Below are 230,686 nucleotides of genomic sequence, written 5' to 3'. Positions count from 1 at the left end.
GGGCACCATGCGGTCGGTCGCGGCACTTGGGGGTGTCCTGACGGTGGAGGGGCTGCACGTTCAACGACCTGCAGGCCGGATCCCGTTCCGCGAGGGTGATCACGGCGAGGATGCTTCCCTCCCGGCAGGCGAGCGACTTGGTCGACGGCCACTGGCGCCTGCTGACCGGCGGGCAAGCGGTGCCCAAAACGCTGGTGTGGGACAACGGAGCCGGCGTCGGCAAGGGCAGGCCCACCGCCGAGTTCGCCGCCCTCGCGGGCCTGCTCGCTAGCCGGATTTACTTTTGCCGGCCCCGCGATCCAGAAGCGAAAGGCGTGACAGTGCGACGGTGCTCAGCCAAGCGGAGGCACTGATCCTGCCGGTGTAGGTCTTGGTGTACTCGGCAGCCGAACGCTGCCCTTCCACGCCCTGTGAAGACCCCTGTCCTCCCAGGGCGTGGAAGGGCAGCGGCACGACCGGAGATGGGCGGTGTGGGGGTGCGTCCGGGCGGTGGTCCCGGCGCCGGGGTGGCTGGGTTCAGGCGTGGGCGGGGTGGGTGAGGGTGTGCCAGGCGCTGTAGCCGCCGAGGAGGTCGGAGACGTCGGTGCGGCCGTGGTGGCGCAGCAGGCTGGCGGCGATGGAGGAGCGGTGACCGCTGGCGCAGTGGACGACCAGGGGGCGGTCGGTGGGGATCTCGTTCAGGCGGCGGGGGAGTTCGGCCAGGGCGATGTGCAGGGATCCTTCGATGAATCCTGTTTCGCGTTCGCCGCAGGTGCGCACGTCCAGGACGGTGGGGGGCTGCTCGCCGGCGAGTGCGGTGCGGAGTTGGTCGGCGGTGAGGCGGCTGGCGGGGGTGACGTCGTCGGTGAGGGCGGACAGGGCGTTGCCGGGGCCCAGTAGGTAGCCGGCGATGTGATCGAAGCCGATGCGGGCGAGGCGGGTGATGACCTCGTCCTCGCGGTCCTGCGGGGCGATGATCGCGATGTTGCAGTCGGGGGTGAGGACGGTGCCGGCCTGTTCGGCGAAGCGGCCGTCGGCGGGGACGTTGATGGCGCCGCGGATGTGTCCCGCGCCGAAGTCCTGGGGGCTGCGGGCGTCGAGGATGACGGCGCCTGCGGCGCGGACCTCCTCGAGGCCTTCGGGGCACAGGGGGCGGGCGGCGTTCGTGCGGTCGAGCAGCGGGTGGTCCTGCCGGTTGAGGGCGGCGGCGTGGCCGAAGTAGGCGGGGGTGGCGGACTGGCCGGCGGTGACGATGCGGACGAAGGTGTCCTGGTCCATGGGCTGGCAGGCGTAGTTGGTCAGGCGCTGCGTGCCGATGGTGGACTGCTTCTCGGTGGAGAGGTTCTTGCCGCAGGCGGAGCCGGCGCCGTGAGCGGGGAAGACGCGGACCTGGTCGGGCAGGGCCATGAGCTTGTGGTGGACGCTGTCGTAGAGCATGGCTCCGAGTTCCTCGGCGGTGATGCCGGCGGAGGCGAACAGGTCTGGGCGGCCGACGTCGCCGATGAACAGGGCGTCGCCGGTGAGTACGCCGTAAGGGGCTTCGTCGGTGGCGTGCTCGTAGACGAGGATGCTGATCGACTCGGGGGTGTGTCCGGGGGTCTCCATGATCTGGAGGGTGACGTCGCCGAGTGAGATGCGTTCGTCGGCGGTGAGGTGGCGGATGGCGTACTCGGTCTCGGCGCGGCGGCCGTAGCCGATCCAGGCGCCGGTGCGGGCGGCGAGTTCGAGGTGGCCGGCGAGGAAGTCGGCGTGGAAGTGGGTGTTGATGACGCCGACGACGGTCAGGCCGCGTGCGTCGGCGTCGGCGAGGTATTCGTCGACGTCCCGGCGGGGATCGACGATCACGGCCTGGCCGGTGGTCTCGTCGGCGATCAGGTAGGAGGCCTGGGAAAGGCAGTCGAGGTAGTACTGGCTGAAGATCACGGGGTTGTCTCCTGGTCGGGGTCTGACGGGCGGGCTACACGCTCAACCATACCCCTGGGGGTATTGATTCCGGCAGGTGTGACACTCCCAGTGCTCCGCGCGGTTGTTGCCCCTGGGGGTGTAGGCGGGAAGATGAGAAGCGGAGGCCGGGGCGCGCGGGGTTCAAGCCACGCGGTAGATCCACGACCGCCGCCTCATGCGGGCCGCATAGCCCGCCTCTGTCGCGGTACCGCTCCCTGCGATCGGCCGCCGTCCCCACAAAAGCGCACGGCGCCTTCGGTACCGCTGGTCCTCCGCCTATTTGTTCACCGTGGTCCCGGCGGCGACCGACACGGCTCGTTCCTGCAGCGGCTTCGCGGAGCCGGACGATCTTCTCGTGCTGGGCGGCGAGCTGGGGCGGGGCCTGGTGTGCGCGCTTGGTCAGCAGGTTGGGGATGTCGCGGTCGCTTCGCTGTGCGTTCGGCGCTCATGTCACGCGCCCCGGTCCCCGCGCAGCACTGTCCGGTGCGTCTGCCGCAGCATCTCGCTGGGGAGCACTCCCAGGTCGTCGCCGAGGCGGCGGCGGGTGCGGTCGAAGACGGCCAGTGCTTCGGCTTGCCGTCCGCTGCGGTGCAGGGCGCGCATCAACAGCGCGGCGACCGGTTCGTTGAGTGGTTGCGCCGCGGCCAGGGCGGACAGTTCGGCGATGGCGTCGGCGTTCCGGCCCAGCCGTAGCTGCCATCCGGCCTTCCGCTGCACCAGGGTGATCCTGCGTTCGGTGAGCCGCAGCCGCTCCAGCTCGGCCAGCGGCCCGGGCAGGCCGGCCAGGGGCTCGCCGCGGAAGAGGTCCAGTGCGCGGGAGCAGGCGCGTACCGCCTCGGCCAGGTCGCAGGCTCGCTCGGCCGCCCCGGCCGCGGTGACGAGTTCCTCCATGCGGGCCACGTCCACCTCGACCGCGCCGCCGACGAGTCGGTAGCCGCACTGGTCGCGCCTGATCACCCAGTCCGGGCGGTCCCCGGTGTGCAGGATCTTGCGCAGCCGGTAGATGTAGACCGGTACGACGTTGCCGGGCGGCGGCTCCATCCCCCACACCCCGTCCAGCAGTTCGTGCCGGCTGACCGCCCGGTCCGGGCACAGCGCCAAGGCCGCCAGTACGGCCTGCTGGCGGACCGGACCCAGGTCCACGGGCTGCCCGGCGCGCCAGGCCCGGAGCGGGCCGAGTACGCAGATGCGCAGCCACGGCTCCGGCACGGGGGCCGTCGGCCGGCGGACGGTGGTCCGAGGCACCGGCCCCGCCACTTGCCCGCGCGGACCATGACCGGGTGTCACCAGTCCGCAGTCGAAGGCGTGGACGATGGCGGCCGCCCGGTCGCGCAGCCCGAGCGTGGCGAGGATCCGTCCGAGGTGTCCGGCCACGGCGTGTTCGGGGACGGCGAGGGCGGTGGCGATCTCGGCGTCCGTCAGGCCGCAGCCGATCGCGTACAGCACGTCACGCTCCGGTCCGGTGAGCGCGGTTGTCGGTGGGGCGGCGGTTGCGGTCGTCGGCATGACGGCTCCCTGGTTCTCCGGCCCGGGCTCCCGGGCATCGGCGGTGCGGCCGAGGCCATTGATGCTGGTCCGGGCACCGACCAGGGAACAGGCCACCAGGCCGGTCATATCCGGCCGGTGGCTGCGCCAGGTCCCTCACCTGGGTAAATGCCGATGCATCAAGGGAACAGGGGCTGCCTTGGCCGTCGGTGTCAACGGTGCGCCGGGGCGTCGATGTGCCGGTCCAGGTGCTCGTCCGGGAGGCCCCCAAGTCCGCCGATCAGCCGCGCCGTTGATCCACGGTCATGGCAGGCCACGGCGATCCCGCCGTTTCACGGCGATTTCATCGGTCCTGCCTACCGTCCTGCCTGACGTGTTCGCGGCGCGCGATCACCTGCGCGCGCCGCCATCGGGGAGTGGAGTCTTTGGTGAACGACCTACTGCACAAGCTGGTTTCCGGCGCCCTCGTGGGCGGGCTGATCGCATTGGTGGGCTGGCTGGGCGCCGAGAGGCGTAGGCGAAAGGCGGCCAGGGCGGAGACGGCCGATCCGGCACCGGGCCGGGACGAGCTGCCGGCCCGGGACGATCGGGGGACCGCATGAGGATCTACGAGGCCGTGTGCGACATCACCGCCACGCCGTTCGACGCGTCCAACCTGGCGGCTGCCTGCGGCTCAGGCTTCGCCCTGGTTCCCGGCACCCCTGTGTGACGTCGCTTCGGCGCGTCGGCCCCGGTTCTCCTCCTGGGGCCGGCGCGCCTCGTCCAGCGCGTGAACACCGCCTTCCGGGCCCGCGTAGAAGGCTGGCCCGGCAATCGGAAGCAGCGATCGAGCCCGCCCGGCAAACACCGGGCGGGCTGGTGGTTCAAGCGGCCTGCCGTGCGGCTCTGGCCGGCATTTCGTAGAACGCCTCCTCGGATTCGTGGTGCTCGAACTCCTCGACGTCGTGTTGCTGCTGGGCGTCTGCTGGTCCCGCCTGTGCGAGCTCGTCCGGCGTCGGCTGGTGCGGGACGTGGTCCCTCCACGACATCGTGATCACTTCCTCTCTCCTGCGGGTTGTCCAGCTCACCCGGTGATGGGCTGGTGGTCGTCGATCGCGGGGCCGGCATCGACGGGCGGACATCGGCCGCGGCGGTAGCGGCGTCAGCGGGGACCCACTGGCTCGTCGTCCACGGGCGGTGCGGCGAGGCCGCCGTCCCACAGGTCGTCAGGGCATGTCACATCGCACGCTCCCCCCGAGCCGATACAACTCCCGTGCTGCACCTAGTTCCTAGCCTTCCGCGATGCCGACGCTGGTACACCGGAGGCCACCGGATTCACACCGCGGAACTCGTCCTCCAGGCCGGGCGGGCTCGGCCGGGTGCGGTGTGGCCCCGCACTCGGGGGATGTGCGGGGCCACGGGTCCAGGAGTGCACCAGAGGGGGAGCGGTGAGGTGGGATCGCCGTTGCCCGGCGGGAGTTCACCGGATCGCGGAGAGTGCGTCACCCTGGTAGCGGGCGCCCGCGTTCCAGAGCAGGAACGACTGCATTCCGTTCTCGGCCGCGGCCCGGATCTGGTCGGTGACCTCCTTGGGCCCGTAGTGAACGCCCAGGGAGAAGTCCTGGAGCCACGGGATCACCTGGGCCTGGGTGCCGGCGGTCTTCCTGGCGAAGTCGGCCAGGGAGCGGTGGACGATGTCGTACGGCTGGGCGTTGGGGTTGGGCACGTCGTACTCGCCGGGGCCCCAGTGCGAAGGGTAGACCATGGGGGCGATGTAGTCGGCCTGCTGGGCCAGGGCGCCGATCTCCTGGGCGATCTCCTTCGGGCGGGTGGCGGCGATCCCGAAGACGGACACACCGAGGAAGGTGCCCCGGTCGCCGAGCTTGGTCCGGGTCTCGGCCACGAAGTCGGCGATGCTCTGCTCCGGGGTGGTGTTGCCGAGCTCGGGGAAGGTCATGGTGCTCAGCGGGCCGTCGGGCCGGCGCACGTAGTCGTAGAGGATGTCGTCGAAGCCCAGCGAGGCGGCCTCGGTGGCGAGGGCCTGGTTGTAGTCGCGGACGGTGCGGTCTGCGAAGTTGGTGAAGGAGAGCCGGCCGTAGTTGCCGCCGTTGTACGCCCCGCCGCCGGGGGTCTGGACCACGCGCTCGTGGTTGCCGTTCCGCCAGGAGGCGGTGGCGAGGATCGGGTCGCGGAAGGCGACTATGCGTCCGACCACCTGGGCCCCGGCCTTGTGCAGCGCGTCTATGGTCGCCCGGGCGTCGTAGTAGCCCTTGACCGAGCCGATCTCCTTGGCCAGCGGCACCTGGGAGGCGTACCCGACCTCGCCGTTCTCGTCCTTGATGTCCAGTTCCACCGCGTTGAGCTTCTTCTGCTGGATCAGCTCCAGGATCCCGTTGCGCAGCGGATCCGAGGTCCAGCCGATGGCGGTCAGGTGCGCCGCGCGGAGCAGCGGGTGGGCCCTGCCCACGTGGACCGCGTCGGTGGTGGTGTTGCCCGCGCGGTCGGTGGCGACGACCTTGATCACGGGAGGTGGGTCGGCCACGGCCGCCGAGAACGTACCGTCGGCGGCCACCGGTGCCGGCCGGCCGTTGACCTCGACCCGGGCGGCGTTCTTCGTCGTGCCGTGGACGGTCACGGGGGAGTGGGGACGGCCGGCCGCGACCTTGTCCAGGTGCAGGGCGGGCGCGGCGGTGGCGACGGTGAAGGTCCGGGTCACCGTCGTCCTGGCGAACGGCAGCAGGCCGGCGCCGCGGACGGACAGCCGGTGCTCCCCGTCGGCCAGGGCGGCCGGCCGCAGATGGAGCTCTCCGTCCTGCCTGGTCATGGCGACGGGACTGCCGTCGAGCGAGACCTCGAGGGTGTCGAGCTCGGAGTCGTCGTCGTCGGTGACGACCAGATCGAGGGACTTGGCGGCGGCGGCGTTGAGCCACTGCCGGTCCTGGACGCCTCGCAGGTGGAACCCGGCGGAGAGAGTGCCCAGGACGAACGCGCCCACTGCCGTGCAGGCCACGGCTATGCCGGCGGTCAGCGCCAGCCGGCTCCTGCGGGACCGCGGAAGACGGGGCTTTCCCCGGGGCAGGCGTCCGCGGATCCGGCGGAGGAGTCTTCTCCTGGGGGCGGCACCGCTGGCGAAGGAGGGGCACATAGGGCACCACCTGTCATCTGATGGACCGATTCCTCCTATATCTCCCCCCAATGTCCTTGACCTCGCAACACGGGATCACGTCCCGACGGAACGGGATCCCGTTCCGCTGAGCGGGTGTCATCCGCACCGGGCGGTCTCCGCCACCCGGCCGGTGCCCGGCCCGGCCGCGCCGTACCCCGTCAGGACCAACCGTTGGGCTGTTCGGACCGCCGGGGTGCGCGCCCCGTTCCGTCCGCGGTGAGGCTGAGGGCAGATTCCGCGATCTGGAGGTCCCATGCGCCGCTCCACCGTGTTCCTGTCCGCCGCGGTCCTCCTGCTGGGCGCCACCTCGTGTGCCGGGCACGCGCAGGGCGGTTCCGCCCCCGCCCCCGCCGCCTCGGCGACCCTGGCCGGCTCCTCCCCGTCCGCGCCACCACGGCCCGAGTCCGTCCAAGCCGACGAACTGGGCCAGGTGCCGGTCCTGATGTACCACCAACTCAGCGACCACCCGGCGAGCGTCTACGACCGGACTCCGGCGGACTTCCGCACGGAGCTGGAGCGGCTGGCCCGGGAGAACTACGTGGCCATCACCGCGGCCGAGTTCACCAGCGGCAGGATCGACATCCCGGCCGGTACCCATCCGGTGGTGCTGACTTTCGACGACTCGACCAACAGCCAGGTCCGGCTGGACGAAAAAGGGGATCCCGCGCCGGACAGCGCGCTTGGCATCCTGTTGGACGTCGCCAAGGCCCACCCCGCGTTCCGGGCCAGGGCCACCTTCTTCGTCAACGGGTCGGCCTTCTCCACCACCGGCACCGCCAAGGCGCTCGGCTGGCTGACACGGCACAACTTCGAGGTGGGCAACCACACGCTGCACCACTCCAACCTGGCCACCCTCGACGCGGCCGCGGTGCAGGAGGCGATCGCGAGCGAGCAGGCGGAGATCACCGCGGTGGTCCCGGGTGCCGCCGTGCAGTCCCTGGCCCTGCCCTACGGGGCGATGCCCAAGCCGGGCTCGCTCGCCGTGGCGGGCGGTGCCGGGAACGTGAGCTACCAGCACCACGGCGTCTATCTGGTGGGCTCCAACCCGTCCCGTTCGCCGTTCGATGCCTCGTTCGATCCGGCCGCGATCCCCCGGATCCGCTCCGAGGCGGCCACCGGCCCGGAGGCGGCCTTCGGCTCCACCACCTGGCTCGACAGGCTGGCGGCGAACCCAGCGGACCGCTACACCTCCGCGGGCGATCCGGACCATGTGACGTTCCCCAGGGCCAAGGCGGCGAAGCTCGCCAAGTCGCTGCAGTCCCGGGCTCGCCCGTACTGACCGGGACGCCGCCCTCGGGTCGGCCGGCCGGGGGCCGAGAGCGCCGGTCCGGGCGGGGCCTGTCAGCGCCGGCCCGCGAGCGCCGGTCAGGCCCGGACCCGGGCGTGGTGCGGGATGGGCGGCCCCTCGAAGCGAGGGGTCGCGTCATCGCATAGTCGTCAAGTCGTGTTTCTGACAGGCGAGTCGGCATGGGCATGACGTGAATTCGGCGGTACCTTGTCGGCACTCGGGCCGTTCACCCCCACTCGAAGGGCCGACTCCCATGCGCAGGAACCGACTTGTGATCGCGTCCGCCGGCGCGATGGCAGCGCTCGCCGCACTCGCGCTGCCCGCCCTGTCCCGGGCCGACACCGCCTCAGCCGACCCGTCGTCGGGCCGGGCCGTCGTCTACCGGGTCCCCATCCGCGGCGCCGGTGACCCGCAGAAGCTGCTCGCGGGCGGCTTCGACGTCCTGGAGAAGCGCCAGGGCAAAGACCTGTTCGTCCTCGGCGACCCGGCGGTCGGGGAGCGCCTGCACCGGCTCGGCTTCAGCTGGTCGGTGGACCGGACCCTGCCCGGTGGGCGCAGCAGCGCGCGGACGGCCCCCGGGGCCGGCGTCAACGACACGTACTACGGCGGCTACCGCACGGTCGACACCCAGTACGCGCACCTGGACCAGACCATCGCCGCACACCCCGGCCTGGCCACCGTGGTGACCTACGGCCAGTCCTGGCGCAAGCAGAACGGGCAGCCGGGCGGCTACGACCTGAAGGCCGTCTGCATCACCAAGCTGACCCAGGGCGACTGCCGGCTCGACCCGAATTCGGCCAAGCCCCGGTTCTTCCTGATGAGCCAGATCCACGCCAGGGAGATCACCACCGGCGAGGTCTCCTGGCGCTGGATCGACTACCTGACCGGCAGTTACGGGACGGACCCCACCGTCACCGCACTGCTGGATTCCACCGAGATGTGGGTGGTGCCGATCGCCAACCCCGACGGCGTCGACATCGTCCAGCAAGGCGGTGACAACCCCAACCTGCAGCGCAAGAACGCCGACGACACCAACGGCAGCTCCTGCGACTGGAACGGCCAGATCGGCATCGACCTCAACCGCAACGCCGGTACGCACTGGGGTGCCAGCGGCACCTCGGACCAGCCGTGCGACGAGACCTACCTCGGACCGAACTCCGACTCCGAGACGGAGAACTCCGCCCTGGAGAACCTCTTCCGCGAGCTGTACCCGGCCGTGCGCGGCGGCGGTGACTCGGCCCCGGCCCCGGCCGACACCCGCGGCGTCATGATCACCCTGCACAGCGACGCCGGCATGGTCCTCTTCCCGTGGGAGTACGACCACACCGTGCACACCGGGAACGACGCCGCACTTCGCGCGATGGCCGCCCGGATGGGTTCGATCACCGGCTACCAGTACGGCCAGGCCGGTGAGATCCTCTACGACGCGGCCGGCGGCACCGACGACTGGACCTACGACAAGCTCGGCCTGGCGAGCTTCACGATCGAGGTCGGTGACAGCGACGGCCGCGGCTGCGACGGCTTCCTGCCGCCCTACAGCTGCCAGGACGGCTATTTCTGGCCCAAGCTCAGGCCCGCCCTGCTGTACGCCGCCCAGCACGCCGCATCGCCGTACCGGACCACCTCCGGCGGCTGACGCTCCGGCCCGGCGGACGGGGTGACACGGGCCGTCCGTCCGCCGAGCGCGTCGTCAGCCGGCGAGGCGGGCGTGCAGCGCCCGGTCCGCGGGCCCGACGGTGAACTGCGAGAACTGCACCCGTAGCCCCTCGCGTTCGGGGGAGCAGCAGTAGGGACCGGCGGAGGCCGTCAGGTGTCCGGCCAGCGGGGCCAGCCGGACCGTGCGCCAGGGCTCGCTGCCGCAGCGGGCCCGGATGGTCACCGCGTCCCGGCCGCGGCTGACCCGGACGGTGACGGGGCGGTCGGCCCACTCGGGGACGGGGGCGAGCGACCAGTCGGAGTGGCCCCGGGTGACCACGGCGCCCAAGTGCGGCAGCCCGTCGGTCAGTTCGACGCCCGTCTTGATCCAGTTCTGCTCGTCCACCCGGACCATGGCGCCGGCCTGGTCGTACGGCTGGTCCAGCCGGGCCCGGAAGGTCACCTCGACCGCCGTGCCGACCGCCAGCCCGGTCAGCAGGGCGTGCCCGTTGTCCCGTTCGAAGCCGTAGTGGGTGGTGCGCCAGAAGTCGCTCCGGTCGCGGGTGGTCACCACCAGGTCCCGGCCGTCGGACTCGGTGCGCAGCGGTGGGTTGAGCCAGGTCGCCTCGGACCAGTCGAGCACGCGCTGGTCGTTCATGTGCCCTCTTCCTCTCCTCCGGCTGAGGTACCCAGCCGAGGCTATCCGACCGGTGATCACCCGGGGTCCCGGCGCGGCCAGGGCCGGCCGGATCTTCCGAGTGGTCGTACGCCGGGGCGACCTCCACCACGTCGGCGGAGACCAGCCGGCAGCCGGCCAACCCCCGGAGGATCTCCAGGAGTTCGCGCAAGGTCAGGCCACCCGCCCCGGAGTTCAGCACCATCCAGCCGGGCGCCCCGGCGCGGGAGAGGCGCGGGAGAGGTGCGGGAGGTCGGACACCGGCACTCCGAGCCTCGGAACGGGTGCCTCGCCGGCCCCTGGCTCCGGGTGCCGCGCGGGCCTCAGCGCGGGCCGCCCGGGGGGATCTCCAGCTCGAACCAGACGACCTTGCCCTCGGCGGTGCTCCGGCTGCCCCAGCGGTGGGCGAGTTCGTTCACCAGGTGTATGCCGCGCCCGCCCTCGTCGGAGTCCCGCGCCCGGTGGATCCTCGGCGCGTGGCTGTCGATGTCGGAGACCTCCACCGTGAGGACCGCGTTGCGGAAGACCCGGACCTCGTTCGGCGCCCCGGCGTGCACCAGGGCATTGGTGATCAGCTCGCTGGTCAGCAGCTCGGCGAGGTCGATCAGCGCGGCGAGACCCCAGGACCTCAGGGTGTGGCGGATGAACCGTCGGGCGTGGCGGACCAGCGACGGATCGCCCACCAGCGGCAGCACGGCCAGCCGGTCCGCACCCACCGGCCGGGCCTGGGCCATGATCACCGCGATGTCGTCCCCCTGGACGGTGTCCGCGGTCAGCGCGGTGACCACGGCGTCGCAGCTCTGTTCCAGGGTGGGCCGCCGGTCGGCCACCGTGCGGCGCAGCAGTTCCATGCCCTCTTCCAGGTCCTGGCCCCGGCGCTCCACCAGGCCGTCGGTGTAGAGCACCAGGATGCCGTCCTCGGGCAGGGTGAAGTGCGTGGAGCTGAACGGCACCCCGCCGACCCCGAGCGGTGCGCCCGGTGGCAGCTCCAGCAGCCGGGCCGAACCCGGCGCCTCGGCCACCACCGGCGGCAGGTGCCCGGCTCCGGCCGCGATGCAGCTGCGGTCCAGCGGGTCGAAGACCACGCAGACGCAGGTCGCGAACTGCCCCTCGCCGATCGCCGTCGCGGCGTCGTCCAGCCGCCGCATCACCCGGGCGGGATCGAGGTCGATGGTGATCAGTGTCCTTGCCACAGTGCGGAGTTGGCCCATCGTCGCGGCGGCCCGGATGCCGTGGCCCATCACGTCGCCGACGATCAGCGCCACCCGTCCGCCGGACAGCGGCACCACGTCGAACCAGTCGCCGCCCACCTCGCTGATCACACTGCTCGGCTGGTACCGGTAGGCGATCTCCAGGCCCAGCGAGCGGTGCACCTCCTGCGGCAGCAGACTGCGCTGCAGGGTCAGCGCGGTGTCCCGTTCCCGCCGGTACAGCCGGGCGTTGTCGATACACACCGCCGCCCGGGCGGCCAGCTCCTCGGCCAGCGCCACGTCCGCGGCGGTGAACGGCTCCGGATTGCCCATCCGGACGAACTCCGCCCCGCCCAGCACCACCCCCCGGGCCAGCAGCGGCACCATGATGTACGAGTGCACGCCGGCCGCCAGGCTGGGCACCACCCGCTCGGGCGCCGCCACGATCCGGCGCAGCGCCTCCTCGTCCACCTCGGCCACCAGGATGGAGCGCCCGGTCCGCAGGCTCTGCGCGTACACCGTGGCGGACTGCGAGAGGCCGCCGACCGGATCCGAACTGTCGGCCATCGTCCCCGCCTCGGTCAGCTCGCCGTTCTTGCCGAGCTCACCGACGGCGACCGCGCGCAGCAGCACCGGACCGTCCATCGGCAGCGCGTCCGGCTCGTCCCCCTCCAGCACCGACTCCAGCAGGTCGACCGTGGTGAAGTCGGCGAACCGCGGCACCACCACCTTGACCAGCTCGTGCGCCGTGCGCTGGACGTCCAGGGTGGTCCCGATCCGGGTGCTGGCCTCGTTCAGCAGGGCGAGGCGCTGCTGCGCGGCGTGCGCCTCGTCCAGCGCCTGCTTGCGCAGCCGGGCCGCCTCGCGCTCCCGGTTGTAGAGCAGGGCGTTGTCGATCGACACCGCCGCGCGGGCGGCCAGCTCCCCGGCCAGCGCCAGGTCGTCCTCGGTGTAGCGGGCCTGGCTCCGGTGGCGGTAGAAGGCGGTCACGCCGACCGGTGAGCCCCTGGCGATCAGCGGCACCACCATGCACGAGCCGACCCCCTCCGCGGAGGCGGCTGCCAGCCGCTCGGGGTCGTCGGTGAACCAGCTCAGCGCGTCACCCTCGAGTGCCGGTATCAGCACTGGACGGCGGTGCGCCAGCGCCCAGGCGAACGGCGTGGACGGCGGGAACAGGTGTACGTCGCCGACCTGCGCGATCGGCTTCAGCCGGGAACCCGGTGTGGCGTGGAAGGCCATCCGGCGCAGCAGCGCCGAACGGTCGCCCGGGCTGGGCGTCACCGTCTCCTCGCCGCTCACCAGCGCCTCCAGCACCTCCACCACCACCGACTCGGCCAGCTCGGGGGTCGCCACCTCGGCCAACTCCCTTGCCGTCTGCGCGAGATCGAGTGTGGTGCCGATCTTCGCCGAGGCCCGGTTCACCAGCGCGAGGCGTGCCTGGGCCGCCTTCGCGGTGCGCAGCGCCTCCGCCCTGGCCAGTACCGTCTCGTGCTGCCGCTGGTAGAGCCGGGCGTTGTCGATGGACACCGCCGCCCGGGCGGCGAGCTCGTCGCCGAGCCTGGCGTCCTCGTCGTCCAGCGGGGCGTGCGAGCCGCGCCGCGAGTACACCACCATGCCCAGCACCGTGCCCCGGGCCACCAGCGGGGTGATCCGGACCGTCTGCGAGTGCTTGCCCCGGTAGGCCTGCAGCTGGTCGGGCGGCATGCCGGTGGTGAGCAGCGGCAGCTCCGAGGACGGAATCACCACGGTACGGCGGCCGGCCATCGCCCGCTCGTACGGCGAATCGGGCGGGAGGCGGTACACCGCCTCGGTGGGGAGGTACCGGATCGGGTACGACGGGTCGCAGGTGCCCACCGCCAGCCGGCGTACCAGCCGCACGTCCTTCTCGTGCTTCCGGGGCGTCCCGTACTCGTTCTTCTCCGGCCCGGACACCAGCCGTTCCAGCGCGAACACCGAGGCGACGTCCGCCACCCTGGGCACCATCGCGTCGACCAACTCCCTTGCGGTGCGCCGCAGATCGAGCGTGGTGCCGACCGATTCGCCCGCCTCGACCAGCGCCCTGAGCCGCTCCTGCGCCCGGGCGGCCCGCGACTCGGCGCGGTAGCGCGCGGTCACATCGACCACGGTGGAGCTGACCCCGAGGACCTCGCCGTCCGGCCGTTCCAGCCGGAAGTACGAGGCCGACCAGGCGTGGTCGTGTTCCGGGTCGGCGGGAGTGCGGCCGTGCGAGCGGGCATCGACCACCGGGTCGCCGCCCTCCAGCACCTGCCGCATCACCTCCTCGATCTCGGCGCCGTTGATCCCCGGCAGCACCTCGCTCAGTCGGCGGCCCAGGTGCCCCACCACCGACACCCCGTTCACCCGGGCCAGCGCCTCGTTGAGCCGGACGAAGCGCAGCTGCCGGTCGTACACCGCCATCCCCACCGGCGACTGGTTGAAGAACCCGTCCAGTACCGCGAGATCGGCCTGCAGCTGCTGCAGCACGGTCACGTCCGAGGCCACCGCGAGCACCAGCGGCCCGCCCTCGGGGCCCGCGATCGGATGGGTGCGGAACTCCAGGACCACGTGGTGGCCCTCGCGGTGCCGCACCGGGAAGACCCCGGACCACGGGCGCCCGTTCAGGATGCTGTCGAACAGGTCCAGCACCTCGGGCCGAAGCTCGTCGGGGACCAGCAACTCGGCGGCGTACCGGCCGATCGCCTCCTCGGCGGTGTAGCCGAGCAGCACCTCCGCGTCCGGACTCCAGTGCAGGATCCGGCCGTCGGCCGCGACCAGCGCGGTGGCGATCGGGACCGTCAGCAGGCCGTCGTGCGTCCGCTCCCCACCCGTGGAGCCGCGGTGGGGCGCCGCACCAGGTCCCTGCTCGTCGGTATGCATGGCCACGCAACCGTCCGGGGGTCAGTGAGTCAGCCCTGTCATCGTCCCATGGGGCTGTGCCGTCGCTCCACGCGAGATCGCTTCGCCCAGGGGCGGCCGGGTGGCGCCCGGCGGCCCGAGGGGAGCGGGGGAGCGCGGGCGGCGAACGGCGTCCGGCCGTTTGAACCCGGCGGCACGGGTTGCACCCTCCGGGACACCTGGCGACCCCTTCGATGAGGCGCGCGCTCGTTCGCGCGGTCCGCCGCGTCCCCGGAGGGTCTCGCGAGCCCGGGGCTGTTACTCGCCCGCTCGCCTCCGGGCGCTCTGGCCCGGTGCCGACAGTCTCCCCCAGCCTTGTCGGCTGGGAGGTGCCCCCTGCTCCCGCGCTCCCTCCTTCGTCGGTCGCTTCCTCGCTCCTCCCTTTCGGCACCGGCGCGCCGCCCCCGGCCTCCGGCCGGGGGTACCCGCCCCCAGCCTCCGGCCGGGGGTACCCGCCCCCAGCCTCCGGCCGGGGGTACCCCCGCGGCTCGGGGCGGGTGGAGGTGCCCGGCCCGCGGGGACCGGGCCGCCACCGTGCGCTCAGGCTCCGGCGGCCAGCGCCACCGCCGCCGCGCCGACCAGGCCGGCGTCCGTACCCAGCCGGGCCCGGTGCACCGTGAGGCCGGCAGCGAACGGGAGAGCCGCGTACGTCTTCAGGTGGGCCCGGAGCGGGTCGAACAGCAGGCCGTCGGCCTGGGCCACCCCGCCGCCGATCACCACCGCCTCGATCTCGACCAGCGTCGCCGTGGCCGCGATCGCGGCGGCCAGCGCCCGCCCCGCCCGCTCGTACGCGGCCCGCGCGCGGGGATCCCCGGCACGGGCGGCGGCGGCCACGGCGACCGCCGAGGTGTCCTGGCCGGCCGGGCGCCAGCCCGAGCGCAGTGCGTAGCGGGCGATGGCCGTACCGCTGGCCAGCTGCTCCACGCAGCCGCGACTGCCGCACGGGCAGGGATCGCCGTCGAGGTCGACGGTGATGTGCCCGATGTGACCCGCGTTCCCGGTGCGCCCGGTGTGGAGTCCGCCGTTCAGGACCAGGCCTCCGCCGACACCGGTGGACACCACCATGCACAGCGCGTTGTCGTACGGTCGCGCCGCGCCGAAACGGTGCTCGGCGGCCGCGATGGCGATGCCGTCCCCGGCCAGTACCACCGGCAGGCCCCTGGCGGCGGGGTGGGCTGACAGTCGCTCCACGATCGGGAAGCCGCGCCAGCCGGGGATGTTGACCGGGCTGACGGTGCCTCGGCCGATGTCCACCGGACCGGCGCTGCCCACGCCCAGCGCCCGCACCTCGGCCCAGCCCGGTGCGGTGGCCAGCTCGTCCAGGGCGTCCAGCACCGCGCCGAGCACGGTCTCCCCGTCGGAGGCGGCCGGGGTCGGCCGTTGAGTACGCGTCAGCAGGGTGCCGGCACTGCCGACCAGCGCCGCAGCGATCTTGGTACCGCCGATGTCGATGGCTGCGATCGGGGCTGCGCCGGTGTCCACGTCTCTCTCCTCCCGGGGCGCGGGCCGGGTGCCGCGCTGTGCCGATTCTGGCATCTGCCGTCCAGGGGGAGGGGTCACGGGTGCGCCGCCGATCGGCCAGGCGTTCGCGAAGCTGCCGCTCCGGCAGCCCACATCGTGGGGCCGCGCCCGTACGCGGGGGCGTGGATGGTGCCGCTGAGGCGTGCCGGGATGGTGGGGCGGGTAGGCGGAGGACATGGGAACGTCCTTCCGCAGGTTCCGCCGGCACGGCCGGGACGGCGCCGAGCCGTCGGGTCCGCCCACGCGCGACGGCCGGCCGGACGCCGGGACGCCGGGGACGGCCGAGCCCGACGAGGCCGCGGCGGCCGGGAACCCGGCGCAGGCCGGAGGCCCCGGAGCGGCCGGAACACCGCCGGAGGGGCGGAGGGCGGAGCCCGACGAGGCCGCGGCGGTCGAGGAGCTGTCCGCGCTGGCCGAGGAGATGGAGCGACCTCCGGCGGAGGTGCCCCCTGCGGCCCGGGAGCGGTGGTACCGGCGCAGAGGGGCTGAGCGGGCCACCGCGCTGGTCCGTTCGGTGGCGCGGATGCTCGGGCACGGCGGCCTCGCGGCGGCCAGGGGCGCGGGCGAGGGCGGCCGGTTGCTGTCCGAGCGGCTGCTGCAGGCGGCGCCGCGCATCCCGGTACGGGACCTCGCGACACTGCGCGCCCACCACCCGGACGCCGTCGGGCCCGAGGACCTGGCCGACCGGCTGGTCGCCGGGGCGTGCCGGGCGTCGGCCGCCGTGGGGGCGAGTGTCGGCGCGGTGGCCATGCTGCCGGTGCCGCCCGCGATGGCGGCGGAGATCGCCTCCGAGACGCTGGCGGTCGCGGCGGTGGAGGTCAAACTGATCGCCGAACTGCACCAGGTCTACGGCCAGCCCGCCGTCGGCAGCGCCACGCAGCGCGGCACCGAGTACGTCGCCGCCTGGGCGAACCGCCGGGGCATCGAGCCGTCCGCGCTGATCGGCCCGGCCGGGCTCGCGGCGGTGGCGATCGGCGCGGAGGTGCGGCAGAAGCTGCGCAAGCGGCTGGCCCGCGGCACCCTGCACCGGCTGCCGTCGTTGACGCCGCTGCTGGTCGGCGCGGGGCTGGGCGCTGCGGTGAACCGGCGGGACACCCGCAGGCTGGCCGACCAGGTCAGGGTCGACCTGCGCCGCCGTGGGCCGGTCGACCCTGACTACTGGGAGGCCGCGGCCCCCGTCCTCGGGTCGCGCCGTCCGGAGATCCCGGACCAGTCGGCCCGCTGAACGCAAGCGCCTCGGAAGGCCTGGCGAGCCCTTCCGGCGCGGGCTCAGGCCATGGGCCGTCCGTAGACCCGGGAGCCCGCCTGGGTGAGCAGGGCGTCGCGCTTGGCGAAGTAGCCCGGGCTTATGCATCGGCGTGGGATGACGCCAGCAGCGGAGCAGGCGGTCCGGACCCCACGGAGGGATGGCAGCGGCAGAAGGCGGCCCGGCTCGTGAGCTGCTCCTCCACCGTGTCGGAGGGGAGCAGCTCACGAGCCGGGTGGGCCGTCAGGACTGGTGGGCCTACTCGGCTGTGCGCAACTGGGCCAGCTCCGCCTCCAGAGCCTCGATCCGGGCCTCCAACTGCTGCTTGTCCCGTACGGCGTCCGCGTAGCCCTCCTTGTGGCGCTTGGCGATGTGGCTGAGCGTGTCGACGCGGTCGGCGAAGGCGTCCCGTTCGGCGGCGATCGGTTGGACGACGTGCTCGGCGACGGTGGCCGCGATCCAGTCCGCCCAGTTGCTGATGTGCTGGGCGCCTCCCGGACCGTGGAGTTGGGCGTCCTGCAGACCGCTGAGCATGGCGGGGCGAATGGTGTCGGCGATCCGCTGGGCAACGGCGGTCTGCTCGCTCACGGCGTCTCCTTCTTCAGTGGTCGGACGGGTTCGGTGGTCGGACGGGCCGGCCGTCGCGGTCGACGGTCTCCTGGGCACCATTGTGAAGGCCGAGGCAGTCGTCGTGGCCGCCGGCTGCGGGCACGGGGTCCGCGTCCTTGGCGGGTACGACGGTCGCCGGGGTACGGTCCACGGCTGCGGTGGCGTGCGCGGGCAGTGTTCGCGGGCGTGAGACGGCTACGGACCGCACCGACCGAGCCGCGCGTACGCATGGCCGGGTTCCCGGCCTACCGCGCGCGTGCTGGCCCGTTCCCCGTCGCCAGAGATGGCCGACGGGCACCGAACGGTCGGCGCGGGGGCACTCGCCTGATTACCGGCTCGTCGCCCCGGAACGGCCTGCAGGGACGGCGGAGAGGGTGGCGACTGCTACGGGCGGAGGAGCGGGTGCGGCCAACGGGAGGCGGGCCCGGCTCAGCTGCACCAGAAGAGGAAGTGGGTACAGGTCGGTGACGGCGACGGCGCGGGTTTCGTCGGTCGAGGGGTCGTGGACGGCCTCGGTGCGGTCGTCGAGGAGGCGGTCGCCGCCGAGACGGTGGGGACGGGTGCCGAGCTGGACGGGGGGCCGCTCGGCCGTGAGTGGGCTCTGGACCTGGTCGCTCCGGCCGACGGCGAGGTGCTGGGGGTGATCGGCGACGGAGCGGGCGGCGCCGTCTGGAGGGCCACCTCCGGTCCGTGGTCCTCGGCGGCGGGTGTGGGGGCCGGCCCGGTCGGCCCGCCGGACTGCGGCGGGGTCAGTGCCAGCACGCCCGCGCCGCCGAGGGCCAGCGTCACCGCCGTGACGGCGAGCAGCCGCCCCCGACGCCGGGATCTGCGTCTGCTGCGCCGGTTGCGGCGAGCCTCCGCCGGCCCGGGCAGCGGGTCGGTGACGGGGCCCGGGTGGTCCGCTGGTCCGGGCGTGGATCCGGCGAAGGGGGCTTCGGCGGAGGCCGGCGCACCGCAGCCGGGACAGGACAGCGCACCGTTGAGGTGGCGGCGGCAGGGTGCGCAGTAGTCCATCGTCGTCTTTCCAAGCTCTGTGCTCTGTTCGGTGCGTTCCGGCGCTCTGTCCCGCCGTTCTGTCTCGCGCCTCGGACGCGATCCGCGTCCAGGAGACAGTAGGCACGGCACCCGATCGACCGACAGGTGCCAGATGTGAGGCTTTGGGAGAGACCCCATGGTGGTGGCGGCGCTGCTGGTGGGCAGCCGAGCGGGCGAACACACGGAAAGCCCCTCGAGCGGACCGGCGCAGCAGCCCTGTGCCCCGCGGGCGCGGGCGTCTGCTGCCACCGCTATTGACGCAACGTCTAATAGTCTCTAGCTTCGGGAAGGAGAGGCTTGCCAGGCCGGCCGCCCCTCGTGAGCCGAGGAGGAGTTGCCCATGACCGTGACCCAGCGCAGCCGCGCGGGCGCCGAGCAGCAGGTGCGGGACCGCCGGCGTACGGCCGAGCGCCTGCTCGCCTCCTCCGCCAAGCTCTCCTTCGACCCGCTCAAGGACGTCGACTGGTCCGCCGCTCCGCTGCCCGGGCGCTACTACTGCCCGCCGAGGCACCTCTCGCTCTACGGCACCGAGCTGTGGGAGGGGCTGTCGGAGGAGCAGCGGATCGAGCTCAGCAAGCACGAGGTGGCCAGCATCGCCAGCGTGGGCATCTGGTTCGAGGAGATCCTGATGCAGATGCTGCTGCGCCACGCCTTCGACCGGGACCCCACCACCGCGCATGTGCAGTACGCGCTGACGGAGATAGCCGACGAGTGCCGGCACTCGGTGATGTTCGCCAGGATGATCTCGTGGATGGGCGCACCCGCCTACGGGCCCGGCCGGCTCTCGCACGAGCTCGGACGCTTCTTCAAGGCCACCTCGACGCACAGCCAGACCTTCGGCGGCACCATGTACGTCGAGGAGATCCTGGACGCCTTCCAGCGCGAGATCATGAACGACGAGTCGCTGCAGCCGCTGACCCGCCAGGTCTCCCGGATCCATGTGATCGAGGAGTCCCGGCACATCAGCTACGCCCGCGAGGAGCTCCGGCGGGGGCACCTCGGCCCGGTCCGGCGCCGCTGGGAGCAACTGTTCATCGGCCTGATCATCCTTCGGGCGACCAAGAGTCTGATCCACCCCCGGGTCTACGCCGCCGTCGGCATCGACCCGAACGTCGGGCGCGACGCCGCCCGAGCCAACCCGCACTGGCGGGCCGTCAAGACCGGGATGGCGTCCAAGGTGATCGGAGTGCTGGACCGGGCGGGGTTGGTCGGGCGGACGAACCGCTGGCTGCTGCGCCGCGCGGGCGTGCTGGCCCCGGCCGGCTGAACAGCCGGGACGCTCCGGGGGGTCGGCGTGGTGGGCGGTTGGCTCAGCCGCAGGCCGGGACGCCGTCGAGCCAGTAGCCGCCCCGGAGATAGATGTTGGTGATCCACGCCCGGTAGTCCGGCAGGAACGACCAGGCGTCGTTGGTGATCCCCTCGGCCGTCACGCTCTGGGCGTGCTTCTGGCACTCCACCCGCACGGTGGTCGGGCCGGCGAAGGCGTACACCCGGGCGCTCTCCATCGCGGGCCGGGCGTGCGTCCACACCCCGGTGCCCCAGGTGCTCACCAGCGGGCCCCGCACCGGTCCCGGGTCGATCCGCACGGCCCCGAACAGCTCGCCGCCCAGCCGCAGGTCGTTGACCGCGACATGGGTGCCGGACTGCCGGGCCTCGACCGTCCTCCCGGCGCCCAGGTAGACGGCGATGTGATGGAGGCCGGCCGAACTCCCGTACGCGATCAGGTCTCCGGGCAGCAGCGAGCCGGGGATCTGGTCGGGGGTGAGGCGCTGGGCCGCGTGGACGGTGTGGAACTGCTGGTCGGCCGAGCCGTCGAGGACGTCCTGGCCGACCGCCTGGGCGTACGCGTACCGGACCAGCCCCGAGCAGTCGAACCCCAGCCGCTCGGCGTCGTGGTCGCTCGCCGGGTCCACCCCGTCCGGATGGCCGTAGGTGGGACCGGGCCGGGCGCCGTGCCCACCGCCCCAGGTGTACCAGGTGCCGATCTGCGAGCAGGCTGCCCGGACGGCGCCCTCGGCGGCGGCCGAGGCACCGGGGGCGAGGACGTCGCAGACCGGGTCGGCGGCGGTCGCGATGCCGGCGGGCGCCGGGCCGAAGGCGACGGCGAGGGCGAGGGCTGTCGCGACGGCGGCTGACGCGAGGCGGAATCCCATGGTTGTGCTCGGCTTTCTCGGTGACGGACGCGGCTACCACACCGGGGCGGGGGGTCACACGGCGTGCCGGGTAGGCCGGTTGAGGTCCTCGGTGAATCCCGACCCACAGGTGGACCTGGGCCCACGAGCCTCCCGTCCCGGTGGACGGTCCGGTTGGCCGATTTGCTCGCGGGCCCCGGTTGGGGTCGGCCCGGCGGAGCGCGGCGGAGCCGGCGGAGCCCCTGCGGGCTCCGGCGGGCCGATGGCTTGAGCGTTCCGCATCGGAGGGGTGAAAGGCCAGCAGGCGGCCGTCTCCCAACTCGCCGGGATACGGGAAACGTTCGGGAAACGACCGGTGCGCCGACGGACCGCGAAACCCCGCACCGCCGTACGGCTGGGGCGGCGCCGCCCCGCCCGGCGGTCGCAACGGCCGGACCGGGCGGGGCCGGTGCGACCTCAGCCGATGGCCTCGCGGGCGAGAGCGGCCACGCGTTCCAGGGTCGGCTCACCGAGGATCCGGGCCAGTTCTCCCATGAAGGCGTCCTCCTGCGCCGGTGTCAGCACCTCGCGGCAGACGGCAGCGAGCATGGCGAGCAGGGACAGCGAGGTACCGCCGAGGTGGTAGAAGTCGGCCTGGGCGTCCAGCCGCGAGCGCTCCACACCGAGAGTGCGCGCCCAGATCCCGGCCACCGTCTCCTCGACCGGATCCAGCGCGGCGGACGGCTCCGCCCCGCGCTCCGCGGCGGCCGGCCGGTCACCGAACGGGTCGGGCAGCGCCTTGGTGTCCACCTTCCCGCTCACCGTGTACGGCAGTTCCGGCACCACCACGGTGGCGGCGGGGACCATTTAGGAGGGCAGCACCGAGGTCAGGTTTGGTCGGCGAGCGGCCGTAGTTGGGTCCGTCGGCACCTGCGGTTCGAAGGGGATCCGGCGCGCCTCCGCGCTCGGCCGTATCGGACGCTATGACCTTGATCCAGCTTTGGGCATCCCCTATTTCCCTTTGCGGAACCCCTGTTCTTCGCGTGTGGAACACAGGCTGTAAGTTTCCCAATCTGCGTGTTGTCAAAGAAGACTGATCTAGCATCAGGGAATCGTCAATTTTTCCGACAGGGCGTCAGTCGCAGGCGTTCCGGCTGGTTTCGCAGCGGCGTCCGGGAGGTGGCGCAGCAGCCGGCCGGCCCCCAGTGCTGCCCCGGCCATCAGGACCAGGCCCACGAGCGCCGCCAGGTGCATCCCGTCCGTGAACGCCGACCGGGCGGCGGTGAGCAGCTCGTCACCCGCCCGGCCCGGCAGCTGTGCCGCCACGGTGACGGCGCTGCCGAGCGTTTCGTGCGCCGCCCGCGCCGCTCCGCCCGGCAGGTGGGCCGGCAGCGCGCTGTCCAGCCGTGAGCGGTAGACCGCCGCGCCGGCCGCGCCGAGCACGGCGATGCCCAGCGAGCTGCCCAGTTCGGTCGCGGTCTCGGAAGCGGCGGCGGCAGCACCGGCCTGCTCGGCGGGGGCGGCCGAGAGCGCCAGGTCGGCGGTGAGCGTCGTGGTTCCGACGGTGCCCGCGCAGAGTACGCCCGCCGCCGTGAGCACCAGGGCCAGCGGCGAGTGGGGCTCGACCCGGGTCATCAGTGCGAAGCCGGCCCCGCCGACCAGGAACCCGCCGGTCACCAGGTGGGCCAGTCGGACCCGGCCGGACAGCGCGGAACAGGCGCCGACTGCCACGCCCACCCCGAGGCTCGGGGCCAGCGCCCAGAGTGAGGCGGTAAGCGGATCCATGCCCTTGACCAGCTGCAGGTACTGCGAGGTGAAGAGGCTGAAGCCCATCATGGCGAACATGGCGACGGTGTTGACCGTGACAGCCCCGCTGAAGGCTTCGATCCGGAACAGGCCCAGGTCGACGAGCGGGTGCGCGGTGGTGCGCTGCCGGTGGATGAAGAGGCCGCCGAGCGCGATCCCGGCCACGAGCAGCAGAGCGGGGAGCGGGCTCCAGCCCTCGACCGCCAGCGTCTTGACGCCGTAGACGAGCGGCAGCAGCGAGGCCGTCGACAGCCCGGCGCCGAGCAGGTCGAAGTCGCCGCGCCGCGGGGCGCGGTACTCGGGGAGCAGGGACGGACCGGTGAGCAGCAGCAGCGCCATCACCGGAACGGACAGCAGGAAGGCCGAGCTCCACCGGAAGTGCTCCAGCATCAGCCCGCCGGCCACCGGGCCCAGTGCGGCGCCGCCGGTGATCGCGGCGGTCCAGGCGGCGATGGCCCTCTGGCGCTGTCTCGGGTCCTGGAACATGTTCCGGATCAGCGCCAGGGTCGAGGGCATCAGGGTGGCGCCGGTGACGCCGAGCAGGGCGCGGGCGGCGATCAGCTGGACCGCCCCGCCGGAGTACGCGGCGAGCAGGGAGGCGGCGGCGAAGCCGGCCGCGCCGCAGAGCAGCAGCCGGCGGCGGCCGATCCGGTCGCCGAGCGCTCCCATGGGTATCAGCAGCCCGGCCAGCAGCAGTGAGTAGCTGTCCATGATCCATAGCTGCTGGGTGCCGCTCGGTCGCAGATCGGCGCTGATGAACGGCACGGCGAAGAAGAGCACTCCCATGTCCATCGAGAGGACCAGGGACGGGAGCAGGAGGACGAGGAGCCCCATCCAGGCGCGACGGTCCGCGCGGGCGTTGGTGGCGGTCATGCCAGTTGATGGTACGTACGTTTTAGACGCTTGTATAGATGTGGCTCCCGCTACCCGGTCACGACCCGGTGCACCCGCCGTCGTCCGGCTGGTCCGGGAGCAGGCGGGCCCACCGGGCCCGGTCCACCGGCCCGACCAGGGCGCAGACGGCCGCGGCGCGCCGGCCCGGATCGGTGTTCCACAGTCGGACCGCGCCGTCGTTGCCGCTGCTGGCCAGGGTCAGCCCGTCCGGGCTGAACGCGACCCCCCAGACCGCGCTGGTGTGGCCGGTGAGAACCGCGATGCTCTGGTGGGCCACGGTGTCCCACAGGCGTACGGTCGCGTCGTTGCCGCTGCTTGCCAGGGTGCGCCCGTCCCGGTTGAAGGCCAGGCCGCGCACCGAACCGGTGTGCCCCGTCAGGGTGGTGACGGCCAGTCCGGTCGCGGTGTCCCACAGGCGTACGGTCGCGTCGTTGCCGCTGCTTGCCAGGGTGCGCCCGTCGGGGTTGTAGGCCAGGCCGCGCACCGAACCGGTGTGCCCGGTCAGCGTCCCCGCCAGCCGGGCGCCGGCCACCTCCCAGAGGCTGATCGTCAGATCGTCGCTGCCGCTCGCCAGCACCCGTCCGTCCGGGCTGAACGCGAGCGCGTTGACGAAGTCGGTGTGCCCGGTGAGCACCGCGATCGACCGCTGCTCCCGGACGTCCCAGATCCGCACCGTGCGGTCCTCGCCCGCCGAGGCGAGAAGCCGTCCGTCCGGACTGAACGCGACTGCGAGCACCGACCCTTGATGACCCGTGAGTACGGCCAGCGGCTGCCCGCGATCGAGGTCCCAGAGCCGGACCGTGCGGTCGGCGCCGCCCGAGGCGGCCAGCGTGCCGTCCGGGCTCGCCGCCACCGTGAACACCGAGCCCTGGTGACCGGTGAGCGAGTGCAGCAGGCGGTGCGAGCCGGCGTCCCAGACGCACACCGTGTGATCCGTCCCGGCGGTGATCATCCGCCGGCCGTCCGGACCGAAGGCCACCTTCCACACCTCGGTGAACGGACGGGGCACCACTGCGGCCGTCGCCGGGTCCCACAGCACCACCGACTGGTCGAAGCCCGCGGTGGCCACCTGCCCGCGCGTACTCACCGCGACCCCCTGGACGTAGTCGGTGTGCCCGGTCAGCATTCCGACCGTCCGCAGACTCGGCACGTCCCACAGCCGCACCGTGCCGTCGCCGCCGGCGCTGACCACCGTGCTGCCGTCCGGGGTGAAGGCGACCGCGTTGACGTCGTCGGTGTGGCCGGTCAAGGTGGCGGTGTTCTGCAGGCCGCCCACGTCCCAGAGCCGCACCGTGCGGTCGGCGCTGCCGGAGGCCAGGGTCCGCCCGTCCGGGCTGAAGGCCAGGCCGAGGACATCGTCGGCATGGCCGAAGAGCGTGGCGATCGGACTGTCCGTCACGGTGTCCCACAGCCGCACCGTACGGTCGGCGCCGGCCGAGGCCAGGATGTGCCCGTCCGGGCTGAACGCGACCGCGTCGAGATCATCGGTGTGACCGGTGAGGACGGCGATGCTCCGGTGGCTTCCGGTGTCCCAGAGCCGGACCGCGTGGTCCGCGTCCGCCGACGCCAGCACCCGCCCGTCCGGATTGAACGCCACCGCACGGGCGCCGCCGCCGTGACCGGCCAGAGTGGCGGACGGCTGCCGGGAGGCGACATCCCACAGCCGCACCGTGTCGTCCGAAGCGGCGGAGGCCACCGAGGCGCCGTCCGGACTGAACGCCACCGAGCGCACCCGGCCCCGATGCCCCGTGAGAGTCGCCACCAGGGTGCGCCGCGAAGCGTCCCACAGCTTCACCGCGTCGTCCGAACCGCCGGACACCAGCAGCCCGCCGTCCGGCGCGAAGGCGACCGCGTTCACCGGACCGGTGTGGCCGAGCAGCCGGCCCTGGAACGGCTGCGCCTGGGTACTCAGGAGCGCACCACGCGCCTCCACGGTCGGTGAACTCCGGTACGCCGCACGGGCCAGCAGCATCGCCGCCTCGGGACGGCCCACCGCCAGCGCCGCCGAACGGGCCGCCATCGCCCGTGACTGCGCCTGGCGTCGCTGCGCCAGGGCGCCCGACCGCTGCTGGAACGCGAGCGCCCCGGCGAGCAGGGTCAGCACCAGCAGCGCACCGAGGGTGGCCACCATCCGCCGCTGGCGGCGGGACTGCCGAGCGGTCGCCTGCCGCTGGGCGTCCTCGGCAGCCGTGCTCGCGGTGAGGAACTCGGTCTCGGCCTGGCCGAGTTCGGCCCGCCGACCGCCGTCCTCGGCCCAGTCGTGGGCCGCTGCCAGCTTGGTGCCCCGGTAGAGCAGAGCGGGGTCCTGCCCCGCGCGGGTCCACTCGGCGGAGGCCTCGGCCAGTTGCTGGCGGCCCAGCAGCGCGGTGCGGTCGACCTGGATCCAGCGCCGCAGCCGGGGCCAGGCCCGCAGCAGCGCCTCATGGGTGATCTCCACCGTTTCGCGGTCCGCCGTCACCAGCCGGGCCCGGACGAAGGCGTCCAGCACCGCCGCCGCATCCTCCGGATCGGCCGACTGTCCCAGCAGCCGGTCGCGTTCGGCTCGCGACCGGGTCTCCTCGCCACCTTCGCGCAGGTGCACCAGCCGCACCAACAGGCGGCGCGCGACCTTCTGTTGGGACGGTGTGAGTCGGGTGAACACGTCTTCGGCGGTCCTGGCCACCGCACCGTGGATCCCGCCGCTGCGCAGATAGCCGTCGACGGTCATCACCCGGCCCTGGCGCTGCTGCCAGGTGGCGCGCAGCGCGTGCGAGAGCAGCGGCAGGGCGCCCGGGTGCGGGCCGGGCCCGGTGCCGCCTCCCAGGTCGTCCGGGCTGCCGAGGTCCCGCAGCAACAGTTCGACCAGGCCCGGTTCCAGGACCAGGCCGACCTGTTCGGCGGGGCGGGTGATCGAGGCACGCAGCTCGGCGGCGTTCATCGGGGGCAGAGCGAGTGAGCCGTGGGTGAACACCGGGGCCAGTTCGGGGTGTTCGAGGCACCGCCCGCAGAAGTCGGCGCGCACGCCGAGCAGGACGGCTACCGGCAGCTGGGTGGGTGGCGGAAGGGTAGGCGGTAGCTGGGCGGGCGGTCCGACGGTTGCGGGGAGGGGCGGGGGAACCGCCAGGGCGTGCAGCAGGCGGACGAAGGCGCGCCGCTCGGTCTCGTCCGGGCAGAGGGTGAAGGTCTCCTCGAACTGGTCCATCACCAGCACCAGCCCGCCCGGTGCCCCACCGCCCGTCGCCTCCGGCCCGGCGGCCGGCCCCTGCCAGGCGCGGCCGAGTGCGGTGCGGATCGTCCCGGCCGCCTCCTCCGGGGAGTCGCGAACCTGAGTAACCGTCAACTGCGGTACCACGCCGCCGAGAGCCGACTCCAGGGCCCGCAGCAGCGCGGCGATCGGACGGGCGGTCGGCGTGCCCGTCACGACCGGCCAGTCGGCGCAGTCGGGGCGGCCGCCGGCCGGCCGGGGCCCGCCGAGCGCGGTGCCCTCGCGCTGAGGTCCGACGAGCGGCCCATCGCGCAGTGCGCCGTCCCGCAGTGCGCCGTCCCCCAGCGCGGGCAGCAGACCCGCCATCAGAAGTGAGGACTTGCCCGCGCCGGAGGGCGCCACGAGCGCGACCGGGCCGTGGCCGATCCGTTCGGCGAGCCGGTCCAGCAGTGCGGTGGTGACCGCCTCCCGGCCGAAGAACCAGCGGGCCTCGCGCGAGCCGAACGCCGCCAGCCCGGGGTACGGGCACTCGGGCCGGACGGTGTCCGACTCCGCCGCCCGCGACTGCGGTCGGCCCGGAGCCGGGACCGCCGTCCGGGCTGCGGCCGCGCCCACCAGCCGGAGCAGTACGCCGCCGCTCCGCAGGGCCTCGTCGCAGCGGCGGGCCACGTCGGGGGTGGCCGGCTTGGTGCCGTTCTCGATCTTGCTGAGATAGCCCTTGCTGTAGTGGATCAGCCGGGCCAGCTCGCTCAGCGAGACCTGCCGCGCTGCCCGCAACTCCCTCAGCCGGGCGCCGAACTCGCACTCCGCGCCTGTCGGTCCGGCCTGCGCCGTACCGTTCCCGCCCGCCTCCGGTCCCCGCTCCATACGTACCCCTGCGGTCCTCGCCCGGACCCGTCCGCCGATCGGGTCCTCGGTGTGGCACCGTCAGACTACGTTCGGTAGTCGTCGCCGGGAGAACCTGCGCGGGCATCAACCACCCCCGGGGAGTGGCGCTGTTGGAAGGTCGGCCCGTTCGGGGGAAGGAGTCGAGGGGATTCGTCGTACGTCCAGTCGGCAATCGGCAGTATGTGCTGACTGTGGGTCAGAGCGGCAGCAGGTCAGGGCGCTTGGCCTCGATGTGGTCACCCGAGGACTCACCGCGCAGCCGCCGGCCGACCCAGGGGAGCAGGAACTCGCGGGCCCACTGGATGTTCTCCCGGCGGAGGTCGGCCGGGGACGGGGTCGGCTGGTAGGGCCACGGCGCCTCGGGGTCGTCCACCGCGAGGCCGAGGGCACGGGCGGCGAGCAGGGCGACGCGCTGGTGCCCCTCCGGGGAGAGGTGCAGGCGGTCCTCGCTCCAGGCGCGGCGGTCGTGCACCGCGCGCAGCGACCAGAGGTCGGCGACCCGGCAGCCGTTGCGGTCGGCGATCGCCCGCAGGTGTGCGTTGTAGGTCGCGATCTTGCCACGGAGCATTCCGAACACCGGGACGCCGCGGGTGTCGAAGCCGGTGCAGATCAGCAGGGTGTCCACGTGCTCGCGCAGTTCCACCACCGCGGCCTCGAAGCGCGCCGCGATGTCGTCCGGGTCACTGCCCGGCCGAAGGATGTCGTTCCCTCCCGCGCACAGGGTCACCAGGTCGGGCGCGATCCGCCGGACCTGCGGAACCTGCTCGGCGACGATCTGGTCGAGCAGCCGTCCCCGGACGGCGAGGTTGGCGTAGCGGAAGTCGCTGTCGGGGCGGCGCGCGGCCAGCATTCCGGCGAGACGGTCCGCCCAACCGGCGAACTGGCCGTCCGGGCCTGGGTCGTTGAGGCCCTCGGTGAAGCTGTCCCCGAGGGCTGCGTAGGAGCTGAGGTCAAGGGTCTCCTGGTAGTCAGCCATGACTGCAATAGTTCACTGCATGAAGTGACCTACGCCACCGTAGGTGACCCTGTACGGGGCGTGATCTCGACCACGCCCCTTCCGGTCCGTGAAAACGCACTCGCGCGGGGGCGGGAACGCTGCCCGACGGGCCGGCCCGCTCGACCCGGCCGGGCAGCAGATCGAGTGCCCGGCACCGACTCAGTCACCCGAAGCGATGGCACGGCATCGCGATGCGCACGTAGGCACCTGCGGTTCAATCGCCGCACTCCACATCGCAGTGATCTTCCTCCGGCTGAAGCCGCGGTCCGTAGGGCACTGCCGGTCCGGACGGGGTCGCCGTCAGGTGCGAATGGAGCGTCGTTACGCTGTCCGCCATGGCTAGAACCCGACTGTACCGAAGCGGCAACCTGATACTCGAGGACTTCCCTGCAGAGGACATCTCCGAGTACGTCTCCGACCCCTCGGCGATGGTGTGGCTCGATCTGTGCGCACCGACGCCCGCCGACTTCGAGATGATCAGTGAGGAATTCGGCCTGCACGCTCTGGCGGTCGAGGACGCCCGGCACGACCACCAGCGCCCGAAACTGGACTGCTACCGCACCCACTCGTTCCTCAGCGCCTACGCCGTGACCACCAACGCCGGGAGCGGGGAGCTCAGCGCGACGGAGATCTCGGTCTTCATCACAGACAACGCGCTGATCACCATCCACAAGGACGACTCGTTCGACGTCGAGCAGGTGGTCGCTCGCTGGGACAGCAACCCCGACCTGGCCAAGCACGGCGTGGGCTTCTTGGTCCACGGACTCCTCGACGTCCTGGTGGACGGCCACTTCGACGCCGTGCAGGAGTTGGACGACCGGATAGAGGAGGTCGAGGACATCCTCTTCGAGGACGGCAGCCGGGAGATCGAGTCGGTCCAGCGCAGGTCCTTCGAACTGCGTAAGAGCCTGGTGAAGCTGCGCCGGGTCGTCCTGCCGATGCGCGAGGTCGTGAACACCTTGCTCCGCCGCGACCTGCACATCGTCCACGAGCCGCTGATGCCCTACTTCCAGGACGTCTACGACCACGTCCTGCGCGCCACCGAGTGGACCGAATCCCTGCGGGACATGATCACCTCTGTCATGGAGACCAACCTCACCATCCAGAGCAACCGAATGAATCTGATCATGAAGAAGGTGACCAGCTGGGCGTCGATCATCGCGGTGCCCACCGCCATCACCGGCTTCTACGGACAGAACGTCCCGTACCCGGGTTTCAACGCCGAATGGGGCTTCGTCGCCTCGACCGCACTGATGGTGGTCCTGTCCATCGGCCTGTACATCAGCTTCAAGCGGCGGGACTGGATCTGAACCGCCCGCTCCACCGAACCGGACGACCGGGCGTACGTCGTCGTTCCCGTGCTCGCTGGGACGCCCCGCTCGCCGTCGGTCGGCCGACGGGTGCACGGCACTTGGGCTGGTGCAGGCCGGCCCAGCGGCCGCGGGCGTCTCCGCGCGGCGCTGCGAGCTGTGAGGTGAGCAGCAGCTCCGACGAGCCACGGGTGATCTCACTCAGCAGCTCAGGCGGCGCCGACAGCAGGTCCTGTCCGTGCCCGTCCCGGAACTCGTCGAGCCGCCGGCAGACCGCCACGTCCACACGCTGCTCCGCGTACTGGCGCAGCATCACCCCGGCCCGTCGCGAGCTGAGCCGCGCCGATCCTCCCGGGCTCACTGCCTGCCGTGATCGGGAACCGCTCTGCCCGCACACCGAACGGCTGCCCTTCTGCGCCGTAGGCCGGCGCACGCCGAGGCATCCTGTGGGGCTGGGTATCAGTGCGGGAGCGCCTGGTAGAGGCCGCGGCCGGTGCGCTGGGCCTTGGACGCCTTTACCGCCCGCTCGAGGCTGGTGCGTACGGCGTTGACACCGGCGGGGGTGGTCTCACGGCCCAGGGCCTCGGCGACCTGTGCGGCCCGGACCGGTTCCTTCACCTCGGCCAGGTAGGCCAGGACACCGGTGGACAGCCCCGGGGCGCGCTTGCGTGCCGGGACCGGCTCCGACGTAGCGGTCGTGGCCGCCCTCGCCGAGGCCTTGCGGCGCGGTGCAGTCCGCGACTTGGCCGGGGAGACGGCCTTCTTGCGGGCGGTGGCCGGCCTGTGTCCGGACGCTGCCGCTGCGTCCGCGGTGGCCTGCTCGCCGTCCGGTTCCGCTGCCGGTACCGCCGGCGGCGGGGCGTGGTCGGCCGTCCCACCCTCGGACGACGGGACGGCGGAAAACGCCTGCAGGGCGCGCAGTGCGTCCCGCGCCGCCTCCAACCGGCCGCTGACGGCGGCCAGTTCCGCCTCCAGTCGCTGCTGGTGCTGCTCGAGCTCAGGAAGCTCGGCACGCAGGGCGGCGATGGTGGACGTCACGCTGATGTGGGTGTCTGCGTTGTGTGCCAAGGGTGCTCCTCTTGGTGTCCCGGACGCGACCGGCCGCATGGGTTACGGTCAAACTGTACGGTGAAAACGGGCAGTTCGTCCCTGTAATGCTCGAATGCCAACCTCCAGGGCTGGATGCGTCGTGGTTGACGGCGTGTGGTGCCCGCCCATCAGTTGCCGCAGTTCCCGGGGCGGGGCCGCAGCCGGGTCCCGGGTCATCGGAGTGGGCATCGCGACGGGCACGCGGCGGTGTCAGGCTCTCCACCGGTCCCGTAGGGCGCGCGGCAGGGAGGCGCTCCACCATTTCCGCGGTCCCGCCCTGGCCGAGTTCTTCCGGGCCCAGGCCGCCTCCCCGGCGCACGCCTTCTGCCACTTCGACATCGCCGCGACCCGTCTGGCGCCCATCGGAGCCTGGATGTTCCACCGCGCCCGGATGCGCCACCCGCTCGGCCGCCACGACGGCGTCGCCTCCGCACAGCGTGCGCACGGCGACGAAACCCTGCTGCGCGCCGCGGCCCAACCCGGCATCCGACCACTGCTCTACGAGCCACGCGCCGTGGCGAACCCGTTCTGCACCACGCTGCGCCCGGTCATCGGCGTTCGCCCGCACCTGGAGGCGCCGCTTCGCCTGGCCCTCGGGCGGGCCGCCCGCCGACCGGTCGGCCCGGAGCAACTCGCCGAGGCCACCCGGTGACGCCCGCCGTACCGCTCGCGCTGCTCGGGCTGGTCGACGCGGCGTTCAGCGGCTTCCGCGCATACGCCGGCCGCGACGCCCGCATCCGCAAACACCGAGCCACCGCCCGAGCCGCCCTGCGCGGGCTGATCGTCGGGGCCGTCCTGCTGCTCGCCCCCGCCCTGACCGCCGCCCTCCTGTTGCTGAGCGCGTCCGACCAGTCCAGGACGTACGACGCCCTGGCCTCCGGCGGCCTCGGCTACCTGCTGCCGCTCACCGTCTACGCCACCGCCGTACTGCTCTCGCTGGCCGTCTACTTCCTCCTGCCGTTCCGCGCCAGCACCCTCGCGATGGTCGTCGGCCTCGGCCCGCTGACCCTGCTGCGCCCGGTCGCCATCGCCGCCGCCTGCCTCGGCGACGGTGCGGCCCGCCCGGACCGCGGTCCGGCCGGGCCGTCAGCGGTGCGCCGGGATGCTCAGTTCCGGTCCTGGCCGTGGATGTCGTTGGTCGCCTCGATCTGCTTCCAGGAGCGCGGTTCCTTGACGGAACCCTTGGCCGCCGCCGCGGGCTTCGCCAAGGCGGCCGTCGAGGCGGCCGGCTTGGCGGCGGTGTAGAGCCAGGTCTGGAACAGGTCGCCCAGCTTCTTGCCGGAGATGCGTTCCGCCAGCGCCTGGAAGTCCGCGACGGTCGCGTTGCCGTAGCGGTGCTCGGCCGGCCAGGCCCGCAGGATCTGGAAGAACCTGTCGTCGCCGACCGCGTTCCGCAGCGCCTGGATGGCAGCCGCGCCCCGGTCGTAGACCGCGGGGTGGAACTGGTTGGCCGGGCCCGGGTCGCCGGGCTTGACGGTCCAGAACGGATCGTCCGCCGGGTGGGTGGCGTAGAGGTAGTCGGCCAACTCCTGGGCGGTGCCCTCGCCCTCGTGCTCGGACCAGAGCCACTGGGCGTACCGGGCGAAGCCCTCGTTCAGCCAGATGTCGCTCCAGCGCTTGAGCGAGACGCTGTCGCCGTACCACTGGTGGGCCAGCTCGTGGACGACCACCGAGGGGTTGGCGCCACCCGCGAACTGCGCTGGGCTGTAGAAGACGCGGGTCTGGGTCTCCAGCGCGAAGTGGGTGTTCACATTGGGGACGTAGCCGCCGAGCGCGCTGAACGGGTACGGGCCGAAGATGCCGCTCAGCCAGTCGGCCAGCTCGCCGGTGCGCTCCACGCTGGCCCGGGCGGAGCCGTCGTTGTCGCCGAGGTCCCTGCTGTAGGCGTTGATGACGGGAAGCCCGCCGGAACTGGTCTGCGTGGTGACGTCGAACCTGCCGATCGCGAGGGTGGCCAGGTAGGTCGCCTGCGGTTTGTTCTCACGCCAGTTGTAGCGGGTCCAGCCCAACTGGGAGGAGGACGAGGTGAGTACACCGTTGCTGATCGCCTGGGTGCCTTCCGGCACCAGGACGGAGACGTCGAAGGTGGCCTTGTCCGAAGGGTGGTCGTTGCTGGGGAACCACCACCAGGCCGACTCCGGCTCTCCGGCGGCCACTCCGCCGTCCGGGGTGCGCAGCCAGGCGGTGAAGCCGTAGCGGGAGACCTTGGACGGCACGCCCGAGTAGCGCACCACCACCGTGGCGTTGGAGCCCTTGGCCAGCGGAGTGGCCGGCGTGATCTCCAACTCCTGCTCGCCGGTGGCGGAGAACTTCGCGGGGTGGCCGTTGACCAGCACCTCGCTGACGTCCAGGGCGAAGTCCAAGTTGAAGCGGGAGAGGTCCTGGGTGGCGGTGGTGAGCAGGGTCGCGGTGCCCTGCAGTTCGTCCGTCGAGGGCTGGTACTTCAGCCGCAGGTCGTAGTGGGACACGGTATAGCCGCCGTTGCCGTACGTCGGGTAGTACGGGTCGCCGATGCCTGGATCGCCGGGCGTCGGGGCGGCGGCCGACGCGGGGTTCGCCAGGAGCAGCAGCGCGGCGCTCACGGCTGGGATGATCATCCTCTTGCGCACGGATCCTCCGGTGCGTTGGGTGGACGGGATCCTGACGGTAAGTCGGATCCATCTCCCGTCGTGGCAGGGTTCACGCGTGCCGTTATGAAATGTTCATGCGGAGCAACGGGGGGTCGTACAGGGTTGACCGGCCGCCATCCGGCTCAGTCGTCGGCAGGTCGACTCACGGTCCGTCGGCCGGTCGGACTCACGACTCGTCAGCCGACCGGGCCGTAGGGTCCGTCGTTTTGCAGGCGCAGGGTCCGCAGGGCCTATGACCCGTCAGTCGACCACTCCGTCGAGGTAGACCCAGGCGCCGTCCACCCGGACGAAGCGGCTCAGCTCCTCCATCACGCCCTCCTCCCGTCCCTCCGCGTAGTGCGCGCGGAACCGGACCGTCCCCTCGCTGTGGAACGGGCCGCCGTCGGAGGTCGCCAGGATCTCCAGCCGCACCCAGCGCAGTCGCGCGTCGAGATCGAGCCGTGCGGGCCGGGTGTCCGGGTGCCAGCTGCGCAGCAGGTATGCCTCGTCCCGGACGGCGAACGCGCTGAACCGCGAGCGCATCAGCGCCTCCGCCGTGGTGGCCACCGCCTCGCCCCGGTGCAGCCGACCACAGCACTCCCCGTACGGGGCGGGCAGGCCGCAGGGGCAGGGCGAGGTGCTGGAGGCCACCGGGGAGGCGGCCGCCGCGGACCTGGCCGAGGGCTTGGCGGCGGACCTGGCCGCGGACTTCGAGCTGCGTCGGGACATGGCCCCCATTCTGCCCGGTCGCGACACCCGCCAGTGACGGCCGTCAGGCCGTGCGCTCGCCCTCCGGCGCGGAGGCCCAGGTCCAGGTGGCAGGCCGGGGGCGGTCCGGGAGGTCGGCCCGGCCGGTCGACCAGAGCAGGGCGCGCCAGCGGTCCCCGTCCGCCGGGGCACCCGGGAACAGGCGCGCCAGCACCCGGTCGCACAGGTCGGCGGGCGGTGTCCAGGCCAGGCCCAGGCCCTCGGCCATGTCGTGTGCATGGAGCAGCGTCTCGGCCACCCCCATCGCCGCGAAGCCCTCCGGATCGGCGATCCCCCGGCTGTGGTACGCCCGGACCTGCGGCGAGGTCGTCGCCACCATGGCCGCCAGCAGTGCCGCGCCGGCCTCGAGCACCTGGAGCAGCCCGGCCAGGCCGGCCGCGCGGTCGGCGAAGACGGAGTTCCGCGGGCCGCCCGGGCGCTCCCTCGCGCAGCGGAACGGGACATAGCCGTCCAGCGGGGGAGCGGTGGGACCGAGCTGTGCCGCGTAGGAGAACAGGTCGTCGGCCAGGTGCTCGGCGGTCTCCCAACAGTCCCAGTCCAGCGAGCCCGCCTTGACGGACCAGCCCTGCTCCGCCTCGGGTCCGCGGCGCAGCACGGTCAGCGCGAGGCTCATGGCGAGTCGGACGTCGGAAGCGGTGACGGGCTGTCGGGCGGATCGATCGAGTTGCGTCATGCGGCCGACCGTACCAACCGCGCATGACACTCGGTCATCTGTCCGCCCCCGCACAGCCACTCCACCGTTCGGGCCGGCGACTTACCCACTTCGGCGGACGCCCCGCTGATCGGCTGGGTCGGCTTCAGCGCCTTCGCCGTCTGCGGCATCGCACTGGCCGTTGCCGCCCGCTCGTACTGGCAGCGCACCCGCCCAGGCTGCCGGGCCGGGGAGGGCGCGCTGACGGCGTGAGCCGAACCGTCCTGACGGCCGGCCGCCTGGTAGCCTCCGGTCCTGGGGTGGGAAGGCCGGGTTGGAGCCCTGGCCGGTGGCTTCGGGGGAGGGAGCAGCGATGGACGCCGTCCTCGCGCTGGTGCTCGGATTGGGTGGCACGGGGCTGACAGCCGTGTTCCTGCTGCTGCGGCGCGAGCGCCGCCGCAGTGGCGGTGATGATCCGGTGGGCCTGCTGATCGAGCGGCGGCGCACGGCGGAGGCCGCCCACCAGCGGCGGATCTACTCCAGCTGGGCGGTCCACCACGGGAACGGGTTCGTCCACGGCGACCCGTACAGGCCCAACTCCTAACGCTGGCAGGCGACTTCCATCCGTAGTCGCCTGCGGTCCCGGCTGCGCTCGGTGGCGCATGTCGCGCGATTCCCGACCGTGCCGCGCCGCTGGCGGGAGGGTTCGCTCGTCATCGCCCGGGGCGCTGCGGACGCCGCCCGCGCCGTCCGACTCGCGGTGACCGGGTTCCAGCCGCGGAGTACGGGCGATCGGACCCGGGCAGCGGGGACGCCGCCCCTGGCAGTGGGAATGTCCAGAGTTCAACGTTTGTTCGTGGGGTAGTACGGCGTCTGGTAGGACAGACAGAACCGGGACCGGCATCCGAAGGAGAGTCCGATGCCCGCAATCACCGTTTCCGACATCAGCGCCCTTCCCCGCATCCCCAGCCCCGACCGCACCGTCCTCGCGGAGCGGCCGGTGGTGTCGGTGACCACCGCACCCAGCGGTCTGGAGGGGGAGGGCTTCCCGGTCAGGCGTGCCTTCGCCGGCGTGAGCCTGCGGGACCTGGACCCGTTCGTCCACATGGACCAGATGGGTGAGGTCCAGTACGCGCCGGGTGAGGCCAAGGGCACCCCGTGGCACCCCCACCGCGGGTTCGAGACCGTCACCTACATGATCGACGGCATCTTCGAGCACGCCGACTCCAACGGCGGCGGTGGCGTGATCACCAACGGTGACACCCAGTGGATGACCGCCGGGAGCGGCATCCTGCACATCGAGGCGCCGCCGGAGCACCTGGTGGTCTCCGGCGGGCTGTTCCACGGCATCCAGCTGTGGGTGAACCTGCCGAGCGCCAACAAGTGGAACCCGCCCCGCTATCAGGGCATCGAGGGCCGCGAGGCCGTGCTGCTGGCCTCGGCGGACGGCGGAGCGCTGGTCCGGCTGATCGCCGGGGAGGTGGCCGGCCACACCGGTCCAGGGGCCACCTTCACGCCGATCACGATGATCCACGCCACCGTCGGCGCGGGAGCCGAGCTGGCCCTGCCCTGGCGGCCGGACTTCAACGCCCTGGTCTACGTGCTGGCCGGCCGGGGGACGGCGGGTCCGCTGGCGGCCCCCGTGCACACCGGGCAGCTGGTCGTCTTCGGGGCCGGCGATCTGCTGACCCTGGCCGCCGCGTCGCAGCAGGACAGCCGTACGCCCGAGCTGGAGGTGCTGATCATCGGTGGTCGGCCGATCCGCGAACCGGTGGCCCACTACGGCCCGTTCGTGATGAACACCGAGGCGGAACTGCGCCAGGCGGTCGAGGACTACCGGGCGGGCCGGCTCGGCGTCATCCCGGCGACGCACTTGCCGCACGGCGCCTGTGGCGGCACCCGGCCGGCCCGGGACTGAGCCGGTACGGCCCCGCTCCGGGCCCGGGACGGACCCACTCCCGATCAGGCCCGCTCCGGCTCCCGCTCCGGGCCCGGTCCGGAGCGGGGCGTGCGCCTCGACGGAAGTGGATCCGTCCGGTGACCGAAGCGCGAGGGCCGGGTCAGGACCGCCCGGCAGCGGAGTACGGCGGCGGGGCGTCGGCCGGGCCGGTGCCCCAGCGGCCGGGGGCGGCGGCGAGCCGGTAGTCGAGCAGCACGCCGTGGGCGAGGGCGGAGTGGCTGAGCCAGGTGCGCTGCCAGGGAAGGCCGTTGACTCGCAGGCCGACGGTGTAGCGGTGGTCCAGGTCGGCTCCCGGTGCGGAGATCACCACCGTGCCCCCCTGGCGGCCGCGGTACGGTCCGACGGTCAGGGCGGCGAGCGGGAACTGCGGGGTGGTGAGTAGATAGGTTCCGGTGCCGGGGGCGCCGGGGTAGAGCCCGAGGGCGGTCAGCACGTACCAGGCGGACATGGCGCCGAGGTCGTCGTTGCCGGTGACACCGTCGGGGGTGTCGGTGAACAGGGTCTCGGCGGCCCGGGTGACGGTCGCGGTGCGGTCGGGGCGGCCGGTCCACAGGTAGAGGTACGGCGCGAGCAGGTCGGGTTCGTTGTCGGGGTCGTAGGTGGTCCGGCCGAAGTAGTCGCCGGCGTCGTGGACCCAGGCGGTGCGGGCCGTCCCGGCGGGGTCGGCGAGCAGCCGGTCGTAGGCGAAGAAGGAGTCCAGCCGGGCGGTGGCCGCGTCCCTGCCGCCCAGCAGGCCGATCAGTCCTGCCACGTCCTGGGGCACCGACCACAGGTACTGCCAGCCGCCGCCCTCGTGGAAGGCGGTCCGGCCGCCGTCGCCGTGCTCGAAGCCGGAGACCGGGTCGAAGGGGGCCACCCAGCTGCCGTCCGGGTTGCGCGGGCCGAAGAAGCCGGTGCTCGGGTTCCACAGCGTGCGGTAGCTCCGGCCCCGGGCGGTGAGCAGCGCGGCGTCCGCGTGGTGGCCGAGGGCCTCGGCCATCAGGGCGAGGGCGGCGTCGGCCGCCGCGTACTCGAGGGTGGCGGAGGCCGGGTGCTGGCAATCGTCGTCCTGGCCGTGCTTGCCGCGGCAGTCGGGGAGGTAGGGCAGGTAACCGAGCGCGGCGTACCGGGGGTTGCCGCTGCGCCCGCTGAACTGGGAGTCGGTGGGCGGTACTTGGGTGACGTACTGCCACAGTGCCCGGTAGGTCTCCTCCTCGTGCCCGGCGAGCAGGCCCTTGGACCAGCCGTCGACCAGGAAGGGGGTGACCGGGTCGCCGGTCATCACCCCGGTCTCGCTGTTCTCCAGCCACCATCTTGGCAGCCAGCCGCCCTCGCGGTGGACCGCGAGCAGGGACAGGTCGATGTCGCGGGCGACCTCGGGGGTGAGCAGTTCGAGCAGTTGGTTCTGGGGGCGGGTGGTGTCCCAGAGCGAGAAGTTGGCGTACGGCGTCCAGTCGGTCGCGGTGCGGACCTTCCCGTCGGCGCCCGGGTACCGCCGGTCGACGTCGCCGATCAGGTTGGGGTGCAGCAGCGCGTGGTAGAGCGCGGTGTGGAAGGCCGTCCGGTGGTCGAGGTCCGAGCCGCCGATCCGGACCGCGCCCAGCCGCCGGTCCCACTCGGCGGTCAGCGCCCGGCGGGTCCGGTCGAAGTCGTGGCCGCTGGTCTCCGCCGCCAGGTTGCGGCGCGCGCCGACGAGGCCGGTGTAGGAGAGCCCGACCTTGACGACGACTTGGCGCTCCTCGGCGTTCGCACCGGTGTCCGGGGCATCGCCGGTGCTACTGGTCGCGAAGGTGAGCCAGCCGCCGCTGCCGTGGCGGCCGTCCCCGGCGGAGTCCCGGGAGCCGGGGGAGAGGGTGCCGCCGCGCCAGGTGCCGAAGGAGGTGAAGGGGCGGCTGAAGGAGGCGGTGAAGTAGAGGGTGTGGTGGTCACTCGTGCTGCCGCAGAACCGGCCGTCCGTCACCAGGCCCTCGACGGTCCGATCGCCGATCACATGGAACTCCGAACTGTCCACCGGCATACCGGCCTTGCCGGTGTTGACCAGCACATTGGCCTGGCGCCCCGCCGGGAAGACGTAGCGCTGCCAGCCGGTGCGCGCGGTGGCGGTCAGCTCCGCGGTCACGCCGCTGTCCAGGCCCACCCGGTAGTAGCCCGCCGACGCCTGCTCGTCGCGGTGGCTGAAGTGCGCGGCGTACTCGGCCGGTTCGGAGGTCGTCACCGGGCCGGTGGTGGGCAGGATCGGGACCTCGCCGTTGACGCCGCAGCCGGCCCCGGAGAGGTGGGTCTGACTGAAGCCCGTGATGGCGGCGTGCTCGTAGGAGTAGCCGGAACCGGAACCGCCGGGGGCGATGGTGTCCGGGCTCGGCTGGGCCATGCCGAAGGGCGCTGCCGGGCCGGGGAAGGTTCTGCCACCGCCCCGGGTGCCGATCAGCGGGTCGACCAGCGCCGACGGCCGCTCGGTCGGCGTGGGCGCGGCGGATGCCGGTACGGCCGGGGTCAGGGTGGCGGCCAGCAGCACGGCGGAGCACAGGGCCCTGCGGAGGCGGCGGCGTGGGCGGCTGTGCGACGGCATGGCTCTCCCTGCGGGTGGTCGACACAGTGTGACGGTTCGATCCTGCCCTCAACGGGGGCTGAGGCTGCGGCCGTACACGCCCGTAGATGTGACGATCGATCAGGTGGAGCCGCTGCCGGGGTCGGTAGGCGGTGGCCGGCGAACGGGTGGTCGGGGCCGGTGCGCGGCAGCCGATGGATACGCACAGTGAGTTACAGCCGTGTTACCAGATGTCTTGATCTTGCGTGAGGAGACGATTACCATACGTATGGTTGCTCCGGGCAACTATCTTGGCGGAATGGGGTCATGGGGATTCCCGTTCTCCTCTGTGGGGCCGTCAAGCCCGGAGTCATCGAACCGAGCACAGTCGGCGCAGGGGCTCGTGTGCCGACGCCTGGAGGGGAATGACGTATGACCAGCAGCACGCAGACATTCCGGAGCTACGTCGAGCGGAACCTGGACGCGCTCGGGGAGCAGCCCGACCAGGAGGCGGTCGTCCACGAAGGGCGGCGCGTCACCGCGGGTGAGCTCCGCGATCTCGTCTACCGGACGGCCCGGGTCCTGCAGGAGCGCGGGATCGGCCGCGGCCAGACCGTGACCCTGCTGAGCGGCAACCTGCCGGAGACGATCGCCGCACGCTACGCGGCCAACCTGATCGGCTGCCGGATCAACCACCTGTACAACAAGCTCTCGGTGGACGTCCAGGCCGCGATCGTCCGTGATGTCGAGACCGTCGCCCTGATCGTCGACCCCAGGCTGGCCGAGCGGGCGGCCGAGCTGACCGCCCGGGTCGAGGTGGAGCACGTCCTGGTTCTCGGGCCCGCCAAGGAGGCCGAGAACCTGCTGGAGCTGGCGGCCGGGCGGTCGGCCGAGCCGTTCGGCGGTCTGGCCCGACCCGAGGACATCTGCTCGATCCGCCACACCGGCGGCACCACCGGCCACCCGAAGGGGATCTGCGCCACCTTCGAGCAGGTGAGCGACATCCGCTCGCAGCTCAGCGAGGTGCAGCAGGAGAAGCACCGTCAGCTGGTCTGCACCACGCTCGCGCACGCGGCGGGCCAGCTGGTCGACCTCACCCTGTCCGCCGGCGGCACCGTGGTGCTGCTGGAGGACTTCGAGCCCGCCGAGGTGCTGGCCGCGATCGAGCAGGAACGGATCAGCCGGCTCTGGTTGCTCCCGCCGCTGCTGTACCAGCTGCTGGACCACCCCGACATCGAGCAGCGCGACACATCCAGCCTGAGCAACCTGGTCTACGGCGGCTGCCAGGCCTCGCCGGTCCGGCTGGCCGACGCGGTGCGGCGGCTCGGCTCGGTGCTGTTCCAGTTCTACGGCCAGAACGAGGCCGGTGGCATCAGCGCGCTGACCGCCGAGGATCACGACCCCGAGCGGCTCGACCGGCTGCGCTCCGCCGGCAAGGTGCTGCCCGGTGTCGAGGTGGCGATCCGGGACGAGGCGGGCAACGACCTGCCCGCGGGGGAGCTCGGCGAGATTTGCGTCCGCTCCGGCAGCGTGATGCAGGGCTACTGGAAGCAGCCGGAGCTGACCGCCGAGATGCTGCGGGGTGGTTGGCTGCACACCGGCGACCTCGGCCGGCTGGACGAGGACGGCTTCCTGACGATCGTCGACCGGCTCAAGGACATGATCATCGTGGTGGGCGGCCACGTCTACACCACCGAGCTGGAGGACCTGCTCAACTCCCACCCCCAGGTCCGGCAGAGCGCCGTCTTCGGGGTTCCCGACGCCGACCGGATGGAGCGGGTGCACGCCGTCGTCGTACCCGTCCCGGGTGGTGCGGTGGACGAGCAGCAGCTGCGCGAACTGGTGCTGCGCGAGCGGGGTGCGATGTACGAACCGGCCCGGATCACCTTCGCCTCCGAGCTGCCGCTGACCGATGTCGGCAAGCCGGACAAGAAGGCGCTGCGGCAGGCCGCCCGGGAAGCCGCGGTCTGACCGCCCGCGACGCTCCCCGTCGCCCCGGCCGCGGGGAGCGCCGGATCCTGAAGCAGCGCCATGTACACGGCGCATGACAGTCGGTAGCGTCATCCTCTGTCGACCGGCTTGCAACGGAGGGTGGTCATGGATCGCGAGAAGCCCCCGCGCACGATTCACGGCAGGGACACGTTCGTCATCGACCCGGAGGACGACGAACAGGAGTGCTCCCGGCCGTGCTGCCGCCCGGCGGATCCACCACCGCGCTGGGGGCAGTGGCTGCGCCGCTCGTAGTGCGGGTCCGCCCATCGCCGGACCTCAGGCCGGGTGGCACAGCCCCTGCCGTGAGAACTCCCGTCCCGCCCTGGGGGACATGACATCGACCCAGTCGCTCGGTTCGCCATCGGCGGCCGATGTCGTGCGATGCCGGCCGCCTCGTCCGCAACGGGATGATGCCGGCGGTCGGCCGTGACCGGATCGGTCCGCTCCCGGACCTGATGCGGCCTGTCGAGGGTCCATCGGCGCCGACCAGACTTGGGGACATGAACCGAGCACTGATCGTTGTCGATGTCCAGGAGTCCTTCCGCGCCCGTGCGCTCTGGGAGACCGTATCCAACCCGGAGATCGCACACCAGGTGGACCGCCTGGTCCGACTCGCCCGCCAGGCGGGCGACTTGGTGGTCTGGGTGCTGCACTGCGAACCCGGCACCGGCAACACCTTCGACCCCGAGCGCGGCCACGTCCGGCTGATGGCGGAGCTGGAGCGCCAGGACGGGGAACCGCTGATCCACAAGACCTCGCACAACGCCTTCACCACGACCAACCTGCAGCAACTCCTCACCGAGCACGGCATCCGCGAGCTCACCCTGTGCGGCCTGCGCACCGAGCAGTGCGTGGAGACCACCACCCGCCTCGCGAGCGACTTCGGTTACCGGGTCACCTTCGTCACCGACGCAACCGCCACCCACCCCATCCCGCACCGCGACGCCCCCGCCGACCTCACCGTCACCGAACTGCTCGCGGACCCGCGGACCCTGGGTGCCGAGGAGATCATCAGGCGGACCGAGTACGCCCTGGCCGGCCGCTTCGCCACCATCGCCACCATCGACGAACTGGAAGCCGCCGCGGCGACTCGGGCATGATGACCGGATCGTGAACCAGATCGCCTTTCTGCTGGTGCCCGGAGTGCACCTGCTGGACCTGGCCGGCCCCGCGCAGGTCTTCTCCACCGCAGGTGACTTCGGGCACCCGTACACGCTCAGCTACGTCGCCGAGCGGACCGAGGTCCCCAGCGCCCAGGGGCTGCCGCTGACCGCCCGGTCGCAGTGGCCCGAACTCGGGCCCGAGGACCTGATCGTGGTGCCCGGCTGGCGGGTGCACCCCCGGGTCGCCGCTCCCGTCATCGGGGAGGGCGTGCTCCAGGCCCTGCGGGACCACCACGCCAGGGGCGGTACCGTCGCCAGCATCTGCGCCGGAGCCGAGGCGCTCGGCCGGGCCGGGCTGCTCGACGGCCGCCGCTGCACCACCCACCACGACGTCCAGGACGAGCTGGCCCGGCACCACCCCGGCGCCGTAGTGGTCCGCGACGTGCTCTTCACCGTGGACGACCGGGTGGTCACCTCGGCCGGCATCGCCAGCGGCATCGACCTGGCCCTGCACCTGGTCGCAACCCGGCACGGCCCCGCGGTCGCCGCCCAGGTGGCCCGGGACATGGTCGTCTACGCCCGGCGAAACGGCGGCGAACCGCAGGCCAGCGCCATGCTCAGGCACCGCTCCCACCTCGACGACACCGTGCACCGCGCCCAGGACATCATCGACACCCGGTTCGCCGAGCCGCTGCCGCTGCCCGCACTGGCCTCGGCCGTCGGGGTGAGCGACCGCACGCTCACCCGGCTCTTCAGCCGCGCCACCGGCGGTCTCACCCCGCTGCGCTACCAGCAGACGCTCCGCCTGGAGCGCGCCGAGCACCTGATCGGCCACGGCGCGACGGTCGACTCCGCCGCCCGCTCGGTCGGCTTCGAGGACGCCCGCATGCTGCGCCGCCTGCGCGCCCGGGCGGGCTGAGCGCCGCTCAGCCCCGTCTGGTGGCGACGGCGAAGACACGGCGGAAGGGGTACACGGTGCCGTGCGGGCCGGCCGGGTACGCCGTGCGGAGTGCATCGCGGTACTCGGTGAGGAACGCGGCGGTGGCCTCGGGGTCGTCGGCCAGCGCGGTGAGTATGGGGCGCAGGGTGGTGCCCTTGACCCAGTCGAGCACCGGGTCCCGGCCGGGAAGCAGCTGGGCGTAGCTGGTCTCCCAGACGTCCACCGTGCAGTCGAGGCCGGCCAGGAGTTCCAGGTAGCCGGCCGGGCTGAGGACGAACTGGCGCCGCTCGCCGGCGTGGTCGGCCAGGCGCCCGCGCCACCGGGCGCTTCGGCAGAGCCCGTCGAGCAGCGTGTGGCTGGGGGCGGCGGACTGGTCGGGGACCTGGAGGCCGAAGGTCCCGCCGGGGGCGAGGGCGCCGATCCAGACCGGCAGCATCTCGGGGTGGTTGGGTACCCACTGGAGGGTGGCGTTGGACACGATCAAGTCCCAGGCCCGGTCGGGGACCCAGGAGGCGGCATCGGCCGGGTGGAACTCGAGGGAGCCGCCGCCGGGGGTGGGACCCGCGAACTCCCGGGCTGCGGCGAGCATTTCGGCCGAGTTGTCGAGGCCGGTGATGTGCGCGGCGGGCCAGCGGTCGGCGAGCAGCGCGGTGACGTTCCCGGCGCCGCAGCCCAGGTCGGCGATCAGCGCGGGGGAGCCCGGTGGCTCGGGGACGCGGGCGAGCAGGTCGAGGAACGGACGGGTCCGGTGGCCCGCGTGGCGCAGGTACTGCTGCGGGTCCCAGGTGGCCTGGCGCATGGCGTGACTCCTTCGGCGGCGATCCCTGCTCCGTCGGCTCCATGATCTGGCAAAATTATCTCGATATCAAGCTTCTTGATGGCGAGATATGGCGAGACATCTTCCCGTGGAGTCCCGTCCAACCGAATCGCCGGGAGTCGTCCAGCCATGGAGTCGGGGCCACCGGGACGGTCAAGGGCTGGTTGGCTCCGGAGGGAGGGTTCGTGCTCGTCCGGCCTCTGCTATCGGCAGGATCAGGGCGTGAGTTGAGCGTCCGTGCGAGGGGCGCGCTGCTCGGGGAGGGGAAGGACCGGGAGGGCGGCAGGGCGGGGCCGTGCCGTTCCGAGGCCGGCTACCGGTTCCGTTCTCAGCCGGCCAGGATCCGCCGCACCTGCGCGGAAACCTCCGCGCAGGTGCGCAGGTCGTCGTGCTCCATGCAGGAGACCTGGACGTTCTCGGCCCCGGCCAGCGGGGCGCTGTGGGTGGGGAGAACCGCTCGCCGCAGGATGACCACGGCGGCTCACGCAGGCCGGTGCCGGGGCGGCCCGGGTCAGGAGAGCAGGGTCGAACCGAGCCAGTCGGAGGGGCCCTTGGCACCGGGGAGTGTGAAGAAGTACCCGCCGCCGGTCGGGGAGATGTAGTCCACCAGTGGTTCCCCGGCCAGCCGCTGCTGGGCGGTCTGGAACTGCCGTTCCACGTCCTGCTGGTAGCAGCAGAAGATCAGCCCGACGTCCAGGTTGCCGTCGAGGTCCAGGCCGCGGTCGTAGTTGTAGCCGCGGCGCAGGAACCGCTGGCCGGCCGAGTCGGGGGTGCGCGGGTTGGCCAGCCTGATGTGCGAGTTCATCGGGGTCAGCAGGCCCTGGGAGTCGCTCTGGAAGTCGGGGGCGTCGGACTCCCCGGTACCGTCCAGCGGCGCGCCCGAGTCGCGGCGGCGGCCGATCATCCGTTCCTGCTCGCGCAGCGAGACCCGGTCCCAGAACTCGACCAGCATCCGGATGATCCGCACCACCTGGTAGGAACCGCCCTCCACCCAGGCCGGCTCGCCGTTCGCACCGCCGTGCGTCCACAGCACCGAGTCCGCCACCGTCCGGTCGTCGATCTCGGGGTTGGAGATGCCGTCCTTGAACCCCAGCTGGTTGCGTGGGGTCCCGGACGGACGCGGGGCGGCGTGGAAGCCGTCGGCCTTCCAGCTCGGCTGCATGCCTCCTCGGGTGTGCCGGGTGATGTCGCGCAGCGCGTGCATCACGGTGTCGCGTGAGTCGGCGCAGATCTGCAGCGACAGATCGCCGTGCAGTTCCTTGGAACCGAGCATGTTGTCGTCGGGGAAGACCGGCATCGCCACCAGCTTGGCGGGTTTGCGCGCCGTGAGCCCGTACCGGTCGTCGAACAGCGAGGCGCCGACGCTCACGGTGATCGTCAGCCCGTCGGCCGGCAGCACCGGTCCGAGGATCGCGCTGTCGGTGGGCGGTGAGGCCAGGTCGGTGGCCGGCACCGGGCCGCCCGAGGTCAGCAGCCGGATCCGCTCGGTCAGCGTCCGCAGCAGCTCCGAGAGCCCGGCCCGGTCGGGCGCGATGACGTTGAACGAGACGAAGGACGCCGCGTCCTGCTGCGGCGTGGTGATGCCGGCCTGGTGCGGGCCGTGGAACGGGATCCGCCGGCCGGACGGGCCGGCGGACTGGGGTTCGGCGGCGGCCGCGAAGGCCCCGGCGAGCGCGCCCGCCGTGACGGCGGCGCCCGCGGAGGCTCCGCGCAGGAAGGCACGGCGGGCGAGCGGCGAGCGGTGCTCGGTGGCGGACGGGTCGAGGGCGGTCACGCGTGGTTCCTCGGGGTGAGTAGGTTGGGCAGGACGGCGAGTTCCTCCAGGAGCCGGCCGAGCTCTCCGTCGAGGCGCTGGCGCTGGGCGGTGGTGAGGTTCGCGGACGCCGTCCAGGAGCCGTCCTTGGCCCGGTAGGCCGTCACTTTGCCCTCGAAGTCCGGCAGTTCGCGCTGCAGGCGGTCGAGCAGCGCCGGATCGCGGGGCCGGATCACCGGAGCCAGGATGTCCAGTACCTTCTCGGTGCCCTGGACATTGGCGTCGAGGGTGGCGAGCGTGGTGCCGCTGCCGTAGTCGGCGGTGCCGTTCAGCTGGAACTGCAGCGAGTTCTCCAGGATCTCGTGCACCCGAAGCGAGAGGTCGCCCGGGTCGGTGTCCTCGCTGGGGAAGTCCTGGACCAGTTCGTCGGCGTCCGCCGCCAGCTGCTGGGTGACCGGTCGCAGCCGGTCGGCGTCCCAGCCGTGCCACAGGCCGTACTCCGCGGCGAGGAAACCCGTCCAGCCGGCGGTGTCGACGCCCTGGGGCAGTCCGTTCGCCATGCCGTTCAGGGACTTGTCGAAGTCGCCGAAGGAGTTGTAGGCGGCGCCCAGTCGCTCGTAGTCCAGGTGTGCGGTGAGCCAGTCGGTCCTGGCGGCCGCCAGGTCGCCGCGGGCGATGTCGGCGTCGAGCGTACGGGCTGCGGCCAGTAGTCCGGGCAGGGCGGCCTTGACGTAGTCGCGGTAGGCCTTGACGGGGGCACTCATCTCCTTGTCGGGCATGGGTGGGTAGCCGGCCACGGCGCCGGACGCCTTCCCAACGACCGTCAGCGGGAGGGTGGTGAGCACCGGGCCGCTGGAGAAGACGCAGCGCACCGCGTACTGACCGCCCGTCAGGGTGGTGGCCAGCGGGAGCGTCTTGCCGGGGCCGAGCCAGGGGATCTCCGCGTACGCCAGGCCCCCGTCGGGCGAGATGACGTAGAGCGTGGCGAAGACCTTGGAGTTGTTGGTGACGCTGAACGAGACCGGCCCCGCGGGCAGGTGCTCGGGCGGTGTGCCGCAGGTGCTGGTGTCCACCCGGAGCCTGCCGCCGGGCGGGGCGAGCAGGCTGCTGTCGGCGGGCGCGGAGCCGACCAGTGCGGTGGTGCCCAGCAGGGCCAGCCCGGCCAGTGCGGGGCGGAGCCGGCGGGCGGTTTCGCGCCGTCTGGCTGGGGGCGTGGGGGGAGTTCGCTCCGGCATGGTGCGGTCCTTCGGGCAGGCAGGAGCCCGGCCCCGGGCGGGGAGGCGGGGCCGGGATCCCGGACGGTTCAGTTCCAGATGTCGGTGATCGGCGCGGCGTTGGCGCTCTGGCCGGCCTTCGGCAGACCGTATGCCTGCTCCAGAGTGGCGAGTACGTTGTAGTGGTCGACGGTCTCGCTGTACTGGCCCTGCTGGACGTGGGCGCCGTAGAACACGGTGGGGATCTGGTTGCTCTCGGTGTAGTCGTCCTCGTCCCAGGTGACCACCAGCAGGCTGTTGTTCTGCTGGGCCCAGTTGGCGTAGTCGGAGAGGTTGTTCTGCAGCCAGGAGTCGCCGTCGGCGATGGTGCCGTCGTGCATGTCGTCGTTGAGGTTCGGGATCACGAACGACACGGTGGGCAGCTGGTTGTAGTCCGTGGGGAAGGCCGAGAACGGCTGCTGGTCGGCGGCCGGGATGTTGGTGAAGTTGGCCCACGGGGAGTGCTTGCGCGCGTAGGCGCCCGAGCGGCAGGTGGTGGAACCGGCCTTCGGCAGGTCCTCGGAGTAACCCGCGAAGGTGTTGCCGGCGGCCAGCAGCTCGGAGCCCAGGTTGGCCGCGTTGCCCTTGTTGACCGGGCAGGCGTCGGAGCTGAGCCCGAAGGTGCTGCCGCCGAACAGCGCCATGTAGTTGGGCTCGCTGGGGTGGGTGACGCCGAACGAGGAGGTCATCAACGCACCTTGCGAGGCGAGGGAGTTGATGTAGGGGGCGTCGCTGGTGTCGCCGATGATGTCGTCGAAGGAGTGGTTCTCTTCCATCACCACGACGATGTGCGAGAACGCGGGGACGGACCCGGCGGCCGGTGTGGCGGCGGCCGAGCTGTGCGGAGCGAGGGCAAGGGACGTGGCAAGCGCCGTCGCCGTGGCAACGGCGGACAGGCCGGCGAGACGAGACCTCGAACGCATGGGGACTCCAGGGGAGGATGAGCCGGGGCGTACGCCACGGCTGCTACGGAAGTGGGGGTTTCCGCCGCACGGGCCTCGTGGCCGAACCGCGGACCGGTGCGGGGGTGGCCGGGCGGTCCGCCCGGCCTCGGTGCCGCGTAAAGCATTGGGGCCGTAGGTGCCCTTCAGTTGTCGGTGGACTGGCGAGTCTGTGAACTTAGCGAGGAGACGGAGCGGTGGGGCGAGACCCTGCCTGACCGAGAGTCAACTCGTCTGCGGTGACCGTCATTGCCGGTTGTTTCCGCTGCTTGTGCTTCCTTTGTGCAACCCTGACCTCCGGTCAGGAGGCCCAGCTCGGGCTCACTGGCGGCCGCGGGACCCTCCTTGTCTGCAAGTCCCTTGAATGTGACCAAAGTTGTTTCGGTTCTCGGCCGCCGGAAAATGATGTTGCTGTACCCCGGGAAGCACTGTCAATGGATCGGTACCTGCCAAGTCATCCACAAAGACTCGAGTTATCCACAAAGACTCATCAGAACTCGTCACTGGTGAACGGCAGCCGGTCCGTGTACAGCGCGGCGTCGAGCACCCGGGCCGCGCCCGCCGTGTGCTCCGCCACCAGGCCGGCCCGCACGAGGTCGCCCACCCGGGTGCCGCCCAGGTAGCAGGCCGCCAGATCCCGTACGTCGAGGGAGAGATCGGCGGGTTCGGCACTCGCGCGGTACGACTCACCGCCGGGGCCGGCCGCCAGTCGGAACCGTCCGTTGTTGGCGGGGATCGAACCGTCGCTGACGTCGAGCACCAGATCGACCGGTGCGGCCCAGGAGCGCCCCGTCAGCGCCGCCCCGACGTCCGCGAGCCGTAGCCACAGCGCCGGGAACTCCTGGGTGACGCGCACCTGGTCGCGGTCGGCGGCGATCAGCAGCAGCGGGTCGTCGGCCGGGCGCCCCCAGGCCCGTACCCTGCCGGTGAGGTCGATGCCCGCGAGGTAGCTCCACAGCGCCGCCGCGGCCCGGCCGGTCCCGGCTTCCAGCTCGTAGACCTCGACGACCCCGGGGGAGTCCTCGCCGCCGCGGGTGCGGTAGACCGCGTAGTCGAGCGACGGTCCGTCGCCCAGCACCACCACCCGCGGCGGGCTGAGCTCGTCGTCGTCCTCGTCCTGTTCGGGCAGGATCTGCTCGCGCCACCAGTAGCCGTCCCTGGCCAGGCGGCCGGCCCGCTCCGCCCGGCTCGCCTCGTAACGGGGGCCGAGCACCGCGGGTGCTTCGGCCGGGTCGAGCAGGCGCAGCGGCCGGGGATCGGGTGCGACGCGCAGGTCGAGCGGCCGCCGGGAGTCGATCTCGACCGTGCACAGCCGGGTGGCCGCACCGAACCCGTACCGGCCGTAGATCGCCGCCTCCGAGGCCCACAGGGCGGCGAGCGGCCGGCCCGCGACCGCGCACCGGCGCCACAGCTCGGCGACCAGCTCCGACAGCACCCCGCGACGGCGGTGGGTCGGTGCCACACAGACGAAGGTGAGCCCCGCGCAGGGAAGCCCGCCGCCCGGCACGGAGACCCGCAGCCGGACGGCGGCGAGCAGGCCCACGAGCCGGCCGTCCGCATAGGCGCCGATCCGGTTGCAGCGGAGCAGGAACTTCCGGTGCCTGGCGCGCATTTCGTCGTCGTACGTCTCCAGGAAGACGAGCGAGGCGAGGTCGATGGCGCGGTCAAGGTCGGAGTCGGGCACCTCCCGGATCCGCAGCCGGGAGGAGGACTCGGGCGTGGTGGCGGCCGTCGGCGGAGCTGAGTCGCTCACGGAGGAAATGCTAGTTCGCCACCGGGCCGCCCGGAAACGGAGTCCGCGAGCGGAACGGAGGTCGGCCGCCCGGTGACGCGCCCGCCCACTCATCCGGTGTGCGCCGATCGGGCGCGGCCGAGGGGGTGAGGCCACGCCGTCACCGTCCGGACGGCACGGGCCCCACCGCGATACGCACGGCGGGGCCCGTCGATGCGCCCGTGGAGCGCGGCGGTCAGGTCAGCCGATCGTCGCGGCGTGCGAAGCCTCGGCGGTGAAGCCCCAACTCGGGGCGGTGTCCCAAGGGTTGGGCATGGTGTCGCCGGTCGCGTAGGCGTAGCCGGCGCCGCGGGCGAAGGCGGTGTCCAGTGCGGTCCGCATCCGGGGCTCGTCCGGCACGTTGTAGACCAGGTGCCAGAAGGAGGTTCCGCTCGGGTCGAAGGAAGCGCCCGAGTAGTAGCCCGAGGTCAGGTTGAAGACGTTGCCGCCGAGCCAGCCGCCGCCGGTGTAGTCGGCGTAGCTGCCCTCGTAGGTGACGAAGGTGTCGGCGGTGCGGTGGGCGGGGTCCAGGTAGCAGTCGGCGATCGCGGTACCCGGGTTGTCCACCACCAGGTCCTGTGCGGCCGGGTCGATCGCGTTCATGGCGGTCTGCACGTACTGGCGCAGCGTGAAGTAGTAGTCGCGGGTGCTGTTGGCGGTGCCGCAGTCCCGGCTGACGACGTCGAAGAAGATGCCGTCCACGTGCAGCTTGCCGTCGGCGGTCTTGAGGTAGTTGTCGATGGACGCCTCGACGTCCGCGAGCGGGCGGGTGCCGTTGTCGGTGTGGACGTAGCCGATCACCTTGGTGTGCCCTCCGGCGGCGGTGGTTCCGGCCCGCAGGGTGTCGGCCTGGGCCTGCCAGGCCGGGGTGAACGCGGTGTCGCCGTTGCCGGGGTTGAGGATCACGATCGAGGCGGCCGGGGTGGCGGCCTGCAGGCCGGAGAGCATCGGGTCGCCGGGCCACACGTACGCCGGGACGCCGATCTCCAGGCCCCGGGTGGTGGCCGTCGAGGTGGCGGCGGTGGCGCTGGACGAACCCGCCGTCACGGCGAGTGCGGAACTGAACAGCAGGGCCAGCAGGCCCTTGGTGCGCTTGCGCACGGCATCCCCCTGAATTGATCAACAGTGTCCACATTCTGCCCCATCGACACCCGGCGGGGGAGCCGTCCGGTGGTGCTGGTCCTGGCGGGCCCGCACGGTTGCGAATAGCGTCGATGGCGCACCGCCGTACGGATCCACCCGCCCGAGGGGAGCCGCACCATGGACCACGACCGACCCGCCGAACCCCGCCGGACCTTCACCGGCTACGCCGAAGCGATCCTGGACGTGCTGGCGCGTACCCCCGACCGCCCGGCGCTGACCGCCGCCGACGGCCGGTTGATCCGGGCGGGGGAGTTCCGCGACGGTGTGTACCGGCTGGCGCGCGAGCTGGCCGGCCGGGGGACCGGCCGGGACATGACCGTGTCGCTGCTCACCGGCAACACCCCCGAGGCCCTCGGTGCCCGCTACGCGGCGAACCTGGCCGGCGCGCGGGTGGTCTTCCTCTACGACGGCATGGCCCCCGAGACGCTCGCCCAGGTGGTCGACAGCGTCGACACCAGGATGCTGCTGGTCGACCCCACCCGGTACCGGGACGCCGGGGGACTGCTGCCGCGGGTCCAGGTCCCCGCCGTGCTCACCCTCGGTCCGGGCTCCTTCGGCGAGGACGTCCTGGCGAGCTCCGGGCACCGCGAGCCGGAGCCGTTCGCCGTCCCGGTCGCCCCCGGTGACGACTGGTGCATCCGCCACACCGGCGGCACCACCGGGATCCCGAAGGGCATCCGGATGGCCCACGGCCCGTACCGGCGCAACATCGCCATGCCGCTCACCGGAGCGGGCGACCCACCCCGCTTCCTGGCGTGTACCGCGATCGGCCATCTCGCGGGTGTGCTCGCCGACATGACGCTGTTCCAGGGTGGGTCGGTGGTCCTGCGGTGGGCCTTCGATCCGGGTGACGTGCTCGCCGCGATCGAGCGTGAACGGATCACCCATCTGTGGGTGCTGCCGCCGCTGCTCTACCGGCTGCTCGACCACCCGGCCCGGCCCGACACCGATCTGTCCAGTCTGTGCCGGATCAGCTACGGCGGCTGCCCGGCGTCCCCGGCGCGCCTCGGGCAGGCGGCCGAGGCCTTCGGACCCGTGCTCCACGGCTTGTACGGCCAGACGGAGGCGCTGGGGATCACCGAGGTCGGTCCGGACGAGCACTCGGTGACCGGGCGGGGCGGGCAGATCACCGTCGGCCGCCCGCTACCGGGCGTGGAGATCGAGATCCGGGATGACGACGGCGAGCCGCTGCCCCCGGGGCAGGAGGGCGAGATCCACGTCAGCTCGCCAGGCGTCATGAGCGGCTACTGGAAGCAACCCGAACTCACCGCCGAGGTGGTGCACGACGGCTGGGTCCGGACCGGGGACATCGGCTACCTCGACGACGAGGGCCACCTCTTCATCGTCGACCGCCGCAAGGACATGATCATCGTGGTGGGGGGCCACGTCTACCCGGCCGAAGTCGAGGAACTGCTGCTCGCCCACCCGGCCGTCGCCCAGTGCGCGGTCTTCGGCGTCCGTGCCGACGACTCGACCGAACACGTCCACGCCGCCGTGGTCGCCGCCCCGGGCCACCACCCCGATCCGGACCGGCTGCGCGAGTTCGTCACCGCCCGCAAGGGCCGCATCTACGCGCCGGAGGCCGTCCACCTGGTCCCGGCCATCCCGCTGACGTCCGTGGGCAAGCCCGACAAGAAGCTGCTGCAGCGGACACTCGGCGGCTGACCACCGCGGACCGGCGGGCCGGCCCACCCGGTGCTCAGGCGTCCGGCCGCAGGCCGGTCGGACGGCCGGTCAGCCGGCGGACGGCCAGGATCGCGGCGCCGAGCGCCAGCCAGCACACTCCGGCGATCCGGGCATGGACATCCGCGCGGTAGAGCACATAGGCGATGATCACGAAACCGGTCACCGGGACGACCAAGTGCGTGCCGTAACTGCGCTGCCGGCCGTGCACGATGAAGTGGGACACCACCGACAGGTGCAGCATCAGGAAGGCGAACAGGGCACCGAAGTTCACCAGCGAGGCCAGCAGGCCGACCCTGCCGACCAGGGCGAGTCCCAGTCCCAGACTGACCGCCGCCACCAGCAGCACGGCCCGGTCGGGCACCTGGCGCCGCTGGTCGACATGGGCCAGGAAGCGCGGCAGCCGACCGTCGCGCGCCATCGAGAACAGCAGTCTGGACGTGGCGGCCTGCGCCACCAGCGAGTTGGCAACCGCCGCGGCCAGTGCGCTGGCGACCGCCACGACCGGCTTGAAGGCGGCGCCGCCGACGGTCCGCGCGAGGTCGTAGAACGCGGTGTTGCGCGCGGCCTCGCCCGGCAGCCCGGTGCGGCCGGGCAGCAGCAGCGCCGCCAGGTAGGTCTGCGCCACGAAGAGCGCCGCGACCAGGCACAGCGACAGCACTGTGGCCCGTCCGACGATCCTGCTCCCGCCCCTGACCTCCTCCGCGAGGGTGGAGATCGCGTCGAAGCCGAGGAAGGACAGCACCGCCACGGACAGCGCGGAGAACACCAGCCCGACGGAGAAGACCTCCGGGTTGTAGAACGGTGCCAGGCTCCAGTGCGCGCCGCCGGTTCCCCGTACGACGGCGACGGTCGCCAGTACCAGGAACGCGGTCAGCACGGCCAGTTCGCCGACCAGGAAGAGCCGGTTCATCCGGGCCGTGGTCCGGATCCCGAGCAGGTTCACCGCGGTGTTGAACACGACGAAGAACACGATCCACCCGCGCTGCGGCACACCGGGCACCACCGACTGCAGCGCCACGGCGCCCGTGACGTAGAGCAGTGTCGGCACCAGCAGGTAGTCGAGCAGCACGCCCCAGCCGGCGAGGAATCCGGCCCATGGGCGCAGTCCGCGTGCCGCGTAGGAGTAGACGGAGCCGGCGATCGGGAAGGCACGGGACATCTCGCGGTAGCTGACGGCGGTGAAGAGCATGGCCACCAGTCCGAGGACGTAGGTGAGCGCCACCATGCCCCGGGAGATGTCGAACACGATGCCGAAGATCGCGAACGGTGCGATCGGCACCATGAACACCAGGCCGTAGACCACCAGGTCTCGCAGCCGCAGGGTCCTGCGCAGCTGCTGCCGGTAGCCGAACCGCGACAGCGGCTCGTCGTCACCCGGCGGGACCGGGCTCTTCTCCTCGTCGGTCATCCGGACCGCTCCCGTCCGCTGTCGGTGCGTCAGGTCTCCCCGTCGGCGATTGTCACAGGTGTCCGCCAGGATCTCGGCGTCGGGCCCGCGCAGGCCGACGACACCCCGGTACGGCTGTGGAGGGCAGCCAGGACGACGCCGAGAAGCGCGCCCCGATGCCCTGGTTCACCTCGTTCGACGCCCTGAAGCAGTACGTGATCGAGGCCGCCGTCGACCGTGAGCGGCCGGCCTGGTCCCCGGCGGTGATCCGGGAACCGAGATCGGCCTGCTGTCGCTACTGGCCCCGTGCTGAAACGGCGCCAGCACAGACGGCAGTAGCCCTTCTTCAACCGCACGAGTCGCCGGCATCCGCTGCACTCGGCCGGTTCCTCGGTGCGGCGGAAGCTCTGGCACGCGCTGCAGGTGCGGCCGGGCAGCACGCCCCAGCCGAAGCAGTCCGGGCAGGTGGCGGGCGGCTTGCACCTGCCCGCCGGCAGGACGTAGGCCATCACGCCGGGGGCAGCGAGCGCCCGTCGCGGCGGCGGGGCACCACCGCCGGCCCCGCCGCCGGTCGTGTAGCGGTGCAGGATCTGCCGACCCTCGGGGGTGGCGTGGGAGGCGACGAGGTCCTTCACGTGCCGTTCGAGGCGGACCATCTGCTCGTCGCGGGGCGGCAGAGCGCCAGCGGCCACGAGGACGCTGCGGATGTGCTCGACGACCTTGCTGTCGGGGAGGTCGTCCAGGGCCTCGTGGGTCAGGGGACGCCGGCCGGAGGCCAGGTCGGACAGGACGGCGGAGACGATGTCTTTCGAGAGCCAGCTCATGGCTGTCGCCGTCCGCCGGGTGTCGGCCAGGGCGTCATGGAGGGCCTGCAGCTTCGGCGGAACGGCGCCCGTGTCGTCGGTGAGGAGGCCGTTGAGCCGCTGCTTGAGCGTGCAGCGGCGGCAGGGGCCGGGTGTGGTGAGCCGTTCGGCCTCGCCGCAGATCGGGCAGGGGCGCCAGAGTTCGGTGTCCGGCTTCGTGCAGGGGCCGCAGACGGGGGCATCGGCGGTGCCGGAGTGGATGTCGCGGAAGCGTCCGCAGACGGTGCAGTGCACCTCGCGCTGGTCGCAACGGCCGCAGCGGGGCTGCCCGGTCAGCTTCGAGATGCGCTGGACATTACCGATGCCGCCACCGCCCTCGCCGCCGAGGGCCATCTCGTGGACCCCGACGACCTGGCCACCGTCAGCCCGCTGATCACGCGCACCGTACACCGCTTCGGCGACTGGCACTTGGACCTCACCCCCGCCCGAGGACGTCGTCGCCACCAGGCTGGACCTGGCCGGCGGAGCGCTGTTTCCCACCGCACCGGTGTGACGCCCCGGTGGCCTGGCTAGCCTGAAGGCATGACTGATGCGGAGGGACGGGTCGAGCCGTCCGGGGTGTGGGCCACAGCCGTGGGCGTGGCCCGGGTGAGGGCGATGGAGACGGCACGCGAGCAGCCACTGTTCCGGGACCCGCTGGCGCTGGCCTTCGCCACGGCCGGAGGGAGAGGCCCCGGGACGCCGCCGCCCCCGCGCGCGGACGAGGCGGCGCGGCGCCGCTGGCTCGGTGTGGCCTTCTCGATCGTCATCCGGACGAAGTTCCTGGACGACCTGCTGGACCGGGCGGTCGCGTCCGGCATCCGGCAGGTCGTACTGCTCGGAGCCGGGATGGACAGCAGGGCCTTCCGGATGGACTGGCCTGCGGGGACCCGGCTGTTCGAGGTCGATACGGCCGAACCGCTGGGCTTCAAGGCCTCGGTGCTGCGTCAGGAGCGGGCCGTTCCGCGCTGCGAGCGGATCACCGTCCCGGTCGACCTGCGCGAGGACTGGCCCGGCGCCCTGGCCGCGGCCGGGCACGATCCGGCGCAGCCGACGGTGTGGATCGCCGAGGGACTGCTGATCTATCTGCCCGAGGACGCGGTGCAGTCGCTGCTCGAACGGGTCGGCGCGCTGTCCGCTGCAGGCAGCAGGATGGGCCTGACTCTGGGCTCGCGCGGTGTGGTCGAACGCTTCCGCGGGGACGCCGCTCCGGGATCGGCAGCGTCGATGTGGGTCTGGGAGATGCCGGAGGACCCGGTCGGCTGGCTGGACGGCCTCGGCTGGGAGGCGGAGACCTTCACCCTGCGTGAGCGCGCCGAGGCCTACGGGCGTCCGGTGCTCACCCCGTCGCAGCAGGACGAGGGCGCCGGCGGACTGATCTCGGCGGTGCGCGCCACGCACTGAGCACGACGAAGGCCGGCCCCCGCGTGTGGCGGGGGCCGGCCTTCGACTGTCCGTCCCTGCGGTCCGCTAGGCCGGCACGCTGGCCACGCCCGGGGCGAGGAACGGCTTGCCGTTCACCCGCTGTGACACGCCGCTGCGGTTCAGGTAGGGGCGAACCGCCCGGCCTGAGAGGTACCGACTTGGAGCCATACAAAGCAGGGAGCGCACCGGGGCACATGTCAGCGTGCGGTGCCCGGTCATGAGGGGCAAGGCCGGCGGGGACTGTTCGCACGTGGCGTGCGAGCCCCCGCACACCGGATGCGAGGAGTCCCAGCACCTGCTGCCGGCTTTCACTGCTGTGGCAGCCCAGTAGGACCGGCACCGTCCCAAAGCCGCCCCAGGTGAAGGTCACCAGGCCGCAAGCCCGCGATGTCGATGCGCACGCTCATGCATCCATGCTGCACCCGCCCACCGGCAACGCCGTCGTCGTTTGACGGCAGCCGTCAATCGGCGCGACTTTCCGTGCCGCACCGGCGCAGGATGGGGACCACCGGGGCAGCCGCGGAGCCCGAACATCCACGTCCCGAGAATGCGATCCCCCCATGAGCGTCACCCAGCAGTACCTCCTCGACACCCACCGTGCCCGCCAACTCGGCCAGCCGACCCCGCTCGCGCCCGGCATGGGCGAACTGCGGCTCCTGTGCGCACTGCGCGAATACCGGCGGTTCCGGGCGGTCCTGGCCGGGCGCCCGGCCCTCGGCCGGATCCGGCACACGCTTGCCCGCGGGGCGGACCCCCGCGCCCTGTGGCGGTTGGCACTCATGATCCGGGGCCGCACCCGCGGACCGGTGTTCGTCACCCGCCGCCGCCCCGGGGCCCGGGAAGGTGCTCTCGCCGCGCGTAGTCTGCCCCGACACCGGCCTGGCCCGCGGCTGTGAAGTTGCATTTCGGCTGCGGCCGTCGCCCTGCGCGAGGCCGCGCTCAGCGGCGTCCTCGGCAGCGACCAGGCCGCGCTGTCCGCGCTGCTGAAACCGCGCCAGGGCCTGCCTCCGCGAATCGCGGACCGGCTGGGCGAGTTGGACGCCGCGTTCGTGCACAGCCTCCCGAGTGGAGCGCTTCGACGGCGAGCCGTCCCGGCCGGTCCGGCGGTGGGACACCGTGGCGCGTGTCTGGGTTCGCGAGAGATCCGAAGTACTACGGCGACCGGCTGGTGTAGGCGGCCGCCGGCTCCAGGGGTGCTGACCTGCCTGGCGGACTGTCCAGCCCTCCGTCGGCTCAGGCATCCACATCTCCACGCGGAGTGGCAGCGTGGAGGAGTCACGACCCGGATGCGCGGGGGTGGGGCTGGATGCACAGAGTGGAAAGCCATGCCCTTGACACGAAACCGGGTGGACCGAGGGAACGCCGGTCCGCCCGGGACGGGCTGTGCTCGCGGCTGAGGGTGCGCAGTGTCGCCGGGCAGGTGTTCCTGTGGCTGCTCGTCGTCGTGGTGCTGCTGGTAGCCGCGGCGCTGACGGCGCTCATCCTGCAGGCCCGGAACTACGCCACGAGTGACGCCGAACACCGCACGCATGCCGCAGCCATCATCTTGGCGCACTATCCCGGGGCGGCTGCCGCTCTGGACCCGCCAATCCCTCTGCGGCGTTGCAGCCACTGGCCGTGGACGTGAAGAACGGCGGCGGCTTCGACTACACCGTGACCCTCGCCGTCCCAGAACAGGGTGGGGTCCTGGCAGCAGACCCCGGCGAACCAGCACAAACGGATAAACGTCAAGCGTACGTCCAGCAGCTCGGGCATTCGAGCGGGTGAGAGGAGGTTCTGATGTAACCGGGCGTCAAGCTCAGGGCAGCCAGCCGGTGTGAGTCCGGTCTGGGGAGACGCCAGGGTCCCCGGTAGCTGACTCCCGGCGTCGTTCGAGAGGGCGGCGTCGAAGTGGAGTGACGAGCGTCCTTCGGGGGCGTGCGACCGGCCAGTCCGCAATATCAAGTGAAGCCTGCAGCTCCGTCATTTAACCCCCGCCCCGGGAGGGGCGGGCCAAGGAGGAGCCGAGCCTGTGTTTGAAGGGCGAAGGCCATGGAAGGCTTCCCAGAACCTGGAGCGGGCGCTCAAGAACCTCCCGGCGTCAGCTTCCTGCAGACCCGCTCCCGCGCCTGACTGCGGAACACCCTCCCCACACCCTGGCGTGGCGGGCCTGATCGCCGCGCTCGCCCGGCCTCGTGGCTTTCCAGACCGACACGGTGCTCGGTCGTGAAGACGCACCGCCTGACGAAGATGCCACCCTCGACCGCTACCGCCGGTCGAGGGTGGCAGGTGGATCGCTGCGGCCTGCGTTCTCACGCGCTGGCAGGCAGGACGGCGAGGGCGTCGATCTCGATGCGGAAGCACGGGTGGACGAGTCCAGCGACCTGCACCAACGAACAGGCCGGCGGGCGGGCAGGATCCAGATGCTCGTCACGGATCCTGCGAAAGTCGTCCAGGTCGGCCAGATCGGTCAGATAGACGGTCAACTTGACCACGTCTTGCAGTTGAGTGCCGGCCGCCTGCAGTGCGGTGGCCAGGTTCGTGAAGACCTGTCGAATCTGGGCGGCGGGGTCCGATTCGCCGACGGTTCTGCCTTCGGCGTCCACGGGAACCTGGGCGGAGACTGCGACCATCGGTCCGGTGAACACCACTGCGTGGCTGTAGCCGTTGACGGGTGGACTTCCGTGGGGACGGACGACGTGCTGCATGTGATCTCCATCTTCCTTCTTGGTTGCGGTCGGAGGGTCAGTGGTGGAAGAGCCGCAGCCCTGTGCACACGAGCGTGATGCCGTGTTCGCCTCAGGGCCGGCGTCGCGAGCTCGCCCGCGACCGTCGCCATCAGTGCGCCGGTGGCGAGGCCCGCCGTTCCGCCGCCCCGCTCCGGTCGGCGGCGTAGCCGGGGACGACCGACAGCAGCAGGTAGAAGCTGGTCGAGGCGCCCAGAACAAAGACGAAGCGCAGCAGGAGCGGCCGCGTCACCAGGGGCGGGCGCGGCGCGAGAGCCGGGGGAGTCGAGTCGAGGGTGTCGGTCACGCAAAGACGCTAAGCGGCCGGGTGGATCGCCGGTAAGCTCCAGTTCCGCGCCGTTGGAGTGGTCCGGTTCCTCGCCCGAGCTGCTGCTGGTCGTCGATCGGACCAGCGGCCGGCCCCTGCGCGCTCAACTGGAGCACGGGGTACGGGACGCGATCCGCATGGGGCGGCTGCAGGTCGGCGAACGGCTGCCGTCCTCCCGCGAGCTCGCCCGCACGCTCGGGCTCTCGCGCGGCCTGGTGCAGGAGTGCTATGCCCAACTCCAGGCCGAGGGCTATTTGGTGACCCACCCCGGCTCCGCCACCCGGGTCGCGGCCGGGTCCGCGATTCCGCCCGCTTCGGCCCGGCCGTCCGGCGCGGCCCCGCGCCTGGTGGCCGACTTCCGCTGGGGCGTACCGGACTTGGGCGCCTTCCTGCTCCAGGACTGGCTCTGGGCGACGCGTGAGGGGCGCGCGCCCGCGCCGTCGTGGCCACCCCTGCCCACCAGTGGCCGACCGGCGTCGCTCTTGCCCTGCAGCCGCGACTGGCGCTGCTCGACTGGGTCAGGGACCGCGACGCGATCGTCATCGAGGACGACTACGACGCCGAGTTCCGGTACGACCGCGAACCCGTCGGTGCGCTCCAGGGCCTGGCGCCCGACCGGGTCATCTTCCTCGGCACCATCAGCAAGTCACTCGCCCCCGCCCTGCGGATCGGCTGGATGCTCTGCCCGCCGGTTCTCGCCGAACCGCTCACCGAGCAGAAGCACCTGAGCGACCGCCGCACACCCACGCTCGACCAGCTCGCCCTGGCCAGGCTGATCGAGTCCGGCCGCTTCGACCGCCACCTGCGCCGCATGCGCGCCGGATACGCGGCCCGGCGCGCCACCCTGCTCGCCGCGCACCGGGGGAGTACATGCTCCCAGCGCGCGTCTGCTTCGGGAACCGCGCGGCGCACGGGTGGGGGAGGGGCGCTGGGATCGTGTTGAGCCACGGCCGGGCGCCGGTCGACGCTGCCGACGGACAGGTTCGCGTGCGGTCGAGTCGGCTGTTGGCAGCGACCCGAACTACGCCCGACAAGCCGAACCGGTGGGCGTAACGAGCGAGAAAACAGCGGAAGTTGACGCTTGGCCGCCAGATCAGGCGAACATGCGAGAGGTGCATGGTCGTGCGACTGTCCGGGTGTGAAGGCGCGCGGTCGGGAGTGGCGGGCCGTCGTCGTGGGAACCGCTGTGGGCCCGACCCCCAGCGGAGGATGACCAGATGTGCCGTCTGTTCGGCCTGAGCAGCAGCCCGAGGCGCACCCGCGCCACCTTCTGGCTGCTGGACGCTCCCGACAGCCTGAGCACCCAGAGCCACCGCGACCCCGACGGGACCGGCCTGGGCTACTTCGATGCCGACGGCACCCCACGGGTGGACAAGCAACCCATCGCCGCCTACGAGGACCGCGCCTTCGCAGAGGAGGCGAGGGAGGTGGAGTCCACGACCTTCGTCGCCCACATCCGCTTCGCCTCCACCGGTGGCCTGCTGGCGAGCAACACCCACCCGTTCGAGCAGGACGGGCGGCTGTTGGCGCACAACGGCGTGGTCGGTGGTCTGGACCGGCTGGACGAGCGGCTCGGCGAGGACCGCTCACTGGTCCTCGGTGACACCGACTCCGAGCGGGTCTTCGCGTTGATCACCCGTGAGATCAGGGCGAACGGCGGTGACATCACCGCCGGAATCACGCAGGCGGTCCGCTGGATCGCCGGGAACCTGCCGCTGTACGCGCTCAACCTGGTCCTCACCACGCCCACCGAACTCTGGGCGCTGCGATACCCCGACACCCACGAGCTGTACGAGCTGCACCGGACCGCCGGCGGACAGCATGGCAACCGACACCTGGACCACAGCGGTACCGCCGGCCGGATGCGCGTGCACTCCGAGGACCTCCGTGCGGCGGACACCGTGGTGGTGGCCAGCGAACGCATGGACGAGAACCCCGACTGGCGCCTGATGGCCTCCGGTGAGCTGCTGCACGTCGGACCGGATCTCCGGCGGACCCGCCGGATCGTCCTGCCCGACGCCCCCGCGCACCCGCTCGCCCTCGGCGATCTGCGACCGGAGGCCGCGGCCTCCCAGCAGGCGGCCTGAAGGGTCGGGCCGGCAGCCTCCCAGCAGGCCGTCAGAGGACCGGGGGCGTGGTCTCCGAGCGGCCGCCTGAGGACCCTGAGGACCGGGATCGCCGGCCGACTGGCCTGGTGCTCAGCCCCGCTCCCCGCGGGCGAGGCTGCGCAGCCTCTCCAACCACTCGAACCGCTCGCGGTTGGCCACTGCGGCCCGGTCCAGTTCCTCCATCAGGCGCCGCGAACGGTGTTCCAGGTCCAGTTCGTCCAGGATCCGGTCGATCTCGGCCAGCAGTGAACCGTGCAGCTGCCAGGCGTGCGGGTGCTCCTGGACCTGCCGCAGCAGCATGTGGGCCACGGTGTCCCGGCTGACCCGGGCGGCGGAGAGCTCGGCGGCGAGCCGTCCCTCCGCCTCCTCGGCGCTGTGGCTCACCTGGGTCGTCACCAGGACGGCGAAGCTCACCAGTGCCCCGCCGACGTGCACCAGCAGCTCCTCCAGGGCGAGTGCCACCGGCGGTGGGAAGAGGTCCTCGTCCCGCTCGCGGCGCTTGGCCAGGTCGGTGAGCGAACGCGCCATCACCCGCACCACGACCACGCAGATCTCCAGGGTGTCCAGCCCGGTGCGCAGTACCAGCCGGGAGAGCAGACCCTCCTTGATCCTCGGGTTCAGTCGCAGACTGTCCTCCGCCTGGCGCAGCGCGGCGTCCACGTCGGCGATGGCCTGGTCGAGCCGGCGGGCCTCGTGCAGCCGTGCGGTCGCGCGCTCGACCGCTGTGGGACCGCTGAGCTCCTCGGAGATCCGCACCAGCAGATGGCGGGACCTACGGGCCAGGTCCTCGATCGACTCGCCCGCCGTGTCCACCCATACCGGGGGCGCGAACACGAAGTTGAACAGCAGGCCGACCCCGGCTCCGATCAGGGTCTCCAGCACCCGGTCCCAGGCCTGCGAGGCCAGCCGGGTGACCCCGAGGATCAGCATGGCGCTGATCGCGACCTCCTGGACGAACTCGTCGACCCGCACGAAGTGCCCGATGGTCAGGGAGGCCAGGATGATCAGCCCCAGGCTCCACCAGGACAGCCCCATCACGGAGCTGAAGCCGATGGCGATCAGCACTCCGACCACCACCGAGTTCACCCGGCGGATGCTCGTGGTCAGGGTGGAGTAGAGGGTGACCTGAACCACGAGCAGGGCGGTCAGCGGTGCGGTCAGCGGAGCCGGTTCGCTGCTCAGGCGGACCGCGACCGCGTACGAGATCGTGGCCGCCACCGTCGCACGCACCGTCAGTACGACGACGGGCTCCCTGAGCCGGCGTCGGACGGTTCGGATCACCGTTTCGCGCGGAGTTGGCATTCCTTCGTTGTTCCCGCTCCGGGTGCCGCCTCAACGCGGTCGGGCGAGGCGGCACCCGGCACTGCGTCAGCGGGTGTGAGCATCCGACACTGCTAGGTCTGCGGGTGCGGACGCGTACCCAGCCCGGGAGTTCCGCCACCCGGCACGCCGGCGGTCAGCATCTTGGTCCGGGAGCGCAGTTGGATGGCGTGGATGATCTCCATCAGCCCCAGGACGATCAGCCAGACACCCGCCACCAGGGTGAGCGCCGCGATCGAGCGGAACGGCGAGACGATCAGCACGATTCCCGCGATCGTGGTCACCACGCCGAGGAAGACCTGCCAGCCTCGGGCCGGCATCGCCGGAGTGGAGATCGCCGCTGCGGACAGCATGATCCCGCGCAGCAGCCAGCCGAAGCCGATCCAGAGCGCGAGCAGCAGGATCGTCTCCGCCGCGCCGCGGAAGCAGATCAGCCCCAACAGCAGGAACAGCGCGCCGCTGACGAAGTGCAGGGCGCGCAGATGGCCCGGCACATGGTGGCCGAACGCGGCGGTCAGCTGGAACACACCGCTGACCAGCAGGTAGACGCCGAACAGGATGCCGACCACGAACAGCGTGGCACCCGGCCACGCCAGGACGCACACGCCGAGCGCGACGGCTGCCACACCAGCGGTCAGCATCACCTGCCAGGTGGCGTTGGCCAGTGCGTTCAGTGTGCCGCCGACAGGGGTGAGGTCGTGCTCCGCGGCGCCCACGCCCGTACTCGCGCCCCTGCCCGCGCCCGGTAACGGGCCGGTACCGGGAGTCTCGTTCGCGTTCTGCGGCCGGACGTCACGCGGGTCGGTACCGGACGGGAAGTCGGATGAGGAGCTCATGGCCCGCACCTGCCTATCTCAGCTTCGGGACACTGCGTGTCCATCGTCACCCGCTGGGCGCAATCCCGCCCGCGGACGTCCGCCGGACGGTGGGGCGGTGGCGGCTCCGGCGGTGGGTGCGGGAGACGGCTGCGGCGGTGGGTGCGGCTGAGATGGCGGCGACGGTGCCCCGGAACGTGGTGGGGCGTACGGGTGGGCCCGACCGGCCGGGTTCGCACGGGGGGGTGACGCCTGCCCGGGCCGCAGGGACGCCGGGCCGGGACGGGCAGGCGGCGAACCGTCCCTGGCGGGCGGGGGCTGACGAGTTGGTCGGCGCGACCCGGCCCCAGGGGGCCGGTGTTCATGGACCCGGCGCAGCCGTCCGGAGTTCTCGGCTCGCCGGAACGGTCACTCGGGTGACTCCCCGGGAAGCGGTGGGTGCTGCTCGGGCAGTAGGCGGCGGAACCGGTCGAGCACCTCCTGCGGGCCGAGTTCCGAGGCGTCGATGCGGTGGACGGGTATCCGCGCCGCCAAGTCCTCCGCCACGTCCTCGAAGCACTGAGCGACGAGCGCGACGTACCGGCTGGTGAAGGATCGTTCGAGCCTGCGGTCGCGACGGCGCAGCCGCCGCATGAGCACCTCGGTGCGGGCCGTCAGGTGCACCACGGCGGTCGGCGGCGGCAGCATGGCGGTGACCAGATGGTGGTAGCGGTAGTAGGCCTCGTACTCCTGGACGGTGAGATCGCCGTTGAGGTACAGCGCCTTCGCGTAGGCGAGCGAGCTGTGCACGTCCTGGTCGAGGATCCCGGTCTGGCCCGTCCTGAGGTTCTGCAGGACGCGCAGCAGCAGTGTCTCCAACTGGCAGAAGAACGCTGCCGAACTGTCTCCGAGCAGATAGCGGGTGAGGTGGTCGTCCCGTCCCGGGCCCCGGTTGACCGGGACGACGTCGGGCACGTGCTCGATCCGGCCGTCCGCTGCCGCACAGCGGCCGAGCAGGGTGCTCTTGCCGACCGCGGGCGGCCCGAGGACGACCACGGCGGCCGGAGCCTCGGGGCGGGCCAGCAGGGGTACCGGGCCGATGAGCCGGTGCGCCGAGCGCTCGATCGCGGCCGGTGGCGGGCGCTCCTCCGCCATGGTGGCCAGCCGGGTGCCCAGCGACCGCAGCCGGCCGAAGGCGGCGGGGTCGAGGCCGAGCTCGCCGAGCCGGTCCAGCGGCACCCAGCGGTAGCCGGCCGGAGCGGCACCGGCGGCGGCCACCCGGTCGGGGAGCCGCCAGCCGAACACCCGCAGGTTGCGGGCCGGTGCCCCGGTGCGGCGGTTGCCTTCGGCGTACAGCTCGGCGAGATAGACGAGGTGCTCGGCGGGGGCGCGTAACCGGGTCCTGCCCGCCAGCGCGGCGGACGCGGCCCGGCGGAAGGAGCTCCCTGACTCGACGACGGCCGACGGCAGTTCGGCTTCGGCTTCGGTCTCCCGCCCGGTGCGGGCGTCGTGCAGCAGCAGCCGGCCGTCGTGCAGCACCAGGCAGGCAGCGGCGGTGTGAGCGGGACGATGGCGGGGCGGCGGGGCGGTGAGCATCACTCTCCTGGGCAGACGTGGTCAGCCTTACGGCGGGCGGGAGTTGGTCGCGGGGACGGCCAGTGGGAGTGCGGACGGATGTGTTCGTGGCGGCGGTCCGTGCGGCTTCTCGGCCGGTCCCGGACGACGCTCCGGTGGCAGCGCAGGTTGCCGCGGTGGGGCAGACGCACGGGGTGGAATCCGGCCGTGCCGGTGTTCGCGGGGTGGGCCTCGATGCTGGAGCCACGGAAGTCCTCCTGCCCTGGTGCACACCGGTGCCAGTCGACGGGACTTGCCAAGCCATCCCCGGAATCCTCACCGAGCCCGGAGTCGAGGGCAAAGATGAATTCCGGACATCTGCCGTGAGCATGCCGGTCAGTCCCGGGCGCTGCGTGGGCCCCGGGGGACCGGTGCTCGGGCAGCAAGGCGGTGTGGCCCCGGCGGGGCGGGGGTCTGGTTCAGGTCGAATCAATTACCTTTCCTGACTTGCGAATTGATGCCCGGGCAGCGACGGCGGAGGTCGGCTGCGGCAGCCGAGTCCGGCAGCCGGCGGTGTTCTGCCCCGAGCCCCGCCTGATCGGGTGCGCGCCAAGTCGCCTGCAACGGCAGTGGCTTCAACTCTGCTCCCAAGAGGCCCCGTTGAGGGTCCGTCTGGGATGGCCGGGCCGGCCCGGTGCCGCTGTCCCTACAAATCCCATTGACGGAGTGAGTGCTCACTCCGTACATTCGAAGCATGACAGAGACACCTTCGAACAAGCCGTCTCCCCGGCGTCGCGCACCCGCGATGGAGCCCGACCAGCGCCGCGCGATGATCGTCGCCGCCGCCCTGCCCCTCGTGATCGAGTACGGGGCCTCCGTGACCACGGCGAAGATCGCCCGTGCTGCCGGCATCGGCGAGGGGACGATCTTCCGGGTCTTCGCCGACAAGGACGCACTGCTCGCCGCTTGCATGGCCGAAGCCCTGCGGTCCGATGAGGCCGTCGCCCACCTGGCGGCGATCCCGCTCGACCAGCCGCTCGCCGCCCGACTCATCGAGGCCGCCGAGGTGATGCACGGCCACATGGCCCGGATCGCGACCGTTGCCGGCGCCCTGGCCGCGGCCGGACGCTTCGAACGCACCATGCCGCCCGGCAAGCCGGGCGAGGCCCCGCCGGACCGTTCGGCGGCGCTGGCCGGGCCGCGCGCCGCCCTGGCCGCGCTGTTCGAACCGGACCGGGACACCCTGCGCCTGAGCCCGGAACGGCTCGCCAACGCCTTCCAGCTGCTCCTGATGTCCACCGGCCGCGCGGTCACGCATCCCCCGCTGACCGCCGAGGAACTCGTCGACCTCTTCCTGCACGGCGCGCTCACCACGCCCGCCCCCACCACCGGGAAGGCCCGATGACCACACCCGATCCCTACGGCGAGCTGGCGCCCGCCCGCCGCCGGTTGATCACCCTCTCCTTACTGGGCTGCGCCTTCCTGGCCATGCTGGACGGCACCGTGGTCGGCACCGCCCTGCCACGGATCGTTCGACAGATCGGTGGCGGCGACTCCTGGTACGTCTGGCTGGTCACCGCGTACCTGCTCACCTCCTCGGTCGGTGTGCCGATCTACGGCCGGCTCTCCGATCTGCAGGGGCGGCGCCGACTGCTGCTCACCGGGCTCACCCTGTTCCTGCTCGGCTCGCTCGCCTGCGGTCTGTCGGGGTCCATGACGGCGCTGATCGTCTCCCGTGCGGTGCAGGGCCTGGGCGCGGGCGCCCTGCTCACGCTCGGCATGGCGCTCCATGCCGGCCACATGCCTCGGACGGTCGAGGCCGTGGCCGTCGGCCTCTCCGGAACCAGGCCGGAGAGGCCGACGCGTGAGCTACGGATCCTGTTCCTCGGGCGACCGGACGCGGCGCGCCCGCCAATCGCGGCGCAACAGGACATCAATCCTTGGGCTGCGCGAACGGCTGGTGTACTCCGCCGGCCGCGACCTCGACGACGAGTCGGCGGCCACCCCGATCGGCCTCGGCTGCCGGGTCTGCGAACGCCCCGCCTGCCCGCAGCGCGCCGCACCGCAGATCGGACGACCACTGCTGGTCGACGAGAACGCGGGCACCTTCGTACCGCACCCGGTCCGAGACGAGGAGCGGGACCGGCCCGCAGATCGGTGACGACCGGGGAAGGCCGCGCGGAGCGGGCCGGTACGGAGGTGCGGGTCAGCGGACCGTGATGTCCCCGTCGGGGAGGTCCTGGACGGTGACCTTCGCCGACGGCTCGCCGAGCGCCTGCGCCACGGCCCGGGCGATGCCGTCGGAGTCGGGCCCGGTGGGGTAGGGCACCTCCTCGCCCGGGCCGTAGCTCTCGATCGCCCTGGTCAGGTAGCTTGGGTCCCAGGCGCCGACGGCACCCCTGACCTCCACTGCGCTCACCCGCCGCTCGCCGACCCGTCGGCGCAGGGCGGGGAGGATCCGGTCCGACCGGTACGCGCCGGGCACCTGGAACAGACTGGCGTGCGCTCCCACCAGCCCGCCGTCCCGCAGCCGGACGGTGACGGTCAGACAGCTGGTGACGCCGGGGTACAGGATGCTGCCGCCCCGGCCGGCCTCGGCCACCCGGCCCTCGGTGATCCGCACCTGCCGGGCGGCCTGGTCCCTGTCGCCGACGGGGGCGGACCGGGACGGGCCGGACGGCTGGACCGGCGCCGCGGTGGCGGTGGCGGTGGCGGTGCCGCACTGCAGTGCCAGTACGGTGGCGAGGGCGGCGGCGGCCAAGGCCGTCCGCTCCGCGTTTCGCCGAATGCGGCGGATGAGCACGAGGACTCCTTCTGCTCTGCTGGAACGGAAATACTACGGCGGGTGCCGAGCGAGAGGTGAAACGCCGTGTCTTCCGGACTGGTTGATCCACCGTCACCGTGAACTCACGGACACGGCGGAGCCGGTGGCCCTCGCCCCAAGGGGCGCGGTCCACCGGCTCGTCAGACCGGCGCTACTTGACCCTGAGGGTGGCCTTGACCACCGTCTTCGGGTCGGATGTGCAGAAGAAGGAGATGTCGTAGGTGCCACCGCTCTTGACGTTGGTGAGCTTGGCGGTGCCGACAAGGGTGCTGCCGCGCTGGCCGGGGGCCAGTTTCGTGACCCCGATCGGGGCCCGTTCCTTGGAGCCCTTGCTGATCGGCGCGCCCTCGGCCGTTCCGCCCTTCTTGGGGTTCCGGCAACCGCGCAGCAACAGTGTCACGGTCTGATCGGTGCGGGCGGTCCTGGGTGCCGCCGCCGCCCTCAGGCTCGGCTTGGCCGAGGTGGAAGCCGATGGCGTGGCGGTCGGCGACGGCGACGCGGTCGGCGATGGCGTGGCGGTGGGCGAGGCGGTGGCGGTCGGCGACGGCGTGGCGGTGGGGCTGTTGGCCGAGACTGCCGCCGAGGTGGTCAGGCCCAGTACGGCACCCGCTGCCACCGTAATGGCTGTGATCTTCACCGGACGCATGGGTTCGCTCCCTTCCGGCACGACCTGGCTGGCATCGCATACCGACGGCCGCGCCTGGCTCCCTCCGACGGTAGGGAGGTGCCCGGCCGGCCGCGACCGGCGCTGGGCCGACCGGGTGATCCGTCAGTGCTCGGTCCCCTCGGAGACCCGCGGGTCGGTGCGGTGGGTGGCGGCGGCGGTGAGCAGCGCGCGCAGTCCGGTCGCGACGGCGGCGGCGGGCAGCGACGGCACCGCCCGGTCCAGGACCTGCTCCGGCAGCGCGGGTACGTGGACGAAGCCGCCGCGTACGGTCGACCGCCGGTTCTTCGCCATCATCACCGACCTCGTCGGCACTCCCGCCGAACTCCTGGACCCCGCCAGCGACAGCGTCGCCTGGCGCACCGTTCCCACCCCTTGGGGTAACTCCGCCCGGCCACACGACAACACCACCTACACCCCGCCGCGGTTTCCCGGCCAGTGATTCGACCCCGAAACCCGCCTCCACTACAACCTCAACCGCTACTACGACGCCGAAACCGCCCGCTACACATCCCCTGACCCCACCGTGCGGGGACCCGTCGAGCCGTGCGGAGCGCCGGTTCGACCGTTCGGCTGGCAACGGACACCCACATGCTCGCCAGACGCGGACAGCCGACCCGGTCCGTGCCAGGCTGTAGTTGACGACTTGACCAGCACTGACGGCGCGGCGGGGTTCGATTCCCCCTCTGAAAGTCGGCCCGGGGACAGCGGAGGCAGCCGATGGACAGTGGCGGAGGGCCTCCTGGCACCTCAAGCTCCGGCGGCCCGCAACGCCCGAGATCGGACGAGAAACACGCGCCGCGGCGCGTCGAACGCGTTCGCGCCGCCGCGGCGGCTCGGGCCGCCAAGGCGGCCGCTCGTACCCGGGCCCTCGTGCGGCGGGTCGAGCAGATTCCTCCGCCCCCGGGGCCGTTCCGTCCCGGCTTCTGGCGCAGCCCTATCCGCGGGCCCTGGCTGACCTCCATGTTCGGCCTCGTGCTGCTGATCGGCATCCCGCTGCTCTTCGTCACCGGCGCCCTGTCCTACGCCGCCTACAACCCCGGTCTTGGCGCACTCAACGACCAGACCCAGGACAAGGGCGCGCTGGGCTTCTACCTCTTCGACTGGCCCACGCATCCGTACTGGCTGTACCGGCTGACCCAGGGCGTGCACGTGACGCTCGGCGTGGTCCTGGTGCCGGTGCTGCTGGCCAAGTTGTGGTCGGTGATCCCGAAGCTGTTCGAGTGGCTGCCGGTCCGCAGCGTCGCCCACGGACTGGAACGGCTGTCCCTGCTGATGCTGGTCGGCGGGGTCATCTTCGAATTCGTCACCGGCATCCTCAACATCCAGCTGTACTACGTCTTCCCCGGCTCCTTCTACACCCTGCACTTCTACGGCGCCTGGGTGTTCATCGCCGCCTTCGTCGTCCACGTGTGCCTCAAACTCGGCCGGATGAGCCGCGCCCTGCGCTCCCGCGGCCTGGCCGCCGAACTGCGCACCGACCTCGCCCACACCCGGCCCGAGCCGCCCGACCCCGACGGCCTGGTGCCGACCGCCCCCGTGCCGCCGACGATGACCCGCCGCGGAGCGGTGGGAATGGTGGGGGCGGGCTCCCTGCTGCTTCTCGTGGTCACCGCCGGACAGAGCATCGGCGGTTGGCTGCGCGGCACCGCCCTGCTCGCGCCGCACAACCGCGAACCGGGCAGCGGCCCGAACGGCTTCCAGATCAACAAGACGGCCGCCGCCGTCGGCATCAACCCGGCGCATGTCGGCCCGGGCTGGCGGCTGGAGGTCCACGGCCAGGGCCCGGCCCTGGTCTTCACCCGCGAGCAGCTCCTGGCGATGCCCCAGCACGCCGCCGCACTGCCGATCGCCTGCGTGGAGGGATGGTCCACCCCCGACCAGCACTGGAGCGGCCTGCGGCTGACCGACCTCGCCGCCATGGCAGGCAACCCCGACGCCGGAAGCGTCCTGGTGGAATCCGTCCAACCACCCGGCCCCTACGCCTCGGTGGTACTGCGGGGCAACCAGATCCACGACCCCCGATCACTGCTCGCCCTGCACGTCAACGGCGCAGACCTCTCACTCGACCACGGATACCCCGCCCGCATCATCGTCCCCGCCAACCCCGGCGTGAACAACACCAAGTGGGTGCACCGACTCACCTTCAGGACCTGACCATGGCACGCTTCGTCCGCTGGTACGGCTCCGGGCCCCTGCACCTCCTCGTCCTGATCTGCTCGTTCGCCCTCACCGGCTACGCCATGGTGCGCCTGTTCGCTGAGCGCCCGCTCGGGGTGGCGATCTGGTTCGTCGGCGCGGCCATCGGCCATGACCTGATCCTGCTCCCGCTGTACTCGCTCGCGGACCTCTCGGCCCAGTCCGTGCTTCGCCACCGCCCGGAACGCACTCCTGTGGTGCCGTGGATCAACTATCTGCGCGTGCCCGCCTTCCTGTCCGGTGTTCTGCTGCTCGTGTGGTTTCCCCTGATCCTCAATCTGTCGATCCCCTACCAGGGCGACACACGGCTGCCGGAAGACGTCTACCTCGGCCGATGGCTGGCGATCACCGCAGTGCTGTTCGGCGCGGCGGCGATCGCCTTCGCACTCAACCTGCGCCGCGCCCGACGGACCGCCCGTCCGAAGCCGCAATGACCGGCGATCCCCACATGCAGCCCCTGCGCACCGACCGCGGGCCGCTGTACCTGCGGCAGGCGGACGGGCAACGCCCCCGACTGACGCTGCACCGCCTGGACACGGAGCCCAGCACGGCCGACGAGACCCTGCTCAAACGCTGCACCGGCCCCGTCCTCGACATCGGCTGTGGACCGGGCCGCCTCACCCAGGCGCTCACCCGCCGAGGCGTCGTCACCCTCGGCATCGACATCGCACCCTGCGCCGTCGCCCGAACTCTCGCCGTCGGCGCGGCCGCCCTGCGCCGATCGGTGTTCGACCCGCTTCCGAACGAGGGAGACTGGCAGACCCTGGTGCTCGCCGACGGGAACATCGGCATCGGCGGCGACCCACAGGCCCTGCTGCGCCGTTGCGTCCAGCTCGCCGCCCCGGACGGGGTCCTGCTCATCGAGGTCGACCGGCGCGACGGCGACGAGCGCTGCATCGCGTGGGTGGAAGACACCCGCGGCCACCGAGGCCCGCCGTTTCCCTGGGCACGGGTGGGGGCCTCGACCGTCCGCAGGGCCGCCGACCTGCTCGGGCTGCGGCTCGATGACCAGTGGGTCAGCGGCCGACGACGCTTCCTCTCGCTCATCCGGAACCGTGTCCGGTGAGCATGCGGCCGATCGGTGACCACGCTCTGCTGTCCGACTGCCGCTCGGCCGCCCTGGTCACCTCCGACGGCTCGGTGGACTGGCTCTGTCTGCCTCGCTTCGACAGCCCGGCGATCTTCGCGCGGCTGCTCGACGAGAACGCCGGGCACTGGTCCGTCCGGCCGGTGGATCCGGCCGACGTGAGCCGCCGGTACCTGGAGGGGACCATGGTCCTGGAGACCACCTTCCGTACGCCCGGCGGAACGGCGGTGCTGCTCGACGCGCTCGCCCTCGGACGGCGGGAACGCGGCCATGCGCTCGGCACGGCCTCGCCCGGCGTCCTGCTGCGGCAGGCCGTCTGCGTCGAGGGACAGGTGACGCTGGAGATCACGTACGCGCCCCGGCCCGAGTTCGGGCTGATCCACCCGGTGATCTCGCCCGTGCGCGGAGGGCTCGCCGCCTACGGCGGTGCGCACACGCTGATACTGTCCAGCTCCGTCGATCTGACGGTGAGTGGGTCCACCGCACACGGCCGGATCACCCTGCGGACGGGCGACCGCCTCGGTTTCGCCCTGCACATCGGACCGGCCTGGGAGCCGGAGCCCGTGTGTTGGCGGCCGTGGCGGATCCGACGGCGGCTGAGCGACACCAGGGAAGGCTGGCGTTCCTGGTCCGACCTCCACGTCGGCTACCGCGGCCCCTGGCAGGAGGAGGTGGGCCACAGCGGACGCGTGCTACGCGCGCTGACGTACGCGCCCACGGGCGCCATCGTCGCCGCGCCCACCACCTCCCTGCCCGAGCACGTAGGCGGGACACGCAACTGGGACTACCGCTACACCTGGGTCCGCGACGCCAGCTTCACCCTGCAGGCGCTTGCCACCGCGGCCTGCGAGAAGGAGAAGGACAGGTTCTTCGGCTTCCTCGCCCGGGCAGCCGCCACCCAGCTCCATCGGGGCGTGGACCTGCAGATCATGTACGGCATCGGCGGTGAACGCGATCTCAGCGAACGGCTCCTGCCCCACCTCACTGGCTGGCGCGACAGCACACCGGTGCGCACCGGCAACGACGCCTGGCGTCAGCGCCAGCTCGACATCTACGGCGAACTGCTCGATGCCGCCCACCAGACTCTCCCACCCGATGGCCGCATCGCCCCGCCAACCCGTGTCTTTCTGCTCCAGGCAGCCGAAGCCGCCGCCGACCATTGGAACGGGCCCGACCGGGGCATCTGGGAGATCCGCGGGCCGGACAGGCACTTCGTACACTCCAAGCTGATGTGCTGGGTCGCCCTGGACCGTGCCATCGCCATGGCCCCAGCCCTGGGGGCCGAAGAACGAACCCCGCACTGGCGGAACGTGCGTGAGAAGATCCGCCAGGCTATTGAGCAACGCGGCTGGAACCCGTCCGTGGGCGCCTTCACCCAGACCTTCGACGGCGACGCACTGGACGCCTCCGTGCTGATGCTCCCCATGGTCGGCTTCCTGCCTGCGCGGGACCATCGGATCCAGTCCACGGTCCTGACGATCGCCACCCACCTGACCGACCGGCACGGCCTGGTGCTCCGCTACCTGGGTGATGAGATCGCGGAAGGGGAGGGCGCTTTCCTGCTCTGCACCTTCTGGCTCGCCCACGCCCTCGCCCTGACCGGCCGGACCCACCGCGCACGGCAGGTTTTCCAGACCGCTCTTTCCTGCGCCAACGATCTCGGCCTGCTGGCCGAGGAGGCTGATCCCGTCACAGGGGAGGCCCTCGGGAACTTCCCGCAGGCCTTCAGCCACATCGGACTCATCAACGCCGCCCAAGCCATTCGCGACGCCGAGCAGCCGCCCCCATAGGAGGCCACCCTGATCCGGCTCGACCGCGAGCCCGACACCCCGCCCCGGCGCACCGCCGCTGGCCACGCGGTCACCGCGGTCGCCGCCGCGACGGCCAACCCGTCCGAGCTGCTGATCGCCCCGGGTCTGTACAGCCGGCGGCTCTGCCGCATATCCGGTACAGACTCCGTACCGGCCTCGGCGCCCGTCCAGAGCCGGCCGGGAGAGGAGAACACGTCCCGCAGTCGGGCGGCGATGTCCTCACGAAAGCATCGCGGATGCCGATACCGGGCCGGCCAACGGCGGCCCGCGCGCGGATCGGCGGCGACTTCGCCCGGATGCGCCGGATCGACGCTGGCATCGTCCGGATCGTTCGCGCTGCCGGGTTCCCAGTGGCCGCCGACCCAGTTCGACGAGCTGGACACCAAAGCACGACATCGACGAGCCCTTCACCGCGAGGTACTTCGCGACGACCGCCGTCTCGACCACGCTCCTCGGCACCCAGGCACTCTCGCTGGACGAACTCGGCCAACTCGCCCGGGCATTCGAGCCGGATATGGTCGCCAACCCGGCGGCCGCGCTCGTTGAGAGCACCTTCGTGGTGCGCGGCTTCCCCCCGATCTACGGCCCGGACGGTGGCCTGGACCTCTTCCCCCAGGGATGTGCGGAACACGCTGACCGCTCTCGCCGACAGGGCATCCCTGGACGACCACCGAGCGGCATGGACCGCGGCGGACGTGCTGCGCTGCTGGGGCCTGGACCTGTGCAAACGAGCCGAGCGCGAGGCCGAGACGGGGAAGGGCACGTGCCGGTGACGGTGCCGCCGTTGCTGGTGGAGCCGCTGCCGGCGGAGATGCGCAGGCGAGCCCGTGCCATGGCCCTTGAAGAACGCAGCGGACGTCCTGCGGGAAATCCTGTCGCCCAACCGGCGTTGCGACGATCCCTTGATGGCGACAAGTGCGTTTGGTGCGGAGCGCTGGGGTTGAGGACGGCGCTCATCAGGCGCGCGACGCGGCAGCGAGAACGGTCCCGAGGCTGGCCGAAACGAGAAGTCCCGGATTCGCGGGAACTCGATCGGCGATCTCAACGACTACCTGGGTCCGGGCCCGCAGTGGCGGGCCCGGTGCACTCGGATTTCCTCAGGAGAGTTCCATGCGTTCTCGCGTGTTGTGCGGCCTGGCTGCCGCGGTCGCCCTGCTCGCCACGGGCTGCGGCAGTGACGGCGGTGCCAAGTCCGGCGACGCGAGCCCGGCCGCGCCGGCCGCCTCGGCCGCGGCTGCCGCGTTCCCCGTCAAGGTCACGGACTGCGCGGGCAAGGAGACGACGTTCGACGCCGCGCCGAAGAAGATCGTCACCAGCAACGCGTCCAGCCTGGAGATGCTGCTGCAACTCGGCGCCGGGGACAAGGTGATCGGCACCGGGTTCCCACCCGGCAAGGGCACCCTGCCGGCCGCCATCGCCGACCAGGCCGCGAAGGTGCCGGTGCTTGGCACCATGGTGATCTCCAAGGAGAAGCTGCTCGGCTCCGGTGCCGACCTGTACGTCGACACGTTCGCGAGCGTGGGCGGCATGGGTGGCGGAATGGGCACGGCACCCACCGACCAGGAGTACGCGGCCGCCGGCATCAAGCACGTCTTCCTGCACTCCACCGCGTGCGCGGCGATGCTCAAGGGACCCCAGCAGGACCTCGCCGAGGTCGAGGCGGACATCAAGCGCCTCGGACAGGTCACCGGCACCTCGGCGAAGGCCGATGACCTGGTGGCCGGGATGGAGAAGAAGGTCGGCGAGGTGAAGACGGCCATCGCGGGGGTGCCGGCGGACAAGCGGCCCACCTACTTCTTCTTCGATTTCGACGCCGGCACCAAGCAGCCGATGGCGGTGTGCGGCAAGCAGGTCGCCAACGCGGTGATCACCCTGGCCGGAGCGCGCAACGTCTTCGCCGACTGCGACGGGGACTTCAAGCCCGTCTCCTGGGAGGACGTGGTCGCCAAGAACCCCGACTGGATCCAGCTCGGCGTACGCAACAAGGGAAGCGAGGCCGACAACACGAAGGCCTTCGACGAGGCGGAGAAGTTCCTGCGCGAGTTCCCCGCCACCAAGGACCTCAAGGCCGTCCAGGACGGCCACTTCCTGCGGGTCGGCTCCGAGGTGACCACCATCGCCGGAGTCCGCAACGCCGACACCGTCCAGCAGATCGCCCACACCATCCACCCGGACCTGGTCAAGGACGGGCAGTAGATGACGGCCGCAGCCACTGCGGCCACCGACCGCCGGCCCGCGCGCACCGCACGGGTCGGCCTCGTCGCGACCGCACTCACCGCAGCTCTCGTCGCCGCCCTCACCCTCGCCGTCTCGCTCGGCGCCGTCGACATCCCCATCGCCGAGGTGTGGACCGTCGTCGGCCGCAGACTCACCGGCGCCACGCCCGAGCCCGGTACCCGTGACCTGATCGTCTGGCAGCTGCGCGCCCCCCGCGCCCTGCTGGCCGCCGTGGTCGGCGCCGGTCTCGGCCTGGTCGGCACCGCCGTCCAGGCCATGGTCCGCAACCCGCTCGCCGACCCCTACCTGCTCGGCATCTCCTCCGGCGCCTCGCTGGGCGCCGTCGCCGTGACCGTCCTCGGCGCCGGCATCGGCACGGGGCTGGGCTTCGGCGTCTCCGCCGCCGCCTTCGCCGGGGCGCTAGCCTCCTTCGCCCTGGTCTGGGCCATGGCCCGGCGAGGCGGTGGGTTCTCACCGCTGCGCCTGGTGCTGGCCGGGGTCGGCATCGGACAGTTCCTCTCCGGCTTCACCAGCTTCCTCGTCCTGCAAGCCGGCGACGAGCAGCAGACCCGCGGCATCCTGTTCTGGCTCATGGGCAGCCTCGGCGGTGCCACCTGGAGCCAACTCGCCATCCCCACAGCCGCCGTGGCGCTCGGCCTGCTCGCACTCCAGGCCCGCGCCCGACCCCTCAACGCCCTGCTGATGGGAGACGAGACCGCAGCCGGCCTCGGCGTCGACGTCACCCGGCTGCGCCGCGAACTCTTCGCCGTCACCAGCCTGCTCACCGGTGTCCTGGTCGCCGTCTCCGGCGCGATCGGCTTCGTCGGCCTGCTGGTGCCGCACGTCTGCCGTCTGCTCGTCGGCGGCGACCACCGCCGCCTGCTGCCCGTCTCCGCGCTCGCGGGCGCCGTGCTGCTGGTCGTCGTGGACACCGTCGCCCGCACTGCCCTGGACACCCAGGAGGTCCCGATCGGCGTCGTCACCGCGCTGCTCGGCGCCCCCGTCCTGCTCTACCTGCTGGACCGACGCCTGGAGCGCAGTTGAGAATCACCATCGACGACGTCACCGTCACGCTCGCCGGACGCGACGTGCTCTCCGGCATCCACCTGATCGCCGCCGAAGGCGAGATCGCCGGACTCGTCGGCCCGAACGGCAGCGGCAAGTCCACCCTGCTGCGCACTGTCTACCGGCATCTGAAGCCGCAGGCGGGGCGAGTGCTGCTCGCGGGGCGCGACGTGCGCTCCATGACGACCACCGAGACGGCCCGGCACATTGCGGCGCTGCCGCAGGAGCGCGGATCCGACTTCGAGTTCACCGTACGCGAGGTGGTGGCGATGGGCCGCTCCCCGTACAAGCGGGCGTTCGCCGGGGATGACGATCTCGACCGGTCGGCGGTCGCCGCCGCGCTGGAGCAGGTCGGCCTGGACGGGTACGGAAGGCGCGGTTTCGCGGCGCTCTCCGGCGGTGAGCGCCAACGCGTGCTGCTGGCCCGGGCGTTCGCCCAACAGCCCGATGTGCTGGTGCTCGACGAGCCCACCAATCACCTCGACGTCCAGCATCAGGTCGAACTCCTCGCGCTGCTGCGGGCCCAGCGCCGCACGACGCTGATCTCGCTGCACGACCTCAACGCGGCGGCCTCGCTCTGCGACCGGTTGCACGTGCTGCACGAGGGCGCGGTGGTGGCCTCCGGCACACCGCGTGAGGTGCTGACGCCGGAGCTGCTGGCGAAGGTGTTCGGCGTGCGGGCCGCGATCGTCGAGCATCCGCTCACCGGCGACCCGCTGATCGCCTTCGACCACAGGGAGCCCGCCTCTTCGTCCGCGCAGGCGGCCTCGCCGGTGTGAACACTCGGCCACCCGGAAGTCCCGACCCCCACAGCACAGACGGGGGCCGGGACTTCCGCATTGCTACGCGCTCTCGAAGTGGCTGGGGCGGCCGTTGCGCAGGACGAGGTTGCCGAGTTCCTCGGCCTCGCAGCGCCGCATCAACTCCCAGCCGCCGTCGGGCCGGTGCAGGACACTTGAGTGCCAGGGTGTGGTCCAGGCATCTTTGGCGTCCAGCAGTCGGATGCCGAACTTGGCGGCGCCGCGCGGCTGGGGGTGAATGGAGAGCCGGACAGCGCGGGGGTGACGCTCCGCGATCAGGTCGCCCCAGGCGCGGCTGCGCTGGATGACGCCGTAGGCGCGCTGTCTGCACTCGCGCTGGAGGGCGGATCTGGTGCCGGTGAAGTCCACGGTGTCCTCGGTGAGGAAGCGGGTGATGCCGCGGTAGAGGGCGAGGGTGCCGTCGTCGGCCTTCACCTCGGCCCGAAGTTCCTCGACGGTGGGCGCGTACGTCGCGTGGACCCGGGCGCGCTTCTCGTCGTAGGGGAGGTCGCCGAGGACGTCGCGCAGGTCGAACACCGAGAGGTGGCGGAGCCCTTCACGGCGGATCATGGCGGCCAGCTCGTCGGAGTAGGCGTCGATGTGGTGGTCGGGGACGTGGATCAGGTCGCCGAAGATGTGGCCGTCCGAGCAGATCACCATCCGCGCGCCGGGTGCGTACACCTTCCCGACGGTCTCGCACAGCTCGTTGAGGAAGGTGAGGGAGAGGCGCTCACCCTCGTCCGGGAGGTGGCCGAGGACCTTGGCGGGGCTCGGGGACTTGCAGGGGAAGCCGGGCAGGGTGAAGACGATCGGATCGCCGGTGCGGACGAAGTCGGCGAGCTGGCGGAGCTGTTCGGGGAACGCCTCGACGGGTGCAGGGGTGCCGGGGTCGGCGGCGCGGCGGTGGGGCAGGAGCAGTTCCAGGACGGCGGCGCAGGCGCGTTCGACGCCGGGGGCGGGCGGTGTGTTGGTGCCGACGGGCGGCATGCTTCTCCTCCACGAGGGCATGGCGGGATGGCGCCCCGGCGATAGGTGGTGCCGGGGCGCCCGGACGGACGGGCTCAGTGGTTCAGTGGTGCCGGAGTGTCAGATGCGCTTGTCGTACGCGACGGGCAGGCTGTTGACGCCTCGGGCGAGGACGGCCGGGATCCACACCAGCTCGTCGAGGTCGCCCGCGGGCCGCAGCCCGGGCAGGCGCCGCAGCAGGGTGCCGATGGCGATCTGCAGTTCGGCGCGGGCCAGGGCGGCGCCGGGGCAGAAGTGGATGCCGTGGCCGAAGGCGAGGTGGGCGTTGGGGGTGCGATCCAGGTCGAGGGTGTCGGCGTCGGGGAACTGCCCCGGGTCGCGGTTGGCGGCGCACAGGGAGACGATCACGGAGTCGCCGGCCGGGATGCGGGTGCCGTGCAGGTCGCTGTCCTCGGCGAAGAACCGCCAGGTGGTGAGTTCGAACGCGCTGTCGTAGCGCAGGAGTTCCTCGATCGCGCGGGGCGGCAGCTCCGCCTCGTCGCGCAGCCGTTCCAGCTGGTCGGGGTGGCGGAGCAGGGCGATCAGCATGGTGCTGATCTGGTTGGTGACGGGCTCCTGGCCGGCGACCAGGAGCTGGAAGATCATCGAGTCGAGTTCCTCCTGGCTCAGCTCCCGGCGGTCCTTGGCGACGACCAGGCGGCTGAGGAGGTCGTCGTCCGAGTGCTCGCGCTTGTGGGCGACGACGTCGGCGATGTACGTCTGAAGGCCGCGCAGCCGGCCCTCGTAGACGGGTCGGCCGGGGTCGGCCGGACCTACGGGCTGGACGACCTTGCCCCAGTCGCGGTCGAAGCGCGCGGCGAGCTCGGGCGGCAGGCCGATGACCTCGGCGAGGACCTGGAAGGGGTAGTGCGCGGCGAAGCCCTGCACGAGGTCGGCGCCGCCCTCGTCGGGCAGGGCGTCGATGAGGGAGTCGGCGAGCTCCTGGAAGCGCGGGCGCAGGGCCTCGATGCGCCGCGGTGCGAAGGCGTCGAGGACGAGGCGGCGCATGTCGGTGTGCTTGGGCGGGTCCTGGTGCAGGAGGTGGACCTGGAGCTGCGAGTGCTGCGGCTCGGGCATGATCGAGGCGAGGGCGCGCCAGTCGTCGTTGCCGAGGCCGTGGTTCTTGCCTAGGCGGGGGTCGTTCAGGGCCTGGTGGGCGGCCTCGTAGCCGGTGACGAGCCAGGCGGCGATCCCGGAGGGGAAGCGGACGCGGTGGACGGGGCCGGCGTCGCGCATCTCGCGGTAGAGGTCGTACGGGTCGCTCTTGTAGGCGCTGCCGTACAGCGGTATCGGCTCGTCGGCGGTGGCACCGGTGACGGGGCAACGGCCCGGGGAGGGCGTGTTCTGCTCGGGGGAGGTCATGCCTGTGATCCTTCGGAGGCGGACGCGGGTGTTAGAGGGAGAGGGAGGGGCGGTGGTGGTCGAGCCACAGGGCGAGGTCCACCACCCGCTCCAGGCGCAGGCGGTGACCCCACTGGAGCTGGTCGGCAGGGGTGTCGAGGCTGGTCTTGATGACGCTCTCGTCGGCGATGTCGCGCACCTGCGGAGCGTCGAGGGCCTGGCGGGCGAGTTGCTGCAGGCCGCGGTTGTAGTCGGCGTGGTGGGTGGCGGGGTAGTGGTTCTTCGGCCGCCACAGCACCGACTCGGGTGCGATGCCGGTGCCGACGGCGCGCAGCAGGCTCTTCTCCCGGCCGTCGTAGCTCTTCATCGACCAGGGGGCGTTGAAGGCGTACTCGACGAGGCGGTGGTCGCAGTAGGGAACGCGGACCTCCAGGCCCTGGGCCATGGAGAGGCGGTCCTTGCGGTCCAGCAGCTGGCGCAGCCAGCGGGTGAGCGACAGGTGCTGCATCTCGCGCTGGCGGTGCTCGACGGGGTCCTCGCCGTCCAGGTGGGGGACGGCGGCGAGTGCGTCGCGGTAGGTGTCGGCGCGGAACTCGCCGATGCGCAGGGTGGCGGCCAGGTCCGGGTGGAGCGGCATCGCGGCGTTGTCGCCGGTGACCAGCAGCCAGGGGAAGGCCTGCGCCGTGAGTGCCTTCGGGTTGTGGAACCACGGGTAGCCGCCGAACACCTCGTCGGCGGCCTCGCCGGACAGGGCGACGGTGGAGTGCTCGCGGATCCGTCCGAAGAGCAGGTAGAGGGAGGTGTCCATGTCGCCGACTCCGATCGGCGAGTCCCGGGCGACGACCACGGCCCTGCGGTGCTCCACATCGAGCAGGGCGTACGGGTCGAGGACGACGGTGGAGTGCTCGGTGCCGATGAACTCCCCGGCCTCGGCGGCGAACGGGGCGTCGTGCCCGGTGCGCAGCACGTCACCGGTGAACCGCTCGGCCTGGTCGCTGTAGTCGACGGCGTACGAGCGTAGGCGGGCCTGCGGGCCTTCGCTGTGCCGCAGTTCGTCGGCGATCAGAGCGGTGATGACGGTGGAGTCCAGACCGCCGGAGAGCAGGCTGCACAGCGGTACGTCGGCTTCCAACTGGGCGCGGGCGGCGCGGTTGACCAGGGAGCGGACCCGCTCCACGGTGGTGTCCTGGTCGTCGGTGTGCGGGCGGGCCTGAAGCTGCCAGTACAGGTGCTCGGTGATGCCGTCGCGGCCGAGGGTGAGCAGCCCGCCCGGCTCCACCTCGCGGACGCCGGCCCACACGGTCGGGCCGGTGTTGAACAGCAGGCTGTACGCCTCGCGCAGGCCGTCCGCGTCCACGCGGGGCTCGAGTTCGGGGTGCGCGAACAAGGCCTTGGGCTCGGAGCCGAAGGCGAGTCCGCCGTCGATCCGCGCCCAGAACAGCGGCTTGACGCCGAGCCGGTCGCGCACCAGCAGGAGTTGCTCGCTGCGCTCGTCCCAGATCGCGAAGGCGTACATGCCCTCCAGTCGGTCGACGACGCCTTCGCCCCACTCCTGGTAGGCGCGCAGGACCACCTCGGTGTCGCTGCGGGTGCGGAACCCGTGGCCGAGGCGGCGCAGTTCGGCGCGCAGCTGGTGGTGGTTGTAGACCTCGCCGCTGTAGCTGAGCACGACACCGGACGGGTCGGTCATCGGCTGGGCGCCGCCCGTGAGGTCGATGACGGACAGCCTGCGGTGGCCGAGCGCGGCGTGCGCGCCGAGCCAGACGCCGTCGGCGTCGGGGCCCCGGCGGGCCATGGTGGCGGTCATCGCCTCGATGACCGGGGCCTGGGTGCGGGCGTCCTGGTGGAACGACACCCAGCCGGTGATTCCGCACATCGGATGCTCTCCTTGAGGTGGCGTGCAGTCAGTTGGTCCGTGCGAGGCCGGCGGTCCGCCGGCCGGGGACGGCGAGCAGGAGTGCGGCCACGCATGCGGCGGCCGCGGCGAGTCCCAGTCCGGCCCGTACGCCGCCGGTGCCGGCCCCGCCCAAGCCCCAGGCGGTGGTGGCGAGGGCGGGCCCGAGGGTGAAGCCGAGGCTGCGGGCGAGCTGGACGGCCGACCCCGCGGTGGCGATCCGGTCCGGTGGTACGGCGGCCATCACCAGCGACTGGACGGGCCCGCCGTACAGGCCCATGCCGACGCCGGCCAGAGCCAACCGCCACGCGACGTCGGCCAGGGACCAACCGGCGTCCAGCGGGACGAGCAGCAGCAGGCCGAGGGCGGTCACGGTGGCGCCGGCGGTGGCGAGCGGCCGGGCTCCGAAGCGGTCCGCGAGCCGTCCGCCGAGCGGCCCGGCCAGGCCCATCCCGAGCGGGAAGCAGAGCGTGGTCAGCCCGGTCGCGGTGGCGCTCACCGCATCGTCCAGCTGCAGGTGCAGGGAGAGCACGTAACGCATCGCGGCGAAGCCCGCCGCCAGAGCGAGGACGGCTCCGTTGACCCCGTACGTGCCGGAGTCCCGCAGCGTCGAGCTGACGGGCCGCCCACCGGGTCTTCTCAGCCACAGGGCGGTCAGCGGGACGGCCGGGACGGCCAGCAGCAGCCAGGCGGGCGAGCCCGGGGAGAGGGTCAGTGCCAGCAGGAGCGCCGCTATGGCGCCGCCGACCAGGCCGGCGTCCCCGAGCGAGGACCGGTCTGGCAGGCGCAGCCGCCCGCCGGCCGGTGCGTTCCGACGTGCGATCAGCAGGGCGGCCGCGCAGACCGGAAGCTTGACGAGGAAGATCGCCCGCCAGCCGAGGTGGTCGAGCAGCAGCCCGCCCACCGCCGGTCCGGCGACCGCTCCGAGCGGCCCGAGGGTGGCCGGCACGCTCATCGCGCGCCCGCGCAGCTCGGGTCGTACCGAACGGGCGGCGAGCACCGGCATCAGGACGAACAGGACGGCCCCGAAGGCTCCCTGGGCCAGTCGGGCGGTGATCAGCCAGGCGGCCCACGGGGAGACCGCGGCTGCCGCGCTGCACAGGGCGAAGCCGCCCACTGCGAACATCAGGGCAGGGCGAGTTCCGACCTGGTCGAGCCAGCGTCCGGCGGGCAGCAGCAGGGCCACCACTGGGAGTTGGTAGCCGAGCACGGCCCATTGCGCGGTCTCAGCGGAGATACCGAAGCTGCGCGAGATGTCGGGGAGGGCCAGGTTGACGATGTTCATATCGAGCATCGCGACGAAGGACAGCATCCCGGCGGCCGCGACCAGGCTCCACTGGTCCTCGGCCACCGCCCGCCCCCTCTCGGCGGCGCGGGTCACGATCCCACCCCCGCTATATGGGGTCTGAGCTGCCGTGATGCCCGCCCGTGCGGCCGCATGATCCGTCCTTCCGCTGTGACGGACTCCGTCGGGTGACGGAGTCCGTCACATCAGTCGGCCGCGGGCCGCCGGAAGTTCCGAACAGATGGATGATTTTTCGAGAAGTCGCCGCTGACCTGGAGGTTCTTCCATGACAACCGGAGCCTCCCGGAGGGCGTGGATGCCGCGAACTTCGCGGCACCCTGCACAGCGCACGGCCGCGGATGTCATGATGTGCCCGCCATGTCTGCCTTCGTAACCGGGGCCGGGCCCGCCCCGGCGCCTCCCGCCTCGCTCGACTTTCGCGTACTGCGTGCCATGCCGTTCGCGACGGTCTGCGTCGTGCTGGCCGCAGCAGGCCACACGCTGGCCTCCGGCGCCGTGGTGCCGACCCGGGCGGTGCTCCTGGGCTGGGTCCTGACCTTGGGCGCGGCCGTCCTCGGGGCACGGCGGGAACGGTCGCTGGCCGCGATCGCCGGCGGGCTGGCCGTCGGCCAGCTGGGCCTGCACCTCCTCTTCCACACCGAGCAGACGCCCGCACGGGCCCAAGCGATGCCGAATGCGGCGGGCATGGCCGGGATGGCCGACATGCCGACCATGCCCGGCATGGGGATGGCCGACGGCACTCACTCCAGGGCGGTGGCCGCGCAACTCGCCGCGCCGCTCGGAAGCGGTTCCCACGCCTCCGCAGCGGCTGCGCCGCACGTCGCCCTGTGGTGCCATGCCTTCCTGCTCGGGCTGAGCCCCGCGATGTTCGCCGGCCACCTCACCGCCACGCTGCTGGCGGCATGGTGGCTGCGGCGGGGCGAGGCGGCCGTGTGGCGGCTGGTCCGCACCACCGCCGAGGCGGCCTCGGCCACCGTGAACGCGGGTGCGGCGAGACTGCGGGAGATGATCGCACGGCTCGAAGCCGTGCTGTCCGGCAGCACCGGGCGCAGGTCGCAGCCGCCCGTCGCGTGGTTCACGAGGGACAGCGGGCGGTGGCAGCTCCCGTCACCGGGGCTGCTCCGGCACTGTGTGATCAGGCGAGGTCCGCCGGTGGCCTCCGCTGCCTGACCGGACGGGCAAGCGCACCCCCACGGTGGTAGCGCTGCCCGCGTCGGCGGCAGCTCCGCGCCCCCGACCACATCAGCACGCCTGGCCTGACCGACGGCGTACGGTGCCCCTGCCCGGAAGCGGCCGGGAGCCGCCCGTACCGACGTCCGCGCGTGCACGCTCCCACACGGAGAACACACAGCCATGAGACCGTCCTTCAAGAACCGCCTTGCCGCCGCCTCCGCCCTGGGCGCCGCCGTCGTCCTGCTGATCGCAGGCCCTGCGTCCGCGCACGTCACCGTGCAGCCGTCCAGCGTGGCCAAGGACGCGACTGACCAGACCTTCGCCTTCCGCGTGCCGAACGAGCAGGAGAACGCCAGCACGGTGAAGGTCGAGATCGACTTCCCCACCGACCACCCGATCCCGTCCGCCATGGTTGCCGCGGTGCCGGGCTGGACGGACCAGATCCAGACCACCAAGCTCGCCACCCCGATCCACACCGACGACGGCGACATCACCGATGTCGTCTCCCAGATCGTCTGGACGGGCGGGCAGATCGCCCCCGGCCACTTCCAGGACTTCACCGTCGACTTCGGCGCGCTCCCCGACGGCACCGACAAGGTGGTCTTCAAGGCCCTTCAGACGTACAGCGACGGCAACGTCGTGCGCTGGATCGAGGAGGCCAAGGACGGCCAGAAGGAGCCCGAGCACCCGGCACCGGTCCTCAAGCTGACCGCTGCCGCCGGTAACGCCCCCAGCGCCGCACCGAGTGCGAAGGCTGACCCGGCCGAGCAGAGCACCGCGACGGCGAAGAGCAGCAGCAGTGACTCCACCGCTCGCGGCCTTGGTATCGCGGGCATCGTCGTCGGCGTCCTCGGCGCCGTGGCGGGCGCCGTGGCGGGCGTTGTGCGCGGCCGCCGCGGCCGCGGCGCCGACAGCACCGGCACTTCGGCGTAACGGACAGGGCCGGTGCGGGACGCAGCACATGTGTCCCACACCGGCCCTACCCGGCCATGGCACCGGGTCCTCTCCCGCCGCCCGGTCCGGAAACGAACAGCTGGTGTCGTACCCCGGCGGCATGACGCACAGCTCGCCGCCGTGCTTGACCTGCGGCGCCGCAACTGCGGTGATGTCGCGGGCAGTAGCGCGATGACCTGAAGGTCCGGGCCGTGGCGTTCGGCGTCCCGGCCCGGACCACGCGCACAAGATGTGCGCCACGGGCGAGTCCCCGCCACGACACCGTGCATGACGATGCGGATGACCACTCGGCCCGAGTCCTGCGGTTGTGCTGTGCCCGAACTCAGGTCACTGTGGATGACGCGGTGTCAGACGGCCGAGGTTGCGAGGTCGTCCAGCGCGCCACTCTTGGCCTGGGCGATGAGGTCCCGGAACTGTTCCTCGCTCATCTGCACCTGCTGCCCGAAGTCGTCGGTGATCCGCACCCGCTTCTCCTGGGGGGCGGCTGGGTCCACAAACAGCTGCGGGCAGCCGCAGTTGCAGTTTCCGCAGAAGGTCGCGATCGGTTCCGTACCGGTGTCGTGCATCTGTGCCACCTCGGTCGCCTCTGTCGTGGGCGTATTTCTCCACCCCAGCGATGCCCGCAAGCCAGGAGCGTTCAAACCAACTCCCGGGCGCCGAAGGACCCGTGGGGTGGCGAGCCGCGGGTGCGTCTCGTTGACGATCCACCCGCGAACCGGGTGGCGGCGGACAGATGCGCCGACGAGGGATGTGGCCAACCTTCGTACCCGACGCGCCCGCGCGGCGTTCCCGTCGGGCAAGACGTTCCTATGGGCCCTGGTCGCCGAGTTGAGCGTACTGCGGCAGTCTCGACCAGGCGCAAGCGTCAGCGAAGCCGATGCGGGTACGACTGAGCCACCGGATTTTCGGTTATCACTGCGTCCGCCACGGGTCTCCTGTCCTGTGAGGCCGTACTTCCCCCGGTTCTCACAGCAGCACGGGCCAGGCGCATCAGGGCGCCATCGGCCGAGGACGAGCAGGAGACCGCCCATGGGACCTCACCGTCGTACCAGACCCATCACCGGCGCCGCCTTGTCCGCCGCGACCGTGATCGGTGGCGGCGTCTCCTCGACTGCCGACGGCCATCCGGCGCTGGCCGTTGTCGCCGAGCCGGTCGCGGACCGCAAACTGGCGGCGACCGGTTCCTACCTCTCGGACGGCTTCGACACCCGGGGAACTGTGACGGCCACGATGATCTCCGTGGATGTCCGGTGGGATGACGCGCCGTCGGGCCGCCATCGCTGCGCACCACCTGCGGGGTCCGCCGGGCGGCGAGCGAGGAATGCTGCTGCAGGTGTGTCGCACCAGCCTGACAGGGTCGCGGCTGTGACCGGCGCAGCCACGCGTATCTGTTCATCCAAGCGCCCTTCTCGGCGCGCTCGTACGGGAAAGACCTGCTGATGTTCGCTTCTCCTCGTTCGGTCTCGCGTGGTTGGGCCGTGGCGGCCGGTGTGCCCGCACTGCTCGCCTTCGCGCTCATTGCGTGCGGTTCGTCCTCGCACTCCGAGCACTCGGGCATGCCGGGCATGGACCATTCGGGCATGGCGGGCATGCCGAGCATGGACCACAGCGCGATGGCAACGCCCGGCGCGGCGTCCTCGGGCATGCCGGGGATGCCGGGCATGCCCGGCATGATGGCGGCAGGCGAGGGGCTCGCCGCCGAACTGGACGGCTACCGCCTGGACGCGCCAGCCACCAGCCTTCCGGTCGGCCAGGCGGTGAGCTACCCGTTCACCATCACCGGCCCGGACGGCCGACCGATCACCGACTTCGCGGTCGTCCAGACCAAGACGCTGCACTTCTACGCGATCCGCTCGGACCTCACTGGCTATCAGCACCTGCACCCGACCATGGCCGCCGACGGCACGTGGACCGCCGACCTGGCCGCCCTCGAACCGGGCAGCTGGCGGCTGTACGCCTCGTTCACACCGAACACCGGCCCGCACAAGGGCAGTGAGTTCGTCCTCAGCCGTACCGTCACCGTGCCCGGCGAGGCCGCCGCCGCGCCACTGCCCGCCGCAGCCGACAGCACCACCGTCGACGGCTACACCGTCGCCGTCCAGAGCGGGCCGATGGCCGGGATGACCCACAAGCTCACCGCCACCATCAGCAAGGACGGCCAGCCGGTCACCGATCTCCAGCCGTACCTCGACAGCTACGCCCACCTCAGCGCCTTCCACGAGGGCAACCAGGCGCTGGCCCACCTCCACCCCCAGAACATCGTCGACGGGGACCACGGCGGGCCGACGCTGACCTTCAACGCCATACTCGGCGACCTCGGAAACTGGCGGGTCTTCCTCCAGTTCCAGACCGCCGGACAACTGCACACCGCAGTGCTCACGCTGCACGTCGCCTGACGCGAAGCCGTGGGGGAACCGCTCCGGTGGCGCTCCCACGGCACGGAGTGCGGCCGGTTGTCCAGAGCAGCACGTGGTGCCGGGTGCTGTGCATAGGCCGCCGTCGCGGTGCTCTGCTCGACCGTTCGCGGCCTCGGTGTCGCGGCATCGTCGTCGGCGTGCTCGGCGCTGCGGCGGGCGTCGTGATCGGCCGCTGCGGCAACGGTACTTCGACGTAGCGAGTAGTCCGTCGTCGCGGACCTGGGCGACGTCAGGCTCGGTGGAGTCCCGGTCGAACGGCCAGTAGGCGACCAGGTCCTCCTTCTCGCCCTTGAGCCGGGTGAACAGGTTGTCCAGCAGCTGCTCGTGGGTGCGGGCGGTACGCCAGATCCGTACCTCCTCCAGGACGCCGTCGAACGACTCCACCGCCTTGCCGCCCCTGACCACCGCGCCCAGGGTGAGCTGGGCGTCGCCCGGGTCGGCGAAGGCGGCGGTGTCGGGCGTGCCGGGGGTGCCAGCCGGGTCGCAGGCCACCGAGACGCCGTTGCGATAGAGCCGGAATACGCTGCCACGCGGGTCGGGGTTGCGCACCCAGCGGGCGCCGCGCAGCCGGGCGGGGTGCGAGCCGGTGGCGTCGGCCGCCGTGCTGCCCGCGTTCTCCTCGAAGCGCCAGTGCGCGACCAGGCCCCGGTCGCGGGCGGTCACGGCGGTGCCGAGGCGGGCCGCGTCGCGGGCGGCGCCCCAGATCCGCACCTCGGCGAGCACGCCGGTCAGCGGCTGCACCGTCGAGCCGTCACGGGCCCGGCCGAGCTCCAGGGGCGCGTCGTTGCCGCGCGGGCCGGGGCCCTCGTAGCGGGCCGCGCCGATCTCCCGGCCGTCCAGGTGGAAGCGGACGTCCTGCCACTCGCGGACCTCGACCGACTCGACCAGCTCCACGCTCTGGGTGACCGGCTTGCCGTCCGCCCCGACCGCGCTGATCTGGCGGGTGCCCTTCTGCTCCTGCATCGAGCGCCCGCCCTTGCGGACCACCGCGATCCGGTGGAACGCCCCGGCCTCGACGCCCTCGGTGGAGGTGAAGCGCACGGCCCGGCCGTCCGGCTCCTCGAAGGCGAACTCCAGCCGGCCGTCCGGCAGTACCGCCAGCCGGTACGGCACGCAGCCGCCCGCGCCGTCGGCGGTGCGGCCCTTGGAGAGCAGGCCCTGGGTCTCGCCGAGCCGCTCCAGTCGGGCGAACACCTCCAGCGTCAGGTCGTCGGCGATGTCCAGAGTGTCGTCGTCCGCGACCTCCAGGTAGGCCTCGCCGTCCAACCGGACCGCCCAGGACTGCTGGTAGGCGGCGGCGAGGTGGCTCCACTCGCGCAGCGGGAAGCTCTCCCGGCTGACCACCCGCCGGTCGCCGACGGTGGCGACCGCCCGGTAGCCGCCCTCGTCGATCGGCGAACGCGCCGGGACAGGGCCGGGTTTGCCGCGCAGCTCGGCGTGCCGGTTGCTGCCGGAGCGGTCCGTCAGCACGGGCTGCGCGCCGGGCGCCGGGGCGGAGTACGCCCAGTAGCCGAGCAGCCCGGCCTCGGCGCCGGTCAGCCGCCGCTTCATGGCCGCGCGTACGTCGTCGCCGCCGCGCGCCGTCGACCAGAGCCGGACCTCGTCGAGGTGGACCGAGGCGAACTCGCCCGGCCAGCACGGCACCGAGGCGAACGAGAGCCGGCCCTGGCCCCGGTAGGTGGCGGTGGCGGTGCGGCGGGCGATCTCCTGGCCGTCCAGGTAGATCACCTGCTGGCGGGTCTGGCTCTGGAAGACGCAGGCCCAGTGATGCCACTCGGTGTCGACGAACTGCCGGTCCGTCGTCAGGTCGTCGCCGCAGAAGGCGAAGGTGAAGGAGGAGTTGGAGCGGAAGCCGATGTGCAGGGACTCGCTGTTCCGCTGCTGCTCGGTGCTGTGGCCGAGCAGGTAGTGCGCCTTTGGGTTGATGGTGGTACGGCGGGCCCAGAACTCCACCGTGAAGTCGCCGTCCCCGAAGCCGAACGCGCCGGGCACCACGGCGGCGGCGCTCACCCCGTCGTAGGCCAGCGCGGTGACGGCGGGACCGCCGACCAGGCCGAGTCCGTACGGGGTGTCGCCCGCGTTGGCGTGCAGCAGCCGCACCGGGCCCTCGACCCGCTCCGGGTTGATCCATGCCTCCAGCGTGAGGTCACCCGCCGTCGCCGCCCGAGACACCTGCTCGGCTGGCAGTGCCAGGAAGCGTCCCTGGCCGTCGAAGGCGTACGCGCGGCCCGGCATGTCGGCGCGCCAGCGGCCGCCGTGCCCGCGCACCAGGCCGTCCGCGCCGCCGAGTGGGATCTCGGCCAGACCGCCGGGTCGACGGTGACCAGCCGGGAGCCGGCCGAGAGCGCGACGCCGGGCCGCGAGGCCGTGGACCAGCGGTGGTCGTAGCGCACCCGCTGCACGCTCATGCCCGGCTTGAGCAGGGTCACATCCGCGCCCGCGCCAAGGCGCAGCGACTTGGCGCCGATGGGATGGCTGCCCTCGAAGCGGAAGCCGTGGCCGCCGACGGTCACGAAACCCGGGCCGGTCAGCGGGGCGAGGGTGACCTCGGTGAACTGCACCACGTCGCCGTCGATCCGCAGCACGGTGCCGATCGTCACGGGCTGCTCGTCCGGGTGGGCTCGTGGAACGCCCGGCCTTCCATATCCCGGGTGCCGAGGCTGTCCTTCCCGGAGTCCGGGCGGCCCTTGTGGCGGCTGCGCCGGTAGCGGACCTCCAGCACCGGCTTCAACTCGCCGCCGGCCAGCACGAAGCGGTCGCAGAGCAAAGTGGCGTCGACCAGCGCGACCTTGCCCGCGCCGGGTCGGCAGAGGAGCCGGTGCCGTCGGAGAGCCGGAAGACCGCGTCCGGGTCGTCGGCCCGGACGGACTGGCGCAGCACGTACAGGTGGGTGCCGTCGGAGACGACGTGGAAGGGCGTGGCGGCGCCGAGCCGGGCCGTGCTGGACAGGAACGGGTCCAGCTCGTCCTCGTCGAGCCGCTCCTCCGGTTCGGCCTCAACCCGTCCGCCGCGCTTGACCGCGGGCATCCGTACCGCGCCGGCCACGGCGTAGCCGACCCGGGCCAGCTCGGCCGGGAAGCGCAGCGGCAGCGGATTCTCTGACCAGCACTCCGCGTCCGCCTCGCCGCGCGCCTCGTCGTGCTGCGACAGGTCCAGGACCGTGTAGACGATGCGCCGCTGCTCGTCCATCGCGAACGCGACCGTGCTGCCCTGGTGCCGCACGGTCGTGGTGTGCACATAGGCGCGGTCGCTGTAGACCTTCGTCAGGTGCTGAATCTCCGTCAAGCCTGCCACCTCGTACGTCAGTGGCCGCCGGGAGCCGACGCCCACGATCAATACCGAACGTGGCAAAACTTTCACCCAGTGTGACAGGCGGACAAGATGCTTTTCTGCCAGCCGAGAGATCGAAATCGGCCCAGGCTCGTGATGCAGACCCTAACCTCACGCTTTCATGGAGCGGAGCCGTCCGACGGGTGGTCAGAAAAGCAGAGAACACCGCTTAGCCGGGATGACAGGGTTTCTCGTTCGTACTCCGAGAAGCAGAGCGCCGCCCCGGCCCGGGAGAAGTCCTTCGGGTACCATCCGCTGTTCGCGTTCGTCGACCGTGGCGCCTGCGGTTCCGGGGAGCTGCCGCCCGGCGCAGGATCTCCTTTTCGACCTGCCACTCCCGCTCGGCCTTGCGCAGCCGCGCGAGCTCGGCACGCTCGTCGGAGTCCAACGCCGGCTCGGGCCCCGCCGACCCGGCGCCAGCGGCGCGCACCCAGTTCCGGAGAGTCTCGTGATTGACCCCGATCTCCTTCGCGACCGCCTCGAACGTACGCCGGCCACCCGACGCTCGGTGCAACGCCACCGCATCACGTCGGAACTCATCCGAGTACTTCGACGGACGTCCCACCTGGACTTCCCTTCCTGGACCTACAAGATCCAAGTGTCAGGGGTGTCCACGTCGCGGGGCAAAGCTCAGCTCAGTCGTTTGCCCAGGCCACTGCGGGAAAGACGTGTGGCTAGAGTTGTCTGCGAGATCGGAGGACACCATGATCGTCCTCGGAGTCATCCTGCTTGTCGTCGGGTTTCTGCTCCACCTCGGCTTCCTGTGGATGATCGGGATCGTCCTGCTGGTCATCGGGGCCATTTTGTGGATCCTGGGATTGGTGGGACACGCCGTCGGCGGCCGCCGCCACTACTGGTGACACACCTCTACCTCGCCGTCCGCGAGCAGATCACCTTCAGGGCACGCGACATCAACCATGTCGCCGCACACTGGCAGGAGGTGCTGAACCAGTTCTCACTCTTCTTCGAGGACCGGCTCAGCATCCGATAACCCAAGGCACTTACACGAGATCGCTGACACGCCCCCGGGCCGTTCGGGAGGACTGATGAACCGGGTGGAAGTCGTTGTGCGCCAGATCGACCGTTTCCAGCAGCGGCATGCCGTAGCAGGGATACCGTTCGCGGTCATTCAGAAGTTCGGCAACGACCAGGCTGGCGGCAAGGCCACCATCATCGCCTACTACGGGCTTTTCGCGATCTTTCCCCTGCTCCTGGTCTTCTCCACCGTCCTCGGCTTCGTCCTGAGCGGGGATCCCGAACTGCAGCAGCGGATGGTCAATTCCGCATTGGCCGACTTCCCGATCATCGGCAGCCAGCTTCGCAACGCGGCGCACCCGATGAGGGGCAGCCCCCTGGCACTCGCAGTGGGCCTGGCCGGCGCGCTCTACGGCGCGCAGGGGGTCGGTCAGGCCGCGCAGAACGCCATGAACACGGTCTGGAACGTCCCTTTCAAGGAGTGGCCGGGGTTCGTAGGCCGTCGGGTACGGGGGTTTGCGATCCTGGTGGTCCTGGGGCTCGGCGTTCTGCTGTCGAGCGCCCTGATCGGCTACGCACCCCGGTTCGGGCCCCTGAACGGCCCGTGGACCTTGGCCGCGTCAACGATCGTCAACTTCGGCGTCTTCCTCGCCGCCTTCACGATGCTCACCGCCGCCACCGTACGGGTGCGGGACGTGCTCATCGGAGTGGTGATCGCGACCGGGTTCTGGGAAGTGCTGCAGACGGTGGGGGACGTCTACGTCCGCTACGTCATCAATCACGCCGCCGACGTGTACGGCTTCTTCGCGATCGTGATCGGCCTGCTGACCTGGGTGTTCACCGGAGCTCGACTGACCCTGCTCGCGGCGGAGATCAACGTCGTCCTGCGGTACCGGCTGTGGCCGCGCTCCATGACCCAGCCCCCTTTCACGCCGCAGGACAAGGATGCGTTCACCCTGCTCGCGAAGATGGAGGAACGCCGACCGGAGGAGACGGTCGAGGCGACCTTCAGCGCCGAGGCCGACCGGCAGCCACTCGACGAACTGGCCGCACCTGCTCCTCCGCCCGCTGCCACCGATTCGACAGAGGGGCCACCTCGCTGATCCTCCGCCACATCGGCCGTGTCGGATGTCAACAGCTGGGCGAGGAAGGCGGGTTGTCGCTCAGGACCGCTGGACCACTGCGACGTCCGGATGTCGACCTCGCCGGAGTCCTTGATCTTCTGCCAATGCTTGGTGATGGCCCACCCCCCCGAACGGTCGCGAGATGAAGGTGCCGGCGGTGTGCGACAGGGAGGCGGGCAGGCCGGCCTCGCGGACGGCGGCCACGCAGGCCTTGACCGGCAGGGTGGCGAAGTGGGCTGCCGGACCGCCGGGCACCACCGGCCGGTCCACCGGCTGCCGGCCCGTGTTGTCGGGGATGCGTGCGTCCTCGATGTTGATCGCGATGCGCTCGACCCCGAGATCGGACCGGCCGTCGGCCTGGCCCACATGGACCACCAGGTCAGGTCCGGTCTCCCGGACCGCCGTCGACAGTTCGTCGACCGCCCGGCCGAACACGCAGGAGAGCCGTCGGACGGTCACCTTCAATCCGTCCGGCGGGCCGTCGGCGACCAGCCGGACGGCTTCCCAGGAGGAGTTGAGCGCCGCGCCACCGAAGGGTTCGAAGCCGGTGAGCAGGACCCGGGTCATCAGGATTGCCGCCTCTCGTGGTGGTCGGTGTCGCCGAAGGCGTCCTCAGAACGCGAAGACCGAGATGATGGCGATGTTGCAGGCCAACATCGCGCCCGCGGTGGGGATCTGGGCCCTGATCGGCCCGTACTGGTCCTTCAGTTCGAGCAGTGCGGCGGGCACCAGGTTGAAGTTGGCGGCCATCGGCGTGACCAGGGAGCCGCAGAAGCCGGCCAGCATTCCGACGGCGAGGACGACCGCCGGGTCGCCGTGCAGCCGGACGATGAGTACCGGCCAGCCGATGGCGGCGGTCATGACGGGGAACGCCGCGAAGGCGTTGCCCATGACGGCGGTCAGCAGCGCCATCCCGACGCAGTAGAGCACCACTGCGAGGTAGCGGTTGCCGTCGGGCAGGACGTGCGTGACCAGCCTACCGACCTGGGGGCCCACCCCGGCGGCCTGGAAGATCGACCCCAGTACGGCCAGGAGTTGGGGCAGCAGCAGAGCCCAGCCCATCGCCTCCAGCAGACCGCGGCCGGCGTGTACGGCGACGGCCGGATTACGTTCGCGGGTCACCAGCAGTCCCACTCCCACGGCGGCCAGCGCGCCGAGTCCCAGACCGATGACGGTCTCGCTGCCCGGCTGCAGCAGCGGCCTGCCGCCGAGGTGCCACTGCTTGGCGAGCGTGCCGCAGACGACGGCGACCAGGGGGACGGTGAGCGCGGGCAGGAACAGCCGGTTGCCGATCCCGGCGGCGGATTCCTTGCGCTGCGCGGAAGTCGAGGTCCTCGGCGTGCCGCGTCCGGTCAGACCGAATCCCGCCAGAGCGGCCATGGCCAGCACGGCGGCGCCGAGCGGAGCGGCGGGTGCGGTCTTCCGCACCACCCAGGTGCCGTAGACGAAGCTCAGGCCGAGCAGTCCCCAGAACGCCGCGGAGCCGAACCGTTCGGGATTGCTGCGGTCGGCGGCCATCTGCGCCGCCATTGCCAGGAGCATCGCGCCCACCAGCCAGTACAGCCACTCCACCTGGATCACTTCGCCCCCTGTGCCGATCGGCGCCGCGAACCGGCGAGTTGACGGTTCACTACGGTCGACTCCCGTTCGAGGCGGTGGTCCAGGCGCAGCAGCCGGGTGCCGTGGATGAGGGCAGCGCACAGCGCGGAGGGGATCGCCCACATTGCGAGCTGGGCGGGCTCCAGGTGGGTGTGGTAGGTCGCGTTGACGAAACCGGTGATCAGCAGGACCGAACCGATCGCGAGGAAGCAGTCCTCGCCGAAGAAGAGCCCGACCGTGTCGGCGCTGGCAGCGTACGAGCGGACCCGCTCGCGGGCGCGGTCGGTCAGCGTTCCGTGCCGGCGTTCGGCCGCGGCCTCCGCCATCGGCGCCACCACGGGCCGCACCGCCTGCGCCGGGCCGCCGATGCTGGTGAGCCCGAGGGCCGCGGAGAGCTGCCGGAACACCAGGTAGACCGTCAGCAGCCGCCCGGCGCTGAGCCCGCGGAGCCGGCCGATCAGGGTCCGGGCCTGCTCCTGCAGGCCGCTGCGCTCCAGCAGGCCGATCACTGGCAGGACGACGACGAACAGGCTCACCGAGCGGCTGGAGGCGAAGCCGGTCCCGAAGGCTGCCAGCACCGCGGTTGGCGAGAGCCCGCCCAGCAGGCCGGTGGTGACGCCGGCGACACCGACGATCAGCAGGGGGTTGCGTTTGGTGGCGAAGCCCGCCACCACGATGAGGATGCCTAAGAGAACGAGCACGCCCTTGGCCGCCTTCCGGGCCGGAGGTCACCGTTTTGTGGGGAGGACCCTGGGGGAGAGTCGTAGCGAGGCTAGGGGTTGTTGAACAATCCGACAAGAGTGCGGGTGTCCGGTTCTCTCCCCGCCGGGCTGCCGCGACGGATCGCCCCGACGGGTCGGGGCCGGGGTTTCGAACGGAGGCGGAGGGCCGCGTGGTCGGAGGCGAGCAGGGCAGTACCGGGGCTTTCGGCGCACTGGCGGCCGAGCGCGGCCGGCTCGAGCGCACCGGGGTGGCGCAGCGGGTGGCCGAGGTACTGCGCGACCACATCACCGAGGGGCGGCTCGCGCCGGGGACGAGGCTGTCCGAGGAGGCGCTCGGCGAGGCGCTCGCGGTCTCCCGCAACACGCTGCGGGAGGCGTTCCGGCTGCTGGTGGACCAGCGCCTGGTGGTGCACGAGCTCAACCGCGGCGTCTTCGTCCGGATCCTGACCCCCGAGGACGTCGACGACATCTTCACCCTGCGCCTCGCCCTGGAGACGGCCGGTGTCCGTGCGGCCCCGCGCGCGGCACCCGAGCGGCTAGCCCAGGTCCGGATCGCACTGGCCCAGGCCGAGGCGGCCGAGGGACGGGGCGACTGGGTCGCGGTCGGTACCGCCGACCTGCGCTTCCACCAGTCCGTCGCCGGGCTCGCCGGAAGCATGCGGATCGACGACTGCATGTCCCGGCTGCTGGCCGAACTCCGCCTGGCGTTCGGCGCGGTGCCCACGGCGCACGGCCTGCACGAGCCGTTCCTGCGCCGCAACCAGATCCTCGCGGGGCTGCTGGAGTCCGGTGAGAGCGACGACGTCGAGGTGGAGCTGACCCGATACCTGGACGACGCGCGGAGGGTGATCGTGACCGCCATGCGGGCGGCCGGGCCGGGAGCGCCTCCCGGGCCCGGCCCCGCGGCGGTTACCAGCGAACGGCGGTGAAGTCGACCGGCCGGGGCTGCAGGTCGCTGGCGCGCGCGGCGAGTCCAGCGAGCCGCAGTGCCATGTCGTGGGCGGGGAGCCGGTGGCGGTCGCCGTGACCGGGCAGCAGCCACTCGAAGCGCAGCCGATCGGCGGTCCGGGCCAGTGAGGCGGCCAGCTCCCGGATCGAGTACCAGGTGACGCTCTCGGCGACCTCGATGTCCCCGGTGGTGCGGGACCAGTAGAAGCTGTCGCCGCTGAAGCAGTACCGCCCGTCCGCGAGGTAGAGCACGCTGCCCCGGGTGTGCCCGGAGAAGGGCTGGGCGGTCACTCCTTCGGCGATCTCCACCGGGTCGGTGCCGCGGAGCACGCGGTCGGCGTCCGGCGCGGCGTCCAGGTCGCCCTCGTGGATCCAGAGCCGGGCACCGAAACGGTCGGCGTAGCGGCGCCCGTGCGCGGCGTGGTCGCGATGGGTGAGCAGCACGTCCGTGACGGGCCCCAGCGCTTCGTAACGCGCCGCGAGCGAGGCGCTCCAGCGCGGCGTGTCCACCATCATCGTGGTGCCGCCGGGGCGGCGCAGCAGGTACGAGTTGGCTCCCGCGGTCTGCCTGGAGTTGTGTCCGCACAGCAGCACGCCGTCGTCCAGCGCCAGCGGGAACGGGTCGTCCGCCGCGGCCAGGGGCCGCCGGCCCGGGGGGTGGATCGACCTGGTGGGGCAGGCGTGCGCGGCGGCCTGGAGCAGCCGGACCTCGGACTCGTCCTGCGGCTGGCGCAGGACGACCGAGCGCCCGTCGACCTCGCCGATCAGCCCTGGGGCCAACTGCCGCGCGACGTCGCAGTTCGTGCAGCGCCCGTCCACCTGCCAGCCGTCCTGTGATCGCACCTCACCCATGGTGGTGCTCCCTTCCGCGGTATGTCCGACAACCTGTCGCTCGATTTCAGGAGTACCCCGCGCCGGAGGGAGACCGGAAGGGGGACGGATCTTGTACTTGGGGCACCAGGCTGCTCTGCCGCTGGTTCTTCTGCCACTCGCGGCGAGAACGTCCGGGCGCGCTGTTCCGGATCAGGCTGGGGGAACGCCGGGCCGGGCCGGAGTGCCGCTGGGGCCGGGCCGGACGCCGTGGCGGAGGCTCCGTCCGGCGGATGGTCAAGGCGGCGACGGATGCGCTCGGTTGACGCGGAATCCCTGCTGGCGTATACCGCTTTACGTGATCATTAAGAAGTGGAACCCCGTCACCGGGAGCGCGTAGCCGTGAACCGCGTCCTCGGCGACCTCCGCGCGCTGGCCGAGGAGACCGGCCAGAGCCCCGGCCTGACCCTGCTCACCGCCCTGTTCCTGGCCGCGGCCGCCGCCGCCCTGCTGGTGCACCTGTGCGCCGCCGTGGCGCGGCGCGGCAGCCTGCGGGCCGCGACACCCACGAGCTCTTGGCGGGAGGCCGCGGTGAGCTGCCTCGCCACCGCGGCCGTGCTGTACGCCTTCGGCCTGCTGAAGGGCTACCGGCGGGTCGAGGACGAGGCGCGGGTGTGCGGACTGGCCCGGTACGGCGACCCGGCGGAGTCCGAGGTGCTTCCCAAGGACAGCCTGCTGCCGCTGAGCTCCAGCTGTACCTGGAGTGACGGGTACAGCATCGAGTTCGTCCCCTCGTTCGTGAACCCCGGCCTGGCGCTCTCCCTGGCCGGTGCGGCCGTCGCCGTGGTGCTCGCCGCCATTCGCCATGAACAGTCGCGCCGGAACAAGTGAGCCAAGAGCAGGGCCACTTGACGTAGCGAGTGGCGAGGGACATCCGGGGCGGAATGTGCGTCAAGCCGACGTCGGAGCACATCTCGGCAGCGAGCGGGTTTGACCAACTCTTGGTCCAGGAAAGACGACTTGCAGGTATGCGGCCACCTGCATGAGGTTGACGTGGGCCGGGCGTGCGGAGGCCTTCCAGCGCCGGACGCGGCGCGAAACAGCCGGGGCGGCAGCGTCCGATTCGCGGAAGAACCCGACTTGAATCCGCAACGAATTGGTGGAACTAGCCTTGAGGGAAGGCCAGTTGGTCGGAGTGGCGGGATTCGAGGCTACGAAGGGCAGAGTCTCGATCACCGACTGCACGGAGACATCTCAGTGGTCTCTTCGGTCGCCGCGAAGACGCCCTGGACATACGCTGGTCCTATTGACGGCGGTCATGTGGCCGCCGGACAGAGTGATTTGTCGTCGATGGCGTCCTGGCCATCGCATGAGCCAGGCGTGCGGCCCGCTTCCGTGGCGGTCGTGGTCCGCGCCGGCACTTGCTGCTGTTTTCTGTGCGACCAGGGGGTCGCAATGAGAAATCCAACTCGGGTACACCATCGCGCCGCGAGCATCTTCGCAACGGCGCTGATGACCGGAGGCATGATGCTGGCGACGGTTGCCACCGCGACCGTCTCCCACGCGGCGGAGTTCCCCGCCCAGATCAGCCCCGGTGACCAACAGACCATGCTCTCCCAGACCAACAGCGTTCGCGCCCAGGCCGGCCAGTCAGGTCTGAGCTGGGACGGCGGGCTTGCCTCCGAGGCACAGTCCTGGGCTGACAACCCGGCATCCACCGCGGGCGGCACGCTGCACCACGGGTCGATAAGCAACGCCGCCGAGAACATGTCGAGCGGCGGGCCGGGCCAGGCCACGGGGCAGTGGGCCAGCGAGAAGAGCGCCTACGACTCCGATCCCAACCATGACCCGTACGCCAACCAGGCGGGGTACCAACGCTGGGGTCACTACTACAACATGATCAACCCCAGCTACAGCAAGATGGGCTGCGGAGCGAGGAGCGGCGTCACGGTGTGCCGGTACGCGCCCTGACCACCCGGCACCTCCGGATGTGGACCGGTCGTCGCAGTCGACTCCGCCATCCATCGTCCGTACTCACCAACACGCCGCCGGGGCCCGTCAAATGGGGCCCCGGCGGTCTGGCAACCGCCTCCGCGGAGGCCGGAACGCCGCAACCGACCGCCACTCGGCGCGACTGAACGGCTGCACCGTGCTCTCCTCGCCGGCAACCGTGATCACTCGTCAACGAGACTCCGATCCGCCGGGCTGACGGTGCGTCGGCGGATGGACAGTTGACCGGCTGCTCGTCAACGTCGCGTTGCTGCGGGACGGTGTCGTCGACTGCGTCGCGCGCCTGCTCGGGCACCTCACCGCCCGGCGGTAGTCGGACTCTGCCCTCCCACCCGGCCCCGGTCAGGCAGGCAGCCGTCCGCGTCGCAGGCTGGCGAGCACCCCGAGTGCGATCAGCGCCACCACGGCGGCGAAGACGGTCCCGGCGTACCGGAGCCCGACGTGGACGATCAGCACGCCGACCCCGATCGCGGGCAGCGCCAGCATCGCGTACGCCACCGCGAACAGGGCCGAGAACGCCTGGCCCCGGACAGCCGGCTCGGTCCGCCTGGTGATCAGTGCGATGCCCTCGCCGAGTGCGAGGCCGGCCGAGAGCCCGTCGGCCACCGCGGCGGCGACGAGCGGCACGGCGGAGGCGGTGAGCATCGCGGTGGCGATCAGCGCCGCGGACGCGACCAGGCCGAGGCAGGCGGCGGGCAGGACCGGCCGGGGAGTCAGCACCCGGGCGAGCAGCTGCCCGGTCGCGACGCAGACGAAGGTGAGCGAGACGGTGGCTCCGGAGAGCGTGGGGGAGTCCAGTCGCAGCAGCGTGGTGAAGAACAGCCCGGTGGTGGCCGTGAGCACGCCCATGACCGCGAACCCCGACCCGGCCGCCAGCGCGCAGCGTACGAAGGGCGCCCTGATCTCCGCCGGGACCCGTGGCAGCTGGAGGGTGAACAGCCGCTGTTCCGCCCGGCGTTCGACGGTCTCCGGCACCGGGCCCAGGAGCAGCAGGGTGACAAGGACCAGGACGGCGTTGACGGCCCAGGCCAGCCGCAGCGGATCGGGTGCCCACTCGGCCAGGACCCCGGCGAGCAGCGGGCCGCCGGCCAGGCCACCCATATTGGCCGCCAGGGCGATCCGGCCCGCCCTGATCCGCCCTTGTGGCGGGGCCAGTTCGGTGAGATGGGCGGTCGCCGCACCGGTGACCAGCGCCGCGGACAGCCCGGACAGCACCCGTCCGCCCAGCAGCAGCGCCAGACCGTCGGCGACCAGGAAGATCCCGGCGGCGGCCCCGGCCAGCAGCAGTGCGGCGGCGGTCACCGGCTTGCGTCCGGCCCGGTCCGAGAGCGAGCCGAAGCCGAGCAGACCGGCCACCACACCGAGCGCGTACACCGCGAACGCGACTGTGACCGTCAGCGCGGAGAGACCGAAGGCCGCCGCGTAGTCCGGATAGAGCGGGGTGGGGATGGTGGTGCCGACCATCACCGTCCAGAAGGCGCCGGCCACGCTGGCGGTCGCCTTGCCCCGGTGGTGACGGGCCCGGCGGGAGCGGGAGACGGTGCGGTCGGAGGGCATCGGGACTCCTGCGAGCTGGCCGTTGCGCTGACGGGGATCACCGGGCAGTGAACCACCGCCCGGTAGCCGGAGCGGGCTCGCCATGCCAGTGAGCCGCCGCCCGCACTCACTCCACCGGTCCGCTGCCGGGCCGCCGCCGGGCCCGGGCAGGGCGGTCCCGGTCGAACGCAACGCGCAGGAGGTCGGCTGCGCTCCGCGGCGCTCTTTTGATGCTTCGATAGGTGCGCCCGACCCGTCGGTGGGATGACGCTGATCACCCGTCAGCAGAGAGGCACTGGGATGACCGAACAGCTGGACGCCCGGCCGGGTGGCGGCGCGGATGCGCCGGTGCGGCCGGCGGTACGGACCGGAGCCGTGGTCCTGGGCTGGCTGCGCACCACCGACCACAAGACCATCGGGAACATGTACCTGCTGACCTCGTTCGGGTTCTTCCTCTTCGGGGGCGTGCTGGCGATACTGATGCGCGCCGAACTCCTGCAGCCGGGAATGCAGTTGCTCAGCCGGGACCGGTACAACCAGCTGTTCACCATCCACGGCACGGTGATGCTGCTGCTGTTCGCGACGCCGACCTTCACGGGATTCGCCAACGCCGTGATGCCGCTGCAGATCGGGGCGCCGGACGTCGCCTTCCCCCGGCTGAACGCCTTCACCTACTGGGTCTTCCTGTTCGGCGGGCTGATCGTGGTGAGCGGATTCCTCACCAGCAACGGCGCGGCCTCGTTCGGCTGGTTCGCCTACGCCCCGCTGAACGGGCCGGTCCGCAGCCCGGGCGCCGGCGGGGACCTCTGGGCCATGGGCCTGGTGGTGGCCGGTCTGAGCACCATCCTCGGCTCGGTCAACTTCATCTCCACCATCGTGTGCCTGCGGGCGCCGGGGATGACCCTGTTCCGGATGCCGATCTTCACCTGGAACGTGCTGTTCACCTCGATCCTGGCCCTGCTGGCGTTCCCGGTGCTGACCGCCGCCCTGCTCGGCCTGGAGGCGGACCGCAAGTTCGGGGCGCACGTCTTCGACCCCGCCAACGGCGGCGCGATCCTGTGGCAGCACCTGTTCTGGTTCTTCGGACACCCCGAGGTGTACATCGTGGCGCTGCCGTTCTTCGGGATCGTCTCGGAGATCATCCCGGTGTTCTCCCGCAAGCCGATCTTCGGCTACTACGGGCTGATCGCCGCCACCATCACGATCACCGGCCTCTCCGCGGTGGTCTGGGCGCACCACATGTTCGTCACCGGGCAGGTGCTCCTGCCGTTCTTCTCGGCGACCTCGCTGCTGATCGCGGTACCGACCGGGGTGAAGTTCTTCAACTGGGTCGGCACGATGCGCTACGGCTCGCTCTCCTTCGAGACGCCGATGCTGTTCTCGGTCGGCTTCCTGGTGACCTTCCTGCTGGGCGGTCTCACCGGAGTGCTGATCGCCTCCCCGCCGATCGACTTCCATGTGTCCGACAGCTACTTCATCGTGGCCCACCTGCACTACGTGCTGTTCGGCACGGTGGTCTTCGCGACCTTCGCCGGCTTCTACTTCTGGTGGCCGAAGATGACCGGCCGGATGCTGGACGAGCGGTACGGGAAGCTGCACTTCTGGCTGCTGTTCCCGTCCTTCCAGGTCACCTTCCTGGTCCAGCACTGGCTCGGCGCGCAGGGCATGCCGCGCCGGTACGCGGACTACCTGCCCACCGAGGGCTTCACCACCCTCAACGCGATCTCCTCCATCGGTTCGTTCGCGCTGGGGCTGTCCACCCTGCCATTCCTGTACAACGTCTGGCACACCATGAGACACGCGGGACGGGTCGCGGTCGACGACCCCTGGGGCTTCGGCCGCTCGCTGGAGTGGGCGACCTCCTGCCCGCCGCCGCGGCACAACTTCCATGCCCTGCCCAGGATCCGCTCGGAGGCTCCGGCCTTCGACCTCAACCACCCCGAGTACTCGCGCGAGGCGATGGAGGCGCTGGAGGCCAGAGGGGAGAGCGAGCGCCGATGAGAGCCGAGGGGTACCTGTTCGCCGGGGTCGCCGCGTTCTTCGGTGTCACCGGCGCGATGTACGGCTGGCTGGCGGCCGAGCCGGCCGGTACGGTCGCACTGACCGTGTCCTTCCTGATGTCCGGCCTGGTGGCACTGTTCTGCTGGACCCAGCACACCAAGCGCGGCGACCGCCTCCAGGACCGTACCGACATCCCGATCGCCGATGGGGCGGGGCCGCTCGACTTCTTCGCGCCGCACAGCCTCTTCCCGGTGCTCTGCGCCCTGGGGGCGGCACTCTTCGGGCTCGGCGTGGTGTTCGGCCTGTGGCTGGTGCTGATCGGGTTCGGCGTGCTGATCCCCGCGGCGGTGGGCTTCGTCTTCCAGTACGGTCAGCGCCGGCCGTGAGGGCTCACGGCCGCTCGGAGGGCACCGTGTCCTCGCGGGGCTCGGGGAAGTCGACCCGGTCCCGGTAGTACCAGGAGCTGAGCGCCGCCCTGAGCCGGGCGAGCCGAGAGGCGCCGGCTACGGGGCGGGGCAGCGGACGCGGCACGGTTCGGGCCGCCAGGGTGAACCGTCGCCGGTCGGTGAGCGAGTGTGAACTCTCGTGGAATCCGCCCTCGACCGACGCGCGGATGAACCCGCTCTCCTCACCCTCCGCCAGCCGCTCGCGGTCCACCTGCTGCAGCCCCAGGCACACCCGCTTGGTCACCCAGAACGCCACGACCGGGACCACGAACACCAGCGCCCGCAGCACGCGGTCCAGCCCCTCCACCGAGACGGCGAAGGTGCGGGCGATGACGTCCTGCGCACCCGCCAGCAGCAGGATCACGTAGAACGAGAACCCGGCCACGCCGATACCGGTGCGGGTGGGCTGGTTGCGCGGACGGTCGCACAGGTGCTGCGGGCCCAGGTCGCCGGTGACCCAGCGCTCCAGGAAGGGGTACGCGTACAGCGCCGCGAAGAAGCCCAGCGGGAAGAGCACGGCGGGGATCAGCGGGTTCCAGGGGATGCTGTGGCCCCACAGCCGGGTCTCCGCGCCCGGCATCAGCCGCAGCGCGCCCTCGATGAACCCCATGTACCAGTCGGGCTGGGCGTCGGTCGAGGCCTGGTCGGGACGGTAGGGACCGTACCGCCAGACCGGGTTGATCTGGCCGATAGCCGAGACCAGCGCCAGGACGCCGAAGACCATCGCCAGCAGGCCGTTGGTCTTCAACAGGAACAGCGGGTAGAGCGGTTTGCCGACTACGTTGCGGTTGTTTCGGCCCGGCCCGGCCCACTGGGTGTGCCCGAGGGCGAACACCAACAACAGGTGCAGCGTGATCAGGCCCGCCAGCGCTCCCGGCAGCAGCAGGATGTGCGTGGTGTACAGGCGCGGGATGAGGATCTGACCGGGGAAGTCGCCGCCGAACAGCAGATAGCTCAACCAGGTGCCGACCAGCGGGACGGACAGGATGAACCCCTGCGCGGTGCGCAGGCCGGTGCCGGACAGCAAGTCGTCGGGCAGCGAGTAGCCGGCGAAGCCCTCCAGCAGGGAGAGCTGGAAGAGCGTCAGCCCGACCAGCCAGTTGACCTCCCTCGGGCGGCGGAACGCACCTGTGAAGAAGATCCGCAGCAGGTGGACACCGATCGCCGAGGTGAAGACCAGCGCGGCCCAGTGGTGGATCTGACGGATCAGAAGCCCACCGCGCACCTCGAAGCTGATCGCCAGCGTGGAGGAGTACGCCTCGCTGACCAGCACCCCGCGCAGCGGCGCGTACGGTCCGTTGTACACGGTCTCGGCCATCGACGGCTGGAAGTACATCGTCAGGAACACCCCGGTGAGCAGGAGCACCACGAAGCTGTACAGCGCCAGCTCGCCGAGCAGGAAGGACCAGTGGTCCGGGAAGATCTTCCGCAACAGGCCCCTGAGCCCGTCGAACAGCGGGGCCCGGCCGTCGAGTGCCACGGCCGTGCGCCGGACGGCCTTGCGGGTACGTCCGCCGATCCCGGACCTGTTCCACCACCGCGCCATCACGACTCCCGTCCGCGAGCGACCGTCCCGCACAGCCATACCGTGAAGCCCCGGCCGTTCCCGGGCGGACGCGCTCCGCAGCGCGGCCTTCACCCGATTGCCCGGAGCTCCCGCGGGCCGGCGGCCGGTCGGGCGGGTGCGGGCCGGTGGCCCGGCCACCGAACTCCCGATGCGGCCTGTCAGCTGAGCGGCCGCGCGCTTCGGGGGCGCACGGTGGTCGCCGAGACGGCCACGGCGCGATGCGGCCGGGGTTCAGTCCCGGCGGCCTCCCGGCGCCCCGCGCGGGACGTGCTGCAGTCGGTCGCCGCCCGCGAGCAGGGCGTCGGCGAGCGAACGCACCGGTCCCCGGGCGGTCCTGCGTCCGGAGGTGAGCACGAACTCGGTTTCGCCGAGGTCCGGCAGCTCCGGCTGTGGCGGCAGCTCGCGCAGACCGGGCGGGATCAGGCTCCTGGCGTGGGCCATCACGCCGAGACCGGCCAGTGCCGCCGCCCGTACCCCGGACAGGCTGGTGCTGGTGCAGGCGATCCGCCACGGCCGTCCGTCCCGGTCGAGGGCCTCCAGGGCACGGGCCCGGGTGATGCTCGGCGGCGGATAGACGATCAGCGGTACGGGCTGCCCGGGCTCGGGTGCGAAGTCATCGGCCCCGATCCAGACCAGGCGGTCCCGCCACAGCAGCCGTCCGTCGGAGCTTTCGGAGGGACGTTTGGCGAGCACCAAGTCCAGTCTGCCGTCGGCCAGTTGCTCGTAGAGGGAGCTGCTGAGGCCGACCGTGAGCTCCAGGTCCACCCCTGGGTTGCCCCGCCGGAAGGTGCGCAGGACCTGAGGCAGCTCGGTGTACACGAAGTCCTCGGACGCCCCGAACCGAACCCGGCCCCGGGCCGGGCTGCGGGCGAAGTACGCGTAGGCCTGCTCGTTGGCGTCCAGGATCGACCGGGCGAAGCCCACCATGGCCTCGCCCTCGGCAGTGAGCTCGACGGAGTGGGTGTCGCGCCGGAACAGCCGTCGGCCGGTGCTCTCCTCCAGCCGCCGGACGTGCTGGCTGACCGTCGACTGGCGCACTCCCAGCCGGTGGGCGGCGCGGGTGAACCCGCCGGTCTGCGCGACCGCCAGGAAGGACCTCAGCTGGATCGGATCGAACACCTGATGAGCGTAGCGCTGGTCATCATATTTTGTGATGGCAGTGAGCGCCGCGAGCGGGATTCACAATCACCGGGCCCGGGACCAGGCTGAGGGCCATGCCCTTCCCCAAGCTGCCACGCCGCCTGCCCTTCGACCCCTACCTGGCCGCCCTGCTCGGCACCGTCGCCCTGGCCGCCCTGCTCCCCGCCCGGGCAGCGGCCGCGACGGCCGTGTCGGACACCGCCGACGGGGCGGTCGCCCTGCTCTTCTTCCTCTACGGCGCGCGGCTGTCCACCCGGGAAGCCCTCGACGGCCTGAAGCAGTGGCGTCTGCACGGCACCGTGCTCGCCGTCACCTACGTCCTCTTCCCGCTGCTCGGACTGGCCTGCCGGGCACTCGTCCCCGGACTGCTCTCCCCGCAGCTCTACCAGGGACTGCTCTTCCTCACCCTGCTCCCGTCCACCGTCCAGTCCTCGATAGCCTTCACCTCCATCGCGCGCGGCAACGCCGCCGCCGCCGTCTGCAGCGCGACCTTCTCCAGCCTCGTCGGCGTCGTGCTCACACCCCTGCTCGCCGCCGCGCTGCTCAGCACCCAGGGCCGGATCGCCGCCCACTCGGTGCTCGGCATCGTCGAGCAACTGCTACTGCCCTTCCTGGCCGGGCAGTTGCTGCGCCGCTGGATCGCCGCCTGGATGGGCCGCCACCGCCGGGTGCTCGGCCTGGTGGACCGCGGCTCGATCCTGCTGGTGGTCTACAGCGCCTTCAGCGCCGGCATGGTCGGCGGCATCTGGAGCCAACTGCCGCTGCCCGGGCTGGCCGTGCTGCTGGTGGTGGAGGCGGCGCTGCTGGCACTGGTGCTGTGCTGCACCGCGCTGCTCGGCCGCCGGCTCGGATTCGGGCGCGGGGACCGGATCGCCCTGGTCTTCTGCGGCTCCAAGAAGAGCCTGGCCGCCGGGCTGCCGATGGCATCGGTGCTCTTCCCCGGCTCGGCGGCCCTGATGGCACTGCCGCTGATGCTCTTCCACCAGATCCAGCTGATGGTGTGCGCGGTCCTCGCCCGCCGCTGGGGCGCCGAGGAGCTGCCGGCCCCCGCCCCGGCCCCGGTCGTGGTCGCGGTCCCGGTCGGTGGTCAGGGCACGGAGACCTGACCGGCGCCGGGTCGAAGCCACGGTGGACGACCACCGTGCCGCCGCGGACCAGGGCGCCCAGGGCCAGCGCGTTGAGCCCGCCGATGTGGAACATCGGCGCGACGGCGAGGGTGGTGTCCCGGAGCCGGCTGTCCAGCATGGCGCAGACGTTGACCTGGTTCCACCACAGGCTCCCGTGGGTCAGCATCGCCCCAGGCTCGGCCCGCCCGGTCGGCCTGACAAGGGCGGACGGCAGGAAACCGTGCTCCGCACGCGGCCCGCCAGGCGGTATTCCGCCGTGGGTCACTGCTGGGGCGGTTCGTCCGGTGGGCGGTTCACGCCCAGCTGCTCCTTCAGCTTGTCCTGGGTCGAGTGGACCCGGCTGCTGTACCTGCCGTGGGTCTTCTCGTCGAAGAAGTCCCCCGCTTTGTCGATGCCTCTCATGGCCTGCTCCTCGTGGCCCTTCAGCATCTGCCTGACCTTGTCCATCACAGACATGGGCGTCCTCCTTGCCGAGACTGCTCCCTCTCCAGCGTCGCCGCTCGGCCCGGAGTCCGCACGCCGATCGGTCCGGCACCGGTGCCCGCCACGGAACCGGCCACCCGGTACGGTCGGGGCCGGCCCCCGGCGTCTGGCTGCCCGGACCCGGACCGTCCTCGGGCGATGCGTGATACCGGCGTTCCTGATTCTCCGTCAGAATCGTCGGCAGATGAGGTCGGGAAGATGGGAGCCGCATGAACGAGCAACTGCAGCAAGCCCGCTGGACGCACGTCGCACTGCCGGTCGGTGATCTCGACCGGGCGATCGACTTCTACACCTCGCTGACGCCGCTCGTGGTGGTGTCCCGGTTCGCGGACGACGCGGGCCGCAGCGCCTGGCTGTCCAACCCCGGCCAGTACGAGACGCCCTTCGTGCTGGTGCTGGTGGCCTTCGACCGGGAAAGCGGCAAGCAGCTCGGCCTGCTCACCCCCTTCGCTCACCTGGGCATCGAGGTGCCCAGCCGCGCCGAGGTGGACCTGATCGCCGAGCGGGCCAGGGAACTCGGCTGCCTGCACTGGGAACCGCAGGACGTGTCCGAGTGGGTGGGGTACGTCTGCGCGCTGCGGGACCCGGACGGGAACGTGATCGAGATCTCGCACAACCAGAAGGTGTTCGAGACGGTGCGCAGGCTGTGGGCGCCACCGGCCGAGGCATAGTCCGCACAGGGCCCAAGGACCAGGCCCTGGCAGACTTACGGAATGATCATCAGAGCCGCCCAGGAGCGGGACTTCACCGGCTTCCTCGACCTGGCGGCCCAGGTCGAGCACTGGTTCGGCCCGATGGTGGGGGAGAGCGGCTTCCACCGCGCCGTACGCAAGCACACCGGCCGGGCGACGGCCCTGGTCGCCGTCCCATCCGACGGCGGGCCCGGTCCACTCGGCGGGCCCGGTGCACTCAGCAGGCCCGGTCTGCTCGGCGGGCTGCTGTTCGGCGGGCAGGCCCCCGTCCACCACGTCCACTGGCTGGTGGTCGCGGAGCACGCGCGCAGGCAGGGCGTCGGACGCGCGTTGATGGCGGAGGCGCTGCGCCGGATCGGGCCCCTGGTGGGCAGCGTGGACGTGGTCACCTTCGGGGCGGGCCATCCGGGGGCCGTGACCAGCGGGGCGCGGGTCTTCTGCGAGCGGCTCGGGTTCGCCCCCGCCGAGACCGCCGAACCGGGCCCGGAAGGCGGTTCACGGCAGGTCTACCGGCTGGCCGCCGGCCGTCCCGGAGCGTGAGGCCGGGTTTCTACGGAGCGGGGACATCGCCAGGTCCCGGCACGTTGCAGGGAGACGGAGCACGACGATCACGAAAGGGGCCGGGCCGGTGGAACGGATCGATCTGGAGCGGGTGCGTCGAGATACGGCGGGCTGCGCACGAGTCGTTCATCTGAACAACGCCGGGGCCGCTCTGCAGCCGCGTCCGGTGGTGGACGCGGTGATGCGGCACCTGCGGCTGGAGGAGGAGGTCGGGGGTTACGAGGCCGCCGGTGCCGAGGCCGACCGGATCGAGCACACCTACGACGCGCTGGCCCGGCTGGTGTGCGCCGGCCGGGAGGACATCGCGGTGGTGGAGAACGCCACCCGCGCCTGGGACATGGCCTTCTACTCGATCCCGTGGGCACCGGGCGACCGGATCCTGACCGCCCGCGCCGAGTACGCCAGCAACGTCATCGCCTTCCTCCAGGCCGCCCGTCGGTACGGAGTCCAGGTCGAGGTCGTACCGGACGACGACAGCGGCCAGACGGACGTCCAGGCGCTGCGGGAGATGATCGACGAACGGGTGAGACTCGTCGCGGTCACCCATGTGCCCACCCAGGGTGGCCTGGTCAATCCCGCCGCCGAGATCGGCAGGGTCACGCGGGAAGCCGGGGCGATCTATCTGCTGGACGCCTGCCAGTCCGTCGGCCAGTTCCCGGTGGACGTCACCGAGGTCGGCTGCGACCTGCTCAGCGCGACCGGCCGCAAGTTCCTGCGCGGACCGCGCGGCACCGGCTTCCTCTACTGCTCACCGCGCGTCCGGACCCGGCTGGAGCCGCCCTTCCTGGACTTGCACGCCGCGACCTGGACCTCGCCTGACACCTACCGGATCCGCGACGACGCCCGCCGGTTCGAGAGCTGGGAGACCTTCTACGCGGGGAAGATCGGTCTGGGGGTCGCCGCCGACTACGCCCTGGAGCTTGGCCTGGACGCGATCGAGGAGCGCATCACCCGGCTCGCCGACGTACTGCGCCGGCGCCTGCGCGCCCTGCCCGGGGTGAGCGTCCACGACCGGGGAGCGCGCCAGTGCGGCATCGTGACCTTCACCGTCGAGGGCCGGGACAGCCACCGGATCGCCCAGGACCTCCGGGAGCAGGGGATCAACGTCTCGGTCTCGACCACGGACTCCGCCCGCTGGGACTTCGAGGCCCGGAACCTGACCTCAGTGGTCCGCGCGTCGGTCCACTACTACAACACCGAGGACGAGCTCGACCGGCTCTGCGAGGCACTGCCGGGGCCGCGCGCTGCCCAGAGCGCCCGGACGTGATCACGCGCCCCAGAGCGTGCACGGTTCCGCGGCGTCCCAGGCAATCTCCCCGGACCGCGCGCGCTCGGGCCCGCCCCGACCGGCCCCCAGGTCAACCACGCCCCGCTCAGGTCCGCCTGAGGGCGATCAGTGCCGCGTCGTCCCGCAGCCGCCCGCCGACGTGGTCGACCAGGTCGTGCCGGATGTGCCGGAGCAGGTCGGGCGGGTCGGCCGTGGACCAGGCGGAGACCCGGTCGGTGAGGGGATAGAAGGCGCGGGAGCGGTCCCGCGCCTCGGTGATGCCGTCGGTGTACAGCAGGATGGTGTCGCCGGATTCGAAGGCGAAGGTCTCCACGGGGTACCGGGTGTCCCGCAGCCCGCACATTCCCAGGGGGGGCGCCGGCTCCCGGGGGTGGAGGAGGTCGACCAAGCCGCCGTGCAGCAGCAGTGGCGGCGGATGGCCGCAGATCGTCGTCCTGACCACCGGGGAGGCGTCGGGGATGTCGAGCAGCAGTGCGGTCACGAACCGCTCGGTATGCTCCCCGTGCTTCTCGTCGGTCGGCGCGGTCTCCGCCAGATGGCGGCAGAAGCTCTCCTCCAGGGCGGAGGCGAGTGCCGGCAGGTCCTGGTAGTGGTGGGCCAGCTCGCGGAAGGCGCCGAGCAGATGGGCGGAGTCCCCGACGGCGGCCAGGCCCTTGCCCCGGACGTCCCCGATGATCAGCCGGGTCCCGTGGGCGACCCTGGTGGCGGCGTAGAGGTCGCCGCCGACATGGGCTTCGTCCTCGGCCGCCAGGTACGCCGCCGCGACTTGGAGCGGGCCGAGTCGCGGCGGCAGCGGTCTCAGCAGCACCTCCTGGACGGCCTCGGACACCGACCGGACATGCGTCAGCTCCCGCCCGTGCCGCTCGCGCACCCGGCAGTAGAAGACGATCACGGCCGAGACCACCAGCAGCGCCGCGACCTGGGCCTCGTGGTTGGTGGTGCCCAGGCCGCCGTGGAAGATCCCGATCACCACCTGTGCCACCACGGCGGTGAACCCGATGAGGGCGGTGAGTCGGGCACCGGCGAAGGAGGCCGTGATCGCCGGCGCGACCACGAGCAGCGGCCCGAGGTGGACGTAGGGGGGCGAGGCGATGTCGATCGAGGAGATCGCCACGATGAAAGCGAGCGGGATCAGCACCAGCAGCCCGGTCGGGCTCGGCCGGCGGAGCTGCGTGCGAGGCTGCCGTACTCTCACGACTCCACCCTGCACCTTGCCCGGCCGTCACACCTTCCGGCCAAGGCATATCCGATCAGATGTTCGATATATGGCGTAGCCTGGACGAGTGAGCGTCCACCTCCAGACATCGCTGTTCGACTCCGCCGAGGCCGCGCCGCTGCGGCTGGGGGATCTCGCCGCGCTGCGCCGCACCGAGCTGTCCCACGACGCCTGGGTCGACCTGCTGCCGGGCTGGCTGACCGGCTCGGACGCGTTGTTCGAACACCTGGCGACCCATGTCCCCTGGCGCGCCGAGCGCCGGAAGATGTACGACAACGTGGTCAGCGTGCCCCGGCTGCTGGCGCACTACCGGGAGGGTGAGCCGCTGCCGCACCCCGTCCTGGGCGCGGCCCGCGAAGCGCTCAGCGCCCACTACGCCGAGGAACTCGGCGAGCCGTTCACCACCGCCGGACTCTGCTTCTACCGGGACGGACGGGACGGCGTCGCCTGGCACGGCGACCGTCTCGGGCGCGGCAACACCCACGACACCATGGTGGCCATCCTCTCGGTCGGCGAGCCCCGAGCCCTCGTGCTCCGCCCCCGGTACGGCGACGCACCCCAGCTGCGCCTGCCGCTGGGCCACGGCGACCTCGTCGTGATGGGCGGCAGCTGCCAGCGCACCTGGGAGCACGCCATCCCCAAGACCGCCCGCGGCGCGGGCCCGCGCATCAGCATCCAGTTCCGCCCGCACAACGTCGGCTGACCGGCACCGGCAGCGGGGCCGATGCCGCCCAAAGCACCTACCACCAGCACATATTGACGGTCAGTGCCCCAAGGGAGCCCGACTGCGGCCACCGCGTATCGTCGGTCGTATGGCTCTTGACCTTGACGACTACTTCACCCGCACCGCCTGGACCGGAGAACGTCGGCCCATCGTCGAAACCCTGCGGACGATCCACCGCGTGCACCTGTACGGCATCCCGTTCGAGAACCTCGACCCCCTGCTGGGGACGGCTCCCTCGCTGGACCTCGACGACCTGCAGGCCAAGCTGGTGCGCGGTACCCGCGGCGGTTACTGCTACGAGCACAACACGCTGCTCGCCGCCGTACTGGAGTCCCTCGGCTTCGGCGTCACCCTGCTCTGCGCCCGGGTCCTGGTCGGGGCGCAGCCCGGGGCCGACCGGCCGCGCACGCACATGATGCTGCTGGTGGAGATCCCCGGACACGAGGGCCGCTACCTCGCGGACGTCGGCTTCGGCTCCAGCGGCGCGCTGACGGAGCCGGTGCCGCTGGTCGCGGACCAGGAGTTCGACGCGGACGGGCGGCGCCACCGGCTGGTGTTCGACGCGGAGCGGCGCGGACCGCTGCCGACCTGGGTGCTCCAGCACGGCCGGCCGGACGGTTCCTGGGCCGACCAGTACGCCTTCACCCTGGAGCCCTACGAGGCACCGGACTTCGAGGTCATCAACTGGCACATCGGGACCAACCCACGCTCGCCCTTCACCAAGGAGGTGTACGCCTGCCGCACCCTGCCCGGACGGCACCTCCAACTGAGCGGACGGAAGCTGGTGGAGACCAGGACCGGAGGGGAGCGCGAGGAGCGCGAACTGGCCGACGTGGACGAGGTGTTGCGGGTACTGGAGGCCGAGTTCGGGATCGTCCTCCCGGAGGGGACCAAGCTGCCGTGAGCACGGCGCCGTCGGTCCGCGCCCGCCGCACGGTGAGCGCGGCTCGCCGCCGAGGCCGGGTGCGGGCGGGGAGCCGCGCTGATCCGGTGCTGGCGGATCAGACGCCTTGGTCCGCGAAGCCGGTCCGCCAACTGGTCCGCTCGGTGCGCCAGCCACGCGAGCGGGCCAGGCCGCCCGCCGCACCGCGGGCCCAATCCTGTCGCCCGGCAGTGGCCTCGGGCGCGGGAACCCCGAGCGTCCGCGCCAGTACCGGGAGCCAGTCGCGGGCCCGGGCGGGCTCGTCGTCGACGATGTTGACCGGCCCGGCGGGCCAGGCCAGCGCGGCGACCGCCGCCCTGGCCGCGTCCGCGACGTGGACGAAGGAGCTCACCGAGTCGTCCGCCTCGACGCTCCCCAGGAACCGCGCGTCCGGGGCACCGGCCAGCGCCGCGGCAACGGCACCGCCGGGTGCGTACCAGGTGCCCGGACCGTAGAGGATGCCGTAGCGCAGCACCACCGCGGCGTCCATCTCGGTGGCCGTCTCCTCCAGCGCCCGGACGGCGGCCACCATCCCGGCCCGTGGCTGCCGTGCGTCGTCGTCGAGCGGTACCGACTCGTCGGCGGGCCCCTCTCCGGGGGCGTACGCCCAGCAGATGGACTGGGCGACGATCCTCGGCACTCCGGCGGCCCTGGCCGCGTCCACCAGGTTGCGGGTGCCCTCACGGCGGAGCCGGCCGTTGGCGGCGCCGTCCGCGTCGGTGAGATCGGTCAGTTGATGGATCACCACCTCGGGGGCTGCCGCGGCCACCGCGCGATGCAGCCCTTCGGCGTCGAACACGTCGACCCGGGCGGCCGCCGCACCCTGGCGGCGGATCCGCTCCGTCCCGGACTCCGAGCGGGAGGTGCCGGTGACCTCGTGCCCGGCCGCCAGCAGCAGGGGGACGAGGAGTCGGCCGACGGCGCCGGTGGCGCCCGCTACGAAGACACGCATGGGGACTTCCGTTCCACTGCTCGGTTCAGTCGTCCGCAGACCTGCGGACGGAGCCCAGGCTAGACCCGGGCCTCGCCCTCCAACTGGGCCAATCGCACGGAGGTCGGCTGGGCCATTCGTCCGGGACCCGGGCGGCTCGGCTGGGTTCGGCGATGGCGGGCGGGAGGCAGGCCGATCCGGGTGAAGGTGAGCCCGGCGGCGACGACCAGGGGTACGGTCAGCAGGATCATCACGGTCATGGCATCCTCCCGAGAGACGTGAAGGCATGTCGTCGGATACCGTCTGCCCGGCCCGTGACAGGTCGATTCCTCAGATCACCCGATCGGGTGGGGCCAGGTTGCGCAATTGCCTGACAAGCGGTTTCCTGATGGGCTCTTCGACCTCCTTCTCGGCTGATTCTGCGGTTGACCAGGCATGCCACCCCGGGTTCGTCGGACTCCTGTGCACGACATCCCGTGATTGCGGCCGGCCGCCGGGTGCGGAGGATTGATCTCATGGTGGTTCAGGACACCGTCGACGCGGCCGTCGCGTCGGGGGAGGAGCCAGGCATGCCCGTAGCGGACGCCGAGGTGGCGGTACTGATCGTCGGTGGTGGGCCGGTCGGGCTCACCGCCCGGGTGCTACTGGAACGCTGGGGCGTGCGGACCCTGCTGGTCGAGAAGCACGGTGAGCTGTCGCCCTTTCCCCGGTCCCGGCTGGTCAACGTGCGCTCGATGGAGATCTTCCGCCAGCTCGGACTTGCTGACAGGATCACGGCCGGCGCGTTCGCACCGGAGTACGGCCGGATCCGCTTCCGCGACACCCTGCACGACCGCGACTTCGCCACAGCGGCGATGGTCGGGGTCAACGCTCCGGTACCCGCGAGCCCCGTGACCGGCGTGGTCACCTCGCAGGACCGGCTGGAACCCACCCTGCTCGCCGCAGCGGACGCGCCGGTGGGGTTCGGGGTCGAGCTCATTGACCTGGCCGAGGAGGCCGACGGCGTCGTGGCCCTGCTCGTCGACCACCGGCGTGGTGCGGAGACCCGCGTCCGGGCCCGTCATGTCCTGGCCGCCGACGGTGCGAACTCCACCCTCCGGCAACGGCTGGGGATCGACACCACCGGCCCCGGAGCGATGGGGGACTTCACCACCGTCGTGTTCGATGCCGACCTCGACCGCTGGTGCGCCCACCAGCCCGCCGGGGTCTACTTCACCGCGCACGGACTGTTCGCCCCGCTCTACCCCGAAGGCGGCTGGGCCTGGTTCGTCGCCACGCCCGAAGCCGCCGCACGCGCCGACTGGCCCGGCCTCGTCTCGCGCGCCCTCGGCGCCGGCGCCGACGTACCGGCCGACGTGTCGCGGGTACAGCACTGGGTGATGAGCGCGTTCGTCGCCGACCGCTTCCGCAGCGGCCGGATCCTGCTGGCCGGCGACGCCGCGCACGCGGTTCCCATCGTCGGCGGCCTGGGCATGAACGCCGGCATCGCCGATGCGCACAACCTGTGCTGGAAGCTGGCAGGTGTCCTCCAACGGTGGGCCCGGCCGAGCCTGTTGGAGACCTACGAGACGGAACGGCAACCCATCGCCCACCGGACTCTTCGTCAAGCCGTGGTCAACACCCGACTCATGCTCCAGGTACAGAACCGGCGCAGCGAGCAGCTCCGAGCCGGCGAAGCAGCGTCGACCCGGATCGAACTTCCCTGGTCCGAGCGGTACTTCGCCCAACTCGGTCTTGTGTTCGGCGTCACCTACCACTCTGCCGCCGTCCTCGCCGACCGCGGCATCCCGCTCGAGCCGTCCGACAGCGGCCCGGACTATGTCCCCACGGCGAGGCCAGGCCGTCGCATGCCACACCTCTGGCTCACGCGGGACCGCTCCACGCTCGACGCCTTCGGCGAATGGTTCACCCTGCTCACCCCGGACCCCAACCACTGGGCGCAACAGACCACCGCACCATGGCCGCTGCACATCGAGCGCCTTCCCGACGACCATGCCGACCTCTGCGGCCCCGGCCCACATGGAGCACTGCTCATCCGACCTGACGGCCACGTCGCCGCCCGCTGGCCCGATCGCCCATCCAGCGAGTCCACCCTCCACCGCGCCCTCACCGCGATCACCCGCTCGACGCTCCGGTGATCTTGCGGAGACGAGTTCGGGCCGCGGCCCGGGTCGATTGAACTCTCCCACCACGGCGGGTCCTTGCCACCCCGGACGGGGACGGGTAGGGCAGACTGCTCCCCTGGCCAACGACCGTACCGCCCGGGCGCGTTCGGGAATCACTGGCGAGGACCCGGGCGGCGGCGGAGGCGAGCGGCTGATCGACGTCGTGTTCGTCCGGGGCAGGCCGGAGGACATCGCGGTCCGGCGCACCGGGCACCCCGGGCCGGGTAACAAGGCGCCGGGACGCGAGGGAGGCGATCAGCGGGGTTGCCGCAGCTGCCGGGCGAGGGATTCGAACCTCGGCGCCAGGTGCGGGCCCAGCGCGGCGACGACCATCGCGGTGGCGACTCCGGCCCAGGCCACCGGGCCGAGGGGTGCACAGCCGAAGAACCGGCTGACCAGCGGCGTCTCGATCAGCACGAACAGCGAGAGCGCCGAACCGAGGACCGTCGCCAGCACCAGCGGACTGCGTCGCCGGCCGCCGACCGTCTGGGTTAGCTGGGCGCCGACCACACCGCACAGCGCCATCGTGCTGGTCCGCCGGGCGGAGCCCGGCGTGAACGTGCCGATCAGCCAGGCGGTGCTCGCGCCCAGCGCGGTTACGACCCCACGCTGGCGGATCTGCCGCGTCAGCGGCTCACCGAGCACCGCGATGCCCACCGGGACGGTGCCGACCAGGGCGGATTCGCCGGCCAGGCTCTCCTCGGCGGCGTCGTCCCGCGGGGTGACCGCGACGGCCATCGCCGGGAACATGTCGGTCAGCAGGTTGACCAGCAGGATCTGCCGGGTGGACAGCGGCGAGGCCCCGGACAGCAGGGTGCCGAGCACCGAGAAGCCGATCTCACCGGCATTGCCGCCGATCAGGACGCTGATCGCGTCCGCCACGCTGCGCCACAGCGCCCGGCCCTCGGCCACGGCATCCACCAGGACCGACAGGTCGCCGCCGGTGATCACCAGATCGGCCGCGTTCCGGGCCGCCGCCGAGCCGTGCACCGCGATGCCGACTCCGACGTCGGCGGCGCGGATGGCGGCCGCGTCGTTGGAGCCGTCCCCGACCATTGCCACCACCCGGCCGGCCGCCTGCAGCGCCTCCACCACCTGCAGCTTCTGCTCCGGGGCGACCCTCGCCGCCACGTCGCAGCCGCGCAGCAGGCGGGCCCGTCCGATGCGGTCCAGGGCGGCCAGCTCGTCCCCCGTGATCACCGATACGTCATCCGGCCAGCCGAGCTGGAGGGCCACGGCGCGGGCCGTCTGCGGGTGGTCGCCGGTGAGCATCACGGGCCGCACGCCGGCCCGGCGGAGGTCGGCCACCAGCGGTGCGGAACCGGGGCGGGGGGTGTCGGCCAGGCCGATGAAGCCGAGCAGGTCCAGATCCTCGAGCGGCCGGCCGATCGCCTCGGCGGGCTCCTCGGCCTCCGTGAGCCGGCGACCGGCGACCGCCAGCACCCGCAGGCCGTCGGCGGCCAGCGCCTGCGCGGTCCCGTCGCCCTCGGCAGTCTCCGTGCAGGCCGGCAGCACGACCTCAGGCGCACCCTTCACCAGCAGCGCGCGGGCCCCCTCCGCGTCACACCCGACGGCGGAGGCGTACCCGCGACTGGCCTCGAACGGCTGCACCTCGGCGAGGGTCCACGGCGAGCCGGGCAGTGCGGCGGTGAGGATCGCCTCGTCGGTGGAGTGGGCGTGGACACCCGCCTCCCGGCCGGGAGTGCGGCAGGTCAGCGCGGCGGCGTGGACCAGCGGCGCGGCATCGGTGGAACCGGCCGGGTGCTCGGTGCCGTCCGCGGTCGCCACCCGCACCACGCGCAGCCGGTTCTCGGTCAGCGTGCCGGTCTTGTCGAAGCAGACGGTGTCCATCCGGCCGAGCGCCTCCAGCGCGCGCGGGGCGCGGACCAGGATGCCGATCCGGCTCAGTCGCCGGGTCGCGGACAACTGCGCGACGGTCGCCACCAGCGGCAGGCCCTCCGGGACCGCGGCCACCGCCACCGCCAGCCCTCCCCGGACCGCCTCCCGTACCGGCCGGCCGCGCAGCAGCGACAGACCGGTCACCGCGGCGCCGCCGAGCAGGGTGAACGGCAGCATCCGGCCGGTCAGTTCGTGCAGCCGGGCCTGGACGCCGGGCGCGGGCGCGGTGCGCGAGGCCAGGTGCGCCGCCCGCCCGGCCTCGGTCTCCCCGCCGGTGCCCACCACGACGGCCCGGCCGTGGCCGGCGACCACCGTGGTGCCCTCGAACACCATGCAGTGCCGCTCGGCCACCGCGGCCTGCGGTGTTGCGTCCACCTGCTTGCCGGTCGGCAGCGACTCGCCGGTCAGCGAGGACTCGTCCACCTCCAGTTCATCGGCCTTCAGCAGCCGGGCGTCGGCGGGTACCACGTCGCCGGTGTAGAGCTCGATCACCTCACCCGGGGCCAGCCGCCCGGCCTCCACCGTCCTCGCCTCGCCGGTTCCCAAGTCGGTTATCCGGCGGGCCTTTTGGCGCTGTTCCAGCTTGAGTCCGGAGAGCGCGCGCTCGGCCCGCAGTCGCTGGACCCCGCCGACGAGGGCGTTCACGCCCATGGCGCCGAGCACCATCAGCGCGTCCACGACGGACCCGAGCAGGGCGGAGGCGATGGCGCCGACGAGCAGCAACGGCGTGAGCGGATCGTGCAGTTCGCCGCGGACGGAGCTGACCAGCCGGACCGCCAGGCGCTCGGGCGCGAAGACCGGAAGACGCGCGAGCCTGACGGCGCCCTCCCGGATCCGCGCCGACACGCCCGGTTCCACGCCCGCGGCGCGGGCCCGCAGCCGGGTCAGTGCCTCCTGCGGCTGCAGGGCGTGCCAGGGCACCCGCGGCGGCGGGTGCGGCGCACGGTCGGTGTTGACCCGCAGCGCGGCACGCCAGCCCGAGACGAGCGAGGCGGCAGCGGCGGCGTGCACCGGGCCGAGCCGGAAACCGAGCGGGAAGGTGAGGTGCTTCGAACGCGATCCCCGGGTCACCACCAGCAGCCCGGCGAGCGCCGCACCCGCCTCGGCGAAGACCTTCGAGTGCTCGCCGACGGTACGGGCCGCGGGTATCGCCGCCAGCAGTCGCCAAGCCCCCTCCAGCCCGTGCAGCAGCAGCACATCCGCGCCCCACACCACCGCACTGCCCTCGTCGGTGAGTGAGACGGCGACGTCGCTGCGCAGCAGGCCGGCCAGCACCTCGCGGCTCTCCGGGCTCAGTTGCCGCTCCGTCCCGGCCCGGCCGCACGGCACATGAGCTACCGTCAGAACGACCCGGCCGCTGCTGCGCAGCTCTCCGACCAAATCGGCCAACGTCCTTTCGGCACCGACGAGTTCGTCCGCCAGTGCGCCGAAGTCGCCGAGCGAACCATCGTCCTGCACCACGACGTACAGGCCGGCCCGGCGGGCCGCGTCCAGTGCCGCCTCGGCGAGCGGGTCGAGCTCCCAGCCGACCAGCACGGTGCCGACGTCCCTGCCCCGCTCCGACGCGATCATCAGCCCGATACGGGAACCGGCCTGGTCGGGCACCGGACGCAGGCCGAGCGCCCCGCCACCGTCCAGGGTCGCCGTGGCCGTCTGCCACAGTCGGTCGTGGTCCCAGTCGGGCACGTTGGAGTTGACGTCCAGGACCGTACGCCGAGTGCTGCGCAGCGCCTCGGGGTGGAGTACCACCGTGTCGACGAGCTCCAACTGCCCGAGTCGGTCGAGGTTGCGCACGAGTACGCCCTCGCGGGCCAGTTCGGTGCACAGTGCGGCGGTGAAGGCCTCCGGGCCGTACCGGACGGCCTTGGGATTGCCGGCCATCAGCGCCTCCGCCGCCTCGTGCACGTCCCGGGAGAACAGGAGCGTTCCGACCGCGCCGAACAGGGTTCCCGTGATCGCCTGGTCCCGGTAGTCCTCTCCTGGACGGCGGTGCAGCTGCGGCCGGGCGACCTGGCGGCCGGCCAGGCTCAGCCGATCCGGAGCGCAGACGGTGTCGTGCGCGGCGTCGAACGCGGCGGCACGGGCGACGGCCTCGGCCAGCTGACCCACCCTCAGCACCGCGTCCAGGGCCAGGGCGGTCGGCGACTGCCCCACGCCGTGCGCGGCCGCGTTGGCGGCGGCCAGCACCAGATCGGTGGCCGAGCGGCCCAGATGGCGGCGGAGCACCGATCGCACCCGCGGGTCCTCATGCAGCAGCGTCACTCCGGTCGTGACCAGGTGGGAGTTGCTCTTCAGGTGGACCGTCCGCGCGGCGACGGCGGTGGCGATACCCACCGCGTCGCAGGCCAGGGCGAGCGCACCGGAGCGCACACCGCCGGTATGACCCGGGTGCGCGGGCTCCAGCACGTCCTCCTCCGGCCGCTCCAGCCGCTGCCCGGCCGCGAGCTCGGTCGCCCGCTCCACCACGCGGTCGGTGACGGCGTCCTGCGTCATCTGCACCACCAGCCGGGCCAGCCCGCCGTCCCAGTAGGCGGCGAGCACGTCGGGGCGCTGCACCAGGCCGGTCGCCACCCGCCGGGCCGCCGCCTCCAGGCTGCGTACGGTCGCGCCCGGGCTCGGGCGCAGCGGGAGCTGGACCCGGGACCCGGCATGCCAGTAGCGCCGGCCGGGGGCCATGGCGCTCAGCCCGACCCGGCCGACCCGCACCGCGGTCTGCGACACCGCCAGCGCGCCGCGGGCGGTGGTGCGCACGCCCGTGCCCGCCGCATCGGCCGCCACTCGGACGGCCGTGCCGGCCGCCGGGACGACCCGCCGGGCCGTCCGGACGGGAACCCCGACCGCGAGGTCCATCCCCGCGGCGGGCAGCCGGGTCAGCAGACGCAGGACCGCCATCACTCGCCTTCGCCCAGCCGCGAGCCCTCATCCGCCCGCGGCCGAAGCGGACTCTGCGGCGGTGGCCGTGCGGCGCCCGCCCGACTGGGTGGTCCGCTTCGCCTTGGTCGTCGCCGTCTTCTTCGTGCGCGGTTTCGTCGTCGCGGGGCGCTTGGCCGAGGACTTCGCCTTGGCGGAGGGCTTCGCCGCAGCCCTGCGGGTCGTCCGGGTCGCGCGGGCCCCCGTACCGGCAGTGGCGCCCTCGTCGGCCCCGCCCGGACGCGGCTGGGTCAGCCACACCACCGCGGCGCCGGCGGCGGCGATCGGCCACTCCACGAGGCCCGCCGCGCCCAGCAGGCCGGCACCGGCGTAGGCCGCGATGCGGCGTGAGCGTGGCGAGACGACACCGACGGTGTCCAGAACGGAGCCGAAGGCGTCCTTGACGGTGGCGGCGCCCGGTAGGTGGCTCACCGTCGTCATCACCGTGTCGACCGGATGGAGCAGCTTCTCCGCGGCTGAGGGGGATGCGGAACTTCCCCGTGTGGTCTCGCTCATGGTCTGGTCATCTCCTACTGGTCCGCATACCCGGTGACCGGCGGAAGGAACCAGCACGGCGGGGCCCGGGCCCGGGGGTGCGTCCACCGCGACCGTGCGCTGCCCGCCCGGCCGTCGCGGGCGGTTGCGCGGTCCGCCGGAGCCGGCGGCCGTCACCCGTGTCCTGTCCGGCCTCCGGGGCCTGGACTTGATCGTGTGCTGTAGTTCTGACGTTCCATCAACGAAGGTGGGAAGTCCAGCATGCGAGACGGCGGTGGCGGGCAGGACCCGGGAACCGGGCTGAAGGTGCCGGCGAGACCGAATCGGCGGTCACGGTTCGGGGCCGGGGGCGTCGCCGGGCGGGTGCTGCTGTGGCAGTTGGCGGCGGTGGTGCTGCTGGTGGCAGCGGCCACCACCGCCCTGGTGATCCAGATCGGGAAGGACATGCGACGCGACGCCACCGACCGCTCGCTCGCCGCCGCCGAGGCCTTCGCGCACGCGCCGGGGATGGTGCCCGCGCTGCGCAGCACCGATCCGACGGCGGCGCTGCAGCCCTTCGCGGAGCCGGCGCGGAAGGAGTCCGGGGTCGACTTCGTCTCGGTACTGTCACCCGACGGCATCCGCTATACCGGCCCGGTGTCGGGCCTGATCGGCAAGCGCGCCGACGGCGACATCGCGCGGGCGGCCGCCGGGCAGGCCGTCACCGAGACCTACCGGGGACCTCTGGGGGAGGCGGTCCGGGCCATCGTCCCGGTCACCGATCCGACCGGGAGGCTGGTCGGGATGGTCAGCGCCGGGATCCGGACCGGGAACGTGGTGAGCACGGTCGACCACAGACTGCCGCTGCTGCTCGGCGCCGCCGCCCTGGCCCTGGCACTGGCCGTGAGCGGCGCCACGCAGATGAGCCGGCGGCTTCGCCGCCAGACCCACGGCCTGGGCCCGACCGGGATCACCCGGATGTTCGAGCACCACGACGCAGTGCTGCACGCCGTCCGCGAGGGAGTGCTCATCATCGACCAGGACGGGCGGCTGCTGCTCGCCAACGACGAGGCGAAGCGGCTGCTCGGCCTTCCCCCGGCCCCGGAGTACCAGCACCTCTCCACCCTGGACCTGGACCCGGCCGTCACCGAACTGCTGCTCTCCGGGCGGGCCGCCGAGGACGAGGTCTTCCCCGTCGGCGAGCGGCTGATCGCGGTCAACCACCGGCCGACCGCGATCTACGGCGGGCCGCTGGGATCGGTGGCGACCCTGCGCGACACCACCGAGCTGCGGGCCGTCGCCGGACTCGCGCAGGTGGCGCGGGAGCGACTGCGCCTGCTGTACCAGGCGGGCAAGCGGATCGGCACCACCCTGGACGTCGTGCGCACGGCCGAGGAACTGGCCGAGGTGGCCGTCCCGCGGTTCGCGGACATCGCCACGGTGGACCTGCTGGACCCGGTACTGGCCGGCGACGAGCCGGGCACGGACCTGCTGACGGTGATGCGCCGGGTGGTCGCCCGGGGCATCGAGGGGAACTGGCCGCTCTACGGCGTGGGCGAGAGCATCGAGTGGATCCCGGGGGCCGCGCAGACACGGAACCTGGAGAGCGGCCGGGCGAGCATGGTGACGGACCTGAGGGCCGACCAGGCCTGGCGGACCCAGGACGAGGAGCGGTCCGAGGAGATCCTCCGCCGCGGCCTCCACTCGCAGATCACCGCGCCGATGCGGGCACGTGGCGTCACCCTGGGCATGGCCATCTTCTGGCGCGGCGCCGCCACCCCGGAGCCGTTCACCGAAGACGACCTCTCCCTAGCCGAGGAACTGGTCGCCGGCGCGGCGGTCTGCATCGACAACGCCCGCAGGTACACCCGCGAACACGCCGTCGCCGTCACCCTGCAGCGCAGCCTGCTGCCCAGACGCCTGCCGGAGCAGAACGCGCTGGAGGTCGCCCACCGGTACCTGCCGGCCCAGGCCGGAGTCGGCGGCGACTGGTTCGACATCATCGCGCTGCCCGGGGCACGGGTGGCCCTGGTGGTCGGCGACGTCGTCGGCCACGGGCTGCACGCCGCGGCCACCATGGGCCGGCTGCGGACCGCGATCCACAACTTCTCGAGCCTGGACATCGCCCCCGACGAGCTGCTGGGCCACCTCGACGAACTGGTCGCCACCATCGACCAGGACAAGACGGTGGAGAGCGACGGCGGCACGGTCACCGGGGCCACCTGCCTGTACGCGATCTACGACCCCGTCTCGGGCGTGTGCACCGTGGCCCGGGCCGGACATCCCCCGCCGGTGATCGTCCAACCGGACGGCACCGCCGTCTTCCCCGACGTTCCCGGCAATCCGCCGCTCGGCACGGCAGCCCTGCCCTTCGAGGTGACCGAACTCCGGCTACCCCAGGACAGCCGGATCGTCCTGTACACCAACGGACTCGTCCACAGCCGCCACCGGGACCTCGACGTCGGGATGCAGCTGCTGCGCACCACCGTGGCCGGCCCCGGCCGCACCCCGGAGGAGACCTGCGAGGCCGTACTGGCCACCGCACTGCCCCCGCACCCGAGCGACGACATCGCGCTGCTGGTGGCCCGCACCCGGCTGCTGGCCGAGCGTCAGGTCGCCGAGTGGCAGGTCCCCGCCGATCCCGCCGCCGTCTCCCGGATCCGCACCGAGTGCGCCAGCCGGCTGGCCGACTGGGGCCTGGACGAGATCGCCTTCACCACCGAGCTGATCCTCAGCGAGCTGATCACCAACGCCATCCGCTACGGCGCCCAGCCCATCACCGTCCGGCTGATCTGCGACCGCTACCTGACCTGCGAGGTCGCCGACGCCAGCAGCACCTCGCCGCATCCGCGCCACGCCTCCAGCACGGACGAGGGCGGCCGCGGGCTGTTCCTGGTCGCCCAGTTCGCCAACCGCTGGGGCACCCGTTACACGGCCCACGGCAAGGTCATCTGGACCGAGCAGTCGCTGGTTTCGGACGCTCCGGACCGCCGGGACTGAGCGAGGGGTGGGCCGGGCCACGTACACCGCAGAGCGCCGGGTGCCGCCCGGCCGTCGACAGCCCGGTCTCCGGCGGGAGTAGCCGCTCCCGCCGGAGACCGGGGCCGATCGGCACGAGGCAGGCCCGGTCAGTCGCTCCAGCGCAACACCGCGCCCACCCCGCCAGCCGGACCGCCGGCCTCTGTGGGGACGAGTACCGCCTCGGCACCGGCGGCCGCCGCGGCGCGCAGCAGGGCGTCGTCGGCCCGGGCCGGCTGCGGTCGCGCGACGCCGAGGGCGTGGGCGTCGGTGCGCCTGCTGGCCAGCTGGTCGGGGCCGGGACCGACCCAGACCTGGCGGCCGGGATCGCCCGCGGACTCGTCGAGCAACAGGGTGGCCACCTGGTGGCGGCGGGCGGCGTCCAGGACGGCCGGGATGCCCTCGGCGGCCGGTCCCGGGCTGCTGTCCGGGCCGGATGCACCGTGTTCACCCGGTCGTCCGCGCCCGGCGTGGAACTGGTCCAGGGCGTCGTCCAGCCGCTCCGTCCGGTACGCGGTCTTGGCCTCGGCGATCCGCCGGTCGAGCGCCTCGGAGGAGGCTCCGGCCGTCCTGGCACCGCCGTCGACTTCCACGGCGTGCGGCTGCAGCCAGTCGGGCAGCCGGTTGTGCACGGCCCGGCGCTCCCGGGCGTCCCCGGCCAGCACCAGCAGCCGGGCACCACTGTCCGGCCAGCGCCGGGTGAGCTCGTCGGCGATGACCTGGGCGGTCTGGTCCCAGGTGTCCTGGAGCCGCTGCTCGTAGTGCCAGCCGTAGCGGTCGGCCGGAACCGAGCGGTGCCCGCGGTCCTGCCACTGCTCGCCCTCCGCGCTGCCGAGCCTGACCCGCGCCCGGGAGTGGCCGTTCGCCCGCCCGTCGCGCAGCTCCAGATCGGCACCGGTGCGGTCGATCAGGGCGACCAGGCAGGCGGTGTCCTCACCGCGCAGCGTGAGAAGCGGGGCCAGATGCGGTAGCGCGGACCAGGTGGCCTCCGGCATCGCCGGGGCCGCCTCCAGCGGAACATCCAGCACCACCGAGCCTTCGGTGGCGAACAGGGCCCGTCCGGCCGGGGTTCCGGAGACGGGTGCGGCGGCGAGCGTGCCGTCCACGGCGGCCCGGGTGGGCTCGTCCGCGCCCTGGTCGGCGAGCTGCCTGGCGACCGCGCGTCGGCGCAGGTCCTGCTGCTTCACCGCGTCCTCGGTCGCCCGGGAGGTGTCCAGGTAGACGGACGCCCAGGGCTTGGCCCGCTCCGGCAGCGGACCCGCGAGCAGCGGGCTGAGAAAGGCGAGTTCCATGATCTCCTCCAATGCCCGGGGGTTCGCCGCCGGGCGGCTACCCGGTCGCGGACCGCGGCTGCCCGGTACGGCCGTCGGCGCGTGGGCCGGCGGTCGGACCCGGGGAGCCGCCCGGGGGCTGGTCGGGCCGGTGGACGGGTGGCCGGTGGCGGGGGAGCGGGAAGTGGCCCACCGGGTGGCCGGCCTGCCAGGTTGTCGGCCGGGCAGGGGCCAACTTCCCTTTCAGAGGCCGGAGTCGGGCTGCGGGACTGGCCCGCGCCGCTCCACCGGCTGCTGGTGCTGTCGCTGCTGTGCTGTTGGTGGTGTGGGGTGCGGATCCGCGTGTAGACGGCGACCGCTGGGCCCGGAAGCTGTCCGCGGACGGTCTGCGCACGGCACGGGCAACGGCGGCCTCGGACTGGCGACGTCGGTTCGACGTCCTGGGCAGGGCGCACTACCGACGGTACGACGAGAGCACGGCGACGGCACGGTGCGAGCGTGCGGAGCCGGTAGTCGGCCGGGCCGCGGATCGGCTCACGGGCCGCAGTCTGCCTCGGGCAGCGGTGGCTCCTCGATCGGGAAGAAGACCGCGCTCACCAGGTGGGGGCTGCGGCCGGGCGCGGGTGCGTTGGCCGCCCGTGCCACGAGGACCTCGCGGAGTGCGTCGATCATGTCGGTGAGTTCGTCCTGGCTGAGCCACAGGACGCCCTGCCGGTAGCCGACCTGGTCGTCCGTCGGGTCGGCTCCGTCCCGGTCGAGGTAGCCGCCGAACTCGGCGAGCAGGGCCGCCATGGCGGCGGCGAACCCGCGGCGGTGGTCGTCCAGGGACATCGACGCAGCCGTGTCGGTGCCGATCGCCGCGCGGTCCCGGTGCAGCCGGTAGTGGCGTTCCACCGCGCCGTGCACGCGCTGTTCGGCCGCGACATCGAGCACGCCTGCCTCGACCAGCAGACCGACATGGCGGTACAGCGTGGTCTTGGGGACATCGGGCAGGTGCGCGCACAGCTCGGACGTGGTGCGGGTCCGCCCGCCGGAGAAGGCGTGCACGATGCGCAGTCGGACGGGGTGGAGGAGGAGGTCGAGCGAGGTCACCCTGACACGATCCCATATCTGGTACCGTTCCCAAAAATGGAAATACAGACCTTCCTCCGAGCGACAAGGGGCCAAAAGTGAGCAGGCAGCCTTCGGTGGCACCCGTCCGACTGAGCGGTGAGGCGGTGATCCCGCTGAGCACGCTCGATCCGAGCGGACCGCTGGACGACCTTTCATGGCTGGACCAGGTGACCGGCGACGCGAGGGTGGTGGCGATCGGTGAAAGCGCGCACTACAACCGCGAGTTCTTCCAGCTCCGCCACCGACTGCTGCGCTATCTGGTCGAACGGCACGGGTTCGGCGCCTACGCGATGGAGACCGGATTCGTCGAGGGCCGGCTGGTCGACGACTGGGTCCGAGGGGGTGGGGACCGGCTCGGCCGGGTCATGGCGGACGGAATGACGTCCCTGATGGGGCTGTGGTCGCAGATGCGCGCCCACCTGGAGTGGATGCGGGAGCACAACCGCACCGCCGCGCGCCCCGTGGGCTTCCATGGGATCGACCTGCCCGGCTCGATGGTGTCCCTGTTGCCCGGCCTTGACGCCGTGTCCGCCTACCTCGCGCAGGCCGATCCCGAGTTCGAGATCGATCCGGGCATCCGGGAGACGGCCTCGGCCTTCGCGGCCGCGTCCGCGTTCGCGGCCCCCGCAGCCATCGCCGCCTACGGGAACCTCACGCCCGGGAGCCGGGACGCGCTGACGGCGGGCCTCGCCGATCTCACCGCGCGGATGACCGGCAGGCGCCTGGAGTACCTGCGGCGGACCACCGAGGGGGCCTACGAGTGTGCGCTGCGTTCGCTGCGTGTCACGGTCACCCTGGATGCGATGTTCCGCGAGATGGCGCGCGGGGACCGGCAGGGGATGATGCTCGACCGCGACGCCACGATCGCGGACACGGTCGACTGGATACTGAGCAGGCAGGACCGGATCGTACTGGCCGCCCACAACGGCCACGTCCAACGCTGGCCGGGAACTCTTCCCGGGCTGTCCCCGATCACGCCGATGGGCATGCACCTGGCAGACCGGCTGGGTACCGGCTACCGGGTCATCGGCACCACCTCGGGGACCGGCCAGATCCTCAACAACGGGCCCGACTTCTACACCGGCACCCTCTTCACGCGGATGGAACCGCCCCGGTCCGGCAGCCTCGACGCGCTCATGGCCGCCAGCCACGACGGACCCTTCGCGACCGACCTGCGGCGGCTGTCCCCGGCCGACGCCGCGACCGTACGAGCCGCCTCCCAGCAGCGCGCCGGCGTCGGCACCTTCTACTCCGACCAGAGCCCGCTGGACGCCTACGACGCCATCGTCCACCTACCGCACCTCACCCCGGCCGAACCCGACCGAGGTGCACTCGCCCACGCAGCCGGCGATGTCCAGCAGGCCTTCTCCCATTGGCAGCGCGAGTGGCACACCGGACCCGGCCGCTGCGGTCAGGCCGGCCGCCTCTGACGGAATGTCATTGCCAGGCTGCCGCATCGACGGCATCCTGCACTCATGGCTGACGAGCGTTGTGATCACGACCTGATAGTGGGCCAGTGCGGCCATTGCAAGCCGGTACCGCGTGGGCTGTGCGCGTCGGTCTACACGACCCGGGGCGGGTCGGTCTTCCACCGCTCCGAGTCGTGCGAAGCACTGCACGACGGCCAGCGGCGGGCCGCGCGCTTCGGACGTGAGGTCCACACCCCGGAACGCGTCCCGGTCGCGGACGCCATGGCCCGGGGACGGGGAGCGTGCATCCGCTGCTTCCCCGGCTACCGTCCCACGGTTGACACCAGACCGTGCCTGGTACGGGTGGGACGGCAGTGGGTGCGCGGCCTGCTCACCGAGTGGCGGCGGAGTGCCGACGGCCGCTGGAGCGGCGTGGTCTCCTACGTGGTCGACGGCGAGCAGACGACGGCGGTGAAGGGCCAGGACGACCTGCGCCCGGCTCCAACCGGCAGCTGAGCCAGGCCCGTTGGAGCACTGTGCAGGACCAGCGTGAGCGCGTTGACGCTGCGTTGGAGGGGTGTCGCGTCCTCCGGATCAGGCTCGAAGGAGAGCCAGTCCTCGTTGGACGCCTCCACGGTGACCCGGTAGGCGAGACGCTCGATCTCCCGAAGACGGTCCAGTGCGCTGATCCGGGGCGCAGTCCTGTCCCGCCCGGCGCCGGGAGAAGCTGTGGGGCCTGTCGTCCGGAAAGGACGGCAGGCCCCACAACGGCGATGACCGCTGGTCAGGGTTGGGTCGAAGTGTCGGCCGACCCGTTCTCGAGAACGAGGTGGGCTGCCATCTCCTCGTGGGTGGGGGGCGGTGGCAGGGTGCGGGTGTGCTCCGGGCGTAGCCCGTCGAGGAAGACGCCGAGGTGTCGCGTGGCCAGCGCGGTGGCTTGCTGGGGTGGGAGATGGGGGAGGGGGCGGCAGATCAGGGCGGCGGTGGTGATCAGGTCGACGGCGGTGACGTCGGGCCGGAGCGCCTGGCGGGCGCGCCCTTCGGTGAGGATTTCCTCCAGAGCGGAGGCGATCTCCCGTTGCAGTTCGTGGGCCTGGGGGTCGTTCGTCATGGGGCCCCCGATCAGGGGCAGTGAGAGCAGGTCGCGGTTGTCGATCAGGCCCTGCAGAAAGGTCTCCACGGCCGTGAGCGGGTCGGTCTGCGCCTGCTTCGCCGCCGTACGGGCGGTGTCGAGCACCAAGGTGAATCCGTCCAGGAGGACCTGGGTGATCAGGGCGTCGCGGTCGGGGAAGCGTCGGTAGAGGGTAGCGATGTTCACGCCTGCCCGGCGCGCGATCTCGTCCAGGGGGACGGCGGTGCCCGACTCGCGGAAGGCGATGCGTGCCGCGGCCAGGATCTGGGCGCGGTTGCGTGCGGCGTCGGCGCGCAGCCGCGGGGTCCCGTGTCGTCCTGGAGTGCTGCCGGTCACCGTGGTCCACCTCTGCTGTCGTCGTGCTCCGTGTGTGCGCCGAGCGTATGACACCCAGAATAAGTGAAGGATTTCCTGCGGTTAGTGCTAGCCTCGAGATGTCGGCCTGAGGAACGCAACGGCCGGAGCCAGAGCCGTTGCCGCTCTCGTGCTCGTGCACCAGTGGCGGCGTCGCAGGAAGGGAGAAGACCCATGGCATCTGTGGGCAGCAGCCGCTTCACGGGCAAGATCGCGGTGGTGACCGGAGGCAGCCGGGGGATCGGCGCGGCGGTCGCTACACGGTTGGCCGCGGAGGGGGCGGCGATCGTCATCGGCTACCGCGGCAACCAGCAGGCGGCGGACGCGCTGGTCGCCAGGCTCGCGGCCGACGGCGGCAGGGCACTCGCCATGTGCGCGGACGTCGCGGACCCCGAGCAGACCAAGGCCCTGATCGAGCGGGCGGTGTCCGAGTTCGGCCGGCTCGACGTGCTGGCCTCGTGCGCCGGCATCGAGCATTTCGACGCCCTGGAGAACATCACCCCGGCCGACTTCGACCGTGTCTTCACCGTGAACACCCGCGGTCAGCTGTTCGCCGTCCAGCACGCCGCTGCCCACATGCGGGAGGGCGGGCGGATCGTGCTCACCTCCTCGGTGAGCGCCGCCCGAGCGGTGTTCGGTCACACCCTGTACGCCTCGTCCAAGGCGGCCGTGGAATCCATGGTCCTCAACCTGTCCGCGGAGCTCGGTCGGCGGGGCATCACCATCAATGCGATCGCCCCCGGCGGTACCGCCACCGAGATGGCCGCGGAGCATGCCGCCAGTTACCAGCACCCCCAGCTCAGGGGGTCGATGCCGCTCTCCCAGTGGCTGTCCGTCCACGGTGCGCTCGGGCGCCTGGCCCAGCCCGAAGAGATCGCCGCGGGTTACGCCTTCCTCGCCTCCGGCGACGCTGCCTACATGACCGGCCGCACGCTGGCCATGGACGGCGGCTTCTTCTAGAAGTCTTCTCCCGTGCCGAGTCGGCCCTTGCAGGCGGTTGTCGGGCCGATCCGGCACGGGTGCTTGACGGGCAAGTCCGCACGGCTGAAGCCCAGTTGGCGCTCACCGCAAGAAGTCCCCCGATCGCACGCCGCGCGTAAGCGGTAGATATCCTCCCCATGCACCACAGCACGACTGTCTCCTCGCACACCTACCCCGAAGGGGCCGAGTCGACCCGGTCGGCCTCGTCAGCCGACCGGCAGGAAGGGGCGTCCGTCGACGTGCCGCCCGCCTCCCGTCCCGGGAAGACCGAGCGACACGGCCGCCATGCGCTGCTCGACACCGAGCCCGGCGTCCCCACCCCGGTGCTCGCCGCCGGTGCCGGGATCCGCAAGGCCATGCTCGGTCCGGTGGTGACCGCTCTGGCGATCGGGACGGTGTTCGTCGCGGTCTACCTGGCGGCCTTCCACGCGCCCACGGCTCATCACCAGGCACTGGGCATCGCGGCCTCCGAGCAGTCGGCCGCGCAGACCGAACTCGCCCTGAACGACACCACGCCCGACGCGTACACCTTCCACCGCTACCCCAGCGCCGACGCCGCCCGTGACGCCGTCGCACACGACCAGGTGCCCGCCGCCCTGGTCGCCCGCGGCCACGGCATGGTGCTCCTCGCGGCGGGCGCTCAGGGCCCGTCCACCGTCGCCAGCCTTCAGGCCGCCGCCACCTCGGCGGTCGGCCACCCAGTCGCCGTCGAGGACGTGGTACCGCTGGCCTCCGGCGACGCCCGCGGAGTCAGTCAGTCAGTGAGTTCGTGAGTGAACGGCGTCCTGCGGCTCCGTGCCCGCCGGATCGACCGGACGATGTCGAGCAGCTGGATCAGGTGGTCGCCGGGGCAGGCCCGGTGGACTTCCGGATGACGAGTTCGGTCGGAAGCGTCACCGGATCGTTCGCGACCCCACCGCGGAGATCGATGAGCGCCTGCATTCCTCGGAAGCCGAGTGCGCCGAGAGGGAGTCGGACGGTGGTGAGAGGAGGTGTGGCCAAAGCCGCCGTTGGCAGATCGTTGAATCCGATGACGGAAAGGTCCCTGCCGATGGTCAGATCGAGCGCGCTTGCTGCGGCATAGATGGACAAGGCCATGTTGTCGTCGTCGCAGACGATGGCCGTGGGACGGTTGGCGACGGACAGTGCCTGGATCGTCCGGTCGCGGATCTCCTCGATCGCGAAGGAGCACGAGAGGTGGTCCGCCGTCACCTGCGGATGGCTGAGGATGCACTGGTCGAACGCCTCCGCCCGTCGAGTGAACGTCCATGCGGGGCGTTCGGCGCGCAGGTGCAGGATGCGCCGGTGACCGAGGGCGGTGAGGTGGGCCAGCGCCTTCGCCATTCCGCCGCCGGTGTCCATGGTCACGGTCGGCGTGTCGGGGACGGGCGCGTCGTCGAGGACGACCAGGGGGAGTCCGGTCCGCAGGTTGGAGACGGCGTGGGCGGACAGCGAACAGGCGATCACTCCGTCGAGCGCCTGCCGAGGCGTGGGGAACGGTCCGAAGCCGTCCTCTGCGCTGAGTGGGAAGACCACGATGCCGAGACCGTTGCTCGCGCCGACACGGGCGGCGCCGGCGTGAACGGTCGCGAAGACCGGATTGACCAGTGTCGGGACGGCCAGGAGGACCGTTCCGGTGCTACCCAGCCGCAGATTACGAGCGGACTGGTTGATCCGGTAGCCCAGATCATCCGCGGTCCTCATCACGCGACGGGCGGTGTCCTCACGGATTCTGCCCTGCCACTTGCCGTTGAGTACCAGCGAGACCGTCGACTGGGACACCTTCGCCGCTCGGGCCACATCCGTGGCAGTGACGGGGCGGCGCTGGTCGTTGCCATTCATCTACATACCAATCGTCTGAAACCTATCAGCTCGCTCTCCTTGGTGTGCGGGTATTCCAGTCTCGTCGATCTCACGGTCTCCCAGCCGAGCGGTGGTGTCCGTCGTTCTGCCTCTGTCGCTGAGTGAGTGTAGACCGCTCCGGACGTTTCCGATCGGGTGAGCCCGTGTCCTGATGAAGCGGGTATCCCCGGTCGTGCGCCTCGGGGCGGCGCTGCTCCGTACGGCGGTCAGTTGGTCACCGTGACGATGCCGCCGACTCATGCGCGGGTCGAGCCGCGTCCGGATCGTCGGACGGCCCCGGTCAGGCGTCCTGTGCTACCCGTTGCCGCTTATCTCCGGCTCTTCCGGTGAACGGAATTGCCGCACTTCCGAGAGCCGCGAGCACGCCGCCGGCAAGGAAACAGGTCCGCGTGCCGCTGACGGACAGCGGTGCATCGGTGGTCAACTGGCCGACGACCAGCAGACCGGCCAAGCCGAGTGAGACGCCCAGCTGTTGAGTGGTGATGAGGAGGCCACCGGAGAGGCCGTGCTCGTCCGCGTTCAGCTCGGTGGTCGCCGCCACGGCGGTGACCACCGCAACGAGGACCAGGCCGAAACCGGTGAGACAGGTCCCGGCCAGTATGAAGGCCAGGGGAAGCCCGGTCACCGGGGTGCCGGCAAGTACCGTCATGCCGACCGCAATGGCGCCCAACCCGGCAGCACAGGCCCGGAGCGTGCCGAGCCGGCGGTGCAGTGGTGCGGCGACGCGTGCACCGATCGCCGCCGCCGCCGCGTCCGGTAGCAGCGTGAGGCCGGTGACGAGATCGGGCCAACGGAGCGCACTCTGCATGAAAGCGGCGGCGAAGTAGACCATCGAACCCCCCGCTGCGGCGGCCCAGGCGCCGGCGAGATTGGCCCGCAGCACTGGTCCACGGGTGACGAACCCACGTGGCAGGAGAGGGTCGGCCTGGCGGTCACCGTGCATCCGGAAGACGGCCCACAGCGCCACCGACGAGAGGGTGCAGCCACTGATCTGCCAGGTCTTCTCCGCAGCCTCGGGCAGCAGCGACAGCGTACTGATGGCCGCTGCGGCGCAGGCGGCGAGGAGGAGTGCGCCCACGATGTCCGGGCGACCCTGGGCCCCGGCGGGTGCCTCCGGAACCCACAGCCGGACCATGACCGCGGTTGCCGCCGCCAGTAGCGCACAGCACCAGAACGTTGCCGGCCAGCCCGCGAGTTGGGTGAGCATCCCGCCCAGAGCGGCGCCGGTCGCGAATCCCAGTGAAGCCCCGGCGCCCCACCAGCCGAGTGCCACCGTCCGGGCCCGGCCCGTGCAGAGTGTCGTGATCAGCGCGAGTGCGGCCGGGGTGGCCGCGGCGGCGGCCACCCCTTGCGCCACGCGGAACGCGATCAGGAGGGCGAAGGCCGGGGTGAGCGCGGCCGCCACCGAAGCGGCGGTGAAGGCGGTCAGACCGATGAGCAGTACCCTCCGCGGACCGTAGGCGTCGGCGAAGCGCCCACCGCACAGGAGCGTCGACCCGTAGGCGAGTGCGTACCCCGACAGGACCCACTGCAGGTCCCGGGCCGACACGGCGAAGTCCTGTGCGAGGACCGGCAGGGCCACGTTGGCGATCGAGAACTCGAGCGCCACGAGGACCTGGACCAGGCACAGGGCGGTCACACTGTGCCAGCGGCGGTCTTGCCGGTTCATCCGGCGGTCTCGTCCGGTGCGGTGGTGGTGAAGAGCGGCAGGTGGAACAGGCTGGTGACCGAGGGGCGTTCGTCTCCTTCGGTCGCCACCGCGAGGATCTGGACGATCTCGCCGCCGGCGGCGTCGACCAGTGCCTGCAGAGCGGTCAGGGTACCGCCGCTGCTGACCACTTCGTCGATCAGGGCGACGCGCCGGCCGTGGACCAGCGCCGCATCGTCCTCTCCGAGGACCAGTTCCTGGGAGCCCGCGGTACCGATGGTCTGGACCGGGACGCGAATCGGTGCGGCCATGTTCGGCCGGACCTTCTTCCGGGCCACCAGATAGGGCTTGTGTGCCTTTTCGGCGAGCTTGTGCGCGAGCAGGATGCCGCCCGACTCGGGGCCGAGAATGACGTCCACGTCATCCCGCAGGCGCTCGGCCAGGGCGTTCGTTGCCGCGTCGACCAACTCCAGGTCGCCGTACAGCTTGAGGAAGGCGATGCTGAGGCTTTCGCTCACTGCCACCACGGGGAGGTCGCGCTGGATGTCGCCGATCCGGATCGTCTGGGTACGCATGGGAAGTCCTCCGTCAGGAAGTCGGGTGGGAGGGACCGGCCAGCGAGCGGAGCAGCTCGGGCAGGTGGTTGGCGAGGGGGGACCGGTTCGGGAAGACCGTGCTTCCCAGTACGAGTTGGTCCGCACCGGCCGCGACCATGCGGTCAGCGGTCTGCGGACCCACCGCCCCGTCGACTTCAACTCGCTTGATGAGACCGCGTTCGCGCAGCCTTCGTGCCTCGGCGACGGTGGTCAGGGCCTCCGGTCGGAACGGGCGGCCGGCGCCTCCGGGGACGACGCTCATCACCGTCAACCGCTCGGGGCGGACGGCTTCGAGCGCCGACATGGAGATGGACTCGTCGGGGTCGATGGCCAGTCCGACCTCGGTTCCCTTGGCGGCGATGCCACGCAGGAGCAGAGCGATCTTCGGGGTCAGCGAGCGCTGGTGCACGCAGATGCCTGCAGCGCCGCGGGAGGCCGCCTCGGTGAGCAGCAGCTCGGGTCGGGAGAGCATGATGTGGACGTCCACCGGCAGCGGGCAGTTGCGGCGCAGGTCGCTGATGGTTTCGAGGGGAAGCCCGAGGCCGCCGCCGAAGGCCGGGTCGACCAGATCGACGTGCAGGCGTGAGATACCGAGGCCCTGCAGGGTTTCGATGTGCTCGCCGAGCCGGGTCTGGTCGAGGCACACGACCGACATCGACAGGTCGGGGTAGCCGAGTCCGGGCACGGCCAGGGGGGATTCGGTGATGGCGGTCATGCGAGGGTCCTTCGTTCCGGTTGCACTGCGGACGTGTCGTCCGCCAGCCATGCCGCCAGCGCCTGGGCCATCCGGGGAATGGCGGGCCTTGTCGTCAGCCCGCCCAGGACGACGGCGCGGCCGGCCGAGTCGGTGGTGTGAATGCTGTGCAGGGTGCGTTGCCTGCAGAGTCTGGTCAGGCGTTCGGCGCCGCCGGGAGTCAGCCGGAGGTGAGTGGCGACCACGTCGATCCGTGGATCGACGGCTTGATCGCGGATGGCCCAGGCGACGTTCTCCACGGTTGCCGCGCTGGTGATCAGGTCGTCGACGATCACGGCATGCCTCAGGCCGCGGAGGTCCTCCTGGCACCGGAGGGTCACTGCCACCTGTTCCGGGCCGGTACGGCGCTTGTCGGCGACCAGCACCGGTACGCCGAGTGCGGCGGCGAGCATGCCGACGTGGTCGGCGGCGCCCCGGTCGGGTGCGACCAGGACCGAGCCCGCTTCCATCAGCGGGGCGAGAACGTCGAGGTGGAGCTCGTGCACCGGCAGGAAGGTGAGGCGGGTACCCGTCCCGGTGAACAGCCGCGCCAGCAGGTCCTGGGCACCGGAGGCGAGGGTGACGACGTCGGTGATGCCCGCGGCGGCGGCGAGGCCGGCCAGCAGCGCGGCCATGACCGGTCGGCGCTGGCCGGGCACGTGCCGGTCGTGACGCGCATACGCCAGGTGGGGGAGCACGGCCACGATGCGCCCCGCCCCGTGTTCCCGGTAGCAGCGTGCCGTGGCCAGCAAGCTCATGATGGCGACATCCGGCTCGGCGTGATCCCCGGTGACGGACTGCCAGAGCAGTACGGTACGCCCCGCCGGGTCCTCGGGGAGGTCGATGCACAACTCGCCGTCGGGGAAGCGGCTTTCGAGTCCGTCCTGCCACTTCACCTGCCAGCCGGCGTCCCCCAGGGGCTCGGAGATGCCGGCCACCTGGCCCGGGAAGTCCGCGGTGAAGGCCCGGCAGGCGGCCGCGATGATGCCGGGTGAGGTCATGACCGTGACTCCGTCACGGGGTGGAGGACCTGGAGTGCCGCCCAGATGTCGTCGCCGTCGTACCGGTGCGCCGCGACGGCCGCCAGGTTGGGGGTCGCGTTCACCGCGACGGTCCGGCTGAGCGTCCGGAACAGCGGGACGTCGGAGTCGGAGTCGCCGAAGGCGATCGTGCGCGTGTCGTCGAGGCCGAGCTGCTGTTGCAGGCGGCGGACGACGAGCGGCTTGTCCTCCGGGTCGAGGATTTCGGTCGGATAGGTGGACGCGAAGACGTAGTCGAATCCGGTGAAGCACGCGGCGAACTGACGGGGTGACATGGTGATCAGGCAGGTCGCTACGGAGCGCGCACGCAGCCAATCGAGCGTGCGTTGCACGCCGTCGATCTTCGGGCAGGCGTCGTAGGCCCGTTGGTACAGGTCCGCTCCGGCCTGGACCCAGGACTCCAGGGCCAGTTCGGCGAAGCGGGTGCTGTCGATGAGGCCCTTGCGGTAGTCCTGTTCGAGCCGGTCGATCGTGGTCGGGTCGCCGGCGGCGAGTGCGATCTGCTGACAGGCGGTCGTCCCGGGCAGCAGAGTGCCGTCCATGTCGAAGACCGCCAGGCCAGCGGGGCTCTGCCGCACGGTGGTAACGGGGTTGAGGGAGCTGGGGATTGTCATGGTGCTCCGTCAGGCCGCCGCGAACAGGTGCGGCAGGGCGCGGTGGCTGGAGAAGGACTCCAGGATCTCCTGCGGATGGGCGCTGACGATGATGTTGTCCAGGTAGCGCTGGTGGACGAAGCCCTCGTCGGCGGCGTGCCGCAGGAACGTCAGCAGCGGCTGGAAGAAGCCGTCGGTGTCCAGCAGGGCGCACGGCTTTCCGTGCAGGCCCAGTTGAGCCCAGGTGAGTACCTCGAAGAACTCGTCAGCGGTGCCGAAACCGCCCGGGAGTGCTACGAACGCGTCGCCGAGCTCCACCATGCGTGCCTTGCGCTCGTGCATGCTGGAGACGGTCTCCAGCCGGGTGAGTCCCGGGTGTGCGACCTCGTGACGCACCAGGTCCTCCGGGATGACGCCGGTGACCGGAGCTCCGCCGGCCAGAGCGGCATCGGCGACGGCACCCATCAGCCCGGTCGATGCACCTCCGTAGACGAGTCCGAGACCCGACTCGGCGATCAGTCGGCCGAACTCGGTAGCGGCAAGCCGGTGCGATGGCCGCCGACCTTGGGAGGCACCGCAGTACACCGTGATGTGACGCAAGAGGGAACTCCTGTCTCTGGACGGGCGAGGGAAACGTTGGGGAGGGCCTGAAGCACTGCGCACGGCACGGTCGAACGCCGCACGATCGGTCTGCGCCCTGCGCCCTGCGGGTCCGGGTGGACCGGTAGCGGCACCTTCGGGCCGGTGAAGCCGAGGAAGGCGCCGAAGACCGAGCCGGCTCGGTTGAACCCACGTCCGGAATGGTCGTGGAGAACAATGCTGCTCTGGCCATGTTCGGTCTGATGAAGCGCAATTGACGCATAGTCAGCACGCAGAGTTTGACTGCGTCCTAGGCGAGCGGCGGTGCGAGATGCCCCAGCCCCCGACCGACCGCCACGCGAGTCATCCGTTCCACGGCTGACTCGCGGGCTCGTTCTCGTGGATCGGCCCGCATCGCAGATCCTTGGCCAGGATTACGTAGCGGGACATGTCAACTTTGGTCGTGGGATCACGAGGGGGCCGTGTGTTTCATGCACTCAGAGGCTAGTCATACGTATGAGTTGGCGCAACAGGTGATCTCGATATCGCTGCTGTGAGCTGCGATTTGATTGCTTGTCAGATAGTCATGCGTATGACTATGCTGCAGTCTGTCGCACAGTCCTGATGTGGACCCGTCAACCGACTGTGGCGCCGACCCTCGGCTCCCGCTCCCTCCTTTCCTGATTGAGCAGGAGGGCAGGGGCGGAGCGTGGCGGTGTTTCCGGCGTGCGCTCGTAACGTCGAAACGTTCCGCAGCCGGCAGCGCGGGTGCGAGATGTCTCACGTCGCGGGCCGGTGCACGCCCGACCGTCCTGTGCACAAGATCACTGCCGGGAAGTGATCACCGTGCGGACACGGTCCTGCATGCCCAGCCGCAGCTGACCTCCCGCACCCGGAGCGGCGGATCCCGCATGCCCGATTCCCGGCCATCCCTGTGTTTTCCGTAGAGAAAGGGATCAACCATGAGCAACTCCATCCAGCCTTCCCCCGCAACCGGCATAGCCGAGGCGGGATATGTCCACGGGACGCTCGCCTCGGTGTTCGACGCCCAGTTCGTCGAGGGCCCCGAATGGCAGCAGTTCACCGCGAGTTGGGACAACCTGCGCCAGGACGGCTACATGGCGGACGGCGGCACCTACCGTGAGCGGCGCTACTCCGAGTTCTCGTACCGGGCCGACACCGAGCAGGTGACCTGGCTGCCGCATGTGGCCTACTCCCAGCCGCTGTACATCAACCACCTCAACGGCGGCATCGAGCGGCACTTCGAGCCATTCGAGCAGCACGTCGCGGAGGGCCCCGTGCTGCGGTCGATCTTCCAGTGGTGCGCCGGCACGCTGGCGCGGAGCGTGGGCGCGGCCGACTGGAAGATCCAGACCTTCCAGAACCGGATCCTGGCCCGTGGCGAGGAGGCCGGCCAGCCCACGCCGGAGGGGCTGCACCGCGACGGCGTCGACCACGTGCTCACCCTGCTGATCGGACGGAACTCCATCGAGGGCGGCGTCAGTGCGGTGTACGACGCCGAGAGCCGCGACTGCCTCGGTGAGGTCCTGCTGTCCGAGTCGGGCGAGTTCCTGTTCGCGGACGACGAGCGGCTGTTGCACAGCGTCACCCCGGTGACCCCGGCGGTGCCCGGTGTCCCGGGCCACCGGGACGTGCTCATCGCCATGTTCACCCGTACCGACAGCTGACCTTTGAGGGTAACCACTGTGAAGCAAGGACAGATCATCCGCTCGTTCCGGCAGCTCACGCGCGAGGCGCTGGACCCGGACCAGCCCATCGTGACCCTCTTCAGCGGAGGACTGGACAGCAGCTACCTGCTGCTGCGGCTGAAGGCCGCAGGCTTCAGCGACATCCACGCAGTGAGCGTCGACATCGGCGAGGACGAGAGCAGCGAGCACAAGCAGCGCATCGCCGACGAGCTCGGGGTGCGCCTGCACATCATCGACGGCCGGCAGGCCTTCATCGACGAGTTCGTCCGACCGGCCATCGCCGCCCAGGCGGTCTACCTCGACACCCATCCGGTCAGCTCCACGCTGAGCCGTCCGCTCATCGCGAGACTCGCAGTGGAGTTGGCCCAGCAGCTCGGCGCCACCGCCGTCGTGCACACCGCGAACCGGTCGCAGAACACACTGCGCCGACTGAACGGGGCGCTGGCCCTGCTCGGCTTCGCCGGCCACTACGGCAGCCCGTACGACCTGGACCCGGTGGACCGCGAGCAGAAGATCCTGGAGCTCAAGGAGGTCGGGCTGGACCAGATGAGCGAGCGGATCGTCAGCGGCGACTCCAACCTGTGGTGCCGCGAGTTCGAGTCGGGCATCCTCGACGACCCCGAGGACCACGCGGTACCGGAGCACATGTACCGATGGAGCGCCGCTCGCCCCGGTCTCACCGCGGAGAGCCTTGAGGTGCGGTTCCACGAGGGTGTCCCGGTGGCGCTCGACGGCGTGCAGCTGCCGCTGCGGGAGCTCGTCGCCGAGCTGAACACCCGGGTCGGCGCCTACGGCCTGGGCCGGTACAGCGGCCTGGAGCACCTGGACAACGGGGAGAAGGTCCTCGAGATCCGGGAGATGCCGGCGGCCTGGCTACTGCTGCGCACCTACCGCCACCTGGAGACCGCCACCCTCGAGGCCGAGACCATGCGCGAGAAGATGCACCTGGAGCAGTTGTGGGTGCGCGAGGCCCTGGAGGGCCGCTGGTACGGCGAACTGCGTCTGGCGCTGCAGTCGTTCATCGACACCTGCGCGGTCAGGGTGACCGGCACCGTACGCTGGCAGCTGACCGTGGGCGGCGCCGAGACCCGGTCGATCGTGGCCGACGATCCGCGCTACCTGCGGGACCGCGAGGCGTGGGAGGAGCATTCGATCCTAGCCGAGAGCGCCGCCTATCTGACCGTCTGACAAGACCGACCTCCGTCGGCGGGGGGAAGTCCGACACCCACCGGACGCCCCCGTCGGCCGCCGCCCCGGAAGAGAGAACGCCCTTGCCCAGACCCCAAGTCCCCGCCCGGCTGGTCGATGTCCTGCTGCTCCTGGTGGCAGTCGTGTGGGGCTCCACCTATCTGGCCGCGAAGGAACTGGTCACGCCCACGACGGTGATCGCCGCCCTGGCACTGCGCTTCTCGGTCACGGTGTTGGCGATGCTGCCGGTCTGCCTGCGCCGACTGCGCGGCGTCGGTCGCGACGAAGCAGTCACCGGGATACTCCTCGGCACCATCCTCGCCGTCATCTTCCTGTTCGAGACGTATGGCATCGCACACACCAGTGCGACCAACGCCGGGCTCATCATCAGCCTCACCATCGTGATGACCCCGCTGTTGGACAGCGCCGTCAGCCGGTCCTGGCTGCCGCCGCGGTTCTTCGTCGCGGCGGTCATGGCAGTGGTCGGCGTCGCGCTGCTGGCCTCCGGCAACGGCCTGCGGGTCCCGTCCGCGGGAGACTGGCTGGTGCTGATCGCCGCCGGGGTACGGGCCGTCCACATCACCGTGATGCACCGCAGATCAGCCGGGAAACAGTACGACTCGCTCAACCTGACCTACCTCCAGATGGCCACGGCCGCCGTGCTGTTCTGCCTGGCCAGTCCGCTGGCCGGGGACTCCTTCGTCTCGCTCGCCCGGCAGCTCGGCCCCGGACAGTGGGTCGACCTGCTCTATCTCGCGCTGATCTGCACGGTCTTCGCGTTCTTCGTGCAGATGTGGGCGGTCCGGACGACCTCTCCGTCCCGGGTCAGCCTGCTGCTGGGCACCGAGCCGGTGTGGGCCCTGCTGGTGGGCGTCCTGCTGGGCGGGGACCGACTGGGGATGTACGGAGTAGCGGGCGCGGTCCTGATCCTGGTGGGTGCCGGCTGGGGACAGCGCATCGAGCGCGGCCACCGGGAACGCGCCGCCGCTCCCGCACCGGCCGTGGAACGCACGGTGGAACCGGCGGCCAACCAGGCGTAACAGTCCTGGCGGGCGGTACCGCGCAAGGTCCGTACGGCCCGTCCCCCGGCTTTGTCGAGGGGCGGGCCGTGGCCGGTGGTTCGCCGTCACTTGCCGTGACGAGGAGGCGAGTTGCGGCGGACAGTCTTTTCCGAGTCTGGTCCGGACCTCTGCGAAGCGGACTGAACGTCGAGCCCGGCGGCCTGCCTACCACGGACAGCCGTACCTGTCCGGTCGAGTTGATCACGGCCATCACGGCGAGGTGCTGGACCACCTCCCTGCGGGTGAGCAGCTCGGTGAAGAGGAACCCATGCGGGCTGCCCCCACCGTCGGCGACGGCGGCCGAACCGCCCCGTCGAGCAGGACGAGCGGATCACGGCGTTGCCGGCGGCGCGCGGCCGATCGAGGAGAGCAGCGAGCCGGTCAGCGAGGGTGGTCCCCTGGGCTCAGGGGAGTTGGTGGTGTTGCCCGCTGTCGGTCGGGCCGGGGTGGGTCCGCGAGCGGAAGGTGCGGCGGTAGGTGTCCGGAGGCACGCCGACCGTGCGGTTGAAGTGCCGGCGCAGCGTGGTGGCGGTGCCCATGCCGGTGGCCGCCGCGATGGTGTCGACGCTGTCGTCGGTGGTCTCCAGCAGCTCCTGGGCGTGGCGGATCCGTTGGGTGAGCAGCCATTGCAGCGGGGTGGTCCCGGTCACCAACCTGAAGTGGCGGCTCAGGTGGCGCGAGCTCATCCGGGCCTGGCGGGCCAGGTCCGTCACGGTCAGCGGCTGGTCCAGTCGTTCGATCGCCCACGGGAACAGTTCGGCGAGCGGGTGGCTCGCCGGGGCGGGCATCGGGGTGGTGACGAACTGGGCCTGCCCGCCGTCCCGGTGCGGTGGTACGACCAGGCGGCGGGCGACCGCGTTGGCGATTGACGAGCCGCGGTCGAGGCGGACGAGGTGCAGGCACAGGTCCATGGCGGCGGCCTTGCCGGCGGAGGTGAGCACGCTGCCGTTGTCCACGTACAGGACGTTCGGGTCCACCACCACCTGGGGGTAGCGGGCGGCCAGGGCTTGGGTGTGCGCCCAGTGCGTGGTCGCGCGCCGCCCGTCCAGCAGGCCGGCGGCGGCCAGTACGAACGCGCCCGTGCAGAGGGAGGCCACACGTGCGCCTGCCTCGTGGGCCGCGCGCACCGCGTCGACCAGCTCGGCTGGTGGATCCTCGTCGACGTCGGCCCAGCCCGGGACGATCACGGTGTCGGCGCGCGGGAGTTGGTCGAGTCCGTGGTCCGGCTCCAACCGGAACCGGCCGACTTGCACGGTGTCCGGCCCGCAGACGGCGACGTCGTACCAGGGGCCCACCACGCTGACGGGGGCAGCGCCGAAGACCTCGTACGCCATGGCCAGCTCGAAGTGCAGCATCCCGTCGGTGAGGGCCAGCGCGACAGTGTCCATGTCCGGAATTGTATGGGTCATGGCGTTCCAGACACTCGCGTGGGGCGCCCGCCCCCGCCAGGATGATCACGACAGAGCACAGCAGATCATCTGAGCACGGGGGAGGACCCATGGGAACGGGACACAAGGTGGCGGTATTCGGTGCGTACGGGCACACCGGGCGGTTCGTGGTGGCGCAGTTGCTGGATCGCGGGTTCCTCCCGGTTCTCTCCGGCCGCGACACCGACAAGTTGCAGGCACTGGCGGCCTCCCGTCCCGGACTGGACGCCCGGCCGGCATCGGTCGGCGATCCGGCCTCGCTCGATCGCGCACTGGCCGGTGCGGCAGCCGTGATCAACTGCGCCGGGCCCTTCGCCACGACGGCCGCCCCCGTGATCGAGGCGGCATTGCGTGCCGGGATCCCGTACGTGGATGTGGCGGCCGAGATCGAGGCCAACGTCGACACGTTCACGCACTTCACGGACCGCGCCCGCGCCGCCGGAGCGGTGATCGTCCCCGCGATGGCCTTCTACGGCGGCCTCGGCGACCTGCTGGCCACCGCCGCGATGGGTGACTGGACGGCGGCCGACGAGGCGCACATCGCGTACGGGCTGAGCAGTTGGCACCCCACCGCCGGGACGCGTGCCGCGGGCGCGGTCTCCCGAGAGCGGCGGGGCGGCCGGCGAGTCCGTTACGCGAACGGACGGTTGGAGTACCGCCATGACGACCCGTCGACGGTGGAGTGGCACTTTCCCGACCCGATGGGTATCCGGGCCGTCATCGGGGAGTTCACGATGGCCGACGTCGTCACCGTTCCAAGCCATCTGTCCATCCCCGAGGTGCGCACCTACATGACGGTCGAGGCGGCCAGGGACGTGTCGGCCCCGGACACGCCGACGCTGACCGCGGTCGACGAGCACGGGCGGTCCGATCAGACCTTCCTCGTCGATGTCGTCGTGCGCTCCGGCGGCGCTGAACGCCGCGCCGTGGCAAGGGGCCAGGACATCTACGCCGTCACCGCGCCGCTCGTGGTGGAAGCGGTCGATCGCATCCTCACGGGACGGACCAGGACGGCCGGTGTCGCCTCCGCCGGCGAGATCTTCGACGCGCCCGACTTCCTCCGCGCGCTGTCCTCGCACATCTCCCTGGAACTGCACGCGTAGCGGGCGGACCTCGCGACCGCCGGGGCGGGGCACACGGGCATAGTCGTTGGCTACCGGCTTCGTCGGTGCGGGACACGTCAGCTGCCGCTGAACCGGGCGAACGTACCGACCGAGTCGATCAACCCGTTGCCCGGACCTACGTGGCGTCCGAGTAGGCGAGGTGGCTGCCGCAGACTCGGCACCGGAAGAGGTAGGCGGTTGGCTGACCGTCCTTGGTCAATGCCTTGAGGAACTGCTCGGCCTGCGACGCGGGCCAGGACTCGAGTTCTCGTTGGAGCGATGTCCATGCTTCGGGGTAGGCGGCAAGCCCGGCAGCTCCAGCGGTCCCAAGGAAGGCAGCACCGTCGTCACAGTGGACCAGCCAGTGTTCCTGCTGCCAGGCGCTGAATCCTGGCGTGCGTTGCGTGATCGCGAAGAGGCGATCCCGTGGAACGTCGTCGACCACATCCGTGAACTGGGCGTCGAAACGGGCAGCCGCGCTCCCGTTCGCGATGCACCACGGGCAGAGCCGATTGCGGAGGTCCTCCGCCGCGTAGACGGGGCCCGTGTAGATGTAGCCACGGGCCCGATCGCAGCAACTGCACTCCCCGTCGGATCGGACGATGGCGCCGGTGGCCACCGGGTCAGGGTGATACGGGAACACCGGAAGCTGCTCTGTCACGATCAGGGACCGTATCACCGCAGCTCCGGATGCCGTCGTGCGTACGGGGCGCGCCTCAGAGGTGGTGCTGCGCGGAGTCGTCCACCCAATGCCAGTTGACCGGGTTGTACCGCTTCTTCAGCACGGTACGCCACGATCGCCACCGTCACCGGCAGGGTGTGTCCCAGCCCCTGACTGCCCGCCGCCACACCACCACGATGGCCTCGGGGCCGTACACCATCGAGGCCATCGCGTCCAGCGACAGCGCGGCCAGCCCTTGAGTCTGCCGGCGTCAGGAGGCGGTTCCGGTCCGCCGGCTCCGGAGGTCCGTCAGATGGTCGTCGGCTGAGATCGCCAGGGCTGTGATCCTCACTACGGTGTGCCGAGTCTGGGCAGCCGTCAGGTCCGGGCGGCCTGGTCCGAGCCGCGCCTGCGGGCGTGCAGGAGGCTGCCGTCCAGCGGCAGGCCGGAGATCGCGACCAGGTCGAAGCCGGCTGCCGACAGCAGCCGTGCGTAGTGCTCCGCGGTCCGCTCCCGCCCGCCCACGTTGCAGAGCATGTGCAGGTCCCAGGCCGCCGCCAGCGATGACGTCCCGTCCGTGGGCAACAGGCGTTCCACGATCAGCAGTCGGGCGTCCTCGGGGACGTCGGCCGCGCACCGGCGCAGGATCGCAAGGCACTGCTCGTCGTCCCAGTCGTGCAGGATCCGCGAGAGCAGGTAGACGTCGCCGCCTCGTGGCACGCCCTGGGTGAAGTCACCGGCCACGAGGTCGCAGCGGTCGGCGTGCCCGTCGTCGGCCAGTCGCTGCCGGGCGCGCTCCAGCACATGGGCGCGCTCGAAGAGGACACCGCGCAGGTGCGGCGTGTGGGCGAGGAACCGGCTGAGCAGCTCGCCGCTGCCGCCGCCGACGTCCACGACGACGCGGGCGTCGGAGAGGTCGACGAGCCCGGGGACCGGCTCGAACATCTCCGCGCTGGCGGCCATCGCGCTGTCGAACAGCGTTGCCAGGGCGGGGTGTTCGGCGAAGTAGTCGAAATGGCCCTGGCCGAAGATCGTCGCGAACGCCTCCTGCCCGGTGCGCACGGCGTGGGCCAGCGCGCCGAAGGACTGGTAGAACGGGCCGCCGTACAGCAGCGCCAGCGGGCGCAGCGAGTGCCGGGCATCCCGCCGCAGCAGTTCGCCCAGTGCGGTGAGCCGGTAGGAGTCCGTGGTGGGAGTGACCAGCTCCGCGGCGGTCAGATAGCGCAGCAGACGGGTGAGACCGTCCGGGGCGACGCCGAGCCGCTCGGCCAACTCGCCGATCGGACAAGGAGCTTCCGGGCGGCTCGGGCCCGGCAGGTGGTCGGCCAGGCCCAGCTCCGCGGCCACCGCGATCGCCTGTGTCGTCCAGGCCCCGGTCATCAGCTCCAGCAGCCGCTTCGTCGGATCATCCGTCGCGGTCGCCGTGTGCGCGGCCAGCGCGCCGGGGTGGTGGCCGAGCACACGCAGCTCAAGTCTGCGGTAGTGATCGGGGTTCGAGCCCGGGGGTGTGGCTTCGGGACTGCGGAAGTACAGCACCGTGCAGTCCTCCACGGCGTTGTAGCCGCCGCCGTCGGCCGTCAGCCCGCCGTGCTCGGTCAGCAGGCTGCTCAGCCCTGCCAGCACCACGTCGTCCGGCGCGCCGACGTCCAGCGCCAGATGGGACTCGTTCCGCTCGGTGCGCTCGCGCGCGGCGATCCCGGTGAACTCCGAGCCCCCCGGCGCCTCCAGGGCGAAGAGCTCGACGAAGCCCGGGCCGTGGCCGGTCGACGGGCGGTGGATGTGCACGATCCGAACGTTCAGCGCGTCGGCCGGCACACCGTACCGGAGGCTGAGACGGTCCCGGACCACCACGCTCGGCACGGGCTCGCCGACCGAGAAGCCCGCGGACCGGAAGCCGGCGATCAGCCGGTCGAGCGAGGCCGGAAAGACCAGGACGGCCGCGTGCGCCATCGCGCAGTGCGCGGCCACCGAGGCCCGCTGCCGCTCGGTCAGCCCGGGCGCCAGGCCCGCCAGCACGCCGTCGGTGTCCGCGCCGCTCACGAAGGCGAGTGACTCCTCGACCAACGTCCGATCGGCCGGGTCGAGTTCGGCCGCCCATGCTTGCCGGACATCCACGTCCACTCCTCTGATCAGAAGAAGACGTGTGTGACTGCACGTCATCATCGTGACAATACAAGCGAATTGGTGCGGAAACCCCGCTTGCCGAACACGGCTGAGCGCGGCAGGAGGACCCCCGCCTCCGATAGTAGATCCAGAAGGTGACCGCGCAGTACTGCCCGCTCGCTTCCAGCCATTTCGTGCCACAGAACCGGACATGGATGGCTGGAAGGCGCCATCAGCTGGCGAAGTTCGGACCGGCGGGATACGTGCCTGAGTCGCCCTGCTCCCGGCCATGGCCCGGAGCCGCCCCGAAGCTCGCCACTATGCCGTTGTGCTCCGCTGCGAGCTGTCGTCCTCCGGCCCTGACGGGGCCAGGACCGCGGCCGCCAGGTGGTCGCGGAACCAGCGGTGCCCCGGGTCGGTCGAGTTGCGGGGGTGCCAGGCCATTCCGAGGTCCAGGGGCGGCAGGTCGAGGGGGACGGGGAAGGTGCGCAGCCCCATCGCGGAGATGGCGCCGGGGAGCCAGTCGGCCAGGCTGAGCGCCACGAGGTCGGTGTCCCGGGCGAGCATCATCGCGCTCGTGTGGCTGGGTACGACGACGGCGATCCGGCGCCGCAGCCCGAGTTCCGCGAGCGCCCTGTCGATGGGCCCGAGGCGTTTGCCGAGCCGGGAGATGCCGATGTGGTCCGCCGCGGCGAAACGGCGGGCGTCGATCCGCTCGTCGAAGAGGGGGTGATCGCTGCGGGCTACGCCGACCAGCGTCCGTTTGGTGAGCTGACGCGTGCGGATCTCCGGGTCCAGGTGACCGAGAACGCCCAGCTCGACGTCGACCCAGCCCTGCCGCAGCGCGGGGCCGCCCTCCAGCGCCTCCGGGAGGAAGACCACGTCCACGTGCGGGGCCTGCGCGTGGATCCGTTCGGTCAAGGTGCCGGCCAGCCCCACCAGGAGCACGTCGGTGGCCTGCACGGTGAAGGTGCGCTGGAGGTGCACGGCGTCGAAACCGGCTCCGGCCGCAGGACGTTGTCGCAGCTGAGCAGCAACGCGCCCACCTCCTCCCGGAGTTCCAGGGCTCGCGGGGTCGGGACCATCCCCTGACCCGCGCGGACCAGCAGCGGGTCACCGACGGCACGGCGGAGCCGCGCCAGGGTGCGACTGACCGCCGCGGGTGACGTGCCGAGCCGCTCCGCGGCGCGGGTTTCGTCGACCTCGAACGGGGAGTCCTCACCGCGAAGGTCGAGGTGCCGGGCAGTGAAGGGCTCGCCGTCTCCGCCGACGGTACGCAAGCCTTCGTCGCCTCGCCCTACGGCGGTTCGTTCTCCGACATCACCGCGGAACGTCCGGCCACCGGAATCCGGGTCATCGACGCCCCGACCGCGTCCGTCGTCGACACCCTGCCCACGGAGAACATCGTCCTGCCGGTGCACCTGACGTCGACGGGCATGCTGCTCGCGGGCGAAACGCGCATGGAGCCCGACCCGACGTCACCGCTCGGACGCCATGCGCCGGGCAGCCTCACGGTGTTCTCCGCCGACACCCGCAAGCAGCTCGGCCAGGACGAGGTGGGGCTCTTCCCGCTGACCATCACCTCGTCCCCCGACGGCCGCCTCGCCTATGTGGCCTGCGTCGTCTCGTCCACCGTCGACATCGTCGACATCGTCGACCTGGAGACGCTGCAGAGCCTGGCCCGGCTGGACATCGCCAAGCTCGGCGAGCCCGGCGCCCACGGCCTGGCCTACATCCCGCGCCCGGCCTGACCCCGTGAGGACCGAGCCGCGCACCGCGGAGTCGACGACCCCGACGACGTTCCGGCAGCGGTGCGAGGAGGTCACCGATCCGGCCGCGGCGGCCTGAGTCCGCAGCCCGACGCTTTCACCACCGTCACCGATCCGAAGTGGCGCGGCCAGGGCGCTGGGAAGCGGACCTCCGGCGCTCGACCCACGCCGAGCGCGTCGAGTTCAGTGCGGCAGGCGGCGTTCCTCGGCGACGGCGACCGGATCGTTCAGTGCGGCAGGCGGCGTTCCTCGGCGACGGCGACCGGATCGTTCAGTGCAGCAGGCGGCGTTCCTTGGCGACGGCGACCGCGCCGGCGCGGGTGTCGACGCCGAGCTTGGCGTAGATCCGACCGAGGTGGGTCTTGACGGTGGCCTCGCTGATGAACAGTGCGCGGGCGATCTCGCGGTTGCCGAGACCCTGGGCGAGCTGGGTGAGGATGTCCTGTTCGCGGTCGGTGAGTTGGGGTGAGGGGGTGCGCATCTGGGCCATCATCCGGGAGGCCACCGGTGGGGAGAGGGCCGGGCGGCCGAGCGCGGCGGCGTGGATGGCGGCGAACAGCTCCTCGGGCCGTTCGGCCTTGAGCAGGTAGCCGGTGGCGCCGGCGGCGATGGCGCGGGTGATGTCGGCGTCGGTGTCGTAGGTGGTGAGCACCAGGACGTGGCCGGAGCCGGGCCGGGCGGTGATGCGGCGGGTGGCCTCGATGCCGTTGATGCCCTCGCCGAGCTGGAGGTCCATCAGTACGACGTCGGGCCGCAGTCGGGCGGTCAACGCGACGGCCTCTTCCCCGCTGCCGGCTTCGCCGACCACCTCGATGCCCGGGGCGCTGGCGAGCAGTGCCAGCAGCCCGGCCCGGACCACGGCGTGGTCGTCGCAGACGAGGAGGCGTACCGGGACGGTCGCTGTGTCGGTCACTTGGCCTCCAGGGGGATCGCGGCGGAGACGACGGTGCCCTGGCCGGGCGTGCTCTCGACGGTGAGGGCGCCGCCCAGCTGGCGCAGCCGGGCCTTCATGGCGGGCAGGCCGTGGCCGCGCCCTCCGGTCGGCCGGTGGGTGTCCGGGTGGAAGCCGCGGCCGTCGTCGGCGACGTCCAGGACGGCCTGGTCGTCGAGGTAGGTCAGGGTGATCGCGGCCGCCGAGGCGTGGGCGTGCTCGCGGACGTTGGCCAGCGCGCCCTGGGCGATGCGCAGCAGCCCGGACTGGGCGGCGAGGGGCATCGGTACCGGCGTGCCATCCAGGTGGAAGTGGACGGGCAGGCCGCTCTCGGCGCTCTCCCGGGCGGCCAGGGCGCGCAGGGCGGCATCCAGCGTGCCCTGGTCGGCGAGGTCGGCCGGGGCCAGGTCGTGGACGAAGCGGCGGGCCTCGGCGAGGTTGCGGCCGGCGATCGCGGTGGCGGCCTGGACATGGGTGCGGGCGGTGACGGGGTCGTGGTCCCAGGTGCGTTCGGCGGCCTGGAGCAGCATCTGCTGGCTGGACAGGCCCTGTGCGAGGGTGTCGTGGATCTCCGCGGAGAGCCGCTCACGCTCGGCGAGCGCGCCCTCGCGTCGTTCGGTGGCGGCCAGTTCGCGGCGGGTGGCGAGTAGGTCGTCGATCAGCGTCCGCTGGCGGGCGCTCTGCCGCTCCATGTGCAGGAAGACGGCGGTGGCCAGTGCGGCGACGGCCGGCGGGACAAGGGGGAGGGTCGGGTCGAAGCCGTCGGCGAGTTCCAGCTCGGCGAGCACCACCAGCGCGGTCAGCGCCGTGACCAGCGGAATCGCGGCGCGCGGGGGCAGCGCCCGCAGGACGGTGTAGATGAGCGGTACGGCGCACCAGGCGAAGCTGGGCGCGATCAGGACGAGCAGCGCCCACACCGTGAGGACGGCGGCCAGCCGGGTGGGCCGGCGGTCGGCTGCGACCAGCAGGTGGCCCGCGGCGAGGGCGAGGCTGAGCCCGATCACCCAGGGCGTCAGCGGGCTGTGGAGGTGGTGGACCAGGAAGCGGGTGAGCGAGGCGGCGAGCAGCACGAGGAACGCCACCCGCATGACGACGGCCAGCCACCTCGAGTCGGGGTTCGCCGCCTCGGCTGCGGCCTGGTGCACTGGCATCTCCTGATCCGTACGTTCTGACTGCTGGGCGGGCCGCCGACCTCGGGCGCGCCGGTCACCGCCTGTTGGCATGGTGGCCCGCGCGGCGCCCGGGCACATCAACCGATCGGCTGACCCCGTTGTCATCCATGATGCCTGCGGGTTCGGGCTGGAACGCCGATCCGGACGGCGCACCGGCGGCCGGAGGATCGAGGCACAGCGGGAGCCGCACGGCTTCCCGAGCCGATCCGACAGGAGCAGCAGAACCATGAAGAAGACGGGCACGCTCGGCCGAGTTCTCACCGGTGCCATCGCGGCGGTCGCCGTGGGCGCGGGCACCTTCGGTGCGGTGGCCGCCAGCGCGGAGGAGGCCAAGCCCTCGGCCGCCGGGAGCCCTGAGACCGCCAAGGGCAACCTGACCGAGTCGACCCACCTGTCGATCGCCGCCGCGACCAAGGCCGCGCAGGCCGCGCTGGACGCGGCCCAGCGGGGCGGCCAGCACGTCTCGGTGGCCGTGGTCGACCGTGACGGCAATACGCTGGTGACGCTGCGTGGCGACGGAGCCGGCCCGCAGTCCTACCAGTCGGCCGAGCGCAAGGCCTTCACCGCGGTCTCTTGGAACGCGCCGACCTCCGAGTTGGTCAAGCGCCTCGCCCAGGCGCCGGGCCTCAAGGACATCCCCGGCACCCTCTTCCTGGCCGGCGGCGCACCGGTCCAGGTCAAGGGCGCGCCCGTCGCGGCGGTCGGTGTGGCCGGCGCGCCCAGTGGCGACCTGGACGAGCAGTTCGCCCAGGCCGGCGTGGCGGCCCTCGGAAAGTAGTCCGGGAGCGGGGAGCCGGTCTGGTCCCGGGCCGGCTCCAGCGCCGTTCGCCGGGACCGCCTCCGTCCGAGGCGGCGTGCGACGACGGGCACGCCCGCTGAGGCGAGGCCGAGACCACGGCCCGGGGTCACACGCATCCGAGGTTCGCCCGCCGCAGCCCGGGCCGGAGCACGCCGAGGAGGAACTGCCCGGCCCGTACGGCAGGGCGGTCCGCCGCCAGGTCGATCGAGTGCCTGCCTGGTGGCTGCTACCCGAGACCGGTCCGGCCGTGGTGCCCGGCCACCGATTCGGTCAAGGAGTATGGAACTCACGGGAGTTGAGCAAGAGGGTAATGCCAGCAGGTGCGTGAGGACCGAACGCACGGAGCGGTCACTTGGAGAAGTGCGTGCGGGCCGCGGCGGGCCGCAGGATGTCACCGACCTTCAGGCCGTGCCGACGGGCGGTGCCGCGCTTGAGCCGCTGCGGACGGTCCTCGTCCACGAGGACGCCGGGCGTGACGTCCGCGAGCGGGATGTAGAACTGAGGGTTCTACGCCGACCGATCCGGTGAGGAGAGCGTACCGGGGCAGCTGAGACGAGTGAAGGGGGCTAGGGTGGCGCGCTGTGCGGCTGGGCGAGTACCCGAGTGACCGCGGCGAGCGCGCGGAAGCCTGTACCGACATGGTTCTGACCTGCGAAAACGGGGTGCGGCTGCGACAATCGGGCGAGTGGCTTCGGCGGCCCGATACTGAGGTGGCCCACCTTGTCGTGCGGCTTGTGTCGGCGCGATCCAGAAGGGCTTCGATTCTCAGGTATGCGCGCGTAGATCAGGGTGTGGTCAGACTGATGCTGACTTTTGCTGACCTGACCTGATGGAATTGTCAGGTATGGCTCGCGCGTAGGGCAGCTGCAACCCGGGCTGCTCGGGAGCGGGCCGGGGACGCGACAGACGCCTACCTGGGCGACTGGTTCGCCGCCTGGGACCGCTTCGGCGCGCTGCGCAAGCCGGTCGTCGCGGCCGTCGCGGGCTACGCGCTCGGCGGCGGCTGCGAGCTGGCGATGCTGTGCGACGTCCTACTGGCGGCGGACACCGCGAAGTTCGGCCAGCCGGAGATCAAGCTCGGTGTGATCCCGGGCATCGGAGGTTCGCAGCGCCTGACCCGGGCGATCGGCAAGGCGAAGGCCATGGAGCTCTGCCTGACCGGCCGCATGATGGGCGCCGAGGAGGTCGAGCGGGCCGGCCTGGTCTCCCGGAGCGTCCCGGCCGACCAGCTGCTGGCCGAGGCACTGGCCACCGCCGAGACGATCGCTGCGATGTCCACCCCGGTGGCGATCATGATGAAAGAGAGCGTCAACCGCGCCTTCGAGACCAGCCTCGCCGAGGGCGTCCGCTTCGAACGCCGGCTCTTCCACGCCACCTTCGCCACCGCAGACCAGAAGGAGGGCATGGCGGCCTTCGCCGAGAAGCGCCCGCCGTCGTTCACCCACCGCTGACCCGCCGCCAGGGCGAGCCGCCCGATGCGGGGACGGCTCGCCGGCACGTCCGAATCCGCGCCGGCACCGCGCGCCGGCCACGAGAGCAGGAGGACAGTCCTCCGGACCCGGGGCACGACCAGCCCGACGAATCAGTCCAGCCTTGCCGCGCACCCCGCTCCCTCGGGGAGGTCCTGACTACCGCCAGGCACTGTAGGGCTGAGCGGGCCGATCGGCTCGGTGGCGTCCTCCCCGCCCCGGGCGGGGTTTCGCCCACCCGGGTCGGGCGGGGGTGGGAGCGCCCCGCGGAGCCGTCGCTAACGGGCCGGGCGGCGGGCCTCGTCGACGGTCACCGTGTCGCCCGTCCGGACGCCGTGCAGGATCTGGGCCAGGACTTCGACGCCGCGGACGACGCGGGGACCGGGACGGTTGAAGTAGGACGGGCCGTCGAGGATCCAGACCCGGTCGTCCCGGACGGCCGGCAGCTCGTCCCAGCCCGGCAGTCCGGTGAGCAGATGGAATTCCCGCTCGGTCCGGGCCGGCGGGAATCCGCAGGGCAGGACCAGCAGGACATCGGGCCGGGCGGAGCGCACCGCGTCCCAGGTGATGGGCTTGGTGTGCTCGCCCGCCTCGGCCAGCAGCGGGGTCCCGCCCGCGATCTCGACCTGCTCGGGCACCCAGTGGCCGGCGGGCCAGAGCGGGTCGAGCCATTCCACCGCGACGACCCGTGGTCGGGGCAGGCCATGCACGGCCGCCGCTACCCGGTCCAGCCGCGCGTGCAGTGCGGCGGCGACGCGGGCGGCGGTGGCCGCGACACCGAGTTCGGCGCCGACGTGTTCCAGGCAGGCGATGACCTCGGGGAGCGTTCGGGGTTCCAGGCTCAGCACGCGCGGGCCGCCGTCCAGGATCCGCACGGCCTCGGTCACTCCGGTGTAGGACACGGCGCACACCTCGCAGAGGTCCTGAGTGAGGACGACGTCGGGCGCGAGGGCGGCCAATTTTTCCACGTCGAGCGTGTAGAGCGACGAGCCCCGGTGGGCCGCGCCGCCGACGGCCTCCGAGATCTCCCGGCTGGTGAGCCGGTCGGCGTCGAACTCGGCAGCCGTCACCACCGGGATCCCCGCGACGGTGGCGGCCGGCCGGTCGCACTCGTGAGTCCGGCCGACCAGGGCCCCACCCAGACCGAGCTCGGCGGCGATGTCGGTCGCAGCAGGCAACAGGGAGACGATCCGCATGCGCCTAGCCTAGAGAGCCCGGGTCCAGGCCGTGGGGAGCACTGCGGCAGGGGTCGGTCGACGAGTACGGCGAGGTCCCGGACGGAGCACGGGCGGATGAGGGAGGATCCGACGCCGTCTCAATATGTGGGCGATTGAGTGATTCTCCAGCCGGATGCTGGCGGATTGGCTCTAGGCTGGCCGGTGCAGCTGGTTCGCCCTGTCCGCCAGGCAGGGTGTCGTAAGAGGGAACCCGGTGGGAATCCGGGACTGCCCCGCAGCGGTGAGTGGGAACGACCGCCGTCATACGCACTGGGCCCGGGTCGGGTTTGGGAAGCGACGGCCAGTAGGTGTCCGCCCTTCACGGGTGGGTGTGTCCGCGAGTCCGAAGACCTGCCCGCTGCCCGCCCGCGGACGATCCGCGTGTGGACATCCGGTGACCTCGAGGGCGGGTCGGCGACCATACCAGGCGGATCAGGTACGCGCGTCCACGGCGGCCGCCGCCCGGTTCGTCATCCCTTCGCGTTCTCGTGCCGTCGCCGGGCACTTGAGGAGACAGACTCGCGAAGGAGAGTCCCTTGACCACGAAGTCCGCAGCCGCGGCAATCGCGACCGTGTACGGCTACCCCCGCCAGGGCGGGGGCCGGGAGCTCAAGAAGGCGATCGAGGGCTACTGGAAGGGCGCGGTCACCGCCGACGCTCTACTGGCCACCGCCGCCGACCTGCGCCGGGGGAACTGGCAGCAGCTCGCCGACTCCGGCATCGAGGAGGTCCCCACCGGGGACTTCTCGCTCTACGACCATGTTCTGGACACCACGGTAGCCGTCGGCGCGATCCCGGCCCGCCACCGCGCCGCCGTCGACGCCGACCCGCTTGACGGTTACTTCGCGATGGCACGCGGCACCCAGGAGGTGGCGCCACTGGAGATGACCAAGTGGTTCGACACCAACTACCACTACCTGGTGCCCGAACTCGGCCCCGACACCGCCTTCACCGCGAACCCGGCCAAGGCCGCCGGCGAACTGGCCGAGGCCCTGGCGCTCGGCCACGAGGCCCGCCCGGTGCTGGTCGGCCCGGTCACCTACCTGCTGCTGGCCAAGCCCGCGCCCGGTGTCGCCGCCGACTTCGAGCCGCTCACCCTGCTGGACCGGCTGCTGCCCGTCTACGCCGAGCTGCTGGCCGACCTGCGCGCCGCCGGCGCCGCCCGGGGTGCAGCTGGACGAGCCCGCGCTCGTCCAGGACCGCACCCCCGCCGAGCTCAACGCCGCCGCCCGCGCCTACCGCGACCTCGGCGCCCTCACCGACCGGCCCAAGCTCCTGGTCGCGAGCTACTTCGACCGCCTCGGCGAGGCCTTGCCGGTGCTGGCCAAGGCCCCAGTCGAGGGCCTGGCGCTGGACTTCACGGGATCTGCCGCCGCCAACCTCGACGATCTCGCCGCCGCCGGCGGCCTGCCCGGCAAGCGGCTGGTCGCCGGGGTGGTCGACGGCCGCAACATCTGGATCAACGACCTGGAGAAGTCGCTCGCCACCCTGGCGACCCTCCTCGGCCTCGCGGACACGGTCGACGTGGCGCCGTCCAGCTCGCTGCTGCACGTGCCCATCGACGCCACCATCGAGCGCGACATCGACCCGCAGATCGTCCGCTGGCTCGCGTTCGCCAAGCAGAAGTCGGCTGAGGTGGCGCTGCTGGCCCGGGGCCTGCGCGAGGGCGCGGGGGCGATCGCCGCCGAACTCGCCGCCAACCGCGCCGACCTGGCCTCCCGTGCCACCTCGCCGATCACCCGCGACCCGGCGGTCCGCGCCCGCACGGCTGCCGTCTCCGAGGCCGACGCGCGCCGCGCCCAGGCATACCCACAGCGGGCCGAGGCTCAGCGAGCCAGGCTCGGGCTGCCGCTGCTGCCGACCACCACCATCGGATCCTTCCCTCAGACCTCCGAACTGCGCGTGGCCCGGGCAGATCTGACTGCGGGGCGGATCGACGCCGCTGCGTACCGGGAGCGGATGGAGGCGGAGGTCCGCGAGGTCATCGCCTTCCAGGAGAAGGCCGGGCTGGACGTCCTGGTGCACGGCGAGCCCGAGCGCAACGACATGGTGCAGTACTTCGCGGAGCAGCTCACCGGCTACCTGGCCACCCGGCACGGCTGGGTGCAGTCCTACGGCACCCGGTACGTGCGCCCGCCGGTCCTGGTCGGGGATATCTCCCGCCCGCACTCTATGACGGTCGACTGGTTCGGCTACGCGCAGGGCCTGACGGGTCGTCCGGTCAAAGGCATGCTCACCGGCCCGGTCACCATGCTCGCCTGGTCCTTCGTCCGCGACGACCAGCCGCTCGCCGACACCGCCCGCCAGGTCGCCCTCGCCCTGCGCGACGAGGTCACCGACCTGGAGGCCGCCGGCGCGGCCGTCGTTCAGGTCGACGAACCGGCGCTGCGCGAGACCCTGCCGCTTCGCACCGCCGACCGCCCGGCCTACCTCGCCTGGGCCACCGAGGCGTTCCGCCTCGCCACCTCCGGGGTCCGCGCCGACACCCAGATCCACACCCACATGTGCTACGCCGAGTTCGGCGCGATCATGACGGCCATCGACGAGCTCGACGCCGACGTGATCTCGCTGGAGGCCACCCGCTCGCACATGCAGGTGGCCGGGGAACTCGCCGAGGCCGGGTACCCGCGCGAGGTCGGCCCCGGCGTGTGGGACATCCACTCCCCGCGGATCCCGAGCACGGAGGAGGTCGTCGAGCTGCTGCGCGCCGGGCTCGCGGCGATCCCGGCTGAGCGACTGTGGGTCAACCCCGATTGCGGGCTGAAGACCCGCGGCTGGACCGAGACACGGGCGTCGCTGGAGAGCCTGGTCGGCGCCGCCCGCCGCTTGCGGGAGGAACTCGCTGGCTGACACGCCTTCGTGAGATCAAAGGGGGGGCGCAGACCACCTGCGTTCGCCCCGGTGGCTCGCTGACGCGCTGGCCCGGCTGGCCGTGGCCGAGGACGGCAGAGGAGGAGGTGCCCTGACCGCTCCGGGGCGGGACGGGCGTCCGCCACGAGGCGCGGGCCGCGCCGGTCCGGCACGGCCCGCACCTTCGCTCAGCCGGACTGGGACATGCCAGCCAGATCGAGGCGCTGGAGGCGGCGGGCTGCACGAGGACCTTCCGAGAGAAGATCAGCACCCGCGTCAAGCACCGTCCTGAGATGGCGGCAGCCCTCAAAGCTCGCCACCGAGTTCAAGGAGGCCGCGCCCGACCAGGTCGTGATCCTCACCGTCCACGAAACGAAGCGCCTGGCGCGCAACGCCGCCGAGCTGATGCAGCTCTCCGCCGACCTGGAGGAGCCTGAGCCAGGCCGGTTCACACTGCCCCGCCAGAGCACCCGCACATAGCCGCCGTCCACGACGCCTGAAAGGGAATCGGACGAAGAACCACACGGCACCTTCTGAGGCCGAGGTCCTATCACAAGGCGAGATCACGCTGATGGGATTTGTGGGAGAGATAGCTGGTTCGTGTGACTTTGAGGTGAGCCTTTCCGTGTCGGGGAAGGTTCACGGGTGGCTGCGGGGGCCGTGCACCGTCGTCCGGCGGGAAGCCGTCGCAGCCGCGCCTATGGGGAGGGGTGGGGAAAGTCGTGTCAGCACAGGGGAGCGCGGGAGCGGGCGCCGATCGGGGGAAGGAGGCGGTCCAACTGCTGGCCGGTGTCATCGATGTGGGACTGGAACAGGCCGAGGGCTTGCTGCGCCGGATGCGCGGCGTGCTCGGCCGCTCCGACCTGCGCGAGGTGGCGGCGGACGGGCAGGAGGAGTTGCGGGCGCGGGGCGAGTTGCTGCTGGGCCGTCTCGCCCCCGCCACCGAGTCCCACCTGGAGGGCGTGGCGCGCCGCGCGGCAGCCTCCCGCCGGACATCCTCCGATGCCTGAGGCGTGGCAGGGGCCGGCGCTGAAGTCGCGCGTCGAGGACGCCCTGCACGCCTTCGTGCACCAGGAGACGGCGCTGCTGGTCGCCGTCGATGCCCAACTTGAGCCGGTGGCTGAGCAGTTGTGCGCGGCTGTGGCGGAGGGTAAGCGGTTGCGTGCCGCGTTCGCCTACTGGGGCTGGCGGGCTTCGGGTCAGCCGGACAGCGAGGCGATGGTGCGGGCCGCGGCGGCGATGGAGTTGGTGCACGCGGCGGCTGTGGTCCACGACGACCTGATCGATGACAGCCCGATCCGCCGCGGTGCGCCCACCGCGCACCGAGCGTTGCGCCATGCCGTCGCCGACGGGCCGGGGTGCGAGGCCCAGGGCAGGTCGTTGGCGCTGTTGGTGGGCGATCTGCTGATGTCCTGGGCCGGGCAGGTGTTCGCCGGCTGTGGGCTGCCCGCCGCCTACCTCGCGCGAGCTCGTCCCCTGTGGGCCACACTCGCCCGCGAGCTGATCGCCGGCGAGTGCATGGAGATCCTCCGTGCCCGGCTGACGCCGAGCGCGGAGAGCTCGCTGGAGATCATTCGTTACAAGACCGCGAAGTACACCGTCGAGCACCCCCTGCACCTGGGTGGCTACCTTGCCGGCGCCCCGCCCGCACTGCTCGACAGCTTCACCGCCTACGGTGTGCCGCTGGGCGAGGCGTTCCAACTCCGCGACGACCTGCTCGGTGTCTTCGGCGACCCGCAGCGCACCGGGAAGTCCAACCGGGACGACCTCACCGGTGCCAAACCCACCGCGCTGCTCGCCCACGCCCTCACCGGTGCGACGCCCGCCGACCGCGCGCACCTGCAAGCCGGGCTCGGCCGAGGCGACCTCGGTGCGGCGGAGCTGGACCAGCTGCGGGACATCATCGAGCGCTCCGGTGCCCGGGCCCGCGTCGAGGAGATGATCGCCCAACGAGCGACGGCCGCCCGCACCGCCCTTGAGCGGGCCGCACTCCCGCCGCAGGCCGCCGCGGCCCTCTCCGAGCTGATCGCCGCGGCCTGCGCCCGCACGTCCTGACATCGCCGACGCCGAACAGACCCGAACCAGGGGGCACCCCATGACCGTGACACCCGAGGCGATGAACGCCCTGCGCCTGGCGGGCGACCCGCCGGCCGACGACGTGGTGGACTCGCTGTTCGAGCGCGGTGACATCGGAAAGTTCAACACCCTGATGCGCTGGTTCGCCCAGAGCGGCCAGCCGCTGCCCGACGACGTTCCCGAGGTGGCTCGCGACTACCTGCAAGCCACCGCCACCCCGCCCGACTGGGTCGACTGGGACCAGATCGAGAAGGCCCGGCTGTTCTTCATCCGCAACAACGTCCACATCTCCACCGCGCTGTCCTTCGCCTCGATGCCCGCCTGCTATGTCGTCCCGCACGTCGCCCGCCTGCTCAGTGCCACCCACTCGCTCGACTTTCCCTCCAAGCGAATGGCCGAGACCGGCCAGTTCACCCTCTACCTGATGCGGCCCGACGCCTTCGAAGCCGGCGGCAGGTTCCTCCCCGCCGCGCAGAAGGTCCGCCTGCTGCACGCCTCCATCCGCCACCACCTACGCCGCGAGAACCGCTGGGACGAAGCCACCCTCGGCATGCCGATCTGCCAGGAGGACATGATCGGCGGTCAGATGATGTTCTCCATCCAGGTGCTGGACGCCCTGCACCGGATGGGCATCCACATCTCCAACGAGGGCGCCGAAGCCTACTTCTACGCCTGGCGCGTGGTTGGCGCGATCCTCGGTGTCGACACCCAGGCCGCGCCCGCCGACCTGGCCGAGGCACGCGACTTCTCCGACCTCTACATGGCCCGCCACATGGGCCCCTCCGACGACGGCATCACGCTCACCCGCCAACTCATCGACCTCTACGAGCAGGTCGTCCCCGGCACCCTGCTCGACCCGGTTGTCCCCGCCCTGATCCGCTACCTCATCGGCGACACCTGCGCCGACTGGCTCCAAGTCCCGCGCTCCACCTGGGACAAGGCCATCACCCTCGCCCCCACCCTGCTCGGCATCCTAGAGCGCATCGAGGACTCCTCGCCGCTCGGCGCCTGGGCACTGGACCGCCTCGGCGACCTCACTACCCGTTTCGAACTCAGCTCCCTCACCCGCGGCCGCGTCATGCAGTACGCCATCCCCGAACACCTCCACGACGAACACGGCGTGACCTCCACCAAACACCGCACCGACCCGTGGAGCCCGCCCCCGCTCTCCAACAGACTCCCCGCATGACCGGCGAACCCTGCCGTTCCGAAACTCGTCGCCGCAGGTCAGGCCGCGTATCGGTACTCGTTGGAGTCTGGCCAACTCTCCATCTCGACCCGTAGTGGCGGACGGACAAGCCTCTTCCCTCTGCCTGAGCCCGATCACTCGATCGTGAGTTCTCTCGCGCTCACGCTCGGCATGACGCGGTGCTCGCAATGAAGGCGTGAAGCCGGCGCAGTTGAAGTGCGGTAGGTAGGGAGAAGTGCCGACGCGGAAGCTGGACGGCAGCGGGGCCTTGATCGTCAGGCGGTGCGGGGCCGCTCCAGCACCAGATGGCACTGTCCTACCCCGGATCGGCATGGCGGGCGGCCCGGCGTGACGACTACGACGCTGGGCGGCGCTTCCGGACACCCCGCACCGTACCGCAGCTGCCGTGACGGCGCCGACTTTGCGCGCAACAGCGGGAAGGTGGCTGGTCAGCCAGGCAGAGCGACACGCGCTGACCAGCACAGCGGGAAGTGATCTCGATGTGCCCGGGAACGACCAACCCTGCGGTGCCGCATAGGGCCCCACCCAGAGGTAGGTGGTTTCACCGTCACGATCCCTGAGCACATCGTCGCAGCAGCCCGACGCCGCGCGCTGCTCGCCGAGCCACGCCGACACCCGGGCGCGCTGAGCGCACTCGACGACGCCCACGTCGTCGCGATGGCCCTGGACGCCATGGCGATAGACGCCGCAGTCACGGCCGCCAGTCGTGTGTGGTGGGTCGGGACTGGTGGAAGAGGGTGTGGTAGTAGCCGTCGGCCTCGCGGCCGGTCGGGTCGTAACCGGTGGCGGTGACGCGCGCGATGGCGCGCTGTTGCTCGTCGTCGTCAGTGAAGCGGCGCTGTGGATACGTCTCGGGGGAGGTGCGTGTCACCATTCCCCGGGCGGCCAGGGTGTTGGCGATCGGCCGGTAGTCGACCATCCGTAGTGCGAAGGCGGCCACCCACACTGGGGTGCGGGTGTGGCTCACGACGGTGTCGAAGGTGCGGGGGCCGATGTAGCCGACGCCGCCGGTGATGGTGATGAGACCGGTGGCGGCCACGGCCCGGGCCAGCCTCGCGCTGGCGGGGCCGGTCTCCAGGTTCTCGGCGAACGCGCCGTCCAGCAGGCCGACCGCGCTCGCGTAGGCCACCGCCCGGGGCGCGGCGTCGAGGCCGATGAACGGCACCGCCTGCTCCCGGCGGTGCGCGGCGTAGAACTCCTTGTCCGCCTCGATGAGTTCCGGCGTGGACAGCCCGGCCATCTCCGGGCCGGTGTAACGGGCGTACAGGTCTTCCAAGGTGAGGTCGTGGTTGACCAGTGCCGCGGTGATGCCGTAGGAGCAGCACAGGTCCACCATCGTGACCGGCTCTCCCGGCGGGTTCAGGCGGGCCCGCTCGGCGAGGAGCCCGCGGAAGACCGGCTGGGCGTGGTGCGGGGTCTGGTAACGCAGGGGCCGCAACCGGGTGAAGTAGGCGCGCGGGTCAGGCTGGTCGTAGATGTCCTCGAAGGTGCTCTTCCCCCAGCCGTGCTGTCCGCCTCCGGCGTCCGACTGCATGCTCTGCCCTCCCAGCCGAGAACGTGCACTTCGCGTACCAGCATGACCGGGCACCGCCGGGGAAGCCAGCACGCCTCACCGGTGGCCGGGACGTCGCGTAGGTCCCCCAGTACGGCCCACGGCGCCTGGAAGGACCGTAGGCTGCTGATTCTTCCGGAGCCGACGAAGCGTGAGCTGGTCGCCGCGTTGGCCTCGGTGCCGAGCGACCCGTGGTGGGAGGTCCGGCAGCAGCAAGCTCACCCCCGGCTGCTCACGCTCGGTGTTGACGAGACAGGACCTGGTCCAGGGCCTCACGCCGGATGCTGCCGATCACTCGCTCGCAGTGGGTGTTCATCCGGGGAGCCTGGGGTGCGCTCTTGAGGATCTCCATCTCCTCGGCCTCGAAGACGGCGTCGAAGGACTGCCCGTACTTGCCGTCGCGGTCGCGCAGCAGGAACCGCAGGACTCCGTGCGCCTGCCGAGGTTGGCGGTCACGTTCCGGGCCTGCTGCACCGCCCGTTCCCGGGTGGGGTGGGTGGTGACGCCGGCGATGTGCAGGCGCCGGGTGCCGTGCTCGGGGAACGCCAGCGCGTACATGCGCCTGCCGAGCGCAGTGTCGAGATGGAAGAAGTCGACGGCGATGATGCCCTCGGCCTGGGCCGTGAGGAACTCGCGCCAGGTCGGGCCGGTGCGGCGCGGAGCTGGGTCGATGCCCGCCGCGTGGAGGATCGCCCAGACCGTGGATGCGGCGATCGGGTGCCAGAGGCGGGCGAGTTCGCCCTGGATCCGCTTGTGGCCCCACCCAACTCCGCGAGGCGTACGCGAGGCAGCGCTGACCGCTCTTACCACAGGCCGTCCAGCATGAGGCGATGACCAGCCTGAGGAGCTACCTCCTTCGTCGAAGCCTTCCCTCAGGCGAGGGCGGCCAGGGCCTGGGAGGCGGCGGCCTGGAGGCGGGCGGGGTCGGGGGCGGCGCGGGCGATGACGCGGATGCCCTGGAGCATCACCAGCAGGAAGCGCGCCAGCACCTGCGGATCTCGTTCCTCGGGAAGCTCGCCCTGGGCGATCGCCCGCATCAGGGCCGAGGTCAGCGTGGTCTCCAGGACGCCCCAGCTCAGTTCGACCTGGTGGGCCACCTTGGGGTCGCGCGGGCTGAGTTCGACGGCGGCGTTGACCACCAGGCAGCCGAGGTGGGCCGGGTCGTTCAGAGCCTCGTCGACCCAGCTCTGCACCAGGCTCCGCACGGCGGGGAGGACCGGGCCCGGCTGGGACAGCGCCCGGACGAACCCGGTCTCCCTGATTTCCAGGTAGCGCTTCAGGGCCGCGAGGTACAGGTCGTGCTTGCTGCCGAACGTTCCATACAGGCTGGCGCGGGCGATGCCGAGGCGCTCCACGAGGTCAGCCATCGAGGTGGCCTCGTACCCTCGCTCCCAGAACAGGTCCATGGCCTGCCCCAGCACGGTGTCCGGATCGAAATCCTTGGTCCTCGCCATGCCACGACCGTAGCAGCATTCAAGACCATTCGGTCTACTGGCCTGTCACCTCGTCCGGCGCGGGCGTCCGGTCCTCCGGCGGGGACGACCGGGCCCGGCAGTCGTACGGAGTGGTCGTGCCGGGAAAAGCCCCCGGGATCCCAGACTGCCTTCACCTTCGGGCCGTACGCGCTCAGGAGCGGCATCGCCCCGGGGCTGGCGGAGCCGGTGCGGGTCAAGTGGCGGTAGGTCTTGGCGAGTTGGCCTCCGGGGAGCCATGCACGTATGTGTACGGACTTCCGGTCGCCGCGCAGGGTCGGGTCGACCAGGACGTGGTCCCGGGGGCGCGTCCATCTGGGTCAGCGCGCTGATCTCGCCGTTGGGTCGGTGGTTCAGGTTGAGGTTGACGAACGGCCTGTCAATGCGGATTCCCGGTGGGGGCGTGAGCCACCCCGGGCGGCGTAGTTGCTCGCCAGGGTGGAGAGCGACGCCTCGGTCGGCTGCTCCCAGGGTCAGGAAGCGGCGCGTTCCAGAATTCGGCAGCCAGGTCACGGGGGGCGCATAGGGGCTGGGGTTCGCCGTTCTGTGCAGTAGTCCGTCCCACGCCTGGGAGTGGTGGAGGCGGACCGGCACGGCCGGGTCCGGGCCGCCGGATGTGGTCGCCGACAGCGTCGAACTCAGCTGATTCATCAGAGAGTTCCTCCCGCATCGGGGTTGGTGGGGACGAGTCTGCTGTGTTGCGGGGGGCGGGTCATCACCTGTTCACGGGATCCTCGGCGGCGGTCGGGCGGCCAGGCTGGAGTCACCTCCGAGGGGCCGCCGAGGCCGGTTCGGAGCGGCGGTTCGGACCCAGTCTCGGACCTATCTAGACCGTACGTTCTGAAGTTGCTACGGTTCTAGTCATCAGATTCTGCGGATTCGCCGCGCTGACGGCATCTCTATCTGGAACGATCAGTCTGCTAAGGAGTGGGTATGGCAGTGGAACCCGCCCGCACTGGCCGTGCTGCTGGCCGCCAGCCTGGCGGGCCGCGCCCTGCAGCGCCTGCGCCCCGGCCTGGTGACGGCGGCAAAACTGGCGATCTCGGCCCTCGGGCTGCTGGTCCTGGCCGGGATGGAGCAGGACACCCCGTACGTCGGGCCGCTGCTGGCCGGACTGGTGATCTTCCCGGTCGGAGCCGGGTTCACCTTCTCCGGCGCCACCGTCTGGGCGGTCAACGACGCACCCGGCCACCAGTCCGGACTGGTCGGCGGGGTGATGAACACCGCCATGGAGATCGGCCCGCCGATCGACCTCGCCGTCCTGGTCCCGATCGCCAACGCACACGCGGCCTCCCTTGCCGGGTTTACCCCCGGTGCGGCGGCTGGCGGCTTCGCCTTCGCCGTCGCGGCGGCCGCCCTCGCTGCCACCGCGGTCCTCGTGCTCCTCCAGCGCGGCACGAACCATCGCTGACCCTGCCGGGCCCGGCCCGGACCGACTCGGCACCTCGGTCAACCGGCCACGGGGCAACCGACTTTCCGGACAACACCTCTGCAACCAAGGAGACCCAGATGACCGCCCGTTTCGCCGGCAAGATCGCCCTCGTCACCGGAGCCGCCGGTGTGGTCGGCCGGACCGCCGCCCTGGCCTTCGCCCGGGAGGGTGCCACCGTCCTGGTCGCCGGCCGCAACGAGGACGGCGTGGCCCAGACCGTGAAGCTGATCGAGGCCGAGGGCGGCGAGGCCAGCGGCGTCCTGGTGGACGTCTCCGACTCCGCCTCCGTCGCCGCCATGGTCGCCACCGCCGTCGAGCGCTACGGTGCCCTGCACATCGCCTTCAACAACGCGGGCGTCCTCGGCGGCGGCACCCCGGTCGGCGAGCACGACGAGGACGAGTGGAACCGGGTCCTGTCGATCAACTTGACCGGCGTCTTCCTCGCCATGAAGCACCAGATCGCGCACATGAGCGGCAACGGCGGCGGCGTGATCGTCAACACCTCCTCCAATCTGGGGGCGCACTGGCGCCTGGCGGGTATGAGTGCCTACGCCACCTCCAAGGCGGGCGTCAGCTTCTTGACTCGTACGGCGGCCCGCGAGGCCATTTCCCAGGGCGTGCGGATCAACTCGATCAGCCCCGGCCCGATCGACACCCCGATGTCCTACCTCCCGGGTGAGACCCGCGAGGAGCGCGACGCCCGCTTGGCCCCGACCGTCCCGCTCGGCCGGGTCGCCAAGCCGGAGGAGATCGCGGCGGCCGTCCTGTGGCTGGCCTCGGATGAGTCCAGCTTCGTCGTCGGCCACGACCACGTGATCGATGGCGGTGCCACCGCCTGACACCGGCCGTACCGAGGGGCGCAGCGACCGCGGCGCGAGGTCGCTCCGCCCCTCGTTTCTCCCGTGTGGGTCCGCCGAGGGCCCCACCGGCGGAACCGCCCCCGCCGTGCCCCGACTTGGCCACCAGGATCGAGCAGCGTCGCGAACCACGAGTCCTCTAGCGGTGGTCGGCGAGTCCCTTCAGGAACTCCAGGAGAGCGAGGTTCACCTCGGCAGGGCGCTCCTGCTGAACCCAGTGTCCGCATCCGGGTAGTGCGAGGCTGCCGCGCAGATCCGCTACCAGGCCGGGCAGCGCGTCGATCAGCTGTGCGGCATAGAGGGCGAACGAGTCCTCGGCTCCGTAGATGAACAGGCCGGGGACATGGATGGTCGCGTCCTGCCACGCGCCCATGAGTTCCCAGCTCGAGTCGAGTGTGCGGTACCAGTTGAGCGCCCCGGTGAAGCCCGAGTGTTCGAACGCCTCGACGTAGGCCGCCAGGTCCGCCTCGGTCAGCCACGGGGGCACGATGCCCGGGTCAGGAAGAACGTCCAGCCAACCACCGCCTGCGGGGATCACCGGATCCCATGGCGCAGGGGCATCCCCGGAGCCGGAGTACAGCACACTGCGGAACGTGGCCGCGACATCGCGGGCCAACTCGGCATCCGCCGTGCCGGGTTCCTGGAAGTACTGCATGTAGTAGCGGTCACCGAACCGGGATCGCATCGCGGTCAGCAGGCTCTGCCGCGCGCGGGGCACATAGGGAACGCTCAGCCCTGCGACTCCGCTGACGCGATCGGGCCGCAGCAGCGCGGTGGACCAGGCGATCATGGAGCCCCAATCGTGCCCGACAACCGCGGCCTGCTCCTCGTGCAGCGCGTCCAGCAGGCCGATCACGTCGCCGACCAGGTGCAGCTGGGTGTACTGCCCGATGTCGCGCGGTCGGTCCGTACGGCCGTAGCCCCGAAGGTCGGGGGCGACGACGTGGTAGCCCGCATCGGCCAGGGCTTCCATTTGGTGCCGCCATGAGTACGAGAAGTTGAGGAATCCGTGCAGCAGCACGACCAGCGGTCCGCTCCCCGCCTCCGCGATGTGCATCCGAAGGCCGTTGCTGCTGACAAACCGATGTGTGACGCCTGACATGGGTCCTCCTGCTCGGTATTCCCGGCCTTGACTCCACCCCGGGCCTCTAATGACCAACTGGTCACTAGTGACAGCCTAGGGCCGGGCACGGCTAATGACCACTCGTACACTTGTGACATGGGACAGATCTCCGGCGCCGGCCGCATGACCGCCGACCCCCAGGTTCGGTCAAAGCGGGTCCGCGACCCCGAAGCACGCCAGGCCGCCATCCTCGACGCGGCACGTGCCTGTTTCGCCGAACGCGGATACGCCCGGGCCACCATCCGCGACATCGCCCGGCGTGCTGGAGTCACCCATGGCTTGGTGATGCGCCACTTCTCATCCAAGGAACAGCTGTTCATCGCCTCGATGCCGGGCCCCCGGGACCTGGGCGAGGTCATCCCCGGCGAGACCGCCACACTTCCGGAACGACTCGCGAGCGCGTTCGTCGAGCGAATGGAGAGCGCCGAGGGCAATGACCCGCTCATCGCGCTGATCCGTGGCGCGGCCTCCAACGAGGACGCGGCCAGCGCTCTCTACCAGGCCATGCGAGAACGCAGCATGAGCGTCTACCGCTCGGTTCTGGACTGCGAAGACGTCGACGCCCGCGTCGACCTGCTCAGTGCGCACCTTGTCGGCGTCGCCTTCAACCGGTACATCCTCGGCATCGGACCACTGGCCGAGATGCCGCCCGACCAACTGGTCATCCGCCTCGCCGCCAGCTTGCGGCAGATCCTTTTCGGCTGACACATCCGCCTTCGCTTGATCATGTTGCTCTGATCAGGGGCGCACGTGATCACAGGCGCCGATCTGAGCGGCGCCGGCGTTGTTGACCAGTGCGTCGAGGCAGGCGGTGATGCTCGCGAGGTCGACCACGTCCAGGCGCTTGACCTGGATGCGGTCGGCGACACGGTTCTCGGCGGCGGCCTTCAGCGGACTTGCCGGCGCTCGGCAGGCCGGTCAACCACACCGTTGCCCCGCAGGAGCACGTGGGACACGTCTGGTCGTGTGGGATGGTCATAGCTGCACCGCTCGCGGGTGCCCGAGGGTCTTCCCCCGCGTGTCGAAGAGCAGATCTGCGCGATCGGCGAGCTTGATGACGTCGATGTCGCTGTGGGGCTGTAGCAGGATCGTGAGGTCGGCCGTCTCGGCGTCGGCCAGGTAGTCCGTCACCCGCTCCACCGGTGTTCCGGCCACGCCCCAGGTCGCGACCCTGGGATCGTAGTACCGGACGTCCGCCCCGCGTCGTCGCAGTCCGAGCACGAGCGCGGTGGCCGGTGTCTCGCGCTGGTCGGAGATGTCGGGCTTGTAGGTGACACCCAGCAGCAGCACCCGAGAGCCGTTCATCGCCTTGCCCCGGCCGTTGAGCAGATCGACCGACCGTTGGACGACGTGCACCGGCATCCGCTGGTTGATCTCCTGCGCCAGCTCGACGAACCGGAACGGAATGCCCAGCGACCGGACCTTGTAGGAGAGGTAATTCGGGTCGATGGGAATGCAGTGGCCGCCCACGCCGGGCCCGGGATAGAACGGGGCGAATCCGAACGGCTTTGTCGAGGCGCAGCGGATGGCGTCCCACAGGTCGACGTCGATCTCACGGCAGAACATGGCCATCTCGTTGACCAGCGCGATGTTGACGTGCCGGTAGGTGTTCTCAAGGAGTTTCGCCATCTCTGCTTCCCGCGGGCTCTTGGCCTCCACCACCTCCCCGACGAAATGCTCGTAGAGCCGGCGGGCGGACTTCGTACAGTCCGGAGTGCACCCCCCGATCACCTTGGGGGTGTTCTCAAGTCCGAAGTCGGGATTTCCCGGGTCGATGCGCTCGGGGGAGAAAGCGAGGTGGAAGTCGATCCCGACGCGCAGTCCGCCGGCCTCCAGCGCTGGCCGGACGACGTCATCGGTCGTGCCCGGGTAGGTCGTCGACTCCAGCACCACCAGCGTCCCGGCTCGCAGGTGATCGGCCACCATGGCGACCGCGCTGTTCACCGCGGACAGGTCGGGAGCCCCATGCTCGGTCAACGGCGTCGGCACGCAGATCACCACCGCCTTCGCGCTGGCGATCACCGAGGCCTCGGTGGTGGCCCTGAACCCGTGGTCCAGCATCGCCGCCACGTCGGCGTCGGAAATGTCATCGACGTGGGAGCGCCCCGCGTTGAGCCCGTCCACCACCGGACGGCTCAGGTCCAAGCCTGCCACCCGCAGGCCCGCCCGAGCGGCCCCACGGGCCAGCGGTAGGCCCACATAGCCCAGGCCGACCACGACCAAATCAATACTTGTACGGGAGCTCATTGTGTGCACAACCCCCCAGAGCGACGCTTGGACAATATTCAAGAGTGGATGACTTATCCGGTTCACCTTGGCGCGGGAACTGATCACGGCGCCGACTGCCGAATTCCAGCATAAATGAATCGATCCACCGCCGGTGCGGCGACTACGGAAACTGGCTCCACTCGAAAAGAAGGGCCTCTGTACTGTCAACCCATTGACGAGAGGCGCCTGCGAATTCCGAAAAGATGGTCGCACACAGCCCTTGGGTGACGACGGCGTAATGCTACGAAATGCAGTGACGTCCGGCGCGTCGAAATTCCGGCAGTGGAACCGGCGTACGAATGCCGGTACTTGTCGGACATTCCGGCGGATCGTGACGGCAGCGCGCAGCCCGCGAGCCGGGCGTTCCGGCTCGCGAGGCGATCGCCGCAGGTCAACAACAGCGGAATGCGGATCCAACGGTCAACTCCAGTCGCTCGAGGTGTCCCGGTAGTTGAACCAGCACAACGCGCATCGTGAAGCAGGTTCTCCCCGTCCCTGCCGCAGCGGCGCCGCCGGATCAACCAGGCACTGCTGGACGCCGAGATCGCCGAGTTCAAGGCCCGGGTCAACCACCACATCGTCTCCCCGGCGGTGACCGGGAAGTCCCGGTCGCGCCGTCCGGATGGCGTGCGCTCCGGGGTGCGCTGGAAAGGTGCCGCGCCGATCGCCGCGGTGGGCTCCGCCTCGATGGGTGGACGCCGTCCGAATTCCGAATTGAACACGCCGCCGGATCCGCAGGGGCTTCAAGGCGTTCGTGCCAGCGTCACGAAGGCGTCTCCACTGTGCGCCTGGCCAGCGCGGATCGGGCGGGTTCACCGCCGATGGCCTCCGCCCGGCGTGCCTCGGCGAGGACATCGGCGGCGGTGAGGCGGTCGACCCCGGCACGGAACCGGTCCAGCAGGTGCTCGGCGTCGTCCAGCAGCTCCTGCTCGGTGCGGGGGCGGTGGTTGAGCGGCATCCCGTCCAGCAACAGGCGCTCCAACGCCGAGTACAGCTCGGACCGGCCGACCTCCCGGATCGTGAACGACAGGTGCACGGACAGCTCGTCCTGCTCTCCGACCGCCTCGTGTGCGTATCCGCGCGGGATGTAGAGCACCTCGCCCTCGCGCACGACCTCCGCCAGCAGCGCCGGGCCCACGTTGCCGGCCCGGCCCGGCGACCAGGCGGTGTTGCGCGGTCCGTCGTAGACCTTCCAGCGCTTGCCGCCCTGGATCTGCACCAGCAGCACGTCGGCGTCGTCGCGGTGTACGGGCAGACCCTGCTCGCCGGGCGGGGTGGCGAACAGGAACGCCTCGACGCGGTGCCCGAGCTTCCGTTCGAGCAGCGTGGCGGCCTCGCGGGTGGCCATGTGCCAGTGCTCCACATTGCGCAACAACAGGGTCACGCCGTCGTCCATCATGCGCCTGATGCCCTCGGCGTCCGCGAAGCCCTCGGCGAGCACGTTGTTGACGGTGCGAGCCTTCGTGTAGTCGCCTGCGTCGATCGGCGTGGACTTGCGCACCATTTCCACGTAGGGCACGCGCAGCAGTCCCGAATCGATCGCGTCGTCGACCTCCCGCAGGCTGATCGGGCTGGGCGACCCGATCGGGCCCGTCGAGTCGGGCGCCTGCTCCCGCTCCCGCGGCCTGAACACCGCCGGAGCGGTGCGCCAGTGTTTCGCGTAGAAGTCCGAGACGTCGCCGACCAGGCTCGGCAGTACTTCCCGACTCGTCATCGTATTCCTCCCTGTCCGGCCGGTGGGCTCAGCCCAGCCGCCCGTCGCCGTTCAGCTCGGCGAGCGCGGCGGCGTCGAGCTCGATGTTCAGGGCACCGAGCGCGATCGCGGCCTCGGCCGGGTCGCGGGGCCCGATGATGGGGAAGGCCGCCGGGTGCGCAAGCACGTAGGCGAGGGCGACGTTGATCGTCTCGACGCCGAGCCGCGCGGCCAGCCGCTGGGCGCGCTCGCGGCGGCCGCGGTTGGCCGGCGTGTCCCAGCAGCGCACCATGTTCGGGTCGAGCAGGCCGGGGTCGACGCTGGAGAAGAACCCGCGCGCCTGACTGGACCAGGGGATCAGCGCCACGTCATTCCGGGCGAACCAGGCGAGGTCGTCCTCATCGGCGGCGATGCACCCCGGGTACAGCGGCTCGGCCATCTCCGCCAGCGCGAAGTGGTTGCTCACCGCGGCGAAGCCCTGCCCGCCCGTGGAACGCGCGTACGCGGTGGCCTCCTCGACGCGGGCCCGTCGCCAGTTGGAACCGCCGTAGGCGCCGATCCGGCCGGCGCGAACCTCGGCCTCCAGCGCGTCCACCCATTCGCCGACCGGGACCTGCTCGTCGTCGCGGTGCAGCAGGTACACGTCCACACACTGGACGCCCAGGCGCTCCAAGGAGATCGAGAGCTCTTCGGTGATCGTCTCGGGCGCGCACTTCGGCGGGTGCGCCCCCTTGGCGATGATCACCGGCGGCTCGTCCGGCGTGTTGCGGGCCAGCCACGTGCCGAGGACCTCCTCGCACACGCCGCCGCCGTAGGCGAAGGCCGTGTCCAGGAGATTGCCGCCCTGCCCGAAGAAGTGCTCCAGCAGGGGTGCGGCCTTCTCGTACGTCCGCATGCCGGACGTGCCGAGCGTGATGCGCGAGACCTCGCGGTCCACGCCGGCGATCTTCCCGTACTCCATCGTCATCGCTGTGTCCCTCTCATCGGTTCTCGGCGCTCAGGCCGACTTGTTCGAGTGCGGACCGGCTGGGCAGGTTCGCCATCACCTGCCGGACCTTGGTCCGCGCGAGCTCTCGGTGTTCTTCGTGCGCGTCCGCCGCGATCGCGACCGACGCCTGCGTGTACAGGTTGTTGAGGACCGTGCCCAGGTACCCGGAGAAGCACGACAGGTCCCTGACGCGGCCGGGGCCGCCAGCCCGTGCGTACGCTGCCGCCGTGGCGGCGACGCGGTCCGTCCGCGCCCGGCCGTCGGGGGCGTGCCAGGCCATCAGGGCCGCGGCGAGCTCGTGGTCGGCCGAGCCCGGTCCGGCGTTGTCCCAGTCGACGAGCACGAACCCGCCGGTGCGCTCACGCATCACGTTCGCGGGCGTGAGATCGAGGTGGCACATGACCAGGGCGTCCCGGTCCAAGGGGACGACGAGCTCGGACAGCTCCCCGACCGCGGGCATCAGCCGTTCGAGCCCGTCGGCCCACTCGACGCGCTGTGCGCGCAGCGCGTCGAGCAGCTCCTGCCACTGATCCGCGGTCGGCACGCGCTCGAACCTGCTGTCCGGCGCACCGGCGCCCGGGTCCCGCAGAGCCAGCCGGTGCAGCCGGGCCAGGCAGTCGCCGAGCCAGTCCGCGGCGTGCTCGGCGGCATGGTCCGCGGGAGTCAGGGGCCTGCCGTCGATCCAGCTGTAGAGCCGGACGTATACGTTCCCGAGTTCAGGGGGAAGCCGGCAGAGGTAGTCGCCGTCCACGGTGGGCAGGCTCTGCGGGCACCCGACCCCGGCGGCCCGCGCCGCAGTCTCGAACCGGACCCGGCCGCGGATCTCCTGCTCGTCCTGGTCGTCGTCCCAGAACAGCTCCTTGAGCGCGTGCCGGGTGCCGGCGGCCGTCAGCTCCCAGATCCGGCCGCACAGCCCGCGGGCCGTCGGCTCCGCGCCGAGCGCGGTGCCGGCCAGCCCGAACCTTTCCCCCACGTAGGCCGCGGCGGCCGGTGTGGGGGCGAACGCCTGCCGGGTGCTCATCGGCCCGTCCTGCCCAGCTCGGCCGTCATCGACCGCACCGTCGGGAAGTCGAACACCGTGTCCACGCTGATCGCGCCGCCCAGCTTCGCCCGGACCCTGGAGACGAGGCGCAGTGCCAGCAGGGAGTGCCCGCCGATCTCGAAGAAGTCGTCGTCGGGCCCCACGGCGACACCGCCGAGTACCTCCGACCAGAGCACGGCCATCTCCTGCTCGGGCCCGGTCAGCGGGGCGCGGTCGGCCGCGTCCGCGGTCCCGGCCGACGGGCCGGGCTCCGGCAGCGCCGCCCGGTCCAGTTTGCCGCTCGGCGACAGAGGCAGCTGATCCAGGTCGACGAGTGCCTGCGGCACCATGTAGGCGGGCAGCGCGGCCGCGAGGTGCTCGGTCAGTTCGGCGGAGGTCACGGCGGCGTCGGCCTTGACGACGTAGCCGATCAGTCTGGCCGGGTCGCCCTTCGGCTCGACGGCGCAATCCGCCACGGCAGGGTGGGCGAGCAGCACCTGCTCGATCTCGGTCGGCTCGATCCGGTAGCCCCGCAGCTTCAGCTGCCGGTCCGCGCGATTCAGGAACTCGAGCCCGCCGTCGCTCCGCAACCGCACCACGTCGCCGGTCCGGTAGAACCGGCCGTCCTCGCCTGGCAGGGCGGTGAAGCGCTCCTCGGTGAGTCCGGCGGCGGTGTAGCCGTCGGCGACTCCGGTACCGCCCAGGTAGAGCTGGCCCGGCAGGCCCGGCGGCACCGGCCGCAGCCGGTCGTCGAGGACCCGGGCCAAGGTGTTGGCCAGCGGCGTGCCGATCGGCACCGGCGACTCGCCGCCGTCGAGCCGGTACGCCGTCGACCAGATGGTGGTCTCGGTGGGGCCGTACAGGTTCCAGCACACGGCGGCCCGTTCGACCAGCTCCGCCGCCAGGTCTGCGGGCATCGCCTCCCCGCCGCACAGCGCGGTGAACCGGTTGGCCGGCCACCACTTCGCGGCCACGAGCATGCGCCAGGTCAGCGGCGTCGCCTGCATGACCGTCGCCGAGTGCCGGGCCAGCAGGCCGACCAGCGCTTCCCCGTCCGAGGCCGACCTCTCGTCGGCGATGACCACCTGGCCGCCGGACACGAGCGGGAGCAACAGTTCCAGCAGCGAGATGTCGAAGGCCAGCGTGGTCACGGCCAGCAGCGTGTCGGCCTCGGTGAAGCCGATCCGGGCCCGTATCGAGGCCAGGAGCCCGGCCAGCGCGCGCCGCGGCACTCGCACGCCCTTGGGCCGGCCGGTCGAGCCCGAGGTGTAGAGCACGTACGCCTCGCTCCCGGGGTCGGCGACGTGCTCGGGAGCCGGTCCGGGTTTACCGTTGACGAACTCCTTGTGACGGCCGGGGAACCGGCCGCCGATCTCCGGAGTGGTCACGATGACCTTGACGTCGGCGTCGTCGAGCACATACTCGTTCCGAGCCGCGGGGTGCCGGTGGTCCAGCGGCACGAAGGCGGCGCCGGTCAGCAGCACGCCCACCAGTCCGACCACGGTGGAGACGGAGCGGTCGACGCACAGGCCGACCCGGTGGCCGGGGCCGATGCCGAGCGCGGCCAGCCGGCCGGCCAGCCCGTCGGCCCGGGCCTGGAGTTCGGCGTAGGTCAGCGTCCGCCCGCCCGCCGTGACCGCCGGGGCGTCGGGGCGCGCGGCGGCCTGGCGCGCGATGAGCGCGACGACGTCGTCCGCGACCGGGAAGTCCCGCGCCGTCCCGCTGGAGGCGGCGATGGCCGTGTGGTCCTCGGGCACGAGCATGTCCAGGGCGTCGACCGCCCCGCTCGGATCGTCCACCGCCGAGCTCAGCAGCCGCAGGTAGTGGTCGACCATGCGCTGCGCCGCGTCCTGGTCGATCAGATCGGTGTTGAACTCCCACATCAGGGCGAGCTTCTCCCGCTCGCCCGGGTCGCCCGCCCGGCGCAGCTGCTCAGCGCGGGGGATGACGACGACGTTGAGGTCGAACTTGGCACTGCCGTTGTTGTGCTCGACCAGCGTGCCCCGCGCCCCCGGCCAGTCGAACGACGGCACCGGCGAGTCGTGGAAGCTGAAGCAGGTCTGCACCAGCGCGTTCCGGCTCGGGTCGCGCGGCAGGTCCAACGAGCGCACGACGTCCTCGAAGGGGGCCTCGCCGTGCGCCAGCGCCTCCAGCACGGCGTCGCGGGTCTGGCCGAGCAGCTCCTGGAAGGACAGGTCCTTGTCCAACCGCAGCCGCATGCCGACCATGTTGACCAGCATGCCGAGCAGGTTCTCGGTCTCCGGGCTGTCGCGGTTGGCCAGCCAGGAGCCGATGGTCAGGTCGCGGGCCCCGCTGTAACGGTTCATCAGCACGGCGAACCCGGCGAACATGACGACGAACAGCGACACGCCCTCGTCCCGCCCGCACTCGCGCAGCCGGGCATAGAGGTCGTCGGGCACCGAGACCCGGATAGCCGTGCCGCGGAAGGTCTGTTTGGGCGGGCGCGGTCGGCTCACGGCCAGGTCGAAGGTGCCCGCGCCGGCCAGCCGATCCGTCCAGTACGGAAGCACCTGCCCACGCCGGACGGCGTAGCGCCCCCGCTGCCAGGCGGCGTAGTCGGCGAACTGGACCGGCAGGTCGGCGAGCTCGGGTTCGCGCCCGTCCGCCCACGCCGAGTAGAGCTCGCCGATCTCCCGCCAGAACACCGAGACCGACCAGCCGTCGTGCACCAGATGGTGCTCGGTCTCGACCAGGGCCCAGTCGTCCTGCGCCAGCCGGATCAGGGTCCACACGGCCAGCGGGCCGGTGGCGAGGTCGAAGTCGCGGTCGAACTCGGCGCGGAGCGCCGCGGTCAGCGCCGCTTCGCGGTCGGCGTCCGCGGCTTTGCGCAGATCGCGCTCGTGCAGCGGCACCTCGGCCGGGTCGTGCACCACCTGGATCGGGCCGCTCTCGGAGAGGTGGAAGGTGGTGCGCAGGATCTCGTGCCGCCGGGTGATTTCGGTCAGGGCCCGCTGGACGAGGTCCGGCCGGAGCTCGCCGCGGAAGCGGATGACGCATTGGAAGTGGTAGGCGCGGTCGCCCCCGGCCAGCTGGTCGAGGAACATCACCTGCTCCTGGCCGAAGGAGACCGGTGCCGGCCCGGTGTCGGCGCGCGGAGCCAGCCTCGGCTCCGCGGCCTCGCGCACGGCGGGCAGGCCGGCGAGCGCCTCGGCCATCCCGGCGATCGTGCGCCGCCGGAGCGGCAGGCCCAGGGGGATGTCGAGCCCGAGCCGCCGACGCAGCCGGGTGACGAACTGGACGGACAGCAGCGAGTTGCCGCCGAGCTCGAAGAAGTCGGCCGAGCGGTCGGCGACGGGGCGGCCGAGCAGTTCGGTGAGGATGTCCGCGAGCTGCTGTTCGGTACCGGGCCGCGGCGGCTCGGCGTCCGGGCCCGTCCGCGCCGCGGCCGTCGCGGCGAGCGCGGCCCGGTCGACCTTCCCGTTCGCGGTCAGCGGGAGTGCCGCGACCACGTGGATCCGCCGCGGGACGAGGTGGCCGGGCAGCCGTGCGGCGAGCTCGGCGGTGATCGCCGCCTCGTCGGGCACGGTGTGCGGGCCGGGGGTGACGAAGGCGACGACGCGGTCGCGCGCCGTCTTCGGGCCGAGCGCGACGGCGACCGCCTGGTCGACGTCTGCGGCGCCGCGCAGCGCGGCCTCGATCTCGCCGAGCTCGACCCGGAATCCGTGGATCTTGACCTGCAGGTCGCTTCGCCCGAGGAACTCCAGCGTGCCGTCGGGGCGGACCCGGGCCCGGTCACCGGTGCGGTACATGCGCACGCCGAGCTCGGGGTGCCGGACGAAGGCGGCCTCGGTCTGCCGCGAGTCGTCCCAGTAGCCCCGGGCGAGGCCGGTGCCGGTGATGCAGAGCTCGCCGGCGGTCCCGGCCGGGACCGGCGCGAGCGAGTCGTCGAGAAGGAGGCAGCCCTCGCCCGGCAGCGGGTCGCCGTAGGGGATGCTGGTCCAGGACGGGTCGACGTCGCCGATCTCGTAGATGAGGGAGTTGATCGACGTCTCGGTCGCGCCGCCCATGCTCACCACGCGGGCCGCGGGGTACCGGTCGCGCACCCGGTCCGGCAGGCCCACCGGGATCCAGTCACCGCTGAGCACCGCGAGGCGCAGCGGCCCGGGAGCCGGCGCGCCGGATTCGCCCAGCCAGGACACGAGCATCTCCAGCAGCGCCGGCACCGTGTGCCAGAGGCTGACCCCGTGCCGCTCCATGAGCTCGGCCCAGTGCGCCGGGTCGCCCGCACGCTCCGGGTCCGGTACGACGACCGCGCCGCCGGCGGCCAGGGGGCCGAAGATCTCGTAGACCGACAGGTCGAAGCTGAGCGAGGTCAGCGCGAGGGAGCGGTCCCGCGGCCCGACGCCGAAGCGCCGGTTGATCTCCAGCACGGTGTCCGCGACGCCGCCGTGCTCCACCATCACGCCCTTGGGCGTGCCGGTCGAGCCAGACGTGAACATGACGTAGGCCAGGCTGTCCCGGGTGCCCGCGGCCGGTCCGGCCGGCGCGGGGTCGATGCCCTCCAGGGTGGAGACGGCCGCGTCCGCGGGCCAGGCCGCGGACGTCAGCAGCGAGGCCTGCGTGAGCACATGGGAGCAGCGGCCGAGCTCGACCAGCTGCCGGAGCCGGGCCTCGGGCAGGTCGGCGGAGAGCGGCAGGTAGGCCGCCCCCGCCTTCAGGACGCCCAGTACCGCGACGATCTGCTCCCAGCCCTTGTCCAGGGCCACGGCGACCAGCTCTTCGGGGCGCACCGATCCGCGCAGCCGTTCGGCCACGGCCTCGGCCAGGCCGTCCAGCTCGGCGTAGCTGAGCGTGCGGTGCGAGGTGATCACCGCCGGTGCCTGCGGGTCGCGCCGGGCCGCCGCGGCGACGAGTTCGTGCAGTGTCATCGGTCTTCTCGTTTCTCGTTCGGGAGCTTCAGGCGTGCTCACGGGCCAGGTCGGCGATCCGGTGAAGGCCGCTCAGCACGGCCTCGGGCTCGACACCGAAGTCGATCAGGCAGGCCACCTCGTCGACCCCCATGTCCTCGAAGGACCGGAGTGTGCGGCGCGCGGTGTCCGGGGACCCGAACAGGCCGCTGTCGCGTGAGTAACGGTCGAAGGCCCGGCGCAGCAGGGCTTCGCGGTCCGCCTCGGTCAGCTCGTCGATGCCTTCGACGGTCGGCCCGGACGTGCCGGTCAGGTCCAGAGAGCTGGCCAGGTAGCCGCTGAACGGCTCCCGGATCAGCTCCAGCACCTCGGCGTCGGAGCGGCCGATCAGGGTGTGCAGCATCAGCGTGACCCGGCCGCGCGCCGAGCTTCCGTGCCGGGCGGCCAGGGTCTCCCGGTAGAGCGCGATGTTCCGCTTCAGCACGTCCGGGCGCTGGCCGAGCAGGTGGGTCAACAGATTGCCGCCCAGTTCACCGGCCAGCCGGAACGTGTCCGGGCGGCCGGAGCTCGTGATCCAGAACGGCAGGTCCGGCTGCACCGGTGCGGGATAGATCCGGACGCCGACCCGCTCGCCGCCGCCATCCAGCCGGATGACCTCCTCGCCGGCCCACAGCCTGCGCACCACCTCGATGTGCTGCGCCAGCGTGGTCTTGCGCTCCCGGTAGGCGGTCTCGGGTTCGGGGGTCAGGGCGAAGTCCACCGCGTGCCAGCCGGACGCGAAAGCGAGCGCGGCGCGCCCGTTCGACAGGTTGTCCACCATGGCCCACTCCTCCGCGACACGGATCGGATCGTGCAGCGGCAGCACGACGCTCCCGGCCCGCACCCCGACCCGGCGGGTGACGGCCGCGACCGCCGCGCCGGTGACCGCCGGGTTGGCGTAGAGACCCCCGAAGGGATGGAAGTGCCGCTCCGGTGTCCACACCGCGTGCAGACCCGCGTCGTCGGCCAGCCGGGCCCCGTCGAGCAGCAGGTCGTAGCGTCCCTGGTCGGTGCGCGACGCGTCGTCGGCGAAATAGAAGAGGCTGATGTCCACAGGATCTCCGTACGAGGTCTTAGGCTGAGGCACCCGAGTAGCGCCGCAGACCGCGCCGCCACAGGAACCGGGTGAAGGCGAGGCCGGCGGCGGCGAATGCGGCCAACGCGGCCGGGCCCGCCCCGGTCGCCCGGGAGGTGAGGACTTCGGCGGGCAACGTGACGGCCAGGCCGATCGGGATCACGACCGTGAGCCCGATCCGCATCCACCCGGGGTAGAGGCCGACCGGCCAGCGTGCCGCCTGGAACAGGCCCGAGAACAGTTCGGCGACGTTGTCCAACTTCACGAACCAGAACGCGCTGATGGCGATCGACATCAGGAAGCTGTAGATCAGCGCGGCCCCGCACAGCAGCGTGACGGCGAAGACCGGGACCGCCGACAGGCCCACGCCGCCGGAGAGCACCGCACCGGTCGCCGTCGTGGCCAGGCCGATCGCCACGTCCAGCCCCTGCCACACCTTCGACGAGCGCACGCTGACGGCCAGCAGGGCACCGGCGGGCTTGAGCAGCACCGCGTCGAGGGTGCCCTCCTGAATGTCCGTCAACAAGGCCAGTGCGTTGGGCATCACCAGCATCTGGGTGAAGCCGCTGAGGGTGGTGTAGACGCCGGCCAGGACCACCAGCTGGTCCAGGTCCCAGCCGTCCAGCCGCTGGACCTGGCGGAAGACCAGAGCCAGTGTGATCACCGCGGTGCCCAGGGACAGCACGGAGGTGACGATGCGCAGCAGGAAGTTCGCCCGGTACTGCATCTCGTTGAGCAGCAGCAGGCGCAGGTACAGCGCGGCCAGTCGGATGTTCACGCGCCCACCCCGGTGAACCGGCGCACGGCGCGCCGCCAAACCACCGCCACGAGCAGCGCTCCCACGCCGATCCACAGCGCCTGGACGCCCAGCCCTGCCAGGAGCCGCGGGGCCGGGCCGGGTGCGATCAGTGCGTTGATCGGGAAGCTGAACGTCCACTCGAACGGGAACCACCCGGCCGCGCTCCGCATCCACTGCGGCAGCAGTGTGAGCGGCACCAGCCGTCCGGACAGCAGCAGCTCGAACAGGAGGTAGAGCTCGAACAGCGCGCTCGCCCTGGTGGTCCAGAACGTCACCAGCCCGATCAGCCACAGGAACAGCGAGCGGATGACGAACGCCGCCCAGATCGACACCAGGAAGACCAGCACACCGGCCGGGGTCGGATGCGCCGTCGGGTGGAACAGCAGGACGAGCACGGCGGCGACGGGAAGCCACTGGGCGATCCAGACGATCTTGGCCCCGCCGAAGCCGGCCAGGTCGTAGTGGATCGGATGGATCGGCAGCAGCATCCGGCCCGACATCCGGCCGGTGGTGATCCGGTGCTCGAACCCGGCCGGCGCGTAGCCGACGTTCATGTTCCGCACCAGGGTCCAGGTGATGTAGTAGGCCGCCAGGGTGCCCGGCGTGTATCCGTCGACGGATCCGCCCTGGGAGCGGGCGATCGCCGACCACACGACCAGGTAGATCACCGGCTCGGTGAGCATGCCGACCATCAGCAGCAGGCTGCTGGCGCGATAGGTCAGCTGCTGGGTCATCGACTGCCGGCCTGCGGCCGCGTAGAAGGCGCCCAGCGCCCGTACGCGGCCCGCCGCGCCCCCGGCCGTCATGGAGCCGCCGCCGTGGCCGGGGCGCCGCGGCCCGCCGGGTCGGCGCCGTCGACCCGCAGGTCGACCGCGTCCGAGGTGAAGATGTGCTCGATGACGTCCTCGATCGCGGGCCGTGTCACCGTGAGGTCCGTGACCCCACCCCCGGCCAGCAGCCGGGTCGTCACCTCCGGCACCCGTGCCGCCTCGACCCGGACCCGCAACCGCCCGGCGGAAGCGGGCCGGCACTCGCCGAACCCGCTCAGGTCCACGCCGGGATCGGTCGGCGTCACCTCGATGTCGCGGTGCGCGGCGAAGCGCTCGCCGAGCCGCGACAGGTCTCCGTCGTAGAGCACCCGGCCGCAGTGGACCACCACGACCCGTTGGCAGAGCGCTTCGATGTCGGCCATGTAGTGGCTGGTCAGCAGCACGGTCGCGGATCGGGTCCGGTTGTATTCGGCGACGAACGTCCGGATCCGCCGCTGCATGGCGACATCCAGGCCGAGGGTCGGCTCGTCCAGGAACAGCATCTCCGGCCGGTGCAGCAGCGAGCCGACCAGCTCCATCTTCATCCGCTCGCCCAGCGAGAGGTTGCGTACCGGCTTGCGCACCAGGTCGCCGAGGTCCAGCAGTTCGACCAGTTCGTCCCTGGTCTGCCGGAAACGCTCGCGGGGGATCCGGTAGATCGCCCGGTTGAGCTCGAAGGAGTCGACGGCGGGCAGATCCCATTGCAACTGGTACCGGTTGCCCATGACCAGCGCCATGCGGCGCAGGTAGGCCGGCTCGCGCCGGGCCGGATCGTGGCCGAGTACGCGCACCGATCCCGCCGAGGGGTGGAGCAGGCCGGAGAGCAGCTTGAGCAGGGTGGTCTTTCCTGCCCCGTTCGCGCCGAGGATGCCGACGATCTCTCCCGGCTCGACGCGGATGCCCACGTCCTGCAGGGCGTGCACCTGTTGCTTGCGCCGGCGGACCAGGACGCCGACCGCCGAGCGCAGCCCGGCGTCCCGTTCCGCCACGGTGAACGACCGGCCGAGCCCGGACGCCTCGATGGCCGCAGGGGTCACAGTCGGGCTCCCTCGGTGCCGAGCGGGTCGACGAGCACCATCCGGAGCTCGGCCGTGTACGGCGCGCCGGCGGCGTCGGTCAGCCAGGTCTGGCCGAGGTCCGGCAGCATCTCCGAGATCGTCACGCTCCGGCGTTCGGCGGTGTCCGCCGCGGCCCGGCGCACCGCGCGCGCGGTCTGCTCGAGCATCAGGACGCTGCTGAAGTCGGTCAGGGTCGGCTTGCGCTCGGTGTGCACGCGGCAGAAAGTCCGCACCGGCATGTCGTGCGCCTCCCGGAATTTCTGCGCCTCCCGGAACCGCCGGGCCGCGGTCTTGGCGAACGCCCACTCCAGCTCGGCCGGCTCGAAGCTCCAGGCCTCCCGTTGGACCACCAGGCGGCCGATCGAGATCCGCGGCAGGTGCCGGGCCGGCGCTAGCGGGCGGAAAGCGCCCACGATCGCGGCGGAGACCTGCTCGGCGAGCACCTCCAGCAGGTCCCACGGTCCCTCGCCGGTCTTCGAGACCACCACCAGGCGCCCGTCCTCGCGGCACACCTCCAACGCGGCGGACGGGAACACCGGGCCGGGCGCGCCGGTGTCGCTGTCGTGCAGGCACCAGTACCGGAAGTGCGGCGAGAGCAGCGCGGCCGGGTAGCTGCGGGAGTTGACCAGCGGTGAGTCCTTGCTGGGCACCGAATACCAGCGGCGGCCGGCGTGGTCGCGCTCCGCGGCTTCGAGCAGCCGGCCGACGTCCGCGTGCCGCTCCACGAAGGGGCGGGCCTCGAGCGTGTTCGTGGCCAGATGCAGCTCGCCCATCACCGCCGTGAACCGCCCGAGGCGCACCGCGTCCAGCCCGGCCGCGGCGATCATCAGGTCGGGGGAGTGGTGCCGTGCCGCGGACCACAACGGGGCGGTCGCGGGGAACTCCCGGCGGACCGCGTCCCGGATCGACTCGACGGTCGGTTCGTGGCGCCGCGCGCCGTCCGGTAGCTCGAGGATCCGCGCCCACTTGGCCTGCAGCCGGGACACCGCGTCTGCCACCGGCTCCGGCGGCCCGCCGCGGGTCGTCAGCTGCCGGGTGGCCATCCCCAGCAGCTGGGACAACGGAAGGCGGTCGCGGCCGGTGGCGCGGCTGTGCCGGTCGAGCAGGGAACCGAACAGGTCCAGGTAGTTGCGGCCGGCGCGGCCGGCGAACCACCGGGCGCTGTCGGCCACCAGGCCGAGCGGCCCGCCGATCGCTGCCTGCACCGGTCGTCCGATCTCCAGATCCACGTCGCGCCTGGTGTCCTCGTAGACCAGGGTCCGCCCGGCGTACATCTCGCCGTGCCTGCGTACGGCGTCGCTGCCGGTGATCCGCAGGAACGCCTCGTCCAGCGCCGCGGTGGCGGCCATCAGCCGGTCCGGCCGGCCGGCCGCCGCGGCGACCGCGTCCCGGCCGCGCTCCAGCTCGTCGAGCGCGGCGAGCGCGCGCTCGCGCGGCTCTCGGTCGCCGACCAGGGCGAGCCGTTCCCGCAGCGTCCGTTCGGGATGCGCCTCGATCGGACCGCTCAGGTCCATCCGTACCACGCCGTCGTCCAGCCACGGCCGCAGCTCCTCGACGATCGAGTCGACCGTCGAGGTGTCCCGCCGCGCCGCCAGCTCGGCGAGGGTTCGCGATCCGTCGCACATCCGGAGCAGGGACAGGACGCCGGGCGGCAGCTCGACGGGTTCCCGGTAAGGACGCAGGAGCCGGTCGTCGTCCACGAACACCCCGCCGGAGAGCACCGGCCGCAGCCATGGACGCATGCCGGGCTGGTCGGACAGTCGCCGGGCGAGCGTGTCGATCGCCCAGTTCTCGAAGTAGACCGTGCGGTCGGCGAGCAGGCCGGGCCCGCCGGCACAGTCCATCGGCCGGTCGGACTCGGTCAACCGGCCCCAGGCGGCCGGGCCGAAGAAGCCGATGGTGTCGTTCTTGACCGTGTACCGCTGCAGGTAGTTGGCGACGAGTTGCAGATGCTTGAGCTCTGTGGTGCGGCCCGGCTCGGCCGGGCGGCCGACCTTGTCCACGGCGCTGCGCACCGCGGCGGGGTTCTGCCAGGCGACGGCCTCGCGGAACCGCGGGTCGGCCGCCACCTCGCGCAGCGAGTCCGCCAGCCGTTCGAGCTCCGCCTTCCACAGCTCGTCGAACTCCTGGTCCGGCAGACCGGCGGCCTGCGCCAGGCCGGGCGCCGAGAGCCGGCCCGCCTCGGTCACCGGGAAGCCGGCGCCGCGCAGCACGACGTCACGCCACACGGCCCAGTCGGAGCCGGCCAGCGGAAGCAGGTGGGAGCGCTCGTCCGTCTCCGGCCACGCGGGCCGTCGCGGCGCCGTCACTGGTCCCCCTCGGCAGCGGGCGCCGGGTGGACGGACAACGGCAGCAGCCGGCTCCCCGGCGGCGCGGTCGCCGGACCGGGCACGAAGGACGCGCACAGGGAGCGGGTCAGCCGCGTCCGGTGCTGCTCGTACGGTTGGTACGACTCGTGGTCGAAGTCCAGGTAGCGGTTGCGGTAGCACCACCGGCAGTCCTCGAACTTCGGGTCGATGTGCTCGCGGCCGGCGCCGTGCTGGGCGCGCAACGACAGGTACTGCTCGTTGTTCCAGATCTCGCGCAGGCCGGAGGTGTTCAGATCGCCGACCAGATGGTGCTCCGCGGGCGAGCCGATCAGGTGGTCGCAGAAGCCCACGCCGCCGCGGTAGTTGACGTACAGGTACATCCACGGATGCGTGCAGGTCTTGTTCGCCGTGTCGTCGTCGGCCCACAGCTCGTCCAGCGCCGTGTTGAGCTGAACGTCCACCTCGGTGGACTCGGTTACCTCCGCCAGTTCGGCGAGCGCGCGGAACACGTCGGGACGGTGGTGCAGCAGCTGGTCCGGATGCCCGTCCGGGAGGGTGATCGGGCTGAGGTGCATGCCGACGCCGAGCCGTGCAGCATGCTTGGCGATGGTGGTCAGCTCGTCGAGTGCCGCGGGCTGCACGGTCACGTTGAGGTGGATGTTGCCGGTGCCCACTCCGCTGGCGTGTGCCTCGTCGACCAGCACCTCCAGGTTGCGCAGCACCACGTTCATGTCGGCGCCGCGGCGGACCTTCCCGAACGTCTCGCGCTCGCCGGCGTCGAAGGACACCGAGATCAGGGCGCCGGAACGCACGAGCTTGCGCCACGTCGCCTCGTGGAACGCCGTCAGGTTGGTCACCATGCGGACCCGGCAGCCGTAGTCGAGGGTCTGGTCGACGAACCGGGGGAAGTTCTTCAGAATCGTGCTCTCGCCCCAGCCGCGCAGGTCCACGATCTCGGCGGTGGGGAACAGTTCGCGCGCGATCCGGTCGAACAGCTCCTGACTCATGTTGCGGGAGCGGTCGAACTTGCCGGCCGAGCGGCACATCGGGCAGGAGAGGTTGCAGTTCTCGGTCAGCTCCACGAACAGCACCCGGGGCAGGCTGTGCAGGAGCGTTGCCCGCTGCTCGAACTCACGGAGGTTCAGCTCGTGGTTCTCGACGCGGGCCTCGGTCCACTCGACGTGGCTGCTCAGACGCTGCTGCGCGGGCGGTGCGGACGGAGTGCTCTCGATCATGCCTGTCACGGCCTTTCTGGCAAGGCGTCGCGGACCGCGTCCACGAACTCGGTGCGGAATCCCGGGTCGGGGAAGATCGAGTACTCGTGGTGGTCGGCCTCGACGCGGTGGCGGATGACGCGCCGGGCGTGGGGCTCCCAGTTGCCGACCAGGTCGTCGGCGATGTGGGCGTTGAAGTAGTGCAGGTCTCCGGCGTAGTAGCCGGGGTGGTAGAACCGGTCGGCGCGCAGGGTGCGGGCGAAGACCTCCAGCTGGCGCCGCAGGACCTCCGGTCCGACCGTCTCCGCGAGCACGCGGGCCTCCTTCAGGCTGCTGACGACGCCCGCGTCCCCGACCGTGATGGTGTAGGGCACGTCGACGCCGATCCGGCGGAGCAACTCCTGCAGTCTGCCGCCGATCAGGACCTCCTCCGAGGACACCCCCGCGGCGAGCGAGGGGTCCGGCGGCTGGCTGTCGATGAGGGCGAGCATCGCGACGCGCCGACCCTCCGCCAGCAGCCGGCAGGCGACCTCGAAGGCGATCGCGCCACCGGTCGAGAAGCCGCACAGCAGATACGGCTGCTCCGCCGGCAGCCGCAGTAGCTCCTCCAGGTAGATCGAGGCGAACTCCTCGATGCTGCGGGGCACCTCGCGTTCGCCCTCCAGCCCGGCGGCGCGCACGCCGACCGACTGGACCGGCAGCACCGAACGCAGGGTCCTGATGGCCATCGCCGTGCCGGAAGCGGAGTGGAAGTAGAACAGCGAGGGAGCATGCGGATCGAAATCGGCCGGCAGTTGGAGGCAGCGGTCGGACGGCGCGCGCTCGCGCAGGTACGCGGCGACCCGTTCGACGGTGTCGCGGGCGGTGAGTTCGGCCCGGGGCAGCCGGGCGCGGGTCGTCTCGAACAGCCGGTCGGCGATGCGGGCGGCCGCTTCGTCGTCGCCGGATGTGCTGAACGCGGTGTCGATCGAGACGTCGGCGACGTCGAGCTCGTCCGCGTAGGCCTCGGCGACCGCCGCTTCCCACTGGTCCCGGTAAGGCCGCCTCGGGCCCTCCGGCACCGGCGCAAGTCCCTGCTCCACGAAGACGCCAATCTCTCGGATGTTTGGCGAGAACGTTAGGGAAGTCCAGTGATCAAGCTCTGACCGCGCTCTGAACGCCGCCGACAGACGGCGTTCATTCCTCCACCAGTGCCCGTGCCTAAGCTCAGCGGCCGGGACGGAGCCGGTTGTGAACCGTTCCCTTCTCACCTTCGAACCCGCTGGGAGAGACGTGTCCGCCGTACGTACGAAGAACTTCCCGTCCTGGCCTCAGCTGGGCCCGCAGGAGGTGGACGCCGCCGCCGCCGTCCTGCTGACCAACGAGCTCTCACAGAACTCCGGCCGTCACGTCGCCGAGTTCGAAGAGGCTTACGCGCAGTGGCATTCGGCGCCGCACGCGATCGCCGTGAATAACGGCACCAGCGCCATCCACCTCGCGCTCACGGCGCTGGGCATCGGCCCGGGCGACGAGGTCCTGGTGCCGGCCTACACCTTCGTGGGGTCCGCCTCTCCCATTGCCTACCTCGGCGCCACCCCCGTCTTCGTGGACATCGACCCGGACACCTACTGCATCGACCCGGCCGACGCCGAGGCCAAGATCAGTGAGCGCACCAAGGCCGTCATCGCCGTGCACCTCAACGGCTACCCGGCGCCGGTCGGGCAGCTGGCGGAGATGGCGCGCCGACACGGGATCAAGCTCGTCGAGGACACCGCCCAGGGCCACGGCGCCGAGATCGACGGCCGCCGGGTCGGCTCGGTCGGCGACGTCGGCTGCTTCAGCTTCTGGCAGGACAAGACGATGACGACCGGAGGCGAGGGCGGAGCCCTGCTGACGGCGGACGCGGACCTGGCCGCCTCGCTGCGCACGCTGCGGGACCACGGCCTGGTGCCGGCCGGCCCCGGGCTGTTCCACCACGCCGTGGTCGGCTACAACTACCGGCTGACCTCGCCGCAGGCGGCCGTCGGTCTCGTGCAGCTGGGCCGGCTCGACGACTTCGTCGCCGCGCGCCGCCGCAACGGCGCCCTGCTCGACGAAGGCCTCGCGCAGCTGCCCGGCCTCTCGCTGCCGAAGGTCGTGCCCGGCGGGGTGGCCGCGCCGTGGAAGTACACCCTGCGGCTCACCACCGACCCGTCCGTCCTCGACGTCGTCACGCTGGTCTCCGAGCTGCAGCAGGCGGGGGTCCCCGCGCAGCGCCGCTACCCGATCCCGCTCACCCGCCAGCCCATATTCGCGGGCAACCCCTCCAACGAGACCTGCCCGAACTCCGACCTGTGCGCGAGCACGGCGTTCTGCCTGCCTGTCCACCCGGCGGCCGAGCCCGAGGACATCCAGGACTGCGTCGACGCCCTGGCCAAGGTGCTCTCCGACCACGGGGTGAGCGCGGCGTGACCACGGCCCCCGAGATCGCCGTCATCGTCACGGCGGACGCCGGTGGTCCCGGCGGGCTCGGCGCGGTGCTGGCCGCGGTCGACGCCCAGGTTTCGGCGCCCGCCGAGCGGATCCTGCTCGGCTTCGGCGCTCCGGCCCCCCTCGAGGTGCCCGAAGGCTGGACGGTCCTGGCCGGTGACTGGCCGAGCCGGGCGCAGGCCCGCACCGCGGGCTGGGCCGCGACGGACGCCCGCTGGGCGGTGTTCGTCGACGCGGTCGTTCCGGCGGGTCTGCTCGCGGCCGCCCAGCAGGCCGTGTGCTCCGCGCCGTCCGACGTCGCGGTGCTGTCGCCCGGCAGCGAGGACGGTGAGCGGGACTACTGGGCGCTGCGCGTGGCCGACGGCATCGAGCCGGCCTCGGTCTGGCGGCGTGCCGCCGCCGAGCTGGTGGGATGGTGGCCGGACCGGTGCGACGGGCCCGCGTCGCTCGACCACGCGCTCTGCCTGGATCTGACCGCCGCCGGCTGGCGCGCCGTCAGCTTCGCGGCACCGCTGCTGCCGCGGTCCGAGGCCGACGCCACGGCTGACGCCTGGCAGAAGCGCTCCCTTGCCATCGTCTCGCTGCACGCCGGGCGCGAGAGCACCTTCTCCCGGTGGGAGGAGGTGCTGCTGAAGACCGAGCTGCCCGCCCGGACCTCGCTCTACGTGGTGGACAACAGCCGCTATCCGGAGTTCACCGAGCGGTTGCGGGCCGCAAGCGTCGGGATCCAGGCCGCCCGTGGGCTCGAGCACCTCGACTTCACCGTCGACGGCACCGTGTACCAGCCGTCGCCGGACGAGTGGTACCTGAAGCGGGAGCGGAATCTGCACGTGGCCCGCCTCTACGCCTCGGTCCTGCCGAGGATCAAGGAGGACCTGATCCTGACGCTCGAGGACGACATCGACCCGCCGGCCGACGCCGTGCGCCGGCTCGTCGAGGAGTACTCGCGCCCGAGCGGCACGCCGCTCGCGGCGATCTCCGCGGCCTGGGACCGGGTCGAGGGGCGCTACGTCTGCGGGGGCAAGGCAGGGCCCGAGGGCGGCTGGGGCGCGCCGATCCCGTGGGAGGAGCTGCCGGACGAGCCACTCGACGTGGGCTGCGTCGGCGGCGCCTGCACCGTGTGGGCCAACGCCGTCGTCTCGCAGACACCGGTGTTGTTCGACTGGGAGGAGACGATGGGCTGGGACGGGCTGCTGTGCACGGGGGCCCGGGAGCGCGGGTTCACCGTCCGGATCCACGGCGGAGTCAGGTGTGTCCACCACACCTGGGGCGTGCTGCGCGGATCGGAGTGACCGTGGCGCAGGGGCAGGCCGGCCCGGTGTCCGGAATCGAGGTGCACGGCGTGACCGGACCCGAAGGCCTGTGCCTGGTCACCCTGCGGGACGGCGCACCGCTTCCGGCACCGGGCGAGGTGGCCGCGCTGCTCCGCGAGCACGGCTATGCGGGCTTCGAGGTGTGCCTGGCCGCCTCCGATGTGGAGCCGGGGTGGGCAGCCGAACTGGCGGCGCGGTTGGGCGAATCCGTGCACGTGCCCGCGCCTGGCTACGTCGTCGCGGACCTGCGCCGCGGCGTCCGGCTCAAGTGGGCGGACGGCGCCGACGAACGGGCCGACGCGTGGCGGTCCCACCCGCCGCACGCCGGCGCCGTCCCCAGGTTCGCCGATCACCAGGACCGGCTGCTGCCCCGCGGCCTGCCGCCGCATCTGGAGCCGGCCGAGGGCCGGCCGGCCGTGATGACGACGGCAGAGGTGCGCGATCAGCTGCGCCGGCTGCTGCCCGCCCGGCCGGCCTGCTCCTACCTGGGCGACCACCGGCTGTTCGACGAGGCGGCGCACCGGGTGGCCCGCCGGCTGCGGGCCGGGCTGCCGCCGCTGGAGACCGAGTACCGGCGGCTGCTCGGCGGCGCCGGGAGGCTGGTCACCCGCGGCGTGGAGATCGAGTTCCACGCCGGCCGCGGCGCCCGGGCGGCGGACGGAACGCTGCTCAGCACCCCGCAGATCGACGCGATCGCCGCACTGCTGCGGGCGCGCGGGCTCGCCCGCGACGCCCGGGTGCGGCAGCACGGCGCCGACCGCGGGCCCGACGGCGCCGAGCCCTACAGCGAGGACCGCCGTACCTGGCGGGTCGAGCTGGAGGAGGCCGAGGGAGACGGCGAAGTCGTCTCGCCGATCCTGCGGGACACCCCGCAGGCGTACGAAGACCTCGTCGCGGTGTGCGCGATCATCCGCGATTGCGGCGGCTACACCAGCGTCCGGGCCGGTGGCCACGTCCACGTCGGGGTCCCCTTCGGCACCGACACCGCCCTGCACGCCCGCCACCTGGCCCGCTTCCAGGCCCGGCAGTGGCTGCACTTCCGCCTGGGCACCTCGATCCGGGCCGAGGCGCACCGGGGCACGCGGTTCTGCCAGCCGCTGCCCGGGCCGCCGCCGGTGGACGCGACCCGGATCAGACAGCTGCGGGACGACCTCAAGCGCCGCCTGGCGCACCCGGCGCTCAAGATCGCCAGGTCGGTCGGCCGGGCCGGCGACTCGATCGAGTACCGGCACGGTGACGCGAGCCTGGACGCGGCGGAGTGGTGGACCCGCGCCGCGGTGTTCGCCGCCGACGTCGTGCTGACCGTCACCGCCGACCGGCACACGCCGTCGCCCCGGGCGTGGGTGCCGGCCGGCGACGGCCGCACGGTGAGCGACCAGACGGTGCTGGCCGCCCGCGACGGGGTCCAGGTGTACCGGCCCGAGCCGCCCGGTGACACCGTCGAGGTCCGGTGCGTGCTCGACGAGTACCCCTGGCCGCGGTTGCGCCGGCACCTCGCAGAGCTCTACCACCTCACCCCGCCGTACTGGCGGCGCCGGCCGGACCCGGATCCGGCCGCGCTGCCGGTGCCGTACGACGTGGCCGCGCTGCTCGGCCGACCCCGCGACGCGCGGCTCGACGAGGAGTCACGGCGGCGGCTGGTCGCGGTGCTCGACCACATGCACGCCGTCGGGGCGCTCTCCTCCGGGACGCCCGAGACGCCCGCGGCCCTGCGGGCCCACGCCGTCGCGGCGGTGGGCCCCGGCCCGGAGCCGGTGGTCGAGCTCGGGCGCCGGCTGCGCGCCTGGGACGCGCTCACCGACGAGCCGGACACGCCGCCGACCTTCGAGGACCTGGCCGCGCTCGCCGCCGTGGGGCCCGAGCCCCTCGCCGCCCTGGCCGGCCTCCCGTTCGTGTCGACCGCATCGATCAGAACGCTGCTCGCCGACGCCGCCGACGGCAGCGGGGGCCCTGACAGCGACAAGGAAAGGAGCCGGAACTTTGAGGAATTTCGATAGCGTGCTGGTGCTCTCGCCGCACGCGGACGACGAGGTGCTCGGCTGCGGAGGGCTGCTGTCCTCGGTGTCCGCAGCGGGCGGCGAGGTGCACGTGGTGTACCTGTCGGTGGACGGGATGGCGCACTACGGGCTGGACGAGCCGGTCACCTACCAGGCGCGGCTGGCCGAGATCGAACAGGTCAGTGCGCTGCTCGGCTTCAGCTACACCGTCGTCCACGGCGACCGGCAGCTCAACGAGCGGCTCGACACGCTCCCCCGCCGCGAGTTGGTCGACGAGTTCCAGGAGCAGCTGGACCGGCGCCGCCCGGACCTGCTGCTGCTGCCCAGCGGCCGGGACTACGACCAGGACCACGCGGCCACCTTCGCCGCCGGCTTCGCCGCGGCCCGGCCGATCGGCTCCCAGTTCGGCAAGTGGCTCGTCCCGCACGTGATGAGCTACGAGTCGTCCAAGATCCAGTGGTCGTCCGAGCCGCTGCCGCTGTCCACCGCGTACGCCGACATCACCGGCCGTCTCGACGCCAAACTGGCGGCGATGCGGGCCTACCGGTCCCAGCACCGGCCCGCCCCGCACATCCGCAGCGAGGAGTCGATCGCAGCGCTCGCCACCCTGCGTGGTGCCGCGATCGGCGTGCGGCACGCGGAGGCGTTCGAAGTCCACCGGACCGTCCTGTAGCCATCGGACGGGATCGACCTGATCCGAGCCCGGGCCGGTGTCGTGTCCGACACGCACGGCCCGGCCCACGCCGCCGACGCCGACCGGCTCCGAGAGGAGCCGACGGCCCCGACCGGAAGGAACCCCAGGCATGGCAGAACCCGAAATCACCGTCGTCATCCCCGCCCACAACCGGACGCGAGCCCTGCAGCACTGCCTGGCCAGCCTGGCGCGCCAGACCCTGGACCCGGGTGCGTTCGAGATCATCGTGGTGGACGACGGGTCCGACGAGCCGGTCGGTGAGACCGTCGCGCAGTTCGCCGACGGTGACCGGATCAGGCTGCTGCGGCACGAGCGCGCCCGGGGCGCGGGCGCGGCCCGCAACACGGGCGCGGCGGCGGCGCGCGGCGGGCTGCTGGTCCTGCTCGACGCCGACTGCCTGTGCCACCCGGACCTGCTGCGCGCCCACCTCGACGCCCAGGCCGGGGGCCCGGTCGCTGTCTGCGGATACGGCGCCGGGCGCGAACTGACCCCGGCGGCATGGCGACTGAAGCTCGGAGCGGACTGGGACTTCTCCGATCCGGACGCCGTCTTCGCACGGCTGGCCCGGACCCCCTCGCTGCACGATCCCCTCACCGAGCTGCTGGCCCGGCCCCGCCCGGCCGACTGGGCGTTCTTCTGGACGCTCAACGCCGCCGTGCCCAAGTCGTTCTTCGACCTCGTCGGCGGATTCGACACGCGGTTCGAGGTCAAGGGCATCGAGGACATCGAACTCGGCTACCGGCTCGCCCGGGCCGGCCTGCCCACGGTCTTCGCCCCCGCGGCGATCACCCTGCACCAGCCGCACGGGCGCGACCGGAACCGCGAGGTGGTGCGCGACCGGCGCAACGAACACATCCTCGTGCGCGAATACCCGAGCCTGGACGTCGAGGCGGTGTGCAGCTACGACATCGCCCACTCCCGCGACCTGATCCCCGCGCTGGAACGGTTCTCCGACCGCCTGGACGCCGCGACCGCGGACTGCGGCCGCCTGGCCGCCCTGGACCGGCTGACCCGCCGGATCACGGACGCGGACGGCGCCGTCCTGCTGGTCGGCGCGCCGCAGGGCTGGCCGGCGGGCCTGCCCGCCCCGGACACCGTGTGCTACCCGGCCGACCTGCCAGACGGCCCGGGACGCCGCCTGCGGCTGCTCGGGACCCGGCTCCCGGGTGCCGGGAAGCACTACGCGCTCGGCGTGATCACCGACTACTGGCGCCACTTCCCGGACGGCACCTTCAGCCGCGTGCTGGCCGAGATGGACCGGGTCTGCCGGGAGGTGTTCGTCCTGTCCGGCGTGAGCACCGCGCCGGTGCCCGCGCCGGACCCCGAACTGAGCGAGGCGCTGGCGGCGTACGACCGCCCGTACTGGGAGTCCACCACACCGCTCCGCCGGGAACTGCACCAGTTCGACCTGACCGAGGACGAGCCCGGCACCTCCGGACCGGCGGCGTTCCGCTGCACACCGATTCCCTGGCCGATGACCGAACTGACCGATGTGGGCGTGCCCGCGGGTGAGGAACTTGTACCGCGATGAGAAGCCTCGTGACCGGAGGAGCCGGATTCATCGGCTCCCATCTGACCGAACACCTGCTGGCGGCCGGGGACGAAGTCGTCGTCCTCGACAACCTGACCACCGGGAGCATGGCCAATCTGGCGTCGGTGCGCAGGCACCCGCGCCTGCGCACCGTCACCGGCTCCGTCTGCGACGAGGCACTGGTGCGACGCGAGGTCGCCACGGTTGACCGGGTGTTCCACCTCGGCGCCCTGGTCGGGGTGTTCAACATCCTCGAGGACCCGCTCGGCGGACTGCGGACCAACATCCGCGGCGCCGAGAGCGTCCTCGCCGCCGCGCACGAACACGACGTGCCGATCCTGATGGCGTCGAGCAGCGAGGTGTACGGCAAGAACAGCAAGCCGCGGCTGACCGAGCAGGACGACCAGGTCCTGGGCCCGCCCCAGCTGAGCCGCTGGACGTATGCGGAGGCCAAAGCTGTCGCGGAGTCGCTGACCTACGGCTACGTGGCCAAGCACGCGCTGCGGGCGGTCACGGTGCGGCTGTTCAACACGGTGGGGCCGCGGCAGACCGGACGCTACGGCATGGTCGTCCCGCGGTTCGTCGGCCAGGCGCTGGCGGGCGATCCGCTGACGGTCTACGGCGGCGGGGCGCAGCGGCGCTGCTTCTGCCACGTGCTCGACATCGTCCCGGCGCTCGTCGCGCTGCTCGAGGACGAGACCGCCCACGGCGGGACGTTCAACCTGGGCGGCCTCGAACAGGTGGACATCGCCGAGCTGGCCCGGCGGGTCGTCGCCGTCACGCAGTCGTCGAGCGAGATCGTGCATGTCGAGTACCAGCAGGCCTACGAGACCTACGGCCCAGGCTTCGAGGAGGTGCCCAGCCGCGCGCCCGACTGCGCCAAGGCCTTCGCGCAGATCGGTTACCGGCCGCGCCACGACCTGGCCACGATCGTCGCCGACGTGGCGGCGTATCAGCGCGCGGCGTCGGTGCTCGTGTAGGGGACCGGTGCGACGTGCTTCGTCCGCCCAGCGCTCCGGCGCGGCCCGGGGATCTCCGCGCGGCCGCGCCTGGCGCCGGCTCGGGCCGGCGCCAGGCGCGGGAGAGGCGGTTGCCGCAGCGCGTCAACCGGACGACGGAGCCGCCAGCCGGTGGGCCGGGCGGTGGGCGGGCGCGGCGCGGTGCCAGGCGCGGCCGCCCGTGCAGTCCGCCTGCGAGACCTGTGCCGCGGGCGATTCGACGCGGTGCTCGGCTTCGAGCGCGTAGTCGGCGACGAACCGGTGCATCTCGAAGCAGCCCGGTGACGGCTCGGAGATCAGGGACTCGGCGACCATGCCGACCAGCAACTGCCGGCAGCGCGCCACCGGCAACCCGGCGAGCGCGGCTGCGGCCTCGACCCGGACGCGGCGGTCCGCGCCCTCGCCCAGGCGCCGGAAGAGCCGGGCCGTTGCGTCGTCGAGCACCCGGTACGAGCAGGTCAGGGCGCGGCGCAGGTCGAGGTCGGGATCCGGGGAGAAGAAGGCGTCGAGGCTGTTCGCCGCGGTCCGCAGCTCTCCCGCGATCGACTCCAGCGGCCGGCCCGGGTTCAACGACGCGCGTGCGGCCGCGACCGCCAGGGCGATCGGCACCCCGCGGCAGGACTCGACGATCGCCTCGACGGCCCGCGCCTGGCCGGCCGTCCGGGACGGCCCGATGTGCCGCTCGAGGACGACACGGCCCTCTCCCACGCTGAACGGCGGCACGGACACCGGATGGGCGTTGTGGGTGACCAGCAGCTGTTCGAGCACGTTGCGGCTCGTGACGAGGGCCATGCAGCCGGGCGCCGACGGCAGCAACGGCTGGACCTGCTGCGCGTCCCTGGCGTTGTCGAGCACGATCAGGACCCTGCGGTCGGCCAGAAGGCTGCGGTATTTGCCGGTCAGCCCCGGGATGGTCGAGGGCAGGTTCCTGGCCGGCAGGCCGAGGCATTCGAGCAGGCAGCTCAGCGCGTCGGCGGGCGCGAGGGCCGCGGCCGAGTCGTCGAAGCCGTGCAGGTTCACGAAGAGCTGCCCGTCGGGGAAGCGCTCGGCCAGCAGGTGGGCCGCGTGCACGGCCAGCGCGGTCTTCCCGATCCCGGCCATACCGTTCATCGTCGCGATGACCGGGCCGGAGGCGTCGGCCGCGAGGGCCAGGATCCGGGCCAGCTCCTCGTCCCGGCCGACGAACACCGGCAGGCCGGGCGGAAGCTGGGCCGGGGCCGGGGCCGGGGCCGGGGCCGGGTGCGGGTGCGGGGCCGCGGCGGTCGGCGCGGGCGTGGTGTCCTCCGGATCCGCGGTGGCGTCCGTGCGAACGCTCTGCCGCAACACCGCGGTCTGGGCGGCGCGCAGCGCGTCGCCGGGCTCGATGCCCAGCTCCTCCGAGAGCGTGGTCCGGATCCGCCGGTAGATGTCGAGCGCCTCGACCTGGCGGCCGGCCGCGCCGAGTGCGCGGACCAGGGCGGCTTGGAGCTGTTCGTCCAGCGGATAGCGCTCCGCGGTCAGCCGGAGCAGTGGGAGCATCCAGTGCCCGTGGCCGATCCAGTGGTGGATCTGCGCGGCCTCCACCACCGCCTTGGCGTACTCGCTCTCGGCGGCCTGGAACAAGGCGGTGCTGGCGACGTTCTGCGGGCTGCCGGTGCCCACGGAGCCCCGCCGCAGCGTGAGTGCCTCGCGGTACAGACTCGCCGCCTGCTCCCAGTCGGATCGGGCGGCGCGGTCGCGGCCGCGTTCGACGAGCCCGCGGAACACGTGCAGGTCGACGGAGCCCGGATCGACGTCCAGCCGGTAGCCGACGCTGCTGCGCAGCAGCCAGCGTCCGGCGTCGCGCCGGCCCAGATCCGGTTCGAGCATGCGTCGCAGCGCACTGATGTGGTGGTGTATGACGTTCGCCGCGGTGGCCGGCGGGTCGTCCTGCCAGAGCAGGTCGCTGATCTCGTGGAGCGGGACCGACTCTCCGGCCCGGATCAGCAGCAGTGTGAGGACCGCGCACTGCTGCGGGCCGCCCAGGGGGAGCGGGGCGCCGTTCAGAGCGGTGCGGATCGGTCCCATGATGTCGAACGTGAAGGGGCCCTTGGACATGTCCCGTCCCAGTCGTGCGTCGGAGCCGCGGGATTCCGTGGCGATACCCGGTGCTGTCATCCGACACCCGCGCCGGCCTGCGAGCGGGCGTGCAGCGGATCGGTCGGCGCGAGCCGGGCCGCACGCCCGCGGGGGGCCGCGCGCCGACCCGACCCGCTCTCAGCCAACGGATGCCCCGGCGTTGGCGCCCGCCGGACTGAGCGCCTCGTCGATCCGGGCGCAGACCGTCTCCGCGGCCACCGCGTCCCGCCAGTGCGGCAGCTCGTCCGGCCCGCCCTCGACGAAAGCGAGGAAGGCCGCCATCTCGGCGCGGTACGCCGCGGCGAACCGGGACCGGAAATCGGGGTGCGGGCCCGGGGCGGTGAGCGGCCGGGTGTCCAGCAGCGTGCGGGAGCCGATGAGCTCGGCATAGGCCTGGCAGCCGCCCGGACTGGCCCGCTTGCTCACCACGGAGCACACCGTCCCGGAGGCCAGCGTCAACGTGGTCACCAGGAGGTCGGCCGCCGCGCCGGCGTCGCTCTGGGACGCCGAGACCTCGACGACCTCGGACCCGAAGAGCCACAGGACCAGGTCGATGTCGTGGATCTGCAGGTCGAAGGCGAGGCTGCCGCCGGCGACCTGGTACCCCTGGGGCGGCGGGGCCCCGTCCAAGCTGGTGAACACGGCGAACCCGAACTGGTCGGGCTGGGCGCGGTACTCCCGTTGCAGTGCGGCGTACTCCGGGGAGAGCCGACGTTGGAAGCCGATCCGCAGGGCCACCCCGGCCTCGTCGGCGAGCGCGCCGAGGCGTGCGCTGGCCTCCGGCTGTGCCGTGCACGGCTTCTCCAGCAGCACCGGGATCCCGAGTGGCAGCAGGCCGGCGGCCACGGCCGCATGGGTATCGGTCGGCGTACACACCACGGCCCCGTCCGCATCGGGCAGCCCGGCCGCATCCGGGACGACGCGGCAGCCGAGTGCGGCCGAGAGCGCCGCGGCGCGTGCCGGGTCGGGTTCGACCACCGTGACGTCGGCTCCGAGCTCGACGAGATTGCGGGCGTGGGTGCTACCGATCCTTCCGCCGCCGACGACGGCGATGCGGGGTCGGCCGATCTGGGTGCTCATCGTGAGGACTCCAAAGCTTCTCGGAACGTTCGGGTTCGATCGGCCGGCGCCGGCCGGCAGTGCTCTGCCGGCGGGGCGGGCCGGCGTCCCGCCGTGTGCAGCGGCTCCGGCCCCGTTGCCGAAGGCAGAACGGGTGACGGCGTGGCGCAGGCCCCAGATGACCGGCTCGTGGAGGAGGTTGAAACAGGCGTAGGTGCCCTCGGTCCGCCGGTGGTCGAACCCGACTGTGCGAAGGCGGAGGGTTGCGCCCCGGCGGGAGGCCAGCTGCATGCCGACCGGGTCGCCGTCGGACTCGGCCGGACAGCGCACGCCGCTCCCGGGCTGCCGGTCGCAATTGCGCAGCCACGGCACGCCGTCGTGCGGTGCGGGCCGGGGAGCGAGCCGCCGGTATTCCTCCGCGACCTCGTCGACACGGTGGTGTCGATCACGTATCGGCGTACGTCCATCCCTCTTCGTTCCCGCTGTTGTTGTCGTGAAAGTGGCTTTCCCGTAGCCAATCAGTCGCCGATGGATGGAATATCAATTCCGGATCTACAACTTTGCGTACACGTTGTTGATCTGACGTTGATCCGTGGCTGGTGTACTGGCTCTGTCCAGCCGGACCCACCCTCTGCGACGCAGGCCGGCGGCACAGTTCAAGCAGAAGATTGTCAATCGCGATATTGACGTCGACGAGGTCGGCAGTTCGCCTATGGCCGGCGCATCGTCATCCTCACGCAGACGTCTTGCGCTGTATTCACCATCCAGATGGATAGGACCTGACGCCGATGAACAATGCACCATCTCCGTCGTCCGGGCGAAAGGTTTCCTGCTGGCCGCGCTGGCCTGAAGCGGACGAGGACACCGAGCGGGCGGTGATCAGGGCACTGCAGAGCGGGCGGCTGGCCGTCAGCGGCAGCAAGAGCATCTGGCAGTCGCAGAACGTCGCCGCCGCGGCCACCGTGGCGCGGATGTCCGGCCGCCGGCACTGTGTCCTGGTCACCAGCGGATCGAGCGCGATCGTGACCGCGCTGCACGCCCTGGGTATCGGGCCCGGTGACACCGTGGCCATGACCGCGACCACGTGGGTCAGCTGCGCCACCTCGGTGTTGCGCGTCGGAGCCACGCCGGTGTTCTTCGACGCCACCCCCGAATCGCCGTGCGGCGACGTCGCGACCCTGGCCGAGACGCCGTCGGCGATCCTCGGCATCCATCTGTACGCGCAGCACTTCGACGTGGATGCGGCCCGGGCGCGGTTCCCCGGGGTGCCGGTGGTCGAGGACGCTTCGCACGCCCAGTTCGGGGCGACCGCCGACGGACGCAGGATCGGCTCGCTCGGCGACGTCTCCATCCTGAGCCTCCAGGCCACGAAGATCATCACCAGCGGCGAGGGCGGCGCGGTCCTCACCGACGACCCGGAGACGGCGGCCCGGCTGGAGTCGCTGGTCATGGACTCGCGCCGGCGCACCGATGTGGTGTCGCGCACCTCTGCCAACGAGTTGGAACCGGCGCACCTGCTCCACGGGGCCAACCACTCGCCGCCCGAGTTCGCCGCGGCGCTGCTCGTCGACCAGCTGGCCAGGTTCGACCGGCAGGCGCGGCGCCGTGCGGAGGGAGCCGCGATCCTGGCCGGGGCCCTCGACGGGAGCCGGTGGTCGATGGCCGCCGACCGGAGCGCCGTCGCCGGCGGAGCGTTCTACGGCGTCGCGGTGCGCGTCCCGGCCGGTGTCGGTAGTCCGGCCGAGGTGGTCGCGGCCGTGGAGGAGCAGACCGGCCTGATCCTCGACTCGGTGTACCCGCCGGTCGTCGAAGGGCCGCTGTACCTGCCGGAGACCATCAAGCAGTACGCCGCTCTGCGGGCCCCCGAAGTACCTCTGCCCCACTCCCGGACCTGGCACCGCGAATACGTGGTGGTGCCGCACCACGCCTTCCTCGCCGACGAGTCCCGGCTGGTCCATCTGGCGGCCACACTCCGGGGACTCGACCGGGAACCGGCCGCTCTCCGGCCCGCACTGCCGCGGGACCGTCCGACCATCGAGGTCGTCATGGTCACCAGGGGAGATCGGGACACCCTGGAAGCAGCCCTGGCCGGCGTGGCGAAGCAGGATGTCGATGCCGAGGTCAGGCTGACGGTGTGGGTGGACGCGGACCGGGTCCCGGCGGCCGTCGCGGACACGGGCTGTGCCGTGGTCACCCTGGGCGCCGACGGCATGCTGCCGAACGAGCCCTTCGCGCGGATCGCGGCCCTCCGGGAGCTGGCGGCCGCCGGGTGTACCGGGGACTTCATCGCCTTCCTCGACGACGACAACGAATGGGACCCCGACCACTTGTCCAGCCTGCTGGCCGTCGCCGACGCGGGCTATCCGGCGGCGCACTCGTGGCGGACCTTGATCGATCATTCCGGCTCGCTCGCCACCGTGGACCGTTTCCCATGGCTGCCGCCCTCTGAGGCCGCCGCCGAGCTGTTCGAGCAGCTGTCCGCGGTCCGGGTGCTGGAACCCGGCAGCCCGATCGTCCGGGACCGCGCCGTGATCCCCGCGGCGGGCCTGAACGGCATGGTCGACATGGGGGCATGGCTGCTGCGCCGCGATCTGTTGCGCCTGCTGACATTCCGGCGCACCCGGAGCGAAGCGGAGATACAGGCGCGGGTCGGCGAGGATGACATCCTGCTGGAACAGATCCGCCGGCTGGACATCCCCGTCGGATGCACCGAGACGCCGACCCTGAGATACCGGCTGGGCGGCATGTCCACGCCGGAGTACCGAAAGCCGGAATCGCCTGTACCGGACGCGACGTCGGCCGCACCATCCACGTCGGCCGCATCGGTCGTGACATCAGAGGTGTCGTCGTGACCCAGCACGTTCTCTCCCCCCGCCAGCTCTCCTCCTACCGGCAGTTCGGCTTCCTCAAACTGGAAGGCTTCTTCGACGCCGGAACCGCCGCCTCCCTCGAAGCCGAGGTGACGGCGCAACTCGCCAGTGCCTACGATCTGCCCACCGAGATCCCCGACGTGGTCACCGGCTCCATGGGGTACTACCTGCCGTTGATGGGGGAGGGCAGCGCCACGAGCCGGCGTCTTGTCGCCGGACCCCGTCTGGTCGAGCTCGGCGAGGCCCTGCTCGACGGCCCGGTCATGCCCAAGCCGGCCAAGGGGATGCTCTACAACGACGCCTCCCCATGGCATCGGGATGCCGCTGATCCTGCGCTGCGCGCCGTGAAGATGATCACCTATTTCAGTCCGTTGACCGCGGACTCCGGCGCGCTCCAAGTGATTCCGGGCTCTCATCGCGACGAGTTCAGCGACCAGCTCGCCGACTACCGGGCGGCTTGGCCGGCGGGCAGCCCCCTGGACGAAGCCGGTGAGGCCGACTGGTGGCCGGGGACGAGCCTGGACTGCAGGCCGGGCGACCTCATCGTGTTCGACGTGCGACTCTGGCACGCGTCCCTGTTCGGAAGGCTCCGGGCGCAGTGGAGCGTGTCGTACGTCGCGGTCCCGGGGACCGAAGTCGAGCGGCGGGCCGCCCACGACTACATCGACCTCTTCCTGCGGGCCGGCCACGAGTACGATGCCGAGCGGTTCCCCTACTACGACCCCGACTGGAGCAAGACGGACGGCCCGGCTTTTGCGGAGGCCATGGCCGATCTCGGCCTGATCCGGGTGGACGGCGCCGCGGCGGCCGACTGACGGCCCGAGGGGGCCCTGCGTCCGCTGTGCGACCCGGCCGCGGTGGACGACGACCAGGACGAGCGGTAGCCCCCGGCGGCCGAACGGCGGGGAACCGGCCGGTCGGGGTGTCGTTGAGCCGGTGTGCGGGCATCCTTGGGCCGGCCGGTCAGGGCGGGTCCAGCCGCTGACGGCTGGGCCCGCCTCTCCGCGAAACGCGAGCGTTCCCGAGACGCGGCCAGGGTTCATCCCTGGCGGCGGCCTTCGGGACCTGTGGGGCTCGGAAGGTCGTTGCTGCATGTCAAGCCGCATAGCAGTACTCGTTGATGACACCGCCGAGGATGCGGGTGCGCAGCAGTCGACGTTCAGAACAGCGCCAGGCCCTCGCTGCTGGTGTCCGGAACGACGGGCCGGAACTGCGCGGGGACGGTGTCGTGGCGGCCAGGCCCCGCGGCAGCGGCCACCGCCGGGGCTGTCTCGGCCAGCCAGGTGCGGAATCGGTCGACGGCTTCGCGGTAGGGGACTTGCGCCAGGATGCGGTGCTCCCCGCTGGGACAGTAGTCCACACTCAGGGTGATCATGCAGGAGCCGGGAGCGTTGTGACTGCCCGTCCAGGAAGCACGCAGTTCACCGCAGGGCTTGCGCCCGCGGGAGCTGTGGGGCACGCGGTGGGTCGGGCGCAGCGGTTCGCCGACCAGGAGTGCGGTCAGTGCCGCCAGGTGCGGCAACGGCAGCGTGGTGCGGGCGCGGCAGCCGGGGCAGCGGTGCCAGTGCCGCAGCCAGTCCTCGGCGTGGGTATGGAAGAGGTACGCGTAACGGCTGGTCACGTACACGTCGTTGCGGTAGAGGTAGTTCGGCCGTTCCCGCGTGTTGCAGGACTGGCAGACGGGCGCGCGGACGTAGCCGTGCTCGTGGCAGTGGTCGACCGCGAAGGCAGGTGCTTCCTGGCAGACGGCGCACCTCCACCCGGACACTTCCAGCGAGGCTCGCTTCTTGCTGAGCACCGAGTAGACGTGGCCTTCCAGCTCCCCGTTGTACGGGCGCAGCGTGGTTGTGCGGCAGTCGGGGCAGATCGTCTGCCAGCTGCTGCCGGCCTGGACCCGCCACTGCTCGGGCTGATCCGCCACAGAGCCGCACCTCTGGCAGGTCCGCGCGGCCAGCAACCACCGCTCCTCGGAGTGCTCGGCCGCGTCCAGCACCTTCACCAGCGTGCGAGGTAGCCACCACGTGTTCTCTGCCTCCGCTCCGGTCCGCTCCATCAGAGACCGGCGCCAGTCGATCCCCGCCAGATGCGGCAGATGGTCGCTGCCGCGCAGCAACCGCCCGGGGGCGGCATCGACGCGGGCTCGGGCCCATTCCTGGCCCAGGCGCTGACGCCACCGCAGCGCCGGCCCCTCCCTCTGCCCCGCTTTCAGTGACCCGCGGAAAGGAGCGACACGGACCAGGCCGACCCCGCTCACCCTGACCGCACGCAGCTCCTCGGCCGCCCGGCGCACATCGGCCTCTTGAACATGCCACCGGCCGCCGACTCCCTTCACCGTCGGCACCGCACGTGCGCCGAGCAGCACGTACCCCACCTGCGGATCAGCAGGGAAGCCGGTGAACGCTTGCCCAGCCGGGAACACACTGTTGGCCATCAACTCGGCCCACAAGGCATCGGCGACGGCCAGGGGCAAGAGGTGGCCCGTGCGGCGCGGAGTGGCGCGGTGCGGCATGCCCGGCACGCTATCAGGCACCACGGACACGAAGGTCCGCTCCTGGTAGCGCTTGCGGCCCTGCGGGCTCGTGAGGTAGCGCGCAATCTCGCGGCCAGCGCCCGCCCAGGCCAGCTCGCTGGCTGGGCGACCCGACCGAGAAAGGCAGCGTGAAGCAATTCTGGAGCACTACGCGTTCCAGGCCGAGGTCAGCCAGGTCAGGTCGGCTTCAGCCTGGCTGCGGGCGCTCTGCTCGCGGATGAACAGCTGCTCGGTCTTGGTCAGCACGAGGGTGTACGGGCGTCCCTGCCGTCTGGTCTGGTGGTGTACCGGGAGCTCGGCCGAGTTGATTTTGGTGTGCACGTGCCGGCGTCCGTCCTTCGCCAGCGGCCGTTCAAGGACTCGCCGTGAGCGGGAACCAAGGAACGTCTCCAGGGTGGCGCACAGTTCGCAGCCGCAACCGGTCCAGGCGATCGACCAGTCGTCCGCGGCACGCGGCTGTCGTGCGGCGATCGCGCGGAGCCGGTTCGCGCAGTCGCGCGCGAGCGCGTCGAGACCCGCCGTGCGCCTGGCGTCCGTCGGCAGCGTCTGCGCCGAACGGCGCAGCATCGGCATCAGGCAATCCAGCACCGTATCCGCCTGGGCGTGCAGCGCGGCCAGGATCTCGGCCCGCTGCTCCTGGCCGGCCGCCTGCAGGATGCGTTGCAGTGGCAGGCCCAGCGCCTCCAGCTGGGAGCGGCGGATCTCGGCCGGACCGGTCGTGGACGACAGCCGCAGGTCGCCGTCCACCGCGGTCCAGGCCCGGCGAACAGCAGCTGCGCCACCGCTGTACCCGGGCCTGAGGCCCGCAGCGCCGTGCATAGATCCGGCAGCCTCTCGGTCCACTCGTACCGGTGGGGCTCGTAGCGGTTCCGCGGGCCGAACCAGCCGTCGACGACTTGGCGCAGCCACGCGGTGCCGTACCGCTCGGCCGCCGCAGCCAGCCCGCCGGCGTGTTCCGGCCCCAGCGCGCCCACCCGGAACGGCTCTATCCTGCGCGGGTTGGCCCTGCGGCCGGTTAGTGCTCCCGCTCCCACGCGTAGAGCGCACGGGTGGTGTCGAGCACCACCTGCCCGCCCAGCGTGGCGCGGACCCGTTTCGGTACGGGCTCGATGTGGTCGGTCTCAGTGATCGTCGCCGGATAGTCACGCATCGTTGCTCCCTCGGTGCGTCCGCGGCCGGCCTGCCGAACGCCGGTCGGCAGAGCGAGTCGGCGCGCGGATGTGCCGTCCGCGCGCCGCCGGGCTCAGTCGGTCGCCCGCTTGGGCAGCTTCCAACCGGGCCGCGGGAAGTGGCAGGTGTAGCCGTTGGGGAACTTCTGCAGGTAGTCCTGGTGCTCGGGCTCGGCCTCCCAGAAATCGCCGACGGGGCTGACCTCGGTGATGACCTTGCCCGGCCACAGCCTTGAGGCGTCCACGTCGGCGATGGTGTCCTCGGCGGTCTTCCTCTGCTCGTCGCTGGTGTAGAAGATGGCGGAGCGGTAGCTGGTACCGATGTCGTTGCCCTGGCGGTCCTTCGTGCTGGGGTCGTGGATCTGGAAGAAGAACTCCAGCAGCGCCCGGTAGTCGGTCCGAGCAGGGTCGTAGAGCACCTCGATGGCCTCGGCGTGGCTGCCGTGGTTGCGGTAGGTGGCATGGGGGACATCACCCCCGGTGTAGCCCACGCGGGTGGACACAACACCGGGCTGACGGCGGAAAAGCTCCTCCATCCCCCAGAAACAGCCACCGGCGAGGACGGCCTTCTCGGTTGCCATCATTTCCCCCTCACGGGTACAGCGCCGTCTTCACGGTCCTTCGGCGCGGGTTTCGACATCAGGTGACAGCCATCGGCACCTGTTGGTACTGACAACCTACGAGGCTTCCCTATTCCGTCGCACACCCCTGTGGGACCCGTCCGAATTCCGTAATGAGCAAGGACGGGCTGCGGTGCCTGGCTGGGACCGGGGGGCGCGACGGAGTGATCAAGGCGGATCGGGAACTGCGGTTCCGGGCGTCGGACCGGCATGCCTGGACAGGCCGACGGTCAGATCCGCAACCGCAGGCGGTCCCGGGTCAGTCGATCGTCGAGTGCTGCAGCCGCGAGCCGGTGTCCGGCTGCCGCGTCACGAGGGAGCCGTCGTTCGCCGGCCGGGTGGTGAGCTGGGTGCCGGCGGGGGAGTCGCTGTCGGTTCCGGTCGAACGGATTGCACGCGAGGCGGCGAATCCCGGTGCGGCCGGCTCCCGCCGTGCCATCGACGCCGGGCGGAGGCCCACCGGGTACTGCCGATCGCCGGCAGTGCTCTTCCGAGCCGTTGCTGGTCGCGCTCGGCGCCGTGCCGGGTCGGGCTGGCCGGCGGTCAGGGGGCACCGGGGGTCAATCGGCTGCTGGGGTGATCTCGTACATGCCGGGGCCGTCCAGGTAGCGCACGGTGTTGAGGTCGCGTTGCAGGACGGCATCCACGGAGTGGCTCAGCGTCAGGGTGACCGGGTAGCCGCGGTCATAGGTGGTGGGGGTGATCTCGTCGCCGGGCTTCACCAGCACGGCGAGATCGCGGAAGCTCGCCAGCCCCTTGAGCTGGTCGAGCGCGCGATAGCCCCGCAGCCGCCCCGAAGCCGGAGCGACCAGCGCCGCCCAGGCGAAAGCGTGCCGCCGCTGGTAGGGCCGGCCCGCCCGGGCACGGAACCGCTCGGGCCGGACATAGGCGTCGACCGTCCACTCCAATTGGCCCTCGCCCAGGACCTCGGCCGTGTAGTAGGGCAGCCCGGAGAGGCGGGCGCCCGCCTCGACCAGTCGCGGGCCGTCCGGAGTCAGCTTGATCTCCAGGTGCGCCGCACCGTACCGGATGCCGAGGGCGTCCAGCACCCGGCGGCCGTAGTCGAAGAGCTCGCCGACCGGCTGTTCGTCGGAGCGCAGCAGCACCTGCGCGGTCACCAGGTCCCGCACCCCGTTGGCCTGGATCCGCTCGGTGCGCCAGGCATCGGTCAGCTGGTGCACACCCGCGCAACTGACCGTGTTCACAATGTACTCGGCGCCCACCAGGTACTCCTGGGCGACGACCTCGGTGATCGGTTCTCCCAGCACCATGCGGCGGCTGCGGAGCCCGCGCAGCGCGGCGACCGACTCCTGCGGTGCGTCGCAGAACGAGACGCCGTCACCCCAGTAGCCGCGCAGCGGTTTGACGACCACGGTCCCACCCAGTTTCTCGTGCCAGGCCAGTAGTTCGGCCTCGTCGTCGGTGCGCAGCTGCCGCATGCCGGGGACGCCATGAGTCTTGATCGTCTCGATCTGCACGTACTTGTCGCGCCGCGCGGTGCTCAGGGCCGTGCCGTTGGAGGGCAGGCCGAGTCGTTCGGAGAGGGCGTCGGCGAGCTCCACCCCGGTCTCGCGGCCGGCCAGGACCGCGACCGGCTCCAGCTCAACGAGCTTCGCGGTCAGCTCGTCCAACTCATCGTCGTGGACCAGGACGTGACTGAACGCCCGCTCGTCCACCGGGTCGACTCCGACCGGCGGCTCGGGCGCGCTCCGCAGCTGGATCACCTCGCCGCCCACCGCGCCGAACGCGCCGGTGAACCCGAAGGACGTGCCGAACGCGTCGACGACCGCGACACGGAATGCTGACATCGGGTACCTGCCTACTGGTTGACCGGAAGGGAGTGGGGGTGGGCGAGATCGCCGCGAAGCGTGAGGAGCCGGTACAGCGCGTTGGTGAGCACATGCCGGACGCTGAACCCTGACGTGCCGGAGTTCTGGTCGTTCAGGATGTCGTGTTCGCCGTCCTGCTCGCGGATGCCACGGCGCGTCAGCCCGGTTCGGTCCTGGAACTCCTCCGGGAGCGCATGCCGGGTGACGCCCAGGTGCGCCATCCGGAAATCCACGAACTTGTCGATGACCCGGACCAGTTGGTCGCGCTCCGTGCGGTCGAGTACCAGCAGGCCGTCCCGAAGGCGCTGGGACACGTTCGCCCCGCGGCTGGAGTCGCTGCGCCACTGCGCGATGACGGGCCGGGACCACGAGGGGAAGTAGGCCATCGACTGGTCCAGGAAGATGCCGTACCCCTTCGACGGCGGCAGCAGGGCCAGTTCGAGAAGGTGAACGCTGGGCATGAACGCGCCGCTCGCGCCGCGCGGGCCGCCGGGATGGCCCATGTGGTAGGGGCGAAACCGGTTGAACGCCTGCTGCGGCAGCTTGCGGTATGTCGCCATGTATCGCGTGAACTCCACGAGGCACTGGGCCGCGCCGTCGAGGACTTCGGCAGGACGGGCAGTCGCCGTCGGCAGGATCAGCGAGCGCAGGGCGTATGCCGCCGACTTGGCCCACGGTTCGGAAAGGTGGTGGCCCAGATAGAAGTCCCGTTCCAGAACCGCGTCCTGACCTGCGGAGAACACCCGAATGTCACCGCTTCGGCGGTATTCCTCGCAGTTGGCGTCGATCAGGAGTTCATAGCTGAGATAGGGATCAAGGGTGGGGAATTTGCCGCACCGCGCGGATATCAGGTCGGTCAGTGCGCGGGGTGCGGTCTGCGGCTCCGCCGGTGCGTAACCACCGAGCAGGAAGAGCAGATCGAGCTGGGTGAGGCGTGCGATCCGCTCGTCGTCCTCCGGGAGCCAGAGCGGAGCGGCTTCCTGCAGCATCCGCTGCTGCTTCTCGGCAAGTTGATGGTACGTCAGTCGATCTGCGGCAAGGTCGCGAAGATCGACGGGAAGGCTGCGTAAGACGTAGTCGCGCAGGGGCGAACCCGAGCGATCGGGGTCGGGAGAGACGTCCTGCCGGGAGTGCTCGACACCGTCGAAGAGCTGGCTGCTGTCCACTTCTACTCCTTGCCGGCCGCCGCGACGGCGCCGCTGCGGCATGGGTCCAGCGCTGCTTGACAATTGTCAGATTACTGACCGTCTGACAACTGTCAAGCGCCGTGGAAGCGTTATGTGGTGGGTCAAACATCGCCGAGGGGTGGTCGGTGTCCACCGGGTACACTGGCGGCCGCGCCGCGCCGAGCGCACCACGAACCCAAGGCGGAACGAGAGGGGGAAGCCGGTGACCCGCGATGACGCGGACATCCTGCGCCGGGGTCTTGCCGCCTTCGCCGAACTCGGCTACCAGGGGACCACCGTCCGGGAGTTGGCGAAGCGACTCGGTGTCAGCCACAACTACGTCAATGACCGCTACGGCTCCAAGGAGCAGTTCTGGCGTGCGGTGGTCGACTTCGGCATCGCAGGCCACGTGGCGGACCTGATGGCCTCGTTCGAGCAGACGGACGACGTCGACGTGCTGCGGGCCGTGGTCACCCGGTGGTTCACCCTTGCCGCCGGCACCCCCGAAGCGAACCGCATCATCGCCGAGGAGTCGGTCCGCGACTCCACCAGGCTCGACTACCTGGCCGAAAAGTACACGCGTCGATTCTGGGGCGAACTGGCCCCGGTCATCCAGCGGTTGATGGACAGCGGCCGGATGCCGCAGGTGCCGCTGCTCCTGGTCTTCGTGGCCCTCAACGGTCCGGCACTGGCACTGACACATCAGAACATGCACAACCGGCTCGGATCGGCGCTGCCGGACACGGACGAAGACAGGATCCGGATGGCCGAGCAACTGGCGCAGCTGGTCGTCGGGGGCCTCGTGACATCGGGCCCCGGCCGTCAGGAGGTGCCGGCCCGCACCAGCCCCGACTCATAGGCCGTGATCACGGCCTGGGTGCGGTCACGGACGTTCAGTTTGCCGAAGGTGCGGGTGATGTGGGCTTCATCCTGCCGGGGCTAGCCGGGCAGTGCGCGTTTGCTGTGCGGTGGATGGCCTGGTTGATGGCCAGTCAGCCGTCGTAGGAGAAGCCGACCAGGTGGATCCGTTCCAACCCGAGCCCGGCGAGGACCTCGCTGAGCCAGGCCGCGTTCTCCGTGGAACCGGCCGCGACGGCGCGTTGGATGCTGCGGCCGGGGTCGTCCAGCATGTCGATTGCGTAGACCGGGTGGTGCCGGCCCAGGGTGGCGATCTGCGAGTACCAGTTGGAGTTGGGGCTCCGTCATCGTGAGCCGTCCTAGGCTGGCGCTGTGACCGCATCGGTTCACCGGCTCGGCGCCCCAGCCGAGAGCCTGAAGGCCGTGCCTTCCCTTCGATATCCAGTGGTCGCGGTGGCGAGAGATCGGGAGAATTTTTGACCATGAGCCTGATGACACACTGGCCGCTTGCTGGACTGCGGCTGACCACCCCGCGATTGGAACTGCGGTTGCCGAGTCCGGGCGAGCTCGCCGCGTTGGCCTCTCTGGCTGCTGAAGGTGTGCATGACCCGGCCGTGCAGCCGTTCACGGTCGCATGGACCGACGTCGCGCCTGAGCAGCGGGCTCAGAGCGTCCTGCAGTACCACTGGCGCTGCTGGGGCGAGTGGCGGCCGGAAGACTGGGAGTTGAACCTCGTAGTGCTGCAAGACGGCGTCGTCGTGGGCACACAAGGCATCAGTGCCCGGGACTTCGTGATACGTCGTGAAGTACACAGCGGCTCGTGGCTCGGCAGGAGATACCACCATCGGGGCCTGGGTACCGAGATGCGCGCCGCAGTTCTCCACCTGGCCTTCGCCGGACTCGACGCGCAGCACGCCGTCTCCGGCGCATTTGCTGACAACACAGCTTCGCTGGGGGTATCAGGCAAGCTGGGGTACCGCGACGACGGCATCGAGCATCACGTCGTACGCGCACAGGCCGCCGTACTCCGCCGGCTTCGCCTCACCTCTGAGCAATGGCGAGAGCACCAACTGGTTCCAGTGAAGATCGAGGGACTGCAGGAGTGCTTGCCCTGGTTCGGCCTGGGTTCACCACACAGCTCCAGCGGCTCATGACTCCAGGGGGTTTGGTCGTAGGCGCCGCGCACGTGAGGCACGATTAATGTGTGACATTTCACATGTCAGGCTACTGGCCGGGCACCGCACGCGCGACCACGATCGAGCCGTGACCCTCACCGACCCCTTCCTCGCCCTCAGTGCCCGTACCGGCAGGTTCACCTTCGGCGCGCCGCGCGCGTACACCCTCGCCGAGGACGGCTCCCGGCTGCTGCTGCTCCGCTCGACCGGTCCCGAGGATCCCGTCGACCGCCTCCACCTGCTCGACACCGCCACCGGCGAGGAGCGGCTCGTCGCCGACCCCGCCGCGCTCGCCCCCGGCCGCAGCGGCCACCGCGACGAACTGCCGACCCTGGAGCGTCGGCTGCGTGAGCGCATCCGGCTGGTCGCTGCCGGGATCGGCGGCTACGCGGCCACCGCCGACCTCTCCACCGCGGTCTTCGTCCTCGACGGCCGGCTGTTCCGTACCGACACCGCCACCGGCACCAGTACCGAACTCCCCGTCGCCGGGCCCGCGTTCGACCCCCGGCCGGACGCCACCGGCGAGCGCGTCGCCTACGTCGCCGAGGACGCCCTCTACGTCACCCCCGAGCCCACACCGCTCTCGCCCGCCGACGGCGCCCGCTGGGGCGTCGCCGAGTTCGCCGCCGCCGAGGAGCTCGGCCGCTCCCGGGGCCACTGGTGGCGCCCGGACGGCGGCGCGCTGCTGGCCGCCCGGGTGGACGAATCCGCCCTCCCCCGGCGGTACTTCGCCGACCCGGCCCACCCCGGCGACCCGGCCGAGGACTTCGCCTACCCTCAGGCCGGCGGCCCCAACGCGGACGTCCAGCTCTGGGTGCTCGGCCTCGACGGCAGCCGGGTCCGACTGCGCTGGGACGCCGCCGCGTTCCCGTACGTCTGCGCCGCCTCCTGGGCCTCGGACGAGGAACTGCTGCTCACCGTCGCCGACCGGCTGCAGCAGAACGTGCTGCTGCTGACCGCCGACCCGGCCACCGGCGAGACCCGCGAACTCTCCCGGACCACCGACGAGTTCTGGGTCGACGACCTGCCAGGTACACCCGCCCGGCTGTCCGACGGCCGGCTGCTCACCGCCCACGACACCCCGCAGGCCCGCGGCCTCGCCCTGGACGGCGAGCCGCTGGACACCACCGGGCTGCAGATCCGCCGGGTGGTCGGGCGGTGGCGCGGCCGGCTGCTCTGCGAGACCGGCCGGGGCGACCCGGCCGACCAGTACGTCCACCTGATCGACCCGGACGGCGGCGCCCCCGAACTCCTCACCACCGGGCCGGGCGCGCACTCCGCGCTCGCCGCCGCAAACACCCTGCTGCTCACCTCCGCCGACGCCGAGGGCATCCGCCGCCGCCTGCTGCTCGACGGCCTTCTCGACGGCCGAGAGCTGCAGCTCGCCGACCTGAGCGCCGCGCTGCCCCACCGGGTGCGCCCGCAGCTCGCCCGGGTCACCGACCGCGCCCTGCCCACGGCCGTGGTGTACCCGCGCGACCACAGTCCAGGCCGCGGGCTGCCGGTACTGCTGGACGTCTACGGCGGGCCCGGCTTCCAGGCCGTGGCCGCCGAGCCCCGCCGCTGGCAGCTCCGCCAGTGGTGGGCCGACCAGGGCTTCGCCGTGGTCACCACCGACAACCGCGGCACCCCGTTCGTCTCCCCGGACTTCACCCGGGCGATCTTCCGCCGCTTCTCCCAGGTGGCGCTGGACGACCAGGTCGACGCCCTGCACGCGCTCGCCGAGCGCCACCCCGACCTCGACCTCGGCCGGGTCGGCGTGCGCGGCTGGTCGTACGGCGGCTACTTCGCGGCGCTCGCCGTGCTGCGCCGCCCGGACGTCTTCCACGCCGCCAGCGCGGGCGCCCCGCCCACCGACTTCCGGCAGTACGACACCGCGTACACCGAGCGCTACCTCGCCCTGCCCCAGGACAACCCCGAGGGCTACGCCGACGACTGCCTGCTCACCGACGCGCCGGGGCTGACCAGGCCGCTGCTGCTGATCCACGGGCTGGCCGACGACAACGTCCACCCCTCGCACACCCTGCTGCTCTCCGAGGCGCTCACCAAGGCCGGCCGCCCGCACAGCGTGCTGCCGCTGCCGGGCGTGACCCACCTGACCCCGGGCGGGGTGAACGAGCAGGTCACCCAGGCCGAACTCGCCTTCCTGCGCTCCGCTTTGGGGTGATCCATTGAGTTCTCCGGGACGGGCTGCGACACTCCGCGTGGTCGCCGCCCGTCCCGGGCGGCGCGGCGAGACGGGGAGAGCGCACGGATGAGGATCGACGGACCCGGCCCGGTCGGGCAGCGGCAGTGGACACCGCTGACCGTGGTCAACGGCGGACTCGCCTTCGGGCTGGAGCTCGCCATGCTGGCGGCGCTCTGCTACTGGGGGTTCAGGACCGGCTCCAACCTGGTGCTCCGGCTGCTGCTGGGGCTCGGCGCGCCGGCTCTGGCGGCCACGCTCTGGGGCCTGTTCCTGGCCGCGGGCGGGCCGAGGTTCCGGCAGCCGCTCGCCGTGGAGATCGTGCTCAAGCTGCTCGTTCTCGGCTCGGCCGCGCTCGCCCTGTACGGCACCGGGCGGACCACCCTCGCGACGGTGTACGGGGTGCTGGTGGTGGTCAGCGTGGCGGTGGAGTACAGCACCCGCTGACGGGCCGTCGGACAGGGGCGCCGCACCGGTGGTGCGGCGCCCCTGCCGCTTGCGCCAGGCCATTTCCAGGTGACCCGTGACACGCGAGACATCACCTCGCGCTTCATCGAAGGCGTGCCCCGAAGGCGAGCACGGCCGATGCGCGAGCGCGGCCGATGCGCTACAGGCCCGGTCCTCGGACCTCCGGGAAGTGGCAGGCCGCCTGCCGGCCGCCCGGGCCGACGATCTGCAGCAGAGGACGCTCCGTCCGGCAGCTCTCCTGCGCCTTCGGGCAACGCGGATGGAAGGTGCACCCGGCCGGCGGGTTCGCCGGGCTCGGCGGGTCGCCGAGCAGCACGATCCGCTCCCTGGTCCGCTCCGCCGCCGGGTCCGGCAGCGGCACGGCGGACAGCAGCGCCTTCGTGTACGGGTGCGCGGGGTTGCCGTACACCTCGGCCTTGTCGCCGATCTCGACGATCCGACCCAGGTACATCACCGCGACCCGGTCGCAGACCCGCTTGACCACCGAGAGGTCGTGTGCGATGAACACGTACGCCAGGCCGAGCTCCTGCTGGAGGCGCTCCATCAGGTTGACCACCTGGGCCTGGACGGAGACGTCGAGCGCGGAGACCGGCTCGTCGGCGATGACCAGCTTCGGCGAGGTGGCCAGCGAGCGGGCGATGCCGATGCGCTGCGCCTGCCCGCCGGAGAACTCGTGCGGGTAGCGGTCGAGGTGCTCGGGGGTCAGCCCGACCAGTTCCATCAGCTCGCCGGCCCGCTCGCGAGCGTCCGCCGCGCTCGCCCCCTGGATCAACAGCGGCTCGGAGACGATCCGGGCCACTGTCTGCCGGGGGTTGAGCGAGGAGTACGGGTCCTGGAAGACCATCTGCAGGTTCCGCCGGTGCGGCCGCAGCTGGGCCTGGGAGAGCCCGCCGATCTCGGTGCCCTCGAAGGTGACGGTGCCCGAGGTCGGGTCGAGCAGCCGGACGATCATCCGCCCGGTGGTGGACTTGCCGCAGCCGGACTCGCCGACCAGGCCGAGCGTCTCGCCCTTGCCGACGTCGAAGCTGACCCCGTCCACGGCCCGGATCGGTGCGCCGGGCCGGCCGGTGCGCCGGGGCCGGCCGGGGAAGGTCTTCACCAGGTCCCTCACGGACAGCAGGGTGTCAGTCGTGACCGTCACGGCCGCGCTCCTTCCGGCACCAGCGGCAGGTGGCAGGCCGCCTGGTGGCCGGGGGCGAGCGGTCCGAGCGCGGGGCGTTCGGCCAGGCAGCGGGCATGCTCCTCGGTGGACGCGGCGGTGGTGCGGGCGCAGCGCGGGGCGAAGGAGCAGCCGGGGGCGGGGGAGATCAGCGACGGCGGGCTGCCGGGAATGACCCGCAGCGGGGCGTCTTCGGTGTCGTCCAGGCGGGGCAGCGAGTCCAGCAGGCCGCGGGTGTACGGGTGTGCCGGGGCGGCGAACAGCCGGTCTACCGGGGCCTGTTCGGCCGCCCGGCCGCCGTACATGACCAGCACCTCGTGGGCGACCCGGGCGACCACGCCCAGGTCGTGGGTGATCATGACGACGCCGAGGCCGCGCTCCTGCTGGATCCGGGCGATCAGGTCGAGGATCTGCGCCTGGACGGTGACGTCGAGGGCCGTGGTGGGCTCGTCGGCGATCAGCAGGTCGGGTTCGCAGGCGAGCGCCATGGCGATCATCACGCGCTGGCGCATGCCGCCGGAGAACTGGTGCGGGTACTCGTCGACCCGGCGGGCCGGTTCCGGGATGCCGACCTCGGCCAGCATCTCGACCGCCCGTGCCCGGCCGGCCTTGCGGGAGGCCTTGAAATGCACCCGGTAGTGCTCGGCGACCTGCTCCCCGACGGTGTAGAAGGGGTGCAGGCTGGACAGCGGGTCCTGGAAGATCATCGCGATCCGGCGGCCCCGGACGGTGCCCAGCTCCCGCTCCCCGAGCCCGCCCAGCTCCTGCCCGCTCAGCCGGATCGAGCCGGTGACGGCGGCGCCTCGGTGCAGGCCCATGACGGCGAGCGAGGTGACCGACTTGCCGCTGCCGGACTCGCCGACCAGGCCGAGCGTGCGGCCGGCCTCGACGGCGAAGGAGATGCCGTCCACCGCCCGGACGGTGCCGCGCGGGGTGTCGAAGGAGACCTTGAGGTCCTCCACCTCCAAGAGGGACATCAGTACCTCACTCTCGGGTCGACGTACGCGTAGAGCAGATCGACCAGCAGGTTCGCGACGACGATGAAGGAGGCCGCGAGCAGGGTGACACCGAGGATGACGGGCTGGTCGGAGCGGACCAGCGCGTCGTAGAACAGCCGTCCGACACCGGGCAGGCCGAAGATCGACTCGGTGATGACGGCGCCGGCCAGCAGCCCGCCGAGGTCCATGCCGAAGATGGTGAGGATCGGCGTCATCCCCGAGCGCAGCCCGTGTTTGACGGCGACGGTGCCGGCCGGCAGGCCCTTGGCCCGGGCGGTGCGGATGTACGGCTCGGCCATCGCCTCGATCATCGAGTTGCGGCTCTGCCGGGCGTACATGGCCGCGTACAGCAGGGCCAGGGCGATCCACGGCAGCAGCAGGTTGGAGGCCCACTTGACCGGGTTCTCGGTGAACGGGTGGTACGCCGGGTACGGCAGCAGCCCGGCCGTCCGGACGATCCCCCAGATCAGCATGATCGAGGTGAAGTAGACCGGCAGCGAAGCGGCGCCGACCGAGAGCACCATCAGCGTCTTGTCGGTGACCCCGCCCTTGCGCAGCGCCGAGGTGACGCCTGCGCCGAGGCCGAGGACCAGCCAGAGCACGGCCGCGCCGATGGCGAGCGAGACGGAGACCGGCAGGCGGTCGGTGAGCAGGTTCCAGACCGGCAGCGAGTACTCGTAGGAGTAGCCGAGGCAGGGGAAGCCGCAGTGGGTGGCGCTGGGCCCGCTGCCGTAGTCACGCCCGGCGAAGATGCCGGTGATGTAGGTGGCGAACTGCTCCCAGACCGGCTTGTCCAGGCCCATCGCCGTCTTGACCTCGGCGACCCGCTCGGGGCTGCAGGTCTTGCCGCAGGCGGCCACTGCCGGGTCGGAGGGCAGCAGGTAGAAGATGGTGAAGGTGATCGCGCAGACGGCCAGCAGGATGCCGGCCGCGGCGAGCAGTCGACGACCGAGGTAGAGGATCACGACCGGCCTCCCCGGGGGTCGAGGATGTCGCGCAGCGCGTCGCCGAGCAGGGTGAAGGCGAGCACGGCGAGGAACAGGAAGACCGTCGGGATCAGGAAGTACGTCGGGTCGGTGTCGTAGAAGCTGATGCTCTCGGCGATCATCTGGCCCCAGGACGGTGTCGGCGGGCGCACGCCCACGCCGAGGTAGCTGAGCGCAGCCTCGGTGGCGATCATGCCGGGGACGAGCAGCGTGGTGTAGGCGATGATCGGGCCGGAGACGTTCGGCAGGATCTCCCGGGTGAGGATCCGCCAGGAGCGCGCGCCGCCGACCTTGGCGGCCTCGACGTACTCGCGGTGCTTGAGCGAGAGGGTCTGGCCGCGCACCACGCGGGCGATGCCGGGCCAGCCGAACATGCCGATCACCAAGGTCATCAGCAGGATCCGGTTGACGTCCTCGGCCACCGACATCATCGAGATCATGAAGATCAGGGATGGGAAGGACATCGTGAGGTCCATCAGCCGGGAGAGCACGGCGTCGGTGCGGCCGCCGAAGTAGCCGGCCGCGATCCCGACCAGGGTGCCGGTGACCACGACCACGGCGGTGGCGGTGAACGCGATCAGCAGCGAGACCTGGCCACCGTGCAGCACCCGGGCGAACAGGTCGCGCCCGGTCCCGGGTTCGACGCCCAGCCAGTGCCGGGTCCCGATCCCGCCGAAGTCGCCGATCGGCAGGCCGCCGAGGTACGGGTCGATCGCGCGTTTGTCGAACTCCTCGGGGGACCAGCCGCCGAGCGCGCTCAGCGGACCGGCCAGTGCGGCCAGCAGGACCAGGAGGGCGACCGTGACCAGGCCGAACCGGGCCGAGCTCTTGGCCCGGAGCTGGTCCCAGACCAGCCGCCACGGCCCACAGCCGGCGGCCTTCGCGGGGCCCGCCTCCGCGACCGGCGCGGTGACGGGCGCTGTGACTCCTCCTTCGCCTCCGGCTGCTCGTGATCCGGTGTCGACGCCCGCCCCCGGCCTTGGCGGCTGGGTGGGGGTCCCCCCAGCCGCCAGGCTGGGGGATGTGCCCCCAGCTCCGGCACTCTCCCCCAGCCTCCGGGCCCGGGGGTACCCCCGGCCGAGGGCTGGGGGACGGGCGCCCCCTCCGCTCGCTCGTCGCTCGTCCCCGCGGCGGAGCCGCTGATCGTCACGGTCGACACCGGCGGCGCGGTCTTCGGCCCCCGAAGGGGTGGTGTTACCCATCACGGACGGCCCCTCAGCCCTTGCTCTTGGAGGGGTCCTTGAGACCGATGGTGGCGAAGTCCCACTGGCCGGTCCAGACCGGGTGGCCGAAGGCACCCGCCACGTTGGTGCCGGCCAGCAGCGGGCGGCGCTGCCAGAGCAGCGGTACGGTGGGCGCCTTCTTCAGCAGGTCCTCGCTGAGCTGCATCCACGCCTTGTTGGCCTCGGTGACGTCGCTCATCGCGTTGATCTGGTCGATCCGGTCCGAGGTGGCCTGGTCGCGGAACTGCTCGACGTTGCCCTGGTTGCCCTTCTCCTTGATGTTGCGGCCGTCGAAGACCATGGGCAGGAAGGTGGCACCCGACGGGTAGTCCGGGCACCAGCCGAGGATGGCGAGGTCGGGCGCGCTCTTGGTGTCACCGATGGTGTCGTAGTAGACCGACGGGTCGGCGGTGGTGATGGTGACCTGGATGCCGGCCTTGCCCAGCGACTGCTGGAGCGCCTCGGCCCGGGTCTTGTCACCGGAGGAGACGGTCAGCGAGACCTTGAGGTCGGTCTTGCCGGCGTCCTTGAGCAACTGCCTGGCCTTCTCCGGGTCGCCGGTCGGGGCGATCTTCAGGGTGTCCTGCTTGGCGCCGCCGCTCAGTGCGGGCGGCAGGTAGGAGGTGGCCACGTCGGCCATTGCCGGGCCGCCGTACGCGGTGACCTGGGCGTCCCGGTCCACCGCGTACATCAGCGCCTCGCGCACCTTCGGGTCGTCGAACGGCGCCTTGGAGGTGTTTGGGTAGAGCATGTCGGTGCAGCCCTGTTGCTCGGCGATCAGCCGGGACTTCACGTCCGGCTTGGGTAGCACCTTGGCGATCGACTCCGGGCGCAGGTTCATCCACTCGACGGCGGAGGCGTCCGCGCCCTCGCTCGCGATGATCCGGTCGTCGACCTGGCCGCCCTTGAGGCCCTGGACGACGACGATCTTGTCCGGGTATGCCTTGCGGACCGGGTCGGTGGACTGGTCCCAGTTGCTGTTGCGGACCAGGACCAACTGCTTGCCGCGGTCGTAGGTCTCGATCTTGTACGGGCCGGAGGAGAACGGTCGCAGGTCGTACTGGGTGCCCTTGTCCTGGGACTGCGGCACGGGCGCGAAGGTCGGCAGGGTCGCGGTGTAGGAGAACTCGGCGACCGGGCGCTTGAGGTGGAAGACGACGGTCTTGTCGTCCGGGGTCTCGATGCTGGCCAGGTGCTCGCCGTTCAGCGGGCCCTTGTAGTTCTCGCCCCCGGCCAGGTACTGCTGGGCGTAGTCGGGGCCGCCGGTGAGGTCCGGGGCGAAGGAACGCTCGACGTTGTACTTGATGTCGGCGGACCTGATCGGAGTGCCGTCCTCGTACTTGACGCCGTCCTTGAGGGTGAAGGACCAGGTCTTCCCGCCGTCCGAGGATCTGCCGAGGTCGGTGGCGAGGTCGGGGACGATCTCGCTGCCGGCGGCGCCCGGCTCGGCCTTGAAGGTGACCAGGGTGCGGTAGAGCAGCCGGATGCCGAAGTCCATGTTCGGCATGGTCCAGTTGCGGGCCGGGTCGAGGTGGGCGAAGTCCTGGTTGGAGAGGACGGTCAGGGTGCCGCCCTTGACCGGGGTGCCGCCGACGATCGTCCCGGAGGCGGCGCCGGGGGCCTTGGCAGTGCCGGCCGCCGAAGCGTCACCACCGTTGTCGCTCTTGTCGTTCTTGCAGGCCCCGAGGCCGAAGGTGAGGGTCGCCGCGAGGGCTGCCGCGAGGGCGGCGTGGGTGCGCCTGGTCATGTAGCAACTCCGCTGTGGGGGGCCTGCCGTGAAGCCCGTGATCCGCCCCGGTGGGTGGTCCGAGGCCCGACCGGGAGGGCGACCGTCGAGGTCTGGCCGCTCCACCGTGTGACCCGTAACATAATAATGTGAAATTGCACTGCACAAGAGGTGGCGCCGCCCGTTATCGAGCTGTGTCCGTGCCGCACCTCCCCGGCCCCGCACGGGAGTTCACCGGCGGCCCTCCTCCAGATCGCGTAGCGCTTCAGAACGACTGCACCGGCTGCGACGAGCTTGTGGGGTGGTCAGCCAGCTCGGCGCCGACGACGAGTTCGGGGTCGCGCATGCCCCGACGGCGGCAGTCACGCAGCAGGTCGGCCCACGACTCGGCCGACTCGCGTAGACGCTCCGCGGGCGCGATCAACTCCTTGGTGCCGTCCCGCCGCACCCCGAGCAGTACGCGAGCACGCCTGCCCGAGCCGGACTTTCGGGTGCACGCCGTGGCCCGCACACCTTGCGGCAGGGCGTGGGACCGATGGTGGCCAGCGAGCGGCTGGCCGAGTGGCCTCTCGATTTCAGAGGAACCAGACACCCCGGCTCGCTGAGCTTCCGGGCGCCCCTTGAGACGACTGGGAGCACCTCGGTGGGAGGCGGTCGAGGGGCGTATGGTGCAAGCTGCCAGCATGGGTCCCAATGGTGTGAACGCCGAGAATGCCGACAACACCAAGGCCACGACCCAGGGCGGCGCACCGTTGTCGGGCTGCGTGGCGCTGGTGACCGGTGCGTCCAGCGGTATCGGGGCAGCCACGGCCCTGGCACTGGCCCGGGAGGGGGCGGCGCTCGCGCTGGTGGCCCGGCGCACCGAGCGGCTGGAGGAACTGGCGGCGACGATCAGGGTGGCGGGTGGCTCGTGCGCCGCCATCACCGCCGATCTGCGTGACAGTGCACGGGCCCGGCGCGCCGTCGAGGAGGCCGTCAGGCGGTTCGGGCGGCTGGACGTGTTGGTGAACAACGCCGGCTACGTCGCGATGGGGGCGGTCGAGGACATCGACCCCGAGGATCTCGACCGAATGGTCGACCTCAACCTGACGGCGGTCCTGCACATGTCGCAGGCGGCGCTGCCGCATCTGCTGCGCGCGGCGGCGTACGGCCCGCGCGGGGTTGCCGATCTGGTCAGTGTCAGCTCGGTCGCGGGCCGTGTGGTGCGCCGAAACAACGGCGTGTACTCCGCGACGAAGCACGCGGTGTGCGCGTTCAGCGAGGCCCTTCGCCAGGAGTCGACCGGACGCGGCGTCCGGGTGGGCGTGGTCGAGCCGGGACTGACCTCGACGGAGATGGCGACCGGCCCCGGGTTCGCCGCAGCCCGCGGCATGGCGCAGGACTCCTGGCTGCGGGCCGAGGACATCGCCCGATCCATCGCCTTCATGGTCACCCAGCCCCCGCACACCGCGATCAACGAGATCATGGTGCGCCCGACGGCCCAGGAGCATTGAACCCTGCCGGCGGCGGAGTGGGAACGCACCGACTCGCTCCGCCCGTTCGGACTGTCCGTCCTCGCCCGTGTGGGCGGCCCCGCCCGGTAGCCTCGGGAAATTCATCCTGTGGGGGATCATCATTGCGTGGATCATCCTGGGGCGGATCATTCCGACGGTGCTGCGCCGTCACCGGGGAGCGTCCTCGCGGCCGAGCGGTACGGCCTGCCGCGCGTGGCCGGAGGGGCACCGGGGGGCGTGAAACTCCCTCGTATGCGCGTTCGCCTGGGTCAGCCCGCTTAGGAGTGTGTAAACAAGGAAAAGAGGTGATGGGCGGCAGCTGGGTCCGGCGGCTGAGACGGAGCGCGGATGAGGCAGGACGGGCGTGCCATGAACGGGCTGCTCGCGGTGATCAGCCGGGACTGGGTCGGGCTGCCGATCGCCCTGCTGGTCGGCGGAGCGGGTGCGTGGAGTCTCGGGCTGAGCGGGACCTGGGCCCGTGTGATCGGCGGGATCGTGGTCGCCGTCGCCGTACTGATGGTGCTGGGATCCGTCCGTCATCTGGTCTGCCTCGCCCAGGTGCGGGCGAAGTGCCCGCCGCCAGGTCGGCTGGTGGACGTCGGCGGATACCGGATGCACGTGCTGGTCGAAGGTGAGTCCGCGACCAAGCCGACGGTCGTCTGGCTGCCCGGCGGGCACGCGTCCGGCCACGAGTTCCACCGGCTGCACGCGGTGCTGCGGGAGACGACCCGGTCGGTCCTGGTCGACCGGCCCGGATCGGGGTGGAGTGATGTCGGCCCGTTCCCGCGGACGACGGCGACCGAAGCCGTGGAACTGTTCACGGCTCTGGAAAGAGCCGGCCTGGACGGGCCGTTCGTCCTGGTGGGGCACTCCTTCGGCGGGCTGCTGGCCGCCAACGCCGCCCGGCGCCGGCCGGAGCTCGTGGCAGGGCTGGTCCTGCTCGATCCGACGCCTCCCGACGTCATCGTCTACGCGATGCCGAACCGGTCCTTGACGCGATCCCGGGCGACTCACCTGCGGGCCGCACTGTGCCATCTGTTCGGCATTCACCGTGGCCGTGGTCGTGGCACGGACGGGCCGCAGGGTGCCGTCGAGCCGGCCCGGACGCCGCCGGCCTGTACGACGCAGATCGATGCCTTCAAGACGGGGTCGGACTGCGCCGCCGCGTCCATCTACAGCGAGCTGTCACCGATCGGGATGGCCCGGCGGGGGTGGCAGACCGTGGTCTATGACGGCGATCTGGCGGACCTGCGCCTCCTGCTGGTCACTCCTCGGGACCTCACCGGTGGCGATGAGATACTGGATGCCGTCGGTGATCCCGTCCAGGCCGAGCGGCTGCGCCGCTTCTACCTCAACACCAGATGCCGGTTCCTGGCCACCTCGACCAGGGCGCGTCGGGTCTACACCCCGGAGGGCACCGGGCACAACTTCCCGCACGAGGTACCGGAGTTCGTGACCGAGGTGGTGCGGAATCTGGTCGACGAGATCGCGGAGGAGCGGCGACCGCCGTCCAGCGAGCCAGGCGGCTGACCGACACCCGGCGGCCGGTGTACCGCGGGCAGCTCGTGTGTGACAACTCCCTGAGCACGGAGACGACTTCCCCCCCGTTCCGTCAACCCATGACGGAGCGGGGGGAGTCCTTGTCGACGGGGCGCTTGCGGGAGAAGGCTCCCAGGTTGACGACGTTGCCGGTGTGTTCGCAGGTGTAGTGCACGGGGTCGCGGTCGTGGTCGTGCCCGGCCTCGATGCGCTCGACCAGGATGGCGAGGAACCGGCCGGCCAGCGGGGCGTTCTTGAACTGGTTGCCGCTGGTGCCCATGGCGACGTAGTAGCCGCCGAGGTCGGTGCGGTCGTAGATCGGTGTCCAGTCGTCGGCGACGTCGTAGACACCGGCGGTGCCGCTGGGCCGGTTCGGAACGGCGAGTCCCGGGAAGCGGCGCGCCACCCGGGTCACCTGGGTCTGGAACCGGCCCACGGTTGGATACGGCTTCGCGGTGTCGGGGTCGTCGATCCACTCCCGAGGGTCGCAGTCCGGGTCGGTCCCGCCGATCAGCAGGTGTCCGCCGGCGGCCGGGCGCAGATAGCTGCCGAGGTCGAGGTCGGCGAGCACCGGGCCGAGGGTCTTCTCCGTGCCGTAGCCGTGCGGCGCGGTGACCTGGTGGACCTCTTCGCGCAGCGGCCGTACCCCGACGGTGAACTCGGCGCCCAAGCCCGCCAGTTGGTTGAGTTCGCCCGACCACGGGCCGGCCGCGTTGATCACCACGGGAGCTGCCACGGCGGTGCCGTCGGCGAGCCGGACGCCCGACACCCGGTCCGCCCGCCGGTCGATGCCGACCACGGTGCGGTGGAACAGGAATCGCACGCCCAGCTCGGCCGCGGCGTCCGCCAGGTTCTGCGCCGCGAGCTGCGGGTCGTCGACGAAGCCGGCGTCGGGCATGAACAGGGCACCGAGTTCACCGGTCGGTCCGGCGAAGAAGGCGTCGTCACGGAGGGACTTCGGGGGCCAGTACCGTCCCGGGTCGATGCCGGGGACCCGCCTGCGCAGCGTCGCGGTGTCCCACAGTTCGTACGGGACGCCGAGATCGTCGAAGAGTGAGACGAAGGCCGAGGTCGGGGGGAACGGCGCGTCGAGCGCCACGGCCCCGGTGCGGTGGAACCTGGCGAGGGGACGCCGGCCGGAGCGGTTCAGGTACGTCGCCCAGTTGGACCAGTGGTGCTGTGACTCCCAGGCGGTGGCGACACCGTCCCGGGTGGAGTAGGTGAACCGGATGATCGCACTGGAGGAGCTGGTCGACCCGTGTCCGGCTCCGCCCGACTTGTCGAGGACGAGGACGCGCCGACCGGTGCGCGCCAGCTCGTAGGCGACGGCGGCGCCGATCACCCCGGCGCCGACCACCACCGCGTCCGCGCCCATCGGCACGGTGTCGGACCGTTCAGGAGTCATCGTGAGGTGTCCGTCCTGCGAGGCGGTGTGTGCAGACTCGGGGCGTCGGCGAGCAGCGAGCGGGTGTACGGGTGCTGCGGATCGGACAGCAGTTCCTCGGTCGGGGCGGTCTCGACGATCCGGCCGAGGTACATGACCGCGATGACGTCGGAGACGTACCGGACCGCGGCCAGGTTGTGCCCGATGAACAGCATGGACAGGCCCAGCCTGCGCTGCAGTTCACGGATCAGGTTGAGGACCGACGCCTGGACCGAAACGTCGAGCGCCGAGGTGATCTCGTCGGCGATCAGGACGCCGGGATCGACGGCGACGGCACGGGCGATGGCGACGCGCTGGCGCTGACCGCCGGAGAGCTGCCGTGGCAGCCGGTCCGCGACTCTCGGGTCGAGGCCGACCAGGTCGAGCAGTTCGGTGACGTGCGGCTCGCGGGCACCGCGGTCGAGCCTGCGGAAGGCGGTCGCCGCCTCGAGCAGGGTCTGCCGTACGGTCATCCGCGGGTCCAGCGCGGTGTCCGGGTCCTGGAAGACGATCTGGACCTGCCGGCCCAGCCGACGCCGGTCGCGGACCGTGCGGGTGTGAGCCGGACGGCCGCCGATCAGGATCTCACCCCCGCTGGTGGGCGCGAGGCCGACGATCGCCCGGGCCAGGCTCGACTTCCCCGAGCCGGACTCGCCCACCAGTCCGACCGTTCTGCCCTCGGGGACCTCCAACCGGACGCGGTCCACGGCCGTGACCATGCCGGTCGGCCCGTGGTACCGGACGGTGACATCACGGAGCGTCAGACCGGTCATGTGAGCGCCGCCTTGATGTGCGGTGCCGCCGGCGGCATCGGGTGCCAGCAGGCCACCCGATGGCCGACGCCGAGGTCGGACAGGGGCGGGTGCTCCTCCGCGCACCGGGCCTGGCGGTTGGTGCAGCGCGGCTGGAACGGGCAACCGGGGCCCGGGGAGAGGGGATCCGGCGGCAAGCCGTCGATGGTCCGCAGCGGGCGGTCGCGGTCGGCGGACAGGTCGGGCGCCGACTCGACCAGCGCCCGGGTGTAGGGGTGCCGCGCGTCGGTGGCGAGGTGGGCGGCCGGGAGGCACTCGACGATCAACCCGCCGTACATGACGAGGACTCGATCGCACAGGTCAGCGACGAGGGCGACGTCGTGGCTGATGAACAGGACCGCGGTGGCCGCTTCGCGCCGGATGCCGCGGAGCAGTTCCACGATCTGCCGCTGCACCCTGACGTCGAGCGCCGTCGTCGGTTCGTCGGCGATGATCAGCCGGGGTCGTGTCATCAGGCCCGTCGCGATCATCACCCGCTGGCGCTGGCCGCCGGAGAGCTGGTGGGGGCGGGAGCGCAGCAGCCGGTCCGGCGACGGCAGTGCCACCCGGGTGAGGGTGAGCCGGGCCTGTGCGAGGGCATCCGACCGGCTGAGGCCGAGATGGGTGCGCGCCGCCTCGGTGAGCTGTGTCCCGATCCGGAGCGACGGGTTGAGGGCCGAGGCCGGGTTCTGGAACACCATCGCCAGCCCGGTCGCGAGCTGCCTGTCGCGGGCCCCGGGGGTCATGGTGTCGACGTCGGTGCCCAGCAAGCGGTTGGTCCGCCAGGCGGCCCGCGCCTGCTCGGGCAGCAGGTCGGCGAGGGCGAGCGCGGTCAGTGACTTGCCGGAGCCGGATTCGCCGACCAGACCGACGATCTCCCCGGGGCGCAGGGCGAGGCTGATGCCGCGGACCGGGTGGCTCACCCCGTCGGGGGTGGCGATGGCAACCGTGAGGTCCTCGACCTCCAGGACGTGGTCGTCGGTGGCCGGGGGCACCGGGGAGGCGGGGCGCGCTGTCTGCCCGGGCACGCGTGGCAGGCCGCCGTGGCGTCGGGCGGCAGCCTGGGCCAGCACCTCGCCGAGCAGTTGGAAGGTCAAGGCGGCGTAGACGATGGCCAGGCCCGGCGCGATCGCCGGCAGCGGTTCGGCGTAGATGCGGTCCAGTCCCTGGCTGAGCAACTGCCCCCAGTCGTAACCGGGTGCCTGTACGCCCAGCCCGAGAAAGCTCAGCCCGGAGAGCGCGACGAGTGCGGAGCCCGCCGAGATCGTGGTGTTGAGCAGCAACGGCTCGGCGATGTTCGGCAGGACGTGGCGCCACAGGAGGCGGTGGCGACGCAGGCCCAGGACGCGTGCCGCGGCCATGAAGTCGGTGTCCGCGACGCGGGCGGCGAGGGTCTGGGTGAGGCGCGCGAAGCCCGGGATGGAGCCGATGGCGAGCGCCAGCACCGCACCGACCGCTCCGGCACCGAAGAGCACCGCGAAGAACATCGCGACCAGCAGGCCGGGGAAGGCCAGCAGGAGGTTGACCAACGAGCCCAACAGCCGACGGCTGCGGCCCCCCACGACGGCGGTGAGCGAACCGAACACCACCCCCGCCACCGCACCCAGCAGCGTCGCCGCGAGCGCGAGCACCAGCGAGAGCCGGGTGGCCGTCAACACCCGGGCGAACAGGTCGCGTCCGAGGTTGTCCGTCCCGACCGGGTGTGCTGCGGACGGCCCCTGCAACACCGCCGACAGATCCAGGCGTTCGGCCGCAGACCCCCAGATGACCGGCCCGGCGACGGCCAGGAAGAGCAGCGAGCCGGCCATGGCCACCGCCAGGACGGCCATCGGTGAGAGCACGGCGGGACGGGAGCCGACCCGTGGCGCCCGGGGAAGCAGCGAGGCCGTCAAGGTCACATCTCCCGGATCGTCGAGCGGGGGTCGAGCAGCCCGAGGAGCAGATCGACCAGGAAGTTCGCGACGAGCACCACCGTTCCCAGCACCAGTGCCATCGCCTGCACCACCGGGTAGTCGTGCGCGACCACGGACTGCGCGAGCGCCGAGCCGACACCCGGCCAGGCGAAGACCTTCTCGACGAGCACCGTCCCCGCGATCAGCGCGGGCAACAGGTTGCCCGCGATCGTCAACGACCCGACCAGCATGTTCGGTGCCACGTGCCGCAGGTAGAGGACGACGGCCGGCAGCCGCTTCGCCCGGGCGGTGCGGACGTAGTCCTCGGCGAGCACCTTGAGTGCCTCCACCCGAACGATCCTGGCCAGTACGGCAGTTGGCGCGAGTGCCAGCGCGAGCACGGGGAGCACGAGTGAGCGAGCGCCCGTCCCACCCGCGATCGGGAACAGTTCGAGACCGACCGCCAGCCCCGCCGTCAGGCCCGCGGCGAGCACGAAGTCCGGCAGACCCGTCAGCGCGGCCGTCGCGGCCGTGAACACCAGCTCGCTGCGCGGGTGCCGTCCGTCGCGGGTGCGGATCGCGGCGAGCAGTCCTGCCGGGAACGCGACGAGGACCGTGCAGAGGAAGGCCAGTGCCGCGATCTCCAGGGTGGCCGGCAGCCGCGTCCTGAGTAGCTCCGCGACGGGGAGGCCGGTCACCAGCGACACGCCCAGGTCCCCGTGGGCGAGACCGGACAGGTAGTGCCGGAACTGCGCCACGAGCGGTTGGTCGAGGCCGAGTTGGTGCCTCCTTGCGGCAACGAGTCCGGGTGCGGCGTCGATGCCCAGCGCGGCGCGGACCGGGTCGCCGGGGATCAGGTGGATCATCGCGAACGACCCGGTGAGCACGGCGCACAGCGACACGGTCAGCCGTACCGCGCGCCGGCAGCAGAAGGTCGACCACGGGTGACGCCGGGCCAGGACGGCGAGGCGGGCGGTCATGTCGCTCATCCCGGTCATCCGTGAAGCCGGATGCTGGTCGGGACGACCGCGCCGCCGAAGCCGACGGCGAAGGTCGTGCGGTACCCGTAGACCGTGCTCGCACCGTCCGCGATGGGCAGGGTGTCGGCCGAGCGGAACAGCGCGGTGGCCGCTTCGTTCCAGGTCGCGCACCCGGCCGTGTCGGGTTCCTGGAGGGCCCGCGCGACCAGCCGGGAGTACTCCGGGTTGTCGATGCCCGCGAAGTTCAGCCCCTCCGCGGGGGACGGGCCGGAGAAGAACGGGACGAAGGCGGCGGGAAGCAGGAATCCCGGGGTGCTGCCGACCACGACGTCGAAGTTCGCCTCCTGGTACATGGCGTTCACCAGCGCGTTGAGGTTCTCGCTGACGAGCTGGACCTGCGCGCCGAGCGCGGTCCAGCTGCGCGCCATCAGCTCCGCGACCGACGGCAGCGTGGCGCCGACGTCGGGACTGGTGATCAGGCGCAGGTGGAGGACGCGGCCGTCCTTGGCCAGTCGGCCGTCCGTCGTCCTCGTCCAACCCGCGGACCGCAGTGCCTGTTCGGCGTCGCCGGCGGGCAGGTTCGCCGCAGCCAGGTCCGTGTGGCAGACGGCGTCGGTCGCCGTGAAGTGGGTGGCCGCTTTCCCGGTGCCGCCGGCCGCGACGTTGGCGAGCCCCGCGCGATCCAGGGCGGCGACCAGGGCGCGCCGCAGGGCCGGGTCGCCCAGCGGCCGGCCGCGGCGCTCGTTGAAGAAGGTCAGCCCGACGACGGTCGGTACCTCGACCGCGCCCAGGCCGCGCCCGGTGAGCCGGGAGCGGTCCGGCCCGTTCACCGTCGCGATGTTCACACCGCCGGTGAGCAGGAGGTTCGCCACCGTGGAGGCCTGCGGTACCACCGAGACGACGATCCTCGCGGGCTGGCCGGGCGCCGCGTTGGTCGCTCCGCCCGGACCCCACGCGTAACCCTCGCGCAGGGTGAAGACGTACGGGCCCCCCGGGGTGTAACCGCTCAGTACGTACGGGCCGGTGCCCGAACTGGCTCGCGCCAGCGACTTCGGGTCCCTCAGACCGGCCGGGCAGACGATGGGGAGCAGGCCGAGGGTCCGGGTGAGGAAGCTGTACGGAGCCGCCGTCGTCACCGACACCGTGCCGGCCGGGTCGTCGGCCGTCGCGGTGAACGGGACGCTGGGCAGCGTCGCCTGGGCACCGGCCAGCTGGCGCCCCGGATCGCTCGCATACGTCAGGGCGTTGGCCACGTCGGACGCCTTGAGCACCGTCCCGTCGGAGCAGGTCACGCCCGGACGGAGGGTGAAGGTGGCCGAGGTGGCACTGGCCTGCCAGTTCGTCGCGAGGCCGGACACCACAGCCCCGTCTGCTGCCACGTTGATCAGTGAGTCGTAGGCGTAGCGGGCCGTCCCGGTGCCGAACGCGGAGTACGGGTCGAAGCTGGCGATCTCGGAAGCCGTCGCCACCCTGACTGTCCCGCCGATCACCACCGGGGAACTCGCGGACGGCGTGGGGAGGTTACCGCTGCACCCGGCCGAAGCGGCGATGACGGCGGCCACGACCGCGATCCGGACCGGGAGGGTTCGACGGTGCATGGCGGCCATCGTGCCACCGAGCGGCCGTCGGGCCGGAGCCGGAACGACTCGTTTCGTCCTTTCGGAGGACTTCGCTCAACGACGATGTCGTGCTGGCGGGTTGCCGGACCGCCACGCGACGACACTTGCTCCGTGACGACGCACCAGTCAGTTCAGAGCGCCCAGGAAAGCAGCGGAGAGATCGCCGAACTCGTGGGCAGATACTGGGACTTCCTGCTCGCCCGGGAGCCCTTGCTGCGGGTCCGGCGCGGGCTGCCCGTCGAGTCGCTGCCGGGCGGGTCCGCCGAGGAGGCCGAGGAGCGAGCCCGATTCGCACTCGACGTCCTGGAACGGGTCAGCGCGCTGGAGGCGGGCGGCCTGTCCGGGCCCGACGCCGACTCCGCCGGCTTCCTCGCGGCGCTGGCCGAACAGGACGTGCAGGCGGGCCGGTTCCATTGGCTGACCCCGACCGCCACGCCGTACCAGTTGTTCAACCTCTCGCTGTACGGCGACGCGGTGTTCCGCCCCTTCGTCTTCGGCGATCACAGCGATGTCGACCGGTACTTGGCGGTCCTGCACGATCTCGCGGCATCCGTCGGCACCATCGGTGACAAGGTGGCGGGACAGGCGGCGCGGGGCTTCCGGATCCCCGCCCCCGCCCTGCCCGGCGCCCACGCCACGATCACCGCGCTGCGCGCCTCGACCGCGCGCTTCGTCGAGGTGGACGACGGGCGGCTCGCCGGCCTCGAGCGGGCGAGCCGCAGCCGGCTGCGCGACGGGGTGACGCGGTCGGTGGCCGCGGAGCTGGAGCCGGCGTTCGACCGGTTGCTGGCCGTCATCGGGGATCCGGCCTACCTGGAGCGTGCCCCCGGGAGAGTCGGGTGGGCCCAGTACGAGGGCGGAGAGGAGGCGTACCGATCCTTCGTCCGGACCGGTACCACGAGCGACACCCCGCCCGAGCGTCTTCACGAACTCGGTCTGGAACACTGCCGTGAGCTCGCCGAGCGGATGCGTGCGGTCCGCTCCGCGCTTGGTTTCTCCGGGACCGAGTCCGAGTTCCACCAACGGCTAGCCGGTCAGTCCCGCCTCCACGCGCGGACCCCCGAGGACGTCGAAGCCTGCTACCGGAGCCACCTCGACCGGCTCTCGCTCCAGCTGCCCCGCTGGTTCGCGACCCTGCCCAGCGCTCCGTACGGCCTGGCACGCCTTGATCCGGCACTGGAGGCGGGCATGACGTACGGCTACTACGAGCAGCCCACCGCCGGCCAGCCCGTCGGGCGGTACCGGTACAACGGGTCGGATCTGTCGAACCGTTCACTGCTCGGCGCGGCCTCGCTGATCTACCATGAGCTCGCGCCCGGACACCACTTCCACCTGGCCCGTCAGGCCGAGAACGAGACCCTGCCCGACCTGCGGCGCGAAGTGGCCGCGTTCAACGCGTTCAACGAGGGCTGGGCCGAGTACGCGGCCGGACTCGGCTGGGAGATGGGCCTCTACGACGACCCTTGGGAGGCGTACGGGCGGCTCACCCAGGAACGGTTCACCGCCGCGCGTCTGGTCGTCGACACCGGCCTCAACCTCGGGACGATGGCGCTCGATCAGGCACGGGCGTTGATGCGGGAGCATTCGACGCAGTCCGATGTCCAGACCGCGACGGACCTGCTGCGCTACTCGAGCGACCTGCCGGGACAGGCACTGGCCTACCGCGCCGGGTACGTGGAGTTCCGCGCCTTGCGAGCGGATGCCGAGGCGCGTGCCGGCGCCGGATTCGACGTGCGGGTCTTCCATGACGTGGTGCTGGACGGCGGTGCGCTTCCGTGGCCTGCCCTGCGTCGCCGGGTGGCACGTGAGCTGGGAACGGACGGGAGAGGACCGAACGGGTGAACTAATGTGAACCGATTGGAACGCTCCGTAAGGCGCTGGCTTCGCTGTGTGAACGAATCAGTACGATCCGTCGGTCGAACGTTGCAGGTTCCAGTCCAGTCTTCTCCTGTGAGGTAACTGATGGTCGTGCCACCTGTTCTCCCTCCCTTTCTGGCCGGGATGATCGCGTCTCCGCTGGCGAAGAGAATCGTCAAGCCACTGGCGCGAGGAGTAGTCAAGGCGTCCGTGTGGGTGGTCATGGATGTGAAGAAGTGCGCCCAGGAGGCGCGCCACGGCATCCAGGACCTCGCCGCCGAGGTGAGTGCCGACATGAGGGGCGGCGGGCAGCCGGTGGGTGAGCTCGCGCCCGAGAAGGCCTAGGCAGTGTCCTGGCGATCACGAGCGAAGCCAGATGACGAGTGCGGCTGCGGTGACGGTGCCGAGGTAGACGTAGCCGCGCTTGTCGAATCTGGTCGCAACTGCGCGGAAGGCTTTGAGCTTGTTGATCGCGCGTTCGACGGTGTTGCGCTTCTTGTAGCGGTCCTTGTCGAACCCGGGCGGCCGGCCCCCGGCCCTGCCGCGTCGGATCCGGTTGGCGGCCTGATCGGCCTTCTCCGGAATGACGTGCCTGATTCCGCGTCTGCGCAGGTAGCGGCGGGTCCGGCGGTTGCTGTAGCCCTTGTCCGCGCTGACACTGTCCGGCTTGGTACGCGGCCTGCCGCAGGTCAGCCTCGGCACGCGGATCCCGTCCATGACC

The 230,686-nt window shown here is 71.8% G+C and carries 189 protein-coding genes, 11 pseudogenes and 1 riboswitch; of the genes and pseudogenes, 86 read left to right on the top strand and 114 right to left on the bottom strand.

The features are described from left to right. Positions 1-516: 516 nt before the first annotated feature. The 4 genes from ABD369_RS11180 to ABD369_RS11165 all read right to left on the bottom strand — a co-directional run bounded on the left by ABD369_RS11180 (position 517) and on the right by ABD369_RS11165 (position 6,397). The gene (locus ABD369_RS11180; protein WP_344636154.1) at positions 517-1,902 is read right to left on the bottom strand and encodes an MBL fold metallo-hydrolase; all 1,386 of its coding nucleotides are present in this window, start codon (positions 1,900-1,902) and stop codon (positions 517-519) included. A gap of 471 nt (positions 1,903-2,373) precedes the next feature. After that, positions 2,374-3,429 (bottom strand): AfsR/SARP family transcriptional regulator, encoded by a 1,056-nt coding sequence (locus tag ABD369_RS11175; RefSeq protein WP_344636153.1) that lies wholly within the window; start codon positions 3,427-3,429, stop codon positions 2,374-2,376. 842 nt (positions 3,430-4,271) lie between these two features. Beyond that, entirely contained in the window at positions 4,272-4,436 is a 165-nt protein-coding gene (locus tag ABD369_RS11170) for a hypothetical protein (RefSeq protein WP_344636152.1), read from the bottom strand. Between the two features lie 431 nt (positions 4,437-4,867). Then, positions 4,868-6,397 carry a putative glycoside hydrolase gene (locus ABD369_RS11165; protein WP_344636151.1) on the bottom strand — a complete coding sequence of 510 codons (1,530 nt, stop codon included), beginning with the start codon at positions 6,395-6,397 and terminating at the stop codon, positions 4,868-4,870. A gap of 409 nt (positions 6,398-6,806) precedes the next feature. On the opposite strand from ABD369_RS11165, the gene ABD369_RS11160 reads away from it, so the two are divergent. Continuing rightward, positions 6,807-7,832 (top strand): polysaccharide deacetylase family protein, encoded by a 1,026-nt coding sequence (locus ABD369_RS11160; RefSeq protein WP_344636150.1) that lies wholly within the window; start codon positions 6,807-6,809, stop codon positions 7,830-7,832. 280 nt (positions 7,833-8,112) lie between these two features. Continuing rightward, entirely contained in the window at positions 8,113-9,477 is a 1,365-nt protein-coding gene (locus tag ABD369_RS11155; protein WP_344636149.1) for a M14 family zinc carboxypeptidase, read from the top strand. Positions 9,478-9,531: 54 nt separating this feature from the next. Here ABD369_RS11155 and ABD369_RS11150 read toward each other — a convergent pair whose 3' ends face one another. The 4 genes and pseudogenes from ABD369_RS11150 to ABD369_RS11135 form a co-directional block, all read right to left on the bottom strand. Next, positions 9,532-10,134 carry a DUF1349 domain-containing protein gene (locus ABD369_RS11150; protein WP_344636148.1) on the bottom strand — a complete coding sequence of 201 codons (603 nt, stop codon included), beginning with the start codon at positions 10,132-10,134 and terminating at the stop codon, positions 9,532-9,534. A gap of 94 nt (positions 10,135-10,228) precedes the next feature. Beyond that, positions 10,229-10,384 (bottom strand): annotated as a pseudogene (locus ABD369_RS11145) (arginase family protein); the annotation flags it as partial. 91 nt (positions 10,385-10,475) lie between these two features. Beyond that, complete coding sequence (locus tag ABD369_RS11140) at positions 10,476-14,219, bottom strand: SpoIIE family protein phosphatase (protein ID WP_344636192.1); 3,744 nt, start codon at positions 14,217-14,219, stop codon at positions 10,476-10,478. Positions 14,220-14,777: 558 nt separating this feature from the next. Beyond that, on the bottom strand, positions 14,778-15,719 hold the full coding sequence (locus ABD369_RS11135; protein WP_344636147.1) for an ROK family protein: 942 nt from the start codon (positions 15,717-15,719) through the stop codon (positions 14,778-14,780). A gap of 214 nt (positions 15,720-15,933) precedes the next feature. On the opposite strand from ABD369_RS11135, the gene ABD369_RS11130 reads away from it, so the two are divergent. Continuing rightward, the gene (locus tag ABD369_RS11130) at positions 15,934-16,983 is read left to right on the top strand and encodes a hypothetical protein (protein ID WP_344636146.1); all 1,050 of its coding nucleotides are present in this window, start codon (positions 15,934-15,936) and stop codon (positions 16,981-16,983) included. A 279-nt stretch (positions 16,984-17,262) separates the two neighbouring features. Here ABD369_RS11130 and ABD369_RS11125 read toward each other — a convergent pair whose 3' ends face one another. Together ABD369_RS11125 and ABD369_RS41095 are read right to left on the bottom strand one after the other, a co-directional pair. Beyond that, a complete protein-coding gene (locus ABD369_RS11125; protein WP_344636145.1) occupies positions 17,263-17,592 on the bottom strand; it encodes a hypothetical protein in 330 nt (109 codons plus the stop codon). Positions 17,593-18,042: 450 nt separating this feature from the next. Further along, the gene (locus ABD369_RS41095) at positions 18,043-18,627 is read right to left on the bottom strand and encodes an SCO2400 family protein (protein ID WP_425557581.1); all 585 of its coding nucleotides are present in this window, start codon (positions 18,625-18,627) and stop codon (positions 18,043-18,045) included. Between the two features lie 361 nt (positions 18,628-18,988). Between ABD369_RS41095 and ABD369_RS11115 the strand changes: the two genes are divergently transcribed. After that, a complete protein-coding gene (locus ABD369_RS11115) occupies positions 18,989-19,915 on the top strand; it encodes an AurF N-oxygenase family protein (protein WP_344636143.1) in 927 nt (308 codons plus the stop codon). Positions 19,916-19,958: 43 nt separating this feature from the next. Here ABD369_RS11115 and ABD369_RS11110 read toward each other — a convergent pair whose 3' ends face one another. From ABD369_RS11110 to ABD369_RS11090, 5 genes are all read right to left on the bottom strand, one after another. Further along, positions 19,959-20,801, bottom strand: a complete 843-nt coding sequence (locus ABD369_RS11110) for a C40 family peptidase (RefSeq protein WP_344636142.1) — start codon at positions 20,799-20,801, stop codon at positions 19,959-19,961. Between the two features lie 435 nt (positions 20,802-21,236). Next, entirely contained in the window at positions 21,237-21,626 is a 390-nt protein-coding gene (locus ABD369_RS11105; protein ID WP_344636141.1) for a phosphopantetheine-binding protein, read from the bottom strand. Positions 21,627-21,863: 237 nt separating this feature from the next. Further along, positions 21,864-23,438 (bottom strand): MFS transporter, encoded by a 1,575-nt coding sequence (locus ABD369_RS11100; RefSeq protein WP_344636140.1) that lies wholly within the window; start codon positions 23,436-23,438, stop codon positions 21,864-21,866. Positions 23,439-23,496: 58 nt separating this feature from the next. Then, positions 23,497-27,510, bottom strand: a complete 4,014-nt coding sequence (locus tag ABD369_RS11095) for an nSTAND1 domain-containing NTPase (protein ID WP_344636139.1) — start codon at positions 27,508-27,510, stop codon at positions 23,497-23,499. A 217-nt stretch (positions 27,511-27,727) separates the two neighbouring features. Further along, a complete protein-coding gene (locus ABD369_RS11090) occupies positions 27,728-28,507 on the bottom strand; it encodes an SGNH/GDSL hydrolase family protein (RefSeq protein ID WP_344636138.1) in 780 nt (259 codons plus the stop codon). A 356-nt stretch (positions 28,508-28,863) separates the two neighbouring features. Here ABD369_RS11090 and corA point away from each other — a divergent pair, with 356 nt between their 5' ends. Continuing rightward, on the top strand, positions 28,864-29,838 hold the full coding sequence (corA, locus tag ABD369_RS11085; protein WP_344636137.1) for a magnesium/cobalt transporter CorA: 975 nt from the start codon (positions 28,864-28,866) through the stop codon (positions 29,836-29,838). Positions 29,839-30,297: 459 nt separating this feature from the next. On the opposite strand, the gene ABD369_RS11080 is transcribed toward corA, so the two are convergent. Continuing rightward, positions 30,298-30,906, bottom strand: a complete 609-nt coding sequence (locus ABD369_RS11080) for a hypothetical protein (protein WP_344636136.1) — start codon at positions 30,904-30,906, stop codon at positions 30,298-30,300. Positions 30,907-31,108: 202 nt separating this feature from the next. On the opposite strand from ABD369_RS11080, the gene ABD369_RS11075 reads away from it, so the two are divergent. Then, positions 31,109-31,579: a hypothetical protein gene (locus ABD369_RS11075; RefSeq protein WP_344636135.1), complete on the top strand. Its 471-nt coding sequence runs from the start codon at positions 31,109-31,111 to the stop codon at positions 31,577-31,579. A 454-nt stretch (positions 31,580-32,033) separates the two neighbouring features. Here ABD369_RS11075 and ABD369_RS11070 read toward each other — a convergent pair whose 3' ends face one another. From ABD369_RS11070 to ABD369_RS11060, 3 genes are all read right to left on the bottom strand, one after another. Continuing rightward, complete coding sequence (locus ABD369_RS11070; RefSeq protein WP_425557586.1) at positions 32,034-33,524, bottom strand: M1 family metallopeptidase; 1,491 nt, start codon at positions 33,522-33,524, stop codon at positions 32,034-32,036. Positions 33,525-33,797: 273 nt separating this feature from the next. After that, positions 33,798-34,265: a YchJ family protein gene (locus ABD369_RS11065; RefSeq protein ID WP_344636133.1), complete on the bottom strand. Its 468-nt coding sequence runs from the start codon at positions 34,263-34,265 to the stop codon at positions 33,798-33,800. Positions 34,266-34,308: 43 nt separating this feature from the next. After that, positions 34,309-34,977: a hypothetical protein gene (locus tag ABD369_RS11060; protein WP_425557579.1), complete on the bottom strand. Its 669-nt coding sequence runs from the start codon at positions 34,975-34,977 to the stop codon at positions 34,309-34,311. A 331-nt stretch (positions 34,978-35,308) separates the two neighbouring features. Here ABD369_RS11060 and ABD369_RS11055 point away from each other — a divergent pair, with 331 nt between their 5' ends. Beyond that, positions 35,309-35,539 (top strand): hypothetical protein, encoded by a 231-nt coding sequence (locus ABD369_RS11055; protein ID WP_344636132.1) that lies wholly within the window; start codon positions 35,309-35,311, stop codon positions 35,537-35,539. A 315-nt stretch (positions 35,540-35,854) separates the two neighbouring features. Continuing rightward, a complete protein-coding gene (locus tag ABD369_RS11050) occupies positions 35,855-36,853 on the top strand; it encodes a pirin family protein (RefSeq protein WP_344636131.1) in 999 nt (332 codons plus the stop codon). Between the two features lie 142 nt (positions 36,854-36,995). On the opposite strand, the gene ABD369_RS11045 is transcribed toward ABD369_RS11050, so the two are convergent. After that, a complete protein-coding gene (locus tag ABD369_RS11045; RefSeq protein WP_344636130.1) occupies positions 36,996-39,443 on the bottom strand; it encodes a GH92 family glycosyl hydrolase in 2,448 nt (815 codons plus the stop codon). A gap of 390 nt (positions 39,444-39,833) precedes the next feature. Between ABD369_RS11045 and ABD369_RS11040 the strand changes: the two genes are divergently transcribed. The 4 genes from ABD369_RS11040 (at position 39,834) to ABD369_RS11025 (ending at position 43,415) form a co-directional block, all read left to right on the top strand. Then, entirely contained in the window at positions 39,834-41,372 is a 1,539-nt protein-coding gene (locus ABD369_RS11040; protein ID WP_344636129.1) for an AMP-binding protein, read from the top strand. 126 nt (positions 41,373-41,498) lie between these two features. After that, a complete protein-coding gene (locus ABD369_RS11035; protein WP_344636128.1) occupies positions 41,499-41,645 on the top strand; it encodes a hypothetical protein in 147 nt (48 codons plus the stop codon). A gap of 248 nt (positions 41,646-41,893) precedes the next feature. Further along, positions 41,894-42,493, top strand: coding sequence for a cysteine hydrolase family protein (locus ABD369_RS11030; protein WP_344636127.1), 600 nt, complete (start codon positions 41,894-41,896; stop codon positions 42,491-42,493). A 10-nt stretch (positions 42,494-42,503) separates the two neighbouring features. Beyond that, positions 42,504-43,415 carry a GlxA family transcriptional regulator gene (locus tag ABD369_RS11025; protein WP_344636126.1) on the top strand — a complete coding sequence of 304 codons (912 nt, stop codon included), beginning with the start codon at positions 42,504-42,506 and terminating at the stop codon, positions 43,413-43,415. A 7-nt stretch (positions 43,416-43,422) separates the two neighbouring features. Here the strand turns inward: ABD369_RS11025 and ABD369_RS11020 are convergent, their stop codons facing one another. From ABD369_RS11020 to ABD369_RS10990, 7 genes are all read right to left on the bottom strand, one after another. Then, complete coding sequence (locus ABD369_RS11020) at positions 43,423-44,235, bottom strand: trans-aconitate 2-methyltransferase (protein WP_344636125.1); 813 nt, start codon at positions 44,233-44,235, stop codon at positions 43,423-43,425. Positions 44,236-44,581: 346 nt separating this feature from the next. Then, a complete protein-coding gene (locus ABD369_RS11015; RefSeq protein WP_344636124.1) occupies positions 44,582-44,728 on the bottom strand; it encodes a hypothetical protein in 147 nt (48 codons plus the stop codon). Positions 44,729-44,764: 36 nt separating this feature from the next. Continuing rightward, positions 44,765-46,027: an iron uptake transporter deferrochelatase/peroxidase subunit gene (gene efeB, locus ABD369_RS11010; RefSeq protein WP_344636123.1), complete on the bottom strand. Its 1,263-nt coding sequence runs from the start codon at positions 46,025-46,027 to the stop codon at positions 44,765-44,767. Continuing rightward, positions 46,024-47,241: an EfeM/EfeO family lipoprotein gene (locus tag ABD369_RS11005; protein ID WP_344636122.1), complete on the bottom strand. Its 1,218-nt coding sequence runs from the start codon at positions 47,239-47,241 to the stop codon at positions 46,024-46,026. Before ABD369_RS11005 ends, efeB begins: the two co-directional genes overlap by 4 nt. A gap of 68 nt (positions 47,242-47,309) precedes the next feature. Further along, positions 47,310-48,182 (bottom strand): alkaline phosphatase family protein, encoded by an 873-nt coding sequence (locus tag ABD369_RS11000; protein WP_344636121.1) that lies wholly within the window; start codon positions 48,180-48,182, stop codon positions 47,310-47,312. A 508-nt stretch (positions 48,183-48,690) separates the two neighbouring features. Beyond that, positions 48,691-49,899 (bottom strand): GNAT family N-acetyltransferase, encoded by a 1,209-nt coding sequence (locus ABD369_RS10995; RefSeq protein WP_344636191.1) that lies wholly within the window; start codon positions 49,897-49,899, stop codon positions 48,691-48,693. A gap of 273 nt (positions 49,900-50,172) precedes the next feature. Further along, positions 50,173-51,072: a spherulation-specific family 4 protein gene (locus tag ABD369_RS10990; RefSeq protein WP_344636120.1), complete on the bottom strand. Its 900-nt coding sequence runs from the start codon at positions 51,070-51,072 to the stop codon at positions 50,173-50,175. Positions 51,073-51,231: 159 nt separating this feature from the next. On the opposite strand from ABD369_RS10990, the gene ABD369_RS10985 reads away from it, so the two are divergent. Then, on the top strand, positions 51,232-52,779 hold the full coding sequence (locus tag ABD369_RS10985) for an AMP-binding protein (protein WP_344636119.1): 1,548 nt from the start codon (positions 51,232-51,234) through the stop codon (positions 52,777-52,779). A 34-nt stretch (positions 52,780-52,813) separates the two neighbouring features. On the opposite strand, the gene ABD369_RS10980 is transcribed toward ABD369_RS10985, so the two are convergent. Together ABD369_RS10980 and ABD369_RS10975 are read right to left on the bottom strand one after the other, a co-directional pair. Continuing rightward, complete coding sequence (locus ABD369_RS10980) at positions 52,814-54,208, bottom strand: APC family permease (protein WP_344636118.1); 1,395 nt, start codon at positions 54,206-54,208, stop codon at positions 52,814-52,816. A gap of 29 nt (positions 54,209-54,237) precedes the next feature. After that, positions 54,238-55,458, bottom strand: coding sequence for a hypothetical protein (locus ABD369_RS10975; protein ID WP_344636117.1), 1,221 nt, complete (start codon positions 55,456-55,458; stop codon positions 54,238-54,240). A gap of 114 nt (positions 55,459-55,572) precedes the next feature. Between ABD369_RS10975 and ABD369_RS10970 the strand changes: the two genes are divergently transcribed. From ABD369_RS10970 to ABD369_RS10950, 4 genes and pseudogenes are all read left to right on the top strand, one after another. Beyond that, entirely contained in the window at positions 55,573-56,433 is an 861-nt protein-coding gene (locus ABD369_RS10970; protein ID WP_344636116.1) for a class I SAM-dependent methyltransferase, read from the top strand. Between the two features lie 806 nt (positions 56,434-57,239). Next, positions 57,240-57,342 (top strand): annotated as a pseudogene (locus tag ABD369_RS10965) (site-specific integrase); the annotation flags it as partial. Between the two features lie 532 nt (positions 57,343-57,874). Then, positions 57,875-58,081 carry a hypothetical protein gene (locus ABD369_RS10955; protein ID WP_344636115.1) on the top strand — a complete coding sequence of 69 codons (207 nt, stop codon included), beginning with the start codon at positions 57,875-57,877 and terminating at the stop codon, positions 58,079-58,081. Beyond that, positions 58,072-58,221 carry a hypothetical protein gene (locus ABD369_RS10950; RefSeq protein ID WP_344636114.1) on the top strand — a complete coding sequence of 50 codons (150 nt, stop codon included), beginning with the start codon at positions 58,072-58,074 and terminating at the stop codon, positions 58,219-58,221. The genes ABD369_RS10955 and ABD369_RS10950 overlap by 10 nt, the downstream gene beginning before the upstream one ends. A 524-nt stretch (positions 58,222-58,745) precedes the next feature. Here ABD369_RS10950 and ABD369_RS10945 read toward each other — a convergent pair. Continuing rightward, positions 58,746-59,141, bottom strand: coding sequence for a RidA family protein (locus ABD369_RS10945; protein WP_344636113.1), 396 nt, complete (start codon positions 59,139-59,141; stop codon positions 58,746-58,748). A gap of 130 nt (positions 59,142-59,271) precedes the next feature. Continuing rightward, the gene (locus tag ABD369_RS10940; RefSeq protein WP_344636112.1) at positions 59,272-59,466 is read right to left on the bottom strand and encodes a hypothetical protein; all 195 of its coding nucleotides are present in this window, start codon (positions 59,464-59,466) and stop codon (positions 59,272-59,274) included. A 158-nt stretch (positions 59,467-59,624) separates the two neighbouring features. Here ABD369_RS10940 and ABD369_RS41090 point away from each other — a divergent pair. The 3 genes and pseudogenes from ABD369_RS41090 to ABD369_RS10930 all read left to right on the top strand — a co-directional run. Further along, positions 59,625-59,714, top strand: a pseudogene (locus tag ABD369_RS41090) (hypothetical protein); the annotation flags it as partial. A 215-nt stretch (positions 59,715-59,929) separates the two neighbouring features. Continuing rightward, positions 59,930-60,430 (top strand): aminotransferase class I/II-fold pyridoxal phosphate-dependent enzyme, encoded by a 501-nt coding sequence (locus ABD369_RS10935; RefSeq protein ID WP_344636111.1) that lies wholly within the window; start codon positions 59,930-59,932, stop codon positions 60,428-60,430. Between the two features lie 274 nt (positions 60,431-60,704). Then, on the top strand, positions 60,705-61,574 hold the full coding sequence (locus tag ABD369_RS10930; RefSeq protein WP_344636110.1) for a class II glutamine amidotransferase: 870 nt from the start codon (positions 60,705-60,707) through the stop codon (positions 61,572-61,574). A 111-nt stretch (positions 61,575-61,685) separates the two neighbouring features. On the opposite strand, the gene ABD369_RS10925 is transcribed toward ABD369_RS10930, so the two are convergent. The 3 genes from ABD369_RS10925 to ABD369_RS10915 form a co-directional block, all read right to left on the bottom strand. Further along, a complete protein-coding gene (locus tag ABD369_RS10925) occupies positions 61,686-62,897 on the bottom strand; it encodes an FUSC family protein (protein ID WP_344636109.1) in 1,212 nt (403 codons plus the stop codon). A 92-nt stretch (positions 62,898-62,989) separates the two neighbouring features. Further along, positions 62,990-63,751, bottom strand: a complete 762-nt coding sequence (locus tag ABD369_RS10920) for an HdeD family acid-resistance protein (protein ID WP_344636108.1) — start codon at positions 63,749-63,751, stop codon at positions 62,990-62,992. Positions 63,752-64,138: 387 nt separating this feature from the next. Then, entirely contained in the window at positions 64,139-65,305 is a 1,167-nt protein-coding gene (locus ABD369_RS10915) for a deoxynucleoside kinase (RefSeq protein WP_344636107.1), read from the bottom strand. A 712-nt stretch (positions 65,306-66,017) separates the two neighbouring features. Here ABD369_RS10915 and ABD369_RS10910 point away from each other — a divergent pair. From ABD369_RS10910 to ABD369_RS10900, 3 genes and pseudogenes are all read left to right on the top strand, one after another. Then, positions 66,018-66,668, top strand: coding sequence for a TetR/AcrR family transcriptional regulator (locus ABD369_RS10910; protein WP_344636106.1), 651 nt, complete (start codon positions 66,018-66,020; stop codon positions 66,666-66,668). Then, positions 66,665-67,090, top strand: a pseudogene (locus tag ABD369_RS10905) (MFS transporter); the annotation flags it as partial. The gene ABD369_RS10910 and the pseudogene ABD369_RS10905, both read left to right, overlap by 4 nt. A 127-nt stretch (positions 67,091-67,217) precedes the next feature. Continuing rightward, positions 67,218-67,424 (top strand): annotated as a pseudogene (locus tag ABD369_RS10900) (short-chain fatty acyl-CoA regulator family protein); the annotation flags it as partial. A 45-nt stretch (positions 67,425-67,469) separates the two neighbouring features. Here ABD369_RS10900 and ABD369_RS10895 read toward each other — a convergent pair. The 3 genes from ABD369_RS10895 to ABD369_RS10885 all read right to left on the bottom strand — a co-directional run bounded on the left by ABD369_RS10895 (position 67,470) and on the right by ABD369_RS10885 (position 69,045). After that, positions 67,470-68,066: a hypothetical protein gene (locus ABD369_RS10895; RefSeq protein ID WP_344636105.1), complete on the bottom strand. Its 597-nt coding sequence runs from the start codon at positions 68,064-68,066 to the stop codon at positions 67,470-67,472. 172 nt (positions 68,067-68,238) lie between these two features. Then, complete coding sequence (locus tag ABD369_RS10890) at positions 68,239-68,733, bottom strand: hypothetical protein (RefSeq protein ID WP_344636104.1); 495 nt, start codon at positions 68,731-68,733, stop codon at positions 68,239-68,241. Positions 68,734-68,856: 123 nt separating this feature from the next. Then, a complete protein-coding gene (locus ABD369_RS10885) occupies positions 68,857-69,045 on the bottom strand; it encodes a pyroglutamyl-peptidase I family protein (RefSeq protein ID WP_344636103.1) in 189 nt (62 codons plus the stop codon). A gap of 669 nt (positions 69,046-69,714) precedes the next feature. Between ABD369_RS10885 and ABD369_RS10875 the strand changes: the two genes are divergently transcribed. From ABD369_RS10875 to ABD369_RS10840, 8 genes are all read left to right on the top strand, one after another. Then, positions 69,715-70,908 carry a molybdopterin-dependent oxidoreductase gene (locus tag ABD369_RS10875; RefSeq protein WP_344636102.1) on the top strand — a complete coding sequence of 398 codons (1,194 nt, stop codon included), beginning with the start codon at positions 69,715-69,717 and terminating at the stop codon, positions 70,906-70,908. A 2-nt stretch (positions 70,909-70,910) separates the two neighbouring features. Further along, entirely contained in the window at positions 70,911-71,384 is a 474-nt protein-coding gene (locus tag ABD369_RS10870; protein WP_344636101.1) for a hypothetical protein, read from the top strand. Further along, on the top strand, positions 71,381-72,016 hold the full coding sequence (locus tag ABD369_RS10865) for a class I SAM-dependent methyltransferase (protein WP_344636100.1): 636 nt from the start codon (positions 71,381-71,383) through the stop codon (positions 72,014-72,016). The genes ABD369_RS10870 and ABD369_RS10865 overlap by 4 nt, the downstream gene beginning before the upstream one ends. Before the next feature lie 2 nt (positions 72,017-72,018). Next, positions 72,019-73,827, top strand: coding sequence for a glycoside hydrolase family 15 protein (locus tag ABD369_RS10860; RefSeq protein WP_344636190.1), 1,809 nt, complete (start codon positions 72,019-72,021; stop codon positions 73,825-73,827). Between the two features lie 614 nt (positions 73,828-74,441). Next, positions 74,442-74,621 (top strand): hypothetical protein, encoded by a 180-nt coding sequence (locus ABD369_RS10855; protein ID WP_344636099.1) that lies wholly within the window; start codon positions 74,442-74,444, stop codon positions 74,619-74,621. 337 nt (positions 74,622-74,958) lie between these two features. Then, positions 74,959-76,044 carry an ABC transporter substrate-binding protein gene (locus tag ABD369_RS10850; RefSeq protein ID WP_344636098.1) on the top strand — a complete coding sequence of 362 codons (1,086 nt, stop codon included), beginning with the start codon at positions 74,959-74,961 and terminating at the stop codon, positions 76,042-76,044. After that, the gene (locus ABD369_RS10845; protein WP_344636097.1) at positions 76,045-77,109 is read left to right on the top strand and encodes a FecCD family ABC transporter permease; all 1,065 of its coding nucleotides are present in this window, start codon (positions 76,045-76,047) and stop codon (positions 77,107-77,109) included. After that, entirely contained in the window at positions 77,106-77,909 is an 804-nt protein-coding gene (locus tag ABD369_RS10840; protein WP_344636096.1) for an ABC transporter ATP-binding protein, read from the top strand. Before ABD369_RS10845 ends, ABD369_RS10840 begins: the two co-directional genes overlap by 4 nt. A gap of 63 nt (positions 77,910-77,972) precedes the next feature. Here the strand turns inward: ABD369_RS10840 and ABD369_RS10835 are convergent, their stop codons facing one another. The 4 genes from ABD369_RS10835 to ABD369_RS10820 form a co-directional block, all read right to left on the bottom strand. After that, positions 77,973-78,917: an L-tyrosine/L-tryptophan isonitrile synthase family protein gene (locus ABD369_RS10835; protein WP_344636095.1), complete on the bottom strand. Its 945-nt coding sequence runs from the start codon at positions 78,915-78,917 to the stop codon at positions 77,973-77,975. A 99-nt stretch (positions 78,918-79,016) separates the two neighbouring features. After that, positions 79,017-80,297: a cytochrome P450 family protein gene (locus ABD369_RS10830; protein ID WP_344636094.1), complete on the bottom strand. Its 1,281-nt coding sequence runs from the start codon at positions 80,295-80,297 to the stop codon at positions 79,017-79,019. 31 nt (positions 80,298-80,328) lie between these two features. Beyond that, positions 80,329-82,152 carry an asparagine synthase (glutamine-hydrolyzing) gene (asnB, locus tag ABD369_RS10825; RefSeq protein WP_344636093.1) on the bottom strand — a complete coding sequence of 608 codons (1,824 nt, stop codon included), beginning with the start codon at positions 82,150-82,152 and terminating at the stop codon, positions 80,329-80,331. A gap of 28 nt (positions 82,153-82,180) precedes the next feature. After that, entirely contained in the window at positions 82,181-83,551 is a 1,371-nt protein-coding gene (locus ABD369_RS10820; RefSeq protein ID WP_344636092.1) for an MFS transporter, read from the bottom strand. A gap of 282 nt (positions 83,552-83,833) precedes the next feature. Here ABD369_RS10820 and ABD369_RS10815 point away from each other — a divergent pair, with 282 nt between their 5' ends. Next, on the top strand, positions 83,834-84,646 hold the full coding sequence (locus ABD369_RS10815; protein WP_344636091.1) for a hypothetical protein: 813 nt from the start codon (positions 83,834-83,836) through the stop codon (positions 84,644-84,646). 183 nt (positions 84,647-84,829) lie between these two features. Next, positions 84,830-85,582, top strand: a complete 753-nt coding sequence (locus ABD369_RS10810) for a YcnI family copper-binding membrane protein (protein ID WP_344636090.1) — start codon at positions 84,830-84,832, stop codon at positions 85,580-85,582. A 368-nt stretch (positions 85,583-85,950) separates the two neighbouring features. Here ABD369_RS10810 and ABD369_RS10805 read toward each other — a convergent pair whose 3' ends face one another. Next, positions 85,951-86,169, bottom strand: a complete 219-nt coding sequence (locus ABD369_RS10805; protein ID WP_344636089.1) for a hypothetical protein — start codon at positions 86,167-86,169, stop codon at positions 85,951-85,953. 618 nt (positions 86,170-86,787) lie between these two features. Then, the gene (locus tag ABD369_RS10800) at positions 86,788-90,288 is read right to left on the bottom strand and encodes a LamG domain-containing protein (RefSeq protein WP_344636088.1); all 3,501 of its coding nucleotides are present in this window, start codon (positions 90,286-90,288) and stop codon (positions 86,788-86,790) included. Here ABD369_RS10800 and ABD369_RS10795 point away from each other — a divergent pair. Both ABD369_RS10795 and ABD369_RS10790 read left to right on the top strand, forming a co-directional pair. Further along, a complete protein-coding gene (locus ABD369_RS10795) occupies positions 90,277-90,408 on the top strand; it encodes a hypothetical protein (RefSeq protein WP_344636087.1) in 132 nt (43 codons plus the stop codon). The genes ABD369_RS10800 and ABD369_RS10795 overlap by 12 nt on opposite strands. Next, positions 90,399-90,728, top strand: a complete 330-nt coding sequence (locus tag ABD369_RS10790; RefSeq protein WP_344636086.1) for a hypothetical protein — start codon at positions 90,399-90,401, stop codon at positions 90,726-90,728. Before ABD369_RS10795 ends, ABD369_RS10790 begins: the two co-directional genes overlap by 10 nt. Before the next feature lie 19 nt (positions 90,729-90,747). On the opposite strand, the gene ABD369_RS10785 is transcribed toward ABD369_RS10790, so the two are convergent. Together ABD369_RS10785 and ABD369_RS41085 are read right to left on the bottom strand one after the other, a co-directional pair. Then, positions 90,748-91,305 (bottom strand): hypothetical protein, encoded by a 558-nt coding sequence (locus ABD369_RS10785; protein ID WP_344636085.1) that lies wholly within the window; start codon positions 91,303-91,305, stop codon positions 90,748-90,750. A gap of 214 nt (positions 91,306-91,519) precedes the next feature. Beyond that, positions 91,520-91,915 (bottom strand): transposase, encoded by a 396-nt coding sequence (locus ABD369_RS41085; RefSeq protein ID WP_425557578.1) that lies wholly within the window; start codon positions 91,913-91,915, stop codon positions 91,520-91,522. Between the two features lie 139 nt (positions 91,916-92,054). On the opposite strand from ABD369_RS41085, the gene ABD369_RS10780 reads away from it, so the two are divergent. From ABD369_RS10780 to ABD369_RS10770, 3 genes are read left to right on the top strand one after another with little or no spacing between them, the layout of a single operon-like run. Continuing rightward, the gene (locus tag ABD369_RS10780; protein ID WP_344636084.1) at positions 92,055-92,210 is read left to right on the top strand and encodes a DUF6131 family protein; all 156 of its coding nucleotides are present in this window, start codon (positions 92,055-92,057) and stop codon (positions 92,208-92,210) included. Further along, a complete protein-coding gene (locus ABD369_RS10775; protein ID WP_344636083.1) occupies positions 92,207-92,341 on the top strand; it encodes a hypothetical protein in 135 nt (44 codons plus the stop codon). The genes ABD369_RS10780 and ABD369_RS10775 overlap by 4 nt, the downstream gene beginning before the upstream one ends. 55 nt (positions 92,342-92,396) lie before the next feature. Further along, the gene (locus tag ABD369_RS10770; RefSeq protein WP_344636082.1) at positions 92,397-93,428 is read left to right on the top strand and encodes a YihY/virulence factor BrkB family protein; all 1,032 of its coding nucleotides are present in this window, start codon (positions 92,397-92,399) and stop codon (positions 93,426-93,428) included. Between the two features lie 135 nt (positions 93,429-93,563). Here the strand turns inward: ABD369_RS10770 and ABD369_RS10765 are convergent. The 3 genes and pseudogenes from ABD369_RS10765 to ABD369_RS10755 all read right to left on the bottom strand — a co-directional run. Beyond that, a pseudogene (locus ABD369_RS10765) lies at positions 93,564-94,016 on the bottom strand (pyroglutamyl-peptidase I); the annotation flags it as partial. A 45-nt stretch (positions 94,017-94,061) separates the two neighbouring features. Beyond that, the gene (locus ABD369_RS10760; protein WP_344636080.1) at positions 94,062-95,030 is read right to left on the bottom strand and encodes a DUF979 domain-containing protein; all 969 of its coding nucleotides are present in this window, start codon (positions 95,028-95,030) and stop codon (positions 94,062-94,064) included. Further along, a complete protein-coding gene (locus ABD369_RS10755; RefSeq protein ID WP_344636079.1) occupies positions 95,027-95,749 on the bottom strand; it encodes a DUF969 domain-containing protein in 723 nt (240 codons plus the stop codon). The genes ABD369_RS10760 and ABD369_RS10755 overlap by 4 nt, the downstream gene beginning before the upstream one ends. A gap of 191 nt (positions 95,750-95,940) precedes the next feature. Here ABD369_RS10755 and ABD369_RS10750 point away from each other — a divergent pair, with 191 nt between their 5' ends. Continuing rightward, complete coding sequence (locus ABD369_RS10750; protein ID WP_344636078.1) at positions 95,941-96,699, top strand: GntR family transcriptional regulator; 759 nt, start codon at positions 95,941-95,943, stop codon at positions 96,697-96,699. Here the strand turns inward: ABD369_RS10750 and ABD369_RS10745 are convergent. Continuing rightward, positions 96,680-97,570, bottom strand: a complete 891-nt coding sequence (locus ABD369_RS10745; RefSeq protein ID WP_344636077.1) for an MBL fold metallo-hydrolase — start codon at positions 97,568-97,570, stop codon at positions 96,680-96,682. The genes ABD369_RS10750 and ABD369_RS10745 overlap by 20 nt on opposite strands. Before the next feature lie 360 nt (positions 97,571-97,930). Between ABD369_RS10745 and ABD369_RS10740 the strand changes: the two genes are divergently transcribed. Together ABD369_RS10740 and ABD369_RS10735 are read left to right on the top strand one after the other, a co-directional pair. Then, positions 97,931-98,419, top strand: coding sequence for a hypothetical protein (locus tag ABD369_RS10740; RefSeq protein WP_344636076.1), 489 nt, complete (start codon positions 97,931-97,933; stop codon positions 98,417-98,419). Between the two features lie 621 nt (positions 98,420-99,040). Beyond that, positions 99,041-99,499, top strand: coding sequence for a CAP domain-containing protein (locus tag ABD369_RS10735; protein ID WP_344636075.1), 459 nt, complete (start codon positions 99,041-99,043; stop codon positions 99,497-99,499). A gap of 381 nt (positions 99,500-99,880) precedes the next feature. Here the strand turns inward: ABD369_RS10735 and ABD369_RS10730 are convergent, their stop codons facing one another. Further along, positions 99,881-101,095: an MFS transporter gene (locus ABD369_RS10730; RefSeq protein ID WP_344636074.1), complete on the bottom strand. Its 1,215-nt coding sequence runs from the start codon at positions 101,093-101,095 to the stop codon at positions 99,881-99,883. A gap of 279 nt (positions 101,096-101,374) precedes the next feature. Between ABD369_RS10730 and ctaD the strand changes: the two genes are divergently transcribed. Then, a complete protein-coding gene (ctaD, locus tag ABD369_RS10725) occupies positions 101,375-103,075 on the top strand; it encodes an aa3-type cytochrome oxidase subunit I (protein ID WP_344636073.1) in 1,701 nt (566 codons plus the stop codon). After that, positions 103,072-103,461, top strand: coding sequence for an aa3-type cytochrome oxidase subunit IV (ctaF, locus tag ABD369_RS10720; RefSeq protein ID WP_344636072.1), 390 nt, complete (start codon positions 103,072-103,074; stop codon positions 103,459-103,461). The genes ctaD and ctaF overlap by 4 nt, the downstream gene beginning before the upstream one ends. Before the next feature lie 4 nt (positions 103,462-103,465). On the opposite strand, the gene qcrB is transcribed toward ctaF, so the two are convergent. Together qcrB and ABD369_RS10710 are read right to left on the bottom strand one after the other, a co-directional pair. After that, positions 103,466-105,067, bottom strand: coding sequence for a cytochrome bc1 complex cytochrome b subunit (gene qcrB / locus ABD369_RS10715; protein WP_344636071.1), 1,602 nt, complete (start codon positions 105,065-105,067; stop codon positions 103,466-103,468). A gap of 252 nt (positions 105,068-105,319) precedes the next feature. Beyond that, positions 105,320-106,207, bottom strand: a complete 888-nt coding sequence (locus ABD369_RS10710; RefSeq protein ID WP_344636070.1) for a LysR substrate-binding domain-containing protein — start codon at positions 106,205-106,207, stop codon at positions 105,320-105,322. Between the two features lie 95 nt (positions 106,208-106,302). Between ABD369_RS10710 and ABD369_RS10705 the strand changes: the two genes are divergently transcribed. Next, a complete protein-coding gene (locus tag ABD369_RS10705) occupies positions 106,303-107,334 on the top strand; it encodes a bile acid:sodium symporter family protein (protein WP_344636069.1) in 1,032 nt (343 codons plus the stop codon). 67 nt (positions 107,335-107,401) lie between these two features. Here the strand turns inward: ABD369_RS10705 and ABD369_RS10700 are convergent. Further along, positions 107,402-107,473: pseudogene (locus ABD369_RS10700) on the bottom strand (hypothetical protein); the annotation flags it as partial. Between the two features lie 143 nt (positions 107,474-107,616). Next, positions 107,617-107,811 carry an antitoxin gene (locus ABD369_RS10695; protein ID WP_344636068.1) on the bottom strand — a complete coding sequence of 65 codons (195 nt, stop codon included), beginning with the start codon at positions 107,809-107,811 and terminating at the stop codon, positions 107,617-107,619. Positions 107,812-108,047: 236 nt separating this feature from the next. Between ABD369_RS10695 and ABD369_RS10690 the strand changes: the two genes are divergently transcribed. The 3 genes from ABD369_RS10690 (at position 108,048) to ABD369_RS10680 (ending at position 110,358) form a co-directional block, all read left to right on the top strand. Then, positions 108,048-108,509, top strand: a complete 462-nt coding sequence (locus ABD369_RS10690; RefSeq protein ID WP_344636067.1) for a VOC family protein — start codon at positions 108,048-108,050, stop codon at positions 108,507-108,509. Between the two features lie 42 nt (positions 108,510-108,551). Further along, the gene (locus tag ABD369_RS10685; protein WP_344636066.1) at positions 108,552-109,070 is read left to right on the top strand and encodes a GNAT family N-acetyltransferase; all 519 of its coding nucleotides are present in this window, start codon (positions 108,552-108,554) and stop codon (positions 109,068-109,070) included. A gap of 88 nt (positions 109,071-109,158) precedes the next feature. Continuing rightward, the gene (locus ABD369_RS10680) at positions 109,159-110,358 is read left to right on the top strand and encodes an aminotransferase class V-fold PLP-dependent enzyme (RefSeq protein ID WP_344636065.1); all 1,200 of its coding nucleotides are present in this window, start codon (positions 109,159-109,161) and stop codon (positions 110,356-110,358) included. Positions 110,359-110,464: 106 nt separating this feature from the next. Here the strand turns inward: ABD369_RS10680 and ABD369_RS10675 are convergent, their stop codons facing one another. After that, positions 110,465-111,574 carry a PP2C family protein-serine/threonine phosphatase gene (locus tag ABD369_RS10675; protein ID WP_344636064.1) on the bottom strand — a complete coding sequence of 370 codons (1,110 nt, stop codon included), beginning with the start codon at positions 111,572-111,574 and terminating at the stop codon, positions 110,465-110,467. 88 nt (positions 111,575-111,662) lie between these two features. Here ABD369_RS10675 and ABD369_RS10670 point away from each other — a divergent pair, with 88 nt between their 5' ends. Together ABD369_RS10670 and ABD369_RS10665 are read left to right on the top strand one after the other, a co-directional pair. Continuing rightward, on the top strand, positions 111,663-112,298 hold the full coding sequence (locus ABD369_RS10670; RefSeq protein WP_344636063.1) for an alpha-ketoglutarate-dependent dioxygenase AlkB: 636 nt from the start codon (positions 111,663-111,665) through the stop codon (positions 112,296-112,298). Positions 112,299-112,407: 109 nt separating this feature from the next. Further along, complete coding sequence (locus ABD369_RS10665; RefSeq protein WP_344636062.1) at positions 112,408-113,223, top strand: arylamine N-acetyltransferase family protein; 816 nt, start codon at positions 112,408-112,410, stop codon at positions 113,221-113,223. Between the two features lie 97 nt (positions 113,224-113,320). Here ABD369_RS10665 and ABD369_RS10660 read toward each other — a convergent pair whose 3' ends face one another. Continuing rightward, a complete protein-coding gene (locus tag ABD369_RS10660; protein WP_344636061.1) occupies positions 113,321-114,193 on the bottom strand; it encodes an NAD-dependent epimerase/dehydratase family protein in 873 nt (290 codons plus the stop codon). A 59-nt stretch (positions 114,194-114,252) separates the two neighbouring features. Then, positions 114,253-114,432 carry a hypothetical protein gene (locus ABD369_RS10655; RefSeq protein WP_344636060.1) on the bottom strand — a complete coding sequence of 60 codons (180 nt, stop codon included), beginning with the start codon at positions 114,430-114,432 and terminating at the stop codon, positions 114,253-114,255. Between the two features lie 309 nt (positions 114,433-114,741). Between ABD369_RS10655 and ABD369_RS10650 the strand changes: the two genes are divergently transcribed. After that, entirely contained in the window at positions 114,742-116,310 is a 1,569-nt protein-coding gene (locus ABD369_RS10650; RefSeq protein WP_344636059.1) for an FAD-dependent monooxygenase, read from the top strand. Positions 116,311-116,592: 282 nt separating this feature from the next. On the opposite strand, the gene ABD369_RS10645 is transcribed toward ABD369_RS10650, so the two are convergent. Then, the gene (locus ABD369_RS10645) at positions 116,593-121,128 is read right to left on the bottom strand and encodes a cation-translocating P-type ATPase (RefSeq protein ID WP_344636058.1); all 4,536 of its coding nucleotides are present in this window, start codon (positions 121,126-121,128) and stop codon (positions 116,593-116,595) included. Between the two features lie 27 nt (positions 121,129-121,155). Continuing rightward, a complete protein-coding gene (locus tag ABD369_RS10640) occupies positions 121,156-121,662 on the bottom strand; it encodes a hypothetical protein (RefSeq protein WP_344636057.1) in 507 nt (168 codons plus the stop codon). Positions 121,663-121,902: 240 nt separating this feature from the next. On the opposite strand from ABD369_RS10640, the gene ABD369_RS10635 reads away from it, so the two are divergent. After that, positions 121,903-124,620 carry a SpoIIE family protein phosphatase gene (locus tag ABD369_RS10635; protein ID WP_344636056.1) on the top strand — a complete coding sequence of 906 codons (2,718 nt, stop codon included), beginning with the start codon at positions 121,903-121,905 and terminating at the stop codon, positions 124,618-124,620. A gap of 128 nt (positions 124,621-124,748) precedes the next feature. Here the strand turns inward: ABD369_RS10635 and ABD369_RS10630 are convergent, their stop codons facing one another. Both ABD369_RS10630 and ABD369_RS10625 read right to left on the bottom strand, forming a co-directional pair. Continuing rightward, complete coding sequence (locus ABD369_RS10630; RefSeq protein ID WP_344636055.1) at positions 124,749-125,930, bottom strand: baeRF2 domain-containing protein; 1,182 nt, start codon at positions 125,928-125,930, stop codon at positions 124,749-124,751. A gap of 513 nt (positions 125,931-126,443) precedes the next feature. Then, positions 126,444-127,001 (bottom strand): helix-turn-helix domain-containing protein, encoded by a 558-nt coding sequence (locus tag ABD369_RS10625; RefSeq protein ID WP_344636054.1) that lies wholly within the window; start codon positions 126,999-127,001, stop codon positions 126,444-126,446. Between the two features lie 77 nt (positions 127,002-127,078). Between ABD369_RS10625 and ABD369_RS10620 the strand changes: the two genes are divergently transcribed. Both ABD369_RS10620 and ABD369_RS10615 read left to right on the top strand, forming a co-directional pair. After that, complete coding sequence (locus ABD369_RS10620; RefSeq protein ID WP_344636053.1) at positions 127,079-128,452, top strand: erythromycin esterase family protein; 1,374 nt, start codon at positions 127,079-127,081, stop codon at positions 128,450-128,452. A 45-nt stretch (positions 128,453-128,497) separates the two neighbouring features. After that, a complete protein-coding gene (locus tag ABD369_RS10615) occupies positions 128,498-128,947 on the top strand; it encodes a hypothetical protein (protein ID WP_344636052.1) in 450 nt (149 codons plus the stop codon). 268 nt (positions 128,948-129,215) lie between these two features. Here the strand turns inward: ABD369_RS10615 and ABD369_RS10610 are convergent, their stop codons facing one another. Next, positions 129,216-129,899: a TetR/AcrR family transcriptional regulator gene (locus ABD369_RS10610; protein ID WP_344636051.1), complete on the bottom strand. Its 684-nt coding sequence runs from the start codon at positions 129,897-129,899 to the stop codon at positions 129,216-129,218. A gap of 192 nt (positions 129,900-130,091) precedes the next feature. Between ABD369_RS10610 and ABD369_RS10605 the strand changes: the two genes are divergently transcribed. Together ABD369_RS10605 and ABD369_RS10600 are read left to right on the top strand one after the other, a co-directional pair. Beyond that, entirely contained in the window at positions 130,092-130,877 is a 786-nt protein-coding gene (locus ABD369_RS10605) for an SDR family NAD(P)-dependent oxidoreductase (protein WP_344636050.1), read from the top strand. Positions 130,878-131,035: 158 nt separating this feature from the next. After that, a complete protein-coding gene (locus tag ABD369_RS10600) occupies positions 131,036-131,671 on the top strand; it encodes a hypothetical protein (protein WP_344636049.1) in 636 nt (211 codons plus the stop codon). A gap of 61 nt (positions 131,672-131,732) precedes the next feature. On the opposite strand, the gene ABD369_RS10595 is transcribed toward ABD369_RS10600, so the two are convergent. The 7 genes from ABD369_RS10595 to ABD369_RS10565 all read right to left on the bottom strand — a co-directional run bounded on the left by ABD369_RS10595 (position 131,733) and on the right by ABD369_RS10565 (position 137,971). After that, positions 131,733-132,740: a LacI family DNA-binding transcriptional regulator gene (locus tag ABD369_RS10595; protein WP_344636048.1), complete on the bottom strand. Its 1,008-nt coding sequence runs from the start codon at positions 132,738-132,740 to the stop codon at positions 131,733-131,735. 301 nt (positions 132,741-133,041) lie between these two features. Beyond that, a complete protein-coding gene (locus tag ABD369_RS10590; protein WP_344636047.1) occupies positions 133,042-134,430 on the bottom strand; it encodes an MFS transporter in 1,389 nt (462 codons plus the stop codon). Next, positions 134,427-134,984 carry a phosphoribosyltransferase family protein gene (locus ABD369_RS10585; protein WP_344636046.1) on the bottom strand — a complete coding sequence of 186 codons (558 nt, stop codon included), beginning with the start codon at positions 134,982-134,984 and terminating at the stop codon, positions 134,427-134,429. The genes ABD369_RS10590 and ABD369_RS10585 overlap by 4 nt, the downstream gene beginning before the upstream one ends. 13 nt (positions 134,985-134,997) lie before the next feature. Beyond that, on the bottom strand, positions 134,998-135,720 hold the full coding sequence (locus ABD369_RS10580; RefSeq protein ID WP_344636045.1) for a ribulose-phosphate 3-epimerase: 723 nt from the start codon (positions 135,718-135,720) through the stop codon (positions 134,998-135,000). Next, complete coding sequence (locus tag ABD369_RS10575) at positions 135,717-136,739, bottom strand: ribose-phosphate pyrophosphokinase-like domain-containing protein (protein ID WP_344636044.1); 1,023 nt, start codon at positions 136,737-136,739, stop codon at positions 135,717-135,719. The genes ABD369_RS10580 and ABD369_RS10575 overlap by 4 nt, the downstream gene beginning before the upstream one ends. Continuing rightward, positions 136,736-137,392 carry an HAD family hydrolase gene (locus ABD369_RS10570; protein ID WP_344636043.1) on the bottom strand — a complete coding sequence of 219 codons (657 nt, stop codon included), beginning with the start codon at positions 137,390-137,392 and terminating at the stop codon, positions 136,736-136,738. Before ABD369_RS10570 ends, ABD369_RS10575 begins: the two co-directional genes overlap by 4 nt. Positions 137,393-137,401: 9 nt before the next feature. After that, positions 137,402-137,971 (bottom strand): LOG family protein, encoded by a 570-nt coding sequence (locus ABD369_RS10565; RefSeq protein ID WP_344636042.1) that lies wholly within the window; start codon positions 137,969-137,971, stop codon positions 137,402-137,404. Between the two features lie 941 nt (positions 137,972-138,912). Here ABD369_RS10565 and ABD369_RS10560 point away from each other — a divergent pair. The 3 genes from ABD369_RS10560 to ABD369_RS10550 all read left to right on the top strand — a co-directional run bounded on the left by ABD369_RS10560 (position 138,913) and on the right by ABD369_RS10550 (position 141,887). Next, complete coding sequence (locus tag ABD369_RS10560; protein ID WP_344636041.1) at positions 138,913-139,638, top strand: 2OG-Fe dioxygenase family protein; 726 nt, start codon at positions 138,913-138,915, stop codon at positions 139,636-139,638. 18 nt (positions 139,639-139,656) lie between these two features. Continuing rightward, positions 139,657-140,847, top strand: a complete 1,191-nt coding sequence (locus tag ABD369_RS10555) for an argininosuccinate synthase-related protein (protein ID WP_344636040.1) — start codon at positions 139,657-139,659, stop codon at positions 140,845-140,847. Between the two features lie 83 nt (positions 140,848-140,930). Next, positions 140,931-141,887, top strand: a complete 957-nt coding sequence (locus ABD369_RS10550; protein WP_344636039.1) for a DMT family transporter — start codon at positions 140,931-140,933, stop codon at positions 141,885-141,887. 425 nt (positions 141,888-142,312) lie between these two features. Here ABD369_RS10550 and ABD369_RS10545 read toward each other — a convergent pair whose 3' ends face one another. Further along, the gene (locus ABD369_RS10545) at positions 142,313-143,296 is read right to left on the bottom strand and encodes a helix-turn-helix domain-containing protein (RefSeq protein ID WP_344636038.1); all 984 of its coding nucleotides are present in this window, start codon (positions 143,294-143,296) and stop codon (positions 142,313-142,315) included. A gap of 110 nt (positions 143,297-143,406) precedes the next feature. Between ABD369_RS10545 and ABD369_RS10540 the strand changes: the two genes are divergently transcribed. Then, positions 143,407-144,438, top strand: a complete 1,032-nt coding sequence (locus tag ABD369_RS10540) for a saccharopine dehydrogenase family protein (RefSeq protein WP_344636037.1) — start codon at positions 143,407-143,409, stop codon at positions 144,436-144,438. A 136-nt stretch (positions 144,439-144,574) separates the two neighbouring features. Here ABD369_RS10540 and ABD369_RS10535 read toward each other — a convergent pair whose 3' ends face one another. The 4 genes from ABD369_RS10535 to ABD369_RS10520 form a co-directional block, all read right to left on the bottom strand. After that, complete coding sequence (locus ABD369_RS10535; RefSeq protein WP_425557585.1) at positions 144,575-145,081, bottom strand: CbrC family protein; 507 nt, start codon at positions 145,079-145,081, stop codon at positions 144,575-144,577. A gap of 396 nt (positions 145,082-145,477) precedes the next feature. Then, positions 145,478-147,214, bottom strand: coding sequence for a methyltransferase (locus ABD369_RS10530; RefSeq protein WP_344636035.1), 1,737 nt, complete (start codon positions 147,212-147,214; stop codon positions 145,478-145,480). A gap of 306 nt (positions 147,215-147,520) precedes the next feature. Next, complete coding sequence (locus tag ABD369_RS10525; protein ID WP_344636034.1) at positions 147,521-148,189, bottom strand: LysR substrate-binding domain-containing protein; 669 nt, start codon at positions 148,187-148,189, stop codon at positions 147,521-147,523. After that, a complete protein-coding gene (locus ABD369_RS10520; protein ID WP_344636033.1) occupies positions 148,120-148,482 on the bottom strand; it encodes a LysR family transcriptional regulator in 363 nt (120 codons plus the stop codon). Before ABD369_RS10520 ends, ABD369_RS10525 begins: the two co-directional genes overlap by 70 nt. Here ABD369_RS10520 and ABD369_RS10515 point away from each other — a divergent pair. Further along, positions 148,438-148,953, top strand: coding sequence for a YncE family protein (locus ABD369_RS10515; protein ID WP_344636032.1), 516 nt, complete (start codon positions 148,438-148,440; stop codon positions 148,951-148,953). The genes ABD369_RS10520 and ABD369_RS10515 overlap by 45 nt on opposite strands. A gap of 289 nt (positions 148,954-149,242) precedes the next feature. Here the strand turns inward: ABD369_RS10515 and ABD369_RS10510 are convergent, their stop codons facing one another. Both ABD369_RS10510 and ABD369_RS10505 read right to left on the bottom strand, forming a co-directional pair. Beyond that, entirely contained in the window at positions 149,243-149,884 is a 642-nt protein-coding gene (locus ABD369_RS10510; protein WP_344636031.1) for a response regulator, read from the bottom strand. Next, on the bottom strand, positions 149,881-151,053 hold the full coding sequence (locus tag ABD369_RS10505; protein ID WP_344636030.1) for a sensor histidine kinase: 1,173 nt from the start codon (positions 151,051-151,053) through the stop codon (positions 149,881-149,883). The genes ABD369_RS10510 and ABD369_RS10505 overlap by 4 nt, the downstream gene beginning before the upstream one ends. Positions 151,054-151,300: 247 nt before the next feature. On the opposite strand from ABD369_RS10505, the gene ABD369_RS10500 reads away from it, so the two are divergent. Next, positions 151,301-151,852 carry a GlcG/HbpS family heme-binding protein gene (locus tag ABD369_RS10500; protein ID WP_344636029.1) on the top strand — a complete coding sequence of 184 codons (552 nt, stop codon included), beginning with the start codon at positions 151,301-151,303 and terminating at the stop codon, positions 151,850-151,852. Between the two features lie 872 nt (positions 151,853-152,724). Beyond that, positions 152,725-153,324, top strand: a pseudogene (locus ABD369_RS10495) (enoyl-CoA hydratase-related protein); the annotation flags it as partial. A gap of 296 nt (positions 153,325-153,620) precedes the next feature. Here the strand turns inward: ABD369_RS10495 and ABD369_RS10490 are convergent. Then, positions 153,621-154,538 carry a cobalamin-binding protein gene (locus tag ABD369_RS10490; protein WP_344636028.1) on the bottom strand — a complete coding sequence of 306 codons (918 nt, stop codon included), beginning with the start codon at positions 154,536-154,538 and terminating at the stop codon, positions 153,621-153,623. 186 nt (positions 154,539-154,724) lie between these two features. Further along, positions 154,725-154,920, top strand: a riboswitch (cobalamin riboswitch). Positions 154,921-155,095: 175 nt separating this feature from the next. Here ABD369_RS10490 and metE point away from each other — a divergent pair. The 5 genes and pseudogenes from metE to ABD369_RS10465 all read left to right on the top strand — a co-directional run bounded on the left by metE (position 155,096) and on the right by ABD369_RS10465 (position 160,674). Then, positions 155,096-157,409, top strand: a pseudogene (gene metE / locus ABD369_RS10485) (5-methyltetrahydropteroyltriglutamate--homocysteine S-methyltransferase). A gap of 351 nt (positions 157,410-157,760) precedes the next feature. Further along, positions 157,761-157,889: a hypothetical protein gene (locus ABD369_RS10480; RefSeq protein WP_344636027.1), complete on the top strand. Its 129-nt coding sequence runs from the start codon at positions 157,761-157,763 to the stop codon at positions 157,887-157,889. Between the two features lie 242 nt (positions 157,890-158,131). After that, entirely contained in the window at positions 158,132-158,419 is a 288-nt protein-coding gene (locus tag ABD369_RS10475) for a hypothetical protein (RefSeq protein ID WP_344636026.1), read from the top strand. Next, positions 158,412-159,464, top strand: coding sequence for a polyprenyl synthetase family protein (locus tag ABD369_RS10470; RefSeq protein WP_344636025.1), 1,053 nt, complete (start codon positions 158,412-158,414; stop codon positions 159,462-159,464). Before ABD369_RS10475 ends, ABD369_RS10470 begins: the two co-directional genes overlap by 8 nt. Positions 159,465-159,504: 40 nt before the next feature. Next, a complete protein-coding gene (locus ABD369_RS10465; protein WP_344636024.1) occupies positions 159,505-160,674 on the top strand; it encodes an oxygenase MpaB family protein in 1,170 nt (389 codons plus the stop codon). 712 nt (positions 160,675-161,386) lie between these two features. On the opposite strand, the gene ABD369_RS10460 is transcribed toward ABD369_RS10465, so the two are convergent. The 3 genes and pseudogenes from ABD369_RS10460 to ABD369_RS10450 all read right to left on the bottom strand — a co-directional run bounded on the left by ABD369_RS10460 (position 161,387) and on the right by ABD369_RS10450 (position 163,701). Further along, positions 161,387-162,229, bottom strand: a complete 843-nt coding sequence (locus ABD369_RS10460; protein WP_344636023.1) for a hypothetical protein — start codon at positions 162,227-162,229, stop codon at positions 161,387-161,389. 271 nt (positions 162,230-162,500) lie between these two features. After that, positions 162,501-163,018, bottom strand: a pseudogene (locus ABD369_RS10455) (integrase core domain-containing protein); the annotation flags it as partial. 101 nt (positions 163,019-163,119) lie between these two features. Next, positions 163,120-163,701 (bottom strand): TetR/AcrR family transcriptional regulator, encoded by a 582-nt coding sequence (locus ABD369_RS10450; RefSeq protein WP_344636022.1) that lies wholly within the window; start codon positions 163,699-163,701, stop codon positions 163,120-163,122. Between the two features lie 979 nt (positions 163,702-164,680). On the opposite strand from ABD369_RS10450, the gene ABD369_RS10445 reads away from it, so the two are divergent. Together ABD369_RS10445 and ABD369_RS10440 are read left to right on the top strand one after the other, a co-directional pair. After that, positions 164,681-165,130, top strand: coding sequence for an MFS transporter (locus ABD369_RS10445; RefSeq protein WP_344636021.1), 450 nt, complete (start codon positions 164,681-164,683; stop codon positions 165,128-165,130). A 98-nt stretch (positions 165,131-165,228) separates the two neighbouring features. Further along, the gene (locus tag ABD369_RS10440) at positions 165,229-165,990 is read left to right on the top strand and encodes an SDR family NAD(P)-dependent oxidoreductase (protein WP_344636020.1); all 762 of its coding nucleotides are present in this window, start codon (positions 165,229-165,231) and stop codon (positions 165,988-165,990) included. A gap of 157 nt (positions 165,991-166,147) precedes the next feature. Here ABD369_RS10440 and ABD369_RS10435 read toward each other — a convergent pair whose 3' ends face one another. Continuing rightward, on the bottom strand, positions 166,148-167,110 hold the full coding sequence (locus tag ABD369_RS10435) for an alpha/beta fold hydrolase (RefSeq protein ID WP_344636019.1): 963 nt from the start codon (positions 167,108-167,110) through the stop codon (positions 166,148-166,150). Between the two features lie 117 nt (positions 167,111-167,227). On the opposite strand from ABD369_RS10435, the gene ABD369_RS10430 reads away from it, so the two are divergent. Then, positions 167,228-167,836 (top strand): TetR/AcrR family transcriptional regulator, encoded by a 609-nt coding sequence (locus tag ABD369_RS10430; protein WP_344636018.1) that lies wholly within the window; start codon positions 167,228-167,230, stop codon positions 167,834-167,836. A 270-nt stretch (positions 167,837-168,106) separates the two neighbouring features. Here the strand turns inward: ABD369_RS10430 and ABD369_RS10425 are convergent, their stop codons facing one another. From ABD369_RS10425 to ABD369_RS10370, 12 genes are all read right to left on the bottom strand, one after another. Then, on the bottom strand, positions 168,107-169,378 hold the full coding sequence (locus tag ABD369_RS10425) for a nucleotide sugar dehydrogenase (protein WP_344636017.1): 1,272 nt from the start codon (positions 169,376-169,378) through the stop codon (positions 168,107-168,109). A 784-nt stretch (positions 169,379-170,162) separates the two neighbouring features. Further along, positions 170,163-171,113 (bottom strand): JmjC domain-containing protein, encoded by a 951-nt coding sequence (locus ABD369_RS10420; RefSeq protein WP_344636016.1) that lies wholly within the window; start codon positions 171,111-171,113, stop codon positions 170,163-170,165. Between the two features lie 28 nt (positions 171,114-171,141). Then, positions 171,142-172,059, bottom strand: coding sequence for an aldo/keto reductase (locus tag ABD369_RS10415; RefSeq protein WP_344636015.1), 918 nt, complete (start codon positions 172,057-172,059; stop codon positions 171,142-171,144). Positions 172,060-172,072: 13 nt separating this feature from the next. Next, complete coding sequence (locus ABD369_RS10410) at positions 172,073-173,101, bottom strand: phosphotransferase enzyme family protein (protein WP_344636014.1); 1,029 nt, start codon at positions 173,099-173,101, stop codon at positions 172,073-172,075. Further along, a complete protein-coding gene (locus ABD369_RS10405) occupies positions 173,098-177,990 on the bottom strand; it encodes an amino acid adenylation domain-containing protein (protein ID WP_344636013.1) in 4,893 nt (1,630 codons plus the stop codon). Before ABD369_RS10405 ends, ABD369_RS10410 begins: the two co-directional genes overlap by 4 nt. A gap of 28 nt (positions 177,991-178,018) precedes the next feature. Then, positions 178,019-179,062, bottom strand: coding sequence for a MupA/Atu3671 family FMN-dependent luciferase-like monooxygenase (locus ABD369_RS10400; RefSeq protein WP_344636012.1), 1,044 nt, complete (start codon positions 179,060-179,062; stop codon positions 178,019-178,021). Positions 179,063-179,081: 19 nt separating this feature from the next. Continuing rightward, positions 179,082-179,861, bottom strand: a complete 780-nt coding sequence (locus tag ABD369_RS10395) for an ABC transporter permease (RefSeq protein WP_344636011.1) — start codon at positions 179,859-179,861, stop codon at positions 179,082-179,084. Further along, positions 179,858-180,688, bottom strand: coding sequence for an ABC transporter permease (locus tag ABD369_RS10390; protein WP_344636010.1), 831 nt, complete (start codon positions 180,686-180,688; stop codon positions 179,858-179,860). The genes ABD369_RS10395 and ABD369_RS10390 overlap by 4 nt, the downstream gene beginning before the upstream one ends. Continuing rightward, a complete protein-coding gene (locus tag ABD369_RS10385; RefSeq protein ID WP_344636009.1) occupies positions 180,685-181,728 on the bottom strand; it encodes an ABC transporter ATP-binding protein in 1,044 nt (347 codons plus the stop codon). Before ABD369_RS10385 ends, ABD369_RS10390 begins: the two co-directional genes overlap by 4 nt. Next, a complete protein-coding gene (locus ABD369_RS10380) occupies positions 181,725-184,058 on the bottom strand; it encodes a lantibiotic dehydratase (protein ID WP_344636008.1) in 2,334 nt (777 codons plus the stop codon). The genes ABD369_RS10385 and ABD369_RS10380 overlap by 4 nt, the downstream gene beginning before the upstream one ends. Continuing rightward, positions 184,055-185,293 carry a radical SAM protein gene (locus ABD369_RS10375; protein ID WP_344636007.1) on the bottom strand — a complete coding sequence of 413 codons (1,239 nt, stop codon included), beginning with the start codon at positions 185,291-185,293 and terminating at the stop codon, positions 184,055-184,057. Before ABD369_RS10375 ends, ABD369_RS10380 begins: the two co-directional genes overlap by 4 nt. Positions 185,294-185,298: 5 nt before the next feature. Then, entirely contained in the window at positions 185,299-186,354 is a 1,056-nt protein-coding gene (locus tag ABD369_RS10370; RefSeq protein ID WP_344636006.1) for a thioesterase domain-containing protein, read from the bottom strand. A 190-nt stretch (positions 186,355-186,544) separates the two neighbouring features. Here ABD369_RS10370 and ABD369_RS10365 point away from each other — a divergent pair, with 190 nt between their 5' ends. The 6 genes from ABD369_RS10365 (at position 186,545) to ABD369_RS10340 (ending at position 194,235) form a co-directional block, all read left to right on the top strand. Continuing rightward, positions 186,545-187,702 (top strand): DegT/DnrJ/EryC1/StrS family aminotransferase, encoded by a 1,158-nt coding sequence (locus tag ABD369_RS10365; RefSeq protein WP_344636005.1) that lies wholly within the window; start codon positions 186,545-186,547, stop codon positions 187,700-187,702. Beyond that, positions 187,699-189,012, top strand: coding sequence for a hypothetical protein (locus tag ABD369_RS10360; protein WP_344636004.1), 1,314 nt, complete (start codon positions 187,699-187,701; stop codon positions 189,010-189,012). Before ABD369_RS10365 ends, ABD369_RS10360 begins: the two co-directional genes overlap by 4 nt. A gap of 50 nt (positions 189,013-189,062) precedes the next feature. Then, entirely contained in the window at positions 189,063-191,030 is a 1,968-nt protein-coding gene (locus tag ABD369_RS10355; RefSeq protein ID WP_344636003.1) for a hypothetical protein, read from the top strand. Next, positions 191,014-191,703, top strand: coding sequence for a PIG-L deacetylase family protein (locus ABD369_RS10350; protein ID WP_197084767.1), 690 nt, complete (start codon positions 191,014-191,016; stop codon positions 191,701-191,703). Before ABD369_RS10355 ends, ABD369_RS10350 begins: the two co-directional genes overlap by 17 nt. A 130-nt stretch (positions 191,704-191,833) precedes the next feature. Beyond that, positions 191,834-193,255 carry a glycosyltransferase family 2 protein gene (locus ABD369_RS10345; RefSeq protein WP_344636002.1) on the top strand — a complete coding sequence of 474 codons (1,422 nt, stop codon included), beginning with the start codon at positions 191,834-191,836 and terminating at the stop codon, positions 193,253-193,255. Beyond that, the gene (locus ABD369_RS10340; protein WP_344636001.1) at positions 193,252-194,235 is read left to right on the top strand and encodes an NAD-dependent epimerase/dehydratase family protein; all 984 of its coding nucleotides are present in this window, start codon (positions 193,252-193,254) and stop codon (positions 194,233-194,235) included. The genes ABD369_RS10345 and ABD369_RS10340 overlap by 4 nt, the downstream gene beginning before the upstream one ends. A 123-nt stretch (positions 194,236-194,358) precedes the next feature. Here ABD369_RS10340 and ABD369_RS10335 read toward each other — a convergent pair whose 3' ends face one another. Both ABD369_RS10335 and ABD369_RS10330 read right to left on the bottom strand, forming a co-directional pair. Further along, positions 194,359-196,329 (bottom strand): AfsR/SARP family transcriptional regulator, encoded by a 1,971-nt coding sequence (locus ABD369_RS10335; RefSeq protein ID WP_344636000.1) that lies wholly within the window; start codon positions 196,327-196,329, stop codon positions 194,359-194,361. A 159-nt stretch (positions 196,330-196,488) separates the two neighbouring features. Beyond that, the gene (locus ABD369_RS10330) at positions 196,489-197,430 is read right to left on the bottom strand and encodes a Gfo/Idh/MocA family protein (RefSeq protein WP_344635999.1); all 942 of its coding nucleotides are present in this window, start codon (positions 197,428-197,430) and stop codon (positions 196,489-196,491) included. Between the two features lie 767 nt (positions 197,431-198,197). Here ABD369_RS10330 and ABD369_RS10325 point away from each other — a divergent pair. Both ABD369_RS10325 and ABD369_RS10320 read left to right on the top strand, forming a co-directional pair. Then, on the top strand, positions 198,198-200,261 hold the full coding sequence (locus ABD369_RS10325; RefSeq protein ID WP_344635998.1) for a DegT/DnrJ/EryC1/StrS family aminotransferase: 2,064 nt from the start codon (positions 198,198-198,200) through the stop codon (positions 200,259-200,261). Then, positions 200,258-201,094, top strand: coding sequence for a phytanoyl-CoA dioxygenase family protein (locus ABD369_RS10320; protein ID WP_344635997.1), 837 nt, complete (start codon positions 200,258-200,260; stop codon positions 201,092-201,094). The genes ABD369_RS10325 and ABD369_RS10320 overlap by 4 nt, the downstream gene beginning before the upstream one ends. 344 nt (positions 201,095-201,438) lie before the next feature. Here the strand turns inward: ABD369_RS10320 and ABD369_RS10315 are convergent, their stop codons facing one another. The 6 genes from ABD369_RS10315 to ABD369_RS10290 form a co-directional block, all read right to left on the bottom strand. After that, entirely contained in the window at positions 201,439-202,788 is a 1,350-nt protein-coding gene (locus ABD369_RS10315) for an endonuclease domain-containing protein (RefSeq protein ID WP_344635996.1), read from the bottom strand. A 168-nt stretch (positions 202,789-202,956) separates the two neighbouring features. Beyond that, positions 202,957-203,556 carry a hypothetical protein gene (locus tag ABD369_RS10310; RefSeq protein WP_344635995.1) on the bottom strand — a complete coding sequence of 200 codons (600 nt, stop codon included), beginning with the start codon at positions 203,554-203,556 and terminating at the stop codon, positions 202,957-202,959. Positions 203,557-203,824: 268 nt separating this feature from the next. Further along, on the bottom strand, positions 203,825-203,959 hold the full coding sequence (locus tag ABD369_RS10305; RefSeq protein WP_344635994.1) for a hypothetical protein: 135 nt from the start codon (positions 203,957-203,959) through the stop codon (positions 203,825-203,827). A 93-nt stretch (positions 203,960-204,052) separates the two neighbouring features. Further along, complete coding sequence (gene msrA, locus ABD369_RS10300; RefSeq protein ID WP_425557576.1) at positions 204,053-204,559, bottom strand: peptide-methionine (S)-S-oxide reductase MsrA; 507 nt, start codon at positions 204,557-204,559, stop codon at positions 204,053-204,055. A gap of 599 nt (positions 204,560-205,158) precedes the next feature. Beyond that, complete coding sequence (locus tag ABD369_RS10295; protein WP_344635992.1) at positions 205,159-206,406, bottom strand: ATP-grasp domain-containing protein; 1,248 nt, start codon at positions 206,404-206,406, stop codon at positions 205,159-205,161. Positions 206,407-206,417: 11 nt separating this feature from the next. Then, positions 206,418-207,593, bottom strand: a complete 1,176-nt coding sequence (locus ABD369_RS10290) for a hypothetical protein (RefSeq protein WP_344635991.1) — start codon at positions 207,591-207,593, stop codon at positions 206,418-206,420. 223 nt (positions 207,594-207,816) lie between these two features. Here ABD369_RS10290 and ABD369_RS10285 point away from each other — a divergent pair, with 223 nt between their 5' ends. Next, positions 207,817-208,452: a TetR/AcrR family transcriptional regulator gene (locus ABD369_RS10285; RefSeq protein WP_344635990.1), complete on the top strand. Its 636-nt coding sequence runs from the start codon at positions 207,817-207,819 to the stop codon at positions 208,450-208,452. 133 nt (positions 208,453-208,585) lie between these two features. Here ABD369_RS10285 and ABD369_RS10275 read toward each other — a convergent pair whose 3' ends face one another. Then, positions 208,586-208,723, bottom strand: a complete 138-nt coding sequence (locus ABD369_RS10275; RefSeq protein WP_344635989.1) for a hypothetical protein — start codon at positions 208,721-208,723, stop codon at positions 208,586-208,588. A gap of 210 nt (positions 208,724-208,933) precedes the next feature. Between ABD369_RS10275 and ABD369_RS10270 the strand changes: the two genes are divergently transcribed. From ABD369_RS10270 to ABD369_RS10260, 3 genes are all read left to right on the top strand, one after another. Next, the gene (locus tag ABD369_RS10270; RefSeq protein ID WP_344635988.1) at positions 208,934-209,605 is read left to right on the top strand and encodes a GNAT family N-acetyltransferase; all 672 of its coding nucleotides are present in this window, start codon (positions 208,934-208,936) and stop codon (positions 209,603-209,605) included. A gap of 109 nt (positions 209,606-209,714) precedes the next feature. Beyond that, entirely contained in the window at positions 209,715-211,793 is a 2,079-nt protein-coding gene (locus tag ABD369_RS10265) for a S9 family peptidase (protein ID WP_344635987.1), read from the top strand. An 87-nt stretch (positions 211,794-211,880) separates the two neighbouring features. After that, on the top strand, positions 211,881-212,258 hold the full coding sequence (locus tag ABD369_RS10260) for a YrdB family protein (RefSeq protein WP_344635986.1): 378 nt from the start codon (positions 211,881-211,883) through the stop codon (positions 212,256-212,258). A 160-nt stretch (positions 212,259-212,418) separates the two neighbouring features. Here ABD369_RS10260 and ABD369_RS10255 read toward each other — a convergent pair whose 3' ends face one another. From ABD369_RS10255 to ABD369_RS10230, 6 genes and pseudogenes are all read right to left on the bottom strand, one after another. After that, positions 212,419-213,420 carry an ABC transporter ATP-binding protein gene (locus ABD369_RS10255; protein ID WP_344635985.1) on the bottom strand — a complete coding sequence of 334 codons (1,002 nt, stop codon included), beginning with the start codon at positions 213,418-213,420 and terminating at the stop codon, positions 212,419-212,421. Next, positions 213,417-214,415 carry an ABC transporter ATP-binding protein gene (locus ABD369_RS10250; protein ID WP_344635984.1) on the bottom strand — a complete coding sequence of 333 codons (999 nt, stop codon included), beginning with the start codon at positions 214,413-214,415 and terminating at the stop codon, positions 213,417-213,419. The genes ABD369_RS10255 and ABD369_RS10250 overlap by 4 nt, the downstream gene beginning before the upstream one ends. Further along, positions 214,415-215,401, bottom strand: coding sequence for an ABC transporter permease (locus ABD369_RS10245; protein ID WP_344635983.1), 987 nt, complete (start codon positions 215,399-215,401; stop codon positions 214,415-214,417). The genes ABD369_RS10250 and ABD369_RS10245 overlap by 1 nt, the downstream gene beginning before the upstream one ends. Then, positions 215,398-216,276, bottom strand: coding sequence for an ABC transporter permease (locus ABD369_RS10240; RefSeq protein ID WP_344636189.1), 879 nt, complete (start codon positions 216,274-216,276; stop codon positions 215,398-215,400). The genes ABD369_RS10245 and ABD369_RS10240 overlap by 4 nt, the downstream gene beginning before the upstream one ends. 361 nt (positions 216,277-216,637) lie before the next feature. Continuing rightward, entirely contained in the window at positions 216,638-218,392 is a 1,755-nt protein-coding gene (locus ABD369_RS10235; protein WP_344635982.1) for an ABC transporter substrate-binding protein, read from the bottom strand. Positions 218,393-218,690: 298 nt separating this feature from the next. Continuing rightward, positions 218,691-218,871: pseudogene (locus tag ABD369_RS10230) on the bottom strand (transposase); the annotation flags it as partial. Positions 218,872-219,069: 198 nt separating this feature from the next. On the opposite strand from ABD369_RS10230, the gene ABD369_RS10225 reads away from it, so the two are divergent. Both ABD369_RS10225 and ABD369_RS10220 read left to right on the top strand, forming a co-directional pair. Next, positions 219,070-219,864 (top strand): SDR family oxidoreductase, encoded by a 795-nt coding sequence (locus ABD369_RS10225; RefSeq protein WP_344635981.1) that lies wholly within the window; start codon positions 219,070-219,072, stop codon positions 219,862-219,864. A 348-nt stretch (positions 219,865-220,212) separates the two neighbouring features. Next, entirely contained in the window at positions 220,213-221,394 is a 1,182-nt protein-coding gene (locus ABD369_RS10220; protein ID WP_344635980.1) for an alpha/beta fold hydrolase, read from the top strand. 82 nt (positions 221,395-221,476) lie between these two features. Here ABD369_RS10220 and ABD369_RS10215 read toward each other — a convergent pair whose 3' ends face one another. The 5 genes from ABD369_RS10215 to ABD369_RS10195 are packed head-to-tail and all read right to left on the bottom strand — an operon-like array spanning position 221,477 to position 228,087. Continuing rightward, positions 221,477-222,808, bottom strand: coding sequence for an NAD(P)/FAD-dependent oxidoreductase (locus tag ABD369_RS10215; RefSeq protein WP_344635979.1), 1,332 nt, complete (start codon positions 222,806-222,808; stop codon positions 221,477-221,479). Continuing rightward, positions 222,805-223,599: an ABC transporter ATP-binding protein gene (locus ABD369_RS10210; protein WP_344635978.1), complete on the bottom strand. Its 795-nt coding sequence runs from the start codon at positions 223,597-223,599 to the stop codon at positions 222,805-222,807. Before ABD369_RS10210 ends, ABD369_RS10215 begins: the two co-directional genes overlap by 4 nt. Then, entirely contained in the window at positions 223,596-225,509 is a 1,914-nt protein-coding gene (locus ABD369_RS10205; RefSeq protein WP_344635977.1) for a dipeptide/oligopeptide/nickel ABC transporter permease/ATP-binding protein, read from the bottom strand. The genes ABD369_RS10210 and ABD369_RS10205 overlap by 4 nt, the downstream gene beginning before the upstream one ends. 2 nt (positions 225,510-225,511) lie before the next feature. Next, a complete protein-coding gene (locus tag ABD369_RS10200) occupies positions 225,512-226,498 on the bottom strand; it encodes an ABC transporter permease (RefSeq protein WP_344635976.1) in 987 nt (328 codons plus the stop codon). A 5-nt stretch (positions 226,499-226,503) separates the two neighbouring features. Continuing rightward, a complete protein-coding gene (locus ABD369_RS10195) occupies positions 226,504-228,087 on the bottom strand; it encodes an ABC transporter substrate-binding protein (protein ID WP_344635975.1) in 1,584 nt (527 codons plus the stop codon). 132 nt (positions 228,088-228,219) lie between these two features. Between ABD369_RS10195 and ABD369_RS10190 the strand changes: the two genes are divergently transcribed. Beyond that, positions 228,220-229,950 (top strand): DUF885 domain-containing protein, encoded by a 1,731-nt coding sequence (locus ABD369_RS10190; protein ID WP_344635974.1) that lies wholly within the window; start codon positions 228,220-228,222, stop codon positions 229,948-229,950. Positions 229,951-230,109: 159 nt separating this feature from the next. Next, positions 230,110-230,310 carry a DUF5132 domain-containing protein gene (locus ABD369_RS10185; RefSeq protein ID WP_344635973.1) on the top strand — a complete coding sequence of 67 codons (201 nt, stop codon included), beginning with the start codon at positions 230,110-230,112 and terminating at the stop codon, positions 230,308-230,310. Between the two features lie 15 nt (positions 230,311-230,325). Here the strand turns inward: ABD369_RS10185 and ABD369_RS10180 are convergent. Further along, positions 230,326-230,686 (bottom strand): transposase (locus ABD369_RS10180; RefSeq protein ID WP_344635972.1); only part of this gene is annotated, 361 nt, incomplete at its 5' end.

The organism is Kitasatospora cystarginea, assembly GCF_039533515.1.
In the GTDB taxonomy this organism is placed as follows: domain Bacteria; phylum Actinomycetota; class Actinomycetes; order Streptomycetales; family Streptomycetaceae; genus Kitasatospora; species Kitasatospora cystarginea.
Note: the sequence above shows the minus strand (reverse complement) of the source record. Positions and strands in the feature narration are given on the sequence as shown.

Excerpts from the sequence above, each read along its gene's own strand:
- ABD369_RS11175 (WP_344636153.1), bottom strand. The coding sequence starts at position 3,429 with ATGCCGACGACCGCAACCGCCGCCCCACCGACAACCGCGCTCACCGGA.
- ABD369_RS11170 (WP_344636152.1), bottom strand. The coding sequence starts at position 4,436 with ATGTCGTGGAGGGACCACGTCCCGCACCAGCCGACGCCGGACGAGCTC.
- ABD369_RS11160 (WP_344636150.1), top strand. The coding sequence starts at position 6,807 with ATGCGCCGCTCCACCGTGTTCCTGTCCGCCGCGGTCCTCCTGCTGGGC.
- ABD369_RS11150 (WP_344636148.1), bottom strand. The coding sequence starts at position 10,134 with ATGAACGACCAGCGCGTGCTCGACTGGTCCGAGGCGACCTGGCTCAAC.
- ABD369_RS11140 (WP_344636192.1), bottom strand. The coding sequence starts at position 14,219 with ATGCATACCGACGAGCAGGGACCTGGTGCGGCGCCCCACCGCGGCTCC.
- ABD369_RS11130 (WP_344636146.1), top strand. The coding sequence starts at position 15,934 with ATGGGAACGTCCTTCCGCAGGTTCCGCCGGCACGGCCGGGACGGCGCC.
- ABD369_RS41095 (WP_425557581.1), bottom strand. The coding sequence starts at position 18,627 with ATGGACTACTGCGCACCCTGCCGCCGCCACCTCAACGGTGCGCTGTCC.
- ABD369_RS11115 (WP_344636143.1), top strand. The coding sequence starts at position 18,989 with ATGACCGTGACCCAGCGCAGCCGCGCGGGCGCCGAGCAGCAGGTGCGG.
- ABD369_RS11110 (WP_344636142.1), bottom strand. The coding sequence starts at position 20,801 with ATGGGATTCCGCCTCGCGTCAGCCGCCGTCGCGACAGCCCTCGCCCTC.
- ABD369_RS11105 (WP_344636141.1), bottom strand. The coding sequence starts at position 21,626 with ATGGTCCCCGCCGCCACCGTGGTGGTGCCGGAACTGCCGTACACGGTG.
- ABD369_RS11100 (WP_344636140.1), bottom strand. The coding sequence starts at position 23,438 with ATGACCGCCACCAACGCCCGCGCGGACCGTCGCGCCTGGATGGGGCTC.
- ABD369_RS11095 (WP_344636139.1), bottom strand. The coding sequence starts at position 27,510 with ATGGAGCGGGGACCGGAGGCGGGCGGGAACGGTACGGCGCAGGCCGGA.
- ABD369_RS11090 (WP_344636138.1), bottom strand. The coding sequence starts at position 28,507 with ATGGCTGACTACCAGGAGACCCTTGACCTCAGCTCCTACGCAGCCCTC.
- corA (WP_344636137.1), top strand. The coding sequence starts at position 28,864 with ATGGCTAGAACCCGACTGTACCGAAGCGGCAACCTGATACTCGAGGAC.
- ABD369_RS11070 (WP_425557586.1), bottom strand. The coding sequence starts at position 33,524 with ATGATCATCCCAGCCGTGAGCGCCGCGCTGCTGCTCCTGGCGAACCCC.
- ABD369_RS11065 (WP_344636133.1), bottom strand. The coding sequence starts at position 34,265 with ATGTCCCGACGCAGCTCGAAGTCCGCGGCCAGGTCCGCCGCCAAGCCC.
- ABD369_RS11060 (WP_425557579.1), bottom strand. The coding sequence starts at position 34,977 with ATGACGCAACTCGATCGATCCGCCCGACAGCCCGTCACCGCTTCCGAC.
- ABD369_RS11055 (WP_344636132.1), top strand. The coding sequence starts at position 35,309 with ATGGACGCCGTCCTCGCGCTGGTGCTCGGATTGGGTGGCACGGGGCTG.
- ABD369_RS11050 (WP_344636131.1), top strand. The coding sequence starts at position 35,855 with ATGCCCGCAATCACCGTTTCCGACATCAGCGCCCTTCCCCGCATCCCC.
- ABD369_RS11045 (WP_344636130.1), bottom strand. The coding sequence starts at position 39,443 with ATGCCGTCGCACAGCCGCCCACGCCGCCGCCTCCGCAGGGCCCTGTGC.
- ABD369_RS11040 (WP_344636129.1), top strand. The coding sequence starts at position 39,834 with ATGACCAGCAGCACGCAGACATTCCGGAGCTACGTCGAGCGGAACCTG.
- ABD369_RS11035 (WP_344636128.1), top strand. The coding sequence starts at position 41,499 with ATGGATCGCGAGAAGCCCCCGCGCACGATTCACGGCAGGGACACGTTC.
- ABD369_RS11030 (WP_344636127.1), top strand. The coding sequence starts at position 41,894 with ATGAACCGAGCACTGATCGTTGTCGATGTCCAGGAGTCCTTCCGCGCC.
- ABD369_RS11020 (WP_344636125.1), bottom strand. The coding sequence starts at position 44,235 with ATGCGCCAGGCCACCTGGGACCCGCAGCAGTACCTGCGCCACGCGGGC.
- ABD369_RS11005 (WP_344636122.1), bottom strand. The coding sequence starts at position 47,241 with ATGCCGGAGCGAACTCCCCCCACGCCCCCAGCCAGACGGCGCGAAACC.
- ABD369_RS11000 (WP_344636121.1), bottom strand. The coding sequence starts at position 48,182 with ATGCGTTCGAGGTCTCGTCTCGCCGGCCTGTCCGCCGTTGCCACGGCG.
- ABD369_RS10985 (WP_344636119.1), top strand. The coding sequence starts at position 51,232 with ATGGACCACGACCGACCCGCCGAACCCCGCCGGACCTTCACCGGCTAC.
- ABD369_RS10980 (WP_344636118.1), bottom strand. The coding sequence starts at position 54,208 with ATGACCGACGAGGAGAAGAGCCCGGTCCCGCCGGGTGACGACGAGCCG.
- ABD369_RS10970 (WP_344636116.1), top strand. The coding sequence starts at position 55,573 with ATGACTGATGCGGAGGGACGGGTCGAGCCGTCCGGGGTGTGGGCCACA.
- ABD369_RS10945 (WP_344636113.1), bottom strand. The coding sequence starts at position 59,141 with ATGCAGCACGTCGTCCGTCCCCACGGAAGTCCACCCGTCAACGGCTAC.
- ABD369_RS10930 (WP_344636110.1), top strand. The coding sequence starts at position 60,705 with ATGTGCCGTCTGTTCGGCCTGAGCAGCAGCCCGAGGCGCACCCGCGCC.
- ABD369_RS10925 (WP_344636109.1), bottom strand. The coding sequence starts at position 62,897 with ATGCCAACTCCGCGCGAAACGGTGATCCGAACCGTCCGACGCCGGCTC.
- ABD369_RS10920 (WP_344636108.1), bottom strand. The coding sequence starts at position 63,751 with ATGAGCTCCTCATCCGACTTCCCGTCCGGTACCGACCCGCGTGACGTC.
- ABD369_RS10915 (WP_344636107.1), bottom strand. The coding sequence starts at position 65,305 with ATGCTCACCGCCCCGCCGCCCCGCCATCGTCCCGCTCACACCGCCGCT.
- ABD369_RS10910 (WP_344636106.1), top strand. The coding sequence starts at position 66,018 with ATGACAGAGACACCTTCGAACAAGCCGTCTCCCCGGCGTCGCGCACCC.
- ABD369_RS10890 (WP_344636104.1), bottom strand. The coding sequence starts at position 68,733 with ATGCGTCCGGTGAAGATCACAGCCATTACGGTGGCAGCGGGTGCCGTA.
- ABD369_RS10885 (WP_344636103.1), bottom strand. The coding sequence starts at position 69,045 with ATGGCGAAGAACCGGCGGTCGACCGTACGCGGCGGCTTCGTCCACGTA.
- ABD369_RS10875 (WP_344636102.1), top strand. The coding sequence starts at position 69,715 with ATGTTCGGCCTCGTGCTGCTGATCGGCATCCCGCTGCTCTTCGTCACC.
- ABD369_RS10870 (WP_344636101.1), top strand. The coding sequence starts at position 70,911 with ATGGCACGCTTCGTCCGCTGGTACGGCTCCGGGCCCCTGCACCTCCTC.
- ABD369_RS10865 (WP_344636100.1), top strand. The coding sequence starts at position 71,381 with ATGACCGGCGATCCCCACATGCAGCCCCTGCGCACCGACCGCGGGCCG.
- ABD369_RS10860 (WP_344636190.1), top strand. The coding sequence starts at position 72,019 with ATGCGGCCGATCGGTGACCACGCTCTGCTGTCCGACTGCCGCTCGGCC.
- ABD369_RS10850 (WP_344636098.1), top strand. The coding sequence starts at position 74,959 with ATGCGTTCTCGCGTGTTGTGCGGCCTGGCTGCCGCGGTCGCCCTGCTC.
- ABD369_RS10845 (WP_344636097.1), top strand. The coding sequence starts at position 76,045 with ATGACGGCCGCAGCCACTGCGGCCACCGACCGCCGGCCCGCGCGCACC.
- ABD369_RS10835 (WP_344636095.1), bottom strand. The coding sequence starts at position 78,917 with ATGCCGCCCGTCGGCACCAACACACCGCCCGCCCCCGGCGTCGAACGC.
- ABD369_RS10830 (WP_344636094.1), bottom strand. The coding sequence starts at position 80,297 with ATGACCTCCCCCGAGCAGAACACGCCCTCCCCGGGCCGTTGCCCCGTC.
- asnB (WP_344636093.1), bottom strand. The coding sequence starts at position 82,152 with ATGTGCGGAATCACCGGCTGGGTGTCGTTCCACCAGGACGCCCGCACC.
- ABD369_RS10815 (WP_344636091.1), top strand. The coding sequence starts at position 83,834 with ATGTCTGCCTTCGTAACCGGGGCCGGGCCCGCCCCGGCGCCTCCCGCC.
- ABD369_RS10810 (WP_344636090.1), top strand. The coding sequence starts at position 84,830 with ATGAGACCGTCCTTCAAGAACCGCCTTGCCGCCGCCTCCGCCCTGGGC.
- ABD369_RS10805 (WP_344636089.1), bottom strand. The coding sequence starts at position 86,169 with ATGCACGACACCGGTACGGAACCGATCGCGACCTTCTGCGGAAACTGC.
- ABD369_RS10780 (WP_344636084.1), top strand. The coding sequence starts at position 92,055 with ATGATCGTCCTCGGAGTCATCCTGCTTGTCGTCGGGTTTCTGCTCCAC.
- ABD369_RS10770 (WP_344636082.1), top strand. The coding sequence starts at position 92,397 with ATGAACCGGGTGGAAGTCGTTGTGCGCCAGATCGACCGTTTCCAGCAG.
- ABD369_RS10745 (WP_344636077.1), bottom strand. The coding sequence starts at position 97,570 with ATGGGTGAGGTGCGATCACAGGACGGCTGGCAGGTGGACGGGCGCTGC.
- ABD369_RS10735 (WP_344636075.1), top strand. The coding sequence starts at position 99,041 with ATGACCGGAGGCATGATGCTGGCGACGGTTGCCACCGCGACCGTCTCC.
- ABD369_RS10730 (WP_344636074.1), bottom strand. The coding sequence starts at position 101,095 with ATGCCCTCCGACCGCACCGTCTCCCGCTCCCGCCGGGCCCGTCACCAC.
- ctaD (WP_344636073.1), top strand. The coding sequence starts at position 101,375 with ATGACCGAACAGCTGGACGCCCGGCCGGGTGGCGGCGCGGATGCGCCG.
- ctaF (WP_344636072.1), top strand. The coding sequence starts at position 103,072 with ATGAGAGCCGAGGGGTACCTGTTCGCCGGGGTCGCCGCGTTCTTCGGT.
- qcrB (WP_344636071.1), bottom strand. The coding sequence starts at position 105,067 with ATGGCGCGGTGGTGGAACAGGTCCGGGATCGGCGGACGTACCCGCAAG.
- ABD369_RS10705 (WP_344636069.1), top strand. The coding sequence starts at position 106,303 with ATGCCCTTCCCCAAGCTGCCACGCCGCCTGCCCTTCGACCCCTACCTG.
- ABD369_RS10695 (WP_344636068.1), bottom strand. The coding sequence starts at position 107,811 with ATGTCTGTGATGGACAAGGTCAGGCAGATGCTGAAGGGCCACGAGGAG.
- ABD369_RS10690 (WP_344636067.1), top strand. The coding sequence starts at position 108,048 with ATGAACGAGCAACTGCAGCAAGCCCGCTGGACGCACGTCGCACTGCCG.
- ABD369_RS10685 (WP_344636066.1), top strand. The coding sequence starts at position 108,552 with ATGATCATCAGAGCCGCCCAGGAGCGGGACTTCACCGGCTTCCTCGAC.
- ABD369_RS10665 (WP_344636062.1), top strand. The coding sequence starts at position 112,408 with ATGGCTCTTGACCTTGACGACTACTTCACCCGCACCGCCTGGACCGGA.
- ABD369_RS10660 (WP_344636061.1), bottom strand. The coding sequence starts at position 114,193 with ATGCGTGTCTTCGTAGCGGGCGCCACCGGCGCCGTCGGCCGACTCCTC.
- ABD369_RS10655 (WP_344636060.1), bottom strand. The coding sequence starts at position 114,432 with ATGACCGTGATGATCCTGCTGACCGTACCCCTGGTCGTCGCCGCCGGG.
- ABD369_RS10650 (WP_344636059.1), top strand. The coding sequence starts at position 114,742 with ATGCCCGTAGCGGACGCCGAGGTGGCGGTACTGATCGTCGGTGGTGGG.
- ABD369_RS10645 (WP_344636058.1), bottom strand. The coding sequence starts at position 121,128 with ATGGCGGTCCTGCGTCTGCTGACCCGGCTGCCCGCCGCGGGGATGGAC.
- ABD369_RS10640 (WP_344636057.1), bottom strand. The coding sequence starts at position 121,662 with ATGAGCGAGACCACACGGGGAAGTTCCGCATCCCCCTCAGCCGCGGAG.
- ABD369_RS10635 (WP_344636056.1), top strand. The coding sequence starts at position 121,903 with ATGCGAGACGGCGGTGGCGGGCAGGACCCGGGAACCGGGCTGAAGGTG.
- ABD369_RS10630 (WP_344636055.1), bottom strand. The coding sequence starts at position 125,930 with ATGGAACTCGCCTTTCTCAGCCCGCTGCTCGCGGGTCCGCTGCCGGAG.
- ABD369_RS10615 (WP_344636052.1), top strand. The coding sequence starts at position 128,498 with ATGGCTGACGAGCGTTGTGATCACGACCTGATAGTGGGCCAGTGCGGC.
- ABD369_RS10605 (WP_344636050.1), top strand. The coding sequence starts at position 130,092 with ATGGCATCTGTGGGCAGCAGCCGCTTCACGGGCAAGATCGCGGTGGTG.
- ABD369_RS10600 (WP_344636049.1), top strand. The coding sequence starts at position 131,036 with ATGCACCACAGCACGACTGTCTCCTCGCACACCTACCCCGAAGGGGCC.
- ABD369_RS10595 (WP_344636048.1), bottom strand. The coding sequence starts at position 132,740 with ATGAATGGCAACGACCAGCGCCGCCCCGTCACTGCCACGGATGTGGCC.
- ABD369_RS10590 (WP_344636047.1), bottom strand. The coding sequence starts at position 134,430 with ATGAACCGGCAAGACCGCCGCTGGCACAGTGTGACCGCCCTGTGCCTG.
- ABD369_RS10585 (WP_344636046.1), bottom strand. The coding sequence starts at position 134,984 with ATGCGTACCCAGACGATCCGGATCGGCGACATCCAGCGCGACCTCCCC.
- ABD369_RS10580 (WP_344636045.1), bottom strand. The coding sequence starts at position 135,720 with ATGACCGCCATCACCGAATCCCCCCTGGCCGTGCCCGGACTCGGCTAC.
- ABD369_RS10575 (WP_344636044.1), bottom strand. The coding sequence starts at position 136,739 with ATGACCTCACCCGGCATCATCGCGGCCGCCTGCCGGGCCTTCACCGCG.
- ABD369_RS10570 (WP_344636043.1), bottom strand. The coding sequence starts at position 137,392 with ATGACAATCCCCAGCTCCCTCAACCCCGTTACCACCGTGCGGCAGAGC.
- ABD369_RS10560 (WP_344636041.1), top strand. The coding sequence starts at position 138,913 with ATGAGCAACTCCATCCAGCCTTCCCCCGCAACCGGCATAGCCGAGGCG.
- ABD369_RS10545 (WP_344636038.1), bottom strand. The coding sequence starts at position 143,296 with ATGGACACTGTCGCGCTGGCCCTCACCGACGGGATGCTGCACTTCGAG.
- ABD369_RS10540 (WP_344636037.1), top strand. The coding sequence starts at position 143,407 with ATGGGAACGGGACACAAGGTGGCGGTATTCGGTGCGTACGGGCACACC.
- ABD369_RS10505 (WP_344636030.1), bottom strand. The coding sequence starts at position 151,053 with ATGCCAGTGCACCAGGCCGCAGCCGAGGCGGCGAACCCCGACTCGAGG.
- ABD369_RS10500 (WP_344636029.1), top strand. The coding sequence starts at position 151,301 with ATGAAGAAGACGGGCACGCTCGGCCGAGTTCTCACCGGTGCCATCGCG.
- ABD369_RS10490 (WP_344636028.1), bottom strand. The coding sequence starts at position 154,538 with ATGCGGATCGTCTCCCTGTTGCCTGCTGCGACCGACATCGCCGCCGAG.
- ABD369_RS10470 (WP_344636025.1), top strand. The coding sequence starts at position 158,412 with ATGCCTGAGGCGTGGCAGGGGCCGGCGCTGAAGTCGCGCGTCGAGGAC.
- ABD369_RS10465 (WP_344636024.1), top strand. The coding sequence starts at position 159,505 with ATGACCGTGACACCCGAGGCGATGAACGCCCTGCGCCTGGCGGGCGAC.
- ABD369_RS10460 (WP_344636023.1), bottom strand. The coding sequence starts at position 162,229 with ATGCAGTCGGACGCCGGAGGCGGACAGCACGGCTGGGGGAAGAGCACC.
- ABD369_RS10450 (WP_344636022.1), bottom strand. The coding sequence starts at position 163,701 with ATGGCGAGGACCAAGGATTTCGATCCGGACACCGTGCTGGGGCAGGCC.
- ABD369_RS10440 (WP_344636020.1), top strand. The coding sequence starts at position 165,229 with ATGACCGCCCGTTTCGCCGGCAAGATCGCCCTCGTCACCGGAGCCGCC.
- ABD369_RS10435 (WP_344636019.1), bottom strand. The coding sequence starts at position 167,110 with ATGTCAGGCGTCACACATCGGTTTGTCAGCAGCAACGGCCTTCGGATG.
- ABD369_RS10430 (WP_344636018.1), top strand. The coding sequence starts at position 167,228 with ATGGGACAGATCTCCGGCGCCGGCCGCATGACCGCCGACCCCCAGGTT.
- ABD369_RS10425 (WP_344636017.1), bottom strand. The coding sequence starts at position 169,378 with ATGAGCTCCCGTACAAGTATTGATTTGGTCGTGGTCGGCCTGGGCTAT.
- ABD369_RS10420 (WP_344636016.1), bottom strand. The coding sequence starts at position 171,113 with ATGACGAGTCGGGAAGTACTGCCGAGCCTGGTCGGCGACGTCTCGGAC.
- ABD369_RS10415 (WP_344636015.1), bottom strand. The coding sequence starts at position 172,059 with ATGACGATGGAGTACGGGAAGATCGCCGGCGTGGACCGCGAGGTCTCG.
- ABD369_RS10410 (WP_344636014.1), bottom strand. The coding sequence starts at position 173,101 with ATGAGCACCCGGCAGGCGTTCGCCCCCACACCGGCCGCCGCGGCCTAC.
- ABD369_RS10405 (WP_344636013.1), bottom strand. The coding sequence starts at position 177,990 with ATGACACTGCACGAACTCGTCGCCGCGGCGGCCCGGCGCGACCCGCAG.
- ABD369_RS10390 (WP_344636010.1), bottom strand. The coding sequence starts at position 180,688 with ATGACGGCCGGGGGCGCGGCGGGCCGCGTACGGGCGCTGGGCGCCTTC.
- ABD369_RS10375 (WP_344636007.1), bottom strand. The coding sequence starts at position 185,293 with ATGATCGAGAGCACTCCGTCCGCACCGCCCGCGCAGCAGCGTCTGAGC.
- ABD369_RS10345 (WP_344636002.1), top strand. The coding sequence starts at position 191,834 with ATGGCAGAACCCGAAATCACCGTCGTCATCCCCGCCCACAACCGGACG.
- ABD369_RS10340 (WP_344636001.1), top strand. The coding sequence starts at position 193,252 with ATGAGAAGCCTCGTGACCGGAGGAGCCGGATTCATCGGCTCCCATCTG.
- ABD369_RS10335 (WP_344636000.1), bottom strand. The coding sequence starts at position 196,329 with ATGTCCAAGGGCCCCTTCACGTTCGACATCATGGGACCGATCCGCACC.
- ABD369_RS10330 (WP_344635999.1), bottom strand. The coding sequence starts at position 197,430 with ATGAGCACCCAGATCGGCCGACCCCGCATCGCCGTCGTCGGCGGCGGA.
- ABD369_RS10325 (WP_344635998.1), top strand. The coding sequence starts at position 198,198 with ATGAACAATGCACCATCTCCGTCGTCCGGGCGAAAGGTTTCCTGCTGG.
- ABD369_RS10315 (WP_344635996.1), bottom strand. The coding sequence starts at position 202,788 with ATGCCGCACCGCGCCACTCCGCGCCGCACGGGCCACCTCTTGCCCCTG.
- ABD369_RS10305 (WP_344635994.1), bottom strand. The coding sequence starts at position 203,959 with ATGCGTGACTATCCGGCGACGATCACTGAGACCGACCACATCGAGCCC.
- msrA (WP_425557576.1), bottom strand. The coding sequence starts at position 204,559 with ATGGCAACCGAGAAGGCCGTCCTCGCCGGTGGCTGTTTCTGGGGGATG.
- ABD369_RS10295 (WP_344635992.1), bottom strand. The coding sequence starts at position 206,406 with ATGTCAGCATTCCGTGTCGCGGTCGTCGACGCGTTCGGCACGTCCTTC.
- ABD369_RS10275 (WP_344635989.1), bottom strand. The coding sequence starts at position 208,723 with ATGCTGGACGACCCCGGCCGCAGCATCCAACGCGCCGTCGCGGCCGGT.
- ABD369_RS10270 (WP_344635988.1), top strand. The coding sequence starts at position 208,934 with ATGAGCCTGATGACACACTGGCCGCTTGCTGGACTGCGGCTGACCACC.
- ABD369_RS10260 (WP_344635986.1), top strand. The coding sequence starts at position 211,881 with ATGAGGATCGACGGACCCGGCCCGGTCGGGCAGCGGCAGTGGACACCG.
- ABD369_RS10250 (WP_344635984.1), bottom strand. The coding sequence starts at position 214,415 with ATGTCCCTCTTGGAGGTGGAGGACCTCAAGGTCTCCTTCGACACCCCG.
- ABD369_RS10235 (WP_344635982.1), bottom strand. The coding sequence starts at position 218,392 with ATGACCAGGCGCACCCACGCCGCCCTCGCGGCAGCCCTCGCGGCGACC.
- ABD369_RS10220 (WP_344635980.1), top strand. The coding sequence starts at position 220,213 with ATGAGGCAGGACGGGCGTGCCATGAACGGGCTGCTCGCGGTGATCAGC.
- ABD369_RS10215 (WP_344635979.1), bottom strand. The coding sequence starts at position 222,808 with ATGACTCCTGAACGGTCCGACACCGTGCCGATGGGCGCGGACGCGGTG.
- ABD369_RS10210 (WP_344635978.1), bottom strand. The coding sequence starts at position 223,599 with ATGACCGGTCTGACGCTCCGTGATGTCACCGTCCGGTACCACGGGCCG.
- ABD369_RS10200 (WP_344635976.1), bottom strand. The coding sequence starts at position 226,498 with ATGAGCGACATGACCGCCCGCCTCGCCGTCCTGGCCCGGCGTCACCCG.
- ABD369_RS10195 (WP_344635975.1), bottom strand. The coding sequence starts at position 228,087 with ATGCACCGTCGAACCCTCCCGGTCCGGATCGCGGTCGTGGCCGCCGTC.
- ABD369_RS10185 (WP_344635973.1), top strand. The coding sequence starts at position 230,110 with ATGATCGCGTCTCCGCTGGCGAAGAGAATCGTCAAGCCACTGGCGCGA.